Source organism: Proteus appendicitidis (assembly GCF_030271835.1).
GTDB lineage: Bacteria > Pseudomonadota > Gammaproteobacteria > Enterobacterales > Enterobacteriaceae > Proteus > Proteus appendicitidis.
Genome location: NZ_CP127389.1, coordinates 3,339,191 through 3,569,876, shown reverse-complemented (window position 1 = coordinate 3,569,876; position 230,686 = coordinate 3,339,191). Strand labels below are relative to the sequence as shown.

193 protein-coding genes, 4 tRNA genes, 1 pseudogene and 1 riboswitch (2 of these 199 cut by a window edge) are annotated in these 230,686 nt (G+C 38.3%); of the genes and pseudogenes, 120 read left to right on the top strand and 78 right to left on the bottom strand.

All coding sequences use genetic code 11. The features are described from left to right. The 4 genes from caiC to caiT form a co-directional block, all read right to left on the bottom strand. On the bottom strand, positions 1-387 hold the start of the coding sequence (gene caiC, locus QQS39_RS16360) for a crotonobetaine/carnitine-CoA ligase (protein WP_285805906.1). It extends 1,170 nt beyond the left edge of the window; 387 of the gene's 1,557 nt are visible here — the first part of the coding sequence; its start codon is at positions 385-387; its stop codon lies beyond the left edge, outside the window. A 75-nt stretch (positions 388-462) separates the two neighbouring features. Next, positions 463-1,683, bottom strand: a complete 1,221-nt coding sequence (gene caiB / locus QQS39_RS16355) for an L-carnitine CoA-transferase (RefSeq protein WP_023582984.1) — start codon at positions 1,681-1,683, stop codon at positions 463-465. A gap of 69 nt (positions 1,684-1,752) precedes the next feature. After that, positions 1,753-2,895, bottom strand: coding sequence for a crotonobetainyl-CoA dehydrogenase (gene caiA / locus QQS39_RS16350; protein WP_285804952.1), 1,143 nt, complete (start codon positions 2,893-2,895; stop codon positions 1,753-1,755). Positions 2,896-2,936: 41 nt separating this feature from the next. Then, a complete protein-coding gene (gene caiT, locus QQS39_RS16345; RefSeq protein ID WP_285804951.1) occupies positions 2,937-4,451 on the bottom strand; it encodes an L-carnitine/gamma-butyrobetaine antiporter in 1,515 nt (504 codons plus the stop codon). 600 nt (positions 4,452-5,051) lie between these two features. On the opposite strand from caiT, the gene QQS39_RS16340 reads away from it, so the two are divergent. The 5 genes from QQS39_RS16340 (at position 5,052) to QQS39_RS16320 (ending at position 9,821) form a co-directional block, all read left to right on the top strand. After that, positions 5,052-5,825: an electron transfer flavoprotein FixA gene (locus QQS39_RS16340; RefSeq protein ID WP_285804950.1), complete on the top strand. Its 774-nt coding sequence runs from the start codon at positions 5,052-5,054 to the stop codon at positions 5,823-5,825. 11 nt (positions 5,826-5,836) lie between these two features. Then, positions 5,837-6,775 (top strand): FAD-binding protein, encoded by a 939-nt coding sequence (locus QQS39_RS16335; protein WP_285804949.1) that lies wholly within the window; start codon positions 5,837-5,839, stop codon positions 6,773-6,775. A 57-nt stretch (positions 6,776-6,832) separates the two neighbouring features. Beyond that, positions 6,833-8,125: an FAD-dependent oxidoreductase FixC gene (gene fixC, locus QQS39_RS16330; RefSeq protein WP_285804948.1), complete on the top strand. Its 1,293-nt coding sequence runs from the start codon at positions 6,833-6,835 to the stop codon at positions 8,123-8,125. Beyond that, positions 8,122-8,409, top strand: coding sequence for a ferredoxin-like protein FixX (fixX, locus tag QQS39_RS16325; protein WP_023582978.1), 288 nt, complete (start codon positions 8,122-8,124; stop codon positions 8,407-8,409). Before fixC ends, fixX begins: the two co-directional genes overlap by 4 nt. Positions 8,410-8,495: 86 nt before the next feature. Next, positions 8,496-9,821 carry an MFS transporter gene (locus QQS39_RS16320; protein WP_285804947.1) on the top strand — a complete coding sequence of 442 codons (1,326 nt, stop codon included), beginning with the start codon at positions 8,496-8,498 and terminating at the stop codon, positions 9,819-9,821. Positions 9,822-9,863: 42 nt separating this feature from the next. Here QQS39_RS16320 and QQS39_RS16315 read toward each other — a convergent pair whose 3' ends face one another. Together QQS39_RS16315 and QQS39_RS16310 are read right to left on the bottom strand one after the other, a co-directional pair. Next, positions 9,864-10,613 (bottom strand): hypothetical protein, encoded by a 750-nt coding sequence (locus QQS39_RS16315; protein WP_196734876.1) that lies wholly within the window; start codon positions 10,611-10,613, stop codon positions 9,864-9,866. A 3-nt stretch (positions 10,614-10,616) separates the two neighbouring features. Continuing rightward, a complete protein-coding gene (locus tag QQS39_RS16310) occupies positions 10,617-11,771 on the bottom strand; it encodes an AAA family ATPase (protein WP_196734875.1) in 1,155 nt (384 codons plus the stop codon). Positions 11,772-12,259: 488 nt separating this feature from the next. Here QQS39_RS16310 and QQS39_RS16305 point away from each other — a divergent pair, with 488 nt between their 5' ends. From QQS39_RS16305 to QQS39_RS16255, 11 genes are all read left to right on the top strand, one after another. Further along, positions 12,260-13,897: an AMP-binding protein gene (locus tag QQS39_RS16305; protein ID WP_285804946.1), complete on the top strand. Its 1,638-nt coding sequence runs from the start codon at positions 12,260-12,262 to the stop codon at positions 13,895-13,897. Positions 13,898-13,963: 66 nt separating this feature from the next. Further along, positions 13,964-15,199, top strand: a complete 1,236-nt coding sequence (locus QQS39_RS16300) for a CaiB/BaiF CoA transferase family protein (RefSeq protein ID WP_285804945.1) — start codon at positions 13,964-13,966, stop codon at positions 15,197-15,199. A 36-nt stretch (positions 15,200-15,235) separates the two neighbouring features. Further along, positions 15,236-16,063 carry an acyl-CoA dehydratase activase gene (locus tag QQS39_RS16295; protein WP_285804944.1) on the top strand — a complete coding sequence of 276 codons (828 nt, stop codon included), beginning with the start codon at positions 15,236-15,238 and terminating at the stop codon, positions 16,061-16,063. Continuing rightward, the gene (locus QQS39_RS16290) at positions 16,060-17,301 is read left to right on the top strand and encodes a 2-hydroxyacyl-CoA dehydratase subunit D (RefSeq protein WP_069369783.1); all 1,242 of its coding nucleotides are present in this window, start codon (positions 16,060-16,062) and stop codon (positions 17,299-17,301) included. Before QQS39_RS16295 ends, QQS39_RS16290 begins: the two co-directional genes overlap by 4 nt. Next, the gene (locus QQS39_RS16285; RefSeq protein WP_151436160.1) at positions 17,301-18,434 is read left to right on the top strand and encodes a 2-hydroxyacyl-CoA dehydratase subunit D; all 1,134 of its coding nucleotides are present in this window, start codon (positions 17,301-17,303) and stop codon (positions 18,432-18,434) included. Before QQS39_RS16290 ends, QQS39_RS16285 begins: the two co-directional genes overlap by 1 nt. A gap of 80 nt (positions 18,435-18,514) precedes the next feature. Further along, the gene (locus tag QQS39_RS16280) at positions 18,515-19,834 is read left to right on the top strand and encodes a GntP family permease (RefSeq protein ID WP_072069069.1); all 1,320 of its coding nucleotides are present in this window, start codon (positions 18,515-18,517) and stop codon (positions 19,832-19,834) included. Between the two features lie 95 nt (positions 19,835-19,929). Further along, a complete protein-coding gene (locus QQS39_RS16275) occupies positions 19,930-21,069 on the top strand; it encodes an acyl-CoA dehydrogenase family protein (RefSeq protein ID WP_151436159.1) in 1,140 nt (379 codons plus the stop codon). A gap of 53 nt (positions 21,070-21,122) precedes the next feature. Beyond that, entirely contained in the window at positions 21,123-21,899 is a 777-nt protein-coding gene (gene fixA / locus QQS39_RS16270; RefSeq protein WP_285804943.1) for a putative electron transfer flavoprotein FixA, read from the top strand. 11 nt (positions 21,900-21,910) lie between these two features. After that, entirely contained in the window at positions 21,911-22,852 is a 942-nt protein-coding gene (locus QQS39_RS16265; RefSeq protein WP_285804942.1) for an FAD-binding protein, read from the top strand. A 62-nt stretch (positions 22,853-22,914) separates the two neighbouring features. Continuing rightward, entirely contained in the window at positions 22,915-24,201 is a 1,287-nt protein-coding gene (locus QQS39_RS16260; protein WP_285804941.1) for an FAD-dependent oxidoreductase, read from the top strand. Then, positions 24,198-24,482 (top strand): ferredoxin family protein, encoded by a 285-nt coding sequence (locus tag QQS39_RS16255; protein WP_151436155.1) that lies wholly within the window; start codon positions 24,198-24,200, stop codon positions 24,480-24,482. The genes QQS39_RS16260 and QQS39_RS16255 overlap by 4 nt, the downstream gene beginning before the upstream one ends. Positions 24,483-24,625: 143 nt before the next feature. On the opposite strand, the gene QQS39_RS16250 is transcribed toward QQS39_RS16255, so the two are convergent. Both QQS39_RS16250 and QQS39_RS16245 read right to left on the bottom strand, forming a co-directional pair. Beyond that, a complete protein-coding gene (locus QQS39_RS16250) occupies positions 24,626-25,591 on the bottom strand; it encodes a helix-turn-helix domain-containing protein (RefSeq protein WP_151436154.1) in 966 nt (321 codons plus the stop codon). A 642-nt stretch (positions 25,592-26,233) separates the two neighbouring features. Then, entirely contained in the window at positions 26,234-26,962 is a 729-nt protein-coding gene (locus QQS39_RS16245; protein WP_285804940.1) for a metallophosphoesterase, read from the bottom strand. A 96-nt stretch (positions 26,963-27,058) separates the two neighbouring features. Here QQS39_RS16245 and QQS39_RS16240 point away from each other — a divergent pair, with 96 nt between their 5' ends. Together QQS39_RS16240 and QQS39_RS16235 are read left to right on the top strand one after the other, a co-directional pair. Further along, a complete protein-coding gene (locus QQS39_RS16240; protein WP_285804939.1) occupies positions 27,059-28,057 on the top strand; it encodes a type IV toxin-antitoxin system AbiEi family antitoxin in 999 nt (332 codons plus the stop codon). Beyond that, entirely contained in the window at positions 28,020-28,835 is an 816-nt protein-coding gene (locus QQS39_RS16235; protein WP_285804938.1) for a nucleotidyl transferase AbiEii/AbiGii toxin family protein, read from the top strand. Before QQS39_RS16240 ends, QQS39_RS16235 begins: the two co-directional genes overlap by 38 nt. A gap of 64 nt (positions 28,836-28,899) precedes the next feature. Here QQS39_RS16235 and QQS39_RS16230 read toward each other — a convergent pair whose 3' ends face one another. The 7 genes from QQS39_RS16230 to QQS39_RS16200 form a co-directional block, all read right to left on the bottom strand. Continuing rightward, on the bottom strand, positions 28,900-33,834 hold the full coding sequence (locus QQS39_RS16230) for a DNA repair ATPase (RefSeq protein WP_285804937.1): 4,935 nt from the start codon (positions 33,832-33,834) through the stop codon (positions 28,900-28,902). Positions 33,835-33,923: 89 nt separating this feature from the next. Beyond that, a complete protein-coding gene (locus tag QQS39_RS16225) occupies positions 33,924-36,119 on the bottom strand; it encodes a hypothetical protein (RefSeq protein WP_196734866.1) in 2,196 nt (731 codons plus the stop codon). Between the two features lie 84 nt (positions 36,120-36,203). Next, entirely contained in the window at positions 36,204-36,833 is a 630-nt protein-coding gene (locus QQS39_RS16220; RefSeq protein WP_285804936.1) for an OB-fold-containig protein, read from the bottom strand. Positions 36,834-37,136: 303 nt separating this feature from the next. Beyond that, positions 37,137-37,784, bottom strand: a complete 648-nt coding sequence (locus tag QQS39_RS16215) for a CPBP family intramembrane glutamic endopeptidase (RefSeq protein ID WP_285804935.1) — start codon at positions 37,782-37,784, stop codon at positions 37,137-37,139. A gap of 169 nt (positions 37,785-37,953) precedes the next feature. Beyond that, a complete protein-coding gene (locus QQS39_RS16210; protein ID WP_285804934.1) occupies positions 37,954-38,823 on the bottom strand; it encodes a plasmid partitioning protein RepB C-terminal domain-containing protein in 870 nt (289 codons plus the stop codon). A gap of 195 nt (positions 38,824-39,018) precedes the next feature. Beyond that, entirely contained in the window at positions 39,019-39,708 is a 690-nt protein-coding gene (locus tag QQS39_RS16205; RefSeq protein ID WP_285804933.1) for a ParB/RepB/Spo0J family partition protein, read from the bottom strand. Further along, on the bottom strand, positions 39,705-41,237 hold the full coding sequence (locus QQS39_RS16200; protein WP_285804932.1) for a recombinase family protein: 1,533 nt from the start codon (positions 41,235-41,237) through the stop codon (positions 39,705-39,707). Before QQS39_RS16200 ends, QQS39_RS16205 begins: the two co-directional genes overlap by 4 nt. 821 nt (positions 41,238-42,058) lie before the next feature. On the opposite strand from QQS39_RS16200, the gene QQS39_RS16195 reads away from it, so the two are divergent. Beyond that, positions 42,059-43,201 carry a Fic family protein gene (locus QQS39_RS16195; protein WP_285804931.1) on the top strand — a complete coding sequence of 381 codons (1,143 nt, stop codon included), beginning with the start codon at positions 42,059-42,061 and terminating at the stop codon, positions 43,199-43,201. Positions 43,202-43,366: 165 nt separating this feature from the next. On the opposite strand, the gene QQS39_RS16190 is transcribed toward QQS39_RS16195, so the two are convergent. The 4 genes from QQS39_RS16190 to aspA all read right to left on the bottom strand — a co-directional run bounded on the left by QQS39_RS16190 (position 43,367) and on the right by aspA (position 47,403). Then, positions 43,367-43,442, bottom strand: a tRNA-Phe gene (locus QQS39_RS16190). A gap of 296 nt (positions 43,443-43,738) precedes the next feature. Beyond that, entirely contained in the window at positions 43,739-44,311 is a 573-nt protein-coding gene (gene dicD, locus QQS39_RS16185) for a division control transcriptional repressor DicD (RefSeq protein WP_285804930.1), read from the bottom strand. Between the two features lie 183 nt (positions 44,312-44,494). After that, positions 44,495-45,820: an anaerobic C4-dicarboxylate transporter gene (locus QQS39_RS16180; RefSeq protein WP_285804929.1), complete on the bottom strand. Its 1,326-nt coding sequence runs from the start codon at positions 45,818-45,820 to the stop codon at positions 44,495-44,497. Positions 45,821-45,978: 158 nt separating this feature from the next. Then, positions 45,979-47,403: an aspartate ammonia-lyase gene (gene aspA, locus QQS39_RS16175; RefSeq protein WP_109374261.1), complete on the bottom strand. Its 1,425-nt coding sequence runs from the start codon at positions 47,401-47,403 to the stop codon at positions 45,979-45,981. Between the two features lie 374 nt (positions 47,404-47,777). Between aspA and QQS39_RS16170 the strand changes: the two genes are divergently transcribed. The 5 genes from QQS39_RS16170 to QQS39_RS16150 all read left to right on the top strand — a co-directional run bounded on the left by QQS39_RS16170 (position 47,778) and on the right by QQS39_RS16150 (position 53,235). Continuing rightward, positions 47,778-48,284 (top strand): FxsA family protein, encoded by a 507-nt coding sequence (locus QQS39_RS16170; protein ID WP_151436147.1) that lies wholly within the window; start codon positions 47,778-47,780, stop codon positions 48,282-48,284. Between the two features lie 170 nt (positions 48,285-48,454). Next, a complete protein-coding gene (locus QQS39_RS16165) occupies positions 48,455-48,748 on the top strand; it encodes a co-chaperone GroES (protein ID WP_036914050.1) in 294 nt (97 codons plus the stop codon). A 52-nt stretch (positions 48,749-48,800) separates the two neighbouring features. After that, the gene (groL, locus tag QQS39_RS16160; protein ID WP_285804928.1) at positions 48,801-50,447 is read left to right on the top strand and encodes a chaperonin GroEL; all 1,647 of its coding nucleotides are present in this window, start codon (positions 48,801-48,803) and stop codon (positions 50,445-50,447) included. A gap of 487 nt (positions 50,448-50,934) precedes the next feature. Then, positions 50,935-52,566, top strand: a complete 1,632-nt coding sequence (locus tag QQS39_RS16155) for a Na+/H+ antiporter (RefSeq protein WP_285804927.1) — start codon at positions 50,935-50,937, stop codon at positions 52,564-52,566. Between the two features lie 324 nt (positions 52,567-52,890). Further along, positions 52,891-53,235, top strand: coding sequence for a DUF4156 domain-containing protein (locus QQS39_RS16150; RefSeq protein WP_151436142.1), 345 nt, complete (start codon positions 52,891-52,893; stop codon positions 53,233-53,235). A gap of 103 nt (positions 53,236-53,338) precedes the next feature. On the opposite strand, the gene QQS39_RS16145 is transcribed toward QQS39_RS16150, so the two are convergent. Next, positions 53,339-53,977 (bottom strand): NAD(P)H-binding protein, encoded by a 639-nt coding sequence (locus QQS39_RS16145; RefSeq protein WP_285804926.1) that lies wholly within the window; start codon positions 53,975-53,977, stop codon positions 53,339-53,341. A gap of 224 nt (positions 53,978-54,201) precedes the next feature. Continuing rightward, a complete protein-coding gene (gene epmB / locus QQS39_RS16140) occupies positions 54,202-55,230 on the bottom strand; it encodes an EF-P beta-lysylation protein EpmB (RefSeq protein WP_151436140.1) in 1,029 nt (342 codons plus the stop codon). A gap of 44 nt (positions 55,231-55,274) precedes the next feature. Between epmB and efp the strand changes: the two genes are divergently transcribed. The 19 genes from efp (at position 55,275) to QQS39_RS16045 (ending at position 75,283) form a co-directional block, all read left to right on the top strand. Beyond that, positions 55,275-55,841 carry an elongation factor P gene (efp, locus tag QQS39_RS16135; protein WP_088494539.1) on the top strand — a complete coding sequence of 189 codons (567 nt, stop codon included), beginning with the start codon at positions 55,275-55,277 and terminating at the stop codon, positions 55,839-55,841. A 743-nt stretch (positions 55,842-56,584) separates the two neighbouring features. Further along, positions 56,585-57,061 (top strand): RpiB/LacA/LacB family sugar-phosphate isomerase, encoded by a 477-nt coding sequence (locus QQS39_RS16130; protein WP_151436139.1) that lies wholly within the window; start codon positions 56,585-56,587, stop codon positions 57,059-57,061. Positions 57,062-57,330: 269 nt separating this feature from the next. Further along, positions 57,331-57,951 (top strand): 4Fe-4S dicluster domain-containing protein, encoded by a 621-nt coding sequence (locus tag QQS39_RS16125; RefSeq protein WP_151436138.1) that lies wholly within the window; start codon positions 57,331-57,333, stop codon positions 57,949-57,951. A gap of 1 nt (position 57,952) precedes the next feature. Next, positions 57,953-59,968, top strand: a complete 2,016-nt coding sequence (gene hyfB, locus QQS39_RS16120) for a hydrogenase 4 subunit B (protein WP_285804925.1) — start codon at positions 57,953-57,955, stop codon at positions 59,966-59,968. A 12-nt stretch (positions 59,969-59,980) separates the two neighbouring features. Then, positions 59,981-60,931, top strand: coding sequence for a respiratory chain complex I subunit 1 family protein (locus tag QQS39_RS16115; RefSeq protein WP_151436136.1), 951 nt, complete (start codon positions 59,981-59,983; stop codon positions 60,929-60,931). A 6-nt stretch (positions 60,932-60,937) separates the two neighbouring features. Next, positions 60,938-62,389, top strand: a complete 1,452-nt coding sequence (locus tag QQS39_RS16110) for a hydrogenase 4 subunit D (RefSeq protein WP_151436135.1) — start codon at positions 60,938-60,940, stop codon at positions 62,387-62,389. A gap of 12 nt (positions 62,390-62,401) precedes the next feature. After that, complete coding sequence (gene hyfE, locus QQS39_RS16105) at positions 62,402-63,052, top strand: hydrogenase 4 membrane subunit (protein WP_151436134.1); 651 nt, start codon at positions 62,402-62,404, stop codon at positions 63,050-63,052. Positions 63,053-63,056: 4 nt separating this feature from the next. Then, positions 63,057-64,625 (top strand): hydrogenase 4 subunit F, encoded by a 1,569-nt coding sequence (locus QQS39_RS16100; protein ID WP_285804924.1) that lies wholly within the window; start codon positions 63,057-63,059, stop codon positions 64,623-64,625. Position 64,626: 1 nt separating this feature from the next. After that, a complete protein-coding gene (locus tag QQS39_RS16095) occupies positions 64,627-66,360 on the top strand; it encodes a hydrogenase large subunit (protein ID WP_285804923.1) in 1,734 nt (577 codons plus the stop codon). Between the two features lie 11 nt (positions 66,361-66,371). After that, positions 66,372-66,926, top strand: coding sequence for a hydrogenase 4 subunit H (hyfH, locus tag QQS39_RS16090; RefSeq protein ID WP_151436131.1), 555 nt, complete (start codon positions 66,372-66,374; stop codon positions 66,924-66,926). After that, positions 66,923-67,705 carry an NADH-quinone oxidoreductase subunit B family protein gene (locus tag QQS39_RS16085; protein WP_151436130.1) on the top strand — a complete coding sequence of 261 codons (783 nt, stop codon included), beginning with the start codon at positions 66,923-66,925 and terminating at the stop codon, positions 67,703-67,705. The genes hyfH and QQS39_RS16085 overlap by 4 nt, the downstream gene beginning before the upstream one ends. Next, on the top strand, positions 67,698-68,108 hold the full coding sequence (locus QQS39_RS16080) for a formate hydrogenlyase maturation HycH family protein (RefSeq protein WP_151436129.1): 411 nt from the start codon (positions 67,698-67,700) through the stop codon (positions 68,106-68,108). The genes QQS39_RS16085 and QQS39_RS16080 overlap by 8 nt, the downstream gene beginning before the upstream one ends. After that, the gene (hycI, locus tag QQS39_RS16075) at positions 68,105-68,608 is read left to right on the top strand and encodes a hydrogenase maturation peptidase HycI (protein ID WP_151436128.1); all 504 of its coding nucleotides are present in this window, start codon (positions 68,105-68,107) and stop codon (positions 68,606-68,608) included. Before QQS39_RS16080 ends, hycI begins: the two co-directional genes overlap by 4 nt. 431 nt (positions 68,609-69,039) lie before the next feature. Next, entirely contained in the window at positions 69,040-70,029 is a 990-nt protein-coding gene (locus QQS39_RS16070) for a glycosyltransferase (RefSeq protein ID WP_285804922.1), read from the top strand. A 404-nt stretch (positions 70,030-70,433) separates the two neighbouring features. Further along, on the top strand, positions 70,434-72,017 hold the full coding sequence (locus QQS39_RS16065; protein ID WP_285804921.1) for an ABC transporter substrate-binding protein: 1,584 nt from the start codon (positions 70,434-70,436) through the stop codon (positions 72,015-72,017). Continuing rightward, the gene (locus QQS39_RS16060) at positions 72,002-72,985 is read left to right on the top strand and encodes an ABC transporter permease (RefSeq protein ID WP_162558391.1); all 984 of its coding nucleotides are present in this window, start codon (positions 72,002-72,004) and stop codon (positions 72,983-72,985) included. Before QQS39_RS16065 ends, QQS39_RS16060 begins: the two co-directional genes overlap by 16 nt. Beyond that, a complete protein-coding gene (locus tag QQS39_RS16055; protein ID WP_151436123.1) occupies positions 72,982-73,794 on the top strand; it encodes an ABC transporter permease in 813 nt (270 codons plus the stop codon). The genes QQS39_RS16060 and QQS39_RS16055 overlap by 4 nt, the downstream gene beginning before the upstream one ends. Next, on the top strand, positions 73,788-74,585 hold the full coding sequence (locus QQS39_RS16050; RefSeq protein ID WP_285804920.1) for an ATP-binding cassette domain-containing protein: 798 nt from the start codon (positions 73,788-73,790) through the stop codon (positions 74,583-74,585). The genes QQS39_RS16055 and QQS39_RS16050 overlap by 7 nt, the downstream gene beginning before the upstream one ends. A 59-nt stretch (positions 74,586-74,644) precedes the next feature. Further along, positions 74,645-75,283: an ATP-binding cassette domain-containing protein gene (locus QQS39_RS16045; protein ID WP_285804919.1), complete on the top strand. Its 639-nt coding sequence runs from the start codon at positions 74,645-74,647 to the stop codon at positions 75,281-75,283. Positions 75,284-75,357: 74 nt separating this feature from the next. On the opposite strand, the gene QQS39_RS16040 is transcribed toward QQS39_RS16045, so the two are convergent. The 4 genes from QQS39_RS16040 to QQS39_RS16025 all read right to left on the bottom strand — a co-directional run bounded on the left by QQS39_RS16040 (position 75,358) and on the right by QQS39_RS16025 (position 82,461). Beyond that, positions 75,358-78,975, bottom strand: coding sequence for an autotransporter domain-containing protein (locus QQS39_RS16040; RefSeq protein WP_285804918.1), 3,618 nt, complete (start codon positions 78,973-78,975; stop codon positions 75,358-75,360). Between the two features lie 152 nt (positions 78,976-79,127). Continuing rightward, the gene (locus QQS39_RS16035; protein ID WP_151436120.1) at positions 79,128-79,994 is read right to left on the bottom strand and encodes a YjjW family glycine radical enzyme activase; all 867 of its coding nucleotides are present in this window, start codon (positions 79,992-79,994) and stop codon (positions 79,128-79,130) included. Further along, complete coding sequence (locus QQS39_RS16030) at positions 79,966-81,507, bottom strand: YjjI family glycine radical enzyme (protein ID WP_285804917.1); 1,542 nt, start codon at positions 81,505-81,507, stop codon at positions 79,966-79,968. The genes QQS39_RS16035 and QQS39_RS16030 overlap by 29 nt, the downstream gene beginning before the upstream one ends. Before the next feature lie 225 nt (positions 81,508-81,732). Then, positions 81,733-82,461: a YtjB family periplasmic protein gene (locus QQS39_RS16025; RefSeq protein ID WP_285804916.1), complete on the bottom strand. Its 729-nt coding sequence runs from the start codon at positions 82,459-82,461 to the stop codon at positions 81,733-81,735. A gap of 109 nt (positions 82,462-82,570) precedes the next feature. Between QQS39_RS16025 and serB the strand changes: the two genes are divergently transcribed. The 4 genes from serB to QQS39_RS16005 all read left to right on the top strand — a co-directional run bounded on the left by serB (position 82,571) and on the right by QQS39_RS16005 (position 87,757). After that, positions 82,571-83,548 carry a phosphoserine phosphatase gene (gene serB, locus QQS39_RS16020; RefSeq protein ID WP_151436117.1) on the top strand — a complete coding sequence of 326 codons (978 nt, stop codon included), beginning with the start codon at positions 82,571-82,573 and terminating at the stop codon, positions 83,546-83,548. 38 nt (positions 83,549-83,586) lie between these two features. Continuing rightward, a complete protein-coding gene (gene radA, locus QQS39_RS16015) occupies positions 83,587-84,978 on the top strand; it encodes a DNA repair protein RadA (RefSeq protein WP_165122335.1) in 1,392 nt (463 codons plus the stop codon). A gap of 11 nt (positions 84,979-84,989) precedes the next feature. Continuing rightward, entirely contained in the window at positions 84,990-86,234 is a 1,245-nt protein-coding gene (gene nadR, locus QQS39_RS16010) for a multifunctional transcriptional regulator/nicotinamide-nucleotide adenylyltransferase/ribosylnicotinamide kinase NadR (RefSeq protein ID WP_285804915.1), read from the top strand. Positions 86,235-86,617: 383 nt separating this feature from the next. Then, positions 86,618-87,757, top strand: coding sequence for an ElyC/SanA/YdcF family protein (locus QQS39_RS16005; RefSeq protein WP_151436114.1), 1,140 nt, complete (start codon positions 86,618-86,620; stop codon positions 87,755-87,757). Positions 87,758-87,855: 98 nt separating this feature from the next. Here the strand turns inward: QQS39_RS16005 and QQS39_RS16000 are convergent, their stop codons facing one another. Further along, positions 87,856-88,350, bottom strand: coding sequence for a type II toxin-antitoxin system YhaV family toxin (locus tag QQS39_RS16000; protein ID WP_285804914.1), 495 nt, complete (start codon positions 88,348-88,350; stop codon positions 87,856-87,858). Positions 88,351-88,360: 10 nt separating this feature from the next. After that, the gene (locus QQS39_RS15995) at positions 88,361-88,693 is read right to left on the bottom strand and encodes a type II toxin-antitoxin system PrlF family antitoxin (RefSeq protein ID WP_151436112.1); all 333 of its coding nucleotides are present in this window, start codon (positions 88,691-88,693) and stop codon (positions 88,361-88,363) included. Positions 88,694-88,914: 221 nt separating this feature from the next. Between QQS39_RS15995 and QQS39_RS15990 the strand changes: the two genes are divergently transcribed. The 5 genes from QQS39_RS15990 to QQS39_RS15970 all read left to right on the top strand — a co-directional run bounded on the left by QQS39_RS15990 (position 88,915) and on the right by QQS39_RS15970 (position 95,214). Continuing rightward, a complete protein-coding gene (locus QQS39_RS15990; RefSeq protein WP_285804913.1) occupies positions 88,915-90,471 on the top strand; it encodes an alpha/beta hydrolase-fold protein in 1,557 nt (518 codons plus the stop codon). Between the two features lie 230 nt (positions 90,472-90,701). Next, positions 90,702-92,141 (top strand): alkaline phosphatase, encoded by a 1,440-nt coding sequence (gene phoA, locus QQS39_RS15985; protein ID WP_285804912.1) that lies wholly within the window; start codon positions 90,702-90,704, stop codon positions 92,139-92,141. A gap of 420 nt (positions 92,142-92,561) precedes the next feature. Beyond that, the gene (locus tag QQS39_RS15980; protein ID WP_151436110.1) at positions 92,562-94,193 is read left to right on the top strand and encodes a Na/Pi cotransporter family protein; all 1,632 of its coding nucleotides are present in this window, start codon (positions 92,562-92,564) and stop codon (positions 94,191-94,193) included. 2 nt (positions 94,194-94,195) lie between these two features. After that, positions 94,196-94,744 (top strand): GNAT family N-acetyltransferase, encoded by a 549-nt coding sequence (locus tag QQS39_RS15975; protein ID WP_151436109.1) that lies wholly within the window; start codon positions 94,196-94,198, stop codon positions 94,742-94,744. A gap of 206 nt (positions 94,745-94,950) precedes the next feature. Continuing rightward, positions 94,951-95,214 carry a DUF1435 family protein gene (locus QQS39_RS15970; protein WP_151436108.1) on the top strand — a complete coding sequence of 88 codons (264 nt, stop codon included), beginning with the start codon at positions 94,951-94,953 and terminating at the stop codon, positions 95,212-95,214. Positions 95,215-95,279: 65 nt separating this feature from the next. On the opposite strand, the gene QQS39_RS15965 is transcribed toward QQS39_RS15970, so the two are convergent. The 3 genes from QQS39_RS15965 to rsmC all read right to left on the bottom strand — a co-directional run bounded on the left by QQS39_RS15965 (position 95,280) and on the right by rsmC (position 96,660). Further along, positions 95,280-95,366, bottom strand: a tRNA-Leu gene (locus QQS39_RS15965). Positions 95,367-95,402: 36 nt separating this feature from the next. Beyond that, positions 95,403-95,489 (bottom strand) — tRNA-Leu (locus QQS39_RS15960). A gap of 154 nt (positions 95,490-95,643) precedes the next feature. Continuing rightward, positions 95,644-96,660 (bottom strand): 16S rRNA (guanine(1207)-N(2))-methyltransferase RsmC, encoded by a 1,017-nt coding sequence (gene rsmC, locus QQS39_RS15955; protein ID WP_151436107.1) that lies wholly within the window; start codon positions 96,658-96,660, stop codon positions 95,644-95,646. A gap of 129 nt (positions 96,661-96,789) precedes the next feature. Between rsmC and QQS39_RS15950 the strand changes: the two genes are divergently transcribed. The 13 genes from QQS39_RS15950 to deoD all read left to right on the top strand — a co-directional run bounded on the left by QQS39_RS15950 (position 96,790) and on the right by deoD (position 111,270). Then, on the top strand, positions 96,790-97,200 hold the full coding sequence (locus tag QQS39_RS15950) for a DNA polymerase III subunit psi (RefSeq protein ID WP_023582915.1): 411 nt from the start codon (positions 96,790-96,792) through the stop codon (positions 97,198-97,200). Then, positions 97,169-97,615, top strand: coding sequence for a ribosomal protein S18-alanine N-acetyltransferase (rimI, locus tag QQS39_RS15945; RefSeq protein ID WP_151436106.1), 447 nt, complete (start codon positions 97,169-97,171; stop codon positions 97,613-97,615). The genes QQS39_RS15950 and rimI overlap by 32 nt, the downstream gene beginning before the upstream one ends. A 710-nt stretch (positions 97,616-98,325) precedes the next feature. Continuing rightward, positions 98,326-99,168, top strand: a complete 843-nt coding sequence (locus QQS39_RS15940; protein ID WP_151436105.1) for a type IV toxin-antitoxin system AbiEi family antitoxin — start codon at positions 98,326-98,328, stop codon at positions 99,166-99,168. Position 99,169: 1 nt separating this feature from the next. After that, positions 99,170-100,084, top strand: a complete 915-nt coding sequence (locus tag QQS39_RS15935; protein WP_285804911.1) for a nucleotidyl transferase AbiEii/AbiGii toxin family protein — start codon at positions 99,170-99,172, stop codon at positions 100,082-100,084. A gap of 277 nt (positions 100,085-100,361) precedes the next feature. Beyond that, positions 100,362-101,951 (top strand): peptide chain release factor 3, encoded by a 1,590-nt coding sequence (prfC, locus tag QQS39_RS15930; RefSeq protein WP_151436103.1) that lies wholly within the window; start codon positions 100,362-100,364, stop codon positions 101,949-101,951. Between the two features lie 635 nt (positions 101,952-102,586). Next, a complete protein-coding gene (locus QQS39_RS15925) occupies positions 102,587-102,931 on the top strand; it encodes a BON domain-containing protein (RefSeq protein WP_151436102.1) in 345 nt (114 codons plus the stop codon). 128 nt (positions 102,932-103,059) lie between these two features. Next, entirely contained in the window at positions 103,060-104,124 is a 1,065-nt protein-coding gene (locus QQS39_RS15920) for a patatin-like phospholipase family protein (protein ID WP_285804910.1), read from the top strand. Beyond that, positions 104,117-104,899 (top strand): TatD family hydrolase, encoded by a 783-nt coding sequence (locus tag QQS39_RS15915; protein ID WP_151436100.1) that lies wholly within the window; start codon positions 104,117-104,119, stop codon positions 104,897-104,899. The genes QQS39_RS15920 and QQS39_RS15915 overlap by 8 nt, the downstream gene beginning before the upstream one ends. A 288-nt stretch (positions 104,900-105,187) precedes the next feature. Next, positions 105,188-106,489, top strand: a complete 1,302-nt coding sequence (locus QQS39_RS15910; RefSeq protein ID WP_151436099.1) for a NupC/NupG family nucleoside CNT transporter — start codon at positions 105,188-105,190, stop codon at positions 106,487-106,489. A 521-nt stretch (positions 106,490-107,010) separates the two neighbouring features. Further along, a complete protein-coding gene (deoC, locus tag QQS39_RS15905) occupies positions 107,011-107,790 on the top strand; it encodes a deoxyribose-phosphate aldolase (RefSeq protein ID WP_151436098.1) in 780 nt (259 codons plus the stop codon). A gap of 70 nt (positions 107,791-107,860) precedes the next feature. Next, positions 107,861-109,183: a thymidine phosphorylase gene (deoA, locus tag QQS39_RS15900; RefSeq protein ID WP_151436097.1), complete on the top strand. Its 1,323-nt coding sequence runs from the start codon at positions 107,861-107,863 to the stop codon at positions 109,181-109,183. A gap of 66 nt (positions 109,184-109,249) precedes the next feature. Then, complete coding sequence (gene deoB, locus QQS39_RS15895; protein ID WP_151436096.1) at positions 109,250-110,476, top strand: phosphopentomutase; 1,227 nt, start codon at positions 109,250-109,252, stop codon at positions 110,474-110,476. A 77-nt stretch (positions 110,477-110,553) separates the two neighbouring features. Continuing rightward, a complete protein-coding gene (gene deoD, locus QQS39_RS15890) occupies positions 110,554-111,270 on the top strand; it encodes a purine-nucleoside phosphorylase (RefSeq protein ID WP_100158856.1) in 717 nt (238 codons plus the stop codon). 83 nt (positions 111,271-111,353) lie between these two features. Here deoD and QQS39_RS15885 read toward each other — a convergent pair whose 3' ends face one another. Continuing rightward, positions 111,354-111,803 (bottom strand): hypothetical protein, encoded by a 450-nt coding sequence (locus QQS39_RS15885; RefSeq protein WP_151436095.1) that lies wholly within the window; start codon positions 111,801-111,803, stop codon positions 111,354-111,356. Between the two features lie 693 nt (positions 111,804-112,496). On the opposite strand from QQS39_RS15885, the gene QQS39_RS15880 reads away from it, so the two are divergent. Continuing rightward, on the top strand, positions 112,497-114,233 hold the full coding sequence (locus QQS39_RS15880) for a pyridoxal phosphate-dependent decarboxylase family protein (RefSeq protein ID WP_285804909.1): 1,737 nt from the start codon (positions 112,497-112,499) through the stop codon (positions 114,231-114,233). Between the two features lie 96 nt (positions 114,234-114,329). Here the strand turns inward: QQS39_RS15880 and QQS39_RS15875 are convergent, their stop codons facing one another. The 4 genes from QQS39_RS15875 to QQS39_RS15860 form a co-directional block, all read right to left on the bottom strand. Further along, positions 114,330-114,596: a DksA/TraR family C4-type zinc finger protein gene (locus QQS39_RS15875; protein WP_151436093.1), complete on the bottom strand. Its 267-nt coding sequence runs from the start codon at positions 114,594-114,596 to the stop codon at positions 114,330-114,332. Between the two features lie 160 nt (positions 114,597-114,756). Continuing rightward, positions 114,757-115,917, bottom strand: coding sequence for an MFS transporter (locus QQS39_RS15870; protein WP_151436092.1), 1,161 nt, complete (start codon positions 115,915-115,917; stop codon positions 114,757-114,759). A 27-nt stretch (positions 115,918-115,944) separates the two neighbouring features. Next, positions 115,945-117,246, bottom strand: coding sequence for a hypothetical protein (locus QQS39_RS15865; protein WP_285804908.1), 1,302 nt, complete (start codon positions 117,244-117,246; stop codon positions 115,945-115,947). Between the two features lie 39 nt (positions 117,247-117,285). After that, complete coding sequence (locus QQS39_RS15860; protein WP_285804907.1) at positions 117,286-118,473, bottom strand: ROK family transcriptional regulator; 1,188 nt, start codon at positions 118,471-118,473, stop codon at positions 117,286-117,288. A gap of 420 nt (positions 118,474-118,893) precedes the next feature. On the opposite strand from QQS39_RS15860, the gene QQS39_RS15855 reads away from it, so the two are divergent. Beyond that, positions 118,894-120,291 carry a hypothetical protein gene (locus QQS39_RS15855; protein ID WP_151436090.1) on the top strand — a complete coding sequence of 466 codons (1,398 nt, stop codon included), beginning with the start codon at positions 118,894-118,896 and terminating at the stop codon, positions 120,289-120,291. Between the two features lie 111 nt (positions 120,292-120,402). Then, complete coding sequence (locus tag QQS39_RS15850; protein WP_151436089.1) at positions 120,403-120,807, top strand: Rap1a family protein; 405 nt, start codon at positions 120,403-120,405, stop codon at positions 120,805-120,807. 105 nt (positions 120,808-120,912) lie between these two features. Here the strand turns inward: QQS39_RS15850 and pyk are convergent, their stop codons facing one another. Then, complete coding sequence (pyk, locus tag QQS39_RS15845; protein WP_285804906.1) at positions 120,913-122,364, bottom strand: pyruvate kinase; 1,452 nt, start codon at positions 122,362-122,364, stop codon at positions 120,913-120,915. 65 nt (positions 122,365-122,429) lie between these two features. Then, a complete protein-coding gene (locus tag QQS39_RS15840; protein ID WP_151436087.1) occupies positions 122,430-123,767 on the bottom strand; it encodes an MFS transporter in 1,338 nt (445 codons plus the stop codon). Positions 123,768-124,079: 312 nt separating this feature from the next. Here QQS39_RS15840 and QQS39_RS15835 point away from each other — a divergent pair, with 312 nt between their 5' ends. The 10 genes from QQS39_RS15835 (at position 124,080) to QQS39_RS15790 (ending at position 136,527) form a co-directional block, all read left to right on the top strand. Next, positions 124,080-125,369 carry an ABC transporter substrate-binding protein gene (locus QQS39_RS15835; protein ID WP_285804905.1) on the top strand — a complete coding sequence of 430 codons (1,290 nt, stop codon included), beginning with the start codon at positions 124,080-124,082 and terminating at the stop codon, positions 125,367-125,369. Positions 125,370-125,426: 57 nt separating this feature from the next. Continuing rightward, on the top strand, positions 125,427-127,802 hold the full coding sequence (locus QQS39_RS15830; protein WP_285804904.1) for an ATP-binding protein: 2,376 nt from the start codon (positions 125,427-125,429) through the stop codon (positions 127,800-127,802). Next, on the top strand, positions 127,780-129,057 hold the full coding sequence (locus QQS39_RS15825; protein ID WP_151436084.1) for a sigma-54-dependent transcriptional regulator: 1,278 nt from the start codon (positions 127,780-127,782) through the stop codon (positions 129,055-129,057). Before QQS39_RS15830 ends, QQS39_RS15825 begins: the two co-directional genes overlap by 23 nt. A gap of 1,145 nt (positions 129,058-130,202) precedes the next feature. Next, the gene (locus QQS39_RS15820; protein ID WP_036913900.1) at positions 130,203-130,769 is read left to right on the top strand and encodes a fimbrial protein; all 567 of its coding nucleotides are present in this window, start codon (positions 130,203-130,205) and stop codon (positions 130,767-130,769) included. A gap of 97 nt (positions 130,770-130,866) precedes the next feature. Further along, positions 130,867-133,362, top strand: a complete 2,496-nt coding sequence (locus QQS39_RS15815) for a fimbria/pilus outer membrane usher protein (protein WP_285804903.1) — start codon at positions 130,867-130,869, stop codon at positions 133,360-133,362. A 26-nt stretch (positions 133,363-133,388) separates the two neighbouring features. Further along, positions 133,389-134,135, top strand: a complete 747-nt coding sequence (locus QQS39_RS15810) for a fimbrial biogenesis chaperone (RefSeq protein WP_285804902.1) — start codon at positions 133,389-133,391, stop codon at positions 134,133-134,135. Positions 134,136-134,139: 4 nt separating this feature from the next. Further along, a complete protein-coding gene (locus QQS39_RS15805; protein ID WP_151436081.1) occupies positions 134,140-134,625 on the top strand; it encodes a fimbrial protein in 486 nt (161 codons plus the stop codon). A gap of 16 nt (positions 134,626-134,641) precedes the next feature. Continuing rightward, positions 134,642-135,133, top strand: a complete 492-nt coding sequence (locus tag QQS39_RS15800; RefSeq protein WP_285804901.1) for a fimbrial protein — start codon at positions 134,642-134,644, stop codon at positions 135,131-135,133. After that, positions 135,133-135,669, top strand: a complete 537-nt coding sequence (locus QQS39_RS15795) for a fimbrial protein (protein WP_151436079.1) — start codon at positions 135,133-135,135, stop codon at positions 135,667-135,669. The genes QQS39_RS15800 and QQS39_RS15795 overlap by 1 nt, the downstream gene beginning before the upstream one ends. A 6-nt stretch (positions 135,670-135,675) precedes the next feature. Next, on the top strand, positions 135,676-136,527 hold the full coding sequence (locus QQS39_RS15790; protein ID WP_285804900.1) for an MrpH family fimbial adhesin: 852 nt from the start codon (positions 135,676-135,678) through the stop codon (positions 136,525-136,527). A gap of 105 nt (positions 136,528-136,632) precedes the next feature. On the opposite strand, the gene dhaM is transcribed toward QQS39_RS15790, so the two are convergent. The 4 genes from dhaM to QQS39_RS15770 form a co-directional block, all read right to left on the bottom strand. Next, positions 136,633-138,081, bottom strand: a complete 1,449-nt coding sequence (gene dhaM / locus QQS39_RS15785) for a dihydroxyacetone kinase phosphoryl donor subunit DhaM (RefSeq protein WP_285804899.1) — start codon at positions 138,079-138,081, stop codon at positions 136,633-136,635. 41 nt (positions 138,082-138,122) lie between these two features. Continuing rightward, positions 138,123-138,755, bottom strand: coding sequence for a dihydroxyacetone kinase subunit DhaL (gene dhaL / locus QQS39_RS15780; protein ID WP_285804898.1), 633 nt, complete (start codon positions 138,753-138,755; stop codon positions 138,123-138,125). 30 nt (positions 138,756-138,785) lie between these two features. Beyond that, on the bottom strand, positions 138,786-139,850 hold the full coding sequence (dhaK, locus tag QQS39_RS15775) for a dihydroxyacetone kinase subunit DhaK (RefSeq protein WP_285804897.1): 1,065 nt from the start codon (positions 139,848-139,850) through the stop codon (positions 138,786-138,788). A gap of 272 nt (positions 139,851-140,122) precedes the next feature. Then, positions 140,123-140,383 carry an Ogr/Delta-like zinc finger protein gene (locus QQS39_RS15770; RefSeq protein WP_151436074.1) on the bottom strand — a complete coding sequence of 87 codons (261 nt, stop codon included), beginning with the start codon at positions 140,381-140,383 and terminating at the stop codon, positions 140,123-140,125. A gap of 503 nt (positions 140,384-140,886) precedes the next feature. On the opposite strand from QQS39_RS15770, the gene QQS39_RS15765 reads away from it, so the two are divergent. From QQS39_RS15765 to QQS39_RS15735, 7 genes are all read left to right on the top strand, one after another. After that, positions 140,887-141,246 carry a hypothetical protein gene (locus tag QQS39_RS15765; RefSeq protein WP_285804896.1) on the top strand — a complete coding sequence of 120 codons (360 nt, stop codon included), beginning with the start codon at positions 140,887-140,889 and terminating at the stop codon, positions 141,244-141,246. A 434-nt stretch (positions 141,247-141,680) separates the two neighbouring features. Beyond that, on the top strand, positions 141,681-142,616 hold the full coding sequence (locus QQS39_RS15760) for an ABC transporter permease (protein WP_285804895.1): 936 nt from the start codon (positions 141,681-141,683) through the stop codon (positions 142,614-142,616). 5 nt (positions 142,617-142,621) lie between these two features. Further along, a complete protein-coding gene (locus tag QQS39_RS15755; protein ID WP_151436072.1) occupies positions 142,622-143,482 on the top strand; it encodes an ABC transporter permease in 861 nt (286 codons plus the stop codon). Next, the gene (locus QQS39_RS15750; protein ID WP_285804894.1) at positions 143,483-144,277 is read left to right on the top strand and encodes an ABC transporter ATP-binding protein; all 795 of its coding nucleotides are present in this window, start codon (positions 143,483-143,485) and stop codon (positions 144,275-144,277) included. A 1-nt stretch (position 144,278) separates the two neighbouring features. Further along, on the top strand, positions 144,279-145,211 hold the full coding sequence (locus QQS39_RS15745; RefSeq protein ID WP_285804893.1) for an oligopeptide/dipeptide ABC transporter ATP-binding protein: 933 nt from the start codon (positions 144,279-144,281) through the stop codon (positions 145,209-145,211). 28 nt (positions 145,212-145,239) lie between these two features. Further along, on the top strand, positions 145,240-146,862 hold the full coding sequence (locus QQS39_RS15740; RefSeq protein WP_285804892.1) for an ABC transporter substrate-binding protein: 1,623 nt from the start codon (positions 145,240-145,242) through the stop codon (positions 146,860-146,862). A gap of 90 nt (positions 146,863-146,952) precedes the next feature. Beyond that, positions 146,953-147,717 (top strand): class I SAM-dependent methyltransferase, encoded by a 765-nt coding sequence (locus QQS39_RS15735; protein ID WP_285804891.1) that lies wholly within the window; start codon positions 146,953-146,955, stop codon positions 147,715-147,717. A gap of 62 nt (positions 147,718-147,779) precedes the next feature. Here the strand turns inward: QQS39_RS15735 and QQS39_RS15730 are convergent, their stop codons facing one another. Continuing rightward, positions 147,780-148,724 (bottom strand): diacylglycerol kinase catalytic domain-containing protein, encoded by a 945-nt coding sequence (locus QQS39_RS15730; protein WP_285804890.1) that lies wholly within the window; start codon positions 148,722-148,724, stop codon positions 147,780-147,782. Then, complete coding sequence (locus tag QQS39_RS15725) at positions 148,724-149,743, bottom strand: SPFH domain-containing protein (protein WP_151436066.1); 1,020 nt, start codon at positions 149,741-149,743, stop codon at positions 148,724-148,726. The genes QQS39_RS15730 and QQS39_RS15725 overlap by 1 nt, the downstream gene beginning before the upstream one ends. Positions 149,744-149,896: 153 nt before the next feature. On the opposite strand from QQS39_RS15725, the gene QQS39_RS15720 reads away from it, so the two are divergent. After that, the gene (locus QQS39_RS15720; protein WP_151436779.1) at positions 149,897-150,610 is read left to right on the top strand and encodes an NUDIX hydrolase; all 714 of its coding nucleotides are present in this window, start codon (positions 149,897-149,899) and stop codon (positions 150,608-150,610) included. A 30-nt stretch (positions 150,611-150,640) separates the two neighbouring features. Here the strand turns inward: QQS39_RS15720 and aes are convergent, their stop codons facing one another. Further along, positions 150,641-151,609, bottom strand: coding sequence for an acetyl esterase (gene aes, locus QQS39_RS15715; RefSeq protein ID WP_285804889.1), 969 nt, complete (start codon positions 151,607-151,609; stop codon positions 150,641-150,643). Between the two features lie 257 nt (positions 151,610-151,866). Here aes and QQS39_RS15710 point away from each other — a divergent pair, with 257 nt between their 5' ends. Next, positions 151,867-152,283, top strand: coding sequence for a TonB family protein (locus tag QQS39_RS15710; protein ID WP_265576093.1), 417 nt, complete (start codon positions 151,867-151,869; stop codon positions 152,281-152,283). Between the two features lie 67 nt (positions 152,284-152,350). Here the strand turns inward: QQS39_RS15710 and QQS39_RS15705 are convergent, their stop codons facing one another. From QQS39_RS15705 to QQS39_RS15650, 12 genes are all read right to left on the bottom strand, one after another. Further along, a complete protein-coding gene (locus tag QQS39_RS15705; protein WP_285804888.1) occupies positions 152,351-153,850 on the bottom strand; it encodes a helix-hairpin-helix domain-containing protein in 1,500 nt (499 codons plus the stop codon). A gap of 27 nt (positions 153,851-153,877) precedes the next feature. Beyond that, positions 153,878-155,374, bottom strand: coding sequence for a PP2C family serine/threonine-protein phosphatase (locus QQS39_RS15700; protein WP_285804887.1), 1,497 nt, complete (start codon positions 155,372-155,374; stop codon positions 153,878-153,880). Continuing rightward, positions 155,374-156,414 (bottom strand): TerY-C metal binding domain-containing protein, encoded by a 1,041-nt coding sequence (locus tag QQS39_RS15695; protein ID WP_151436061.1) that lies wholly within the window; start codon positions 156,412-156,414, stop codon positions 155,374-155,376. The genes QQS39_RS15700 and QQS39_RS15695 overlap by 1 nt, the downstream gene beginning before the upstream one ends. Positions 156,415-156,519: 105 nt before the next feature. After that, positions 156,520-157,158 (bottom strand): vWA domain-containing protein, encoded by a 639-nt coding sequence (locus tag QQS39_RS15690; protein ID WP_075672662.1) that lies wholly within the window; start codon positions 157,156-157,158, stop codon positions 156,520-156,522. After that, the gene (locus QQS39_RS15685; RefSeq protein WP_285804886.1) at positions 157,158-157,799 is read right to left on the bottom strand and encodes a TerD family protein; all 642 of its coding nucleotides are present in this window, start codon (positions 157,797-157,799) and stop codon (positions 157,158-157,160) included. Before QQS39_RS15685 ends, QQS39_RS15690 begins: the two co-directional genes overlap by 1 nt. Before the next feature lie 17 nt (positions 157,800-157,816). Further along, entirely contained in the window at positions 157,817-158,455 is a 639-nt protein-coding gene (locus QQS39_RS15680) for a vWA domain-containing protein (protein ID WP_285804885.1), read from the bottom strand. A 546-nt stretch (positions 158,456-159,001) separates the two neighbouring features. After that, the gene (locus QQS39_RS15675; RefSeq protein WP_151436058.1) at positions 159,002-159,487 is read right to left on the bottom strand and encodes a tellurium resistance protein TerW; all 486 of its coding nucleotides are present in this window, start codon (positions 159,485-159,487) and stop codon (positions 159,002-159,004) included. 276 nt (positions 159,488-159,763) lie between these two features. Then, the gene (locus tag QQS39_RS15670) at positions 159,764-160,708 is read right to left on the bottom strand and encodes an HpcH/HpaI aldolase/citrate lyase family protein (protein WP_151436057.1); all 945 of its coding nucleotides are present in this window, start codon (positions 160,706-160,708) and stop codon (positions 159,764-159,766) included. Further along, the gene (locus tag QQS39_RS15665) at positions 160,708-161,784 is read right to left on the bottom strand and encodes a cysteine protease StiP family protein (protein ID WP_151436056.1); all 1,077 of its coding nucleotides are present in this window, start codon (positions 161,782-161,784) and stop codon (positions 160,708-160,710) included. The genes QQS39_RS15670 and QQS39_RS15665 overlap by 1 nt, the downstream gene beginning before the upstream one ends. Before the next feature lie 2 nt (positions 161,785-161,786). Beyond that, on the bottom strand, positions 161,787-162,557 hold the full coding sequence (locus QQS39_RS15660; protein WP_285804884.1) for an HAD family hydrolase: 771 nt from the start codon (positions 162,555-162,557) through the stop codon (positions 161,787-161,789). Then, positions 162,550-163,686, bottom strand: coding sequence for a phosphoribosyltransferase domain-containing protein (locus QQS39_RS15655; protein WP_285804883.1), 1,137 nt, complete (start codon positions 163,684-163,686; stop codon positions 162,550-162,552). Before QQS39_RS15655 ends, QQS39_RS15660 begins: the two co-directional genes overlap by 8 nt. Positions 163,687-163,700: 14 nt before the next feature. Continuing rightward, entirely contained in the window at positions 163,701-164,768 is a 1,068-nt protein-coding gene (locus tag QQS39_RS15650) for an ATP-grasp domain-containing protein (RefSeq protein ID WP_285804882.1), read from the bottom strand. Positions 164,769-165,091: 323 nt separating this feature from the next. Here QQS39_RS15650 and QQS39_RS15645 point away from each other — a divergent pair, with 323 nt between their 5' ends. From QQS39_RS15645 to QQS39_RS15620, 6 genes are all read left to right on the top strand, one after another. Then, positions 165,092-165,676: a TerD family protein gene (locus tag QQS39_RS15645; RefSeq protein WP_151436052.1), complete on the top strand. Its 585-nt coding sequence runs from the start codon at positions 165,092-165,094 to the stop codon at positions 165,674-165,676. Then, positions 165,677-166,843, top strand: coding sequence for a TerD family protein (locus QQS39_RS15640; protein WP_285804881.1), 1,167 nt, complete (start codon positions 165,677-165,679; stop codon positions 166,841-166,843). A gap of 25 nt (positions 166,844-166,868) precedes the next feature. Beyond that, positions 166,869-167,324, top strand: a complete 456-nt coding sequence (locus QQS39_RS15635) for a tellurite resistance TerB family protein (RefSeq protein WP_151436050.1) — start codon at positions 166,869-166,871, stop codon at positions 167,322-167,324. A 34-nt stretch (positions 167,325-167,358) separates the two neighbouring features. After that, a complete protein-coding gene (locus QQS39_RS15630; protein WP_151436049.1) occupies positions 167,359-168,399 on the top strand; it encodes a TerC/Alx family metal homeostasis membrane protein in 1,041 nt (346 codons plus the stop codon). Between the two features lie 53 nt (positions 168,400-168,452). Continuing rightward, entirely contained in the window at positions 168,453-169,031 is a 579-nt protein-coding gene (locus tag QQS39_RS15625) for a TerD family protein (protein ID WP_006536043.1), read from the top strand. A gap of 79 nt (positions 169,032-169,110) precedes the next feature. Continuing rightward, positions 169,111-169,686 carry a TerD family protein gene (locus tag QQS39_RS15620; protein WP_151436048.1) on the top strand — a complete coding sequence of 192 codons (576 nt, stop codon included), beginning with the start codon at positions 169,111-169,113 and terminating at the stop codon, positions 169,684-169,686. A 74-nt stretch (positions 169,687-169,760) separates the two neighbouring features. On the opposite strand, the gene QQS39_RS15615 is transcribed toward QQS39_RS15620, so the two are convergent. Next, complete coding sequence (locus tag QQS39_RS15615; protein ID WP_285804880.1) at positions 169,761-170,435, bottom strand: HAD family hydrolase; 675 nt, start codon at positions 170,433-170,435, stop codon at positions 169,761-169,763. Between the two features lie 416 nt (positions 170,436-170,851). Here QQS39_RS15615 and QQS39_RS15610 point away from each other — a divergent pair, with 416 nt between their 5' ends. Beyond that, complete coding sequence (locus tag QQS39_RS15610) at positions 170,852-172,381, top strand: methyl-accepting chemotaxis protein (RefSeq protein WP_285804879.1); 1,530 nt, start codon at positions 170,852-170,854, stop codon at positions 172,379-172,381. A 71-nt stretch (positions 172,382-172,452) separates the two neighbouring features. On the opposite strand, the gene QQS39_RS15605 is transcribed toward QQS39_RS15610, so the two are convergent. The 5 genes from QQS39_RS15605 to QQS39_RS15585 all read right to left on the bottom strand — a co-directional run bounded on the left by QQS39_RS15605 (position 172,453) and on the right by QQS39_RS15585 (position 178,269). Beyond that, a complete protein-coding gene (locus QQS39_RS15605; protein ID WP_285804878.1) occupies positions 172,453-173,616 on the bottom strand; it encodes a fimbrial protein in 1,164 nt (387 codons plus the stop codon). A gap of 3 nt (positions 173,617-173,619) precedes the next feature. Continuing rightward, positions 173,620-176,259, bottom strand: coding sequence for a fimbria/pilus outer membrane usher protein (locus QQS39_RS15600; RefSeq protein ID WP_285804877.1), 2,640 nt, complete (start codon positions 176,257-176,259; stop codon positions 173,620-173,622). Between the two features lie 38 nt (positions 176,260-176,297). After that, positions 176,298-177,017, bottom strand: coding sequence for a fimbrial biogenesis chaperone (locus tag QQS39_RS15595; RefSeq protein ID WP_151436043.1), 720 nt, complete (start codon positions 177,015-177,017; stop codon positions 176,298-176,300). A 65-nt stretch (positions 177,018-177,082) separates the two neighbouring features. Further along, complete coding sequence (locus QQS39_RS15590) at positions 177,083-177,646, bottom strand: fimbrial protein (RefSeq protein WP_151436042.1); 564 nt, start codon at positions 177,644-177,646, stop codon at positions 177,083-177,085. Between the two features lie 323 nt (positions 177,647-177,969). Further along, a complete protein-coding gene (locus tag QQS39_RS15585) occupies positions 177,970-178,269 on the bottom strand; it encodes a helix-turn-helix domain-containing protein (protein ID WP_151436041.1) in 300 nt (99 codons plus the stop codon). Between the two features lie 1,131 nt (positions 178,270-179,400). Here QQS39_RS15585 and QQS39_RS15580 point away from each other — a divergent pair. Together QQS39_RS15580 and QQS39_RS15575 are read left to right on the top strand one after the other, a co-directional pair. Next, positions 179,401-180,927, top strand: a complete 1,527-nt coding sequence (locus QQS39_RS15580; RefSeq protein WP_285804876.1) for a methyl-accepting chemotaxis protein — start codon at positions 179,401-179,403, stop codon at positions 180,925-180,927. Between the two features lie 231 nt (positions 180,928-181,158). Beyond that, on the top strand, positions 181,159-182,052 hold the full coding sequence (locus QQS39_RS15575) for a LysR family transcriptional regulator (RefSeq protein ID WP_265576342.1): 894 nt from the start codon (positions 181,159-181,161) through the stop codon (positions 182,050-182,052). Between the two features lie 62 nt (positions 182,053-182,114). On the opposite strand, the gene QQS39_RS15570 is transcribed toward QQS39_RS15575, so the two are convergent. Beyond that, positions 182,115-184,400: an FdhF/YdeP family oxidoreductase gene (locus QQS39_RS15570; protein WP_196734782.1), complete on the bottom strand. Its 2,286-nt coding sequence runs from the start codon at positions 184,398-184,400 to the stop codon at positions 182,115-182,117. A 671-nt stretch (positions 184,401-185,071) separates the two neighbouring features. On the opposite strand from QQS39_RS15570, the gene QQS39_RS15565 reads away from it, so the two are divergent. The 3 genes from QQS39_RS15565 to QQS39_RS15555 are packed head-to-tail and all read left to right on the top strand — an operon-like array spanning position 185,072 to position 187,588. After that, positions 185,072-186,424, top strand: coding sequence for a cytochrome ubiquinol oxidase subunit I (locus QQS39_RS15565; RefSeq protein WP_285804875.1), 1,353 nt, complete (start codon positions 185,072-185,074; stop codon positions 186,422-186,424). Continuing rightward, positions 186,424-187,431 (top strand): cytochrome d ubiquinol oxidase subunit II, encoded by a 1,008-nt coding sequence (gene cydB / locus QQS39_RS15560; protein ID WP_285804874.1) that lies wholly within the window; start codon positions 186,424-186,426, stop codon positions 187,429-187,431. Before QQS39_RS15565 ends, cydB begins: the two co-directional genes overlap by 1 nt. Continuing rightward, a complete protein-coding gene (locus QQS39_RS15555; protein WP_151436035.1) occupies positions 187,415-187,588 on the top strand; it encodes a DUF2474 domain-containing protein in 174 nt (57 codons plus the stop codon). The genes cydB and QQS39_RS15555 overlap by 17 nt, the downstream gene beginning before the upstream one ends. Before the next feature lie 82 nt (positions 187,589-187,670). Here the strand turns inward: QQS39_RS15555 and QQS39_RS15550 are convergent, their stop codons facing one another. From QQS39_RS15550 to rpsU, 7 genes are all read right to left on the bottom strand, one after another. Next, positions 187,671-188,588: a bestrophin family protein gene (locus tag QQS39_RS15550; protein ID WP_196570769.1), complete on the bottom strand. Its 918-nt coding sequence runs from the start codon at positions 188,586-188,588 to the stop codon at positions 187,671-187,673. Between the two features lie 206 nt (positions 188,589-188,794). After that, on the bottom strand, positions 188,795-189,514 hold the full coding sequence (locus QQS39_RS15545; protein WP_285804873.1) for a scabin-related ADP-ribosyltransferase: 720 nt from the start codon (positions 189,512-189,514) through the stop codon (positions 188,795-188,797). A gap of 85 nt (positions 189,515-189,599) precedes the next feature. Next, the gene (locus QQS39_RS15540) at positions 189,600-189,959 is read right to left on the bottom strand and encodes a hypothetical protein (protein ID WP_151436032.1); all 360 of its coding nucleotides are present in this window, start codon (positions 189,957-189,959) and stop codon (positions 189,600-189,602) included. A gap of 416 nt (positions 189,960-190,375) precedes the next feature. Further along, positions 190,376-190,452, bottom strand: a tRNA-Ile gene (locus tag QQS39_RS15535). A 317-nt stretch (positions 190,453-190,769) separates the two neighbouring features. After that, complete coding sequence (gene rpoD, locus QQS39_RS15530; protein ID WP_196568346.1) at positions 190,770-192,626, bottom strand: RNA polymerase sigma factor RpoD; 1,857 nt, start codon at positions 192,624-192,626, stop codon at positions 190,770-190,772. A gap of 186 nt (positions 192,627-192,812) precedes the next feature. Further along, the gene (dnaG, locus tag QQS39_RS15525) at positions 192,813-194,561 is read right to left on the bottom strand and encodes a DNA primase (protein WP_285805905.1); all 1,749 of its coding nucleotides are present in this window, start codon (positions 194,559-194,561) and stop codon (positions 192,813-192,815) included. A 112-nt stretch (positions 194,562-194,673) separates the two neighbouring features. Beyond that, the gene (rpsU, locus tag QQS39_RS15520) at positions 194,674-194,889 is read right to left on the bottom strand and encodes a 30S ribosomal protein S21 (protein ID WP_001144069.1); all 216 of its coding nucleotides are present in this window, start codon (positions 194,887-194,889) and stop codon (positions 194,674-194,676) included. Positions 194,890-195,231: 342 nt separating this feature from the next. Here rpsU and tsaD point away from each other — a divergent pair, with 342 nt between their 5' ends. Further along, positions 195,232-196,254 (top strand): tRNA (adenosine(37)-N6)-threonylcarbamoyltransferase complex transferase subunit TsaD, encoded by a 1,023-nt coding sequence (tsaD, locus tag QQS39_RS15515; RefSeq protein ID WP_098941951.1) that lies wholly within the window; start codon positions 195,232-195,234, stop codon positions 196,252-196,254. An 80-nt stretch (positions 196,255-196,334) separates the two neighbouring features. Here the strand turns inward: tsaD and plsY are convergent, their stop codons facing one another. After that, complete coding sequence (gene plsY, locus QQS39_RS15510) at positions 196,335-196,991, bottom strand: glycerol-3-phosphate 1-O-acyltransferase PlsY (RefSeq protein WP_285804872.1); 657 nt, start codon at positions 196,989-196,991, stop codon at positions 196,335-196,337. A gap of 104 nt (positions 196,992-197,095) precedes the next feature. Between plsY and folB the strand changes: the two genes are divergently transcribed. Continuing rightward, positions 197,096-197,446, top strand: a complete 351-nt coding sequence (folB, locus tag QQS39_RS15505) for a bifunctional dihydroneopterin aldolase/7,8-dihydroneopterin epimerase (protein ID WP_285804871.1) — start codon at positions 197,096-197,098, stop codon at positions 197,444-197,446. Here folB and QQS39_RS15500 read toward each other — a convergent pair whose 3' ends face one another. Continuing rightward, a complete protein-coding gene (locus QQS39_RS15500; protein ID WP_285804870.1) occupies positions 197,447-198,685 on the bottom strand; it encodes a multifunctional CCA addition/repair protein in 1,239 nt (412 codons plus the stop codon). A gap of 26 nt (positions 198,686-198,711) precedes the next feature. After that, positions 198,712-199,332 (bottom strand): TIGR04211 family SH3 domain-containing protein, encoded by a 621-nt coding sequence (locus QQS39_RS15495; protein ID WP_100158810.1) that lies wholly within the window; start codon positions 199,330-199,332, stop codon positions 198,712-198,714. A 219-nt stretch (positions 199,333-199,551) separates the two neighbouring features. Between QQS39_RS15495 and QQS39_RS15490 the strand changes: the two genes are divergently transcribed. From QQS39_RS15490 to hldE, 3 genes are all read left to right on the top strand, one after another. Then, positions 199,552-200,475, top strand: a complete 924-nt coding sequence (locus tag QQS39_RS15490; protein WP_285804869.1) for a CYTH domain-containing protein — start codon at positions 199,552-199,554, stop codon at positions 200,473-200,475. Positions 200,476-200,501: 26 nt separating this feature from the next. Next, positions 200,502-203,342 (top strand): bifunctional [glutamate--ammonia ligase]-adenylyl-L-tyrosine phosphorylase/[glutamate--ammonia-ligase] adenylyltransferase, encoded by a 2,841-nt coding sequence (glnE, locus tag QQS39_RS15485; RefSeq protein WP_285804868.1) that lies wholly within the window; start codon positions 200,502-200,504, stop codon positions 203,340-203,342. Between the two features lie 95 nt (positions 203,343-203,437). Next, positions 203,438-204,862: a bifunctional D-glycero-beta-D-manno-heptose-7-phosphate kinase/D-glycero-beta-D-manno-heptose 1-phosphate adenylyltransferase HldE gene (hldE, locus tag QQS39_RS15480; protein ID WP_151436028.1), complete on the top strand. Its 1,425-nt coding sequence runs from the start codon at positions 203,438-203,440 to the stop codon at positions 204,860-204,862. Between the two features lie 108 nt (positions 204,863-204,970). Here the strand turns inward: hldE and QQS39_RS15475 are convergent, their stop codons facing one another. Then, a complete protein-coding gene (locus tag QQS39_RS15475) occupies positions 204,971-205,675 on the bottom strand; it encodes a GntR family transcriptional regulator (RefSeq protein ID WP_151436027.1) in 705 nt (234 codons plus the stop codon). A gap of 301 nt (positions 205,676-205,976) precedes the next feature. Here QQS39_RS15475 and QQS39_RS15470 point away from each other — a divergent pair, with 301 nt between their 5' ends. Next, on the top strand, positions 205,977-207,605 hold the full coding sequence (locus QQS39_RS15470) for an alpha-glucoside-specific PTS transporter subunit IIBC (protein WP_285804867.1): 1,629 nt from the start codon (positions 205,977-205,979) through the stop codon (positions 207,603-207,605). Beyond that, positions 207,605-208,927, top strand: a complete 1,323-nt coding sequence (locus QQS39_RS15465) for a 6-phospho-alpha-glucosidase (protein ID WP_151436025.1) — start codon at positions 207,605-207,607, stop codon at positions 208,925-208,927. Before QQS39_RS15470 ends, QQS39_RS15465 begins: the two co-directional genes overlap by 1 nt. Positions 208,928-209,030: 103 nt before the next feature. Here the strand turns inward: QQS39_RS15465 and ubiK are convergent, their stop codons facing one another. Next, positions 209,031-209,342, bottom strand: a complete 312-nt coding sequence (gene ubiK / locus QQS39_RS15460) for a ubiquinone biosynthesis accessory factor UbiK (protein WP_151436024.1) — start codon at positions 209,340-209,342, stop codon at positions 209,031-209,033. Positions 209,343-209,544: 202 nt separating this feature from the next. Continuing rightward, a riboswitch (FMN riboswitch) is annotated at positions 209,545-209,704 on the top strand. A gap of 124 nt (positions 209,705-209,828) precedes the next feature. Between ubiK and ribB the strand changes: the two genes are divergently transcribed. From ribB to QQS39_RS15440, 4 genes are all read left to right on the top strand, one after another. Then, positions 209,829-210,482, top strand: a complete 654-nt coding sequence (ribB, locus tag QQS39_RS15455; protein ID WP_072070063.1) for a 3,4-dihydroxy-2-butanone-4-phosphate synthase — start codon at positions 209,829-209,831, stop codon at positions 210,480-210,482. 178 nt (positions 210,483-210,660) lie between these two features. Next, positions 210,661-211,446: a 4,5-DOPA-extradiol-dioxygenase gene (gene ygiD, locus QQS39_RS15450; protein ID WP_285804866.1), complete on the top strand. Its 786-nt coding sequence runs from the start codon at positions 210,661-210,663 to the stop codon at positions 211,444-211,446. Between the two features lie 344 nt (positions 211,447-211,790). Then, on the top strand, positions 211,791-212,042 hold the full coding sequence (locus QQS39_RS15445) for a type II toxin-antitoxin system CcdA family antitoxin (RefSeq protein ID WP_285804865.1): 252 nt from the start codon (positions 211,791-211,793) through the stop codon (positions 212,040-212,042). Beyond that, on the top strand, positions 212,042-212,362 hold the full coding sequence (locus tag QQS39_RS15440; protein WP_285804864.1) for a CcdB family protein: 321 nt from the start codon (positions 212,042-212,044) through the stop codon (positions 212,360-212,362). Before QQS39_RS15445 ends, QQS39_RS15440 begins: the two co-directional genes overlap by 1 nt. 97 nt (positions 212,363-212,459) lie before the next feature. Here the strand turns inward: QQS39_RS15440 and QQS39_RS15435 are convergent, their stop codons facing one another. From QQS39_RS15435 to tolC, 3 genes are all read right to left on the bottom strand, one after another. After that, the gene (locus QQS39_RS15435) at positions 212,460-213,623 is read right to left on the bottom strand and encodes a glutathionylspermidine synthase family protein (RefSeq protein WP_109373065.1); all 1,164 of its coding nucleotides are present in this window, start codon (positions 213,621-213,623) and stop codon (positions 212,460-212,462) included. Between the two features lie 8 nt (positions 213,624-213,631). Then, positions 213,632-214,360 (bottom strand): DUF1190 family protein, encoded by a 729-nt coding sequence (locus QQS39_RS15430; RefSeq protein WP_072070058.1) that lies wholly within the window; start codon positions 214,358-214,360, stop codon positions 213,632-213,634. A 328-nt stretch (positions 214,361-214,688) separates the two neighbouring features. Continuing rightward, positions 214,689-216,086, bottom strand: coding sequence for an outer membrane channel protein TolC (gene tolC / locus QQS39_RS15425; protein ID WP_196570712.1), 1,398 nt, complete (start codon positions 216,084-216,086; stop codon positions 214,689-214,691). Between the two features lie 213 nt (positions 216,087-216,299). Here tolC and nudF point away from each other — a divergent pair, with 213 nt between their 5' ends. The 10 genes and pseudogenes from nudF to QQS39_RS15375 all read left to right on the top strand — a co-directional run. Next, a complete protein-coding gene (gene nudF, locus QQS39_RS15420) occupies positions 216,300-216,935 on the top strand; it encodes an ADP-ribose diphosphatase (RefSeq protein ID WP_196734764.1) in 636 nt (211 codons plus the stop codon). A gap of 226 nt (positions 216,936-217,161) precedes the next feature. Next, positions 217,162-218,001 (top strand): 3',5'-cyclic-AMP phosphodiesterase, encoded by an 840-nt coding sequence (cpdA, locus tag QQS39_RS15415; protein ID WP_151436776.1) that lies wholly within the window; start codon positions 217,162-217,164, stop codon positions 217,999-218,001. 3 nt (positions 218,002-218,004) lie between these two features. Continuing rightward, positions 218,005-218,580: an esterase YqiA gene (gene yqiA, locus QQS39_RS15410; RefSeq protein ID WP_151436017.1), complete on the top strand. Its 576-nt coding sequence runs from the start codon at positions 218,005-218,007 to the stop codon at positions 218,578-218,580. 124 nt (positions 218,581-218,704) lie between these two features. Next, positions 218,705-220,600 carry a DNA topoisomerase IV subunit B gene (parE, locus tag QQS39_RS15405; protein WP_109373070.1) on the top strand — a complete coding sequence of 632 codons (1,896 nt, stop codon included), beginning with the start codon at positions 218,705-218,707 and terminating at the stop codon, positions 220,598-220,600. Positions 220,601-220,632: 32 nt separating this feature from the next. Then, a pseudogene (gene parC / locus QQS39_RS15400) lies at positions 220,633-222,813 on the top strand (DNA topoisomerase IV subunit A); the annotation flags it as partial. A 51-nt stretch (positions 222,814-222,864) separates the two neighbouring features. Then, positions 222,865-223,590, top strand: coding sequence for a DNA gyrase C-terminal beta-propeller domain-containing protein (locus QQS39_RS18740; RefSeq protein ID WP_432711557.1), 726 nt, complete (start codon positions 222,865-222,867; stop codon positions 223,588-223,590). A gap of 64 nt (positions 223,591-223,654) precedes the next feature. After that, positions 223,655-224,404: a 1-acylglycerol-3-phosphate O-acyltransferase gene (locus QQS39_RS15390; protein WP_151436015.1), complete on the top strand. Its 750-nt coding sequence runs from the start codon at positions 223,655-223,657 to the stop codon at positions 224,402-224,404. 342 nt (positions 224,405-224,746) lie between these two features. After that, positions 224,747-226,168, top strand: a complete 1,422-nt coding sequence (ftsP, locus tag QQS39_RS15385; RefSeq protein WP_151436014.1) for a cell division protein FtsP — start codon at positions 224,747-224,749, stop codon at positions 226,166-226,168. A 452-nt stretch (positions 226,169-226,620) separates the two neighbouring features. After that, entirely contained in the window at positions 226,621-229,851 is a 3,231-nt protein-coding gene (gene pta / locus QQS39_RS15380; RefSeq protein WP_285804863.1) for an autotransporter Pta, read from the top strand. Positions 229,852-229,953: 102 nt separating this feature from the next. Continuing rightward, a protein-coding gene (locus tag QQS39_RS15375) for a hypothetical protein (protein ID WP_285804862.1) crosses the window boundary here: on the top strand, positions 229,954-230,686 show its 5' portion. The gene runs 401 nt beyond the window's last position; 733 of the gene's 1,134 nt are visible here — the first part of the coding sequence; its start codon is at positions 229,954-229,956; the stop codon falls past the right edge of the window.

Below are 230,686 nucleotides of genomic sequence, written 5' to 3'. Positions count from 1 at the left end.
ATCCTGCAACATAGGTTGGTAAATCGGATAGAAATTATCGCGAGTAACGACGTAATGGGCTTGGCAGTGATTGATTATCCATGCGCTTTCTTCGTACATAAAACGCGCATTAATAGGCACCATCACAGCGCCTATTTTTGCCAACCCAAACCAGCAAAAGAAAAATTCAGGGCAGTTATCAAGATGTAAGGCAACATGGTCGCCTTTTTTTATGCCACCAGCATGGAAAAGATTTGCGGTTCTGTTTATCTCTTCATTTAATTCACAGTAGCTAAATTGTCTCATTTGTCCTTGTGCGGATTCAAAAATTAGCGCTGTTTTTGTGCCATAAACCTCTGCCAAATCATCCCACATTTGACGTAAGTTTTGTTTGCCAATCACATCCATTAAACTGTTATCCCATACTTTTGCCGTGAATTCAGACACGATTTTAGAGGCGTGCTATGCCTGAATTTTACGGTGTTACTTTACGATTTTAGCCAGCCCTTTATCGACCAGCCCCCTGATTTGTTCGTCGCTATAACCGATATTTTTCAAGATAGCGTCAGTGTCCATGCCGTGAGATGGCATGCCACGCCAGATTTTTCCCGGATTATTTTTGAATTTCGGCATTACATTTGGCCCTTTACAGGTTTCGCCATTCATGGTTTGCCATTGGGTAATTGATTCGCGTGCGACATATTGTGGATTGTCTTCAAGCTCCGGAATAGTCAGCACTTTGGCACTGGCTATATTGAGTTCTGACAGGCGTTTCAGCACATCAGTGATTGGTTGTTTTGCTAACCATTCATCGAGTTTGTCTTCAAATAATTGACCATGAGGGCAATTAATACGGTGAATAAGTTGAGTGCCTTCTGGCACTTCTGGAGTACCTAAAAGATGCGCAAGACCAATATCTTTGAAGATTTCTTCAATTTGCGTAATGCCGACAACTTCCATCACGATAAAGCCATCTTGGCAACGGTAAAGACCACAGCCTGCGTAATACGGATCTTTCCCTTTGGTCATACGAGGGCAGATTTCGCCACCATTGAAATAATCCATCATGAAGTATTGCCCCATACGCAACATGACTTCATACATCGCAATATCAATACTTTCGCCTTTGCCTGTTTGTTGAACTTTATACAGTGCCGCTAACGCAGAAGTGGTTGCTGTCATTCCTGAGAAGTAATCTGCGGTATAAGGAAACGCCGGCATTGGCTGATCTTTGTCACCGTTTTGGATCAAGTAGCCACTAAAGGCTTGGGCAATCGTGTTATAAGCCGGTAAGTTGGTGTATTGCGGATCGCCATATTGGCCAAAGCCAGATAAATGAGCGATAACCAATTTAGGGTTATGTTCCCATAACACTTCATCGGTAATACCACGACGCGCAAAGGCAGGACCTTTACTGGCTTCAATAAAGATATCGGTGGTTTCCATTAATTTTAGGAATGCATCACGACCTTCATCTTTAAAAATATTGAGTGAAAGAGCATGTAAATTACGACGAGAAAGTTGAGGGTAGTGAGGTTGAACGCGAATGGTGTCAGCCCATGCAACGTTTTCAATCCAAATTACTTCAGCTCCCCATTCTGCGAACATTTGTCCTGCGAATGGCCCTGCAATTTCAATTCCTGAAAACACAACACGAACCCCTGAAAGGGGGCCAAATTGTGGCATTGGTAAATGTTCTGTCATAGCGTCACCTCGTAAGTGGTCTGAGTGAAAACTCTCTCACCTGTAGATGAGAGAGTTATTCGTGATTAATTAGCGATACTGTTTAAGTACTGAACGTCCTAATGTCAGGATCTGCATTTCGTCAGAACCCCCAGATACACGGTCAACACGAAGGTCACGCCAGAAACGAGAAATACGGTGCTCGCCAGCAATACCGACACCACCAAGCACTTGCATTGCACTATCAACCACTTCAAACGCCGCATTTGCACAGAAGTATTTACACATTGCTGCATCACCGGAAGTGATTAAGTTGTTGTCACTCTTCCATGCAGTTTCATATAACATGTTGCGCATTGAATTGAGTTTGATCGCCATATGAGCGAATTTTTCTTGAATTAATTGGAAACGACCAATTGCTTCGCCAAATTGAACACGTTGATTGGCATAACGCGCGGCATCTTCAAAGGCACACATCGCTGTGCCGTAGTTAGTGAGTGCCACTAAGAAACGCTCATGGTCGAACTCTTCTTTAACACGGTTAAAGCCGTTGCCTTCACGACCAAACATGTCTTTTTCTTCAAGCTCTACGTTATCAAACGTGATTTCACAGCAGCTATCCATGCGTAAACCCAGTTTTGCTAACTTGTTGACTTTGATGCCCGGCTTGCTCATATCCACAAACCATTCTGTAAAGACGGGTTTGTCAGGTGATGCTGCATCACGGCTCATCACAACAACATAAGGGGTGTATGCACTACTGGTGATAAAGCATTTGCTACCATTAAGGTAAACTTTGCCATCTTTACGGGTATAAGTCGTTTGTAAGCTACCTACATCGGAACCCGCGCCCGGCTCTGTAATTGCAGAGTTCCACATCTGTTTACCCGTACCGCGGAACGCCATAATTTTATCGATTTGCTCTTGTGTGCCTTCTCGTAATACGGTGTTAAAACCACCCGGTAATTGATAAAGCACGTAAGTTGGCGCACCTAAACGACCTAACTCCATCCAAATAGCGGCAACAGTGACAAAACCTGCATTTAATCCACCGTGCTCTTCAGGGATAAGCAGATTGTCTATTTCCATATCCGCTAAGGCTTTGACAAAACGTTCTGGGTATTTACTTTCGCGATCACACTCGGCGAAATAAGCTTCCCAGTTTTCACTGGCCATTAATTCGCGGACACCGTCAACAAACAGTTCCTGCTCATCATTCAATCTAAAATCCATGTTAATAACCTCTTAATATGTCATTCTTTGCGTATAGCGGATCAGTCTTTCCAATGTACTTTGGCATCTTTAATAAAGGACAAGGTGACCATGATATTGACGAAAAATAGTGGGCATCCTCCAGCGATAATGGCGGTTTGAATCGGTTTTAAACCACCAAGGGCTAATAGAATGATGCCGATAACACCAACCAGCACAGACCAGCCGATGCGTACCAATAAAGGTGGCTCAGAACCTTCTTTCATCGAACGGCAAGTGGACATTGCCAGAGTGTAAGAACAGGCGTTAATTAGGGTGACAGTGGCAATAAAGCAGAGGATAAAGAAGCCCCACATTGTTGCTGTGCTCAACGGTAATGCCGCCCATGTTTCGATGATTGCGCGTGGAACACCGTATTGTTCAATCAGTTGTGGAATGTTGAGAATATTTTGGTCAATCAGTTGTAAGGTGTTACCACCAAGGATTGTCCAAATTAACCAAGTCCCTGCGGTTAAACCGGAAACCATCCCTAAACACAATTCACGAACAGTACGACCTTTAGAAATACGCGCTAAGAAAATACTCATTTGGATAGCGTAGATAACCCACCAAGCCCAATAGAAAACAGTCCAGCCTTGAGGGAATCCGCCTTTACCGATAGGGTCTGTATAGAACAGCATACGAGGCATATACATCATCAATGTACCCACAGAATCGGTGAAATAATTGACGATAAAGCTCGCACCACCGACGATAAATACCCAACCCAACATTAAGAAACTTAGGTAAGTACGAATATCACTGGCGATTTTCACCCCTTTTTGCAGACCGAATGCCACGCAAATTGCGTTTAATATGATCCAGCAAGAGATAATGATGGCGTCTAATTGCAGGGTATGAGGAATACCAAATAAGTATTGAATACATTCAGTGACTAACGGTGTTGCTAACCCGAGACTCGTCCCCATTGCCAGAATTAAAGCAACAAGATAGAAGTTATCAATAATGGTTCCGACGATCCCATTAACGTGTTTTTCACCGATTAATGGGGTTAAGGTGCTACTTGGGCGGATAACTTCCATTTTGCGAACAAAGAAGAAGTAAGCGAAGGCAACAGAAAGGAAACTATAAGTTGCCCAAGGTAAAGGACCCCAGTGGAACAAGCTATAGGCTAAACCAATTTCTTTTGCTTGCGTTGAGTAAGCTTCCATTCCAAAAGGCGGGCTTGAAATGTAGTAGTATATTTCAATCGAACCCCAGAAGAGGACGGCTGCGGATGTACAAGACGCAAACATCATAAAGATCCAGCTTGCGGTACTAAATTCAGGTTTATCTTCCCCTAGGCGTTTATTGGCATAACGACCGAAGACTAACCAAAACCAACCCCCGAACATAATGACCATATACCATTCGAAGGTCCAACCCCAGACATTGGTAACATAGCTGAATACGGCATTAATCACTTCATTTGAAGCGTCAAGATCACGTACCGTTAGCCAGCATAAAATACCAACAATGATTAATGGCGGAAAAAAAACCTTCGGTTCTATTCCTGCCTTTTTATTATCTTTGCTCATAGGTAAATTTTCCAAATATATTTAACGCAGAAGTTTAAGTAGTGTTAATTCCTAATATCTAATAAATCATTTAAGTTTATTTATGAGTATTCCGTCTATTGGCGTTTCATCATAATAGAAAAATAAAGTGATTGGCTAATTCACAAATCAATTAATGATGATGAATAATGAATATTATAAGAAATCCATTCTGTTATTCACTTCACACTATTCTTTTTGTCGATTTTATGTTACGTTTTATAACGTTTTGTTTTCATTGTAACTGATTGATAATTATTGGTATAGCCTTGTATGTAATGGGGTTGTTATATTCCGTCTTTCAATATTGTTGATCTCGGTGGCAATATTGAACGTTAAATACCGTTATATTTATTATATTCAATATTGTTGATCGCTGTAGCAATATTGAAAGTTGTTCACTTCAATTAAAACTAATTTCAATATTGGTGATATGTTTAGCAATATTGAAACCTATCCATTCTTTATTTATCTATGTTCAATATTGGTGACCTAGGTTTAATTTTTTAAACGCTTAATTGTGTTAATTCTATATTACATTGCCAGAGCAAATGACATTATTTATTAATTTCAGGAGATGTAATGAATATTATTACATGTTACAAGAGTGTTCCCGATGAGCAGGATATTACGGTAAATAGCGCAGACGGTTCGCTAGATTTTTCCCGTGCTAACACCAAAATCAGTCAATATGATTTAAATGCGATTGAAGCCGCTAATCAGCTTAAGACTCAAATTGATGGTATTCAAATCACGGCAATGAGTGTCGGCGGTAAAGCATTAACAAATGCGAAAGCGCGTAAAGACGTTCTTTCTCGTGGTGCTGATGAATTAGTGGTTGTGGTTGATGACCAATTTGAAGCCTCTTTACCTTACCAAACAGCGGTTGCACTGGCTGCCGCAGCGACGAAAAAAGGTTATGACTTAATTCTTTGTGGTGACGGCTCTGCGGATCTGAGTTCACAACAAGTGAGTTTGCTGGTGGGTGAAATTTTAAATATTCCAGCAATAAATGGTATTAACAAAATTGTTTCTCTTTCTAATGATTCAATTACCGTTGAGCGTGAATTAGAAAATGAAATTGAAACACTGACGTTGCCTTTACCCGCAGTAATTGCGGTATCTACCGACATTAACATACCTCAAATTCCTTCGATGAAAGCCATTCTTGGCGCTGCCAAGAAACCTGTTCAGCAATGGAGTGTTACCGATCTTGGTTTGGATGCGATTACTGCGCGTTCAGAGCAAAAAGTGGCCGCACCGAAACAAAAAGTTCGTCAACGCATCATTATTGAAGGTGATGGCGATGATCAGATTGCTGAGTTGGCAGAACATTTACGTAAAATTCTTAAGTAATAGGGGGAGTTATGAGCCAGTTTTCAACTGTTTGGGTATTTAGTGATGCACTTTCCCGTTTACCAGAATTAATGGGTGGCGCTTCTTCGTTAGGACAATCTATCAATGTATTTACATTGAATGATGAGCAAAGCGTTGCTGCTTTTAAATTAGGTGCAACAGCCGTTTTCCAATTAGAAGGTAAACCTGACGATCGCATTATTGAAGATTATGCACAAAGCATGGTTGAAACCATCAAACAAAACGGTGATGCAGGTTTAGTGCTACTGCCTAATACACGTCGCGGAAAATTAATCGCAGCACGTTTAGGTCATCGTTTAGAGGCGGTTGTTTCTAATGATGCACAATCTTTAAATGCAGAAGGTGATGCATTAGTAACAAAACACATGGTTTACGGTGGTTTAGCCTTTGGTGATGAAACCCTGAAAACGCCTTATTGTGTTGTAACTGCAAGTGTGGGTGCTTTTGATGTTGCGCCAGAAACTGGCGCTACGGGTAATGCACAAAAAGTCGCATGGATTGCCCCTGCTCAAACCATCGTTCGCAATTCAGTTCAACCACGCGCAATCAATGCTGTTGATTTAGATAAAGCACGCTTTGTTGTCAGCGTAGGTCGTGGTATTGGCAGTAAAGAAAATATCGCTATTGCAGAAGCCTTAGCACAAGCCATTGGTGCTGAAATCGCTTGTTCTCGTCCTGTTGCTGAAAATGAGAAGTGGATGGAACATGAGCGTTATGTCGGAATTTCTAACTTGATGCTGAAACCGGAGCTTTATTTAGCTGCCGGTATTTCAGGACAAATTCAACATATGGTTGGTGCGAATGGCGCGCAAACTATTGTTGCTATCAATAAAGACAAAAATGCGCCTATCTTCCAATTTGCTGACTACGGCATTGTCGGTGATTTAATGAAGATCTTACCTGCATTAACTCGTCAATTATCTAACTGATTTATTTAAGCAGAGAAGGAAACTTCTCTGCTGTTTATCGCAAATTCTGGAGATGTTATGTCCGATTCCGAAGATATTTTCGATGCCATTATTGTTGGCGCAGGATTAGCCGGATCTGTGGCTGCACTTGTTTTGGCAAGAGAAGGCGCACAAGTATTGCTAATAGAAAGAGGTAACTACGCTGGCGGGAAAAATGTAACCGGTGGTCGTATGTATGCACATACCCTTGAGCGCATCATTCCTGAGTTTGCGCAAGAAGCGCCTGTTGAACGCGTGATTACTCATGAAAAATTGTCATTTATGACTGAAACAGGCGCAATGACGATTGATTACCAAAACACGGAAGGGAACACCCCTAAAACAGCCTCTTGGTCTGTATTACGGGGCGAGTTTGACCAATGGCTAATGGAACAAGCCGAAAATGCGGGTGCGCAATGTATCACAGGCATTCGTGTTGATAAGTTAGTTGAGCGTGATGGCAAAATTGTTGGTGTTGAAGCCGATGGTGATGTGTTAGAAGCCAAAGCCGTGATCCTCGCGGATGGTGTGAATTCTATTCTTGCAGAACAGCTAGGAATGACAAAACGTGTTGCGGCCGAAAATGTCGCGGTAGGCGTCAAAGAGATCATCGAACTGCCTGAAAGTGTGATTAAAGATCGCTTCAACCTAAAAGATAACGAAGGTGCGGCTTGGTTATTTGCAGGCTCGCCTACTGATGGACTAATGGGTGGTGGTTTTTTATATACCAATAAAACCACGCTTTCTTTAGGTTTGGTGTGTGGGCTTCACCATATTAAAGATGCCAAAAAATCAGTGCCACAAATGCTGGAAGATTTTAAACAGCATCCTGTTGTTGCGCCACTGATTGAAGGTGGAAAAATGCTGGAATACGGTGCGCACGTTGTTCCTGAAGCTGGGTTAAGAATGCAAAACGAGTTAGTGCGTGATGGTGTATTGATTGCGGGTGATGCAGCAGGGATGTGTATGAACCTTGGCTTTACTATCCGAGGCATGGATTTAGCGATGGCATCAGGCGAAGCGGCGGCAAAAACCGTGCTCTCAGCGATGGAAAAAAACGATTTTAGTAAACAAACACTTAGTGAATATCTCAAACATTTAGAAGATGGTCCATTACGCGATATGAAAGCCTATCAGCGTATGCCTGATTTACTTGATAACCCTCGTATGTTCACCGCTTATCCTGAAATGGTGGTAGGTATTGCTCATGATCTGTTTACTGTCACGGGTGAAGCGCCAGTACCAATGCGTAAAACCCTAATGCATCATACCAAAAAGGTCGGCTGGATGAACTTAATTAAAGATGGGATCAAAGGAGTAAAAGCAATATGAGTTCTCCCGTGAATGTCGATGTCAAATTAGGCATCAATAAATTTAATGTCGATGAGGAAAATCCACATATCGTTGTTAAAGAGCAGCCTGATATGCAGGTATTGGAAACCTTAGTTAAAGCATGTCCAGCCGGTCTTTATAAAAAACAAGAAGATGGCACCATCAGCTTTGATTATGCAGGGTGCTTAGAGTGTGGAACTTGTCGAATCCTTGGTTTAGATAGTGCGCTTGAAAAATGGGAATACCCACGCGGAACGTTTGGCGTGGAATATCGTTACGGATGATGTATCGCTACTTTTCTCCCAGTGCTGCTCCGGCCTGGGAGCTTTTCTTTTTTTGTTTTATTTAGAAAAAATACCAGGACGCAGTCATGCAACCCAGAAACTTTGATGATATTCGTTTTACCTCTGTACATCGTCGAGTGATGTTATGGGGCAGTGGCGGCCCTTTTCTTGATGGCTATGTATTAGTGATTATTGGTGTAGCGTTAGAGCAACTCACACCGTTATTACAGCTTGATACACGATGGATTGGTCTGCTTGGTGCAGCAACATTAGCAGGGCTTTTTATTGGCACATCACTCTTTGGTTATATTTGTGACAAAGTGGGTCGTCGCAAAATGTTCCTTGTGGATATTGTGGCTATTGCCATTATTTCTATCGCGACAATGTTTGTTTCAACCCCAGTAGGTCTGTTGGTGATGCGGTTCCTGATTGGTATTGTGATTGGAGCCGATTATCCTATTGCGACCTCAATGATCACTGAGTTTTCCAATAAAAAACAACGCGCTTTTGCTGTCGGTTTTATTGCTGCTATGTGGTATATCGGGGCGACGTGCGCCAACTTAGTCGGTTATCTTTTATATGATATTGAAGATGGCTGGCGTTGGATGCTAGGCAGCGCCTTTATTCCTTGCGTTATTATTTTAATTGGTCGTTTTGATTTACCCGAATCTCCGCTTTGGTTAATACGCCAAGGGCGTATTAAAGAGTGTAATGAGATGATGATAAAACTCTTTGGCGAACCCGTGGTATTTGAAGCGGAAGATACCAAAACAACGCGTTTTATCGAGTTATTTAATAAACGTCACTTTTCTTTTGTTCTGTTTGTTGCGGTGATTTGGACTTGCCAAGTTATCCCGATGTTTGCCATCTATACCTTTGGACCACAAATTGTTGGTTTATTGGGATGGGATGCAGGAAGAAGTGCCGCATTGGGTAATGTGGTCATCAGCCTGTTCTTTATGTTTGGGTGTATTCCCGCGATGTTTTGGTTAAATCAAACAGGGCGACGCCCATTATTGATTGGTAGCTTTGGTATGATGACATTGGCGTTATTGGTACTAGGCGTCTTTCCTGATCTACCTATCTTATTTGTTATCTTAGCGTTTGCGACTTACGCCTTTTTCTCTGGTGGCCCCGGAATTTTACAATGGCTCTATCCTAACGAATTGTTTCCAACCGATATCCGTGCATCCGCGGTGGGTGTGATTATGTCGATAAGTCGTATTGGTACAGTAATTTCAACCTGTGCGCTCCCTGCATTTATCGCGACGTATGGTATTAATACAACGATGCTGGTGGGTGCCGCGATTTCTTTATTTGGGATGATAGTCTCTGTGTTATTTGCACCAGAAACCAAAGGATTAACGCTTAATCAGACTTCAACTATGCCGATGCGCCGGAGTTCGAAATAAATAGAATAGAGATTGAGGTATTCAATCTCTATTTAAATATCGTTATAAAGGTACTCGAGTTGTGCCACATATTTTAGTTATCGCTTGGTGTAAGTCTGCCTTAAATTTGTTAAAACTCGGCATATCAATTTGCTCAATATTACATTCTCTCGCTAAATCTAATTGAATAGGTGTTGTGCAATCATCAACACCAAGGAGAGAGGCTAAAACTCGCTTAGGTGAATTTTGAGGAGATGCGCTGTCGTTACCTGATAAATCATATTCTAACTGAGCACAATGAGTATAAGGTGATTCTTTTTTAGCACAGATAAACCAAGCTTCTGAAGTGGGTTTTGGGATCATGGCAACTATCGGGGGATAATCTGCTTCATCATCGAAACTATTAGCGCCTAACGTTATAGCGTTAATAAAATGAGAGATGGAGCCTTTATCAGCATCATGAAAGTAAATTCCCAACTGATGGGCATGATTATAAGCATATTCTGCCATTACTGCGGCTCTATGTGCATGCTCAATAAAACCTTTAGCTAATTTTTTACTTGGCTTAAAAATTTGTTTATTTTTAGCGAGTTCTGCTAGCTTATTACCACCAATATAGGTTATCCAACGTTTAGGATCGTCAAAGTTTAAATTATCACTATTCCAATCAGGTAAATAGTGTTGTAAAACTTTGACTGAAATAATGGCCATTGCGCCGATATTAAAATCGTTTCCTGTACAGATATTTTGCTGATTATTAGAAACACCCATATCTGTGGGGCCTTCACCAGTAACTAATAGGTTAGTAAGCATGTATTATTTCCCTAATAAAGAGTCAGCCTCTTTCGCCATATCCGTTAAATAGAGATCTAACATAGCGTCACCTGGTGCGAGAGTGTCTAGTTTTTTATTAGCTGAGGTTAAATCAAAGAATTTGACTGCACCCACTTCACCATTTTTTCTTCTATAAATCAGTACAACGGCTTTTTTTGCGACATCATCTTCTAGGTAATTTAAAACCATTGGGCTGTGTGTTGTGACGATAATTTGTTTAGGTGAGGCGACAAGTGCATCAACAATTTTTTCAGTGATTTCGGGATTAATTCCATTTTCAATTTCGTCAAAAAGTAATGTTTCTAAATCACTAAATTGTTGCGCTAAAATAGCGAGTAACCTTAACATACCATCATTAATATGACGCGCTTCTGTGGTTAAACTAATTTCTTTCCCATCAACAATAAATTTTTCATTAATCTTTAATTGTATCCAGCCAGAGCGTTGTACACTCGTTTTTATCTCAGTAATTTGAGGATAGTATTCTTGCAATTGTTTGATAAGTAATTCTTTTTGATCAGCTTTTAGTTGATGTAAAAATGCAGAAAGTTGTTCTCCTCCCATACCAATATCTTGCCGTTCTGTTTTTCGTACTTTTTGACGCAACGATTGAGGAGATAATAAATCAAGAGAGCGTAAGGCACATAAGCGCTCTTTTATTATTTTTATTTCTTTGCCAAGAATTTCATCTTTTAATTGAGAAAGAATAGAGCCTTCATATTCAAATGATACTGTATCTTGACGGTTATTTACTGAATAACGCCCATCTTTTAAAAGAAATAAAGTTTCTAAATTGCCATTATCCTCTACTTTAAAAAGTTGTTCATTCGTACAACATAACATTTGTCGGTTAAAAGAGGCTTGCCAGCGATAATTTATATGGTTTATAACCAAATCAATATGTATTTGAATATTTTTTCGCGCAACTAAACCTGAATTCAGCTCTTTAGGTGTCCAACGTCGCTCGTCTAGCCACTTTTTTACTTTTCCGAGCATTAAGGCGCTTGAAAAATCCATTGCTTGTAAAACGGTACTTTTACCTGCCCCATTTAAGCCAATCAGACAGGTAAAAGGCGATAAATGAAGTTCAAAATCGAGTAATGATTTGAAGTTATCAATATAAATTCGTGTAATCATTTTTTATCCTTAAGTGTATTTTAATTATTTATATTGAAAGATTAATCATATCTTTTGTCGATGGTCTCTGACTTTTGAATTTGATTTATTTAATAATAATTATTCTAAGAAAGATGATGAAAATTCATTTTTAAAATCAGAACCAGTATACAAATTCTTCACATAAAAGCACAATCATATTACCTGATTACGCCTTTTCTTTTGATAAAGAGTAAGACCCAATATAATAAAAAAATGAAACTTCAATCCTTTTAAAACAAACAATTAACTTACATGCTTATTTCAAATTGACCGCATTTGTATAAATTCATTTCCAATTAACATAAGTCATTAACCCGCCGAATCTAGACGCCAATCACAAATCTCTCTCAGACTATTCAAATGACGAAAAACAGTTCGTTATTTACCAAGAATGAATAATTCCCCCTACCCAGAATAAGGTCATTACAGACGTAAACACCAGCAAAGAAGCGGTTGAGTAGGTATTTATGACCTTATTAGAAACGACAGTTAAAGAATGTCTAAACAATGCAGTGAAGCAATATTCTTCACAAATAGCCCTAATTGAAAACCAAAGTAAAAAAACATTAACTTGGCAACAACTACAACAAGAAGTGGATCAAGTTGCTCGTGGTTTTTTATCTATTGGCTTAAAAAAGGGAGATCGTTTAGGTATTTGGTCTGCTAATAGTGTGGAATGGATAATTTGTTTTCTTGCCGCCGCTCAAATTGGTGTTCCTGTTGTTTGTATTAACTTTCATTTTAAAAAAAGAGAGTTATTAGATTTATGTCGATTAACCGGAATTAAAGCGCTCTGTTTTTCTGATGGTTTTAAAAGTAATCATTTTATTGAGGTGATTAATTGTCTTTCTAAAAAGGCATCAGAAAATAAAGATGTATTACCTCAATTATTTATTAGCATGGGAAATGAACATGCAGAAAAAAGTGTCTCTTTATTTCAATTAAAAGAAAAAGCAATACAGGTATCCGATGCTGTTTATCAGCATGCTGTTGAACACGTTAGCGTAAAAGATTTGCTGACTATTCAAATGACCTCTGGCAGCACAGCAATGCCTAAAGGGGTTATGTTAAGCCAATATAATGTCATTAATAATGCAATGCTGTCAGCACAGCGCTTAGGTGTGACGCATAACGATGTGATTTGTCTTGCGGTTCCTCTGTTCCACTGCTTTGGACTCTCTTCTTGCCTCTTTTTTGCGTTAACAACAGGGTGCCAGCTTGTTCTTCTTGATAACTATTGTGCGGAAGATGTGTTAAAAGCCGTGCAAAATCATCGTTGCACCATTATGCACGGTGTACCGACAATTTTTAGTCGCTTAATGAAGCATGAGCAATTTTCTCACTATGATTTATCCAGCCTTGATAAAGGCATTATTGCAGGAGCCAGCTTCCCTCCAGCCTTAATTGATGACATCGAAAATACCCTTGGTATGAAAGGGATCACCGTCTCTTATGGTCAAACAGAAGCCTCGCCTTGCTGTACTCAAACATTACCTCACGATCCCTTAGCGATAAAACGTAGTTCGATTGGTAAGCCTTTACCTTTTGTTGAAATGAAAATTATCAATCTGAAAACAGGTAAACCTGTGCCAGTCGGCATTTTAGGTGAAATTTGTACGCGTGGTTTTCATGTGATGATGGGCTATGACAATGCACCCGAAAAAACCAAAGAGGTATTAGATGCAGAAGGTTGGTTACACACGGGTGATATAGGTTATGTCGATGAACAAGGCAATTATCACTACGCCCATCGCATAAAAGAGATTGTGGTGCGCGGTGGTGAAAATATCAGCCTGTGTGAAATAGAAGAAGCCATTGCTGAATATGCTGGTGTTGATGCGACAAAAGCATTTGGTATTCCGTCAACGGATTTAGGTGAAGAAGTGATTGCCGCCATTTGTGTGCAAAAAGGGCACAGCATTGGTGAAAGTGAATTACGTGAATTTCTACAAGAGCGACTGGCTCGCTACAAAATCCCCAAAGAACTCCATTTCTTTACAGAATTTCCGCATACCCCTTGCGGAAAAATCGATGTGCAAGCGCTGAAATTGCAACTGGGTTATAGCGTTTCAATCAAGGATGAAAAAAACAAAGTAGCGGGTTAAGTGACAACGGATTTATCCACATTCTGACAACAGCAGTATGAAGTCTAAAAATAATTAGGAGAAGAAATGACAAGTCATAAAGCACTGGAAGGCGTCACCGTAGTTGAGCTGGCGACCTTTATCGCAGTACCGGCAGCGGGCCGTATTTTAGCTGATATGGGAGCGAACGTAATCAAAATCGAATCTCCAAGCGGCGATAACTTACGCTATACCGCACCAACAGAAGGTCGCCCGTTAGATCAACATGAAAACACTAGTTTTGATTTAGAAAACGCCAATAAACGTGGGATTGTGTTAAATACGAAAACAGAAGCAGGGAAAAAAATCCTGTTTGAACTGTTAGAAAAAGCAGACATTTTCTTAACTAACTGGCGTCCGGGTGCGAGAGAACGCGCGGGTTTAGATTATGAAACGTTAAAACAACGCTTTCCGAAACTAGTTTACGCCAGTGTGACGGGTTATGGCGATGAAGGTCCAGATAAAGACTTACCAGGATTTGACTACACTGCCTTCTTTGCCCGTGGCGGTATTTTAGGTTCTCTGTACCAAAAAGGCACAGTGCCAATGAATGTGATCCCCGGTCTTGGCGATCACCAATGTGCATTAGGTTTAGTTTCAGGTGTGTTAGCTGCTTATATCCGCGCTAAAAATATTGGTCAAGGTGAGTATGTTTCAACTAACTTGTTACATACCTCTATTTACACCCAAGCTATCATGATCCAAGCGGCTCAATACCCAGATTATGGTCAAGCTTATCCAATCGATCGCCGTACAACCACCAGCCCTTTTATTCTGGCTTATAAAACGAAAAATGATCGTTTTATTCAAGTCTGCATGCCTGTTTATGACGCTTATTATCCAACCTTTATTTCTTGTATTGGTCGTCCAGATTTAGCTGAAGATGCTCGTTATACACGTCTACAAGAAGTGGCGAAAAATAATCGCTCCCCAGAGTTGTATGACCTGATTTGGCAGCAAGTTGAGCAAAAAACAGCATCTGAGTGGGCAGATATTTTCACCCAAAACGATATTCCATTCAGCATTGCCCAAACGTGGGAAGAAGTGTTGGCAGATAAACAAGCTTGGGCAATCAACACCTTCTACAACATGAAATACAAAAATGGCAGTGAAAAAGCCTTAGTTCGCCCACCCATTGATTTCTTAGAAAGTGGTTTACCTGAATATCGCCGTGGTCCTTTGTTAGGCGAAGACACACCGTCTGTATTAGCGGAATTAGGGTATAGCGCAGAAGAAATCGCCAACCTTGAAGCCAATAAAGACGTGATGACGTGGAAAGAATAATCCACTTACTTTTTTAATTTTCAGGAGAGCAAAGGCATGCAACAAGACATTTTCACAATGGGCGTTGATATCGGATCGTCTGCATCAAAATGCATCATCATGAAAAATGGTGACGCTATTGTCGCGAAGTCGTTGGCATCAGTAGGTGCTGGGACATCTGGACCTGAAAAAGCGATCAATGAAGTGTTGTGCCAATTTGGCGGCGATCTCAGTCAGATCAGCTGGATCTGCGCAACAGGATATGGGCGTAACTCTCTGAAAGAAGCCAACAAAGAAGTGAGTGAACTTAGCTGCCATGCGAAAGGCGCGCACTTTCTTTTTCCGGGCGTGAAAACAGTGATCGATATCGGCGGTCAAGACGTTAAAGCACTTCATATGGATGGTGCCGGCCGTTTATTGAACTTTGTGATGAATGACAAGTGCGCTGCGGGTACAGGGCGCTTTTTAGATGTGATGTCGCGAGTATTAGAAACCAAGATTTCCGATCTCGCTCAAGAGGGCGCTAAGTCCACGAAAAAAGTCACCATTAGCTCTACTTGTACCGTGTTCTCTGAATCGGAAGTTATTTCTCATCTCGCGAATAACGAAACAATACCCGACGTCATTAATGGTATTCACCGCTCTGTGGCTAGCCGTATTGCTGGTCTTGCAAAACGAGTCGGTGTTGAAGCCCCTGTTGTCATGACAGGCGGTGTTGCCAGTAATTTTGAAGTTGTTCGTTATGTTAGCGAAGAGCTGAACGCTCCTATCGCCACCTCACCATTATCACAATACAACGGGGCGATAGGTGCCGCCATTTATGCCTTTGAAGCGTACCGCCATCAACTGGAAGACGATGCGTTAACAATAGGAACATCAAAATGAGCAATGTAGATATGAATGCACCGGATTATATTCCGGCGAAAAAACGACTGCAAAAAATTGCCGCTGATGCTTATCAGCGTGCGTGGGATGCCAAAAATAGCGGTGAAAAAATAGGGTGGTGCGCCTCTAACTTCCCTCAAGAAATCGCTGAAACATTAGGTTTATGTGTGGTTTATCCTGAAAACCAAGCCGCTGCGATTGCCGCAAAAGGGGCAGGTTTAAAAATGTGTGAACATGCAGAAAGCATGGGATATTCCAATGATATCTGTGCTTATGCTCGCATCAGTCTCTCTTACATGGATATTAAACAGTGTGAAGAGATGGATATGCCACAGCCAGACTTCTTGCTGTGCTGTAACAACATCTGTAATTGCATGATCAAATGGTATGAAAATATCGCTTATGAGCTGAATATCCCGATGATCCTTATCGATATTCCTTATAAAAATGACTATGACACCGACGATGTAACGGTGAAATACGTTCAAGCTCAATTTGATGATGCGATTAAACAACTTGAAAAAGTGACTGGCAAAGTCTTTTCCGAAGAGAAATTTAAAGAAGTCTGTGAAATTTCGCAACGTACAGGACGTGCATGGTTAAAGGCAGCAGAATATTGCCAATATGAACCATCACCAATGAACGGTTTTGATCTGTTTAACCACATGGCAGTGGCGGTTTGCGCTCGTGGCAAACTGGAAGCTGCGCTGGCTTTTGAGCAACTGTGTGAAGAGATGGAACAAAATATCAAAGAGAAAAAATCGACTTACCGCGGTGAAGAAAAATACCGTGTTCTCTTTGAAGGTATCGCCTGCTGGCCTTACTTGCGCGCCACATCTACTCCGTTAAAAGAGCAAGGTATCAACGTGACTGCCACTGTTTACGCCACCGCATTTGGTGTGATTTATCAAAACAGTGACGAAATGATGCGTGCTTACTCTTACGTTCCTAACTGTGTCTCTGTTGAGCGTGCTGCTGATATGCGTATTAACGTGAGTCGCCAGAATAAAGTGGATGGAGCGATTATTCACGTTAACCGTAGTTGCAAGCTCTGGAGTGGCATTATGCCCGAAATTGAGCGTCGCATTCGTCATGAACTCAAAATCCCAACAGTCACTTTTGATGGTGACCAAGCTGATCCTCGTGTTTTCTCTGAAGCACAGTATGTCACCCGTGTTGAAGCATTGACCGAAATTATGGCGGCTAATAAAGCTGAAATGAAAAAGGGAGACATCTAATGAAAACATTAGCTGAGTTGTTTGATGAGTTGCAAGCAGTGGTGGATAACCCTGTTGCCCAATTAGAGGGTTTTATTCGTAGTGGTAAAAAGGTGGTTGGCTGTTTTCCTGAATATACCCCAAATGAAATTGTTTATGCAGCGGGTATGGTGCCTTTTGGTATTTGGGGCGCAGAAGGTCGTGAGATCTCAGAAGCGAAGAAATATTTCCCTCCTTTCTATTGTGCATTAGTACTTTCTTCTCTTGAGATGGGATTAGATGGGGCATTAAATAAATTATCTGCTGCCTTAATTCCTTCTCTTTGCGATACCTTAAAATGCTTAGGGCAAAACTGGAAAGCGGGTGTACCACAAGTTCCCTTTATTCAATTGGTACATCCACAGAACCGTAAAACGCCAGCAGGCATTGCATTCTTAACTGAACAATACAAGAAAATTGCACTGCAATTAGGGGAAATTTCAGGTCAAGCGGTGACAGACGAAGCACTGACAAATGCCATCCATCTATTTAATCAGCGTCGTCGCGCATTACGCGAGTTTTCAGATATCGCGGCACTTCATCCAAATTTAGTCACACCACAACGCCGTAATACGGTGATCAAAAGTGGTTATTTTATGGATGTCGTTGAACATACAAAAGCCGTTGAAGCCATTGTTGCACAATGCAAAACCTTGTCTCCAGAACCTTGGAAAGGGCACAAGATTGTTGTAACAGGCATTATTGCGGATAGCCCTTCTATTCTACAAATTTTGGCTGACAACAACATGGCGATTGTGGCAGATGAAGTCGCGCATGAGTCTCGTCAATTTCGCCAAGATATTCCTGAAAACAAAGCACCTTATGAAGCGATGGCTGAGCAAGTCGCCCAGCTTGAAGGGTGTTCACTTTTGTATGATCCAGAGAAAAAACGTGGTCGTTTAATTGCCGATATGGTGAAAAACACAGGCGCTGATGGTGTCGTCTATTTACTGACGAAGTTCTGTGATCCTGAAGAATTTGATGCACCTATTGTGAAGAAATTCCTCGATAGAGAGGGCATTCCTTCCATCATTATCGAAATCGATCAGCAAACCAAAACATATGAACAGGCAAGAACAGCACTGCAAACTTTCGCAGATGTGCTTTCTGCTTAACAACGTTAATTAATAGTCACAAAAGACCTGCGTGATTTACGCAGGTCAATTGAACCCTAACACATATAAGTGGGGCAATCATGGGTATTATTTGTTTAATCATCGGGCTAGCGATATTAATGATCATGTGTATGAAAGGCATACATATTTTCATTTCTGTCTTTACCACCAGCCTGTTTCTTGCTGTGACTGCATGGCTTGTATCACCAGATATGCTTAATCCTGTCGATGCACTATTACAAGTGTATACCGGAGGATTAGGTGGCTATTTTGGAAGCTTCTTCTTCATTTTCGTACTTGGTGCGATTTTTGGCAAATTAACCGCTATCAGTGGCGCTGCTGATAGTGTTGCCTCTTTTATTATTGGCAAATTTGGTGAAAGAGCCGTTATTCCTTCATTAGTTGCGGCTTGTGCCATTTTAGCCTATGGCGGTGTGTCAGTGTTTGTTGCACTGTTTACCGTCTATTCAATGATGGTGAGTTTATTCCGTAAAGCGAATCTTCCTCGCAGACTTATTCCGGCTGTCTATTTTGCAGGTGCGGGTACGTTTGTGATGATCATGCCGGGATCGCCTCAGATCCAAAACCTTATCCCAATGAAATTCTTAGGTACGTCAGCAACAGCCGGTTTAGTACCGGGTATGTTGACTGCATTATTCCAAGTCACCTTAGTGATTATTTATCTCACTTGGTTATTTAAGCGTGTAAAAGCCAAAGGTGAAGGCTGGGTTGAAGACGAAAAAACAGCGAAAGCTGAAGAAGGTAAAAAAGATCGTCAATTACCGAATGTGCTCGTTGCATTACTGCCGATGCTTATCCTGCTTGTCGTGCTAAATATCCTGAAATGGGACCCTGCTATTGCACTGTTCTGCGCCATTATTGCTGCCTTAATTGTGTACTTACGCTATCTCGATTGGAAAAAACTCGTCCCTAATTTAGCCGCAGGGACTATGGAAGGGGTGACCTCCCTATTTAACACGGCGGTTATTGTTGGGTTTGGTGCGTTAGTTATGACGTTACCTGCGTTCAAAGAATCATTTCAAGCGATTGCGCAATCTGGTCTTAATCCACTTGTTGTAACTGCAATTTCAGTGGGTGCCTTAGTGTTTATCAGTGGTTCAGGCTCTGGTGCGTTAAGTATCGCCATGCCAATGATTGCTGCAATGTTCCCTGCAACCGTGGTTGATCAAGGTTCATTACACCGCGTTGCCACAATGGCATCTATGAGTACAACGCCGCCATTTAACGGATTAATTATTACTGTCTTTAGCGTCTGTGGGGTCAGCCATAAAGAGGGCTATGGGCCAGTGGGGACATTAACCCTCGCTATCCCACTGTTAGCCATGATGTTTATGTTGCTGCTGTACACCTTTTTACCTGCATCAATAGCGACGATGTAGAAATAACGTTAACCCATTAAGGCGTGCGATAAGACGACAAACGTGAAATCGCACGCCATAGAGATAACCATCAATATTCTCAGAGGAAGATAAATATGGATTTTCAGCTAACAGAAGAACAAGTTCTGATCCGCGATATGGTCAGAGAGTTCGTTGAAAACGACATTAAACCGATTGCAGGTGCAATTGATAAAGAACATCGCTTTCCAAGTGAGAGTGTTGCACCGATGGCTGAATTAGGGCTTTTTGGTTTCAACATTGATGAAGCTTATGGTGGCACAGAAGCCGATGCTATTAGTTATGTATTAGCCACAGAAGAGATGGCGAAAGTGAGTGCCTCTCACGCCATGATCATGGGATCACAATGCTCTTTGACAGGGCCAATTATTCAAAAATATGCTGATGAAGAGACTAAAGCCCGCATTTTACCGGGAGTGGTTTCTGGCGAAAAATTAGGGTGTTTTTGTTTGTCAGAGCCTAGTGCGGGCTGTGATGCTGCGGCTCAAGAAACAACTGCCGTTCGCCAAGGCGATAACTATGTGATTAATGGCTCTAAATTGTGGATCACGGCGGCTCCTCAAGGTGCTTTCTTTATCGTATTTGCCATGACCGATAAAAGCAAAGGGGTAAAAGGGATCACCGCATTCTTAGTTGAGCGTGATAACCCAGGTATTAGCATTGGTTTACCTGAAGACAAAATGGGCATGAACGGCTCTGAAACTTGCTCTGTGAGTTTCAGTGATTGTGTTGTTTCAGCCAGCGCGATGTTAGGCGAAGAAGGTAAAGGCTTTAATATCGCGATGGAAACCTTAGATGGTGGGCGTTTAAGTTGCTCTGCGCTTGCACTAGGGATCGCACAAAGCGCCCTAGATGCCACGATTGCTTACACCAAAGAACGTATTCAATTTGGTAAACCCATTGCGGCTAATCAAGGTATTCAATGGGTATTAGTGGAAATGGCAACGCGTGTTGATTGCGCACGTATGCTGGTTTATCGCGCTGCCGCCGCCAAAATGGCGGGTCTTCCTTACACGCGTGAATCTGCTCAAGCCAAACTTTATGCAGCAGAAACTGCCACTTATGTGACTCAAAAAGCCGTCCAATTACATGGCGGTATGGGTTACACCAAATCCTATCCTGTTGAACGTTTAATGCGTGAAGCAAAACTCACTGAGATTTTTGAAGGCACAAGTGAAGTGCAACGTATGGTCATTGCTAAGCATATTTTAGCGTAATGAGATTTGAGCTTATTAATTTGTTGCATTGTGCAAAACGGAGAATGTGAATTATGAAACTTATTGCCTGCTGTAAGGTTGTTCATGACGAACAAGACATCACAACACGGCCTGATCGTACACTCGCAACCGATAATGCGGGGTTAAAAATTAGTTTGTATGACTTGAATGCGATTGAAACCGCTGTAGAAATTGCCTCCACCCTTGGTGATAGCACCGTAACTGCATTAAGTGTGGGTACAAGTGCCATGGTTGAAAACGCGAAAATTAAAAAAGATATTTTATCGCGTGGCCCTGATGCATTAACACTGGTTGCTGATGATGCATGTAGCGCGCTTTATTCAACGGATACTGCCAGTATTATTGCGCAAGCAGCAAAAAAAGTGGGTTTTGATTTATTAGTTTTCGGTGAAGGTTCGGGTGATTTATACGCTCAACAAACAGGTTTAGCGGTAGGTGAATATTTAGGTTTACCTTGCGTGAATGCAGTAAACAAAATCACCGTTGAAGGTAACAAAATCATTGTTGAACGTGATCTCGAAAACATCACAGAAGAACTTGAACTGACATTACCTGCCATTGTGTGTGTCACTTCAAGCATTAACACACCAAAACTGCCTTCAATGAAAGCCATTTTAGCGGCAAATAAAAAGCCAGTTGAAAAGCTGGGGTTAGGTGATATTGGTGTTGATATTTCTGCGCTGAGGGTGGTGCAAACACAAGTTTGTGCGCCAGAGCAATCTGATCGCCTTGGTATTATTTTAGAAGGTGATTCAGATGAAAACATTGCCACTTTTGCTGAACATTTACGCCAAGCGGTTAATCAATAAGGAGATTAAAAATGGCTAGTTTACTACCTACTACCTTTGTTTATGCCGAAAAAGCGGATGATTTAGCAAAGCTGATTGCGTTTGCTCGTGGTCTTGGTGAAAAGGTTAATGTGCTGTTTATCGGTGATGATGAAAGCACGCGTGAATGTGTCAAATTAGGCGCTGATTGTGTGTACTGTTTTGCACCTCAAGAGGGCGTGATTGCTGAAGATTATGCAACCTCTTTTGCCGCAATTATTAAAGAAGCGGGTGCGAATGCATTGGTTTTACTTGCTTCATCAAAACGAGCAAAAGCGATTGCGGCTCGCCTTGGTGTGACATTAAACGCTGGTGTTGTCAGTGATGCATTAAGTCTTGCGATTGAAAACAATACAGTGATTGCAACACACCAAGTCTATGGTGGTTTAGCACATGCTAAAGCAGAAATTCGCTCACCTTATGCTATTGCCACTGTGGGCAGTGCATTAGATGTGGAAGTCATTAACGACGCACCCAATGCACAAGTGGTGCAAGGTGCCTTTATCGCCCCTGCACATACATTAAAAGTATTAGCGCGTAAGCCAAAACAAGGCAGTACTGTTGATTTAGGTAAAGCGCATTGTGTTGTGGGTGTCGGACGCGGTTTTGCTAAGGCGGATGATATTGCACTCGCGGCGGCATTAGCGAAAGCCCTTCAAGGCGAAGTGGGTTGTTCACGTCCAATTGCTGAAGGTGAAGGCTGGATGGAACACGACCGCTACATTGGTGTTTCAGGTGTGACCTTAGGTGCGGATGTTTATGTTGCTGTCGGTATTTCAGGGCAAATTCAGCATATGGTGGGTGTGGATAGAGCAAAAATCATTGTTGGTATCAACAAAGATAAAAATGCCCCAATTTTCAATATGGTGGATTACGGTATTGTTGGCGATCTCTATAAAGTGTTACCTGCATTAACCGCGAAGCTTGGCGGCTAATCCCCATCGGTCGCTTAGTGAACGTGTGCTAAGCGACCACACATAATAAAAGGATGGAAAGTATGTCAGACGATATTTTTGACGCCATTATTGTGGGTGGTGGACTTGCTGGTGGTACTGCTGCCTATGTTTTGGCGCAAGCAGGATGTGATGTATTAGTGGTTGAGCGAGGTAATTTCGCTGGCAGTAAAAATATGACGGGAGGGCGTTTATACGCTCATAGTCTTGAAAAAATTATCCCCAATTTTGCTCAAGAAGCGCCAGTTGAACGCCTTGTGACGCGTGAAAAAATTTCCATGCTAACGGAAACCGATGGGGTCACGTTAGATTATCAACATACTCAAAAAGAAGAGGAAGCGGCTCGCTCTTATACTGTATTACGTTCTTCATTTGACCAATGGTTAATGGAAAAAGCAGAAGATGCTGGCGCACAAGTGATCACTGGTGTTCGTGTCGATGAAGTGTTGGTGAAAGAAGGCAAAGTGTGTGGTGTAAAAGCGGGTGATGATGAAATTGAAGCCCATGTAGTTATCCTCGCGGATGGTGTTAACTCGTTATTAGCAAAACAAGTAGGGATGACACAAAAAGTTAACCCTCACACCGTGGCAGTAGGGGTTAAAGAGTTATTGGAATTCACGCCACAACAAATGGAAGACCGATTTGGTTGTACTAATGATGAAGGCTTAGCTTGGCTTTTTGCTGGCGCACCATCAGGTGGATATTTAGGTGGTGGATTCTTATATACCAATAAAAATACCGTTTCTTTAGGGCTTGTTTTAGGGCTACATAATGTTGATAAGTTCGAAAAAACGGTTCCTCAATTATTAGAAGATTTTAAACAACACCCTGTTGTTGCACCGCTTATCAAAGACGGCAAATTATTAGAATATTCAGCGCATATGGTGCCAGAGGGTGGTATGAATATGGTGTCTGAATTAGTGAAAGATGGCGTATTAGTTGCGGGAGATGCTGCGGGATTTTGCTTAAATGTTGGCTATACCGTAAGAGGAATGGATTTAGCCATTGCTTCAGGTGAAGCGGCTGCAAAAGCGGTATTAATGGCGAAAGAGCAAAATAGCTATAGCCAAAAAGAATTAAGTTGCTACCAATCTTTATTAAATGACAGCTTTGTGATGAAAGATATGAAGTTATACAAAGATTTACCTTCTTTCCTCGATAATACAAGATTCTTTACGGATTACCCGCAAATGGCGGCTAACGTGATGCACGATTTATTTGTGATTAATGGCCCAGAAAAACCAGTGCGTAAGAAAATACTGTCTCAAGTTAAGAAAGTGGGTGTGATGAACTTAATTAAAGATGGGTTTAAGGGGGTACGTTCTTTATGAGTCAAGTCAACGTAGATGTTAAATTAGGCGTCAATAAATTTAATGTAGATGAAGAAAATCCACATATTGTCTTAAAGGATGATATTGATCCTGCACAATTTGCAATCTTAATGAAAGCTTGCCCCGCGGGGTTATATAAAAAAGACGAAAAAGGGCAATATCTTTTTGATTATGCAGGATGTTTAGAGTGTGGTACTTGTCGTGTTTTATGTGGCGAGACGATTTTAAAAAAATGGGAGTATCCGTGTGGCACATTAGGCATTGAGTTTCGTTACGGCTGATGTAACAACACCAATCCCCCTTTAGCGTAACCTCCAAAATTTTAACTAGAGGGGGGAATGAGCATTCTGAGTACATATTGATTCATATATGGATCATAATGCTTGAAATGATTTTTATATGCTCCATAACCCTGTTTTAAAACTTATCTCAACGAATGTATTTTTCGATATTCTGAAGGCGTCATAAAAAATTCGGATTTAAATTTTCGACTTAAATTAGAAATATCGCTAAATCCACATTCATACGCTAATTGTGTAATATTTTTTTCTGCCAAAAGAGGATTAACTAACGCTGCTTTATAATTCTCAAGGCGTTTTTGGTAGATCCAACGAAGCACTGAGGTATTTTGTTCTTTAAATAACATCTGTAAATAGCGCACAGAGATCCCACAAGCATTTGCACATTGATTAACACTTAAATCCGGATCGGAAATATGTTGCTCTAAATAGTGCTGAGCAAAATAAAACAGTGTTGATCTTCCTAAGCTTTGAGGTGGAGTTGCAATACTGTATTCACTGAAAGCAGACGTGATTAAATTCAATAAAATATCAGCGAGTTGCTGAGCATGTTGGGCGGGCATAGAATCTAAGAAAGGGATATAACGCATCACAAAGCTATAAACGAGAGAGCCTGTAATACTATTACCTCGTATTGCTCTTGCAGTAAGATTTTGGGTATTACCTAAACGTGATGCCAGTTTCTCTCTTGGGATCAAAATTTTAAACAATGAGTAATCGTTATCAAAAGACCATGATACGGGTCTTGCCATATCAAAAATACAAAAGTCCCCTTGCCGTAGAAATGCAGTTCTTCCATCTTGAGTTAGATGGCTCGTTCCTGAACGCTGTATCTCAATTTGAAAATGCTCTTCTAAGCTAAGTTTATGCGTTAAAGGACGGCTACTCGCCCAGTGACCGTTAGACTCTAGCTGAATAAAGCGAATATTTGTCACCTTCTGCTCGACAATATTGGCATAAAATCGAGAATGAGGAGGCAATTCGACTTCATTGCATTCATAAGACGATAAAAAGCGGTCTTTTATTGTATCCCTGAATACGGAAAACCGATCTACGTCAGGGAGTTCCCGAGTCGTAAACATGCTTTTCATAGTACGCCCACTTTTATTGAAAGTATTTTTGTTGTGTCGCTATCAATCTAGTATAAAAACAACTTAAACTAGATCGAAATAGAATAATATTTTTATAACTTTAATCTTAAAATTAGAATAGTACGTTTAAATACTTGTTAACGGATATATTCATTATCTTTCTTGTTAATAAATTAAAGGCAATATATTTAAAAATTTTTAATTTATTTAAACTAAAGTCATGTAAATTATAGAATTAATTTATAGCATTTTTTATGCTATCATTTCTATACTATTAATCCTAAGTTAATTTCCTATCTTTAGAGAGAGATCTCATAAATAAATTAAGAGTGATTATTATTAATATCTTATTTATTTCATTCTTTTCAGAGTATGAGTTAATATGGATTTTATGTACATAATAGAATTGGTTGTTAAATAAATTTGTTTTTTTATTGTTAATCATTATTTTATAAATTATCTATTAAATAGAATTAAATATTTATATAATTTAAGTGTTAATAATATTGGTATTATGTATGTAACGTTCTTTTTAATATCATGAAATGTTAATTTTAAAAATATTTAACTACAACCTTGTTCACGAGCTTTGTCTGTTCATAGATCTTGAACAGATAAGTATCATGAACATGAAATGGCTTGTTAGTAAGGATTATAAATGGGTTGTAGTACTATTGAATGAGATGCTAAGTCTATCATTCCTAAAGCAGCTCCTTTTCTATAACTTCCAGCACCAAAATCAAGATTAATTGTGTTAGCATTTTTTGACTGAAAGTTGAAACAAGGAGTGTGTCCACAAAGAAGATAATCAATACCCGTTATGAAGGGATAATACTTGGCTCTGGCTCGTCTGCGCCCTTCCAAACACGCTTTTAATGTTAATTTATCTTCTAACAGAACGATATTTTTTAAAAAAACATTAATATCATTTATTTCAGGAAGAATTTCTGCATGTAGGATACAATATAATCTATTGTTATTATTGATAAATATAACCTTTGGAAGAGAATTTAATTTATTATATATCTGTCGTTGTTGTTTTATTGGTAGGGTTAAAAACCAGCTACTACCATTGTGCAATAATTTTCTTTTGTAGGTTTCTTGTGTGACTTGGTCGTGAGATTGATACCAATCGAGTATGGCTTGTTCATGATTACCTAGCACTATATAAAACCAAGGGTTATCTAATAATTTTATACAAGATAAGCTATCTTTTCCTCTATCAATTAAGTCTCCAACAGAAATAACTCTATCTTTAGCACTATCAAAATTTACTCTACTTAGTAAACATTCAAATTCATCATAACAACCATGAATGTCACCTACGACAAAGTCCCTACCAAGTTTGTTGGGTAATAATGATATAACCATCTTTCCCTTTTTTTAATTTTCCTAGTGAGTGTACAATTTTTTTGTTCATGATATTATTTTGTTCATAGATTGTGAACAAGTTAAAGGTGTGAACAAATGTATCCTGATGAACTTTTTATGGAAAACCTTTACAAAAATCTTCCTAATAGAGTCAAAATCTTAGAGGTTGATCCTTGCGTAGATAATCAGTTTTCACATGATGGTGTTATAAAAATGGAATTACCCAATTATAATACTTATCAGTTTAATGCTGAAATAAAATTAAATATAAATAAACAAAGAATAATGTCATATAATGAAAATCTTTTATATAGAGATAAATCTAAGTTTATTTTAATCTCAAATTATTTAACGCCCAAAATTCAAGATTATTGTATTGATAATAATATTAATTTTATTGATTCAGTTGGAAATGTATTTATTAATAAAAAGGATCTTTACCTTTATATTTCCGGAAGGAAAGGCACTCATCTATTAAAAAAAGAAACTCAAATGTCGCTAGGTATAATGAAATTATTATTTATATTACTTTCTGATGAAAGTAATATAAATTTAACCTATCGAGATCTCGCTGATTTATCTGGAATATCTCTAGGTATGGTCAATAAAGGAATGAATTACCTTAAGAAAAATAATTTATACAGAGAGTCAGGAGGTCATCGTCGCTTTATTTTTTCAGATGATATCTGTATGCAATGGATCAATGATTACGGAAGGATTTTACGTCCTAAATTAAAATCAGTTTATCTATCTGGTGATGTAAATTGGTTAGATATCCCACTTTATGATGGTGAATATTGGGGGGGAGAAGTGGCCGCATCTAAGTTGACTAATGGTTATCTTATTCCTGAGAATATTCAATTATTTACACCTATTCCTTTAATGGATAGAAGAAAAGCGCTTAATATGATCCCCGTTCAATTTAGTCATTTTCAGTTGGTTGAAATATTTTGGGGAAAATCATATTGCCTAAATAAAAGAGCTGAGGCTTTATTATCGGTTGCTGAATTGGTTGCAACACAAGATGAACGTAATATTGAAATAGCGAAGATAATAAATGAACAGTATTTACACATTAAGAATACCTTTAGCTGAAGAAACAAATCAAATTTTAATAAAAATTGCTCATATTTGCTCAGTACTTAAACTGCCTTTTTTTATTGCTGGTGCAACATCACGAGAAGTACTTCTCACTCACGTTCATGGGCGAAGAGCGGGAAGACATACAAGAGATATTGATATTGCTATTTTTTTACAGGATTGGGAGCAATTTAATTTATTAAAAGAGGAATTAACTAAACAAGGTGCTTTAGAAGTTCATAACAATATACATCGATTTATCTTTGATGGTATTGAACTAGATATTATCCCATTTGGTGATATTGCATCTGAAAATCAAATAGCTTGGCCACCAGATAGAGAAATTATTATGTCTGTTGATGGGTTTAATGAGGCTTTCCACTATTCAACTATTGTTCAAATATCAGTAGATATAAATATTCGTTTCTGTTCATTACCAGGATTACTGTTACTAAAACTCTTCGCATGGCGAGATAGAGGAAACGCTTCATCAAAAGATGCTATTGATATTTATAAAATTGTTTCAGAGTATCAACATATTGAAGACTCTAGGCTTTATGATAATCCAAGATGGGGAAATGATGTTGATTGGCATACTGAGCGATTAGGTGCTCTTCTTGCTGGGAGTGATACTGCAACAATAGCTTCGCCAGATAGCTTAGAAAAATTATCTCTTTTAGATAAAGAATTGTTTATTGATGCCATTGTTAGACAATTAGATCCTTCTTCTAATCAAACTGATTTAGCCATCCAATTAATTAATGATTTTTGGAATGGGTTACTTGGTTTATAAAACATTGTTTATCCCATATTTAGCCCACTAAAATAAGTGGGCTAAATATAGTTATTTTTTTTCTTTAGCGTAGACCTTGCACACTTTCAACAAGATTGGCTAATTGTGATACTACACGGTCGCCAATATCGGCATTATCACCACCTAATGCTTTATTACGCATAAAATCTTTCTTGATTTGTTCCCAGCGGAGTGTGTCTTTCTCTGTTAATTTTCCACGTAATTCCGCGAGTTTTAGTAAGTTCTCTTCGGCACCCGTTGTGAGTAGTTGTGCTTCACCAAGATAGTGATCGTCTAATAAGCGTTCAATTTCTTCATCATTCATTACCGCAGAAACTTTCTCACTGAGCTTATTCATATTGCGGTAACTGCCTTGTAAGCGAAATGCTGGCTCTACGCGATATTTATCTGATTGTGCAGCACTGGCAATATATTGCTGATTTACTTTTAAAATAACATTGCGTAGCGTAATTAAGTGCTTAAGTACCATTACAATTTCATTAATTTCAGCATCAGAATAAGGGTAACTTAATGTGTTAGTAGAGACAGATTTCCCCATCGCCTTATCCACTAAAATATAAAGATCGTTGAGATCACGTAGTGCCAGTGGCGCTAATACCGCATTCGAGGTTAAGCTATTTTCGATATAGCTCAGTGCAAAAGCGTCATCCATGCCGCCTAATACCTCACCTAAGTTATAAATATCAGCACGGTTAGCCAGCATATCAGGAATACGGAATACTTCGCCTGATTCGGTATAAGGGTTACCCGCCATAACGACACAGAATTTTTTACCACGCATATCATAGGTTTTGGTTTTTCCTTTCCATACCCCTTCAATACGTCTTGTTCCATCACAGAGCGAAATAAATTTTTGTAAGAATTCTGGATGGGTATGCTGAATATCATCCACATACAGCATCACGTTATTTCCCATTTCTAATGCCAAATTGAGTTTTTCAAGCTCTTGTCTTGCTGTTGCATTAGGTGCTTGTTCAGGATCGAGTGATAGCACGTTATGCCCTAACGCAGGACCATTGATCTTCATAAAAATTAGACCTAAACGTGCCGCTGCATATTCCATTAAGGTGGTTTTACCGTAGCCAGGAGGGGAGATCATTAATAATAATCCCATTAAATCAGTGCGTTTTCCTTCTCCTAAAGCACCAATTTGTTTTGCCATATTGTCGCCAATAATGGGTAAATAGACATCATTAATCAGTTTGTTACGGACAAAAGAGCTTAACGGTTTGGCTTTAAATTCATGCAGTTTTAAACGTTCACGTTCATCACTGACTATTTTTTGTCGCAAGCTAAGGTACTGTTGGAATGCAGGAATAAAGTTCTTTCTTTGCCCTCGCATTCGACTGAAATAGTCATCTAAACTGAGTGATAACGCTTGGTTTTCAATAGTAGGGTGAGAGCCTAACAAGCCCGTTACTGTAAAGTACAAATCGGCTTCGCTATAACGTGCTGATGCGACTTTATCTAAAATAATGATAGCGATAGCACCCGGTATATAAGGCGTAAGATCGGCATAATCAGGTAGAGAGCACAGCCCTTGTAGCCAATTTTGGATCAGCGCCCAACGCTGTGCGTATCGTGTACCTAAATTTTGTTGTGAACGATTAAAGTCCATCCACATATGAGCTTCTTCTAATCGACTTTGCAGTGCAATTACTAGCTCTTTAGCGTATTTGCTATAAACCAATTCAATAGGGGTTCTCGCCAACGCAAAGCTTAAATATTCTGAAGCTTGTATCGGAATATAGTGTTCGCACTCAATCGGATTATCATGAAGGAATAGGCGTATATCCGCTTCGATTTCAGCTTGTAGATCGATTAATGCATCATCTGTATGGAATAATTGCTGAATATTAAGCGCTGTTCTTGCTCGTTCTGGCCACAGTGCAGGGTATTGCTCATTTTGTTTCGTTTCCCAAAATAGCGCGGCTATTGCGCGTGCAGTCGGGTTATAGCGAAGAAGGTCGGCACTTTCGCCGATTGGGATCAGTTTTTTTAATATAGCGATCGCATCGTGATCGTGGATACCTTTTTCATAGCCTTCTTTATAACGTGGCGTTGCAAAGTCACGTACGAGTTTTTCAAGTTTTTCTGGAATGGTGAGTGCTTCTTTTAGTGTTTCGTAATCCAGACCATCTTGACGTTTTGCTGCCGCATAAATAATGGAATAAGCAAGGTATTCTGCACGATAAACCGTGTCTGATTCAGACTCAAGCGAGGCATTCCAATAAGGCTGTAATTGAGCAAGCTCTGCATTTTCAATTGGCTCTTGGTAATCTGTTCCTGTCAGGTATAGCCAGAGCTTATCTTCTTTAGGCAAGATAGTGAGATCAAGCTCTTGCGTATTAACACTAAAACGGTGGCGAGGTCCTAATTTAATGACGTTGCCGCCATCTTCAAAAATATCCGTTTTATCTCGCAGAATACGAATAGCCTGATCACGAAAAGATTTTAGGCGTGCATCAATATCATCAGCTTTGACGTTATCATTGATTTCTCTTAGCTTTTCAATGATCTCTCGTGTTTTTAATGATAATGGATCTGATGCAAAAAAGGCATTTAACTCATCTTGTGATTGTAAGCGAGATGTTCGGCGTTGCAGATTTTCCAGTAAGCGATTTGCAGCAGTAAGCAGACTTTGTGATCGACGTTGGCGATCATCAAGCAGTACTTGTTTATGCGACTCAAAGGTTTCAACTAACTCTTCACGTTTAGCAAGAATATCATCAAGAAATTCATCATGATGGCTAAATTGGCTCTCTAGCTCTTCTAATTGAAGCAATAAGCGAGAAAGCTGATCATCACAACGTTCAGGATCGGTTGCCAGAGATAATGCATTGGTGATCCCTTGGCTAAACAAGCGAAATTGAGCGCCAAATTGTGCCACACTTTCGATACTACTTTGTGATTTACGTTTTTGTTGTAGTCGAGCGCGGGATTGGTTTAGTTGAGCGTAGATCTGTGAAATCGCATCAATAATCTGTGTTTGTTGGGTGACGTCTTGGAATGTTAAAGATGCCATTAAGTTAGAAAGCATATCTAAATCAGCAGACATTTTTTCCATGTCATTCATCGGAATATCTAGCTGTGCGCTGTTTTGTGCTTTCTCAATAAGATTTTCAAAGGTAACAAGCTGAGTTTTAAATGGTTGTAACGCTTTATCACTAGCCAGAAAAAGAGCCGTAGCTTGAGAAACGCGTTGCTGAGCCTCTGTAATTTCCGTTTCCATCGCACTAAGCTTGGTTAAATCCATATAACGGAATTCACGCAAGGAAATAAGATGTCCACGATGGGCATTCAGTGAATTTAAGCTATCAACAAATTGTTGTATATCAGTCCAACTATCAGGCAGTGTTAAAGTCAGTAGTGATTTTTGGCGATTAACGGCTTCAAGCATGGATTTAGCAGATTGTTGACGAATACTTTCTACTTTTTCATATTCATCAAGCACTAATTCGCTGGTTTGAGCGATATCTTTAAGTAGCTTTCCAATCCCTAAACAGTGTTCATCGTTAAACCAATAATAGAGATCTAATAAATTTTTAGGTTGTGAACTGAGTTGCTCATAACGAGCAATAGAAATTTGATCACCTTCAATTTCTTTTGCGACATGCAAAATTTCGGAAATGCCTCGAACTAAATCAGCATTACCAATTCTTCCATAGAAACCATTACGAGGAGGTTGTTTATCGGCAAATTCTTCAGAATAGAAAGGCGTTTGCCAAACTTGCATTGGATGAACGCGCGTTGCTTCTTCGCCTTCACCTTCAAACAGTACCATTTTTCCATCTTCTAACATCGCATAGCCGTGACCGACTAAAGGTACAGCAAGTTTGCGCTCAATCATGTTGTAATTGAAAAGCGCAAGGCGACCTTGTGAAGGGGAGTAGAACACATATAACACGTCTTCACCATTAGGCGAACGGCGTAGACGACGGAAATACATCCCTTCCATTGGTTGATCAAAGGTTTTGTATTCACCATTTTGTAGGTAATAACCACCGGGGAAAATAATGCCATGATCTTCAGGTAATTGGACGCAAGCTTGCCCGATTGCATCGATGCGTTGTACGGTTTGCGTCAACATGTTGTAGACCAAATAACGCCAATTCTCTTCTCGATACGGTAAGATTTTTAACAGAATTAAACTGCCAGTTTGAGCATATTCAATTTGGGCATCATCGAGAGATTGGTTTTTGTCTAATACGGCCTCACGATAAATCCCTAAACCATCTTCGGTATTATTTTCACATTTAACTGTTAAATCACCGCCGGTTGTTTCAACAAAAACGGTATCAAGAATATTGATATGGGGAAAACGACCATTGACCGTGTCTTCGCGCTGAGTCTTTGTCCATTCAAAATCATAAGCAGGAGGAAGGGCGATATCGCGTTCGCCACGATTATCAATATATTCAATACGCTGTTTATCACTTGAAATCGCCCAACGAAAAACACGCACATCAGTAATACGCGCGCCAATTTGGAAGCTAGCAAGTAATTTCCCATCACGCTCAACTAACTGTAATAGCTGCGTATTTTTGTAGTAAGTATAAAGCTCTGTAAAATCTTGAATAAAGCGATTGTCGTTTAAAAAAGTATTTTCATAAGGTACAGCTTCAACATCAAACTCACCTTCATTTTCAATTAAACGATAAAGAGAAAAAACATCTTCAAGATGTATTTCACGTTTTAATCCAAGGAAAACGTTATAACCAAACAGTAACCACTCACCGACACGAACAATATCTCTGGCTTGGCAGTTATTTTCAGTACGAATACGAATACGGCCAATAATATCCATTTGGCTTTGACCAAATTCATCTAAGCGATGCTGATTTAGCTCAGTGGCTTTTTGATGAAGTTGTTGACCTTGCTCCGTAAGGCGTTTGCGTAAGATTTCATACGCACCACCTTGTGCAACGGCGCTATCGAGTATTTCCTGTTCGCGATTCGTATCCAGAATTTCAGACATGGTATAACGGATTTCCTTGGCTTAAACGATAAAAACAAAAGAAAGACACAGAGATAAACGCTATGTCTTTCCACCTCCTTTAAATGAAATTATTCTTCTTTAGAGGAGTCTGATTTAGTTGTCACATCTTTAATTAACTGGCTGGCTCCTTTTGTTGCCATAAATCCATTAATTAAATCTTGAACTTCAGGATTTTTTAATAAAGAAGCAACATCGAGTTTTTTATCTTGTTGAGTGCGGTTAATCAGCTTTTCAACGTTCTCTTTGGCAAAACTGCTCTTATCCATAAAACCATCAACGGCTTTACCTAAGCTTAATGCTTTAGAGAAGGTATTAAAGAAGTTGCCATCACCGCCCACAATTTCAATATTGGTTTTGCTAAGAGCAGCAGCCAATACATCAGCTTGTTCGCGTGCAATTTCTTTGTTGGCTTCAATAGATGCCATTGCTTGTTCAAATTGTTTTTCAAGACGCATACGGAACTCTTCGTGCGAGCGTGCCGTATCGCTAAGGTGATCCATCGATTTAAATTTATCAGTTAAACCATCTGCTTCTGCTTTCAAGCGTTGGCGAATAACTTCAGCTTGTGCTGAACCTAATTGACCTTCGCCTCGAGCTTGAGCCGCGAGTTTCTCTTCAAGAATTTTCGCATCAGCTAAACCTAGTTTCTCTTTTGCATTGGCTTGTTGTTCTTCACCACGCGCTTGAGCTGCTAATTTTTCTTCTAAAATTTTTGCTTCTGCAAGACCTTGCTGCTGTTGAGCGAGTGCTTTAGCTTCCATCACTTGTGCTTCAGTTAAGCCTTTCTCTTTCATGCCTCGCGCTTCCGCTAAGAGTTTTTCAGCGGTGACATTCGCCAGCACTAAACCTTCTTTCTCTTCGGCTTCTGCCGTTGCTTGGCGTACCCGAGCCTCGGCAAGACCTAATGCTGCGTGCTCTGCTTCAATACCTTCCGCTAAACGTTTTTTCGCTTCGGCTTGTTTTACAGAGGCTTCTAATTCAGCTTTCGCCATTGTGCTAATTTCTTCGGCTTTATGTTTAGCACTAGATTCATCGGCCTCAGCTTTTTTCACTTGGCGAACTAAAGATTCTTCCGCTTCAGCTTGTGCATTAATCACAGTGACTTGGCGCATACGTTCAGCTTCTGAAACTTCACGTACTTCTTTAATGCGTTCTTCTTCTTGAGCTACCGTTTTTTCTACGGCAACACGTTCACGGATAACGTTTGAGATGTTTTTACGCTCTTCTTCTAACGCTTTTTCTTTCTCAATACGTTGCAACTCAACTTCACGTTCACGGGCAACAATCTCTAATTCTCGAGCGCGATTTACACGCTCTTGCTCAATAGTGACTGCGCGGGTACGATTTTGTTGTGCAACTTCCACTTCGCGCATACGGTTTTCTTCACGAATTTCAATTTCTTGTTGAGTCTGAATACGAGCCTGTTCTGCTTTAAGGCGCTCTTCTTCTTGTACACGTAAGGTTTCTGACGTTTCACGAGCACGAATATTATCGATTTCACGTTTTTGGCGTGCCTCTGCATCGGCTTGTTGACGTTCTAAAGCAAGGCTGGCTTCACGAGTTTCAACATTTTTCTTTTGAATAGCGAGTTCTTGATCGCGCTCTTTTTGGTTAGTTTCAATATTATGAATGGCGGTAATTTCCGTTATTTTACGGATACCTTCAGAGTCAAAAATATTATTAGGATCAAGCGCTGATTTCGGCGTTTGTTCTAAATAGTCGATAGCAACGTCTTCTAACGCATAACCATTAAGATCTTTACCAATAACATCAACGATGCGATCACGGAAATTTTGTCTATCTTCAAAAAGTTTCGATAGCTCAAGCTGTTTACCTACTGTTTTTAATGCTTCTGAGAATTTAGCACTAAATAGGGTACTGACTGCTTGATGATCTGACGCTCTATCAACACCAATGGCTTTTGCAACCTTTAGTACGTCTTCAGTGGTTTCATTCACTCGTAGATAGAAAGCAACCGTGATATCCGCACGTAAGTTATCTTGGCAAATCAGCCCATCTTTACCACGACGGTCTACTTCTAACGTTAAAAGAGAAATACGCATAAACTCTTTTTTGTAGATAACAGGATAAACCAATGCACCCGTAAAATGGACTTTAGGTTGTGAGGTCATGTCATTGACAATTAAGGCAGTACCTTGAGGCACTTTAATATAGAAAGCCTTAAATAATCCAAATAATCCTAAAATAATTAGGATTGCGAAACCAACGACAGTTAAGAAAGGCATAACGAAAGCCAAATCCATACTTTTTTCTCCATAGGTTCAGACGATACCGTCATTTTTTAATATTTTTGTCTGCTAACTAAATTAGATCTCATCGAATAGGTATTAATGATGAAATTCATCTTCCGTTACGACTTGATAACTGTGAGTGAGCGCGTCATAACTAATAATCACGACGCTATCACCTCGTTTAATATTTTCTTGTTCTGGCGCTCTAATTTGTAAAATTAAACCCGCGCCCCCATCTTCTAAAACTGCTTCACCTTTGTTTTCCGTTACATTTGCTGATCGCACTATGGCTAATTTACCTACCAATTGATGTACTGATTTAGGCTTATTACGCGACACCAGTTTTTTACGAACGGGTTTCAAACATACCGCAGTAAGATTAAGAGAAATAAAAGAGATAATGATTAAAGCAACAAAGCCCGCTAAATAATGAATAAAACCGGTTTCAATAGCGCTGATAATCCAATAATTAGTAAAGTAACTGATAAACCAGCCAATCAGGATAAAGATGGTTAAAATAATAGTGACTGGGATGCCAGCTAATCCTAATTTTGTTAACCAACCCGCGAAACCTGTGGCATCAACATCTAATTCACTATCAATATTAAATAAATCAATATCTAATAATCCAAAAGCAGCACAAAGCCAATAAAAAGAGATAATAATAAGTAATCCACTGAAAATAATGCTGGGAAAAGCTAGGCTATTTTGGAAAAACAAATTCATAAAAAGTTCTCTTAATTTAAGAAGATGGTAATATTCTTGTCATATTAATATCTCTTATCATACTTTAATACGCTGAAAAAGCATGTAGTTATAATCACATTCTCTATTTATTTCTATATTTTATCTTTTATGGAATTTAATATAACCTATTGAGATAATTGTAAATAATATTCGGTATTATTGCGTATAGAATCAGATCATTCTCTAAAAAATAATAAAAATATTTTCATCTATTAAATATCATTTCTTATTAATTGAATAAGTGTTTTGTTATAAAAAATAGAAATTTTTTAAATAAAAACGCTATAACATTAAAAAAACGACACTGATTGTGTTGTGTATTCCATGCAGTATTATCGGTGCGATTAATGAGCGAGTGCCTATTCTGACTTGGCAAAGCACAACACCCACAACAAAAATAAGGATAAATGTAGTGATTGACTCATATTGAGTATGCATAGCGGCAAATAGCAGTGAAGAGATCATAATGGCAACCCATTTTCCTATATTGCCATACCACATACCTGCATTGAGTAGAAAACCTCTAAAAATGATTTCTTCAGTAATTGGCGCAATAAACATAACAGAAAGGGCAAATAAGAAGAAAGCAAAGCCTGTAATAGATTCAATTTCTGTAACCCAAGAATCATCTTCAGAGCCTAAAAATAAGCTTATAAAATATAATCCCAGTAAGGCTAAAAAAGGGGCCTTTAGCGTATTCCATTGAAGGTGACCTAACGGCATTAATTTAATATTTTTTTGATAGGCAAACCAAATAATGAGGCAGTAGGGGAGATAAATAAAAAAACTGATTAATGAGATGATATAAGAAGATTGAAACAATGCAGCAGGTGAAGGCGTTAGCAATAGACTAAAAGAGGAAAAAAAGTAGCCTATAAAGGCAAGGACGCAGATAACTGAATGATAAATTCGATCTTTGGGAAATTCCATTTATGTTTGTCCTTGGGGTACATAGAATTTTATATTGCTAGAATAGCAAAATAAAAAAATTAAATCATTATATGATAAATAAGTATATTAATTTCATAGAGTTAAAAGTAAGTTAAAAAATGACTAATAAAAGTGTCAATATATCGTAAGGGTAGGTGTATTTATTCTTTCAAATATTTTTAATGTTAGAGATAAGTTTTAATTCTGATAAAAAATCAGATTTATTATCGATAAGCCAATGTAGAACTTTAGGATTATCTAATAATTTTTTAATATTAGATTTTATAATGACAAGTCTAATTGAATTAACAGCATAAATTTCTTTTATTTTTTCATTTTCAATATGTACTTGAGCTAACTCTTTTTCGAGTCGGTCAATAACCTTTCTATGACCTTCTTTTTGTTGAGCTTTTTCTTTTCTTCCTAAAACTAATAATGCAGATTCTGTTTTATGTAACAGTGAAGAAGCAAGTTTAACTGAAAAATTTTCTAACGATAGCATTAAATGGGCACATTCAATTTGACGGATTTCTTTCATTTTTTTTAAAATGTAAAATGTAGTTTTAGGTATATTTTGATTTGATAATAACGAAATTACTTTAGGTGAAATATTATCTAATATAGTTATTTTATTTTTAAGTGATTCCATTGATATATTCAATGCTTCAGATAAAGTTTCTGCTGAAACTCCTTTCTTTATTGCTTTTTCTATCATTTTTTGCTCCTCAATAATTGTTATCCTATTGACTTTATTATTTGGTGTATAAGTATCATAGATTGTTGAAATTAAACACCTAACTTTTTTCTCACCTAAATCTTTTAGTGCTTCAATTCTTAAATGACCATCAATAATCATTATTTTATTAGCTATTGTATCCATGTATACAATTATAGGTTCAATTAATCCTATGCAAACTAAGGTTTTTTTAATTTGTAAAAATTTTTTACTTTGCTTTATATTTGTGGGAAGTGATTTAGATGGATTAAGTAAATTAATATTTAAATTTATAGCATTATTTTTAAAAAGATAATTAATCATTATTTTTTCCTTACTGTGGATTTTGAATGATATTTATATTTTCAATTAAACTCTCCTCTCTGATTATTTCTGAGAAAAATTCATTATCTAAAAGTTCTATTATAATTTGCTGTGCTAATAGTACATTTTCTTCAATTATTCTTGCTTTATTTTTTAATTTTTTATGTTCATCTATATTGTTTTGAAATAGTTTTGTTAAATCATTCGTTGAGAGTTTTTTTTGTGAAAATTTCTATTATATGAGTTAGTAATAGCGCCTTTTAATCCCACATCTCTGTCATCAAGGATCTTTCTTATTTTAACAATATCTTTATGTTTTATTTTTCCTTGTTCAAAAGCTTCAATAAATAATTCTTGTGCTCCACTCTGATCTGTTTTAGCTATTTCTACAGCAAGGGATATAGGGATTTTTCCAGATTCAACAGCGGCTAGTAATTTATTTTCACCTTTCTTTAATAGTAATAAAATACTATTAATCCATTTTATGGAAAGCCCCGTAAACTTAGATATATCTTTATTAGACATTCCATTATTCATCATCTCTTTTATTCTATGAAATTGTTCTCCAGCTCTAGGGTTAACTCTAGCCATATTCTCAACTAAACTCATAATATATGCTGTATCTTCATCAACGTCGATAATAAATGCAGGTATTAAATTTTCTTTAAGATTCCTGAAGGACTCTATGCGACCTTGACCACAAATTAAAGCATATTCATAATTTTTATCCTTTATTTTTCTAACTGTAATTGGTTTCCTTAAACCTTGTTGATTAATACTGTCTGTTATCTCATTATGCTTATATTTATTTCTAGAACGAGGATTAATAATTTTTATTAACGAAATATCTATCATAGTGACACAGAGCATACTTTCTTTCTTCATGTGATTCTCCGATTATCTTGTGATAACATAGATAAAAATAAATTAAGATTATCAAAACGATATAGATCAATTAATTGTGAATTCTTTTCTTTTATATGTAATTTTTTCTCTATTATTTCGAAAGAAGGTAATATAAAATAATCTACAGAATTTTTATTTTTTGAATCCATTCTTACGATAATACTAATATCAGCTAAGAGACCACGGTCAAATCTAACAATCCATCTTAAATTTCCTGCCGGAGTCTTTTTACATTTAGATATAATTAATGATACTTTTAGGTTTTTATTAATAAGAATAGTTTCATCTTTTAGTATGATTTTATCTGAGATATTTATTTTTTTATAAATTTCAGATATTATTGTTTGGTGTTTTTTTCTAAGTTCTTTATTTATCTCTATAAAACTATAATTTCTTTCAGGTATATATCCTATCAGCTTATAAGCATTTATTAATCCACCAAACCTATTAGAGATTATACTTGATGAGGGACCAGTATCATCTTCATCTATTATAAATCCAGATAATTTTCCTTGTTCTTTTAGTTTTTTCTTAAGATAATTTATGATATCAATATCAGATAAATGGATACTTCTATTTTTGATAATCTCTTGTGCTAGTCTATATTTTTCAGGAGAGACAATAGGTGGAAAGTAGTTGCTATATCGTATCCAATCCTCTTTAGGATTTTTTATTTTTTTACTTTTTAGTTTTTTTGATGTTTTATTATATACATAGTTACCAATATATCGCTCATTTATTAAAATATTATGAACTTTACTTCTAGTCCATTGAGTATCATTGCTATGTTTAATATTTTCTTCATTTAATTTTTCAGATATTAAGTACTCACTATAATTTTTAAAAATGAACATGTTGAATATTCTATTTATAATTAATAATTCATCATCAGGACCTGGAACTAAAATAGTACGATCTGTTTGTAAACATTTCCTTTCTCCAGATTGAAGTATAAATTTATCATTATGGGTTGAATCAATAAGTTTACGTCTTAATCCGTAGCCAGCTATACCACCTTGGAAATAACCTCTGTTAACTAAATTTACATGACCTGCAAATACTTTAATTGATAAATTTCGACTATATGCTCCTGCAGCATATCGTAGTGCAGGTAGCGTTAGCATTTCTATTTCTGGAGAACTATCTGGAATATTTTCAGCGCAATATATGATTCTTACTCCATGTGATTTCAACAAATAACTATAATACCCTGCTTCATCATTATCTTGAAAACGGCCAAACCTACTAACATCATAAACAAGAAGAGCTTCAATATTTATTTTTTGAGTGACCACATCTTGAATTAATCTATTGAAATTATTTCGCCCTGATACAGAAATACCACTTTTCCCTTCATCATCATATATGTAGAGGATCTCCATGTTATGAATTAAAGCATATTGCTGAATATATTTCTTTTGATTGTCAATAGAGTATTTTTGATGTTCAGTGGACATTCTAAGATATATAGCAACCAGAATTTTTTTCTTTAATAAATTAGAATTCATTGTTATACACCTTGTATTTTACTCGGTAGAATAATTAATGTAAAAAATAATCTAAAATTTATAAAATGTAAATTATTATTTAAATTTAAAAATTTAATTTTTTATTTAAATTTATTTTTTCTTTTATTATTTTTATAAAAAGTATTATTGTTTCAATAGTAATCTATAAATGTTTTAACTGTATAAAGGCATGTCATTTTGAGAGGTTATAATATAAATTATCCAATTTAATTAAACTATATATGATGGTTTTATGGATGTAAATAATTACTATAAATATCTTAAGGTTATATGATTTTAAATTATTAAATAAATAAAAATAACAACTTAAAAATAATAAAATGATTATCAATAAATTATAATATACTCCATGTATTTATCTATTTTTTAATAATATAAGAGATAATTCTTATTTTTTATTGAATTATAACGTCATTAGCTAAATCATTTGCAGTATTTCTGAAAGTTACGTGTTATTACTTGGTTAATTATTGACGATATTGAGTGTTTTAGCGACGATACTCACTAAAGTAAAAATACAACCATGTTGTTAGGAAAATTTTGATTCTTATAAAGAGGTCTAGAACATCATTTATATAATGTTGAGTGAGCCTTTTGTTCAACGACTTCGTTAAGTAATGTAAAATTGATAGATTGTAATTATTGGAATGTTTATCACTCTGTTGAGTGCAAACTTGATATAATTATTTGGCAGTTTAGAGATAATTTTTTCTTTTGATGATTTTAACTTTTTGATTTTATTATTTATTTTCATTCGTTTTTGAGATGATTTTTTAGCGTAGTTGAGGTAATTAAACATAATGCCCCAATTTAATCACTTTGCACTTGGACTCTTAAATCCAAGTTTTGACTCTCCTTTAGTTGATGCTTTAACTGAGTTAGAGTTACTCCGACATTTACGATTAGAAACAGATGTCCATCCACTTCTATTTGCTCAATTGAAAGATATTTTCCATATGCTGGAGAGCTTAGGTTCTGCAAGAATAGAGGGGAACCATACTACACTTGCTGATTATGTTGAAAGTAAAGTAGAAGGAATGCAAAATTCTACAGATCAGCTTAAAGAAATTAATAATATTGAAACAGCAATGGAATTTATCGATGAATACTTAAAAAACGGTGATGATATAACCGAGTATTTTATTCGAGAGTTACATAGCTTAGCTGTGATTGGATTACAACGAGAAGGCGATAAAACGCCAGGTGTTTATCGCCAGCATAATGTGAGTATTGCTTTATCTGAACATTTACCACCAGATTATATTCATGTTTCCGATTACATGAAAGAACTGACTACATTTATAAATAAGGTAGATAAACCTAAATATGATTTGATGAAAATTGCATTAGTGCATCATCGATTTGGTTGGATTCATCCTTTTGGGAATGGTAATGGGCGTACAGTACGACTGTTAACATACGCATTATTAATTAAATATGGATTTAATGTACAAGCAGGAGGGCGAGTTCTTAATCCGACGGCAGTCTTTTGTAATGATAGAGAGCGTTATTATGTGATGCTTTCTAAAGCTGATAGAGGAACAGAACAAGCATTAGAAGAGTGGTGTTTATATGTTCTTTCTGGGATCTCAGTAGAACTTAAAAAATTGGATCAATTAACTAACCATACTTTTTTAAGTAAAAAAATATTATACCCAGCGCTTGATTTCTTACTAGAAAGAAAACTTATAAATGCTTTCGAATCTAAGGTGCTAAAGCAAACAGTAGAATTAGGAACAATAAAATCTGGAGATTTTCGTAAAATTTTACCTAACTTAAAGTCATCCCAAATAACGTATCAGCTTGGTAAATTAGTTCAGAGAGGATTGTTGCAACCTATAAAAGAAGGTTCTCGAATTTATATTGCAAACTTTTCAAATTCTTATTTGATTCGGGGCGTTATTAAAGTTTTAACAGCAGAAGGGTTTACTCCTAATTTATAACAAATAAGCGTGGGCTTTTTGACCCTATCTTTTGAGCTACTTTCTAATAGATAAAAATAAGGTAGGTAGAAAGAGAAACAGTGATGAAGTGCATCTTGTTAATAACAACAACTAGCTTAGTCTATAAAAGCAAAAAACCAGCCCTAAGGCTGGTTTCTTTAAAGATGGTGCCCGAACTCGGAATCGAACCAAGGACACGGGGATTTTCAATCCCCTGCTCTACCGACTGAGCTATTCGGGCTAACGAGGCGCATTAAACCGTATTCAGCGTGATGCGTCAACGTCTTTTTAATAAAAAATGCAAAAATAAGTTCGTTTGCTTTCTTTTTACTCTATTCGAGTTTAAATTTTCATCATAAGCGATTTTTTAGTAAAAAATGCTTAAATAACAATCAGTAAAGATATTCGCTTTTTTGCATATCAAAGAGAAAACCTTCTCTTTTTTTGATGATTAAATTTGTTTTTTGCTATTCTGTAGATAGAAATTGAGTACAAACAAAAAAACAGATCATTTTTCTCGTTTTCCAATGCTTACAACTAACTTAATGCGCCATTTTTTCGACATTGAGCAATCTTAAGAATATCCTCTGCCAATAATTTTGCTGTAACAATATCATCAGCATGATGATTCACCATTAAACGACTTAGACAGCCCTCTAAGATGAGTTCCATTTGTTTAGCGACTAATTCACTGTCTTCAATATCAAGCTCGCGTAGTAGCGTTCTAGAGTAATCAAAAGAGCTTTGTTTTTGGCGTTGGCTTAATTGGTGAATTTGAGAGTGTTCATCAGGATATGCGCTACAAGCTGCTACAAATAAACAACCGGGGAATCGGTTTTTTTCTAAGCGCATAGCGAGTTGATCGTAACGCACCAGTAATTTTTGTTCGATAGTGAGTTCTTCATCTAACATCACTTGGCGTTGCCAAATATCAATTTGCTGTCCGTGGTGGCGAAGACAATCAAAAATCAATGCGTCTCTATCAGGCCAAAAAGGGTGAAGATCAGATTCGTTGATACCTGAATCTTGAAGAAGCTCAGGTAAGGTTGCAGCTAAGCCGTATTGTTCTAACTGGATAAGTACGTGGTCTAATAACGCTTCACGTTGCACGGAAATCTCCTTAAATCACGTTGTCGCGAGAACATCATAATTAGCAGACTTTAGCTAAAAATGAAAGCGAGGAGCGATAGGCTAAAATGAAAATACCCCATCTTGCGACAGGGTATTTTCTTATTTTTTATTTCTTTTAAGCGCTAAGCACTTTTTTGCAATGTTTTAATTTTTTACTTCAAACTACAAAATCATACTGCCGAAGAGGAAACCAAATGCGACAGCTAATACCACACCAATAGTACCTGGGATAAAGAATGGGTGGTTGAAGACTAATTTACCGATACGAGTTGTACCTGTGTCATCCATTTGAACTGCTGCAACCAGTGTTGGGTAAGTTGGCAGAATAAATAGACCAGAAACCGCAGAGAAAGAAGCAATGGCAGTTAATGGAGTTACACCTAATGCTAAAGCCATTGGCATTAACGCTTTCGCTGTTGCTGCTTGAGAATATAACAGAGCAGAACAGAAGAAGAAGATAACCGCTAATAACCAAGGATGGCCAGTGATTAAGTCACCCGCAGTCAGTTTGATCCAATCGATGTTGCTTGAAACGAAAGTATCACCTAACCATGCAACACCCAGAATACAAATACATGCACTCATACCTGCTTTAAAGGTACTTGAGTTTAAGATGTTGTCAGTTTTAACTTTACAGAAAACAGTGATTAAGGTTGCAACACTCAGCATGATGATAAGAATAGCGTTAGTCGTATTCATCAGTGGAGTTTTGACAAGACCTAAGCTTGGGCTGTTGACAATTGCATAAGTTACAACACACAGAACACCCAGTAGGAACAGCATTACAGATGATTTAGCACCTGGTAATGTTTCTCTACGTGCTTGGCTACCACGTAATTCAACCAGACCTTGTTCTAAACGCTCACGGTAGACAGCATCATCAGACAGTTTTGAGTTAAATACCCAAGACACGATGAATGACATCAGAATGATAGCAAGGAAAGTCGCTGGTAATAAGATAGACAGCAGAGTGATATAACTTACAGTATGACCTTCACCCACCATTGCTGGGTTTTCCATGACAGAAGCCATGTAAACAACAGCAGCAGAGATAGGAGATGCAGTAATACCGATTTGAGCAGCAACAACACCTGTTGATAAAGGACGGCAAGGTTTGATGCCTTGTTCTTTTGCAACTTCAGCGATAACTGGCAGTGTTGCTAAAGAGATGTTCCCTGTACCTGCAAATAGAGTTAAGAAATAAGTCACAATAGGCGCAAGAATTGTGATGTATTTTGGATTACGTCTTAACAGTTTTTCAGTTTGGCCAACAAGGTAATCCAAACCACCAGCAACCTGCATTGCAGAGATTGCGGCAATAACAGCCATAATGATGGAGATAACATCAAAAGGGATTGAACCAGGTTTAACACCGATAGCAGCTAAAACTAAAACCCCTAAACCACCGGCAAACCCGATACCAATTCCCCCAAGTCTCGCACCGAGGAAAATGGCCAGCAGAACGATAATCAATTCTACGGCTAACATAGCGTTTACTCCTTGAGATAATTAAAAAAATGAGAAAGATAAGTTAAATTTTTGTTTTTACAATCAAGTAAAAAGGCACGTCTCTTAAAGAGTCCGTGCCTTACATTTTTAAGAGCTCATTCTTATGTTTAACATGATTATGTTATGAAACATAATTATTAATCATCGAAGCGTTTTGCTTTGTAAGCCGGGTTTTTTAAGTTCTCAACAGAGAAGATATCATCCAGTTGTTCTTCGGTTAGTAAACCGCGTTCTAGAACAACTTCACGTACACTCTTACCTGTTTCAGCACAAATCTTACCAACGATATCACCGTTATGGTGACCGATGAATGGGTTCAGATAAGTAACGATACCGATTGAGTTGAATACGAAGTGTTCACAGATTTCTTTATTCGCAGTGATACCATCAACACATTTTTCTACTAAGTTACGGCAAGCGTTGCTTAACAGAGAGATTGATTCGAACATTGCTTGGCCGATTGCTGGTTCCATTACGTTTAATTGTAATTGACCAGCTTCAGCAGCCATAGTCACACAAGTGTCATTACCGATAACTTTAAAGCAAGCTTGGTTAACAACTTCTGGAATAACTGGGTTTACTTTAGCTGGCATGATTGAAGAACCTGCTTGTAGTTCTGGAAGATTGATTTCTTTCAGACCTGCACGAGGACCAGAGGACAGTAAACGTAAGTCATTACAGATTTTAGACATTTTCACAGCTAAGCGTTTTAATGCACCGTGAACCATGACATAAGCACCACAGTCAGAAGTTGCTTCAATTAAGTCTTCTGCTGGAACACAAGCTAAACCAGTTACTTCTGCTAATTTTTTAACAGACAGTTCTTGGTAACCAGGCGCTGTATTCAGACCAGTACCGATAGCTGTTGCACCTAAGTTCATTTCTAACAGTAACTCAGCAGTGCGTTTCAGGTTTTTGATTTCTTCTTTCATCAGTACAGAGAAAGCGTGGAATTCTTGACCTAAAGTCATTGGTACAGCATCTTGTAATTGAGTACGACCCATTTTCAGGATGTCTTTGAACTCAACTGCTTTTCTATCAAAACCTGCTTTCAGCAGTTCGATAGATTCTGTTAATTTGATAATAGAGTTATAAACCGCTACACGGAAACCACAAGGATAAGCGTCGTTTGTTGATTGGCTCTTATTGACGTGGTCATTTGGGTTCAGGTATTGGTATTCACCTTTTTGGTGGCCCATTAATTCCAGACCGATGTTTGCGATAACTTCATTGGTATTCATATTTAATGAAGTACCTGCACCGCCTTGGAATACATCAACTGGGAATTGATCCATGTGTTTACCTGTTTCTAATACTACGTCACAGGCTTTGATAATCGTATCAGCGATTTCACGAGGAATAGTGTGAAGCTCTTTGTTTGCTAATGCAGCAGCTTTTTTCACCATTACCATACCGCGGATGAATTCTGGAACATCATTGATGGTACGATCACTGATGTAGAAGTTTTCAATTGCACGTAAAGTGTGGACGCCGTAGTAAGCATCAGCAGGAACTTCTCTTTTACCTAACAGGTCTTCTTCGATACGAGTTTTATTTGACATGAGAACCTTCTTATTAAAATTTTAACTGTCTAGTTATGCGCTTGTTAATAAAATATATCGTTAACGGTTAATAATGTAATATAACTTACCGTTTTGCTTAGTACTGACACGATCATATTCGGGTTGTAAACAAATACCTTTAAGCTGGATCACTTTATAAGTAAATAACCTCTAAATATTTTCTTTTTGTGATCTATCTCATGGATTTTACAGTTCTACTTCTCTTTTCAACGCCCCTTGAAAAGGAGTGTTAGGCTCCCCATTATTATGTAGATAAACTAAGAAAAAGCGAGTTCGTAAACCATCACCTTAGATGTAGTTCACACTCCTTTCTATTAATAATATGAATCTTTTTTTATAAAAAGGAGAACCAAGTGCGTTGGCTCCCATTAATTGTTATCTGTCTTCTTATCTATATAGAAGCTGTTATTTTCGTCAATGTGGCATCTTCTATTGGCGTTCTTACAACACTATTCCTTGTGGTGCTGACTTCTTGTGTTGGTGTCTCACTGGTAAAAAATCAGGGCGTAAAAAATATTGCTTCAATGCAACAAAAACTGGCAGTGGGTGAAGTGCCAGCCGCCGAAATGGTGAAAAGTGTTTCGTTAATTCTGGCAGGTATTTTACTGTTGATACCGGGCTTTTTTACAGATTTCTTGGGCTTGCTGTTGTTGTTACCGCCATTGCAAGCGCTATTAGTGACAAAACTGATCTCTCGAATTCAAGTTTATTCGGCAGGTCATGGTCAAAGTGGATTTTCTTCTAATCAGAGTGGAACAACCTTTGAAGGTGAGTTTCAACGCAAAGAGGATTCACCGAGTAACCAACTGAATAATAAGACGGAAGATCAGGATAACGACCATTTTTCTGACAAAAAATAATTAGCCCAAAGCATAATCAACTGAAATGGGGAAAATTTGAAAAAAAAATCATACTTCTCCCCTTGAAGTTTTACTGGATGCCCCCACTTGTATCGTCATGGTACTGGTTCATCTTGGGCACTGGTATCAACCTTAATCCTGATATGGACTTTTTTATAGGAGCACTATTAATGAAGATTCGTCCATTACATGACCGTGTTATTGTTAAACGTAAAGAAGTCGAAGCTAAATCAGCAGGCGGTATCGTACTGACTGGCACTGCGGCGGGCAAATCAACTCGTGGCGAAATTTTAGCCGTAGGTCAAGGCCGTATTATGGAAAACGGCGACGTTAAACCGCTGGATGTTAAAGTTGGCGATATCGTAATTTTTAACGACGGTTATGGCGTTAAAACAGAAAAAATTGATAACGAAGACGTGCTTATCATGTCTGAAAGCGACATTTTAGCAATTGTAGAAGAATAATTTTTCTCTTTTAAGATCTTCTTAAACTGAACGAATTCAAAGGAAATATACGATGGCAGCTAAAGACGTCAAATTCGGTGTAGATGCTCGTAATAAAATGTTACGTGGTGTTAATGTTCTTGCAGATGCAGTTAAAGTAACTTTAGGCCCTAAAGGTCGTAACGTTGTTTTAGATAAATCTTTCGGCGCACCTGTTATTACTAAAGATGGTGTATCTGTTGCTCGCGAAATTGAACTCGAAGATAAATTCGAGAACATGGGCGCACAGATGGTGAAAGAAGTTGCTTCTAAAGCCAATGATGCGGCAGGTGATGGTACTACAACTGCAACAGTATTAGCACAATCAATCATTGCCGAAGGCTTAAAAGCAGTTGCCGCTGGCATGAACCCTATGGATCTGAAACGCGGTATCGACAAAGCTGTTGTTGCAGCTGTCGAAGAACTGAAAAAACTGTCTGTTCCATGTTCAGATACTAAGGCGATTGCTCAAGTTGGTACAATTTCTGCTAACTCTGATGAAACCGTTGGTACTCTGATCGCGCAAGCGATGGATAAAGTAGGTAAAGAAGGTGTTATCACCGTTGAAGAAGGTACTGGCTTAGAAGATGAGCTAGATGTTGTTGAAGGTATGCAGTTTGACCGTGGTTATCTGTCTCCTTACTTCATCAACAAACCTGAAACGGGCACAGCAGAATTAGAAAACCCATTCATTCTGTTAGTTGATAAAAAAGTTTCTAACATCCGTGAATTACTGCCTGTCTTAGAAGGCGTTGCTAAAGCTAACAAACCTCTGCTTATCATTGCAGAAGATGTTGAAGGTGAAGCACTGGCAACATTAGTTGTGAACAACATGCGTGGTATCGTTAAAGTTGCTGCTGTTAAAGCTCCTGGCTTTGGTGATCGTCGTAAAGCAATGTTGCAAGATATCGCAACATTAACTAACGGCGCTGTGATTTCTGAAGAAATCGGCATGGAGTTAGAAAAAGCAACATTAGAAGACTTAGGTCAAGCAAAACGTGTTGTTATCAACAAAGACACAACCACTATTATTGATGGTTTAGGTGATCAAGACGCTATCAGCGGTCGTGTATCTCAAATCCGTCAACAAATCGAAGATGCAACTTCAGATTATGACCGTGAAAAATTACAAGAACGCGTTGCTAAATTAGCTGGCGGTGTTGCAGTAATTAAAGTTGGTGCAGCAACTGAAGTTGAAATGAAAGAAAAACGCGCTCGTGTTGATGATGCTCTGCATGCAACTCGTGCAGCAGTTGAAGAAGGCGTTGTTGCGGGTGGTGGTACTGCGCTGGTTCGTGTTGCTAACGCTCTGCGTGAGATGGTTGGTGATAACGAAGAACAAACAGTGGGTATCCGTGTTGCATTACGTGCAATGGAATCTCCAATGCGTCAAATCGTTGCTAACGCAGGTGAAGAACCTTCAGTTGTTGTAAACAATGTGAAAGCAGGTGAAGATAACTATGGTTATAACGCTGCAACTGATGTTTACGGCGATATGATTGATATGGGTATCTTAGATCCAACTAAAGTTACTCGTTCAGCACTGCAATTTGCGGCATCTATCGCAGGTCTGATGATCACAACAGAAGCGATGATCACAGATTCACCTAAAGACGATAAAATGGATTTAGGTGGCGCTGGTGGTATGGGCGGCATGGGTGGAATGGGCGGCATGATGTAATTCATCAGCTTACTGTTTTACAAAGAAAACCCGAGTTTAGGCTCGGGTTTTTTTATGTCTAATTATAATTGAGATTTGAAAATCACTATTGTAAATCAATACTTAGTGGGCAAAGCATTTCGAAAACTTTCAAAAAAATATTTGATATCTTCTCGTCAAATCCGATATTGGGCGCGAATTGTCGCTTCTGGAGTTTGGATCAGATCCTGTATATCTTATTATTGGTATACATAATATCCCCTTTTTTGGGGGGAATTTGTCAACATAAATCCCATATTATGCCTTTAATGCACAATATCATCTCTTGTATAGAGTTCCCCTCCAATAATTGGATTGCCAATTATGGTCTTTTTATACCGTTTTATTTCAGAATTATCAGATAATTCATTTTTTATATAATTAGAAACAACTTATTTCTTTACAATTAGGCAACAGATCGTTTTTACTGCACCGCTTAAAAAATATTAAATAATTGGGGGTGCTCACCATGTCTGTCGTTGCCATTGTGCTTATTTTTCTTTTTGCCGTGATTGTGAGTGTATTTATCTCACGATTGCTGTCAGAAAAAATTCCTCTGCCGTTGATCCAAATAGCTGTGGGGGCTTGTTTGTCGATTTTTGGTTTTGAGGTGGCTTTTGATCCTCATCTTTTCTTGTTTCTCTTTATTCCACCGCTTCTATTTTTGGATGGTTGGCGTATTCCTAAAGAGGCGTTATTTCAAGAGATTAAACCGATTATGTCATTGGCGATCGGTTTAGTTGTTGTCACCGTAATTGGGATGGGCTTTTTTATTCATTGGCTTATTCCTTCTATTTCGCTTGCGATTGCTTTTGCCTTAGCGGCGATTTTGTCACCGACCGATCCTGTTTCAGTCTCCGCAATGACTGTAAATTCACCACTTCCTTCACGTATGACACATATTTTAGAAGGCGAGTCGTTGCTTAATGACGCTACAGGCTTAGTCTGTTTTAGCTTTGCGGTCGCAGCAGCATTAACAGGTTCTTTTTCTATTACTTCAGCAACGGGGCAATTTTTATTAGTTGCTTTAGGTGGTGCTGCGATTGGTTTGATTGTGGCAGGCGTGATTGGGCGATTAAATCAGTTTTTGGTTAAACGTACTGGTGAAGATCCGGCTATCCAAATCTTGATCAGCTTGTTGATGCCGTTTATTGCGTATTTATTGGCAGAGCATTTCCATGTATCGGGGATCCTCGCAGCAGTTGTTGCTGGTATTGCAATGCACTACGAAAAAATTGTCGGTCGTATGCAAGCTGCTACTCGTATGCAAAGTAAAGCAGTTTGGGATACCGTTCAAGTTGCGCTTAATGGGATGATTTTTATTCTATTAGGTGAACAACTTCCTGCAATGTGGAAGATTTTACCTGAAGTGACGCAATCAGCGGGTGCAACTAATCCTTGGGCTGTTTTAGGTTATATCATCGTTATTACAATAGGGCTTGCTGTACTACGTTTTACATGGGTGTGGATCTCTATGTCACTGACAGTATTCCGCTCTCCTGATAAACGTTTATCTCGCCATGATCTGCGCTTAATGGCGATTATGGCAACGGCTGGTGTCAGAGGGGCGATTACGCTAGCGGGTATCTTAACCTTGCCTTTATTAATGACAGACGGCTCACCTTTCCCAACACGAGATCTCGCTATCTTTATTGCGATGGGCGTTATTCTCTGTTCATTATTGATAGCCACAATTGCATTGCCGATTTTAACTAAAGGGCTATCAGAAGATTTACCTTATGAAAATGATGAAATTCGTACGCGTTTAGCGTTAAACGAAGCGGCGATTGCGCATATTAATGAGTTAATGAACCAGCCTTGTGAAGATCTTGATGAGATGTCACTACGCAATGAAGCCGGTTCGCATTTATTAGAAATTTATAGTCGTCGCCTTGATAGTGAAGACAGTGTGCAAGAAGGAGCGCTTGATCTGAAACGCTTGTTTAGCATGGAGCGTCAGTTGTCGCGCAGTGCGTTAAAAATAGAGCGTGAAACATTACAGCAGTTACGTAAATCACGTCATATTAGCGAGCATATTTTTCATCGTTTGCGCCATGAATTAGATTTAAAAGAAGAAGCGTTGAATCATCATTTGAGTTAATTTAGGTCGATATTATCTTCAGATAGCGATTTGCTGTCTGAAGATGTTAAAAAATGAACAAATTATGTGTTCGTTCTCGCACTGTGTAGGTTGAAAATCAGTCTGATCATTTTAAAAGCATAAAAGCGGTGTAGAATAGAGGTATTATTGCTTTGTCTATCTCAAAGCCGAATTTGTACGTTAAAATAAGTTTAAAGCGAAAATAATATCTTAAGGCTATTGGCTAATGTGAGATAGTGATGATGATTTATTTTTGCGCATAAGAGAGATGACAAGGTATATTGTTGTCATTACTAAACGGACACTCAAATAAATGAGGGGATCATGCGAATTAAATTGTTATTGGGAGCTGCAGCCGCGTTGTTACTAGCAGGCTGTTCTGCAACAAACACATTAAGCTCTGCTGGCTCACAGGTACAAATCACTGATACGCAACCAGGCAGTGAATGCCAATTACTAGGAACAGTGACTGGTGTTCAAAATAACTGGTTATCAGGTTCCCGTACTGAAAGCCAATCACTGCGAGGCGCTGCTAACGATCTACGTAATAAAGCAGCTGCAATGGGTGGTAACGTTATTTTTAACGTTGGTACTGGCGCAAGTAGCTTTGTTGATAGCTTTGCACCATTAGATAGCAAAATGAGTGGACAAGTTTATAAGTGTCAGTAATTGAATACGTGGTTACTTTTTAGGTACCAAGACCTGACCTCAATATTTCTTTTCTTTGGGGTCAGGTTTGTTTTTTATTATTAAAGGCAACTCTATTGAGTATTTAGATCTGCTTAATAGCCTCTTTTATCTCGATGTCACCATCTAATATAGGAATACATTTTTTAAAGGTATTCTTCTTGTCTAAAATTTCAGCAAGCGTTAAGGCTACATTATCAATAGATATTTCGCCATCAGCGGGTATTTCTTCTTTTTTTGTGCAGATCTTATGTGTTCCTGAGTGTTCAGTTAAATAACCAGCTTGAATTATTGTGTAATCGAGGTTGGTCTGGTTGATCAGATAAAGATCTGCAAAATATTTAGCAGTAAAATAATCAACTAATGTGGTCCATTTATCAGGTAATAAAGAATTTACTGCACTAAGCATGATATATCTTTTTATACCTTTCTCCATGGCAATTTGCATGGTTTTTACGGCACCATGTAAATCAACCTGTAATAGATCTTCCCCTCTAGAGCCTGTTGTAAAATAGATGGCATCTAAATGTTCAGGGAATTTATGAGAAATGGAAGACAAAGGTTTTGTGATATCGAGTTCAATTTCACGATAATGTGAATCTTTGATTTTAGATAAGTGTGAGATTTTTCTGGTAGTTCCGATGACATGGTGTCCATTAGCTAATAATGTTCCAACTAATTTATGCCCAACTCGACCTTTAGCACCGATTACCATTATGTTCATATTGTCTCCTCAATACTATTTAAGTGTTCACTGATTTAAAAGACAAAAAAGCACCAAAGAAGGTGCTTTTTCATAATAAAAGAAAGTGAACATAACTTAATTAGATAAATGATTTTTTATGAAAATTATCACCAAACCTATCTTTATAGTGTAGTCACTTTTGTGTAATTATGTTGGGTTAATTATATTGTCTAAACGTAAATAGTGTCAGTTAGCATCAGGGATCATTCTTGACGTAGCCCAAGATCTAACAACGTCTTACTTGGTTCACCACCAATTTCACGCGTGAGTTTAGGCACCATATAACCTGAAACTAAACTCATTAGTGCTTTCATGATTTCTCTTGCTTCACTGTCTGGCACCATAAAGTGAGCAGCACCTTGCACTTTATCGAGAACATGTAAGTAATACGGCATAACGCCAGCATCAAATAGTGCGCGACTTAAATCCGCAAGGACTTCAGCACTGTCATTAACACCACGTAATAACACACCTTGATTCAATAAAGTGACATTGGCATTTTTTAGCTTTGAGCAGGCTTCTCTCAATGCATCATCAATTTCATTAGCGTGATTGGTGTGCAATACCATAATATTTTGCAAACGTGATTGTTGCAGGCGTTTGCATAGCGTGTCAGTAATACGTGCAGGAATAACTACCGGCAAGCGAGAGTGGATACGCAAGCGTTTAAGATGAGGAATAGCCTCTAATTGTGTAATTAACCAATCAAGCTCCTCATCTTTTGCCATAAGGGGATCTCCCCCTGAGAAGATGATTTCATCGAGTTTTGAGTTATTTTTGATATACTCAATTGCTTTTTGCCAATTCGCTTTGTTTCCTTTGTTATCTTCGTAAGGAAAATGACGACGAAAACAGTAGCGGCAATTGACCGCGCAACCACCTTTGACCAGAAGCAATGCACGATTCTGATATTTATGTAATAAACCTGGCACCGCATTTTGTTGCTCATCTAACGGGTCCGTAGAAAATCCCGGTGTTATGGTAAATTCAGCATTTGCAGTTAATACTTGTAAAAGCAATGGATCGTTAGGATCGCCTTTTTTCATGCGTGCAACGAATTCACGGGGAACCCGTAGCGGAAAAAGCCGTCGCGCTTTAGCCCCTTGTTGGAGATCAGCGTGATGTTCCAACGCTAAAAGTTGGAGTAATTCAACAGGATCACTGATTGCCTGCGCGAGTTGTGTTAACCAGACTTCTCTGGTGGGGTGATTATGAGTTACAATGTGTGCCATTTTTTGGCTATGCCATTTTAAATTAAAAAAGTTAGAGGATATTCATGGCTTCTTATAATACCAACGATTTTCGTTCAGGTCTTAAAATCATGTTAGATGGCGAGCCAGCCGTCATTACTGAATGTGAATTTGTTAAACCAGGTAAAGGTCAGGCATTTGCTCGTGTGCGTCTGCGTAAACTGATTTCTAACAAATTACTGGAAAAAACATTTAAATCTACTGATTCAGCAGATGGTGCTGATGTCATGGATATCAACTTAACTTACCTGTACAACGACGGTGAGTTCTGGCATTTCATGAACAACGAAACTTTCGAACAATTAGCAGCAGATGAGAAAGCCGTTGGCGAAAATGCTAAATGGCTGATCGACCAAGCTGAGTGTATCGTAACACTGTGGGATGGTCGTCCTATTGCTGTTGTTCCACCAAACTTTGTTGAATTAGAAATCGTTGATACAGATCCAGGCCTGAAAGGTGACACCGCAGGTACAGGTGGTAAACCAGCAACATTAAGCACTGGTGCTGTTGTTAAAGTTCCACTGTTTGTACAAATCGGTGAAGTTATCAAAGTTGATACTCGCTCAGGTGAATACGTATCGCGTGTAAAATAATCGCATAGATTATTTTACTGAGTGAAACGCTAAGCACAATAAATAATTACCGCAGATAATGTTAAATATCTGCGGTATTTTTTTATTTTAATTTATTAATATTGATTAATAGAAGGTGTTTTCTTTCTAAAAAATTGAGCGATTTGTATTACTGCATTATTTAATTTTATGTGTTATTATTTTGTTTCTAATTTATTTACCTCTTTATTATTCTTGATGCCAAAACAGAATGTGATATTCAATATTGGAATTGGTAAAAAATAACCATTTTCTTAGAATAAGCAGGTAGGTTGTTTTGGTAAAGATAATCCACAGCAATATTTATTTAAGTTATTTTGACTTTCCTTTAAGAGATATTGAAGAGTATAGATAAAAACATTAATCCTGTAATATTATTGATCTTTATTTTATATTTTAGTTGTACTAGGGAAACCCTTTCAATATAGACATTTACTTTGATATATCTCTTTTATTTTTTTATCAATTCAATTTAATTCAATTCAATTTATGACATAATAAAATTAGCTTGTTTTATAGGTTAATTACCTTATTTATGGAATTAATTTTCATTTCTTTATTTCTTTTTTTTTGTAAATTCCCCACGCTTAAGCACAAATAATAGAGTTTTAATCTATAATTAATTTAGGTTAAATATAAATAATAGCCTTTAGATTTACTTTAAATCTAAATATCATCAATAGTTTATGTTTACCAGTGGTTCTTGAATTAATTTAGGAGGCTATATGGAAAATAAAACGATTATTATGGGGGCTGATCCTTCAGGATTTGAGCTTAAAAATACGATTAAATCTTATTTATCAGAAAAAAATTACACAATAAAAGATCTCACAGAATCAGGTCCTATTGGCTATTGTGATGTGGGTGATAAAGTTGGCTCAATTATTTCTGAACATCCTGAATATATTGGCTTTGTTTTCTGTGGTACAGGAATGGGCGTGAGTATTAGTGCGAATAAACATAAAAATGTTTATTGTGGCGTGTGTGAAAGTATCACGACTGCCCGTTTTTGTAAGGTAATTAATAACTGTAATATGCTGGCAATGGGGGGCTTATTAATAACACCGTTTAAAGCTAAAATGATGGTTGATGCTTATTTATCAGCAACCTTTACAGAAGGTTTTTCTGAAGCAACACCAGAAGATTTAAAATGTGGCTTAAATTCAATGAAAGATGTTGAAAAGAAAATTTACCACAACTAAGTCTCACCTCATTTATTGAAAACTTCTTATTATTTGCTGGCAAACACAGTATGTTTGTCAGCAGCCTAAAGCCTTCTCTCCGAGTTTTATCCCTCTTTGAGTGTCAACGTCATTATTGTCGATACGTCATTCTCATCCTCTTTCCTTGTTTCTATCTCAATGATTTTTATCACAAATAAATTAAATCCTCTCTTGGCATGAAATATGCTTTATCTAAAGAAAAATTGACGACAGTAATGCTGTTAAACGTTTTTCGGAGGATGTGGCGAATGAATCGCTTTGTAATTGCAGAGCCACAACGATGCATAGGGTGTAATACCTGTATGGCAGCTTGTTCAGAAGTTCACCAAGCTGTGGGTCTACAGGCGCATCCGCGTCTTACAGTGGTAAAAGTGGAGGATCAGACAGCACCGATGCTTTGTCGGCACTGTGAGGATGCTCCTTGTGCTCGCGTGTGCCCAGTCAATGCCATCACTCATGAAGATAATATGATCTTTCTTAATGAGAGCCTGTGTATTGGCTGTAAGTTGTGTGGTCTGGTTTGTCCTTTTGGTGCAATTACACCATCAGGCAGTAAACCCGTTAACTTACCGGCTGTTTTTGAACATTTTGTGCCTGAAGAAATGTTGGCAGATGTGCCAGCAAGCCTTCCAACAACCAATCCATTCCTTGCATGGAATGTGGGTGTCCGCGCAATCGCAGTGAAATGTGATTTATGTGCTTTCTCTGATGAAGGTCCTGCTTGTGTCAACGTATGTCCAACCGATGCATTGCATTTAGTTGAAGAAGACAAACTTGAAGAGCAAATGAAAACGCGACGCTTAGACTCAGTGATGGAACCCATTACGAGCCTTGACGATTTATCTACTTTGACACAGGAGCGGAAGTAATATGGAACCTCTTCAGTTACTGCTGTGGTCAGTCATCCTGTATGTTGTTGGTGGCGTTATTGCACTGTTTTTAAAAAAACAGGAAGGGTTGGCAATCCTTATTTCAGGGATCAGCGCAATCATTGGTGGTGTCTTAGGTATTTTAAGTGCATTACCGGTTATTTTTGGTGGCGAAATCGCTACTTTTACCGCCGCAGGGCCTTTCGAGTTTGCCGCCTTTGTGGTGCGCATGGATATGTTAGGCGCCTTTATGGTGTTCGTTATTTCATTACTGGTCAGCGTGTGTGCGCTTTATTCTCTTGCTTATGTGCAAGAATATAAAGGTCGTGGCGCTTGGAGCATGGGATTCTTTATGAATCTGTTTATTGCTTCTATGGTTGGCTTAGTAGTGATGGATAATGCGTTCTACTTTATTATCCTATTCGAAATGATGTCACTGGCTTCTTGGTTCTTAGTGATTGCTGACCAAGATGACGAATCTATTCACGCAGGCTTACTTTACTTCTTTATTGCTCACGCAGGCTCCGTGTTAATCATGATTGCCTTCTTCTTGATGTGGCGTGAAAGTGGTAGCCTTGATTTTGATTCATTCCGTCAACTCTCTCTTTCTCCTGCAATGGCTTCTGTGGTGTTTTTACTGGGCTTTTTTGGTTTTGGTGCCAAAGCCGGTATGTTGCCATTACACAGTTGGTTACCCAAAGCTCACCCCGCAGCACCTTCACATGCATCGGCATTAATGTCAGGTGTGATGGTCAAAATTGGTATTTTCGGGATAATTAAAGTCGGTATCGATTTATTGGGTGCAACTGAAATGTGGTGGGGAATTGTTGTCCTCGCATTCGGTGCAGTGTCTTCTGTATTGGGTGTTATGTACGCATTAGCAGAGCATGATTTAAAACGTTTGCTTGCATGGCATACCGTTGAAAATATCGGCATCATTTTAATGGGTGTGGGTGTTGGTATGGTCGGCATGGCAACAGACCATCCGGTTATTGCTGCACTTGGCCTGTTAGGGGCTTTATATCACTTATTAAACCATGCGGTGTTCAAAGGGTTATTATTCCTCGGCGCTGGCGCGATTATTAATCAAATTCACACGCGTGATATGGATAAGATGGGTGGGCTAGCCAAACTGATGCCTTACACTGCAACGGCATTCTTAATTGGTTGTATGGCGATTTCAGCATTACCGCCACTAAACGGTTTTGTTAGTGAATGGTATACCTATCAATCTTTATTTACGATGAGTTACGAAGGTAACTTTGTGATGCGCTTAAGTGGTCCTATTGCCATTATTATGCTGGCAATTACAGGGGCATTAGCGGCAATGTGTTTCGTTAAAGTCTATGGTGTTAGCTTCTGTGGCGGTCCTCGTAGTGAGCAAGCAACAAAAGCAAAAGAAGTACCACTACCAATGACGATTGCGATGGGTTTATTAGCGCTTTTCTGTGTTGTGTTAGGTGTGGGGGCAGCTTTCGTTGCACCAATCATTGCCAATATTGCAATGTCGCTTAGCGAAACCAGCGCATTAACGGTAGCTCAAGGCTCCATGCTTGTTCCTGATACTGCATCACAAGCCATGTTCTCTCCAGCATTAACATTTGTTTTATTAATTGCTCTACCGCTTATCCCATTCCTGATTTACCTCGGCCTAAAAGGCAATCAACCTGCGTTTCGTCGTAAAGGTGATCCTTGGGCGTGTGGTTATGTGTGGGAAAAGGATATGGCAGTGTCAGCAGGTGGTTTTACTCAAGCATTACGTAGCATGTTTGCACCACTTTATCGTATGCGTAAACAACTTGATCCATCTCCATTGCTGTCTCGTGGTTTTAATAAAACACAGCTCGGTGCTGAAAAGATCGAACCATTCTGGGATGAACGCATTATTTATCCTCTGGTTCGTGGTATCCAACGTTTTGCAAAACGTATCCAATGCCTACAAGGCGGGGATTTCAGACTCTATTGTCTATACGTTGTCGCAGCGCTGGTCATCTTGCTTTTAGTCATCGCAGCGTAAGGAGAGGGACTTATGACTTTCCAAGAAGCACCTACGTTAATGATGGGCATATTCGCACTAATACAAGCACTCTTTTTGTTAGCGATAACCCCATTATGTACAGGTATTTCGCGCACAATTCGCGCCAAGATGCATTCGCGTCAAGGCCCCGGGATTTTGCAAGATTATCGAGATATCTTTAAGTTATTTAAACGTCAATCTGTGGCACCTGAGCAATCTGGCGTGATCTTCCAAGTAATGCCTTATGTGTTACTGGGAAGTATGCTGGTGGTTGCGATGGCGTTGCCTGTCTTTACCGCAACGTCACTGTTTGCGGGTGCAGCCGACCTTATCGCACTGATTTATCTGTTTGCACTTTATCGTTTCTTCTTCTCTTTATCTGGTCTGGATTCAGGAAGCACGTTTGCAGGTATTGGTGCTAGCCGTGAATTAACGCTGGGTGTGTTAGTAGAGCCTATTTTAGTGTTATCACTGATTGTGGTGGCGTTAATTGTGGGTTCAACCAACGTCGGCACCATCAGTGCAACACTTGCTCAAGGTTGGGTATCACCAACTGCCACACTGTTAGCCTTATTAGCTTGTGCTTTTGCCGCATTTATCGAAATGGGCAAAATGCCATTCGACGTTGCGGAAGCTGAGCAAGAGTTACAAGAAGGTCCATTAACTGAGTATTCAGGCTCTGGTTTTGCCATGGTGAAACTGGGTCTTGGTTTAAAACAAGTGGTAGTGGCTGAACTGTTTTTAGCCATATTTATTCCTTTCGGTAAAGCAACAGAATTCACCTTTATTGCACTGATCATTGCGCTAGTTTTAATGGCAGTGAAGTTGTTAGTGGTGTTTGTATTAGCGTCATTGGTTGAAAACAGTTTAGCGCGTGGTCGCTTCTTACTGACTCACCATGTGACATGGTTAGGATTCGGTGTTGCGGCACTGGCTCTTGTTTTCTATTTAACCGGTCTATAAGGAGCGATGATTACAATGGAAAATATAGCTCTTGCGACCTTACTCATCCCATTTGCGGGGGCGTTGATTACGTCCTTAATGCCAAATCGGATGGCGAAGTGGTTATGTACACTGTTCGCTTTATTAGCCACATTAGGAACGGTTGTTTTAGGTTGGCAGTTCCTCGCTGAAGGTAAAGTCGATACCACAATTACGCTAGTACAATATGGTGATGTTGCGCTCTTTGGTTTTACCATTGATCGTGTCAGTACATTGATTGCTTTCGCGGTTGTGTTCTTAGGATTGTTGGTGAGTTTTTACTCTACTGGCTATCTGACCAATGGCAATCGCGAGCATCCACATGATGGTACTCGTCGCTATTATGCCTTCTTGCTGATTTTTATTGGTGCAATGGCGGGGTTAGTCCTTTCATCGACTATTTTAGGTCAACTCCTGTTTTTTGAAATCACCGGGGGATGTTCTTGGGGATTAATCGGCTACTACCAATCTGACAAATCGCTCCGTTCAGCAATGAAAGCGTTGTTGATCACTCACGTTGCTTCAATCGGTCTTTATCTCGCAGCGGCAACCTTGTTTGTGAGTACGGGGACATTTGAATTAACCGCAATCGCAACGTTAGATGAGCCAACCAAACTGATTGTGTTTGGTGGAATTCTCTTTGCGGCTTGGGGTAAATCAGCTCAATTACCACTGCAAGCTTGGCTACCTGATGCGATGGAAGCTCCAACACCTGTGAGTGCTTACTTACACGCCGCATCAATGGTAAAAGTCGGTGTTTATATCTTTGCTCGTGCGATTATGTCAGCAGATGGTGATGTTCCTCACCTTATTGGTTGGGTGGGTATTACCATGGCGGTTATCACGTTGATTTATGGCTTTATGATGTATTTGCCACAAAAAGATATGAAACGCCTATTAGCATGGTCAACCATCACTCAGCTCTCTTATATCTTCCTTGCATTATCTATTTCTATCTTTGGGCCGCGCGAAGCGTTTGAAGGCGGTATTGCTTATATCTTTAACCATGCCTTCGCGAAAAGCTTGTTCTTCTTAGTTGCCGGTGCATTGAGTTATAGCTGTGGTACTCGTATGTTGCCGCGCTTAAAAGGGTTAATTAATAAATATCCATTATTGGGTGTGGGTTTCTGTGTTGCCGCGCTGGCAATTGCTGGGGTTCCTCCAATGAATGGCTTCTTTAGTAAATTCCCAATTTTTGCCGCAGGTTTTGAACTGTCGAGTGTTTTCTGGGTGATGACACCAATTATGGTGCTAGTACTGATTGAGTCTGTTGCTAGCTTCACTTGGTTTATCTACTGGTTTGGTCGTGTTGTTCCTGGCAAACCAAGTACAGAAGTTGCACAAGGGCAACCTGTTCCTATGGCAATGCAAATTGTGATTGGAATACTGATTGTGATGTCTTTTGCATCCAGTGTTATCGCAGTCACTTGGCTAGGATAAGGGAGATAAATCATGACTGGAGCACTTATCGTAAACAATTTGGCGGGGTTAATGATGATCACCTCGCTGCTGGTAATTGGCGCTAAAAAGCCGATTGCATCCTGTTGGTTCTATGCATTGCAATCTTTCGTTTTAGTGATGATTTTCGTCACTTTAGCCAATACATTAGATGCACACCAACTTACACTTTGGGCGATCACCGCCTTCTTTACTAAAGTTCTGCTTGTGCCACTTATTTTAGGATTTGCATTCCGTAAGTTATCCGATCCTAGTGCGAATATCAGTGTTATTAGCCCGGCATTTTTAATGTTGTTGGCTGCTGTTATCGTCATTTTAAGTTGGTTTGTGGTAGAGCCAATTCAAATCCCAATGGTTGTTGATTTGAAACCTGCACTCGCAGTTTCTCTGGGGCACTTTATGTTGGGTCTACTTTGCATCGTGACTCAGCGAAATATCCTAAAACAAGCTTTTGGTTACTGTTTAATGGAAAACGGCTCTCACTTAACACTGGCATTATTAGCGTGGAGAGCGCCAGAACTGGTCGAAATTGGTATCGCCACAGACGCCATCTTTGCTGTGATCGTTATGGCAGTGTTGGCTCGTAAGATTTACCGCACGCTCAACACACTGAACGTGGATCAACTGACCGCGCTGAAGGGGTGAGGAGATGAACCAAACAACCATGTTAACAATTTTAATGTTTGCACCGTTGGTATTTTCAATACTGGCGTTTCTAAGCCCGTTATTAAAAGCGGGTGCGCGTCCTGTTGTAACAGGGCTTCATGCTATTGGTATCACCGTATTGTTAATCGCTGCATTAGGGGCTGTGGCAGATGTCATGTCTCATGGCGAAATATTGGCTGCTGCTAATTGGGTTCATGTGGATAGCCTTGGCGCATTATTCCTCGCCATCTTAGGTATTATCGGCTTTTTAACAGGACTTTATTCTATTGGCTATATGAATCACGAAGTGGATGAGGGCGAAATTTCAGTACGCACTTTGTGTAATTATTATGGTTTCTTCCACCTGTTTTTATTCACCATGTTATTAGCAATTACGAGTAATAACTTGATCTTAATGTGGGCAGCCATTGAAGCAACAACCCTAAGTTCTGCATTCTTAGTTGGAATTTATGGTCAACGTTCTTCTTTGGAAGCTGCGTGGAAGTACATCATTATTTGTAGTGTGGGTGTGGCATTTGGTCTTTTCGGAACTATTTTGGTTTATGCCAATGCCGCAAGCTTTATGCCTGATCCAGATCAGGCTATCTTCTGGACTGAAGTGTTGAAATATACAGACCAGTTAGACCCAACACTGATGCATTTAGCTTTTGTCTTTATTTTAATCGGTTTCGGTACCAAAACGGGGTTATTCCCAATGCACGCATGGTTACCAGACGCACACAGTGAAGCACCAAGCCCTGTCAGTGCGCTGTTATCAGCAGTTTTACTGAATTGTGCGCTGTTAATTATCATTCGTTACTACATCATTATTGATGCGGCAATTGGTACTGAATTTACACGTAACTTACTGTTAATCTTTGGCTTCCTCTCTGTTGCTATCGCGGCGTTCTTTATTCTTATTCAGCGCGATATGAAACGTCTTTTAGCGTATTCCAGTGTGGAAAACATGGGATTAATTGCCGTCGCATTAGGGATTGGCGGACCAATTGGTATTTTGGCCGCTTTATTCCACACCTTAAACCACAGTTTAGCGAAAGCACTGTTGTTCTGTGGCTCCGGTAACGTGTTATTGAAATACGGTACTCGTGATTTAAATGTTGTGAAAGGCATGTTTAAAGTGATGCCATTAAGTGCCGCTCTTTTTGCTGGTGGCGCTTTAGCGTTAGGCGGTATGCCTCCTTTCAACGTCTTTATTAGTGAATTTATGATTGTTGTGGCAGGTTTAGCTTCTCAGCACATTGGGCTAACTATCCTATTATTATTGTTATTGACCGTAGTGTTAGGTGGTTTAGTTCGTATGGTGGCTAAAACTGTCTTTGGTCCAAAACCTGATGTTGTTGCTAAAGGTGAACTGGGAATTTTAACCACATTACCAATGGTCATTCTGATTGCACTTATGCTGTTAATGGGAACTCACATTCCTAAACCTGTCAGCGAGCTGTTAGAAAATGCCGCTAATATCGTGATGAATATTGATAAAAGTGAGTCACCTACTTATGCATGGCCAGCGGCTTTAATCAACAATCCATCCACATCGGTTCAGGAGATGTAACGTGAGCTACCAAAATTATGTCAGTAGAAAAGAGGGAAAAGAACTAGGCGGAGATTACGTTGCCAAGGTTCGTGAAAAATTCCCATCAGCAGTTCTTGATGAAGAGCGACAAACCGCTGATCAATTGACGATAACAGTAAAAACGGAATCACTCCCTGAAGTGGTGGAATACCTGTATTACGGCTTAGGCGGTTGGTTACCTGTTTTATTCGGTAACGACGAACGTAGTTTAAACGGGGACTATGCTGTTTATTACGCATTATCAATGGAAGAGGGTGAAAAATGCTGGGTTGTTGTAAAAGCGCATGTTAGCCCAATTACTTTAGAGTTCCCGTCAGTGACTCCGCGTGTCCCAGCAGCCGTGTGGGGTGAGCGTGAAATTCGTGATATGTATGGTCTTATCCCGGTTGGTTTACCTGATGAACGTCGTTTAGTGCTTCCCGATGACTGGCCTGAAGAGATGTATCCACTGCGTAAAGATGCGATGGATTATCGCCAACGTCCAGCACCAGCAACTGAAGTCGAAACTTATCCTTTCGTGAACGAAGGTAAGCAAGATGCGCGTGTTGTGCCAATTGGCCCTATGCACATTACCTCTGATGAACCGGGACACTTTCGCTTATTCGTAGACGGTGAAAACATTGTCGATGCCGATTACCGCATGTTCTATGTTCACCGTGGTATGGAAAAACTGGCTGAAACCCGTATGGGTTATAACGAAGTGACCTTCTTATCAGACCGCGTGTGTGGTATCTGTGGTTTTACTCACAGCGTGGCGTATGTCACTTCTGTTGAAAATGCGTTAGGCATTGAAGTGCCACGTCGTGCGCATACTATTCGTTCTATCCTATTAGAAGTTGAACGTCTTCATAGCCATTTATTAAACATTGGTTTAGCCAGTCACTTTACAGGCTTTGATACTGGCTTTATGCAATTTTTCCGTATTCGTGAAAAATCAATGCAAATTGCAGAAATGCTCACTGGTGCGCGTAAAACGTATGGCTTGAACTTAATTGGGGGTATTCGCCGCGATATTTTAAAAGATCAGCGTCTGAAGACTATCCAACTTGTTAGAGAAATGCGTAAAGAAGTCACTGAATTAGTGGATATATTGCTATCAACGCCGAATATGGAACAACGTACTGTCGGTGTTGGTATCTTAGATAAGAAAGTGGCTCGTGATTTTAGCCCGGTAGGTCCAATGATAAGAGCGAGTGGCTTTAAGCGTGATGTGCGTTTTGACCACCCGTTTGCAGATTATGGCAATCTTCCACTGACGCTTTTTAGTTATGAAGGTGGCGACGTATTCTCCCGTGTGATGGTACGTATTAAAGAAGTCTTGGATTCAATGGCAATGATTGAATATGCCTTAGATAACTTGCCAGAAGGTCCATTATTAACCGAAGGCTTTACTTATCAGCCATATAAATTTGCGCTGGGCTTTACTGAAGCACCACGCGGTGAAGATGTTCACTGGAGTATGTTGGGTGATAACCAAAAATTATTCCGCTGGCGTTGCCGTGCTGCAACTTATGCTAACTGGCCAGTATTACGTTATATGTTGCAAGGAAATACCGTCTCTGATGCGCCGTTAATTATCGGTAGTCTTGACCCTTGTTATTCCTGTACTGACAGGGTAACGCTCGTCGATGTGAAAAAACGTAAATCTAAAACAGTTTCTTACAAAGAAATTGAACGTTACAGCATCGAACGTAAAAATTCGCCGCTCAAGTGAGGGAATGAACGATGTTAAAATTGTTTAAAACCATAATCAAAACAGGCGAAGCAACGACCAAATATCCGTTTAAACCTCTGGATTTACCTGATGGTTTCAGAGGAAAGCCTGAATATGATGCACAGCAATGCATTGTCTGTGGTGCTTGCACCTCAGCATGTCCTGCTAATGCGTTAACGATGGAAACGAATTTGGAAACAGGCGAGCGTCATTGGCAATTATTCATTGGTCGCTGTATTTATTGTGGTCGTTGTGAAGAAGTTTGCCCAACAAGAGCGATTGTTTTATCCGATATGTTTGAAACGGCAGTAACTAAAAAGTCAGATCTTTATATCAAAGGAACTTTTAAGTTATTGAATTGCCGTGAATGCCATCAACCCTTTACGCCTAGAAAATCAGTTGAATATGCGATGGAACTATTAGTGCAATCAGGCTGGGATGAGCAAACCGTAGAAGCGATGCGCCCACAATTTGAAACTTGCCCTGAATGTAAGCGTAAACATAACTTGTTATCTGATGGTCGTGAAAATATTAGTGTGGGCGAAATTGGGAGTACAATAAAATGAGTTTTCCAGAAATTCCCATTAATCATCATGTTAGCCAACCTATCACCCTTGATGAACAGGCTAAAAAGCTAAAACAGACATTGTTGAAAGATATTCAGCGTTCAGCTTATGTTTATCGTGTTGACTGTGGTGGTTGTAATGGTTGTGAGATTGAAATTTTCTCCGCAATTACACCGGTTTTTGATGCTGAACGTTTTGGTATCAAAGTGGTGGCTTCGCCTCGTCACGCTGATATTTTATTATTCACTGGCGCAGTAACGCGCCAGATGCGTGTTCCTGCATTGCGTGCTTATGAATCAGCGCCAGATCCAAAAATCTGTATCTCTTATGGTGCTTGTGGCTGTGGTGGCGGTATTTTCCACGATCTCTATTGTGTATGGGGTGGCAGTGAATCTATCGTTCCTATTGATGTGTGGATCCCAGGTTGTCCTCCAACACCAGCAGCGACGATTTATGGATTTGCTGTTGCGCTGGGCTTGTTAGACCAGAAATTAAAAGGCGAATCGCACATTGAAGTAGAGAATGAAAAAGCCTCTCTAATTCTGCCTTCTATTCCTTTAGATGCTCGAGTGATGATTGAGCGTGAAGCTCGTCGTCTTGCTGGCTATTATCAGGGAAGACAAATCAGCGATCATTTCCTCACCTTATTAGAGGGCGCTACTATTCAGGAAGTTAGTGGACGTGTAGATGAATGGCTACGACAAGCGAATGATCCTCGTTTATCTGAGATTGTAAAACGCCTTGTTTATTCATTAAGCCAAGGGGGCATTTATGCCTGATGATGCTAACGTTTACTTTTGGTCATTGAGACAAAAGTTTGTTGATAGCGATGATGATATTCCTGAGCAAGCGCAACAGGTGATGTACTATTCGCTCGCGATTGGTCACCACGTCGGTATGATTGATTGTCTAAAAACAGAGCTAGTTTGTCCTTTAGAAAAATATAAAGCATGGATTGATTTATTGCCTGAAGGGGAAGCCAAACGCAAAATGCAAGGGTTGCTGACGTTCGGTGAAATTAATATTAACTCTGAGCATACTCACTTATTAGCGTTAGCATTTGATCCTATTATTAAAAGTGACGATCCTATTTTTAGTGAGTGGAGTCAAACGCTGATTAAATTACTGGGTGAGATCCACGCAGAACCGGCTATTTATTTGATTGTGAAGAGAAAACCATGAGTAAAGCAATGACAGCACCTAAAGTGGTATTAACGGTCGGCAACAGCATGATGGGTGACGATGGTGCAGGTCCTCTGCTTGCTGAGTTAATGGAAGCAAATCCCATTGATGGATGGATTGTTATCAACGGGGGAAGCGCGCCTGAAAATGTCTCTTATCAAGTAAGAGAGTTACAACCTCAATGTGTTGTTATTGTTGATGCTGCAGATATTGGTTTAAACCCTGGTGAAATTAGGGTGATAGATCCTGACTACATAGCGGAAATGTTTATTATGAGCACTCATAATATGCCGCTGAATTTTCTTATCGATCAATTAAAAGATGATATTCCAGATATTACTTTCTTAGGGATACAACCCGATCTCGTCGGTTTTTATTATCCAATGACCGAAGCGGTAAAAAATGCCGTTGATGAAGTGTATCAAGGGATCAAGTCTTGGCGAGTTGATTACTTTCCAGCACTTGAAGTCTGCGATGAAGAAGATGATATTGAAGAATAAAAGTACAACAAGTATCCACTGATTATTAATTTAAATAAAAACTAAAACATCCGCTTTGCGGATGTTTTTCGTTTAATGAGTGATATAAGTGTCATTAATGATAAAAAAAGTGTTTTTTGTAACTTATATTACGCATTGATAAGTTGAGCGCCTGCTAATAACATTTATTCTTCATGTTAACCTTAATTTTCCCTTTAGTTATTTCTTTTAAAAAACAAACCACCTTAACCCTTTCTTCATAAGAGATAAAAAGAAGTTAATTATACTTATCTTCATTAAATATCATTTTCACCTTTAGTTAGTTAAAAATTAAGTTTTCATTAAGAATGAATTAAGAGTAATTAACTCTGTGAGTGACTACGTTGCTTGTTTTTAATACTAACTATTTAGGGGGAAATTCTTTTCTTAGCTAAGAATATAAAAGGTGGGTTATGTCTTCTTCTATACCTCAACTGAGTATCGTCGTCGCCATTTATAATGGTGAGAAATTTTTATCTCAATTTTTCAATGGATTACAATCTATCAAATTAAAGAATTGGGAACTTATTTTAGTTAATGATGGCTCTAGAGATAATTCACTTAAAATATTACAAGAATGGGCAGAAAGATTTCCTCAAGTCACTATTATTGATCAGGAAAACCAAGGTGTATCTGTTGCTCGTAATATAGGATTTAATATTTCAAAAGGTCAATATATTGTTTTTCCTGATATTGATGATGTAATTCATCCTAATATGTATGACAGAATGCTTAATGTGGCTAAAGATGATAATTTGGATATTTTAACCTGTAATGGTAATTATGTTTATACAGATGGACGCCCTTCACGACCTATATTTCCATCTAACCGCTTGCAAACAACGGGAATTTTAACGGGGCCACAATGGTTAGAAACGGCATTAAACTCTAAAAAATTCTTACATGTGACTTGGTTAAATATTTATCGTCGTGAATTTTTACTTGCTCATGGTTATTATTTTGAGCCGGGTTTACACCATCAAGATATTCCGTGGACAACTGAAGTGTTATTAACAGCGCAGCGGGTTAAATATATCGATGAACGCTATTACGATTACTTAATTCATTCTGCATCGGTTTCTCATGCCACACCTAATGACAGTATTCATGTTAGAACAATTCATAATTACATGAAAATATTAGAAATGCTTGATGCTATTAATCAAAAACATAAGAAAGTGGCTCAAAATATTAATGCGTGTTATTGGCAAATCGCAAAAGAAGGTTTAGGAATTATTCACTCAATTGTTGCTATTCAATCTATTGAAATTAAAAAACAAATCATTAAAGAATTTTTTGATAGAGGGATATGGGCGCTGATCTGGAAAAATGCGAAAGATCTAAGATTGCGTTGGCGTTTAGGACGACGCTATTTTAAATTAAAAAGAATATTAAATTCATGATCACAAAAGGGCGCAATAATGTGCCTTTTTTATTTTCAGTGTATATTAAATAAAATGAAATAAACTAATTGCGTTAAAAATTCATTTTATTTCGTTTTGCGCTCACTAATAAATTTAATGATAAATATATAACTTATTTATTAGAAAAATACTGTGTACTGACTAGAAGTTTGCCATAATGAGTATTGCTCCTTAATAAAAGTTTATGTGAAATCAATAAACTGACGAATATTATTCGAGTATTTGAATAAAAAAACTTATTATGATGCCACTGGTTTAGCCTTTATCTGCATTAAGTTGCAGAGCATCACAATTACTATTGTTATTTATCTTGTTTCAGCCTCTTCATCTTATTTAGATAGAGACTGATGATAAGTCGTATCTAAAAAATCGGAGAATGTTTTATGTCTATTCGGTTTGGTTGGCGTCAATCATTAGTAACGTTAACTTGCTTAGCCGCGTTAAGCGTCCCTTTTGCAACATCTGCTCAAACGCTGAAATTAGCTATTGGTGAAGAGCCAACAGAAGGTTTTGACCCAATGCTGGGTTGGAGTCATGGCAGTTATTTGCTTCTTCATAGCCCATTGTTAAAGCAAAATGCCGATCTCTCTTGGTATAGCAATATGTTAAGTGACTATCAGCCAAGTGAAGATGGTAAAACATGGAAATTAACGTTAAAGCCAAATTTAAAATTCTCTGATGGCTTACCGCTTACAGCAAAAGATATCGTATTTACTTATAACAATGCGGCTGCCAGTGGCGGTAAAGTTGATATGGGTAACTTCCTCTCTGCAAAAGCAGATGATGATTTGCATGTCACCATCACGCTAAAAGCACCACAAAGTACTTTCGTAAACGTGCTCGGCTCTTTAGGTATTGTTTCTGCCGATAAGTATGATGAAAAAACCTATGCACAAAAGCCAATTGGTGCAGGTCCTTATCGCATGGTCAGTTTCCAACCGGGTCAGCAATTAATCGTTGAAGCAAACCCTTACTATGCGGGACAGAAAAACGATTTTGAAAAATTGATTTTCGTTTTCCTTGACGAAGATGCGGCTTTTGCTGCTGCGCAAAGTGGACAATTAGGTATTGTGCGTATTCCACCTGCAACGGCTGCAATTGCTAAGAATTTACCAAATACTAAATTGTGGGAAAGACCGAGTGTTGAAAATCGCGGTATTGTTTTCCCAATGGTAAAATCAGGTGAGAAAAACGCCCAAGGCTATGATATTGGTAATGATATCACCGCTGATATCGCTATTCGTAAAGCCATTAACTACGCGCTAGATCGTAAGTTGCTTTCAGAGCAAGTGCTTGATGGTTATGCCGTTCCTGCATATACCGGCGTAAAAGGTTTACCTTGGGATCAAACTGATGCTGCTTTCAAAGATGGTGATGTTGTAAAAGCAAAACAAATTCTTGAAGATGCAGGCTGGAAGCTGAATAAAAACGGTATTCGTGAAAAAGACGGTTTAGAAGCAAAACTCACTTTATGGTATACCAGTGGTGATGCAACACGTCGTGATTTAGCTGAGTCAATTCGTGCGTTAGTGCAACCTCTTGGCATTCAAATGGATCTTAAATCAGGAAGTTGGGATACTGTAGAGCGCTATATGCACTCAAATCCAACTTTATTTGGTTGGGGTAGCCTTGATCCGATGGAGTTATATCATCACTACAGCGCTAATGCTGCGGGTGTTGGTTATTATAATCCAGGCTATTACAAAAATCCTGAAGTCGAAAAACATCTACAAGCCGCACTTGATGCACATACATGGCAAGAAGCTGTTCCTCATTGGAAAGCGGTAGAGTGGGATGGTAAAAACGGTGCTGGTGTAAAAGGTGATGCTGCTTGGGCTTGGCTGATGAATGTGCAACACACTTACCTAACTAATCCTTGTGTTGATCTGGGTACAGGAACTCCTGAAATCCATGGTTCATGGTCATTATTAAATAGCGTAGATACTTGGAAGTGGACTTGTCAGTAATACGTCAAAGTGCAGGTTTTTTCCTGCGATTACTCTGCCTGCTGTTGGTGACAACAGCAGGTGTTTTTATTTTATTAAGTTTTTCGCCAATCGATCCCATTAAGGCTTATATCGGTAGTGATTTACTGAATGTTCCTCCTGAACAATATCCTTTAATTGCAGCGCGTTGGGGAATTGACCAACCTTTATGGATGCGATTTTGGCTTTGGTTTAGCCAAATCATTCAAGGGGATTTTGGCTATTCTATGTTGTATAACATGCCTGTTATTGATGTTATTCGTGAACGTGCAGGGCCTTCGTTTATTTTGCTTTTTTCAGCGTGGGTATTTTCCGGTGTTATTGGTGTTGTGATGGGATTAGTCGCGGGTCGATACCTTAATCGCTGGCCAGATAGAATTATCTCTACTTTATCTTATTTATTAGCCGCGTTACCGACGTTCTGGGTAGGGTTACTGCTGTTATCTCTATTTTCTGTCACCTTACATTGGGCGCCAATTTGTTGTGCGTGGCCAATGGGAAGTAGTGCTGAAACAGCAACGTTAAGTCAGCGTTTTTCACATCTTATTTTACCTATGATTGCGCTTGGTTTATTAGGAACAGGGAATATCGCACTGCATACTCGCGCGAAAGTTGCTGAGGTGATGGGCAGTGAATTTATCCATTTTGCTAAAGCTCAAGGTGATAAAGGCTGGGCTATGATGCTATTTCATGTTCTACGTCATGCCATTACACCTGCACTTTGCTTACAGTTTGCATCCATTGGTGAACTGCTCGGTGGCTCTCTCTTAGCAGAGAAAGTATTTGCTTATCCTGGATTAGGGCAGGCAACCGTTGATGCGGGGTTACGAGGTGATATTCCTCTATTAATGGGCATTGTGGTTTTCAGCACTATTTTGATTTTCTTCGGTAATAGCATTTCTAACAGCCTATTACGACGTATTAATAAAGGAATTTTGCGAGACTCATGATTTACGATCCGAACAAGCCATTGTTGCGACTTTTGTTAGTCACCTTCGCGTTAATTGGGTTAGTTGCGTATGGCTTTTCTGTTTCTCATACTGATATCGCAATGGATTTTCTGGCTAGGAATCAAGCACCATCAGGTCAATATTGGTTTGGGACGGATAACTTAGGTCGTTCATTATGGCTACGTTGCTTTCAAGGCATGTTAAGTAGCTTAAATATTGGTGTAACAAGTGCGGTTGTGAGTGGCACGATTGCGTTGATTTTTGCAGGAATTTCTTCCATTAATCGCTATTGCGATTTTTTTGTAAGAGGTGTTGTTGATGCGCTTTTGGCATTACCTCACTTATTACTGCTTATTCTTATTTGTTTTACCTTAGGTGGTGGGCAACAAGGGGTGATTTGGGCGGTGGCATTAACTCACTGGCCTAAGCTTGCGTTAATTTTACGAGGTGAAATTCAGCGTATCCGTGAAGCGGATTATGTGATGTTATCGCGTCGTATTGGCAATTCACCTTTTGAGTGCGTAAAAAAACACTATATTCCAATGCTATTACCTCAGTGGATCGTGGGAACCTTGTTAATGTTCCCTCATGCAGTATTGCATAGCGCAGCGTTAAGTTTCCTCGGTTTTGGTCAGGCTGCGCATGAACCTTCACTCGGTTTATTACTGGCAGATGCACTACGCTATTTAAGTACTGGCTCTTGGTGGATGGTGGTGTTTCCGGGGTTAATTTTGATGTGCTTAGTATTGATTTTCGATCAATTTGCTAAAGCGATGCAACAATTATGGCTAAGAGGGGCAGGATGTTAAGTTTTGAACAGCTTTCCATTGATATCGCACAGTTTCGTTGGTTAGGAAAACGAAATTGGCAGCCATTGCTAAAATCAATCTCATTGGATATTAAACCCGGAAAGATGCTGGCATTAGTGGGCGGCAGTGGTGAAGGTAAAAGTCTGTTATTACAAAGTGCGCTAGGGCTTTTGCCTGCCAATATGCGAGTTCGTGGCGCGATTAAACTGAATGGGCATACATTAAGTGAACGAGAGCTTATTGCTTATCGTGGGAATACTTTTTGTTATATTCCTCAAGGTGTCAGCGCGCTCAATCCGTTGATCTGTATCGGTGATCAATTAAGTCGCTCTGCTCGTTTAAGCGGTGCGGATGTTACGTCTGATGATATCGTGCAACAACTCGGTCTTTATCATCTTTCAGGCTCCTTGGTAAAAACATATCCAGCAAAACTGTCTGGTGGAATGGCGAAACGCGTATTAGCCTGTAATGCAACGCTTTCTAATGCACAATATATTCTGGCTGATGAAATCACCTCGTGGCTTGATGATGAACATGCGTGTTTGTTATTAGGGCATTTAAAAGCGTTATGCAATCAAGGTAAATCAGTGCTTTGGGTTACACATGATTTAGCTTTAGCGGCACGATTTGCGGATACAATAGCGGTACTTAATCAAGGTGAGGTTAACGAAATTATTCCTGCTAATGTGCTAAATCGCCATGAAGGTAGTGAGAGGTTAAAAACACTCTGGAGTGCATTACCTGAACAACAATTTATAAATACAAAAGAAACATCACTTAATCCATTATAATATTGTGTCCTTAAGTCTTATTTTTATACATTTCATCTGTTATTTCTGGAGTTATCTTTATGCCACTTTTAGAGTTAAAACAATTATCTGTGGAGCAAGCAGGTAAGGTGTTATGGCAAGATCTCTCCTTTTCGTTAAATGCGGGAGAGCGACTCGGTATTTCAGCGCCAAGTGGCACAGGAAAAACAACCTTAGGTCGCGTTTTAGCACAGTGGCAAGCACCCACTCACGGTTCAATTCTTGTTAATGGCAACCCATTGCCTAAAAAGGGTTATTGTCCCATTCAATTAGTTCCTCAACATCCTGATAAGTGTTTTAACCCTTTTCGAACAACAGGCGAAAGTGTGCGTGATGCTTGGTCGCCAGATAAACATTGGCTGGAAAAATTACGAATAAAGCCAGAGTGGTTAACGCGTAGACCTAATGAATTATCAGGAGGAGAGCTAGCGCGTATTGCCCTATTAAGGGCGCTTGATCCTCGCACTCAAATATTGATCGCAGATGAGGTAACGGCACAATTGGATGCTCAAATTCAAGCTGAAATTTGGAAAGTGTTAATTGATGAAAGCCAAAAACGCCCCTTAAGCTTGATTATTTTTAGCCACAATAAAGCGCTTCTTGAGAAGGTTTCGACGAAGGTGTGGTGGGTTGATACGGGAAAAAGTATTTCTACTATTAAAAATAACGGGCTATCTTAATCCGTTAGTAAAAAAATGGCTTCCTATATTTTTATAGGAAGCCGAATATTACTGCTAAACGTAACAATATGGAATTAGAAACGATAGGCGTAGTTAATACCAAATTGCATATCGTGATTGCGATAGGTGGTCATTTCCCAATTTGCTTTAGTACCAATAGATGAGTGTTTATCCACTTGATACGTTAATCCAATATGCGCAAATGGACGTTGTGTTAACTGCTTTTTATTTTCTGTGTAATCAATTTTTTGCTGACCTAAATAGTCAATATGGCTACCAAAATCACCTTGATGATGTGATAAATCCCATAAGAAGCCCGCTTTAGTATTCAATATAAAAGATGAACCCAATAAATGATCCATGCCTAATCCCATTTTGGCTAACAAGGAGTGTGCGTTAAGCGCATCATAGTGTACGGCAAATTGCGCATTTTGAGTTTCACTATAAGCTGAACGTGAGATTTGATTAAAAGTAAGCCCAGCAAAGGGTGTCAGTAATAACTCATCGTTTATTGAATAAGGGAAGTAACCTTGTAACTCAATGTGATAACCAGAAATTTTAGCATTACCTTTACCCGCTTCAGTATCTTCTAATATTTGTCTTTCGATAGAAACTTTTCGATTTAAATAAGCCCCTTTTAATGACAGATGTAATGCATCGCTATTTAATTCTGCATTGAGTGATGGCATTAAATCTAGGCTAAAACCAATTAAAGGTAATGCATAACCTTGATATTGATACCCTTTTGGCAATGAGGAATAGACATCAGTATCAATGGCAAGCCCGACAACGAATGGAATTGCGTTGATATCAAAACGATAAGCGCCACTTAATCCCGTTTGTGTTGCATTGGCTTTATTTACGTTTTGGTAGTGTGCAAAGCCACTAATACAGGCTTTTTCAGTACCCACAGAACAAGTTGCTGAAGCTAAATGGCGCAGTTGTCCTTGTTGCATATCCATAAATTTATAGTCGTTTTCAGCCATTAATAACATTGATTTATAAGTGTTTTCAATATCGATAGGTTTGCTGGCAATAATTGATGGCTCAATTTTTTCTTGCTCTTTGGCTAGGTGATCTTGTTCAGCTTTAGCTTTATCGGCTTGCTCTTTGGCTAGGCTATCTTGTTCAGCTTTAGCTTTATCGGCTTGCTCTTTGGCTAGGCGGTCTTGTTCAGCTTTAGCTTTATCGGCTTGCTCTTTGGCTAAGCGCTCTTGTTCAGCTTTAGCTTTATCGGCTTGCTCTTTGGCTAAACGGTCTTGTTCAGCTCTGGCTTTATCGACTTGCTCTTTGGCTAAACGGTCTTGTTCAGCTTTAGCTTTATCGGCTTGCTCTTTGGCTAGGCTATCTTGTTCCGCTTTGGCTTTATCGGCTTGCTCTTTGGCTAGACGGTCTTGCTCAGCTTTAGCTTTATCGGCTTGCTCTTTGGCTAGGCGATCTTGTTCGGCTCTGGCTTTATCGGCTTGCTCTTTGGCTAAACGGTCTTGTTCAGCTTTAGCTTTATCGGCTTGCTCTTTGGCTAGGCGATCTTGTTCAGCTTTAGCTTTATCGGCTTGCTCTTTGGCTAGGCGATCTTGTTCAGCTTTAGCTTTATCGGCTTGCTCTTTGGCTAGGCTATCTTGTTCCGCTTTGGCTTTATCGGCTTGCTCTTTGGCTAAGCGGTCTTGTTCGGCTTTAGCTTTATCGGCTTGCTCTTTGGCTAAGCGGTCTTGTTCAGCTTTAGCTTTATCGGTTTGCTCTTTGGCTAAGCGGTCTTGTTCGGCTTTAGCTTTATCGGCTTGCTCTTTGGCTAAACGGTCTTGTTCAGCTTTATCGGCTTGCTCTTTGGCTAGGCGCTCTTGTTCGGCTTTGGCTTTATCGGCTTGTTCTTTGGCTAAACGGTCTTGTTCTGTTTCTTTTTTGGGTATTGTTTGCAATTCAGCTAATGCAGTTTTAGCTTGATTATATTGAGACTCAATAAATTTTACATTTTGACCTTCTTGAGAATTATCTAAAGAATTGAGTTGTTGTTCTATTCTATTAATTTCATTTTTATGATTCTCTATAACATCACTATACTCTTCATAGAACTGAATATTTTTTGAGAAATAATCATTTTCATTTTTATCTAAGAGAGGAGTCATCGCCTCTCTTTTTTGTATTGCTTCGTTTTGTTGACTTTTAAGTTCAGCTTGTTTTTTTTCTAGATTTTCTTTTAAAGAAAATAATGAATTTCTTTCTTTTTCAAGATCTAGTTTTAATTTTTCAGATAATTTTTTTGTTAAATTGATATCCTTCTTAGCAAGGGTTTTCATATTCTCTATATTTGTTTTTTCATTATTTTTATTTTGCTCTGAATGATTTTTATTTTTCTTTGAATTATTTGAATTTTGTAATTTCCATGTCACTAATTTCCAATTATTTTGTCCGTCATTTGCTACACCAAACACAACATTTCCATCGCCTGAAATTGAATGTGCTTCTGATTCATTTCCCATATTTATATTTTTTAATGCAACAATTTCATTTTTATCTTTTTTATAAACAAATGCATTTCTTAAATAATGAGAATTTGAAAGCTCGCTTTCTCCATTTCTTTTTTCGTTATATTCAGACCAACCTACAATAGTATTTCCATCGTCAGAAATATCTGTGGCTTCTGAATTTGCCTTAAAGTTGAATTTACTATCCGTATCATATAGTGGATTGATCTTAGTGAAGTTTCTATCTGAAGGTGCATAGAAAAAAGATTGGCGAAAAAGTATTTTTTTATTATCATCCCATGATTCATACCAGCCTATAAAAATATTGTTTTTAGAGACTGCATTGATTTTTGATGATCCAAAATTTGAACTGGTTAGTGTCATTAATTTATCGTTAGCAGTGTGATAAACAAAAGCAATATTTGTATTGGATTCATTTTTGCTATCTCTTAATAATGAACCATAAAGATAATTACCATCAAGTGTGCTGGTTTCAATCTGAGGTTTTCTATCAATAAATTTTTCAATAAAATTTAAGTTATTAAATACATTAAACCTTGCTTGTTCTGGATGATTTTTTAGGTCTGTTTTATCTAAAAGTTTAAGCGGAAAGACTCCGTTTTTTTTATTATCATAGATGGTGTAAACCATTTTATTATAAGGAAGATAACCATCATGTGTTTCCATTAATGGAATGTAGCTCTCATCATGATCAGCATAAAGGCTAAATCGACCATCTTCTGTTGTTAAAAAATGATCATCAGTATAATAATTATTATCTTTATTACTTAAAAATTTAACCTCTTTTGTCACCGTGTTATAAATAAAAAGTTGTGATAATGCTTTATTTTTATCGCGACCATTCCCTATTACATAAAGACCGTCTTGAGATAAAGATATAATTTTTATTTTATCAATATTTTCTATCTCTAAAGGTTCAAAATGAGCGCCATAATCAAAACTAATGGTATTTTTATTATCAATTGAGTTAATAATTACAGTTGAATATTTTGATGTATAAATATTATTTTTTTCTCGATAGCCAAGAACACCATGATGATGTTGACTGTGTTTATAGTCCTTTACATTTTGAATAGGATATTGATCAAAGAAAAAATAAATAGGATCTGTTGCACTGAGTTCATTAGGTATATTTGCATGACTAAACGAAGAGAGAATAATTATTGAAGTAATTATTGATAACTTAAATATCTTTTTTCTTATAAGCATAAATTATTTTTCCATTTATATTGGCAGGATTTTTTTGAAGACTAGTTTGATCTTCTTTTTCTGTCAATATAAATGGATTTTATTTTAAAATGCATTGCTAATTATATTTATTATAATTTTAAATCATTATTTTTGATTTTAATTGATTTTTATTATGAATATATTTCTGGGGTTTTAATATTGAATATATGTCTTTTATTTAGTTCTTTACTCAATAAATCAATATGTTGTTTTTGTGCTGATATCCATTTACTTGCTTCGCCATATACACCATGCTGATGAAAAGCATTAATTCTGACTAATACTGATTCACCAAGAGAATTAATAAACTGGGAAAGTAATTCAATATTTTCTAAATAGTCTGTCTTTTCTGGAATATATAAAAGGCGTAATTCTGTAAGTAAATTATTATTAGCTAACCATTTGATTGATTCTTTAATACGCTGATTTCCTCGTCCCGTTAAATCAATATGTATCTTTTCATTCCAGCTTTTTAAATCGATCATTGCGCCCTCCATATAAGGGGCTATTTTTTGCCAACCATTAATAGAAAGTGTGCCATTACTGTCGATTAAACAGGTGAGATGTTTAAGATCGGGTGCTTCTTTGACTGCTTTAAAATAATTAATTAAAAAAGGAAGTTGTAATGTCGATTCACCGCCACTGACAGTAATGCCATTAATAAAAGCGGCATATTTACGTGTGATCGCTATTAATTCATCGACTGTATAAGTTAATGTCATCGGGCTTGATTGACGGGGACATTGCTGAATACAGGTGTCGCATTGTTCACAACTGGCACTGTTCCAACTTATAACACCATTTTGTAATGAAAGGGCTTGTTGAGGGCAAGTGGGAATACAGTCACCACAATTGTCACAGATCCCCATGGTGTAGGGATTGTGACAATTTTTGCAACGCAGATTGCATCCTTGTAGGAAGATGGCCAGGCGATTACCTGGACCATCAACACAAGAGAAGGGCAGTATTTTATTTATCGAAACGCATCTGCTGTTCATGACTAATCACTCGAGGCTTACGTTCAGCAATATGGCAATTTGCAGTGGCTTCATCACCTAACCAAGTGGTATTAAGGCGAGAGCCTTCTTCTTTGTATTTTTTCAAATCAGATAAACGCACCATATAACCTGTAACACGGACTAAATCATTTCCCCCCACATTGGCGGTAAATTCTCTTAATCCAGAAGCAAATGCTCCTAAACAGAGTTGCATTAACGCATCAGGATTTTGTTTGATGGTTTCATCAACCGTTAAGATATCGCTGATCCCTGACGTATAAAACTGATGATGAGGCGCAATAGTCATTAAATGCGTGACCGGATCAGGCTCTGTGCCATAAGGAATACGTGTTGCGGGTGTAGTACCAATATCTGAGCTAATACCCGATTGAGCGTGTAACATGGCACGCTGTTTCCAGCCATATTTTACAGGGGTATCCGCGACAAATTGCGCGAGTTTTTCACTGATAATATAGCTAAGTTTATTGGCTGACTCATTCTCACCATAGGCGACTTGTTTGCCTTCTTTTTCAAGTAATAGCGCAACGGCTTCTGCCATACCGTAAATACCAAACATTGGCGCAAAACGATCAGGCGAGATCAAACCTTCTTCTACTAAGAAGCTCTGTTCAAAGAAATTGGATTTTTCATAGAGAAATTCGCAACGGGCATCAATGATCTCGATTTGTTTTTGCATATAAAACGGTAAAACATGCGTCAGAAAATCTTGGCTATCTTGGCTACGTTTAGCGACTTCTTTAAGGTTAATTCGTACTAAAGTGCTGCCACCACCACTTTGTGGCAGTGAGTTATAACAACTGACAATGCCATATTCATCTTTTCCAAATACCGCATCTTGCAAAGTCCCATTAGCGATATGAGGCTTACTGCTGTGACAAATATTGGTGATCGCCTGATGCAATAAATCAGACGGTGTCGCATTCGCATCATAAATAAAGGTAAGGTTAGGCGCGACTTGTTGAAGTTCTACATCTACTTTGAGGATCAAGCGCGTGATGATGGAGTCTTCAGGGCCAATATTCGCATGCATAAACGCATCGGGTAATGTTCTATCAAGATAGCGCCAGAAACGTTTTAATTTAGGGTAAAGTTGCGCTTCGGTCAGTTCGCCTACATAAGGTAATAAAATTTTATCGATACGACCTAAATATACAGGCATAGAGGTAACTGAAGGCACATGATGATAAAGAATAGTGAGCATATTCAGTGCATCATCAAAATCTTGTGCAGGTTCTAGCTCTAAATAGCGAGAGCCATGTGCTAAGAATTTCGCATAATCGGGTAAAACATAACGTGGTTTATAAGGGGCGTGACCTTCATACATATCACAGATAACCCGTTCATTAAGCGCTTTAGCGGCATCCTCAGGAAGCGATGGATAAGGCAACATGTTTTCTGCTTCTAATGCGAGAAAATGACGTTTTTGTTCAGGGGAAAGGGTTGGATTTTCTACGATTTGTTGACAACGTTGGATAACAGATTGTTCAGTCATAACCACCTCAGCGCTCAAAGAGCCAGAAAAAGATTTAAAACTTATCTTTTTAGGTTAATGACTTGATTAAAATTTACCGTGACTTTAAACAAAACCCCTTTAAAGATTAAGGTAATAGCACAAAAATACGCATAAATTAGATATATCTAAATAATAGTAGTGAAAAAGTGAGTTTAGCTAATGAGTGACTAAACTCACTGAATGATAAACTAAAAGAATAAGACGTTATGTTTTACTTGTTTCATTTTCTGTGTCGCTATTTTTCTCTTTAACACTCTCTTTTGATCCCTCTTCTTTATTATTTTCGTTTTCTTCCATTTCCTCTTTTTCAGTACGAGGCGGTAAATTGGCGGTTAATAAATAAGGAGACTGTTGCCAATGAACGGGCGTTAGTTGAAGAAGGTTATGAGAAAGCAAAAAGCCAATCGCCAGTGCAACTAATAACATCACTCGCAATAAATTAGTGGTGTTATCGACCTGACTTGATTCAGTGACCAGTTGATGAGTATCCAGTGTGAGCCTTAAAAAGCCTTTGGGTTTATCTTTGCCCGGCACAGGCACAACAAGTTGGTGATTAAAAGAACCGCCACTTTTTTGCCCTTCTAAAGCTAATCGCTCTTTAACAGTGACATTTTCACCACTATGCGCTATTTGTGTACCATCTTCTAGATAAAGACTGGCATCAAGCACCCGACTATCATGGGTCAGATGATTTAAATTAGCCATAATGAGGGGATTTACGTTATCTTTGCTACTGCCATCTATATAAGTGGATAAAGAGAACGCAACTTGTTCTGCCAGCGTTTTCGCAAGCTCTTCAAACTGAGTAATACGGGCGTGCTGATTGGCACGGCTAAAATAAGACGCGCCTTGCATAAGAAATGCCAATAGCGCGATACAAATCAGTATAATCGCCGTTTTTTGTAGTTTGAATTTTAGTTTGTCTTTAAGCATGTTCATCCTTTTGCGTAAGCAAGTATGTGCATGTTGCCAGATGAGCCAGAGATAGAATAGGCTGAATAACGATTATTTTGTTCAGACAGGGGAAAACAGGAGAATAAGTATGTCAAATAGTCTGACCTATTGCTATTTACCGGATGAAATCCGCAAATGGCCAGGTCTGCCGTTATCACTCAGTGGTGAAGAGGTAATGCCACTGGATTATCGTGCTGGTGATAGCGGATGGTTACTGTATGGACGAGAACTCGATAAAAAAAGAATTAGTGAGTTCCAACATAAATTAGGCGTGGCAATCGTAGTGGTTTCTTCATGGCGTATTGATGATTATCAAGTGGTGCGTATTGCCGGTAGTTTAACCCGTCGAATTCGCCGTTTATCTGATGAATGTGGCTTAGATGTCGTTCCTCTAGGTGAAATTCCTCGTTTGCGTTCTCCTGGGCTTCTAGTGATGGATATGGACTCTACAGCTATTCAAATTGAGTGCATTGATGAAATTGCAAAACTGGCAGGTGTAGGAGATAAAGTTGCAGCAATAACAGAACGCGCGATGCAAGGCGAAATGGATTTTAGTGAAAGCTTAAAACTCCGCGTTGCTGAACTTAAAGGTGCGGATGCATCTATTTTGCAAAAAGTAATGGATGATTTACCACTAATGCCAGGATTAACGAGCCTAGTGCGTAAACTTCAAGCAATGGACTGGCATATAGCGATTGCTTCTGGTGGCTTTACGTACTTTGCCGATAATTTAAAACAAAAATTACGCTTAGTAGCTGCTGTTGCTAACCATCTTGAAATTAAAGATGGCAAACTAACGGGTAAAGTTAAAGGCACAATTGTCGATGCGAAGTACAAAGCGCAAGTGTTAGCGCGTTTAGCGAAAGATTTAGAGATCCCAATGGAGCAAACAATTGCCATTGGTGATGGTGCAAACGATCTTAAAATGTTGAGAAAAGCAGGGCTTGGTATTGCTTATCATGCAAAGCCTAAAGTGTATGCTCAGGCGAAAGTCGCTATACGCCATGCGGATCTAATGGGCGTATTGTGCATTTTAAGTGGTGGTTTAAAACACGAAGAGCGCTAAGCGCGTTTTTCTAAAATCGTTATTGTTGGGAGAGAAGTGTGGCAAAAGCAGCAAAAAGAGCCTTTGTATGTAATGAATGTGGTGCAGATTATCCTCGTTGGCAAGGACAATGTTCGGCCTGTCATGCGTGGAATACAATTACAGAAGTGCGTCTTGCTGCCGCCCCTTCTTCCCGTAATGATCGCTTTAGTGGATTTGCGGGTGATGCAAAAGGTGTCAGCCGAGTTCAAAAGCTCTCTGAAATTAGCCTTGAAGCCTTACCGCGTTTCTCAACGGGCTTTAAAGAGTTTGACCGTGTATTAGGTGGTGGTGTAGTACCCGGAAGTGCCATTTTAATCGGGGGAAGCCCCGGCGCAGGTAAAAGTACCTTATTGCTGCAAACCATGTGCCGTTTAGCCACAGAAATGAAAACGCTATATGTTACGGGTGAAGAGTCACTCCAACAGGTTGCTATGCGTGCGCATCGATTAGGTTTACCGACCGCAGAACTGAATATGTTGTCAGAAACCAGTATTGAGCAAATTTGTTTAATTGCCTCACAAGAACAGCCTAAATTAATGGTGATTGACTCTATTCAAGTGATGCATATGGCAGATATTCAATCTTCACCGGGTAGTGTTGCTCAAGTGCGAGAAACCGCGGCTTATTTAACGCGTTTTGCTAAAACCAATGATGTTGCCATTATTATGGTCGGTCATGTGACAAAAGATGGCACATTGGCAGGGCCGAAAGTATTGGAACACTGCATTGACTGTTCTGTTATGTTGGATGGTGAAACGGACTCTCGTTTTCGTACTTTACGCAGCCACAAAAACCGCTTTGGCGCTGTTAATGAGCTAGGTGTGTTTGCGATGACAGAGCAGGGATTACGAGAAGTGAGCAATCCCTCCGCTATCTTTTTAAGCCGAGGCGATGAAATTACATCAGGCAGCTCTGTTATGGTTGTGTGGGAAGGTACAAGACCTTTGCTGGTGGAGATACAAGCGTTAGTTGACCACTCGATGTTGTCCAATCCTCGCCGTGTCGCCGTGGGATTAGAGCAAAATCGCCTTGCTATTCTACTTGCTGTTTTACATCGGCATGGTGGATTACAAATGTCTGATCAAGACGTTTTTGTTAATGTGGTTGGCGGGGTAAAAGTTACGGAAACCAGCGCAGACTTAGCCTTGTTATTATCATTAGTATCGAGTTTTCGTAATCGTCCTTTACCGCGTGATTTAGTGATATTTGGTGAAGTAGGGCTTGCTGGAGAAATTCGACCTGTACCTAGTGGGCAAGAGCGTATTGCAGAAGCAGCAAAACATGGATTTAAACGAGCAATTGTACCTAGCGCAAATATGCCGAAAAAAAATCCCCCTGATATGAAAGTGTATGGTGTGAAAAAGCTGTCAGATGCGTTATCTGTTCTTGATGATTTGGAAGACTTCTAAAGGAGAAAAGTATGGGCTCTTTTGATTATATCAAACAGGCTATCAGAAAAAATGGATATACTTTACAACAAGTTGCTGATGAAAGTGATATGACGAAAGGCTATCTTAGCCAATTGATTAATAATAAAATCAAGAGTCCCAGCGCCCAAAAGATGTCGGCATTACACCAATTTTTAGGGCTAGAATACCCAGTAAAAAAGAAAACCATCGGTGTTATTTTTGGTAAATTTTATCCGCTTCATACAGGGCATATTTATTTAATTCAACGCGCTTGTAGTCAAGTAGATGAATTACATGTGATCCTCTGTCATGACGATCCTCGTGATAAAAATCTATTTATTAACAGTGCAATGTCACAACAACCGACGGTCAGTGACAGATTGCGTTGGTTATTACAAACCTTTAAATATCAAAAAAATATTCGTATTCATGAGTTTGATGAACACGGTATAGAGCCACAACCCCACGGTTGGGAAATGTGGAGTGAAGGGATCAACATGTTTTTGCGAGAAAAGCAGATAACCCCTGATTTTATCTATACCAGCGAACGAGAAGATGCGGATCAATATAATGCTTTCTTAGGGATTGAAACGGTATTGGTTGATCCAGAACGTTCATTTATGAATATCAGTGGCAGTCAAATTCGCCAAGCCCCTTTTAAATATTGGGAATATATCCCCACAGAAGTTAAACCTTTCTTTGTGCGTACCGTAGCTATTTTAGGTGGCGAATCCAGCGGTAAATCCACGTTGGTTAATAAGCTTGCCAATATTTTCAATACCACAAGTGCATGGGAATATGGTCGTGACTATGTTTTCTCTCATTTAGGTGGAGATGAAATGGCACTGCAATATTCCGACTACGATAAAATTGCACTAGGACATGCTCAATATATTGATTTTGCTGTTAAATATGCCAATAAAGTGGCTTTTGTTGATACGGATTTTGTCACAACGCAGGCATTTTGTTTACGTTATGAAGGTAAAGAGCATCCCTTTGTTCAAGCGCTAATTGATGAATACCGTTTCGATTTAGTTATCTTGCTAGAAAACAATACGCCGTGGGTAGCCGATGGCTTGCGCAGTTTAGGCAGTGATAAAGAGAGACGTCGTTTTCAAACCTTACTGATGGAAATGCTTGATAAAAATAACATTGAATATATTAAAATTAATTCCCCAGATTATGACGAACGTTTCTTAAGTTGCGTTGAATTAGTCAGAGAATTATTGATGATGCAATCAAAGCATATTGAGTAAAAACATAATGTAAAAAAACGCCATTAGTGGCGTTTTTTACATGGAAGGATCAAAATAATCACTTAGTTTCAAACTTTTCTCTTTCTTCTCAAGAATAAATCGTCTGTATTCTTTATTACGGATGACTTATCAGAACAAAATCACTTACCAAAAGATAAAAATACATAAAAAAATCTGTCAAATAAGCTATCTACATAATAATGCTATTTTTTTCAATAAGGTGAAAAAGATTACTGAAAATTAATGCGGGGATCTTTATTATAGGTGTTAGGTATAGATTTATCGGTGTGTATTTCTTTTGCCATTAGGTGTGGGGAGTCACACTCTCTATCTTCATTCGCTCAGATGAAGAAGCAGACTATTTTTCGTAAAAGGACAAGATAATGGCGCAACCTTCCCGTGTTTCACTTCATATCAAGAAAACAGTCATTTCGTTAGCGATTGCTGCTTTAGGTTTTACCGTCTCATCAAATGCATTGGCTTACCAAAAAGTTCATCAGCCAGATAATAGTTATCAGCAATATGTTTCTCAGCGTCAAACGGTTGATAGTTTGATCCAAGATGCATTAGATGCCTTTAAGTCACCTGCGCGTGTCTCTGATGCTGGCTTTACGGGAAAACTGCCATCAAATATGGAAATAGTGGCGCAAAAACTGCAACAAGCTTATAAGTTAGAGCCTTATCGCCTCGATTTATTATTTAGTACCGCTAGCGCTTATATCTATAACAATGATGTTTCTCGCGCAATTACGATTTATAAACAGATTTTAGAAGCGGCACCAGATGATATTGATGCGCTAATTTACGTCACTTCATGGACTCGTTTTGAAGGTAAAGACAAAGAGAGCGAAGCCTATTTCAATAAATTGAAATCATTAAATCCAGCAAAAGCAGAAGAAATTAGCCGCTTCTTTGCACAAATTGATCGCGTTAGCAAAATGCCGTTAAGCGATAAATTAACCCCTGCGGATTTAGCGAAACTGAAGAAAACCAAAGATAATAACGCGATTGTGACATTGGGTTATGCATTAAATCCTGATGGCACCATGAATAAGATTTTGATAGATCGCTTAAATAAGACCTTAGAAGTGGCTAAACAATTGCCTGAAGCAATGATTGTCGTCACAGGTGGTGTGCCTAAAGCGCATCAAACGGAAGGTAAGTTAATGGCAGATTGGTTGGTGAAAAACGGTATTGCGCCAGAACGTATTTTCCAAGAGAACTATGCGCGTACAACAGTCGAAAATGCGTTATTTAGCCGTTACGCTTTAACCAAACATCATATTAAAACAGCCGTGATTATTAGCTCTGGTAGCCATGTTCGTCGTGCCGACGCAATTTTTACTCTAGCAAGTTGGCAAAGTGGTCCAAGTGATATCACTTACTTAACGGTTGTTGCACCTGATAAGCCATTAGCGGAATTACAAAAAGCCAGTAAATCAGATATACAAGGTATTTATCGTGATGGTTTAAAAGCGCTAGGATTATGGAGTTTCCGCAGTTATCCACTAGAAGAGCGTTGATTTAGATAAATATTGAATAGTGAAAGAGCTCAAATATGAAGTGATTTTATAACGTTGAGCTCTTTTTTAGATAATAAAAGTAACTTTGATAACGCTCGCTAGTGATTGAAAAAATCTTGAATTGAGAGCGTTTCTGCTCCTGCTGTGGCAGAAGCTTCTTTTAGCAATGTTTGCCAATCATTTGGTGGCTTTCCTGCTTTTAGTTTTGATGAAAATACTTTATATGCATCACTTTTAGAGTCGTAAGCACGCAGTGTATTAAAATCATTAACCAAACCAATAACGATGATCTTATGTTCTTCACTGCATCGAAAAAATAAACGAAACTGTTGTAAAAACTTCGCTCTAAACCAATGTTTATTATTAGATCCTAATGTGTTTCCTAGATGAAATATAGGATCGAGCGGATTTCTAGCTATACGTTCTTCTATTACTTTTTTGATTGCTGTAAGTAATTTAGTGGCGCTTTTTTTCTTATACCCACTTGGATCTGATGCTTTCAATTTTTTGACGTTTTCGATCAATTCAATAATCTGATCCAAAAAGCATTGGTGAAAAAAGATTTTCCAGCCGTTAATTTCTAAAGTATCCATTCCACCTCTGCTAGTCAGTAAGTGGTGCGTCTAAGTCAATTTCAACGCCATCAGTAAGCTCTTTCACCTCAGCCCATAATGTTGTAGGTACTGATTTGATATGCTGTGGGTTTTTCTTCATATCTTTTTCAAGGAAAGAGAGAAATTCAGATATAACGGGATCATCTTGTTCCTTTTCTTGTCGAGATATAATGACTCTACCCCCAGGTAATAGAGAATATTCAATTAATTCTCCAGGCTTTAGCTGTAAAGCATCCCGAATGGCTGCAGGAATTGTTGTTTGACTACGCTCAGTGAGTCGAGATTCAGCGCGTAGAGACACATCCTCAATATTTAGGATCATATTGTTTCTCCTTAACTTTATCCCATGATCAGATAAGTTGTTCAAACGATCGGGAATTTGCAAGTCAGAGTATTGTAATGCAAATGCATTGTGTAATGCAAATGCATTGTGCGTATCGTTTAATAAAACGATTTTTTATGGGTAAATTAGTATATTTATTGAATTGATAACAATTATCATTACTATTGTTTCTTACAATAGTTTATAACGAGAATAATAAAGTGAGAATTCCTCTGATGATATGTGCATTAATGGCTTCTTTCCCTAGTTTTGCTAATTGTTTATCTGTAACAGAAGGTAAAGAAATAATTGGTCAGTTTGATAACAACAACACGTTGTGTTTTACCTCACATTTAGAGAGTGAACGTTATGCGGAACTGAATGTGAAAGGGATACAAAATCTACGTTTAGAAACCCCAAATGGCACACATATTCGTAGCTTATTAAAAGATGTTCCTGCTGATGGGCAACAAAAAGTACGCTTTTTATTGCCTAAAACTGCGAGTTATCAATTGATTGCACAAGGTGAGGAGGGAACACCATGGCAACTCACATTGACAACACAGCCTTATCAGCCATTAGATAAAGATGCCGGTATTGCACCTGTCAGTCCTCGTTTACAAATACTTGCTCATCAATTGAATCAACAAAATATTCAGGCATTTTGGCAACAAGTACGCCATGAAGGTACACCCCTTATTGAGCCTTATGATAATGATAAAAAGTTAGTGACTTTCTTATGGCAAGGTGCAAAAAAGAATGTCTATTTATTAGGATCACCCGATGGTAATCATGACCCGTTAACCCATTTAGCCAATAGTGATATTTGGTACCGCAGTTATATCGTACCTAACGATACATTAATGCAATATAAATTAGCGCCTGATGTGCCTATCATCGAAAATGCAGAGCCATTCGAACAGCGTCGCGCTATTTTAACTACAGCACAATCTGATCCGTTTAATTCCCAAAATTCTCCAAGTCAATCTGAGGATGTCTATAATCACTTTTCTTTATTGTCATTAGACAGTAACCGTGAATGCCAATTACCCGATATTCTAGATAGAACAATGAAAGGCAAGACAGACATTGTGCGTTTTCACAGCCAGATTTTAAATAATGATCGGGAGATCGCACTTTATCAACCAGCAAGAAAAATGACTGTACCTCGAATTTTAGTGTTATTCGATGGACAAACTTATCGTCGCCAATATGGTATTGATCGGTTTTTTGATAAACAGATCGAAGAAGGGAAATTGGCACCGATGATGATCTTATTTGTTGATAGTATTGATAGTGATCGTCGTAGTGTTGAGTTACCGCCAAATCCTGATTTTTACCGTTTCTTGGCCGATGAACTCTTTGTTTGGTTAGAAAAAGAGAAAGGTATTCACGTATCAGGAGAAGAAACGATTGTATCAGGCTCTAGTTATGGCGGGTTAGCATCTTCATGGGTTGCATTTAATCGTCCTGAGCGCTTTGGTAAAGTACTGAGTATGTCTGGCTCTTATTGGTGGGCGCCTGAAAATGAAGAGCCAGAATGGCTTATTCGACAATTTGAGCAAGCAGATAAAAAGCCATTACAGTTTTTCTTAGAAGCGGGGTTATTTGAAAGTCGTGGTGATAAAAGGGGGATTTTAAATAATAATCGTCATCTTAAACAGGTTTTAGAGCAAAAAGACTATCCTGTTAAATCACTCGAAATGGCCAGTGGGCATGATTATATTTCTTGGTGTGAAACCCTGTATTTAGGGGCTAAAGCATTAACTCAAGATTAAGATCACGCCTTAATGCCATGTTTTAGTACCATGCCTTAGTACCATGCTTTAATACAACGAAAGCTTATACACATATTTGCGGTATAAGCTTTTTGTTTGTCATAAGCTTGTCATAAAGTTGTCATCAAAATCACTTTTACTTTTCATTTCTCTGTCATTTAACTGCCGTAAGCTTTTTCTGACTTAAAACATTAACCCTGTTTTTTACTTTAGAGTGCAAGGAAAAAGCTATGTCTCATCGTTACCAACGTTCTATCTTATCCGTTATTGTAACAACGCTATTGGCTGGCGCGAGTTTCTCTTCTTTTGCTGCTCCCGTTGCTGCTGATGCCATTTTAGCTCAAGATCGTGCGGCAAAAGGTAATATCACGGAATTTGGCGGCGCTCGCCGTATGACTCAGGATCAAACTGAGGCATTAAAAGCAGCTTTAAATAACAACCAAGCAAAAAATGTGATCCTCTTTATTGGTGATGGGATGGGGGATTCTGAAATCACCGTTGCGCGTAACTACGCTGAAGGTGCGGGTGGTTTCTTTAAAGGTATCGATGCCTTACCAATGACGGGTCAATACACACACTATTCTTTAGACAGAAAAACCCAAAAGCCTAATTATGTGACAGATTCTGCTGCATCCGCGACAGCATGGGCTTCTGGTGTGAAAACCTATAATGGTGCATTAGGGATTGATGTGTTTGGTAAGGATCATCAAACTATTTTGGAATTAGCGAAAGCCAATGGAAAGGCGACAGGGAACGTGACAACTTCTGAAATTCAAGATGCGACACCTGCAGCGCTGTTCTCGCATGTAACAGGACGCAAATGCTATGGCCCTGTTGAAACGTTAGAAAAATGCTCAACCAATGCCTTAGAAAATGGTGGTAGAGGTTCTATCTCTGAGCAACTTTTAGTCACTCGTGCAGATGTAACATTAGGGGGCGGTGCAAAAAGCTTTGCTCAAACTGCAGCAGCAGGTGAATACAAAGGTAAAACATTAGAGCAACAAGCAATTGAGCGTGGTTATCAAATCGTGAAAGATGCAAAATCATTAGATGCGATTTCGCTTGCGAACCAAGATAAACCCGTACTAGGTTTGTTCCATGAAGGCAATATGGATGTAGCATGGGAAGGTCCTAAAGCCACGTATCATGGTAATTTGAATAATCCACCTTTAGAGTGCAAACCTAATGCCAAGCTCGATCCAAATGCGCCAACACTGGCACAAATGACTAAAAAAGCGATCGACTTACTGAAAACCAATGAAAATGGCTTCTTCTTACAAGTTGAAAGTGCCTCTATCGATAAGCAAGATCATAATGCTAACCCTTGTGGTCAAATTGGTGAAACTGTTGCACTAGATGAAGCCGTACAAATCGGCTTAGATTTTGCAAAACAAAACGGTGATACGCTGATTATCGTGACTGCTGATCATGCTCATTCAAGCCAAATTATTGAAGCTGACGTGAAATCCAGTGGGTTAACACAAGCACTTATCACCAAAGATGGTGCAGTTATGGTGGTGAATTACGGTAACTCAGAAGAAGAGTCACAAGAGCATACTGGGGCGCAATTGCGGGTTGCCGCTTATGGTCCACATGCTGCGAATGTGGTTGGATTAACTGACCAAACAGACTTGTTTTTCACCATGCGTGATGCAATGGGTCTGAAGTAAGTTCAAGTTGAATTTATAGTCTGTCTGAACTTGTAGTCGAATTGCCTTACTAAATTGTTATATTTTCGCGCGACTTAGAGAGATACCCTCTGGTCGCGTTTTTTTATTAAGAATGGAGCCTGTCTAAAATAAAATGATAATAAATCAATAGGTTATTTACAGGCTGATTTTGAAAGTTACACATTCTCTGCTATAATTAACAGAATTTACAAATTAATCTATGTAATATTCTCACTTCTCCATTGATTATTGTACTTAAGTTGCAATATCTTTTTGTCTAATAACACTTTACGTTATTAAGGCATTACCCGTAAAAAATCTTTTCTCAGATAGATTATCTGCTCGTGGTCTTTCTCTTTTTTATGAGATTGAAGGAGAACAGAGTCAAACAAACAACGATAAGAATAAGGTTATTTTTTTATGCTGACACTGCTTCATTTACTCTCATCTGTCGCGCTTCTTGTCTGGGGAACTCATATTGTTCGTACTGGCATTATGCGTGTCTTCGGCTCTGATTTGCGCCGAATTTTAGGTAAAAGTATTAATAAAAAATCCAATGCTTTTCTTGCGGGTGTTGGTGTCACCGCATTAGTCCAAAGTAGTAATGCGACGGCGCTTTTAGTGATCTCTTTTGTGACACAAGGGTTGATTTCGATTACACCGGCACTTGTTATTATGCTAGGGGCAGATGTGGGTACTGCACTGATGGCGCGTGTGCTGACGTTTGATCTTTCTTGGTTATCGCCACTGCTTATCCTTATTGGTGTTATTACTTTTTTAAGCCGTAAAAAAGAGCGAGTAGGGCAACTAGGACGTGTAGGTATTGGTCTTGGTTTGATTTTGTTGGCTTTACAACTCATTGTGACATCGGCAGAACCCATTATGCACGCAAGTGCAGTCCAAGCTATTTTTACTTCTCTTAGTGGCGATACTATTTTAGCGCTATTGGTGGGTGCGCTCTTTGCAATGGTGAGTTACTCAAGCCTTGCGGCTGTGTTGTTAACAGCGACATTAAGTGCAACAGGATTAATGCCATTGTATATCAGCCTCTCTATTGTAATTGGCTCTAATATTGGTAGTGGTTTGCTGGCATTAATCAGTAGTCGAGGACAAAGTGTTGCCTCTCGACAAGTTGTGTTGGGGAGTTTGTTTTTTAAACTGATTGGTGCATTGATTGTTTTACCATGGATAACCTATCTTGCTTCTGAAATACAAAAATATGGATTTTCACCGGCTGAAATCGTTATCTATTTTCATGTTATTTATAATCTTGCTCGCTGTATTTTGATGATCCCTTTTGTCGGCATAATGGCGAAATTATGTCAGCGACTCATTCCTGAATTACCGACTACGGGATCTGAAATGGCACCGCGTTATTTAGATCAATCTGCTATTGATACGCCTTCATTGGCAATTGCTAATGCGGTTAGAGAATCGCTACGATTAGGTGATGTGATAGAACAAATGCTGCAACGTTTTACTGCCTTAATGGAAGGCGATCGTCTGCAAAAAAGGGAAATTAGCCAGTTAGAAGAAGAGGTAGAATTACTCCACAGCAGCATTAAATTGTATATGGCACAAATTCAACAGCATGATCTGGGAACTGAAGATTCCCGGCGTTGGGCTGAAATTATTGATACCGCGATGAATTTACAACAATCTTCCGCTATCATTGCGCGTATGTCGGCTGAAGTGGTGAGTAAAGGTTTAAATCACCACTTATTTTTATCGGAGGAAGGGCGTCGTGAGTTACAGACACTCCTTGAGCGTCTGCAAAGTAATCTGAATCTGGCGATGTCGGTATTTGTTTCCGGCAACATGGAACATGCTCGTAAATTGCGTCGAGCAAAACATCGTTTCCGTTTACTCAACCAGCGTTACTCGTTTGCACATGTAGAACGTCTTCATTTGCATAATATGCAAAGCATTGAAACCAGTTCACTGCATACTAGTTTGCTTGGTGATATGAAACGGTTGAATTCCTTGTTCTGTGCTGTGGCTTATCACGCACTAGAACGAAGTGAATCATCATCAGAACAGGTTAATCTTTAATAATGAAATACACTATTCGTCAATTAACACGAAATGAAATCCCACAAGTATGGGCAATTGATAGAACCGAGCTTATTGAAAAGCTATATGTCTTAAAAGAAGGAACGTTGCGTTTATCAGAGCAACGCTTTGATATGAAAGGTTGGCCAGAAGGTGAAGCAGAGCATTACACACCTGTTTTACTTGAAAGTTTTGATCGAGGTGCCGCTTTCTGGGGTGTTTTTAAACAAGATCAGTTGGTCGCAGCAGCAAGTGTTGATCCACAAAAACGAGGTCAAAATAACGCTTTACTTCAACTCTCTTTTTTACATGTTAGCCACCAGCAACGTGGGCAAGGTTTAGCGCGAATATTATTTGATTATTGTGTGGAATATGCGAAGAAAAAAGGGGCTGGTGGGTTATATATCTCATCAACACCTTCTGAAAATAGCGTGAATTTTTATCAGCATTTAGGGTGTCGTTTAATTGATATTCCTGATCCTGAACTTTATGAAAGAGAGCCTGAAGATATTCATTTAGTCTTTCATTTTATCGAGACAAATAACACTTAATTTCGTTTATTGACTACGATAACAACATAATAAAATGCAATGCCTTATCGTGAAAATGATAAGGCATTTTTTATGTACCATACTAAAAAATAGACATAACCATTTAAAAAATAAGGATATAAGGTAAGTTTTTTTTCTTTATATAAGTTGATTTAGCATGGTGGTTATATAATAATGAAAATCATTATCATTAATGGTGGGTTATTATGGCTAAACCAACGCGCTTATCTCCAGTTACGTCTTGGACATCTCGTATTAGTTTATGGGAAATGTTGGCTATTTCTTCCTTACTAACGGTGATTATGCATTCTATTGCAGGAACGGCTGCATTTACGCTGGTTTTAGTCGTTTCAATGCTGTTATCAACATTTATGTTATTCCACAAAAAATTACAAATGTGGGTAATGATCCCCGCTGGCGTTGTATTAACCTATAGCTTGATGACACTTTTAGTCGCGTATTACGGATAGAGAAAAGAATATTCAGCGTGTAATCGAATGGGTGTTATTACAGAAAAAAAAGAAGGGTTATTGAGTGGTGCGAAGAGGGGGACTTGAACCCCCACGTCCGTAAGAACACTAACACCTGAAGCTAGCGCGTCTACCAATTCCGCCATCCTCGCAGTCTTACTCAATTAATTTTACATACATTGTCTGTTTGGTGCGAAAGGGGGGACTTGAACCCCCACGTCCGTAAGGACACTAACACCTGAAGCTAGCGCGTCTACCAATTCCGCCACTCTCGCATTCAGACAGGAAGCGAATTCTATGCCTTTTATTTTTGGCGTCAATTATTTTTTATCAATAAATTATCTTGGAGATGAAAAATAAAACGCCTTGGAGCATTACTTAAAATCAGTCCAAAAATAAAGCCCTGTTATAAAATAACAGGGCTTGTGATTACTCTTTTTTAGTTGCTTGGTAAACTTTGAATTTACTTGTAGATGCAAGCACTTCATGAGAGCCGAATACCTGATCCAGTATATCTGGATAAGGGATAAATGCATTCGCTACAATGCGTAATTTACCGCCTCTTTTTAGATAATTTGGTGCAAGGCGAATAATATCTTCAGCCGCTTCATAGCTTGTACCTAAACCATCATGGAAAGGTGGGTTTGAGATTATCCAATCATAAGTTTCTTCAACCGCTGAATAGACATTACTCGCAATCACTCGCCCTTCTAATTCATTTACGTTTAAGGTGGCGATACTCGAAGAAATTGCCGCAGCATTCACATCACACAGTGTCAGTTTCAACATTGGGTTTTTCTTACCAAGTACAGTGGCAATAACACCACAACCACATGCCATATCCAGTAAATCCCCTACCATTGCATCATCAAAAGTAGAGAGTAATAAACGGCTACCTTCATCTAATGCATTTTGGCTAAAGACACCCGGTAATGCCATTACAGTAAGATCGTCATGGCGATAAGTTTGCCACCAGTTATTACGGTCAAACAGTGTTTGATATGTTTGAGTACCAAAAAATAAGCTACAACGGCGTGCTGAATCTATTTTTTTAAGTTTAGCGATGCCGTTCATTAATTCTGTGGCACTTTTAACACCGCTACGGTTTTCACCGACGATAAAGATTTCAGTACCCACTTGTAAGTTAGAGCAAAGGCTACGCAGTTGGAAAGTGGCTTCGTTTTTATTTTTAGGCCAAAAATAGATCAAGGTATTGCAATATTTAACAAAGGATTGATCAGCAACTAAACCAAAGAGTGCGTTATCACCCATTGATTTTAGTAATGGTAGCCACTGGTGATATTGGTTGGTATATGCACGGACACTCTTCGCCTGAATTTGTGCCGCAAAAGTATCTTGAAGATCACCTGCAATAAGTACATGCCTGTCTGCGAAATGATCTAGGTGACGAAGAATAACTTCGCTAGCAGGGGACAGTGAGGACATTATGATTATTACTCCTTAAAAAACATGAGACGCATGATATCAGATATAAAGAAACCGACGCTATTTATTGGCGTAGTTTATGCCCTCTGATACTATGTACCGTTGTTCTACACTTGATAGGTAAGCATAATGAGCCGTAAAGACAGAATGTTATCCCAACTTGGAATTCGTCAGTGGGTACTTCGTAAGCCTGCTGTGTTAAAAGGCGAGCATTCTGTTCAATTTCCGGATACAACACGTTTACTTATCATTACTGATGATACCGTTGATCTAAATAACGGGCTTTTCTCTGATATTTTTAGCGCCATGGGGATAGATAAAGACGAAATCTATTGTATTACAACAGATGATGTGAGCATGCTCACAGAATCATTTGATCTTCCCTGCTGGTTATTAGGCACTGATCTCATACTTCCCTCTGAATATACTTCTCTGAGAAGCCCTTCATTACATCAGTTATATTTTGATGCTGATGCAAAACGCGATCTTTGGAAACAAATCTATCAATATGAAGACCATTTCACCCTTAAACCCTGCTGATTTACCTTTAGCATGGCAAATTGAAAAATTAAGTCATTCATTTCCTTGGAGTGAAGAAACATTTTATAGTAACCAAGGAAGTCATTATTTTAATCTGAAAATTTGCATTGATAATATTATTGTAGGTTTTGCAATTACGCAATTAATATTAGATGAGGCAACCCTTTTTAATATTGCGATTCACCCTGATTATCAGGGGAAAGGTTATGGTAAAGCGTTGTTACTGGAACTAATTGAAACCCTTGAGAAAAAAAATATCACGACTCTGTGGTTAGAGGTGCGAGAGTCTAATGAAAAAGCGTTCAATCTCTATGAATCTATAGGATTTAATTTCGTTTCGAAGCGCAAAAACTATTACCCAACAAAGACGGGAAATGAAGATGCGATTATCATGGCTTATCCTATTTCTTTCTAATTAAATCTTTATTTAAGTTAAATTTAAGACGCCTTCTATTAGGCGTTTTTTTTATTTTATTTTAAGTCTTAGAATTTTATTTTTTATTAATTGTATTTAAAATTTATCTTTGTTTTTACTTAATGTAAATTTATCAAGTTAATTTCACTTTTGTCATTGTTTAATTTTAAAACGTTAGGTGATTATAACTATGTTGAAAAGGTGAATAGTATTTAAAATAAGTAAATTGAATATTTATTTTTGTTTTAAATAAAGTGATTAATCTCTAAATATAGACAAAATTAAATCCAAATAAAGGAGGATTTATTTTGATCCTTATATTCAATCCCGATTTTAACCTAAAATAAATAGGCTAATTCTTTGCTTTATTCGTTGCTCAGAAAGGTAGCTTGTAAAATTTTTAGTCAACATAGGTACGTTAAGCGTTTCAATGAAAACAAGGTTGCTTTATAAGGCGATAGCTAGATTGGTTCTTATAAAGCAAACAAACCAAAGTATTGCAGATGTTACTCATAGACTAAACTAAGTAAGCCTTCTAGGTTTTAGTCGTGTGGGTTTAAAAATTGGCTATTATGCGGCGATTTTCGCCGTGAATGGAAAGAATGGTAAACCACTTCTTATTATGATAGTTTACTAAATTTAGGTTTTACGGCGAATTGCGCCGCGAAATGATAAAAAGATAAACTAGAGAAAGGATTTGGTGTTTAGAAATGATTAGTCATTCCCAGCGAGAAACGGCGAAAGAGTCTTATAAACAGTCTCTTAAAACTCTTTTACCTTATGGCATGTTAGCTACAAAGAAATGGCTTGCAGAGCAGGGCTTGAGTGCTCATTCATTAGATAACGCTGTCAAAACCGATACGTTATTGCTACTAGCTACAGGTGTTTACAGCCAGTATTCCCGATCTGTCACTTGGGAAGGCGTAGTAGCTTCTATGCAGCGTATGATGGATAAAAATGTAGATGAACAACTTCCGCCTGTTGTGGTCGGTGGATTGTCAGCGCTTTCCATATCTGGTTTGTCACAATATTTGTCATTAGGGAGTACACCTCATATTCATTTATATGCAGCGAGAAAGCTTCCCTCCTGGCTTGCGAGACTGTCATTACCAATTAAGTTCGAGGGGCATAGTACAAGTAAACTTTGGCCTGATAGCTTATTAAAAGATAGAGCATTCGTTAAAGAGTATAAATGGGAAGAGCAATTGCCACCTGTGTATTTTTCATGTCCGGAAAAAGCCATATTAGAGGTGTTGGTAGATTTGCCTGAAAGTGTGTCATTTGAACATGCCGATGAGTTAATGCAGGGGTTGGTAAACTTATCTCCAAGAAAGCTTGATACGCTTTTAAAAGCGTGTAAAAGCGTAAAGGTCAAACGCTTGTTCTTTTGGCTTGCAAAACGCCAAGCTTATTCTTGGTTTGATAAATTAAATGTAGAAAATTACGATTTAGGCTCAGGTAAACGTGTTGTTGCTAAAGGTGGAAAGTTAGATACAGAGTATCTAATAACAGTACCTCAGCATATGGCATTGGCAAGTAAAGGATCAGTTTAGTATGGATAGAAATAGTATTTATTACAAACAAGTACAGCTTTTGATACAAGTATTGCCTTTCGTTGCCAAACAGAAATGTTTTGCGCTCAAAGGTGGTACAGCAATCAATTTATTTGTCAGAGACTTTCCTCGTTTATCGGTCGATATTGATTTGGTGTATCTGCCAATGAAAAGCCGTGATGATGCTTTACAGGAAATCTGTGATGCTCTTGATGCTATTAGCGCGGATTTAAAAATAGCGTTTAAAGACGTCGAGCTAACAGAAGCCTATCGGTCAAAACGCGATGCCCTGAGGTTGATCGTTGCTCGCAATAGTGTGCAGATCAAAGTCGAGCTATCACCAGTATTGCGCGGTACTGTTTATGAACCAAAGTTGATGGAAGTTTGCACAGCCGTAGAAGACGAATTTGGTTATGTTGAAATGCCTGTTGTTGATCTAGCTGATCTTTATGCAGGAAAGATATGTGCAGCATTGGATAGACAGCATCCAAGAGACTTATTTGATGTTAAGTGGCTTTTGGAGAATGAAGGGCTAACGGATGAAATTCGTAAAGCATTACTCGTCTATTTATCAAGTCATAATCGGCCAATGGCTGAATTGCTCAGTCCGCAATTTAAGGATATTACTGCCACCTATGAAGGTGAATTTACCAATATGGCCGAGACGGATGTTCCGTTGGCGGAACTAGAAGCCGTAAGGGTGCGCCTAGTAGACCTTATTCACCAAGGAATGACCAATATTGAAAAGGATTTTTTGCTATCCTTTAAAAATCGAAAGCCCAATTGGTCTTTACTCGGCTTGGATGGAGCCAGTGAGCTTCCTGCCATCAAATGGAAACAAATCAATTTGGCAAGAATGCCGAATGATAAACATGCACAAGCCCTAGAAAAGCTGAAAGATGTTCTCGGTATATGATTTCTAAAAAATAGACATTTATGTCGTGTTGAACACTTCCATGCTGTTCTCTTGTTACAATATTAACTGTTACAAGAGTGAGTATTGCAGTTTAAATTGTAGAAATGGTAACCAATTACGCAACCATTGATTGTGTATACAGGCAAGATAGGCGAAAATAAGCGCCAATTAAGATTAACTTACGGGTTGAATGTCTTTATAGTCACTTTAATTATTACTTATAGAAATATATCAGTGCCTTACATTCTCTCGTCTATCAACTAGAAGATCACCATTGATGTCTAATCCTATTTTTCAGCAAGAAGTTGCTCGTCGTAGAACTTTTGCCATTATTTCCCACCCCGATGCGGGTAAAACAACCATCACTGAAAAAGTGTTGTTATTCGGACAAGCAATTCAACGTGCAGGAACCGTAAAAGGTCGTGGTTCAAATCAGCATGCAAAGTCTGACTGGATGGAAATGGAAAAACAACGTGGTATTTCTATTACAACCTCAGTCATGCAGTTCCCTTATGCAGATTGCTTAGTTAACTTATTAGATACCCCAGGGCACGAAGACTTCTCAGAAGATACTTATCGTACTTTAACCGCAGTTGACTGCTGTTTAATGGTAATTGACTCTTCTAAAGGGGTCGAAGATCGTACTCGTAAGTTAATGGAAGTAACACGTTTACGTGATACCCCAATTCTGACTTTTATGAATAAACTCGACCGTGATATTCGTGATCCAATGGAAGTCATGGACGAAGTTGAAACAGAATTAAAAATTGCGTGTAGCCCTGTGACTTGGCCTATTGGTTGCGGAAAACTCTTCAAAGGGGTTTATCACATTCTGAAAGATGAAACCTATCTTTATCAAACAGGACAAGGACATACCATTCAGGATTCTCGCGTCATCAAAGGGTTAGATAACCCAGAGCTTGATGAAGCTATTGGTGATGATTTAGCAAGTCAATTACGTGATGAATTAGAGTTAGTATTAGGTGCTTCTCATGAATTTGATCATGAGGCATTTTTAGCTGGCGAATTAACCCCAGTGTTCTTTGGTACTGCATTAGGTAACTTTGGTGTTAACCATATGCTTGATGGCCTCGTAAAATGGGCGCCAGCACCAATGCCTCGCCAAACAGATATGCGTGAAGTTACCGCTTCGGAAGAAACATTCACAGGTTTCGTCTTTAAGATCCAAGCCAATATGGACCCTAAACACCGTGACCGTGTTGCATTCCTACGCGTTGTATCTGGTATGTATGATAAAGGAATGAAATTACACCAAGTTCGAATTAAAAAGGATGTAGTGATTTCCGATGCATTAACCTTTATGGCAGGCGATCGTTCTCACGTTGAACATGCATATCCAGGGGATATTATCGGTCTTCATAACCACGGTACAATTCAAATTGGTGATACCTTTACCCAAGGCGAGATCCTGAAGTTTACAGGTATTCCAAACTTTGCCCCAGAATTGTTCCGCCGTATTCGTTTACGTGATCCGTTAAAACAGAAGCAGTTACTTAAAGGGTTGGTACAGCTATCAGAAGAGGGTGCTGTACAGGTCTTTAGACCACTGGCGAACAACGATTTAATCGTAGGTGCTGTCGGTGTGCTTCAGTTTGATGTGGTTGTTGCAAGATTGAAGAGTGAATATAACGTTGAAGCGATTTATGAATCCGTTAACGTTTCAACAGCACGCTGGGTCGAGTGTAATAACGAGAAAAAACTCGAAGAGTTTAAACGTAAAAACGAACAAAACTTGGCACTTGATGGTGGCGATAATTTAACTTATATCGCACCAACGATGGTTAACTTGAATTTAACGCGTGAGCGTTATCCTGAGGTTGAATTCCATCAGACCCGTGAACACTAAATACTCGTTCTTACTCGTCATACTTCAAGCTGTAACGTTGTTGGCTACGTTCATTCGCACTAGTCACATACTTATGTATGCTCCTAGCGACTCATTCACTTGTCGCCTAGTTACAGCTCGAATTATTTAGAGTAAGAGTGTTGTTATGTTTCAAGTTGCAGCGTTGTTGACTACGTTTATTCGCACTAGTCACATACTTATTCTGAGTGTTTAACTTAATGAAAAGGCTATATTTTTAATATAGCCTTTTTTGTTTCTTCGCTTTGTTGAGTATTTACTCTTAATAAACCTCAGTGAAAGAGCCGATTTTCTTTGTTAAATGTGCTTTGCATACCCCTAATATCCTACCGAAAAACCCTTCTTCATTTGGAATTACTCCTTTTTTTTTCTGCTAACATGATGCCCGTTTTTATACTTATTTATAAATATATGTAATTTTTTTTATAGTTTTATTAGTTATTATTAGAATAAAATAATTAGGATTAGTCTTTATTTGTTATTTTTTGCTTTATTTAACTCTAATAGCTTATTAGTGTAATAGCTTGGATTGTTAAAATTTTGTAGTACTTCATAAAAATACAGATATTAAAACACACATATTTCCTATCGCCGTTATTGTGATTAGGGGGAGAGCAATGAAACAATATAAAACGCTAAAATTAGCGCTAGTAATGTCAATGAGTTTAGCTTTTGTCAGTATGGGCGCATCAGCCGAAACATCGTGGTATAACGAAATTAATAATAATGGGAATAATACAGGTCACTATTTAAGTGATACTTCTATTTCTAATAAAATTAAAGAGACGCTATTGCCAATGCAAGACATCGATAGTGACAATATTTCTATTCGTACTGAATTTGGACATGTCTTTCTTTCAGGTTTTGTTGATAGTAAAGCGCAAGAAGAAAAAATATTACAAGTTATTGAAAAACTTGAAGGTGTTAAAAGCGTAGACTCAGATGTAAATATCAAATCATAATATGATTTTCTTTTATGCTAGTCATACGCTAAGAAGATAGTGTCTAATTTATTTGTCTGAATACGTAAAATTAATGACGTCAAAAAAATGTGAGGGTATCCTTTGTTAAGTTGTATAAAGGAGACATTATGGGGAAGTATATACCTGTCACATTAAATAATATTACAGCACTCGAATTTCAATCATCATTACCACAAGGTAAAGTTGCTTTAGTTTGTGAAGGCGGGGGGCAACGTGGGATCTTTACTGCGGGTGTCCTTGATGAATTTATGCGATCACAATTTGATCCCTTTGATATTTTACTCGGGGTATCTGCAGGGGCGCAAAATTTATCTGCTTTTGCCTGTGGTCAGCGTGGGTATGCACGTAAAATTATTAATCGCTATACAACCAATAACCAATTCTTCAATCCCATTCGCTTTGTCCGTGGCGGCAATTTACTCGATCTTGATTGGTATATAGAAACGACAGCCAAAGAGATGCCTCTTGATATACCAACAGCATTACGCCGTTTTGATGCAGGCCGCGAATTTTATATGGTGGCAAGTCGTTCTGATAATTTTCAGGCAAATTACTTTCAGCCCGATGAACCGACTTGGCTTGATATAATCAAAGCATCCAGCGCTATTCCTGCTTTTTATCGTAATGGTGTCTTATTTCATGATGTTGTTTATCATGATGGGGGTATTAGTGATGCTATTCCTGTGAGAGAAGCTTATCGACGTGGCTGTCGTACCATTGTCGTTGTTCGTACCGTTCCTTCTGAATATCAATACACAACAGAATGGGTTGATCGTATGGGGAGATGGTTTGAAAATAGCCGTTTGCAGCGCTTTATGGAGATGGCACAAGTACATATCGAAACTTATACCGACACCATTAAATTTATCCAATCTCCCCCAGAAGATGTTGTAGTTATTGAAATATATCCACCAACGACATTGCAATCTAGTGCATTAGGAAGCCGTTTAAATGCATTAAATCATGATTATCATGTGGGTAGACGTTGTGGGCGCTATTTTCTGGCGACAATTGGTCAACATTTCGCTAAGAAAAAATTCAAACAGTATGATAAAAAAGTCTTTAGCTTGTTTGAAGAAGAAGCGAAGGCTGATAAAGCGGAGAATGCTTCTATTATTCAGCAGGGAACGCGAAGCGTACATCCTGACGTGAGGAAAATTCAGAATGAATAAATTTATTGATACTCACTGCCATTTTGATTTTCCTGTTTTTTATGATGATCTTGCCAACAGCTTGTCACTAGCGCATCAAGCTCATGTTGAAAAAATAATTATTCCCGCTGTTGCACGTTGGAATTTTGATGTTGTTGCAGAGTTAGCTAATAATCATCATCAATTATATTGTGCATTGGGGTTACACCCTTTATATATTGAAGAGCACACTGAACAGCATCTCTTGGAATTAAAACAGAAATTAAAAACAACTTCTCGTTGTGTTGCCATCGGAGAGATAGGGCTTGATGATTATATGGATAATCCTCAGCCTGAAAAGCAAGAGGCGTTTTTAATTGCACAGCTTAAACTCGCAATTGAATTTGATTTGCCGGTGATCCTGCATTCACGTAAAACCCACGATAAGTTAAGTGCGCTTTTACGCCGTTATGATGTGCCTCGCAAAGGGGTTATTCATGGTTTTGCAGGAAGTTTGCAACAGGCAGAAAAGTTTATTCAGCAAGGCTATTTTATTGGCGTTGGTGGAACGATTACTTATGAGCGAGCGCAGAAAACTCGCCGTGCAATTGCGTCGTTACCACTAGAATTTCTGTTATTAGAAACAGATGCTCCTGATATGCCTGTGAGTGGTTTTCAAGGTGAGCCTAATCGCCCTGAACGTATTCAGAACGTTTTTTCCCAACTCTGTGAGTTGCGGCAAGGATCACCAGAGGTGATCGCAGAGCAACTCTACCTCAATAGCCTACAATTATTTGGGCTTAACAATATTACCTAGTTCTCGAATTGCATTTAACTTTGCTGGTTAAAGCGGAATACATAGTTTGTTAATCGAATGATGTTTTCTCTCTATTTAGCCTATTCAATAAATGCGTTTTCTCCTCTTTTTGTGTGATGCACCTCTCATTTATGACTTTTGTGTTACTTTTTTCAGACTCTATTTGTGGTGGATATCGAGGGTTCTTTTCTTAGACTGGGTATAATTATCTGGCAAAAAGAGTCAATAATCTCTGGCAAGGGCATTATTGATAATCCATTAAATTTTTATGTGAACAGGGACCCTTCAATGCAACTCATTATGAGCTTGGTCGGAATGGCAACATTAATCTTGATAGCCATTCTGTTTTCCAGCAATCGACGTGCAATTAGACTACGTACAGTTGGTGGCGCATTCCTTATTCAGATTGGCTTAGGTGCATTTGTTCTTTATTCCGACGGTGGTCGCGAGGTGCTTCTTGCGGTTTCTGATGGCGTTAAGAATGTTATTGATTACGGCAATAATGGGATGAGCTTCCTATTTGCAGGGCTAGTATCAGATAAAATGTTCGAGTTGTTTGGTGGTGGCGGCTTCGTATTCGCCCTGCGCGTACTGCCTGTTATCGTGTTCTTCTCTTCACTAATTGCAGTGCTGTATTACCTTGGCATTATGCAAGTAGTCATTAAAATTCTCGGTGGTGGCTTACAAAAAGTACTGGGTACATCACGAACAGAATCGATGTCTGCAACTGCAAATATTTTTGTTGGACAAACAGAAGCACCGCTTGTTGTTCGCCCTTATATTGCAAGAATGACAACTTCAGAACTCTTTGCTGTTATGTGTGGTGGTCTAGCCTCTGTTGCGGGTTCAGTCCTTGCTGGATACGCTAGTATGGGCGTGCCATTAGAGTATCTGATTACAGCATCATTTATGGCGGCTCCAGGTGGTTTACTCTTTGCTAAATTATTGATCCCTGAAACCGAAACGCCAGACGATCAAAAAGATGCGCTGGATAAAATGACCGATGAAGAAAAACCAGCAAATATTATTGATGCTGCAGCGGCGGGCGCCTCTTCAGGTTTACAGCTTGCACTTAACGTCGGTGCTATGTTACTTGCTTTCGTTGCGTTAATTGCATTAGTTAATGGTATCCTCGGTGGTATTGGTGGCTGGTTTGGTTATGAGAATTTCTCATTAGAATTAGTCTTAGGTTGGGTTTTTGCACCTATTGCTTTCTTAATCGGTGTGCCTTGGAGTGAAGCGACCGTTGCTGGCTCCTTTATTGGTCAAAAACTGGTTATTAATGAATTCTATGCTTACTCTGAATTTAGCAAATATCTACAGGATGAGGCTCAAGTTGCTGCATCAGGCTTAATCATCTTGTCAGAGCAGACAAAGATAATTATCTCCTTTGCGCTGTGCGGTTTTGCTAACCTTTCTTCCGTTGCTGTACTGCTAGGTGGTTTAGGTGGAATGGCACCAAACCGTCGTAAAGACGTGGCGCGTTTAGGTATGAAAGCTGTGCTGGCTGGTACACTTTCTAACTTAATGAGTGCAACGATTGCAGGGTTCTTCTTTGCATTAACTGCAATGGCTGTTGTTGCTGCTTAATTGATTTGTGTATTGTGAAGAGCAGATAGGTTTTGCCTGTCTGCTCTTTTATGTTTGTTTTCTGCTGTAATATTAACTACTTTTATTGTGTGAGATATTTCGCAATTTGTATTGAATAGGGTCAATAGCGGTACCATTTCATATTGAACACGCTTTTTTTGCGTTATAAAGACGACTTAGAGGCGCTATTCGAGTAACATTACACCAGAAAATAACCTTATTGTGATTTTTGTCACACTTTTATGTCATCATTTGCAAGTTGCATTTGATTAGTGTGACGTAAAGCACATCTAATTGTTCCTTAGCGTGTTCAAATAAGATGTGCTGAAACTTCATGGAATGGCGAAGGCTCAATGACGGGTCGCCGAAGTGAGCATAGCGCGGTGAGAGGGAGCTCAGCTGTCGTTGTAGCGTAAGTTACAACAACATCTTCAAGGAACCAAGTCCGCTCGCCAACAAATTTAATCGCTAACCTTAAGCGTACGCCCAAAAGGGCTTGAGAAACATCGTTGGAGAGTTTTATGACAGATTTAACCGCTGCAGCGCGCCTTGCGCTGTCTTTGATGGATTTAACTACATTAAATGATGACGACACTGATGCGAAAGTGACTGCATTATGTCATCAGGCTAAAAGCCCAGAAGGTAATACAGCCGCTATTTGTATTTACCCACGTTTTATTCCGTTAGCACGTAAAGTGTTACGCGAACAGGGTACTCCAGACGTCCGTATCGCAACCGTAACTAACTTCCCTCATGGTAATGATGATTTAGATATCGCATTAGCAGAAACCAACGCGGCATTAGCTTATGGCGCAGATGAGGTTGACGTAGTTTTCCCTTACCGCGCATTAATGGCAGGTAACGAGCAAATCGGTTTTGATATCGTTAAAGCATGTAAAGAAGCGTGTGCAGAAGCAGGTTCTTTACTGAAAGTCATTATTGAAACGGGTGAGTTGAAAGATCCTGCGCTTATCCGTAAAGCATCTGAAATTTCAATCAAAGCAGGTGCTGACTTTATTAAAACTTCCACAGGTAAAGTGCCTGTAAATGCAACACTGGAAAGTGCTGAGTTAATGATCCAAGTGATCCACGATATGGGTGTTGGCAAAGAAGTTGGTTTCAAACCAGCGGGTGGTGTACGTACCGCTGAAGAAGCTGCTCAATACCTTGCATTAGCTAACCGCATTATGGGTGACAACTGGGTTGATGCCCGTCACTTCCGCTTTGGTGCGTCAAGCCTGTTAGGTAATTTATTAGCCACTTTAGGTCATGGCGAACAAAAATCGTCTAGTGGTTACTAATCCATTCGTGAAATACGCCCATTTTTCATTATTGTGGGCGTTACCAATGCTATAAAACCAGGAGGTTGCAGTGTTTCTTGCCCAAGAAATTATTCGTAAAAAGCGTGATGGTCATCCTTTAACTGAGGAAGAAATTCGTTTTTTCATTAATGGCGTCAGAGATAATACTGTTTCTGAAGGTCAAATTGCTGCATTAGCAATGACTATTTATTTCCACGACATGACAATGCCAGAGCGTGTTGCTTTGACATTAGCTATGCGTGATTCCGGTACAGTACTGAACTGGAAAAGCCTCAATTTAAATGGCCCCATTGTTGATAAACACTCAACCGGTGGTGTGGGTGATGTAACGTCACTGATGTTAGGGCCAATGGTTGCTGCTTGTGGTGGTTATGTTCCTATGATTTCTGGTCGTGGATTAGGCCACACAGGTGGAACATTAGATAAGCTTGAAGCAATTCCGGGCTTTGATATTTTCCCTGATGATGAGAAATTCCGCGATATTATTCGCAATGTCGGTGTTGCTATTATCGGACAGACTAATTCATTAGCACCTGCTGACAAACGCTTTTATGCTACCCGTGATATTACTGCTACAGTTGATTCAATCCCGCTTATCACTGCTTCTATTTTAGGTAAAAAACTAGCTGAAGGCTTAGATGCATTAGTGATGGATGTTAAAGTTGGCTCAGGTGCCTTTATGCCGACTTATCAAAAATCTGAAGAGTTGGCGGAGTCAATTGTCCAAGTAGCAAATGGTGCTGGCTGTCAAACCACTGCACTGTTAACTGATATGAATGAAGTGCTAGCTTCTAGCGCAGGTAATGCGGTTGAAGTTCGTGAAGCGGTTCAATTCTTAACAGGCGAATATCGTAATCCACGTCTATTTGAAGTCACTATGGCGCTGTGTGTTGAAATGTTAGTATCAGGCCGTTTAGCGGATGATCGTCAACAAGCTCGTCAAAAACTACAAGATGTGTTGGATAACGGTAAAGCAGCAGAAGTCTTTGGTCGTATGGTTGCAGCACAGAAAGGTCCAACTGATTTTGTTGAAAACTACAATAAATACCTGCCAACTGCGGTATTAAGTAAACCTGTATTCGCTGAGAAAGCAGGATTCATCACAGAAATGGATACGCGTGCATTAGGTATGTCTGTTGTGACATTAGGTGGCGGTCGTCGTAAAGCGACTGATGCTATTGATTATAGTGTTGGTTTAAGCGACATCGCGGCACTTGGTGCTAAGATCAATACAGATACACCTTTAGCGATGATCCATGCTAACAGTGAAAAATCATGGCAAGAAGCTGCGGCTGAAGTCCGTAAAGCGATGGTAATTGGTGACAGCAAACGCGAAGCTTCACCAATGGTGTACCGCCAAATCAGCGAATAAGAACTCAATTACGATTTATAAGTGACATACCCGTAGTCTGCGGAGAATGACACAGGAGAGAGAATTATGAAACGTGTACATATCATGGTGTTAGATTCCTTCGGTATCGGTGCTGCCGGTGATGCGGAGAAATTCGGTGACCAAGGTTCAGACACTTTAGGGCATATCGCACAAGCGTTTGCTGACGGTAAAGCAGATAAAGACGGTCGTAAAGGTCCTCTTCATTTACCTAATCTATGCCGTTTAGGTTTAGGTAAAGCTGCGGAAGAATCAACAGGCAAATTCCCTATCGGTTTGGACAAAAACGCAGAAATTATCGGTGCTTATGGCTACGCGAGTGAAATCTCTTCTGGTAAAGATACTCCGTCAGGCCACTGGGAAATCGCAGGTGTTCCTGTTCTATTTGATTGGGGATACTTTAAAGAACTGAAAAATTCATTCCCACAAGAGCTGTTAGAAAACATCGTTAAACGTGCAAAATTACCAGGATACTTAGGTAACTGCCATGCATCTGGTACTGTGATTTTGGATGAACTGGGTGAAGAGCATATGAAAACCGGCAAGCCGATTTTCTATACCTCTGCTGACTCTGTATTCCAAATTGCATGTCATGAAGAAACTTACGGTTTAGATGAATTATATGAGCTGTGTGAAATTGCTCGTGATGAACTAAACAAAGGCGATTACAACATTGGTCGTGTTATTGCGCGTCCATTTATCGGTGACAAACCGGGTAACTTCGCTCGTACAGGTAACCGTCATGATTTAGCGGTAGAGCCACCAGCACCAACTATGTTGAAAAAACTGGTTGATGAAAAACAAGGCCACGTTGTTTCTATCGGTAAAATTGCTGACATCTACGCAAACGTAGGTATCACTAAGAAAGTGAAAGCAACGGGTATTAATGCTCTGTTTGATGCGACACTTGAAGAAATGAAACTTGCGGGTGATAACACCATCGTCTTTACCAACTTTGTTGATTTTGACTCCTCTTACGGTCACCGTCGTGATGTTGTAGGTTATGGTGAAGCACTTGAGTTATTCGATCGTCGCTTACCAGAACTGATGGAACTGGTAAAAGAAGATGACATTCTTATTTTAACAGCAGACCACGGTTGCGACCCAACTTGGCCAGGTTCTGATCATACTCGTGAGCACATTCCTGTTCTGGTTTATGGTCCTAAAGTTAAACCAGGTTCATTAGGTCATCGTGAAACCTTCGCGGATATCGGTCAAACTGTCGTGAAATACTTCGGTTTATCACCAGTCGATTACGGTAAAGCGATGTTCTAATTTTATTTCGGTAGGTATAGCAATATATCTACCGAATAATATTTAAATAGTAAAAAGATTAATTAAAAGGAAGAGTTATGGCTACCCCTCATATTAACGCAGAAATGGGCGATTTTGCTGATGTCGTTTTAATGCCGGGCGATCCGCTTCGTGCTAAATACATCGCTGAAACTTTTTTACAAGATGTCCGTCAAGTAAATAACGTTCGTGGTATGTTAGGTTTTACAGGTACGTATAAAGGCCGTAAGATTTCTGTTATGGGTCACGGCATGGGTATTCCTTCTTGCTCAATTTACGCAAAAGAATTAATTACTGATTTCGGCGTAAAAGTGATCATCCGTGTTGGCTCATGTGGTGCAGTATTACCAGACGTTGAATTACGTGATGTTGTTATCGGTATGGGTGCATGTACAGACTCTAAAGTTAACCGTCTGCGTTTCAAAGACCAAGACTTCGCTGCTATTGCAGATTTTGAATTAGTTCAAAATGCAGTATCTGCTGCTAAAGCAAAAGATATTAAAGTTCGTGTTGGTAATATCTTCTCTGCTGATCTGTTCTACTCACCAGATCCAGAAATGTTTGATGTTATGGAAAAATACGGCATCCTTGGTGTTGAAATGGAAGCTGCTGGTATCTATGGTGTTGCTGCTGAATATGGTGCAAGAGCACTGACTATTTGTACTGTCTCTGATCACATCAAAAAAGGGACACAAACTACAGCAGAAGAGCGTCAAACGACTTTTAACGAAATGATTGAAATTGCATTAGAATCTGTTCTGTTATTAGAAGACTAATCAATACATCTCGTTGCTTAATAATAGTAAAAACCCAATTCTTTGAATTGGGTTTTTTTATGTCTAATCAATAAGGTGACAAATTAAGGCGCATAAATATAGGTTTCTAAATAAGGGTCCATTTTAACGGCATAATTTTTTAAATTATCCAAGCTAGGCGTTAACGGCTCCTTGCATTCTTTTTTGCTAATAATATCATTGCCTTTGTAAACAATAACGCCGTTAAACTGCCATCCTCTCCCTTCTCCGTCGTAAACAACGTAGCTATAGTTTCCATTCTTAAAACGAACATAGGTCGATGCCCCTGCAACAAACAGCTGATGCCCATAAAAGACATTATTATTGGGTTGTTGAGGCACTGGTAGTGTTATCTCTGTTTTGGCAAGTGTGCCATAGCGATAAACAGGGGGCTTTCCATGTTCAACGAACACGCTGACATACTTACCATTCTCAAGTTGGCAGGTAAATTCTTCAGCATGGACACTTGCGGATAATAATACGAATACAGCAGCAACAGCGATATGTGCTTTCATATTGTGTTCTCCGTTAATTACCTACTCTATTACTTTAAGTATCGGCACAGAACACAAAATATGTAGAGTAAATATTCTGATTATTTAGTAGAGTTACTAGTTTTCATTTTAACTGATATTTTAATCATTTCTAGTGTTATTCACTGTGACAATTTCATATCTTATATTTTCATTAATGGCTCTCTTTTTAACTGACCTTAACCGATATTTTATACCTGATAATGGTTAAAATTAGAACTTATTAGCTGATTATGAAAAATATACTAGTGTTTTAGTCTTATTTTATCGAGTTTGATTAAATTAAATGTAATTTAGTGAGTGCTAATTGCGGAAACAACAGATTAATTCAATTAATTAAATGAAGAGTTCAATAATATCAGTTGTTTAGAGGGTGAGTACTATGTTTTGATTATATTTCAAATAGTTAATAGTATTTGTAGTGATTGTTTCTGTTTATAGCCCTATTTTTACTGTGATGTCAGTCACATAAGTGGATATGTGAAAAAATAGTTACTGTAAATTTAACTTTCCGAAGATTTCTATTGTATTGATATTAAATAAAATATTTTGTTTTATGTGGTTGCCAGTAGAACCTGTGCGATCGCATGAGGCACTAACTAATTTAATTAGAAAATGTATAGTATTGCTATACACTTTATTTACGTTATCGTCGGTTTCTATTTGGAGAATATAGTGAAAAATCAAGATTTATTAGGTTTATCTTCTGCTCACATTCTGAATGCGGAATTTGAGAAGAAATACCACGACGTTATTGCTCACTTTTTCAGCCGAGATCCGAAGTATTGGCCGATATTTCAGGATAAAACCATCCAATCGATTACACAGTTTAGAAAAACAACGACTAATGATAATGACCAATTACAGCGTTATCCTAATGGGCAACAGCTATTCGATCGTTTAATGGCTGATACACAAATTCAGCAAAATATTAATTACCCTGAAAACGATCCTAATGAATTACTGATGTTAGTTTCGACACTGTGTAAAAACTGGGAAAACCCACTAGCGGTTGAAAATGTTATTGCAATGCCGAGTGATCCGGGTGTTTATGGTTCAATGTTAGGGCTAATGGGCAACCCTAATATGGTGTATTGTGAATATTCTGGTGTCGCTGATGCGTTAGAAAAAGTGACGATTAAAAAAGTCGCAAAATTAGTGGGATACGATCCTGAAGTTGCCTCTGGTGTATTCACCCAAGGTGGTACCATGTGTAACTTATATGGTTATCTCTTTGGCTTACGTAAATCTATGCCAAATTCGAAACATTTAGGTATGGCAGCAGATCAAGACTATCGCATCATTAATTCTCAAGGGGGTCACTATTCAAACATGACCAACCTTGCACTATTAGGTGTTGATGTCGATAACAAAACTATCCGCATTAAAGTATCTGAAGATAATACGATTAACCTAGAACACTTAGAGCGTGAATTAAGAGCCTGCTTTACGGTTAAGTGTAAAGTGCCAACGATCATGTTAACCACAGGCACAACAGACACCTTTGGTGTCGATGATGTGAAAGGGGTTTGTGAATTACGTGACCGCTTATGTGAAGAATTTGAGATCCCGGTTAAGCCACATGTCCACGTTGATGCTGCAGTTGGTTGGCCGATTATTTTCTTCTTAGAATATGATTTTAGCGGTAACCCTCTAGCGATCAACGATGTCACTTTAGAAGGCTTACGCCAGAACGTTGAGAAATTCAAACATCTGAAATATGCCGATTCTATCACTATCGACTTCCATAAATGGGGCTATGTACCTTACACCTCAAGCTTAGTACTAGTGAAGAATGGTAATGATTTCGTCGCACTGGAAAACGATCCTGAAAACTTCACCTATTTTGAGCACGAATTAGAAGGTCAAACTCACTTACAATCAACAATTGAATGTACACGTAGTGGTGTGGGTATTTTTGGTGCTTATTCTGCAATGCATTATATGGGTATTGAAGGTTACCAAACTATTATTGCTCACTGTTTGCAAAACGCGAACTATATGCGCCATCAGTTATTAGAGATGGGCAATGCAAAAGTGATCGTGCCACAAAACCAAGGGCCAAGTGTTGGCTTTAAGTTGTATGATCCAAACTTAGTGAGAGATCCTAATGTTGCTTTTGATTTAGAGTTAACCTGCTCTACAGACAAAGAAGCGTATGACTTTATGGTTCACAATACTCAGTGGCATAGAAAACTTTTCTTACAGCGTGGTAGAGAAGGCTTATTTACTAACTGGGTTGATTCTATTGCTTGTTCTAAATATGCAAAAAATAACCGTTACATTTATCTTCCTGGTGAAAAAGCCGTATTTATGAACCCTAATACTGAACGCGCACATATTGATAATTTCATGAAGATTTTAACTGAAATGAGTCAAAATATGAGTTCTAAAAAAGCTGCAAAAATATAATTAAATCGCTATCTGATTAAATAAAACAAACTGTACTTTAATAGAGAAAACTCATATTAAGGTACAGTTTTTGTTTTAGGTGATAATAGTTGCAGATTATCTGAGTTGGCTATCTTTACTACCACGGCGATTATACCCACTAAAGGTATTCCTCTTTTTATCAATTGCCTCTTGGCAATTTAAACAATAGCGTACGCCAGGAACCGCCTTTTGCCGAGCCAGAGAGATTGGTTCACCACATTCATCACAAAACTCTGCACTTTCACCTTGTGCCATTTGATTGCGAGCTTTTGCAATTGCATCATCAATGGTGGCATCGATTTGCTCTTGAACAGCATTATCATTAGCCCATCCACTTGCCATTATATTCTCCTACTTTAACAGTGAATATAAACAGTATTATTGGGGCATTGGTGAAAAAATCAACAGAATAAAAGAGAAAATATATTGTGAAGATATCGCGATAGAAATAAAAACCCCCTTATAAAAAGGGGGAAAATTTCAGAGGCATAAAACGTCGTTGTTATTGTTTTTGTTCTCTAATAAACAGAGAAATGATAAAGAAGAGGGCGACGAATACGATAATGAGGTTAAAGCCAACAGAAACATTATAGCTTTCTGAAACCTGACCGATTAATGAACCCGCTAAGGCACCGCCCAATCCTGAAGCGACATAAATCAATCCCATCACAGAGCCACTTTTGCTGGTTAATTTTGTAGCAACCGCTGCGGCTGTTGGAAATAAAACAGATAATGCAAAACCAAACACCATAAACAGATAAACCACGTCTTGCACAAAAATACGGCTCACAATAATGGCTATCAGAGAAAACAGTGAGAACAGAATAAGCGTTTTACGATCACCCAATGCAAGGTTAATAAAGCCACCAATAAAACGACCGATGGTAAATAAGAAAGCAAAACTAGAAATAACATAAGCCGCTGTTTCTGCTTTTTGCGCATTACTCATACTTCCAATATCCATCGAGGTATAGAAAATAGGGAAGAAATTTAAAAATGCGGCTTCGGCTGCAACATATAAAGTGATAAATAGAATAACCAGTAACAGTGATTTTTGTGTCAGTAACTCTAAAAAGTCACTGAATTTCATATCGACTTGTGCGCTACTTTCTATTTTTAAGGTACTTAATACTAAAATAATCACCGCAACAATAACGGCAACACCCACATAAAAAGTACGCCATGAAATAGAGTGTGAAAATAGATATTGTAAAATAAGTGGGGTAACAATCATCCCTACACCAAACATGGCGTTAGAGACGTTAAACATCATCCCTGCTTTCTCTTTATAGAACGTCGGAATAACTGTCACGATAGAGACAAGCATCGAGCCAATCCCTAAACCAATCACCAGATAAAAGCCAAAAAATAGCATCACATTGAAAGCAAGGCTGGTTCCTGTTAAACCGACCGCCATCATTAAGGAGCCAATAAACATCATGACTTTTAACCCTTTCTTATCGGTAAAATAGCCCGTTAATAAACTGGCGACTAAAAAGCCGATTTGGAAAAAGGTAATTAAGGAGCCAACTTGGCTCATATTTAATGAAATATCATGTTGAACTTGTTCGAGAATAAGCCCTTTTGTATTTTGAATGCCACCGAGTAAAAACATCGTGACAAACAGAAGGAAAAAAACTTTCCATTTTTGTTGTTTAGCCATAATTTTATCCTGATTTTCCGCGGTGTATTATTCTTTAACTGTATTGTTGTTATAAGAGCTATTATTCGGTGTATTGTGTTTACCAATTGCATCAAATAATTCTTGAGTCGCCCATCCATAGCAATAATAAAGCAGCGAATCACATGCACTTTCTTCTGCAGCAATAACCGCTTCAATTAATTGAGAGGCGGGTAAATTCCACATTTGAATACCGCTATAAATAAAGGTATTTGGCTGTGAAAGCTGGCGAACTTTATTATTTTGTTCTGCAACAAAATGAATCGGGAAGCCTTGCTGTTTAAAGGTTTCATATGAAATATCATAAGGTAGGTCAAATAAACGTTTAAACGCAGTAAATGCACGCTCTTGGCTTTCGCTATCATGAGCAAAATGATTAATTAACCCTTGAACATCTGCGCCACCCCCTAATTTATGATAAGGGAAATGTTTGAGTGTTGAAGAATAACGCGTTAATTCATGATAGTTCTGACCTAAGATCCAACTGTAAGCGGGTGGCCACAAATCAAGCCATAACGTAATTCCCCCCGCGGTCTGTTTTGCATCAGACAGTAATTTCTCCACTAATTGAGTCACACTTTGTTGGCGAAATCGTTGCCATGCTTTTAACAGAGGCTCTTCTTTTAATGCGGTAACAGGCGTTTCAAAATCCCCTTGTTTTAATGCATCAGCTAAAGCGGCGAGGCGATGTTTGATTTCATTAACAGCTAAGCCTTGTTGCACCATTTTCTTTTCACAGTGAGGACAAAAACAGGTAAATAATCCCGCAGGATTGACTTCTTTACCTGCCCAATCAGGAAAACGAATTCGGTCAATTAAAAAGGTGTCATAACCATAGTTTTGTTTTAATGCTGTGAAAGTCTTTTGCCATAATTGAGCAACATCAGGGGCATTTGGGCAAAGCCAATGTGCTTGTGGGCGACCTTTAAAATCGACAACCTGATTATTTTCTACATCACCGACAAAATCGCCATTAAGTATATTTGCCCATGGAATGACTTTATATTTTCCACCGTCAGTGGCTTTTTTTATCGTCATTAGCGGATCTGCACCCGCTAAAATGGTGGGATCAACACGTTGGCTCAGATGAGGAAAATCAGTATGAGTATTGATATGTAGTGTACCTGTTCCCATAACCACATTATGAATAGGGTTATGAGGCAGATCGCCAACAGGGTAAGGGTTACGTTCAAAAATAGTATTAATTTCGACAAATAAATGCTCAACATGCTTCATACCATCAAGGCGTTGAAGAATAGCGGGCATGCCTTCGTCTAAAATATCATGTGGGTGAAGATGTATTCCTGCCATGAGTCGCTCCCATCTCGTTTAAAGATTTTTTTATTAGGGTTATCTCAATTGGATCTCGGGCATAAATTGAATTGATGGATAAACCGTGGCTAAGGCAAGAATAGCAATGCCATAAAGCGGGCCTTTTTCCCATAATTCAGAAAGCTCGATATTCACTTTGGTGTTAGCAAATAAATGTCTATCTAGATTTGCCTGAACACGCGGTAAAAAGATGTCAGCAGAACGGGTGATCCCGCCTGTTAATACCACTTTTTCCAGATTTGCAATGGCGACTAAATTCATAATGCCGATAGCAAGATAATCTGCCATTTCCTCAACTAAGGATTGAGCAAGCGGATCACCTTGTTGTGAGGCTTGAATAATCTCAATCGCACTCAAGTTTTCCCCTTTCAAGCTCGCCATTCGCTCACTTAAACCTGAACCGGAGCAGAAACTCTCAAAGCATCCTTTATTGCGCCAATTACGAAAAAGATGCTCACGGGCAAACATCATATAGCCGATTTCACCCGCAGCATTGTTTGCGCCACGGATAACTTTTCCATCTATTAGCAAGGCGGAGCCTAATCCAGTGCCGATACCAATCAACGCACAACTGTGCGTATGACGGCAGCGGCCTTTCCACATTTCACCCACAAGTGCGGCACGAATATCATTTTCGAGTACAACGGGTACATTGAGTTTTTCTGTAAGCTGTTGTGCTAAAGGTAAGTTATCCCATTGAGGTAAGTTAGGGGAGCCTTCTAGCACAACACCATTTTTGATATCGATGATCCCTGGTGTGGCGACACCGATAACATTGATCTTTTGACGGTCTACGCCGCTTTTTTCGATCACATTTTCAATACTTTGTGCAAATTGCGTAATAAAGTACTCACGATCGTCAGTATCAAAGGTAGGCTCTTGATATTCATACAACAATTCAGCATCTAAGTTAAAAACCGCATAAGCTATCTTGGTTCCACCTAAATCAATGCTGACGCCTAAACTGTGTTGAGGATCGAAGTTAACTAAAATACCTTTTCTGCCTTGTCCTGCTGGCGAACTGACTCCGCTTTCATAAACGATTTTTTCTTCAAGGAGATCGTTAATAATTTCAGACACCGTCGCTTTTGTAATCCCGCTAACTTTGGCTATCTGAGCCCGTGACAAAGGACCTTGATGACGAATGACATTTAATACAAGCGAGGCATTCATTTGCCGTAATGTATTGGGTACGTTCGGTGTCACGTTACTACTCCATTTGTTTAGAAACAAAACTAAAAGATGTTTTTTTTATATAAAATCGTCTGTGTTTGATAGTTATGCACCGTTTTATTTACTTTGTAAAGTATAAAACAACTAATTAGTTTAGAAACCATCCTAAATGAGTTTGTGATCACAATTTAATGTGTGGTTTGTTACGTTTTATAAACTGTCTGATGAGAGTAATCTGCATTGAGGTAAAGTGATGAAGCTTGAAAACAAGAAGGCTAATTATCTTATGAATAATTTAATAAAATAGCTTATTTCTTCGTATTTCATCATTAACTAAAAGTTAGTTAATACTAATTTATATTCACTAATAATTAATCTTCTCTCTGATAAATCTGTAAAGTACAATAGTAAAATATAAATTTCACATTACATTTTTAATGAAAAAGGCAAGGTATGTTTAAAAAATTATTTTACTTAACTGCTATTTTAATACTATCGGGTTGTGATGGTGGAAATATTGATACCGTTAAAAAACAAAAACTTATAGACTCTATTGATTACACGGTAGGTGATATTCTTGATAATCGAGGAGTATGTAGCAACGTAGAGTGGACAGAGAATAAAGAAAAGAAAATAGTTGAATACAACTGTACTTTAAATAAAGGAAAGATATTTTTTTCATTTGATGAAGCTTACGCTAAAAACTTAAGAGAAAAAAATCTAGAAGTTGGTCTTAATAATGCACAAGTAAAAACACAAAATGTTATCGAAAATGAAAAAAATAATATTGAACGTTTAGAAAATGAAATTGCTAACTTGAATAAGTTAAAATCATCAAATGAGAAAATCTTCACGTTAGAAAATAATGATGATTTTAACCTTTACACTTATTATGCATTTAGAAATTGGAACGACTCTAATGAATCACTTGGAATAAAAAAAACGATTGAAGGTGAATTTTATTCGTTCAATATGAATCGTAGTGCATCTGAGTATACTGAAATTTATGATTATCTAACTGATAATTATAATAAAGAAGATGAGCGATACAATAAATATAAATCAGTAGTTGACGGTGATGAGTATAACAATAAAGGTTATTTTCAATCATGTGTTAATAAAGAATACTATGATGCTTTAGAAACAGAGGTAAATAATCTCTTAAATAGTCAATCATGGCTTGATGGTATTAATAATAAGCATTATTCAGAGATAAGAAAAATATGTGAAAATCATCTCGAAGGCATTGTTAATAATAGTGAGAAAGAAAAAAAAGCATGGATAGAACAGTGTATTGATAATGCATATAAACCTGAATATAAAAATTTAGCTAAAGAGGAAGCTATATCAAAATATAAAAATATTAATTTTGATGAAAAATGTACGCTAGAAAAAGAAAATAAAATTAAATCAATTTTAGAAACACTTGAATTGTATAATAATCAAGTTAAAGCTGAGTTAACTAAAATCGTTGAGCAAAATTTAGTGGAAAAAAATAGTGAACTAACTAAATCGAAAGAAAATATTGCTCATTACACTTCGAGTAAACGATTAGATGAAGAAAAAGAAGAAGCAAAAACGTTTGCTGAATATACTGTTAGACAATATGCATTAACGCATATTCCTAGAGGGGTTGAGCAAATCATATGGGAATATAATTCAGTTACAAAAAAATTTATTATCAAATCTCAACATTTAATTCAATATGATTATGATGGAAAAGTAATGACTGGTAACCTATATCTTGATGTTGCAGTATATGCGGCACTAAATAATATCAATGATATTGATAACTATATGAAAATTAGACAAGAAAAAGCACTGAATAAATTAATGAATTATCTTAGATAAATAAAACTACATTATTACATCTTAGTATTAATCTATGTGGAGAGCTGAAAATCTCTCCTTTTTAATTCTTTATAATATGAAAATGTAATTTACAAAGGTGAATTGAGGACAATGAAAAAGAAAATAATATTAAAAAGCGTATTAGGAATATTGTTACTATTCCCACTGTATTCGCAAGCGATAACGCTAAGTAATTATCTTCAGGTTAAACAATTACTTACCCAAGATAACCCTGCTAATAAACAATTAGAGTCCGTGACACAAGCTTATCTTAATGGTATTGCCAATGGATTTAACTTTTACGCTGTTGCTATAAAAATTGAGAATCAAGATAACGATGATTTTCGTCCTCTTTATTGTCCACCGCCTAAAATAGAACAAAATGGAGATTTTATGGTTAAGCATATTGATGCTTATTTAGATAACAATCCCATTGTTAAACAGAAACAAAAAGATACGCCCATAGAATTGGTTTATATTCTTGCATTAAAAGATGCTTATCCTTGCGATAAATAGAAAGAAAAATAGCCACAGTCCTTGTGGCTAAAATGATTTGGTGTGCTCTTTTTCTTGTTATTTACTTCAGGTTGCCTCTCTCATAAGCTCCTTGATGGAAGACACTCAAGCAGTCGCCGCTTCAACTTGTTTTACAGGAACAAGATGACAACAATCGCTTTCACCGGTTTTTTCAAAAGTTGATAAACGGGTGATCAAGAGTGAATTCATGTCTGTTAATAATCCCTCTGCTTGTAGTTTTTGCATGATGCTTTCATCGCAGTCATTATTATTTTGACGTTGATAAGCCACAGGCGTTACACCACGTAATACAGTCAATTGACCAGCAAGTGCGGGATTATCTGTTAATGCGTAGACGTTGTTATTTGGCATAAAGCGTGACAATAGCGTCACTGATTTACCATTTTCTGTTAATGCAGCAACACTTAAATGCTTGTCGTCATGGAAAGCTGTTGTCGCAGCAGCTAACGCAATCCAACGACCCGTTTGTGAATAGTAAGACGGTGATTGCCATGGGTTTTCCGCGTTTGCTGCAAAAGAGCGCTCAGCACCTTCAGCTACGCGAGCCATTGCACTAACGGCTTCCACAGGGTATTTTCCTGCTGCTGTTTCCGCTGAAAGCATCACGGCATCTGTTCCATCACCGACGGCATTCGCAATATCCATCACTTCAGCACGCGTTGGCATTGGGCTTTCAATCATCGATTCCATCATTTGCGTTGCAGTAATAACCGGGCAACCTAATGCGCGACAACGTGCAATCAGTTGCTTTTGTGCGCCCGGTAAGCTGGCATCCCCGATTTCAACCGCTAAATCACCGCGAGCCACCATAATGACATCTGACGCTTTAATAATGTCATCCATATTGGCTTCACAAGAAACGACTTCTGCGCGTTCTACTTTAGCAACGATTTTGGCGTGACTTCCTGCGGCAATTACTAAGCCTCGTGCATATTCAATATCTGCACCATTGCGTGGGAATGAAACGGCAATATAATCAGCCTGAATAGCGGCTGCTGTGTGTATGTCTTGTTTGTCTTTGTCTGTTAATGCAGGCGCAGATAAACCACCACCGAGTAAGTTAATACCTTTACGGTTAGAGAGTTTTCCACCTACAGTGACAATGGTTTCTATTTTATTATTATTTACGGCACTGACTTGTAATTGGATATTACCGTCGTCCAGTAACAGAATATTCCCTGGTGTGACTTCTTGAACAAGCTGTGGGTAGTCCAAACCAACTTGTTGTTCGTCGCCTAATGTGCTGTCTAAATCTGCATTTAGAATAAAGCTATCGCCTTGTTTTAATTGAACTGAATCATTTTTAAAGTTAGCGATACGAATTTTAGGGCCTTGCAGGTCTGCTAAGATCCCGATAAATACACGATGTTTTTCTGCGACCTGACGGATAGTTGCGGCTGTGGCCTGATGCTGTTCGCGAGTGCCGTGTGAAAAGTTTAAACGAAATACGTTAGCACCCGCCATAATCAGCTTTTCAATCATCTGTTCTGAACAGCTAGCCGGGCCAAGAGTCGCAACAATTTTTGTCTTACGCATAATGACATTCTCTTTTTAAAGAGGGATACCCAAAGGTATCCCTTGATGACAACTTAATTAATTCATTAATCCATGGTAACTTTTTTCGCATTCCAGACTAGCGTCGCTAAAATCATGGAAACGATGGCAGAACCTATCCAGAAATACTGTACTGTGGTGAAGTCGTAGTGAGTGATATCACCAACTTGAGTCACTTTAATCAGTGATGCTGAAATCAGTTCTTGCGCTGATGCTGCAATGTAAGCGAACAGTCCAATAAAGCCTTTTACTGCACCTACTGCGTTTTTCGGCATCAGGTCACAAGCCGTTAAACCGGCTAAGAACACAACCAGACCACCCATTGCAAAACCAACCATACTTAATGCAATAGCATCCATAACACGGCTTTGTGGACCCCAGAACATCAGTGCAAAACCAGCGATGTTGGCGATACCATAAATGAGTGTTGGAATATGACGGTTAGCGTTAAACAGTTTGTCTGAAGCCATACCCGCTAAGATTGCACCGAAGAAACCAGCGATTGGGTAAGTAGACATTGCGAAACCAGCATCAATCAGTGAGTAACCTTTTGAACCTTGTAGGTAAAGAACGGCCCATGAACTGATTGCATAGCGAGAGATATACATAGCCGCACATGCTGCTGCGATGATCCACACTGTTGGTTGTTTTAATACGAATAACTGAGCGCGACGTGTTTCTTTAGGATCACTTGATTTAACAGCTTCTGACTCTTCGCCATATGCGGTTGCTGGATCAGGTAAGCCATAAGTACGAGGACGGTCTTTTAAAATCATCAGTAAGATGATACCCGCAGCAATACCTGCGATACCGGCACCGATAAAACCTGCACGCCAGCCGAAGAAGCTCACTATGGTTGCCGTTAAGATCCACGTAATTGCTTCACCGATGTTACGCGAGCCACCCCAGATGGAATAAACTGTACCGCGCTGTTTTGGTGAGAACCATTGGAAGATAGAGACACAAGAAGGTGCTGAACCCACAGATTGGAACCAACCGTTAATACCCCATAATAGGATAAAGAACAGGCTCGCCGTTGACATTCCCATGAAGATACAAACAAAGGAAGAGGCAATTAACGAGATGGACATAAAGCGTCCAATATTGGCATAATCTGACAAGAAGCCGTTAGAGAACTTACCAAATGCGTAGGTAAAGAAGAACGCAGAACCCATTAAACCGAGTTCAGCGGTGGTTACGATACCTGCATCCAGCATAGGTTTTTTCACCACACCGAGTGCCATACGAACCACATAGAACATGGCATAACCAAGAACAAGACCAAAGAAGACCTGCCATTGGTGCTTTTTATATATTGCGCGGATCTTTTCACTTGACGCTTCTATTAGCGGCAGATCCTTTCTGGTTTTAAAGAAACTTAGCATAGAGATGACTCCGAATATTATTCATGTCTGAAGCTGATTTTGGTTTTCAGAGCTGATGCTATTCATTTAGGTCATCTTGGTGCAAAAGAGGGAATTTGAGTCATCGATGACACATTCTGCTGAATCGGTGAGTCAAATTTGTAACATCGCTATTAGGCGTTGGTTTAAAAATGAGTGAAGATATCGTCGTATCATTGTTGTAAATGGGTCATTAAGGACTCATTAGCCAAAAATAATAAATATTGCTAAATATCAGAAGTTTGAAGTTCGACACATTTTTATGTTTATTCAAAACAAAACCAGGGGTATGTCATGAAAATAAAAATAACGCTTAGCCTCGTCTGTTTACTGTTTAGTTGGCTGTTTATCACACCTGTACGTAGTGATGAGCAGCCACTTGTTATACTGACGACTCTTTCAGATACACCAATGCGACCACTTACAGAGGCTTTTAGCGCTCGTTATCCAGATACTAAGGTGCAAGTGGTTTATCGTCGCGTCGCGATTGCGACCCGGATGATGAAACAATATCCCACACAGCCAGTTGATATTGTGATGTCGTCATCGGCTAATTTTTTCCATCATCTAGATAGAGAAGGGCTACTGGCACGATTACCCGTCAATTACGAAACGCCAAAATGGTTAACGCGCCATAGTGATATCTTAAACGACAAGATAACCACGGTTGGCTATTCCGGTATTGGTATTATGAGCAATACGCAATACCTACAAAAACTGGGTATTCCAGCACCTAAAAGCTGGGTTGATTTAAGTGATCCGATTTACCAAGGGCACTTAACTATGACCACTCCAGCGAACTCTGGCACGATGCAATTGATGGTGGAAAATGTGCTACAAGAGTACGGCTGGGAGCGTGGATGGCAGATCCTACTCGAAACCAGTGGTAATCTTTCCTCTATTTCGGCACGGAGTTCTCGTGTCAGTGATGCTATCGCCAGAGGCATTGTAGGGGCTGGTCCAATTATCGATAACTACGCTTTTAATCATCAGAAACGCTTTGATTTTGTCGAATTTAGCTATTTTGATAAGTCGATTATTTTACCGGCTTATGTTGCTATTGTTGCCGAAAGCAGTAAAAGAGACACAGCAGCCAAATTTATTGCCTTTCTTTTATCGGATGAAGGACAAGAGATCATCTATAAAAGTGATATGGCAAAGATCCCATTAAGCAAAGAGATTTTACGTAATAACGATGAACTTGCTAATAACACCGAATTTATTTTAAACAGTAATGAGGCTTATCGTCGTAGTGAAGTCGTTAATGCGTTATTTGATCAAATGATCACCCATAATTTTCCGTTAATGCGCCAAGTTTGGAATGATATCCACGAAGCAGAAAGACAGGAAAATAAAACGCCAGAACGTATTTCTGCCATTAATAAAGCGCGAAAAATAGCAAGTTCAGTGCTTATTAGTGAAAAAGAGGCTAATTCTCCTACATTACAAGCGTTATTTATGAAAGAAGCTGATCAGCGAGAATACTCTGATCAAGCATTAGCTGTGTTGTATCAATGGCGTACATTAGAAGCTGAAAGGCTTGAACAAGCACTGGTTTTATTGAAAGAGACAAAATCACCCTAACCGCCTTGTGGTTCAAATATACAGCAGGAAGCGCTGTTTTTATGAAAGGTATTACGGATGAAATTATTAGTGCCTAAACAATTTGGCAAACTAGGTAGACGCCTGTATATGGCGTTTATCTTTAGTTCTTTACTCACCTTATTGATTGGTGTGGTTATCTTTTTTATGTGGGGAAAACTGGCGACACAAATTAATGCGTCAGTGGGAGAGTCTCTGCCGATGTTAACCACCAGCTATACCATGGAACGTTATAGCACCAATTTACAAATGCTATTAAAAGAGCGAGAGCAAACACAGAGAAAATCGATTTCAGAGCAACAACAGCAGGAAATTCATCAGTTATTAGATAATTTGCGTGAGTTTCCTATTGAGCAAAAGCCACAGCGTGATTTTTATACTCAACTTGTTGATGAGCTATCGGCGCTTATTAATCAACAAGATGTGTTATTGGATAAACGACGTGAATTAGAAAACCGCCTTGCCCAATTATTAGGGCAATTGGCGTGGATGCATGACGCTGTTGGTGAAGACATTAAACCGCTACTGAATGAAATTGAGTGGCATGTCAGCCAAATGCTCAATGAAAAAAATGTGCAGGAAAACAGCCTACAACTCCTATTGGAATCAACGCTGTTACAAGAGTTGTTTACGACCGAAAATGAATTAATCAGCTTAGTTGAAGAGATTGCTCACCAACGTTATAGCCGTGATATTGATGTCGCTTTCCATTATATCAGCGTCAAAATTGATGAAATAATTGCTTTAAATCAGAAACTAAAAAGCTATCCATCGACAATTGCTCATCGCCAAGTATTACAAGAGATTATTGCGATCACCCGTTATGACGGTGATATTTATCAAACACTGATTGATGATGTAGATAACGAGAAAAAGCTCAAAGCATTAACCCCTGAACTCAATGAAAAATTATCACAATTTGATAATGCTGTAAGAGGCAATGTTTTTGCTACCAGTGAAGCGCTAAATAAGCTTAATGATAATACCCGTAAGCTAATGGCAACGGGGAAAATTGTTATTGTTGTCATTATTATTGCATCACTATTGCTGAGTATTATTGTGATGAAAATCTTGATTGATAGAAGACTTATTGCAAGATTGAATAAACTTAGTGATGACTTAGCGCATGTTGCCAAAGGTCATTTAACCGAGCCTGTACTGATTGAAGGGCAAGATGAGATTGGTCTGTTAAGTCGGCGACTTCGCCGATTTTGGCGTCAAATGAAAGAAGTTGAAACCAGCAATGCGTTAAATCTTATTAATAATACCGATGCAAGCTTAATTACCTGTCACCACGATGGCAGAATGGAAACCGTTAATCCAAGTGCGGCAATGTTATTAGGAACAGGAAAAGAGCAAAGTAATAAGCCACTTTGGTTACTGTTTAGTGGTGAAGCGAGCACCATGCTGAAAGCGCAATTTAGCTCAACCAGTCAGCTTTATCGCTTCGGGCAAAGTGAATGTACCATTCGAATGGTAAAAGAAGGCGAGCCGCATTTTTTACAATTTAATATTCGAGAATATCCGCATAAAGACGAACACAAATATATTGTGACTATCACGGATATTACGCGCCAAGAGCTAAGCCGATTAGAGCTTCAACGGCTGGTGACATTAAAAACACAAGATTTACAGGATAAAAACCAGCAATTAAATGAAGAGATATTGCGCCGCGAACAGGCACAGAAACATTTAATTCAGACACAAGAAGAGTTAGTACAAGCTGCTAAAATGGCCGTTGTAGGGCAGGCGATGACAAGCCTTGCACATGAGCTTAATCAGCCACTCTCTGCAATCAACACCTATCTATACAGTGCAAAACTGACTATGCAGATGGGCAAATATGATCAATTACCTGATTCTATCGAACGTATTGAAAAGCTGTGCGCGCGAATGAATCGAATAATCACTGCATTACGTAATTTCTCACGTAAATCTTCGTCTGAAATTAGCTTTGTTTCAGCGCCGTTAAAGGAGCTAGTAGATAGCGCGATGGTGCTGGTGGAGTCCCGCTCTAAACGAGAGCAGTGCATTATTACCAATAATATTCCTGATGAATTAACCATTTGTGCAGACCCGACACAAATTGAACAAGTCTTGGTTAACTTGTTTGTTAATGCAATGGATGCCATTGCGGGTGTTGGTGAAAGCCAAATTACAATTGATCTTTTATCTGTTGATCCTAAACGAAAATTAGTGGCGATTGCCGACAGTGGAAAAGGATTCAATTCAGACGTTTTACCAAAACTATTTACCCCATTTACAACCACAAAAGATGTGGGGCTTGGGTTAGGGTTATCCATTTGCCGTTCAATTATGCAACGGTTTGGTTATGAAATTTACTTGGCCTCTACATTAAACGGTGGCGCCATGGTTGTTTTGGAGTTTACAGATGACACAATCACACATGCCTGATATCGATGTTTTATTAATTGATGACGATGAAGATATTCTTGAATCTTATCGTCATTTACTCAATCTTGCGGGAATGGTTGCTAGAGTAACCGACTCACCAGAAAAAGCACTAAGCCTGTTAACACCAGAATGGCAGGGGGCTGTTGTACTTGATATTTATATGCCAGCAATGAATGGCATGGAAGTATTAGAGCGGATTAAACACATTGACTCTCGTATTCCGGTTATCATGATCACAGGGCATGGCGATATACCGTTAGCCGTAGAAGCGGTAAAAAAAGGGGCTTATGATTTTATTGAAAAACCGATTAATCCACCTGTTTTCTTAGAGTTAGTGGCAAAGGCACACAAAGAGCGTCAATCTATTCTTTCTCTTAGAAATGCGGTAATAAGTACCACACAAGAGCGATTAGTGGGAGACAGTGCGCAAATCACTGCAATTAGAGAACAAGTACAACAAATCGCAGATATAGATAAAGATTTAATGATAGAAGGTGAGATGGGAACAGGGCGACATCTTCTTGCGCAACTATTGCATGAATTAAGCCCGCATAGTGATAAAGCTATTCAAACCGTCGATTGCCAAAATTTAGCGGATATAAAACAAGTTATTGCCCAAATTGAAGCAGATGAAGTCGGAACACTGATTTTACGTTCCCCTTATGATTTGTCATCAGAAGCACAACGCTGGTTAAGTTCTTATCTGTTAGATATGGAGCGTCAAGGAAAGCGCCATTTTAGAACAATTGCGATTTTAGAAAATAATACTCAGCAACTGGTAACAGAAGGGCGATTGATCCCTGAATTCTATTACTATTTTTCACAAATCACTTTTTCACTGCCTCCGTTAAGTGCTAGACGCCCAGATATTATTCCGTTATTTAGAGCTTTCTTACGACAAAGCGCACAGCGACTCGGTATTGCAGTACCCAAGATTGATCGTAATTATCTCGATATTTTAAAACGTTACGATTGGCCGGGTAATATTCGTGAGTTACGAAATGTTGCTGAATTATATGCGGTAGGCATTGTGAAAATGGTTGATAGTGAACAACATCGAGCCATTATTCCACCTGAAGGTCCTTTGGATAATCTTGTGGATGAGTATGAACGTCGATTAATTGAAGATGCGTTATATTTATTTGCGGGACGTGTGAGTGATGTGGCGGATTATTTGGGTATTCCACGTAAAAAGCTGTATTTACGAATGAAAAAACATGATCTTGATAAAGATAGCTATAAACCAAAAGTGTGATTTATCCGCTATTTAATAACAAAGAAGCGCCATACAGGCGCTCTTTCAGCGTTTTCTTTTGTTGCTATTATTCTTAAAATTATATTAAGAGTTAAATATAAAAAATAAAGTGTCTTTATTTGACTGTCATAATGGTATTTTTGATATAGCGGTTGATTTTTTATTTTTTATAAAATAGATAAAATAACAAAGTAAAAAAATAGTTACTAAATATTATTATCTCTCTTATTGTGAATATTATTTTTTATTTATGTTAAAAGGGATTTTATTCTATAATTGACTATATTAAAAAGAGTGCTCATTAAAAGAGTCTCATATTTATTTTGTCTCTATAATTTATTTTTTATTCATTATTAATAATTAATTAATGATATTGAAATATATCGTCATAATTAGATTGTCTAATTTTTAATTAAATAAGAGAATATAATTTAATTCCTCAATTAAGATGAATCCTAAGTGTTATTGTATATATATTGGGTTTATCGTTTCAGCAAAAATCAATACACTAAATAACTATCACTTTACGTTATAAAAATCCAATATAATCCGTTTATTTGGTTTTTTTATTTAATTTACTTAATATAAGTGTTAATGATGGTGTCTTTCTTCTTTACTAAGTAATAATATCTAGTTCATGTGTCATTTTAGTTTAAAATACTTTAAGTGCTCATTTAAAGAATTGTTTCAATTGATAACTATCCTTCAGTTTTACTAATAATATCCTTTTCTGACTTTTGACTTAATTTACACCTTTTGCGAGTATTTCATTGCAAAATAAGTAAAGAAACATAATTTAAATCTGTTTTTTTGCTTTAAATTTTGACTCTTACTTTCTGATCAAAGTTTATTACTTATTTATATGTCTAATTAAGATGTTTTTATTAATTAAGGAACTTAATTTCTAAAATATTTAAAAGTGACGTTTAAAAAAGTTAATGCGATTAATTTATTTCATAAATTAATTTTAATATGAATGCACAAAGGACGCATTCGTAGGATATCCCCTATCTTGGTTTTATAAATCAATATCAATGGATCTGTGAATTTTAAATTGTAGAAAGGCGGTGAGGTTTTATTACCTATCGCTTATTTAGTCAGAAACCAAGAAATATCAATATCTTTATGTGTATAAAGGAAATGTTATGAAATTTACTAAATTAGCTTTAGGTGTTGCGTTATCTTTAGTTGTTGCTGCTCCAAGCTTTGCTGCAGATCCAGCGGAAAGCCGTGAAGGTAAAGTACGTTTTACGGGCTTTATCAATGATGTTCCATGTTCAATCGATGATAAAAGCTTAGATCAAACTGTTAAGTTTGGTGAAATTGCATTGCATGAACTGACCAGCAATAAATTCCGTTCAGATAGCGAAAACTTCGATATTATCCTGAAAAACTGCTCAACTGAAACTTACAAAACTGCAAAAGTATCATTCACTGGTGCAACGGTAAGTGGTTTTGACGGTTATACCGGCGAATTACTGGGCTTAGGTGGCAAAGTACAAAACGCAGGTATCGTTATCACTGACCGTGGTAATAATCCAATTACTTTTGGCCAAGGCTTCCCAGTAGCAGGTCACGCTTTAAATAATGGCGATGGCTCTGTCACTACTCTGCAATTCTCAGCTTATGTGAAAGGTAATGAAGCAGATGATAAGAAAGCAACAACAGGTTCTTTCGACACAGTAGCTAACTTCAAAGTTATTTACGAATAATTGTTGTTTTTTTATTTAATAAGATGTGTGGCGTCTAGACGCCATGCATCTCATTAAGATTATCTTCTGTTAATAATGCTGAGGATGGCATAGCAAAATGAAAAGCATGAAAATAAATACGATCACAAAAGTAATGCTTTTATTCTTTGTTCCTTTTTCGTTGCCTGTTTTTGCAGAAGAAGCCGTCGATTTTAATACCGATTTCTTAACAGATAAGGGTATTGAAAATACCGATTTTACTAAATTCTCTTACGCAAACTATATTCAGCCGGGCACTCATTTACTGGCGACCGACGTTAATAAACAAAGAGTAAGAAATGAAGAACCTACTTTATTTTTTGCCCCAGATTACAACGCAGAATTATCTATTCCTTGTATCACCCCAGAGGTTTATCCCCTTTTAGGCTTAAAATCTGAATGGGAAAAAAAAGTCACCTGGCTAACAACAAATAATACCCAGTGCCTTGATTTTCGTTCAGTACCAAATATGAATGCTGTGGGTGATCTCTACACCGGTATTTTAAATGTTAGTATTCCTCAGGCCTTTATGGAATATCAAGATCCTAGTTGGGACCCCCCGTCACGTTGGGATGATGGTATTGCAGGGTTCTTTCTTGATTACAATATGAGTAATCGCCTTATTCGATATGAAAACAACGGCAAAGGAACCGAAACGGGAACCAATATTAATGGTGTAATGGGCATTAATATGGGAGCTTGGCGTTTTCGTTCAGATTGGCAAGCCTCAGGCGGTAATTTAAATAGCAGCGATAAATCATGGCGTTGGAACCAGCTTTATCTTTTTCGTGCCATTCGCTCTTTAGGTGCAAAATTAACGTTAGGTGAACAATATCTCTCATCAGAGCTTTTTGATAGCTTCCGTTATCTTGGTGCTTCATTAGAGAGTGATAACGCAATGATCCCACCGCGTTTACAGGGCTATGCGCCTGAAATTGCAGGGGTTGCAAGAACTAATGCCACGGTTATTGTGCGTCAAGATGGCCGTATTGTTTATCAAAATGAAGTCAGCCCTGGACCATTTCGAATTCAAGACGTCAATACATTTGGGGGCGGTACTTTAGATGTTGCTATTGAAGAGCAAGATGGTTCTGTTCAAACATTTAAAGTAGAAACGTCACGTTTAGGAACACTAACAAGACCGGGGCAGTTTTTATATAAGTTGGTCATGGGTAAGCCAACTAAAAATGAACATGACACTGAAGGCCCTGCATTTTCATTAGGCTCTTTCTCATGGGGGGCTGCGAATAACACCACAGTTTATGGCGGGTTATTAGCCTCAACAGAATATCAAAATATTGCGTTAGGTTTAGGGCAAGACTTAGCTCCATTTGGGGTGCTTTCCTTTAATATTTCAGCTTCACGCGCTGAGATAGGCAGTAACTTTGATGATAAAACGCTATCAGGAACGTCTTATAACGTTACTTATTCAAAGCAATTCGATGAAATAAATAGTCAGATTACCTTTGCGGGCTATCGCTTCTCTCAACGTGACTATTTAAGTATGACTCAGTTTTTAGATGGTCGTTATCGTGGGCTTCATATCGACAGTGGTAAAGAGCTTTATACAGCCATCTTTGGTACGGCTTTTCCTGATTACAATATCAATACGTATTTAAACTATTCTCGCCAAACCTATTGGAATCGACCTTCAACTGATAACTACAGTTTTACGGTTTCCAGCTATTTTGATTGGGCTAGTTTTAAAAATCTATCTATTAACTTATCTGCTTATAAAGTGGAATCAAGCCATAACAATGACGAAGGTGTTTATGTGTCATTGGGTGTACCGCTAGAGCGTAATGACGCCAATATTAGTTATTCGGGATCGTTTAATCGTCATAATACTAGCAATACCGTTAACTATTATGAGCGGCTGAATGAAAGAAGTACCTATAACTTATCTGCGGGTACTTGGGATAGCGATAAAGTTAATCTTTCAGGTTTCTATAATTATGACGGTAATTTAACAAAACTGACGACAAGTGGAACTTATACCCAAAATAACCAAAGTGCATTATCGATGCAATTAATGGGGGGAATAACACTTACTCCAGAAGGTGGTGCATTCCACCGAGTCACTTCAATGGGAAATTCACGCATATTGGTTGATACCAATAATGTTCAAGACATTCCGATTAAAACAGGTTTAACGCCAATTGAAACCAACCGACATGGCAAAGCAGTTTTAATGGGGGTGCAAAACTACTCTCGTAGCAATATCACCATCGATATTAATAATCTTCCGGAAAAAGCGGATGCCGTTCAATCGTCACAATATGCCACCTTAACCGAAGGGGCGATTGGTTATCGTAAATTCCATGTGATTGAAGGTGAGAAAGTGTTAGCGGTGATCACGATGGCTGATAAGAAACATCCTCCTTTTGGTGCCAGTGTTTATAACAAAGATAAATTAGAAGTTGGCATTATTTCAGATGACGGTTTTGTTTATTTATCCGGTGTAAAAGCGGGTGAAACTTTAGATCTTGTTTGGAATGGTGAAACTTGCCAATTCCAATTACCTCAGGTGCTAGAAAATAATTTAAGCAACATGTTGTTGCTTCCTTGTAAGTAATTAAATTTAAGTCAACGGTGAATGAAATGAAATATATCAACATAAAAACATTAAGCGCTATCGTTACACTTTGCCTTTTTTCTCAATCCGCTTATTCCGCTATCGCCTTAGATAGAACGCGTGTTTTATATAATGAAGGTGAGCGCTCAGTCAGTATGGTTTTAGAAAATGAAAATGAATCTAAACCTTATTTAGCACAATCTTGGCTTGAGAATAGCAAAGATGAAAAAATTAATTCTCCTTTTGTGGTAACACCGCCAGTTCAACGTATAGAAGCGGGTAACAAAAGCCAAATTAAAATTCAGGCATTACCAGCAACCAATATGTTGCCTACAGACAGAGAAAGTATTTATTACCTTAATGTTCGTGAAATTCCACCTCGTAGTGATTCTCCCAATGTGTTGCAAATTGCATTGCAGACAAAAATTAAAGTGTTTTATCGACCAAAAAGCATTGTTGCACCTAGCCGTTTAGAGGCTAATCCAATGGAAAAAGACATTGTGATTGAAAAACAGGGGAGTCATTACAATGTAAAAAACCCTTCACCTTATTATCTGACTATCACCAAAGTGAGAAAAAATAATACGGAGGTTAATGGTTTTGAAGCCGTGATGATTGAGCCGTTTGGTCAACGTCCATTAGGGGCAAAAGTGGGTGATTTAGGTGCGGCACCCTCCATTGAATACCTCAATGATTTCGGTGGATTAGTTGAATTAACATTCCAGTGTCGCGGAGATATTTGTTCAGCAAATATCAAAGATAAGAAGGCGTAATATTATGCTTATATTCCGAGGTGTAATACTTTTTCTTTGTATGAGTTTTCTCGCTCCTTCTGTATGGGCTGTTTCTGGTTTTTTAAGATTGACAGTGAGCGGGAGTGTGGAGTCACGTCCTTGTAAGGTTAACGATGGTAAACCTATCGAAGTGAATTTTAATGATGTGATGACCACAAGAATAGAAAACGAAAATTATAAACAAAAAATGGATTACACCTTGGATTGTAAAACAACGGGTGATCCAAGTATGTCATTGAAATTTACGGGCGACGGTGCTGGATTTGATACGCGTTATTTAAAAACAAGCGTGACAGATTTAGGCGTGTTATTTAAAACCGCTGATACCAATGTTTATATGACAGAACCGTTTAAGTTTAACTATCAAACTCGACCAGAGCTTTATGCGGTACTGGTGAAAAAAAGTGGCGCCACACTACCAACCGGCTCCTTTACTGCAACTGCAACTATGCAGGTTTATTACAACTAACAGAGGAATAAACAACATGCGTTATTATCCATTCCTCATTATGTTATTTTTATTTTCTGTATTTTCTTCACCCAGTTTGGCAAAAGATAATGAAACACAAGTACTGATTAAAGGTAATTTATTAACGCCACCTCCTTGCAAAGTAAATGACGGCAATATGATTGAGGTGAACTTTGGTCCTGTGGCGATAAAAACGATCAAAGGCTATGACCAAAAAAGAGAAATTAATTACCAAATTACTTGTGAAGAAAATTTAAATAACTGGAATATGTATTTATCGATTGATGGTAATAAAAGTAGCTTCGATCCTAATGGGCTGAGAACCAATATTAATGAATTAACCGTAAAATTTATGATGGGTGATTCCATTATTGATTTAAATAAAAAATATTCGGTTAATTTGAATAACCCTGAAAAAATTTGGGCCGTATTGGTGAAAAAAGAAAATAGTGAACTGGCACCGGGTAATTTTACCGCGGGTGGCACCTTGTTTGTGGAGTACCAATAATGAATAAATCAATGTTATCTAGTTGTATTATTGGTAGTTGTTTATTATTTTCATCTTCTGTCTTTGCGGCTGAAAACCTTAATATTTTTGGTTCATTAATTATTGCACCTTGCAAAGTTTTACCTGAGCACTCTCAGGTTGATGTGGTATTTGATGAAATTCGCTTGGATGATATTTATAAAAGTTATTTTGAATTCGAGAAAAAGGATTTCAAAATTATTTTATCAGAGTGCGATATTTCTATTGCCAAGCAAGTGAAAATAAAATTTGAAGGGGCAACGCATAATGAACTTGCCGGATTATTAGCATTAGACGATAGCGCTAATAATCCTGATTTAGGAATAAAAATTACGACTAAAGAGGGTATCCCTATTAAATTAGGGGATTACACGGGTTTATATAATATTCCTAATAATGGCATTTTTGAGCTTAATTTTATTGCTTATTTGCAAGCGACAGCAAAAGCGATCGCAGACAAGTCAATTAAACCGGGGCATTTTTCTGCTACTGCCGTGTTTTCTTTGAAATATGAGTAAAAGATAATGAAAAAAATACAGCAAATTTTAAAGTTATTAATTGTACTATGCAGTTTTTCACTATTTAGCGTACAAGCGGGTTATTTTACTTATATTACTAAATCCGGTCCCTCTCCAGAAATTAAAGGGAATATTCGTTACGACTATGTATTGGAATATTGGACAGAAATAGGATTTACGCCAAACCCTTGTAAAAGTTTAGGTTTGAGTGGTCGGTGTTATATTCAATTAAATCACTTCCACTCAAAACCTAATAAGGGAGGAACGGGTACTGAGCATCGGGCAAGATGGCGGTGCGATGTCGATTTACAGCATTTAAGCTCTATGGCTGAAATACGCGATGTGGCTGTTAACCAATGCGGGCTGACTTTCCCTTATGTGAATTATAGTACCCATGCTGGATCTGTTACTGTTGATGAATGTATTGCTTTTTTTATGACGAGTAGCCCAACGGGGGGAAGCGGAAGAATGGTACCGGGTGGTGTATGTGGTATTGCTCCACCGCCTGAAGGTAAATGTGCATTTATTTCTAATAATCTTACTATTTCACATGGTGTACTTGATGTGACACAAGTTAATGGTAATGAGGTGGAAGAACAATTTGCGCTCACTTGTAATGAAACTATGCCAGTAAAAATTACCAGTTCGATGGAAGAACATTATTTAAACTTAAAACCAGATGGCAGCATCCGTTCTTTTTTAACGTTAAATGGTTCACCTGCATCAATTGGTACACAAGTTAACGCAATCAAGAATGAATACACCTATGTGAGAGTATTATCAAAACTTCAAGCTAATGGCACTCCGTCATTAGGTAACTTTAGTGGTACTACGACATTGGTATTATCAATACCTTAATAAAATTAGAAGAGTCAATAATGACCTAGATTGATAGCGTTTTTCGTTGACTTACCCGCACATTATTGTGCGGGTTTTTTTTATGCGGTTAATTTGAAAAGAGGTTTATAGCATTACCGGTTCAATAACTAATTCGCCCTTATTCGTATCTAATTTTAACTTTTGGGAGTCAGTGACTTTTAATAGCGTAGATCCTAAATTGACTAACATAGGTAAGCGCATTTCAGCCGCGATAATGGCGCTGTGAGAGCGACTATCACCGTTTGCTAAAGCAATACCGACCAATTGACTATCAACTAATTGAATTAATGTGGAAGGGAAAAGCTCTTTTGCGACCAAAATAGCGGGTTGTGAAGGGGTAAAGCTTGGACGAGTTTTATCTTGTAAATGATAAAGTACTTGATTACGTAGATCACGAAGATCAAGTTCACGCGCGCGTAAATAAGGATCGGTGAGTGCGCAATACACCTGCGCTCTTTCCTGCATTTCATCCGACCAACTTTGCTGGGCGCTGATCTTCTCTGCTCTGATGCGATCAATCACGCTTATTATTAACTCATCATCATCTAACATCATGATATGACCGTTAAAAATAGCACCAATATGCTCACCTAATTTTTGGCTAGCTTTATTGGCACTTTGTTTTAGTGCTTTTAGCGTACTCTTTATGGCAAAATTAAATTTGCCAATTTGAACATCAATATCAATCGGCTCTGATAAATTTTCAGCGGGTGATAGCTCTATTTCATGCCAAACAAAAGCGGGTGCTTTAATTTGAGATACAGGGGCCAAAAGACCTTTTAATGTTATGGTATTAGGATCAGAAGATAGCTCCTCACCAAAGCCATTTTGGGCAAGTTTAAGAAAAGCCGCAATCGCTTCATCTTCTTGTTCACCAGAGGCAATTAGCGTTATTTCATCGCCTTGACGAATTTGTATTAATGAAAGCTGATTTAAACTGAGAGGATTAATACGTCTATCCCCTTTAACTAATTGATAATCAGCCTGAAAAGAAGAAAGCACCTCAACTAACGTTGCCGCGGGTCTTACGTGTAAACCATGAGGATTACGAACTACCCAACTCGCCTCTTTACCGTGAATTTTGACAGGGGCATTAATATCACTTTTAGGTTGAACGAAATTTTCACCAAGTTGGATTTTCTTTGGATATAAAGAATTTGAAGCTTCTTCAATCACTTTTTCTAGTGATGCCCCAGAAGAAGCCGCTACAACTGCTGCAAGAGTGCCTTCAACTAAGGGCGCTGAGCAAAGAGTGACTTTCTCAGCTAGTTCTGGATCAAGTAACTCAATTGCCGTTTCTGCACTTAAGATAGCACTGCCTAAATCCATCATCACAACAATGGACTGTGCTTGTGAAAGCGATTCTATCGCCGTCATAATTTTAACGGCATCAGTACCAATCGCATATTCTTCATCGTTGATACCTGCGGCAACCGCAAGTTGGCAATGAGCCGGATTAAGCATCTGACTGGCAAGTTCTGCCACACCATCAGCGAGATGTTTACTATGAGAAACAATAACAATATTTATCATGGTAGACCTTTATTGGTTGCTTATATTGGTTGCTTGGTCAGTTATGCATTAATGCTATTTGCAAGGGCTTGTATCATCAGTACCACCGAAGCACTGCCAGGATCTTTATGCCCGATACTGCGCTCACCTAAGTAGCTTGCTCGTCCTTTTCGTGCTTGCATCGCAATGGTATTTTCAGCTGCTTTTTCAGCGACAACTTGTGCTTGAGCGATAGCTTCTTTGATAGAAAGGTTTTGTTCATTCGCGTGTTTTAATGACTCAACCACTGGCCACCAAACATCACACATGGTTTTGTCATTTGGCTCTGCTTTTCCTCGGCTTACAATGCCTTCTACACCTTCTGTTACCATTTCAACAAGTTGATTAAGTTCTAGGCTTTGCAATGAAGCAGTAGGTTTAGCTGCACGAATAAAGAAGGTGCCAAATAGGGGACCACTTGCTCCGCCAATATTTGAGAGCAATGTCATGCCCGTAGTTTTGAGGATAGTGCCGATATCTTGCCCTTCAAATTCAGGGAGTTTTTCCTGCACTTTTCTAAAGCCACGGTTCATATTTAAACCGTGGTCAGCATCACCAATTTCACGATCTAAATCCGTTAAATAATCACTATTTTGTTCAAACAGTAGCGCACATTGTTGTAACCAAAGAATAATTTGAGCACGAGTTAAAGCCATTTTTTTGTTCCTTTTCTTGTTATTAAAGACTTATTTCACCATTGCTGGCGTATTTACAGGGGCATCCCACAAGGTAAGTAATTCGTTATCAACTTTTAATAACGTTATTGAGATCCCTGTCATATCGAGCGAAGTGCAATAAGAACCAATTAAAGAACGTTCGATGGTTAAGCCAAATTTTTCACAGCATTGAGTTAAACGGTTATAAACACCATAAAGTTCAGATTGTGGTGTGGCACCAAGGTTATTAACTAAAACAATGACGCGATCGCCAGATTTTAACGGCTGTTTTTCCTGAGCCTCATCAATCCAACTGCCGTTTTCACGATCCCAATTGCGGATCACTCGTTGATAGTGACCATTCTCAATTAAGGTATTAAACATGGCATCAACAGTATCGTTGAGGGACGTAAATTTACGACGGTCAATACCTGGTTCACCGTGAATACCGACACCAAACTCCATTTCATTTTCAGGTAAAGTAAAAGAAGGTTTTCCTGCGGCTGGAACGGTACAGGCTTCCAAGGCAATACCAATAGAAAAACCATTGTTATTAATGTGATGACCTAATTTAACCAGTTCATCAAGAGAGTCACCCCTTTCAGCCGCCGCACCCAGCAGTTTTTCGATTAAAACGGTATTGGCAACACCACGGCGTCCTGCGGTATATAAGCTATCTTTTACCGCCACATCATCATCAACTAATACCGTTGCGATTTTTACACCATCGTCATGAAGCAGTTCTGTCGCTGTTTCAAAGTTAAGCACATCACCGGTGTAGTTTTTCACGATCATTAAAACGCCTTCACCGCTATCAATCTCTTTGGCGCAGTCATACATTTTATCAGGTGTTGGTGACGTAAATATTTCACCGGGGCATGCACCATCAAGCATTCCTTTACCAACAAAACCTGCATGCATGGGTTCATGCCCGCTACCACCGCCAGATAACAGAGCCACTTTACCTTTTACTGGAGCATCTTTGCGTGTGACATAAAAAGAGGAGGGATGAAATTTGATTTCAGGATGGGCTTTTGCAAAGCCTTGTAGTTGTTCAGATAACACATCATCAACTCGATTAATCAGCTTTTTCATCTTAAATGGTCCATTTGAAATTTGTGTTTAGTCTTCAAACCATAAATTAGGTTTCTGGTTTGGGGGGCTGACAAATTATTTATTAAAGGATTGGCAAACACGGCATCAATAGAGGTGTTTGTTTTATTTAAAACATAAGAATTATTTTTATTTAGCTTAAAAATGAATCTACATCATTTATCTTTCTATAAGAATAGGTTAGTCAAATAACCTGCCAGAATGAGAGCAAGATCATAAAAATAAATGAAAAAAAGAGTATCTGTTCGAGATGGCTACATGCTTTGTAAAAGAGTAAGTGCTTTCTCTCGTTGTTCTGGAGAAAGATTTTTGATCACATCTAATAACAACGTATCTTTGTTTTTTGCACTTGGCATAAGGGTGTGACTAAACGTGAGGTTTAAAACAAAGGTATGCCCGCATTCAGGATCACGACAAGCACAATAGAGATCCGATAACTCTTTGTGTTTACGATTACTTTTTTTTATAAGCGCTTTTTCGCCACATTCAGGACAATAAATAGTAAGGACACGCATGTTATGTTTCTCTTTATTATCAGTTCTATTATGTCTTCTATATTAGCTTAAATTTGTATTATAACCAGTATTATTATTGTTTTTTTATGTAAATAATTGTTTTAACGTGATTAAAAGACAATAAAACAAGTTAAATTGTTTTAAATGGGCGAGTTAATTCGGTTATTGTCGGATAAGCACGCATAACCGAGGTTAACCGAACAAACTTACTAGCCTGAAATACAAACTTTGTAGATAATGGCTCCACGTTAAATCATACGGAGATAAACAACATATTGAATTTATTGTTTATTGTTTGTGTTGGTTTTCAGTGTAAGTAGAAAAGAATAGACAAGGATGTCTATTACAAGTTAACAAGGAAGTGCGTAAAAATACTTTTCAATAGTTGAGGGGGCGTGTGAAAGGATTTCGCATCGCGCTTAAGCGAAAAGTGTTAAAAGCTGATTTTTATAATAAAAAGTCGATGAAATAAATTTTGTCTCGAATGACTAGGGAGTTAGGTCATGTTCAACACACAAGCGTTATATGCATGGATTGCACTACTGGCGTTTAGTTTGGGTTGGATTGCTCAAGGATGGCATCGAGACAATATAGCGTTGGAACAGCGGATGTTAATAACGGCAATCGAAGATCAAGCAAACATGGATGCTTGTCTTGATCTTCAACTTTTTTCTTCAGATATTTGTATGAGGAATGTGTCAGAAATAAAATCAATTTTTTCTTTATTGCACCATCAATATAATCAAGAAATAGCAAAGGCAGATTTTGAAAATCATTGTATTAATACAGATTTTATTACGGTATTTAATAATACGCGATGTGAAGTGGGAGGTTTTTATTTAGGAAGTATTTCTGTTTATTAATAAGTCTTGGTAATGTGTTTCATTTTTTACTTCTGCTTTTTATTCATTTGTGTCTTTTCCTCGGGTTTGTTCTATTTTTTGAAAGATTATTCTGATGCTAAATAAAGTAAATATTTATTTTATTTTTATTAAACGCGTTGCATTTCTTATTTTATCTTCTTTTATCTTATTAACCTATTGATTTTAAAGTGTATAAATAAAATCTAAATAAAGTGTTATTATTTCTAAAATTCCAAATATAATTTTGTTTATAACTATTTAAAAAATATAAATGGTTATCTTTAGAATATATACAAAATAAAAAAGTTATTTTTTATTTAGCTAAATAAATTGAATAAATAACGTGTTATATCAATAGTTCATTAAAGATTAATCTCTATAATTTGGCTTTAAGTGACTAGACGCTAAATTTATCATTATAATAAATCATCAAAATGAACTTTAAACGCTTTATTTTTAAACGACTTATCCAAGTTGTTCCTATGCTTATTATTGTCAGTATATTGGCATTTATATTAAGCCATATTTCAGCAGGTGATATTGCTGAAATTACCTTACGTAGCAAGGGAATTATTCCAACACCGGACAGTATTGCCGCGGTGCGAACAGAGCTTGGATTAGATAGACCTCTGTATATTCAGTACTTAAGTTGGTTGGCACACACCTTACAAGGTGATTTTGGCACATCGATTCAATCCGGTTTACCTGTCAGCCAAGAAATTATGGATAGATTTCCAGCAACGTTAAAATTAGCGTTGGTTTCCACATTATTTGCCATCATTTTATGTGTCCCTATCGCGTTAGTTTCTGTGCGTTTTAAAGATACACCGATTGATCATGGTATTCGGTTCTTAACCACAGTTGCAGCAACCTTACCTGACTTTTGTCTCGGATTATTACTACTGTATATCTTTGCAATCCAATTACACCTTGCGCCAGTGATTGCTGGCGACAGTATGCAAAATATTCTCTTACCTGCTTTAACACTGAGTGCCGGTTATGCCGCTATGTATACCCGTATTTTACGTAATAATTTAATCGAAGTGAGTTATACCGATTATATTCGAGCGGCTAGAGCAAGAGGTTTAGGTAAAACAGCGGCACTTTTTCGCCATGGTTTAAAAAATGCAGTCTTACCTTGTATAACTTTAATTGGCGTGAATTTTGGTAAGTTGTTAGGTGGGCAATTCGCTTGTGAAACTATTTTTTCATGGAATGGTATTGGTAAATTTGCCGTAGACAGTATTCGTCTTAAAGATTTACCTGTTATTCAAGGATATATCGTTGTTGTAGCGGTGACCTACATTGTTATTAATCTCTTGATAGACATGTTGTATGTGTTTATCGATCCAAAAATAATGATGGAGTGATAACGATGCAACTGAATTTTTTTCAGCGATTTTTACAACAACGTTTAGCGATGACTGGCGTTTTGATCATTCTTTTTTTAGTTATTTTGGGTATTTTTGCGCCTTATTTAGCACCTCATGATCCTTATTTGACTAACGTTAAATTAAAACTGATGAGTGCTAGCTTTGATTATCCATTAGGAACCGATCAGTTGGGGCGTTGTGTCTTTTCTCGCTTAATTTATGGTATTCGAACTAGCCTTTCGACGGCAGTACTTGCCACCGCATTAATGCTTAGTATTGGTATTCCATTGGGAATTTTAGCGGGATATGTCGGTGGAAAAACCGATAACGTGATTATGCGTCTTGTTGATATTGCATCAACATTTCCATCCAGTTTATTGGCATTGGCTGCGATAGGGATCACTGGTCCCAGTTTAATGACTATTTTATTGGTATTTATTACGCTTTGGTGGGCGCCTTTTGCTCGTATTATTCGTGGCTCTGTCATCGCTTTAAAAGAGAAAGATTTTATTCAAGCAGCGATATCTGTTGGTTCGCCTCATCGTCGTATCATATTTCATCACATTATTCCTAATGCCATGTCATCCATTATTGTTCTCGCCACATTGCGTATTGCAGCGGTGATCACACACGTTGCAGCATTCTCATTTATCGGTTTGGGATCACAACCACCGATTGCAGATTGGGGAGTGATGTTAAGTGATAGCCGGCAATATATGACGCAATATCCGATGATGATTATCTATCCTGCTCTCGCCATTATGTTGTCCGTTTGGGCGTTAAATATGATTGGTGAAGGGTTAAATGATGTCTTACAAAATAATGCGAAAGCCTTAGATTTGAAAAAACAGGAGGAAATTTAGATGCGCTCTAAACCTGTTTTATCCGTTAAAGGATTGACGACTGTTTTTCAACAACAAAAGAGTGAATTTGTCGCGGTCAATAATATCAACCTTGAACTTTATGCTGGAAAAATAACCGCATTAATCGGTGGCTCAGGAAGTGGTAAATCAGCAACGGCACTCTCTTTAATGAATTTAATTGATAAACCTGGAAAGGTTATTTCGGGTGAAATAACGTTATCAGGTGAAGTGATTTCAAATAAAAGCGAAAGACAGTGGCGAAATATTCGTGGGCAGAAGATTGCCATGATTTTCCAAGAGCCAAGAAGTGCCTTAAATCCTACGATTAAAATAGAAAAGCATTTTGCTGAATCGCTACCTCCTTTATGGCGTAAGAAATCAAAAACAGAAAAGCGACAGCGATATAAAGATATTTTATCTCGCCTTGGGTTAAGCCATGCAGATGAGTTGCTAAATAAATATCCATTTGAGTTAAGTGGCGGTATGTGTCAGCGCATTATGGTGGGAATGGGATTGTTATCTGAAGCCCCAGTTGTCATTGCCGATGAGCCAACGGCTTCTTTAGATCTCACTACGCAAGCCGCTATTTTATATGAAATTGATCGCTTGAAATCATTAGGGATCGCTATTTTGCTGATCACTCATGATCTGGGTATTGTGGCGCAAATGGCGGATAACGTTTATGTGATGTATCAAGGTGATATTGTGAGTTCAGGAAGTGCGACTCTACTTTTTGATAAGCCTCAGCATGAATATACCCAGCGCTTATTTTCAACAATAAAGCAGGGGGAATAAGATGCCATTAGTCGAAGTAAAAAACCTTTCCAAATATTATAAAAAAAATGGTGTCGTAACCTGTGCTGTTGCCAATGCCTCATTTTGTATTTATCGAGGAGAAACACTCGGTGTTGTGGGGGAATCTGGATGTGGAAAAACCACACTTGGCAAATTATTACTAAAATTAGAACAAAGTGATGACGGTGTTATTACCTTTTCAAAGCAAGAGATCACGCATTTTAGTTTTAAACAGATGCGCCAAGTCCGCCAAAATATGCAGATGATCTTTCAAGCCAGTGCCGATTCGTTTAATCCTTATTTTACCGTAGAACAAATTATTGCTGAGCCACTTATTAATTATAAAAATATGACTCGCCAAGCGCGGCAGCAACGTATCGGTAAAATATTAGAATTAGTCGGCTTAGATAGCACTTTTTTATCAAGACATTCTGATGCGCTTTCAGGTGGGCAAAAACAACGTATTGGTATTGCAAGAGCGTTAGTGCTGGAACCTGAATTTGTGGTGTGTGATGAAATTGTATCGAGTATTGATTTTGCGTTAAAACAGCAAATTCTCACGTTAATAAATACCCTTAAAAAGACATTACAACTGACCTATCTGTTTATTTCTCATGATATTTCTGCGGTGAACTTTGTGAGTGACCGTATTATTGTGATGTATCTTGGTCATATTGTTGAAGTTATTCCTAAAATGGATAACCGTGTTCAGCATCCATATAGTCAGGCTTTATTATCTGCCGTATTGCCAACGCATCCCACACAACGCACGCCTTTTAAACAACAGATCTACACCGATGCACCTAAAGTACTCACGGGATGCCCTTATTACCACCGTTGTTTAAATCGACAAGATATCTGTAAGCAACAAAACCCGCCTTTGATAGAAATTGCATCTGACCACTGGGTTGCATGCCATAAAATAATGCATTAATAACAATAAGATGGAAAGAGAAAAGAATATGTTTAAACAATTAATACATCGAACTTTATTGGTTGGTTTTCTTTCAATAACCGTATTAACGGGCTGTAATGATGAGAAACCAACAGAAAACACCACTCAAGTTGAACAGAAAAAAGAAGTTGTCGTTGCAATTTATCGCGATGGTGCGATGAATATGCTTGATGCTGCCAGTTATAACGGTCCACATTTTGTCTTTAAGATGATTTATGACGGTTTAACAGAAGATGGCGGTGAAGGTAAGATTATTCCAACATTAGCAACCAGTTGGGATATTTCAAAAGACGGTAAAACCTATACTTTTAAACTGCGCGAAAATGTGAAGTTTTCAGATGGTACTCCGTTTGATGCAGATGCGGTTATTTTTAATTTAAAACGTTGGGTGAATAATCCTCGTTATAGTCAAATTACCGCTACCTTAGTGGATTCAATGGAAGCCATTGATAAACATACGGTGCGTATTACTTACAAAAATCCTTCTTATCCTATTTTAATGGAAATGACCTATCCTCGACCTGTGCGCTTTTTAAGCCCCGCTTCGTTAGGTGAAGACGGTAAAACCTTTACTAAGCCGGTTGGAACAGGACCTTGGATGTTAGAAAGCTATGAAAAAGATAAAAGCTTTACGCTAGTACCAAATCCTTACTATTGGGGTGAAAAACCAAAGTTAGATCGTATTATCTTTAAAGTTGTTCCAGACGGTCAGGCGCGTATTTTTGCCTTACAAAGTGGTGAGGTAGATATTATTGGCGGTGATCTGATTGGTAAAATTCCAATGGGAAATATTCAGGAATTAGAACAAGATAAGCAGTTTGAAACATTTACTGCTGATACCTTAAGTTCTCACTTTATTGCTTTTAACCAACGTACACCCGAGCTACAAGACAAGCGTATTCGCCAAGCGATTAATTACGCCATTGATAAAAAAAGTATTGCGGAAGATCTCTTTAATCATATTGGTAAAGAAGCGACCGGAATGTATCAGTCCGGTGTGCCTTATGCTAATGCAAAAAATAACTACACCTTAGCGGGTGATAAAGATAAAGCGCAGGCATTATTAATTGAAGCTGGATATAGCAAAAATGCTCAAGGTATTTTTGAAAAAGAGGGTAAGCCTTTAGCTTTTTCTTTCTTGTTAACAACAGATGAGTTCCCTGAATGGAAAACCCTTGCTGAATTTATTCAAGCAGAATTAGCGCAAACGGGTATACAAGTTAATTTAAAAATACTCGATCGTAATGGTTATACCCAATCCACTTTAGAATCAAAAGATTTTGATATGGCTTTAATGCGCACGGCATCAGATTCATGGATGCCCCATAGCTCTATGCTAGAGATCTACGATATCCAAGCCAATAATCAGCAAGCTAAAGCATGGTATGACGAAAATCTCTCTGCGATGATTTATAAAACCTTAGCAACATTAAACGAAGAAGATCGCCAAAAAGGTTATGACGGCATTATGACCTTTATTAGTGAAGAGGCGATCACCGCACCGGTTTATCATCTTGTCACCAACTTTGCTATTAATCCTAAGAAGGTGGCTAATTTTGAAGTTGGTGTAAATAACTACGCACCTGTTGCATGGGAAAAGCTCACTGTACCTCATGCATCTGAAAAATAGTCTCTACGGCGCTCTTGGTTATCTTTAGAAGATCTTGCAGCGCCATGATTTTGTTTATTTATTTTAGTTTACATACTGATAGGTTTTGTTATGCAGGACTCAAAAGATAAATTATTAAAAAATTGGACTGAAGGTGCTGAAAATTACAGTAATTTGATCCAACTCGAGTTAAACGGTTTTCAGCGAGAAGCGTGGTTGAATATTATTCATGAATATTGTGGTCAGCAAGGCAAATTAAAGGTACTGGATGTGGGAACTGGCCCCGGCTTTTTCTCTATCATTATGGCGAAAGCAGGGCATAAAGTGACAGCAATAGATTGCACTGAAGCAATGGTTGATGTTGCGAAGAAAAACTTTGAAGCCTACCAAGTTGATGTGGAAGTCATGCAAGGTGATAGCCATTGTTTGCCTTTTCCTGATGATCACTTTGATTTGGTGATTAGCCGTAATGTGGCATGGACGTTATTAGATGCAAAACAAGGTTATAAAGAGTGGTTACGTGTTTTAAAACCGGGAGCAAGAACGCTGATTTTTGATGCTAACTGGAATCGTTATTTATTTGATGACGCTTTAAACCAGAAAAATAGTGAAGATATTGCAGCATATACGGAACTGTTTAATGAAAAGCCAGCAGGTTATAGCGATGCAATGCTCGATTACCGCAAAAGCATGCCAATGTGTCAAAAAATTAGGCCACAATGGGATCTTGATACGCTAGTTACTCTCGGTTATTCAGCATTGACTTGTTTAACCAATATTAATGAGCAAGTGTATGATGAAAAACGTAAAGTACTTTATCGCTCGACGCCAATGTTTATGATTGCTGCCGCTAAACTGCAAATAAATATATTATAGTGTATTCAGCTAGTTAATTGATTGAACTAAAATTAAGCCTGATAAAGTTATCTATCAGGCTATTAAATACGCTGACGTCCTTTTTGGCTAATTAATTGCCCTTGTATGTCAGCGATACCAATATGAGCAATGCAACCTGCATTAAATTGTAAATAGTCATCTTCGATGCCATCAGAGAAAATCACGCCATTTTCAGGCATCAAAGATCCTAATTGTAACGGTGAATCAGGCTCTATTGTCCCAAAGGTCATAGCTACACCGGTTGTTCGACTTGGAAACGGTTCTCTCACACTAAATTGCAGCTTTTTGTCACCCCAGCTAAATCCTTGTAACAGGGGATGTGACGCTTCCCCTGTAATTGCCATCGCTCCCGCGAGAATAGATTGAAACCACCCTGTTGAGCCAAGCCCCGTAGACACAATAATCCCTGATGAGGATTGTACTTCTTCAGCACCGTTCCATTGTAAAATATAGCGTGCAGACGTGTGGCTTTTGGGGCCAATAAATAAATCATTAACGGCTAACAGTGATTGACCATCATTGGTTGTCGCTTGCGCAAAGGTCACAGATTTAAACGGCATTTTTTGATTAATGGTATTAATTACCGTCTCTTTTAATTGTCCAATTTCGAACGGTAATAATTTACCATCCCATCGTGATGGGTCGGGATTGATGGCAATAATAGGCTGCCCATTAAGGTATTTCAGCGTATTGGCGACCAGCCCATCTTGACCGATTACGACCACAATATCGTGGGATGAGAATTGATAACTAGGTAGTAAACCTCTTTCTAAAAGTTGAAAACGTCCTAATGATTTTAAAATCAGTTCAGCTTCTGTTAGTTGCTTTTGATATAAATTGTGTTCGTTGAGGTAATCCGTTACCTCAACATTGTTGTGTTCTAAATAGAATTTGGCTTGTGACCAAGTATTAAAGCGTTCAATTAATTCCTGTAAACGGCTTTTTCTCATCACCAGCACAAAACGAAAATCTTCGTTACGTTGCATTATTTACTCCCTTTTTTCATAAATTGGCTAAATAAATCAGGGGTGATATTCAATTCGCCGATTTTTCCTGAATTCAGCGCTAAGGTTTCAAATGCCATTGCCATTAATTGTTGTGAGTCCATTTTCGCGAGTGCCATGGCTTTTAGGTTTTCAACTGGCAATTCACGATAAGCACGCATAGTCGCTTCAATAGCATAAGCATCGGCTTCTGATTGTGTTCGCTGATTTTCAGCACTTAACGCCACCAGTTCTTTGCGTTTCGCTTCTGCATTAACCTTCGCTTCAAGGCGCTCTTTTTCAATCTCTGCTTGTTCACGCAATAATGTACGTTCGTTTTCTAAACGTGCTTCTTCGATTTCTTGACGTTTACGTTGAACAGATAAATCGGTTTCTAATTCAGCCTCTTTAATGGTGCGCTCTTGTTCTACTGAGAATTTACGACGTGCATAAATGGCATCATCAGCTTCTTTCAGTAAGGATTCTCTCGCTTCGGCTTCGAGTGCTTTTAAGGTTTCTGGTGATGGCGTGATTGCCGCAATAGAGACATCTAAAATTGCAATACCTAATGCTTCTAATGATGGGTGTTCAATTAATTGTTCCATCACCAAAGTGACTAATGATTGGCTAAGTAATAACGCTTCTCTAAGAGGTGTACTTTGGATCTTTGCTTGAATTAAAGTTTGTGCAATACGCACAACACGATCACTGAGTTTTAGTGGATCTTCAGAGGCATAAGATTTGCCGTTTTTGCTCAAGTTAAAGTTGAGTACTTCTGCGGCTTTTTCAGGCATTTTGACCTGAAATGAAATTTGCCCTTGGATGCGTAAACCCTGAAAGTCCGAGGTTTGGAAGTTGAAAATAAACGGCGCTTCTTGGGCGTTTAAAGGTAGTGCCGCAATAGAGGTTGTGGCGGAGTTATACCAAAAACTCAAGCCTTTACCTTGCTGGCGAATTTTGCCATTTACCGATTTAATAATGAATGTTGATGAGTCTGCTTTAAAGTAATTTAAGTTAAACATAGTCTTTCTCCAGTTAGTGTCTTTATGACAACAACTGAATTGTGTCTTATCGACACTATTCTTGTCAACCGATTTAGTGTCTTTATGACAAAATTTGATTTTTTGCTGTTTAGGCTTAAAATAGTTTTATCGTTTTCTAATCAAACTTACGCCATGAATGAACAAGATTTTTTAGCCAGCTATAACCGCCGTGATTTCCTATCTCCATTGATTACGGTTGATGCGGTACTGTTTACTTATCATGAAGAGCAGTTAAAAGTATTGTTAGTGAAAAGAGCGGAGCATCCTGAAAAAGGGAAATGGGGTTTACCCGGTGGATTTGTCGATGAAGTGCAGGACAACTGCCTTGAAGATACTGTGCTAAGAAAATTAAAAGAGAAAACAGGTGTGATCCCCCCTTATATTGAGCAACTCTGTTCAGTGGGAAATAACCAGCGTGACGCAAGAGGTTGGTCGGTGACGGTTTGTTATACCGCGTTGATTGCGCATCAAGTGTGTGAAGCACATATTGATAGCGTGGATTCGGTAATATGGTGTCCTATCAATGAGATTGCACAACAAAGCTTAGCGTTTGATCACCATGAATTAATTACACAAGCGAGAGAGCGATTAAAGCAAAAATCACTTTATTCGATTGTTCCCGGATTTGCATTGCCAGAAGTCTTTACCTTGCCAGAGTTGCAACATGTTCATGAAATTTTGATTGGTAAAGAAATCCAGAAAAAATCCTTTAGACGACGCATCGAACAAGCAGATTTATTGATTGATACTGGAGAAAAACGGGCAGAGAGAGGACGCCCAGCGAGTCTGTATCGACTTAAAAAGGCGTCTGCGGATTATCGTTTTATTCGAAATCTTGAGTTTTAAAGCGATGGCTGTTCTATAAAGCCAGTTGTTTTACAAAGCTAGCTGTTTTACAAAGTAATGAGCGCCATCTCGAATGGCGTCATCAGCCACTTTCATCATACGTGAGTAGTGTAAAAAAGCATGTAATGTGCCGGGATACATTTTATATTCACAAGCTAATTGATGGGCTTCTAAGGTTTTAAATAGTGTCACGCTGTCATCAATAAGTGGATCGTATTGCGCACTGGCGATAAAGCAAGGGGGAATATCTTGCGTTAAGTCGTTATTAAATAAGCAATAATAAGGCGCATTACGATTTCCTAATGCGGTTAAATAGGCATTATCATATTCTTCGAGATCTTGCTGGCGCAACCCATCCCATTCACCACCATAAAGTCGGCGGCTGGTGGAATCACGTAAACCGTATAATCCATACCATAATAAAGCTGCACTTACCTTGCCACAGTGGATTTGTTTGTCGCGTAACCACAGCACAGTAGCAAGCGATAACATGGCACCCGCAGAATCGCCCGCAAAACCAATGTATTGAGTGTTAATGCCGTAATGGTCAGCATGTTGATAATAAAATTGGCAGACTTGCGCTGATTCATCAATCGCTTGTGGATAATGTGCTTCAGGTGAGAGTGAGTAATCAATACCAATCACCGTACAACCTGTATAAGACGCGAGTAATCGCATAATACGATCGTGGGTATCTAAATTCCCTAAAATAAAGCCCCCGCCATGAAGATAATAGAGTGTTGCGGGGGGTTTTTCTGTAGGTTGATAAAGGCGTGTGAGTACATCGCCATAAGAGGTACTAACGGAAATATCTTGAATGCTAAACATTTCGGGTGCATCTGCATTCCAATAACGTCGGTCTTGATTATAAGCAAGGCGCATAGAAGGGTAGTCATTACTTTCCGGTGCAGGTTGCGGATTATCTGCATAAAATTGCATAACTTGCTGCATTTCTGGCGAAATAAGTTTTAGTACATTGATTTTATTTTTAGTTTTCATTAGCCCCTCCAATTATCACTGTGCGGTATTGTAAATATCGGGGCGTAATAAACTGGGATCTTGATATCCAATATTGAACGTTAGCGTTAAATAGTGAGGGTGTGACGTGAATATGTGATTTAACTTTGATTTAAATAGAACGGCTGAAATATGATTAATTGCACAGTTTTTCTTAACTAAATATTTCATTGAGAATAGAAATGATAATGAGATATGTTATTGTATCTTTATATTTAATCTTATTTCAGAAAAGAAAAATGAAAATAAAATTAGCTATTTTAAGTTTACTTTGCAGCACCATTTTATTAAATGGATGTGCTATTCAATCAACACAGTCGGATGTGCAATTATTGAAAGCAAAATTAGCTGATGAACCAGAGAAAATAACTCAGAGTGAAATAAATGAGTCAAATCTTACGGTTAAAAATCGCCCTAAGAATTTATTACGAGTATTTCCTGATTATCCTGCAAAAGCGTATTCTCAAGGCATTGAGGGAACGTTAAATATTAAATTTGATATTGATGAAAATGGATATGTGCAAAATATTAGGATGTTAGATTCCCCTTTAGTGGAGGTTTTTGGTTTATCGACTATTCGAGCTATGGAAAAATGGCGTTATGAGTCAGGAAAACCGACAAAAGATTTAAATTTAACCATGGAATTTAAACGTTGATTTAAAAATAGCTTATAGCAAAGAGAATAACCCACGATAAACTAAACGGATTATTCTCTCGTTATTATTAATTTGAGACTAATTGCACCACAACCAGTCGTCCGCCTTCTTCTGTTGATAACACAAATTGTAATCCATCAGTTAGGGCAATTTTATCGCCAATGGCTATCTGTTTTTTTTCTGGCAATACCATCAATCCCTCAATACGCTCATTAACCAGCCACCATGTTGAGTTGTGATAAACAAAATAACCGACACGTTTTTTTTGTTCATCAGTGGTACGTTCATTGGGCGCAATAAGGCGATTAACATGCCAAGGAAAGAGTGATTGATTACTCCAAACCATTAAGCGGTGATCGTCAGGTCTAAAGCTACCTGCCTTGCGCGAAGAGTAGAGATTTAAAATCGGCAATTGACCTTTATAAGGCGTGTGACAATAGGGGCAAACAGGCTGTGTTTTGCCTGAAAAAACATACCATTGCTGTTCACAATCTTTATTTTGGCAAGGCTGAACTAAATCTACCGTTTTGACTAAAGCCGTTTCCCATTCATCTGCGGTTGGGCGTTGTGAAGGATCGTGTAATCCTGTCATAAAGGCTCTTTCAAAAAGAGGCGTTAAGTACGGCCCCATAATCGTGTATGGGATTTTTTCAGGATCAGCCCAAGGTAGTGATGACGATTTTACCTGATTAAGTTTTACGGCATTGCTACGATCAGTTGGGTGCTCAATAAACAACGCTTTTTCGCCCATAGAGAGTGTTTCATCGCGCATTTCATCGTCAAGATCGTGAATTTTACCGCCCCGTAATGGGTGTCGATAAAACAGATACATATAGATTAATACCGCAAGTGCGTGTCTATCTGTTGTGATGCTTGGCAAGATACGGTTAGGATCTTCTTTCGGTAAATGGCCGGTTTTTACCACTTCAGGTGCAATAAAATCAGGTGTTCCCACTACATCTGGGGGGTATTTCCCTGGAACCACTAAACCGTCAATATCAATAACACAGGCATGACCTTGCTCAGGATCGATAAGGACGTTTTTATAGCTTAAATCACTGTGACATAAGCCTGCTGCATGCATTCGACGTACAGCACGAGAAAGCAATAAACAGACTTTCAGATAATTTAATAGATTGCCTCTTTCACGAGGATCGAGAAATTTATTTTGGTTATTGGCACTTGCAAACCATTTACCTTCTTTTTCTCGACCTTTTATCGCAAGAAAGTCATTGTTTTTAGAGCCATATTTAAAGAAAAAGTGGGATTGATAAGTTGGAACAACAATACCAATTTTGCCTTGATGTTCGACAACATCTGTTGGCCAGCAAAAGAGGTTTTTCCAATATTCTCCACCACTTTGTTCAAAGATATTATGTCGATAAGAGCCTGTTATCATATCGATTCTATCTTTGGCTTGTGCATTCTGTTTTGTTTTATAGAAGGCGACAACGTAGGTTCGGTCTGGGGAAAAATAGACATCTTTCATAGAGCCAGAGCCAATGATCTCATTGACGTACTGAACTGTTTTTCCACTTTGCGTTGTACAGGTAATGATCTCTGCCATGAAATTCACCCATTCTCTCTTTTATGATTACCAAGCCACAACCAGAGTGCGGTCATCGTGATTGCCTGCTGAAAAGAAATTCAGCCATTCAGCCAATGCGTTATTTGCATTTTCAGGAGAGGCTAAACAAGGCGATATTTCATCAATGAGTGCAGCCCATTTATTGGGATCTTGTAAGCCATTATCGGTTTCAAATACCGGATCGGACACCCCATCTGTCATTAAAATAAGATGTGAAATTTCTTTCCATTTACCAATAATAATGCGTCGATTAAATTCCGCATCGTTGAGCGCACTATCATCAAGAAAACGGGTTTGTCCTGCATATTCACCACTATCAGGAATACCTAAAATGCGCACTTTTCCGGCAGGACCATAAGCGGCAATCGCACCATCTCCCATCCAAAAGGAGGCGGCAAATAACTCATCATTGATACGTAAAGAAACCGTAGCTAATAACGTAGTAGAAAAAGATTTTACAGGCTCATTAATATGTATAGCTTCGTTTTTGAGGTTATTAACCGCTAATTGTGCCGCATTACGAAAGAGTTGAGCAAAGAAGCTACCCACTTGATTAATGGCGTTGGCGTCATTCCATTGATGAATGGCTTCAAGATGGGGTTTAAATGCATCATTTTTCACGCTTAATTGTGATTTTAAATAATGGCTTACAGTATTGATAGCAATGCGAGAGCCTTCGCGAGAATAGCGAGCGCTGCCTGCACCATCAGCAACAATTAAAATATTCCATTGGCTGTGATTATCGTGGTGAATATAAAAATCATCATCACGGAATGTGCCGGCATGTTCATGAGAACGCCCACGACGGCTTGCTGCCGCAATTCGAATATCTTCTTCAAGAATAAGTTTGCTATCTATATGGGCTTTGGGATAAGGGCTATCCGCGGGAGGTTCATTGATTTGCCATAAGCTACGCGGATCAGGATTGATGATTAATAAGACTTCATCGTGATAGCAAACGGCATTAACAGACCAATGGACAATCAATGTGAAATTGCCACTGTTTGTTGGCATACCCACTAAGCAGCGATTTTCATGATCAAAGGTTATTCCAAGCCCTTCAGGAATATCAACCGCATCAATTTCGGCAATTTCGAGGGTATTTAGCTCGATACTGAGCGTAGAATTGAACGCTGTACCTACTTTGGCATTAGAAAGGGTAATTTTTGCCGTAGGGCGATGAATAATCGGTTTTTCTGTTGGCATTGGCGACGAGTGCGTTGGAATTTGACCAGGCTTTAATGAGCTATCTTCTGTTAATGATGTTTCTTCACCGGCTAAATTACGAGCGGGTGGTAATAACAGAAGAATAGGTTGTGTCTTGTCTTGTGGTGTGATTTTTTCTGCCGTTTTAGCGTTAATTTTATCGATAATAAAATCAATGTGTTGAGCGATTTCCATATCTTCATACAGCGCAATAACAAGCTCCTCATGTACAGGAATGCGATGTTGTGTCAGCGTGTCATCAATAATCAGTTTTCTGAGTAGGGCTTTTTTATCCATTAGCCTTTACCTCGTGTGACATCAAAGTCAGATTGGTTGCTGTTATCTCCAAAGGTGATGTTGTTATCACACCAAGGACAAATAACGGTTTCAGGGCCATTTACACAGAGTAATTTACCACATTGGCAAACGGCAAAAGCAGTCGCATTGCCGCAATAAGGGCAACCGGGTGTACCATGAAGTTCGCTGGTGTTAACTTGATATGCCGTGGCGCTGAGATCACTCCATGCAAAGTAATCTTCATTTAAGGTGTAGCAACCTGTTAAATTAAAGCCATTAAGATTGAGGTTAAAATCAAGCCCTGAAGCTTTCATTGGTGGACGTTCATATTTCATTAAATAAGGTGAACGAGTGTGGCTACAACGCCCGACGAAAGTGACACAAGATTCATCATAGGCACGAGCAACATCATCTTTTGCAAGACGAACAATATGCTCTGTTTGACTTAAAAGTGGTGGTGCCTCTTCGCCAACACTTCGGCTATGAGAAACCACTGACATCGTTATCCATTTAATGAAACGAGTAAAATCACCTTCTTGTGCTTCGGTAAATAACAGCACATTTTCAGTTAATTGCGACAGTACATGTAAGTCTGCGCTTAAGCCTAATCCAATCGCAATTAAGTTAACTTTGTTGGCGTAGTGAGCTTTCCAGCGTTTGATCTCTTGCGCGCAATCATCAGTCGGTCTGCCGTCAGTTAAAAGGTAAACGACAGGTTTCCAATCGCCTTTTTGCTCAAGTGTGGTTTTTCTTACTTGAGTGTCGATTTGGTGAGAAAGTTCTCGTAATGCGCTGCCTAATGAAGTGCCTCCTCCTAAAGGAAGTTGAGGAGGATAAAAAGAGACGACTTCAGTGAGTGGAACAATCGTTTTTGCAACGCCAGCAAAAGCGATAACAGAGATACAAGCAGTTTCAAGAGCGTGCGGATCTCGCCTTAGGTCGCTAATAATCGTCGTTAGACCGTCATTCATCTTTTTTAGGTTTTCACCGATCATGGATTCTGAACAATCTAAAACAAAGAAAATGGGTAGCCTTCTCATTGTTATACCTTATTACTTTATCGTGGCTGTTATGTATTGTGATGGGTAAATCAAAGCCTGAATAAAATAAAAGCAAAGCCTTTTGAAGCGCTTTGCTTTTGTGGATCACAATACCAGTTGGATTTCAGGAGGCGGCGGCGGTAGGGTGTCTTTATCCGTATTCACTCCTGCACTTGAACTGCCAGATGCGACACTGGCAGAAACCCATTTAAAAAAGCCAGAGAAGGCATTAGAGTCTAGCGTTTCTAAAGCAACCACTTGAGAGGTAAGCTCTTTAAGGTGATCGTGTTTGGCTTTAGGACCAACAGCGCAAGCGATGATCGAACCAAATGAGCGCTTTTTCACTTCTTTAATCGCTTCACCGTAGGCATAAGCATCAGAAGGTGTGCCATCCGTCATTAAAAAGACGAGAGGGCGCCAATCACCTTTTTGGTCACCATCGGAACGTTTAATATCACGATCGACACACTTGATTAAACACTCCAGCGCAGCACCCGTGAAAGTGCCGCCAGAGCTAGGCACTGTGATATCGGAGAATTGGAAATCTTCTAATGCAGTTAATGGGATAAATTCACGAGCCTCGTTATCATAGGTAATGATAGAGATATGCACGCTTTCTAATGCGTAAGGATCTTGTCTCAATGCATTAAGCATGGTTTGTATCCCCACGTTAACTGCATGAATAGATTCACCTCTCATTGATCCTGAAGTATCAATCAGCAAGTAAACAGGAAGTCTTCTCATTAGGCGAAATCCTTTAAGTAAGAAATAAAGCTATCTGAACTTGAAGGCTCTCCAATGGCGTTAAGTTTCCAGCCATTCTCTTCTCTGACTAATTCAGCAAACAGCATGGAACGTTGGTTGTTGAAGGCTTCGCCTCCCGATAAATCAAAACGAGCCATTTCGACATTTTTTGCATCAACAGCACGGATAAAGGCGTTTTGTACTTTACCAAAGTGTTGTTGTCGTTCTCGACCATTGTAAATCTGAACAATAAAGACGATTTTGGTAAATTTAGGATCTAGTGTGTTTAATTTCACGATGATCTGCTCATCATCGCCATCACCTGCGCCAGTTCGGTTATCACCCGTTAACCAAATCTGTCCTGATTTGTGTTGTAGGCTATTAAAGAAAATAATATCACCATTGACGAGAGAGGGTTGTCCACCTTCAATGGCACCTAAATCGTTTACTTTGCCGTTTTCGCCACATAAGAAAGCAATAACATCTAAATCGTATTCTTCGCTTTTTTTACCAAAAAGCCCACCAAGGAATCCGCGTTTTTCTTCGTTGATATCCCAACCTAAACCAATAGTGACAGAGGAAAGGTCATATTCATTTTTCTTTAAACTAACACCTTGTCCTTTTTTTAAACTAACAGACATATTCATTCCTTTTTTATTTAAAGTACAACGTTAACCTCAGGAGGTGGCGGTGGTAAGTCATCAAGATCACTAATATCTTTCTTAGTTAAATCGACTTTTTGACTACCGACAGAAATACTGGCTGAAACCCACTTAAAGAATGACTTAATGGTATTGGCATCCGCAGTATCTAGCTGTAATACAATTTCAGTGATGTTTTTTAGGACATCAGTTTGTGCTGATCGTCCTGCTGCACACGCAATAACAACGCCAGTGCGTGCCGCTTTAAATTTCTCAACGCCTTTTTTCCAATCGTCTGTGGGAGCGCCATCTGTCATCACAAAAACTAACGGGCGCCAATCGCCTTTTGTTTCAGCCGTCGTTTTTTGTACTTCTTTTTCAATACGACTAGAAACTAAAGTGAGCGCAGAACCTAATGCTGTTGTTCCACTTGCGACTAAATCAGGTACTTTAAAATTGATTAAATCAGTGAGTGGCACAACTTGTTGTGCGGTTGAGTCAAAGGTGATGATAGAAATATAAGCTGTTTCTAATGCGTAAGGATCTTGGCGTAGTGTTGATAAGAGCATTTCAACGCCATTTTTTACTGCTGCAATAGGTTCTCCATACATGGAAGTCGATGTATCAAGTAAAAGGTAAACTGGCAATCTTCTCATGCATTAATCCTGTGAGTGAGATAGAGATAAGCGATTAATATACTAACCGACTCGTGAAGGTGTTCAATTGAGATTATGCTTAGTTTAATTAAATTAGAGGAAAAACGCAGTGATGATTGTCCAATATTATTAATCCGAATGAAGATAGTATGAAAAGTAAAATAAAAGAAGAATTAACCTATTTACCCCCTTTGAATTGAGTAATGGAGCGATTTTATTTTATTTTCTTTAAAGGAAATATATCTTATTGGATCATCTTAATAAGAGTAATATCAAATGAATAGCTAATAATGATTAAGTATAAACACGATTTTAACTAAAAATAGTAATAATTATAAAAACCAATAAATTCAAAGCATTAATGTATTATTATTTTTTTATTTTTGGAAGTAATTTAAAATAAAATAAGTGAGTGGATAAATATATAAATCAACTTTATAAAATAAGTTTTTATATATTTTTTATTTTGTTTCTATTTTTCTATTTTTCTATTTTATATAAAGTAACTTGATACTGAGATATTAAGTTACTTTATATTATTTACTTTTAATTCTTTTTTTCTTTTTCTGCTATTTCAGCAAGTGTTGATTGAATTAAATTTTCAATATAGTGATCAACTAATAATTCAACAGCTTCACTACGTGTGGAATTATTTAAATAAGATAATCTATCAATCTTGCGTAATGCCGACATTTTTAATGAAAGTGAAACAGATTTCTTTTTATCTTTATCGAGATAAACTCGGCTTGTCATTCCATTGTGGCGTAGATCTTCATTGGCGGATAATGCCTCACGCATACGGCGTAACGCTTTACTATCGAGTTGGCCTCGTTCAGTCATTTGATATGCGCGAGAGGCTTTGCTGTATTTTATTTCAGCACCATAAGAATCTCTTATCTCTTTTAATACGCGAGTTAACGTAGGCTCTGAGCATTCAAGAGCAGAAATAATCTTAATGGTTGGAACCTTTTTTCCTGAGCTTAAAAGGGTTGCCAGTGTAAAGACTCTGACCTGACGAGTGCTTAATTGCATGCTTAGTTACCACTTGTTTTGTTATTCGTGTGTTAAAATATTCAGCAATAATTTCTATTATTCTTGTTCTCTGTTGACAAGGATAAATAAAATAAGCTTCCTATTAAATGTAGTATAAATTGATAATTGAAATAAAAAATTTATTTTTTCAAATAAAAAAGTAAGTCTTGTTTTTATAAGTTCTAGTTAAAGATAACATGTTTTAACTAGAAACTTATAAATCAAGATAAGATAATTATTTTATCTTATCAAATTCATCACTAGTTATAGCGTATTTTATGTTGCATTAAAACGTTGGGCATTATTTTGTTGGTTAGGAATAATGCCATAAATTTTAGCTCTGGTTAAAATACTCAATGCCCAGCGACGATGTGTTGCGGGTTCACACATTGCACCTTGTGATTTAAAAACGGCTTGTGTCGAATTTAAAATACGTAATGCATCTGAATGATCAGATTGAGACACCATAAGAGCTTGTTCAATTTTATGAATTTGCTTTGGGTGGATCGCTGTTTTACCTACAAGACCATTCGCAATATCAAGCGCCAGCTCTTTATCCATAATATGGTGATCATCAATATGCTCACAAACAGGTGCTGTGAGGGCAAATTGGCGAGCGCCAAAGACAGCAACTAACATTTTTATCACGTAACCCATTGGGCCATCATAAAGTGTTAATTGGCGATTACGTCTAAGCGAAATGACATTCATTAAATCATTGCCACCAATACGTAATGCAATAATTCTTTTATGGCAAGGGTGAGTCAGTAAGTGGTTTGCAAGTGCTGTCATTTGAATAACATCAAACACTTCTTCTGTTTCAAGTGTTGGCATCATACATAAATGCGTGTTTTCAATAATACTCCACCAAATTGGCAGAGAAACTTGTGTAAACTTAGGCAAAACAAGACCATCGATGGCACTGATATCCAGGTTTTCAGTGATCCATTGACCCATTTCAGTGTGGCGAGGGCGAATAAACAGCAGTGGCCAATGGCTACAATCGCTGTTTTTTTTGTGCTCTGCTAAGGTATTTAATAAGGTTGCCAAGTTTTCTAATGCAACAGGAATATCGGCATCACTCACGGCATCTTCTAAACAGATAATTAAAGAGCGTAACCCTTCAACTTTCTGGTCGATAATTGTCGTCGCGATATCTGTTCGTGTTGCGGGCATATAAAGCGTTGCCCCTAAATTCCATGGGGATAATCGTTCAATCATTATTTCACCTTTTTAATGATAGTCACTGCACGATACTGACCAAGCGCTTGCCCTGCTTCAATAACAGCAATATTTTTTTCCTGTGCAAGATAAACGAGTAACGCCACATCAGGATCGGTTATTTCCCTGACCAGAATATGGTCAGGTACACGGCGCAAAACAGCGCGTGTGGCTTCAGCAATACCGGGTTTTATACGATTGATATTTGAAATATCATATTTGTTTGCAAGTGAACTAACGACGTTTTCGCTCAGCTTTTTTAAGTCTGATTGTTGTGCTTTAAATGTGGCTAGTGGAATATCATTATCGATTAATGTATCAACGACTTTTCCGACAGTATCAACAAGGTAACGACTGCATTCATACTGTTTTAAATGCTGGCAATCTACAAAACCGTGAAAGCCTTTTTCAGTCCAAATTGAACGTGAAATTAATCCTGAAACAGGCGCTCCCATGATCCCAAATGGAATAAGCCAATCTTCATCGCTGGCACTTAACCATGCACAGCCACAAGGATCGGCGAGGACGACAAGACGAGGCTGGGCTGGATAGCCTTTTCGTCCTGATAACGAACGAATAAGTTCACCTGTAATAGCGCCTTTTCCTGTCCATCCATCAACAAATACAATACCTTCTGTGCCGTGGCGTTGTTCTATCCATGAAAGCGCTGCGCTATCAATGCCTCTATCTCGAATAATACTAATGCCGTAGTGGTAAGAGGTTCTGCCCATTTTGCGCAATGTTTGTTGCAACATGACGCCTAAAGGAACACCAGCACGAACAAGGCTGGTTAAGATAATTGGGGTATCACCAAAGCGTTCAATCAGTGATTTAGCCAACATTATGACTTCAGTTGCTAAGCGTGTAGCACCTGTTTCTAGCGCTTTTTCAAAGAGATCTAAATGCCATGTTGTTGGCTCTGGCTCTTGACTTAGCATGTCAGAATAGTGGCGTTTACCCGATTGTATCAGCTCTTCTTTTAACTCAACGGGCGTCATTTCGATATTAACCGGTTGAAGTAGGAAATCGACATCCCCTGATACATAAGAGCCTGAAAAAGGCTTATGATCCATCATGTTTATTCTCCAAAAATTTTTGTGTTGATCGCATCCGCAAATTGGCTTTGACGAGGAAGCCCATACCAACTGCATAATTTCATAAAGCGATGATCACTTAGGCTATCACCTAGCCCAATCACAGGAAAAACACCTCGCTCAGCTTTTAATTTATTGAGCAAATAGGTGACCGCTTTGCCTTTTTCGATAGGCTCCGGTAACCAAGCAATATTGTTGCTGTTGCGATGAATATAAAAACCTTCGGTTGAGAATATTTTTTCTATCTCATCACCTATGGCGTATAGCTCGCTTAATCGGGTGCTATCGTTATGCTTCATGACTAAATAAATAGGCAAATCACCGTATTCATAGTTAATTCGCGCCCAACCATCAATGTTTCGTTCTGCCATTAATTGCGTAATTGATTGTTGTAGCGTCAACAAACGCTGTGTATAGGGCGCTAAGCTTTGAGTGATGTGGTGTTGCCATTGGGCATCAGCGTTGCCTTCAGGCGTCAATATCACCGCACCATGTGTGGTAATCGCCCAAGAATGAAAAGGAATAGTGACTCGGCTAATCTCTTCTGTTCCACGAGCGGTAACAGGAATTAAATCTGCATGCTCTAACATCCAATCTACAAGTAGGGTTTGCTCTTGAGTCATAAAGCTACGGGGTTCTAAGCTTCTATCTAGCGCGCCAGTCTTATAGGGTTCTAGTGCTAATTCATCCACCATCTTACGACGTGTTTGAAATAGAGTGTCATCGAGATCAGTTAAAATAACAGGCTTAGTCATAACTAATTACCTCAACAATAGGTGCAACTTTATTGAGGGCTTCAATCAGTTGGCTATCAATACTTTCGGCGGGTGTTTCACAACAAAGCAAAATGCGATCAAATTGTTGATGTGCCACGTTATAGACGAAATTAGGAATACCTAAACCATAATTATCAGTAAATGTGATTGCTGATTGAATGGCAAAATTAGTTGAAATCGGTGAACGCGTTGTTGAGCTATATTTTACGATAGCACCTTGTTTTTCAAGCCGTTCAGCTAATAAGAACGGCTCCCAAACAAATTCTCCTGATCCTAAAACAAGGATTTTTTCACCTAAAGATGCATTGATGGATAAACCCAGATCGTTTGCGGGCGTTGTCATTCCTAATCGACCCCAACCCTGTTTACCCGTGATAGCAACTTCCCCTGATGCAGTGATATTAACATTAGGCATAACAGGTAAAGGCGCATTTGGATCGGCATCCCATTGCCACTTCCCTTGAACTAGAGAAAGGGTTTTAATCGGTAATGGGGAGCGCTCAGCGATAGAATCACCACTCCAATCGGTTAAGGTTACCGCTATAACCTGCTCAATATGGGTTAATCCACCTTCTTCACGCAGCGCTGAAAGCAGGTTAATAAAGGTGTTACCCGTAGTCGCTTCATCATCAATCAATACAACGGTTTTTGCTTGTTGTACCCATTGGCGTTGCTCTGCTGTTGTAGGCAAATAGAGTAAGTGATCAGTCGCGTGGCTGTGATTTTCTTTAAATTCACACAGCAGCTCACCTTTATCAATAGGGTGGCGTGTTGATGTTAAATAAATGGTTTGTTGATAGCGATTTCTCACTTCATCAAAAATGCCAGCACCTAAACCCACCGCAGTTTCTGCCATGCCAATAAACAGAACAGGGCCGTCAAGTGAGTCAGGAAATTGACGGGCAAGTTTTTGGTAGGTTTCACGCATTTTTTTCGGTGAAACTGGAATATGACGACCTAATACTTTACTGACAAATAAAAATGCACGCTTAGGATTGCGTCTTTCTGCGATATCAAATAATTCATCAAGTAACTCAATAGAGCAATTTGGCGTCACACTTAATGTGCCACAAGAAAGAAGGCGACGATAAACGGATGAGTCACTCATACTATTTTTCATTATTAATTATTATCCGTACTGATTAAGTTTGTTAGCGTTGAATTGAAAACAATAGAATCGGTGATTGAGCGTATTTTTGTTGGTGTAAAATGGTTGGTTTGAGCTGTCGCCTCTTCAATACTCATTAATCCTAATTGGCGTAAAGCAAAAATACCTGCAAGATTAATTCCACAATGTTGGGTATAACCAATACCACCAGAAGGGCGCATATTAATTTCAAGTAAGAGTGGGCGACCTTGATGATTATTGCGAGTTTGCACATTCACAATCCCATCGGCTTTCATCGCTGTTGCGCACGCTTTACCTAATTCATAAGCCTCGCCTGAGATTTCTAGATGTTGTATTGCACCCTCTTTGCGTCGAGCTACAGCCGCAATAACATCACCTTGCTCTACCACCATATCAACAGAGTATTCAGGGCCGGGTAAATAAGGCATTAAGACTAAAGGTTCAAAACGTTCAACCGCCTTTAATGCATCAAGATATTGTTGCGGATTGACTTGGCGATTTTCTGGGTGATTAAACAGTGCCATTGGTGAAACTTGATTATCAAAGCGCCAAAAACCCATGCCGTAAATCCCTTTTACAGGTTTAATACATAAAGGTATTTCGCCAAAAGGAGGCTCTTTTATATGTGTTTCTAATTCATCGATAGATTCAATGTAAATAGACGGTACTGCAGGAAGCCCACATTGTTCCATCGCTTGTGCAAATGCAACTTTATTATCAGCTAATTGAAGCTGTTCAAGTTGTGTGGCCCCAGTTGTTAATTTTACCCCAAATGACTCAATTTCTTGGCGGTGTCGTTCAAACCATGCGCTATTACGACCAGTGTGAATGGCACTGACTTGATGCTGTTTTACAACATCATTGATAAATTGTAAGCGTAATGTCTCTTCAAGAGGTTCATAAAAAGCCCCATCAGCAAGCGATAAAATCTCATTTCGAGTATGACGATGAGATGCGAGCACAACGATCTCTTGGTGCTGCTGTTTTGCAAAGTCTTTAACACTTTGAATTATATCGCGTTGTGATGATAAACCTTCCATAAACCAAATTGTGTTATTCATTACTCTGTATACCGTGAAATAAAAGTGTAGGGTTCAATGCCTATAATCATGAAGATTTCGCAGAACTGTGTCAATCATAATATGATTTATTTGAGTTAATTTTTAAATCGTGTAATTACGTAAGTTATTATTGTGATTTTTTTGTGTTTTTAACATTTTATTGTAATTTAATATCATTAATATCAATAGGTTGACAAAACTTTAAGTTTGAGTGAGAAAAATAGTCTTGCTCATGTACTTCATCATGATATGATGATTTTCATGATATGGAATTAATCACAAATGGCGTTATTGTTTCACTCTACCTCTGAAGGAATTTAATTATGGTTTCATTAAGCAAGAATCAAACAGTTTCTCTCAGTAAACAAGCACCTGCACTGAGCCATTTAATGTTTGGTTTAGGCTGGGATCCGATTAAGAAAAAAGGATTATTAGGCAGTCTTTTTGGTGGCGGTGGTTCTATTGATTTAGATGCAAGTTGCGTATTGCTTGACGCAAGTGGTAATCAAATCGATACCATTTGGTTTAGAAAATTAAAATCAAGCTGTCAGTCAGTTATTCACTCTGGTGATAACTTAACAGGTGACGGCGATGGTGATGATGAAACAATTTTCGTTGATTTAGCCCGTTTATCGGCAAATGTTGAATATTTGGTATTCACAGTAAACAGTTTCCGTGGACAAACATTTAATGAAGTTGAAAACGCATTCTGTCGAGTTGTTGATAAAGCAACGAATAAAGAGCTGGTGCGTTATACCTTAACAGAGCAAGGCTCTCATACAGGTATCGTGATTGCTTCTTTACAACGTAATCATGGTCAATGGGATTTCACTGCGTTTGGTGCGCCTTGTAAAGGCCGTGTTATTAACGACATGATGCCTGATATTGTGGCTACGGTGGTGCGATAAATGAATATGACTCCAGGTGGGAACGTACCTGTTCCGAATCAAACATTAATCATTAGAATTCAATCAGGTGCGCCTGTTGATGTGTCTGCTTTTAGACTTTATGCATCAGGTAAAGTGAATGGCGACACCGATATGGTGTTTTATGGACAGACCGCTAATGATGATCGCACCATTATTTATGCAACAGCAGGAAACAGCACATCTTTCACGGTGGATCTAACGCGTTTACGCCCAGATGTTGAAAAAATTGCGTTTACAGCGACTTGTGAAGGTCAACAAACTATCGCAAATTTACAACGATTATCAATTCAAGTTGATGCTAATAACGAAGTTGTAGCGAACGGTAATGTTGATATTAACGGTCGTCCTGAAGCGGCATTAATTTTAGGTGAATTGTATCGTCGTAATGGGAGTTGGAAGTTCCGTTTTATCGCTCAAGGGTTTAACGGTGGTTTAAAGCCATTAGCTGAACATTTTGGTGTTGATATTGCAGACTCAGCACCAGCACCAGCACCAGCACCAGCACCGAAACCAGTGCCAGCGCCAAGTTCGGTGAACTTAAGTAAGGTTTCTTTAACTAAAGAGAAACCGGCAATCAGCCTAACGAAGAAAGACGACTTCGGTAAAATTCGGATCAACCTTGATTGGCATCGTGAAAGCAAAAGTGGAGGCTCTGGGCTATTAGGTGGATTGTTCGGTGGCAATAAAGGTATCGATTTAGATATCGGTGCTTTTGTTGAACTTCAGCAAGGACATAAGTCCGTTATTCAAGCATTAGGAAACGGATTTGGTGATTTTAATCGTATTCCTTATGTTGAATTACAAGGTGATGATCGTACTGGAGACGTTGCTGGTGGTGAATGGATCTTTGTAAATGGACGTGAATGGAAAAATATTAAGCAAGTGCTGATTTTCGCGTTTATTTATGAAGGCGTACCAAATTGGAGCAAGACTGATGGTGTGGTTACCATTCATGTGCCGGATCAACCGCCTATCGAAACTCGCTTAACTGATGGTAATAATGGTCGCAATATGTGTGCGATTGCCCGACTCGTTAATGAGAACGGATCAATAAAAGTTGAACGTCTCAATGAATTTTTTAAAGGCCACCGCGATATGGATAATGCCTATGGGTGGGGATTTCGCTGGACAGCGGGTTCTAAGTGATCAAGTTGATATAAGGAAAAATAGCATGAGTTTTTTTAACAAATTAAAAGAAGGTTTTAATACAGGACGTTCTGAGTTAACCAAGCAAGTTGCTCGCTTTAAAAACAAAAAATTTATGCAAGGCACTGTTGCGGTTTGCGCGCAAATCGCCATTGCTAGTGACGGTGTGAGTTCTGAAGAAAAACAGAAGATGCTTGGTTTTTTAAAAGCATCAGATGAACTTAAAGTTTTTGATACTTCTGAAGTTATCGAATTCTTTAATAAGCTAATCCTGAGTTTCGAATTCGATACCGAAGTCGGTAAAGGTGAAACCATGAAGTATATTCTGGCAATGAAAGATCAGCCAGAAGCTGCGCAATTAGCTATTCGTGTCGGTATTGCTGTTGCGAAAAGTGATGGTGATTTTGACAATGATGAAAAAGAAGCGGTGCGCGCTATTGCCATTGCATTAGGCTTTCAGCCCGCAGAATTTGGTTTGTAATTAATTTAAGATAGGGAACCGTTCAGGAATTATTATGGTATCCACACATATTGGTTTTCCGACAGAAACTGTCATTGTCTTTGTTGTACTTGCGATTGGCGCTATTTTTATCGACTTATTTATGCATCGTGCAGATAAGCCGATAACGTTAAAGAATGCCATATTCTGGTCTATATTCTGGGTTGCCGTTGCAATGGCATTCGCAGGATTCCTTTATGTTCACCATGGTGCAGAAGTTGCGAGCTTATTCGTAACAGGTTATGCATTAGAGAAAGTGCTCTCCGTTGATAACTTGTTTGTCATGATGGCGATTTTCTCTTGGTTTGCCGTACCTGATCGCTTCCGTCACCGCGTTCTTTATTGGGGGATCATCGGTGCTATCGTTTTCCGTGGGATCTTTGTTGCCATCGGTACAGGGCTGTTAAGTTTAGGACCATATGTTGAGATAGTATTTGCCTTAATCGTTGCTTGGACGGCAGTTATGATGCTGAAAAGCGGTGATGATAGTGAAGAGATTGAAGACTATTCACAACATCTTGCTTATCGCTTAGTAAAACGATTTTTCCCTATATGGCCAAAAATTACTGGGCATGCATTCTTACTAACACAAAAAGAAGTTGATGCTGAATTAGCAAAACCAGAGAACAAAGAAATTACTATCGGTCGTGGTACAAAAGCCGCGTTATATGCAACACCACTTATGCTGTGTGTGGCTGTGGTAGAGCTTTCCGATGTGATGTTTGCTTTCGACTCGGTTCCCGCTATTATCGCAGTAAGCCGTGAACCCCTCATTGTTTATAGTGCAATGATGTTTGCAATCTTAGGCTTACGTACGCTCTACTTCGTGTTAGAAGCGTTGAAACAGTATCTGGTTTACCTTGAAAAAGCGGTTATTGTGTTGTTGTTCTTTATTGCTGCAAAACTAGGTTTAAATGCAACAGATCATATCTGGCAACATGGATACAGCATCTCCGCGACAACTAGCTTATTTGTTGTGCTAGGTGTTCTTGCTCTGGGTATTATTGCAAGCTTTGTATTCCCAGAGAAAAAAGATGATAAAGGTAAGACAAATTAACAAATATTCTTGAAAAATCAGAATATTAAAAACAAAACTAAAGAGGTTATAAAATGAGCGTTTCTCTTTCTAAAGGTGGTAATGTCTCTCTGAGCAAAGCAGCCCCAACGATGAAAAACGTCCTTGTCGGACTTGGTTGGGATGCCCGTTCTACAGATGGTCAAGATTTTGACTTAGATGCATCTGTATTTCTGTTAGCTGCAAATGGAAAAGTGCGTAGCGATGCCGATTTCATTTTTTATAACAATTTAAGATCTGCTGATGGCTCTGTCGTTCATACCGGTGATAACCGCACAGGTGAAGGCGATGGTGATGATGAAGCGCTGAAAATCAAATTAGACATGATCCCAAATGATGTCGATAAGGTGATCTTTGTTGTCACAATCCATGATGCGCAAGCACGCCGCCAAAGCTTTGGCCAAGTATCGGGTGCATTTATTCGTTTAGTTAATGATGACAACCAAATTGAAGTTGCTCGTTATGACTTAACGGAAGATGCATCAACAGAAACTGCAATGTTATTTGGTGAGTTATATCGCCACGGTACAGAGTGGAAATTCCGTGCAGTAGGCCAAGGTTACGCGGGTGGTTTAGGTTCAGTTTGTGCTCAATACGGTATTAATGCCTCTTGATAGCTGATTGGTAAAATACTACCCACTGGCAGTCATAAGATGTGATTGCCAGTTTATTCAATAAAGTAGGAGCTTTGATATGGCAGTTTCCCTTGTTAAAGGTGGTAATGTTTCTCTGACTAAAGAAGCACCAACAATGTCGGTTGCTATGGTTGGTCTAGGATGGGATGCCCGCGTGACTGATGGCGCAGAGTTCGATTTAGATGCGTCAGTATTCATGGTAGGTGAAGATGGAAAAGTACTTTCAGATGCAAGTTTTATCTTCTTTAATAACAAAGTGAGTCAATGTGGAAGCGTTGAACACCAAGGAGATAACCGTACTGGGGAAGGCGATGGTGATGATGAACAAGTAAAAATCACCCTATCAAAAGTCCCTGCTGAAGTGAAAAAACTGGTATTCGCAGTCACTATTTATGAAGCGGAAAGCCGTAAACAAAACTTCGGTATGGTCAGCAACAGTTTTATGCGCGTTTATAACAACGACAATAATACTGAAATTGCACGCTTTGATCTTTCTGAAGATGCATCAACAGAAACTGCAATGATCTTTGGTGAGTTATATCGCCATGGTACAGAGTGGAAATTTAAAGCGGTAGGTCAAGGTTTTGCGGGTGGTTTAGGTGCGTTAGCATCACAACACGGCGTGAATATCTAATATCTATATCATTAGTACATCGTAAAAACCCTCGTTAATCGAGGGTTTTTTTGCGCTCTATTTTGCGAGGGAAATTATTTTTTTATTTCTATCTTGATGGGTGAATTTTTAGATTTACGACGACCCGTATGAAAGTGGCGCCAATGAGGATCTTGCGCAGCAAAAAGCAGTTCATGATCGCCACGAGAATCTCCCCACGCTCTTAAATGGTATTGTGTTAAGTCACCGTATACCGCTTCTAATCGTTTTATTTTTTCACCACAACGGCAGTTATTACCAATAATTTTGCCTGTCAGCTTTCCATCAACCACTTCGAGTGTTGTACCAATTAATTTAATCCCTAAGCGATCAGCAAATGGTTGTAATACCATTGCTGGTGATGCAGAGCAAATTGTCACTTCAGCATTGTTATTTACTTCTTCTGCAACGGCTAACAAGCCAGTAGGGCGCATTAATTTAGCCCAGTAAAGCTGACAAAATGCTTCGGCTTTTTCTTTTAACCATTGCTCTTCTATATCGGTTAGGAAGGTTTTTATCAGCACTTCTTTTAGCTCATCACGCGTGAGCTTGCGTCTAAAGCAACGTAATGTCGGTAATACCATTTTAATTAAACGGCGTGAGAATTTACGTTTACCAAAGGCAAATTTTAGAAAAGGAATAAAACTGTCGTGATAGGTTAGCGTGCCATCAAAATCAAACACTGATAACGTTTTTACGGTGTTTTTCGCGTTTTCAAATTGGGGTTGCATAAAAAGTTAAGCTCCGTAAATCATCAGAGTTTTTAAGGTCATTGCGCATATTATATCATTGTTCTCAAAATGAGATAGTATGGTTGTTACTTATTGAAAATAAAGATATTTATTATTTTTTGAATAATGGAGTGTATGAATAATCTATGAAAACATCAGCAGATATTGGCTACTCAATAAAGTAATGTGTGATTGATAAAAAATAGCTTATTTATTATTAACACTATCGGTTGCATTATTTTATAAAATAAGAATAAAACGTAAATTATTTAAAATATGATTAGTGATTATTTATAGAATAAAAATTTTCAAATAAAAATTATTAACTTATATGTATCAACAATAATTAAATAAAAAAATTAACTTGGTCGATAAGAAATAAAGTTTATCGATATTTACATATAGGCTTTTTAATTATGAGTATTAAACGAAGTGCTAAAATAGGCTCCTCTGCACTGTTATTAATTTTTATTTTATCTTCTGTATTATCTACATTTTTCATCTACAAAATGAAAAATAATTTCACCCAAGTGGAAACATTGTTAACACGTTACACCGATGTATTGATGGCACGTTATCAATTAGCAACGATGCGTTCTAATGTGAACTTTTTGATGCGAGATACAGCAGAGACAAATACTAAAGGTGCTGAAATTATTGAGAAAAATAAAAAGATTGCGGTAAGTGCTAAACGTGCAATGGATATATGGGTAAAAGAAAAAAAAGTCACAGTAGAAGCACAAAAAAGTGCGGATGAAATAGCAAAGTTATTTTATAGTTTAATTGATAGACTTTTGATTGCGTCAAATGGCTTAGAAGCAATACATATAAAAGATACAGAATTTGCCAATGACTTTGATAGATTAGATCATCTATTTGATAACTATGTTTCTATTAAAGCTAAAAACAGTGCTGGACTCAGAAATAGACAAGATACTATGGTTCAGCTTTCTATTTACTCCACGCTCATCTCATTATTAATTCTATTTATTATTTTATATTTTGTTATTCGTTGGATAAACAAAACCTTTATTTATAACCTTAATGCATTGTCTAATATGTTAAATAAAGTTGGTAAAGGGGAATTAGTTTTCGCTTTACCTAAAATAAAAAAAGATGAATTTGGTGAGTTATTTTTACATGTTAGTGATATGCAAAAAGCGTTAACCTCTACCATTCTTACTGTAAAAAGAGAAACATTAGAGATAAAACGGGGAGCTTCTGAAATTTCATCAGGTAATCAGGAACTCTCTGCCCGTACTGAAGAGCAAGCTAGCGCATTGCAACAAACCGCAGCCAGTATGGAAGAGATTAGAACCGCTGTAGCCAATAACACCGAAAATACCCAAGAAGCCAATGAGATTATTAATCAATCTAATGACATTGTTATAGATGGTGCAAGTGTAATGAAAGAAGCTATCTCATCGATGAAAAAAATAGAGCAAGGTGCGTTAAAAGTGGGTGAGATTAACGAAGTGATTAATAATCTTGCGAGCCAAACGAATATTTTAGCGCTAAATGCTGCGGTAGAAGCTGCAAGAGCTGGGGAACAAGGGCGAGGTTTTACCGTTGTTGCGGTGGAAGTACGAAATTTAGCGGCTAAAAGTGCAGATGCCGCAAAAGAGATCAGTCAGATATTAAAAGCATCTATAAAAGATGTCGCTGAAGGAACCGCTCTCGTGAATAAAACGGGAAAACATATGCAAGAGATCGTTTCTTCAATTGCAAAAGTAAACAATATTATGCAAGGGATAAGTCTTGCTTCAGAAGAGCAACGGGTTGGCATTGAACAAATTGCGGTAGCGATTAATCAGATGGATACGGTTGTGCAACAAAATGCCTCTTTAGTGGATAATGGCGCATCTTCAATGATGATGTTAGACGAGAAAGCGCAGGTATTGATGGATAATGTGGCCGTTTTTCAAATAGAAGAACAAGCATTATAACGATAAAAAACTCACTCTGAATTAACGTATCAGAGTGAGTTTTATTCTATTCTGGCAAACAGAGCAAGGGATTAATAATATTCAATCATAAAGGTTGCAGCACCATTGGCGATACCTGCGGATATTCTGTCATCGACACGAAGATACCGCGCACGCAATGGAATGCTTACAGTGCCTGCTTTTTCTGTAACTGGCTGTGCAAAGGCGGTTGGTGTATTAAATTTAACAAAATCTTCGCCGACATCACCAAATGCAAGTTGGATACCGACACCTTTAGCCGCTCCGGGTACATCATTAATTTTAAAAGTACCAGGATATTCAGGAATAGCTGGATTTACAGGCTTGATGGTCACTCTAATCTCATTAGGATCACGATCAGGGAATGTTTGTCCTCTCTCTGTGGTTAATACATCTCCTTTGCCACCAGAATAGTAACCTCGAAACGCAGGACAATTGTATAAATTAATATCAGAATTTATCCATTTGGTTGAACTACCTTTTGCAGGTAAGGTAGATATTTCATGTTTGCCTAATTCCACGGTGTAGTCTTGTGTTTTACAACTTGAAGCGGTAACACTAACCGAACCTGTAATATTCATATATGCGGCTATAAAAGGGAATCCTTCTGCTAGAACCTTATCTTTTTCGGGATAGTTCACATCAAGTTGCATTCTTGCAATATTGCTTAAATCAAATATACCTGGCTGAATAGGACCTAATTTAATTAAAGAATAATTTAATATTGGGTGCGCCCAATATTCCATACTTTCTCTATTTTTTTCAATAAGTTCACGATTTCCTTCCCAAGAGAGTTTAGCAATATTAGGTGTTAGTGAATTATTTCTATTTCTATTTGTATAAAATACAATACCAAGACCTGGGTTATTGGTTTTATAGACATTAGGAGGAATACCTGCGCCAACAGCAGGTGTTCCTCTCATACTTAATAATTTTACCTCTTGCCTTTCTAAAAAGTAATATTTTCCTAATCCTGTTGAAGGCACATTAAATGCACAGGTATAGTTGTATGTATAACTAGCAATATCGATTTTACCTTGGTAAACAACAGAGCCTACTGGCATATCAGCACCAACATGAATTGCGCCACCAATGGACATAGTCTGATTATCTGGAGGACCACTAACATAACATTTGACTGTTTGTTGTGCCATGACCTCCGCAACAGGAAAAAGTAGAAGCATTAAGGCTAATGAGTTTTTAATAATCGGCTTCATACTTTATTCTCCACAGACACTAGTCAATTGAACAAAACTACTTTGATTATCTTTATCTTGTGCTGGTGCACTATAGTTAATGGTACATTGCTGGATTTCACCCGGTCCCCACTTAATGGTTAAACGACCTGATGGATTTTTAACGCGGGCGTAGAGAAGCCCTCCCTGACCAATGCTACCCACTTCACTGTTCTGTTCATCGTAAGCGACACTACCAAATGGAATTGGTCCATTATTTCTTTGAATAGTAATCAACAATGGCATACCTTTGTCAGTTTCAAAGGCAACTTTAGTAATTGCTCCTTCGAATGGTGCAATACGCACTTGTGTATTTTGTAGCTCGATATTATTTGACATTCCTTTCGGGTTAATCGTGATGTCATTCATTTGATATGGGGTTAAATAAGGTACAGCAGCATGGCCAAAGCCATCGATTTCAATGCCCGGATAGCCACTGACTTTAGCACCTTTAGCACCATCGGCTTCAACTACAGCAAAAGTATTACCTTGATAAGGAGTTGCAACTACACCACCAGACCAGCCAATTAATGAACCGCTAGCACCAATCGAACCATTTTGATAATGCTCACCTAAGCCATAGTTTGCTGTTAAGTTGGTATAGTTAGTTTTTGCACTACCGTTTAAGGTCATACTAGAGCCAATTCCATGGTTAGTATTCATTGCAGTTATGCCATAGTTATAACGGTTATTTTCACCCGCAGATCCTGAGATCCCGATACGCTCACCTACGTCACCTCGGCCATTACGAGTTAGAGCTGCGGTTAAGGTTGGCATATGATCAACACTTAAATCGTAGAGTGGTAAAATAAAGTTCAATTCAAAAGATGTCTCTTTTTTACCATCCGAATTACGTGCTTGACCGACGTTTAAGCCATAGGAGAGGCGCTTCCAGCGATTGTTATAACCCATTTGATATTGCAAGTCAGTGGTATCGTTATTCCAGTAGTTTTGTGTAAATCCACTAACATAGAATGTTCCCCAACCTTCAGGTAAACCTTGATCAATCGTGACGTTAAAGCGACTTTTAGGACGCCAAATATTGTTGATACTTCGACCGTGTCGTTCTTCATTTATTGCTTGAACGGCAGAGCTATAGTCATAGAATTTTTCGGTATTAAATTTATAAGCGGCAATTGTCAGGTTACTATTAGTATCTTGAATGAATTTACTGTAACTGATTTGATAACTTTGCCCGTTATTCACTTTTGATGATGTTGTATTTAAGTGTAAGCGTGCTTGGGTGATGTCAGCAGAAAATGCCCCTAATGGCGTACTTAATGCTAAACCCGCTTGAAGTGCATAATAATCTGCACCAGTACTCTGTATACCAGCGTAACCCGTTATCAAGTTAGTTAATCCACGACGATAGGTAGCTTGATATAAGGTTGGATCATAATCCACTGCTGATGAATTTAAATGACCGGCTGCCACGGTATAGTTATGTTGCCCAGGGCGCAGTAACTGTACAACAGAAGCATAATAGACTCTAAAATTCTGCTGTGAACCGTCAGACTCTTGGATGGTGACATCCAAGTTACCACCATATCCTGATGGGTAAAGGTCATCAATTTCAAATGGGCCTGGTGGAACGGCAATCTCATGGATCACTTGCCCATCTTGGCGAATAATAACTCGCGCATTGGATTTTGCGACCCCACGGATCGTTGGCGCAAAGCCACGTTGAGAGTCAGGTAACATTTTCTCATCACTAAAGAGCTGGATCCCTCTTAATGGTTGAGAATCAAAAAGTTGCCCTGTCGTAAGGACATCACCAACTTGAACCACACCTTTTATTGTCGTGATAATGCGTTGTAGATAATTATAAGTTGATGTGTAGTCATGGCCGTTCTGTTCATTCCATGAATAGTTGCCAGTATGATGGAAACTCCATGTACCTAAATTAAGATTGCCATTAACACCAACGAAAGCAGATTTGTAATTCGTTCCATTGCTACGAGACATAAAATAGTTTGCGTTATAGCTCACTAATAATGCATTTATGCCTCGATCCCAGAGTGAAGGATTTACATAACCACGAGGTTTATAACCAACAAGAGCCTGTGGTGTATTAATCGTTAAACGTTGAACTGAATGGTCATAGTTTACTTCCGTCGAGGGGACAAAATCGGTTAGTGCAATACACTCATGTAATTCTAGTGCGCTTTTTAATAAGGGGGGGATTTTGTCACTTTTAAAGCCAATTAAGTCGATAATATCTTTAGTTAAACAAGGTGATACTTGACCATTTTTCATATCTTTAAAAGTGACTGGCGTTCTTGCCATAAATTGGCTATTGACATAGATCTCAACATTCCATGTACCAGGCAAGAAGGTATTTTCTTTATCAAAGCGACTGATATCAATATCACCTTGAGAAGTATTCATAAAAATAGGGTTAAATGAGAGTGAGCTATTTGTATGAGAAGAGCTATTATTCTCTGTTGATGAGTCAGTACTATTTTGTAATAAAGGCGACGTATTGGGTGATAATGAAGGAGTACCATTAGGTAGCCATTTATTATTTTCGATCCCTGTTATATTTTCTGCATAAGTATAAGGTGTTACTAAAAATAAAGTAGCACTAGCAGATATTATAATAGTTTTTAAAATATAACTGCTCATTTGAATATTCCCATATATTTTATGAAGTATTGAGAGTGCTAGAGTTTCGTTTCAACTATTTTCATTGCACCCCAGTCATTCACATAACGATAAACAACCTTGCTTCCTAAATTTGCCAATACACCATTGGGGAGCGTAAATTCGTGTTGGCCTAATGGTGGAACAACTTCACCATCAATTGGATTTTTCTCATTATTTGCAATCGTGATAGAAACAAGTGAAACAAAATAAGGTGAATTATTAATTGCTTTTAATTTGTTACCAGCAATTGAAAATTGAAGACCTTCAGCTGCATTTATTGCACCTATTTTATCTTTTAGTACGTCTGGACGATAAAATAGTTTTATTCTAGAGCGATAAGCAATTTGTAATTTATTATCTATTTCTGTATTTGTATTTGGTGGTATTTCTAATACATTTAACCAATAAATAGATTCTTTATCTTTAGGTAATGTTGCTGCACCAGTAAAACTAATTCTTAATGATTGCGATTTTTCTGGCTCAATACGGAATACCGGTGGTGTTAATACAAAGGGAACCTGAATATTTTCTGGTTTTGCATCAACATTACCTGTGTCAATCCAGTTTTGAATTAATACAGGCACTTTCCCTTCATTACTAATTTTTACTGTGACTTCTTTTTCATTTTCATTATAAATAACACGAGTACCACTAATAATAACGCCAGCGTTTATCCCTGTCGGAATAATTAATAATAAACTCAAGAAAAAGCTTTTAATTAATCTAGGGGTTTTCATATTTATCTTTATTCCATTAATAAAAAGCAAACAGGAAGGAGGAGTCCCCTCCCTGTTTATTTCGATTATTTATACTGCAGAGTATAAACAACGCTACTTGTTACTTTACCCGCTTCAGTTTTACCGATAGCGTAGTATTCAACAGCGTATGGCAGAGTGGCTTTATCATTAGTAATTGTATAATAAGTAGTATCATTTACTTGAGATGTGTTACCTACTTTAATTGCGTTGAAGTTAGCTCCATCTAACAGTTGTAATTGAACCTCTTTTGCTCCCGTTGCAGCAACATCCATATTTTTCAGACGACCACTCGCTTGGTCTACTGTTGCACCTGTTTCAAAGAATGCAGAAACAGTGCTATGACCTGCTGTGCCAACTTTACAATCAGACAGATTCATATTGAACGAAGTACGTCCAGTTACTTCACCTGCATTTTGTAAAACATTAGTACTTACTGTTGGCAGAGTAATAGTTGCATCTGGGCCTTGACCTTCGATATCAACTTTACAAGTTGTATCTGTTAATTCACCATTAAAAGTAATTGTACCCGTATTATCAGCAGCGATTGCATTACCAGCCATCAGACCAAATGCCATTGCTAATGATGCACCAATGATAGATTTTTTCATTCTAAGTTCCTTCGTTTTATATTAGATAACTACGTTTTAATAAATCGATAAATATTAAAATTAATATTTATAAATTTATTTATTGACTCTCTATTAGTGTAAAAATAAATAAAGCAATCCCTGGCAAATAAAAATGCTTAATAAGTATTTTTTATTTTCCTAATAATTATTATTTATTAATGCAGAATAATAGTTTGTCTGTTGTTAACACTCCCGGTTTCATAAAGCTAATAGCTCATGAAAATAAAACATAATTAAATATTTTATTTTCATGGTTAATTCTTTATACTGATATTTACATAATCGTGTTAAATGTTTGTTTTTTAATTTAGCTGACTAATAACATTAGCACTCAATTCATAATCCTTTTTTTTAGGTTGTGAGATTGGTCCTTTTTCGTTGTAGGTGCTTATTACTTCACGATTCAAATCATCCCATGATTTATCAAAAATAATAAGTAACTTATTTATTAAGCTAAGTGACATACTATTTTTACCGTTTTCATAACGTGATATTTGTTGCTGGCTGACAGAGATTATTTTTGCCAGTTCACGACCTGATAATTTCTTCTCTTTTCTAGCCTTCTTAAAAAAAAGGCCTACTTTAGTGTCTAGATCGTTCATAAATTAATTCCAATAACATGAGGTCTAATATATAGAAGTTATCACATATTAAAATTAGTCATTTAAGTTTGAATAACTATATTACACATAAATTATTGCGTAAAAATGGTTTACTCTATGCGATTACTATTTGTAATAGGCTTAGCCTATCAAGGGAGTAATTATTGTAAGGTTATACTTAAGTTTTTGTAAGTGATAAGCATATCAATACGTTAAGTAATTTAATGAAACTACAGACTAATTATGATACTCATTATATGAGTTTTATTTGGGTGAAAAATGTTGTTTGGTAAGTTATATGTTATTTTATATTTCATTTTTAATCTTTATAAGATGAATTGTATGAAAGGGTTAGTTATTGTAAGTAAAAGTATTTTACGCGTATTATGGGTATTTATGAAAAGTGTAGAATGTAAGAATTCTCTGAATAAAATTAAAATTTAGGTTATATGATGAAAATCGGTTATGTGTTTTTCTAAATAATATGTTTAACCTATTTTTATTAGAATAAATGAAATGTAAAAAATTGATCTAACGCAATAATTATTGAAGGGGATATTAAAAAGAAAGTAATTTGATTGTTCTATACAAAGAAAAGGAGCTTATTTTTAAGTATTAGTTGCAATAATGATTGGTTTATTTTCTAAAATGACTTATTTCTTTTACGATCAGAAAGTAGATGTATAAATTGAGTACTAACTTCTCTCTTCTATTCTTTTTAAGATGATAATTTTTTGTTAATAATATCCTAAGTGTATATACTGCATTTGTGCCTTTTTCTGAAGCTATTTATACCAAATTTACGCACTGGATCGTAAAAATACTTAAGAAGTATTAATTGCTAAACAATGTTTATTGTTTTGTTAGGAACTTAAATTTTTTACTGATTTTGGGTTTTAATCAAAATCAAGCCCCAGTTGCCAACCAATTAATAACACTGAAATACTATTTCATTATGGTATATGATCTGCATTACTGGTTTGAAAACAGAATAAAAAACTGATTGGCATCATTGATTGAGATCTGTAATAAGTGTTTGTATCGATAATTCTGATTAATGTGTAAATAAAATCTATCCACTGCCGATATATCAGTACCTTTGTGTCATTTTATATTGTGAGGTGGATAATCATGAGTATTGAAAAATCAGCCAAAGTTGGCTCGATATTGCTTTTATTTATATTTTTACTGTCATCAGTACTATCATCGTTCTTTATTTATAGAATGCAAAATAACTATGCATCACTTGATTCGTTAACCAATAGATTAAGTCGCGTACAGGAATCAAGATATGAGTTAGCAACAATACGCTCACACGTTAATTTCTTGATGAATCTGGGGACAATGACAGCGGAGAAAGAAAAAACTAAAGCATCATTAGTGGCAGAAGCCAAAGCGTTAGGGGAAAAATCAAAATTAACGATAATCAATTGGGCTGAAGAGAAAAAAATAAGCCCTGAAGCCGATAAAAATGCACAAGCGTTATCTGCACTGTTTTTACAGCTTCTTGATCAAATCATTGCGCCAATGGACACCTTAGAATATGAGGATGTGGATTTATCAAAAGATTTCACCCGCTTATCTAAACTCTTTGATGAGTATTTAATTATTACTCAGAAAGTTAATGATGATATTAATGCTGAACAACAGTGGATGGTAACACTTTCTATTTATGCAACGTTTATTGCTTTGATCTCCATTTTAGTGATCCTTTATGTTGTCATCCGTTGGGTAAATAAAACGTTTATCTTTAATTTGAATACACTGTCGGCTATTTTGCAGAAAGTAGGAAAGGGCGATTTAAGTTTCACTCTACCTAAGAAACGTAATGATGAGTTTGGAACCTTATTCTCTAATGTTGGGGATATGCAGACTGCGCTTACATCGACGATTCAACTTGTTAAAGACGAAGCGCTAGAGATCAAAAAAGGTTCAGCAGAAATTGCTTCTGGCAACCAAGATCTCTCTTCTCGTACTGAGGAGCAAGCAAGCGCTCTGCAACAAACAGCAGCAAGTATGGAAGAGATAAAAATCGCTGTAGTGAATAATACTGATAATGCGATTTTAGCAAACTCTATTACCGCAGAAACCCGCGATTTAGCAATTGATGGCTCTAACATTATGAGTGATGCCATTGACTCGATGAAGAAAATCGAGGTAGGAACATTAAAAGTTGCTGAAATCAATGATGTGGTTAACAACATAGCAAGCCAAACTAATATTCTGGCATTAAACGCAGCTGTTGAAGCGGCGCGTGCAGGTGAGCAAGGTCGTGGATTTACTGTTGTTGCAACAGAAGTGAGAAATTTAGCGGCAAGAAGTGCGGATGCTGCACGCGAAATTAACCAAATTATCAGAGAATCTGTTGCGGATGTCGCTCATGGTAGAGAATTGGTAAATAAAACGGGCGAGCATATGCAGGATATCGTTTCTTCTATTACGAAAGTGAGCGATATCATGCAGGGCATTAGTATTGCATCAGAAGAGCAAAAAGTAGGTATTGAACAGATAGCAGTAGCCATTAACCAAATGGATTCTGTTGTTCAGCAAAATGCGGCTTTAGTTGAACAAGGTGCAACTTCAACAATGATTTTAGATGAGAAAGCACAAAACTTAACAGACAAAGTTTCAGTCTTTCAAATCAAAGAACAGTATTAATCCGTTAAGTTAGTCAGTTAATATTGTATTTAAAACAAGCTCACTTTCATCGAAATATGAGGGTGAGCTTTATTTTTGAAACATTATTTAATCCTCTCTTTTATTTCCTTTCTATTATGACTTTATTGAGAAAATGGTTGGTAGATAAGCAAATTTTTGCGTATTGTTGACGACATAATATGAAAAGTTGCATTTTCTCCAATTCACCTGCTTATTACGAGGTTATCGCATATCGACATCAAACAATTATTTTATCTAATCGCTTTAGATAAAACGCAACATTTTGGTCAAGCTGCTGAGATGTGCCATGTGACTCAGCCGACTTTATCAATGCGATTACGTAATTTAGAAAAAGAGCTTGATGTAGTACTTATCAAGCGAAGTTCTCGCTTTGAAGGATTTACGCAAGAAGGCGAAAAAATCTTGAAATGGGCGAAAACCATGGAGTCTGCTTATGATGGGTTACAAGCAGAAGCAGCAAATTTTCGACAACAACTGTTAGGTCAATTACGTATCGGTATTGTGCCTTTGACCAATTTAAATCCGATGCAAATGTTGCAGAAAATCTCATCGACATTTCCTGAAATTCGCTTTCAAGTCTCTTCGACAAATAGCGAGGAGATAATCGACAGTCTTAATAGTAATCGGCTTGATATTGGTATCTGTTATTTAGAAAAAGCGAATGCCCAGCAACATGAAATTTATGCTTTAAAGCAAACGAAATTAGGGCTTTTATTCCATCGTAATTATTTTATGCCATCGGCAAAAACGATTTCATGGGAGGAAGCAGTCAAACTGCCTTTAGCATTGCTTAATAAATCAAATCATTTTAGGCAATCTGTTGATTTGGCATTTCAGCGTTATAATCTACATCCCAAAGTGTTAGTTGAAAGCAGTTCGACACTTCATCTTATGCAATCTGTCGATACAGGATTTTGCGCATCCATAGTGCCTATTTCAAAAGGAATGGAAAAACTCAGCCCAAATTTGGATGTAGTGCCTATTGCTGACGCAACAATAAATTCTCCTCTTGGTATTATTATTCGGCGAGAAGAGCCTCGATCGATACTGATTGAAAAATGCTTTACTGAAATGCGTGCTTATTTAGTTGATATGAGCTTGTAGATAATAAAGAGAAGCTGAGTCTAAATAGACTCAGCTTTTTATTTTTTAGTTAAATGAAAATATTAGGCAACTTGTGCTTTTTGGGCATAAATTCTAACGGGTGTCGCTTTATATGAAGGTGTTCCACTTTCTTTATCAATATAATCCAGCGGAATAAGAACATTAGCTTCAGGGTAATAAGCTGCAACAGTACCCGGTGCAATACTAAATGAAACAACAGTAATATCATTAAGCTGTAGCTTTCTATTTTGACTTACGGTTTCAATAGTCACTTTATCGCCTTCTTTTAAGCCTCTTGCGATTAAATCAACCTCGCTCATAAAGAGCACATCACGTCTACCGAAAATACCGCGATAGCGGTCATCTAATGCATAAATTGTTGTATTATATTGGTCATGACTACGTATAGTGACTAGGCGTAATATATCTTCTCCAGCGACAGGTTCATTCTCGTTAACTCCGTCAAAAACAGAAAACATCGCTTTGCCTGTTGGCGTATCCCATACTCTATCCACCGCAGGAAGTGGCATACGAAATCCACCAGGTACTCGAATGCGTTGATTATAGTTATCAAAACCTGGGATCGTTTTTTCAATCATGTCACGAATAAGATCATAACTTTCAGTAAATCTCATCCAAGGCGTTTTGCTATTAGATAACGTAGTGGCAGCCATTTCAGCAACAATAGCCGGCTCCGATTTTAGCAAAGGAGATGCGGGTGTTAATTTACCTGAAGACGCATGTACCATCGACATAGAATCTTCAACGGTGATTGATTGGCGTCCTAATGCTTGTATATCGGATTCAGTACGACCTAAACAAGGTAAAATAAAGGTATTTTTAGCGGTTAATAAATGAGAGCGATTTAGTTTTGTTCCAATATGAACACTGAGATCCAGTTTTCGCATTGCTGAAAAGGAAAGCTCTGGATCAGGCAATGCCACAGCAAAATTACCGCCTAAGCAAATTAATGCTTTTGCTTTACCTTCAACCATTGCTTGCATGGCATTAACAGCATCATGACCATGTTTATAAGGTGGTTTGAAACCGAAGGTTTGTTCTATTTTTTGCAGAAATTCTGTAGAGGGTTTTTCAGTGATCCCTACAGTTCGATTACCTTGAACATTAGAGTGTCCGCGTAGTGGGCATATTCCTGCTCCTTTTTTACCGATATTGCCTTTCATTAATAATAAATCGGCAATTAAGCGAACATTTGCGGTTCCTTTATTATGTTGGGTAATACCCATACCATAAGTAATAATGGTGGCTGGGGAATTTGCATAAAGTAGTGCAACACTTTCAAGTTCGGCTTGTGATAGCCCACTTTCACTTTCAATATCTTGCCAAGTGGTATGGTTAAGATCGTCAATAACGGCTTCAAATCCTTGAGTATGTTCTGCGATAAAGTCATGATCAAGAATATCGCCACGCTCATTATCCCATGTTAATAAGGTTTTCATAATGCCTTTTAACGCGGCTGCATCACCTCCTGCTTTAACCTGATAATAAGATGATGCAATATTGGTTGAGCTATAGGTTGCCATTTCAATTACGCTTTGAGGATCTGTAAATCGCTCTAATGCTCGTTCTTTTAATGGATTAAAAACAACAATTGGTACACCTCGACGAGCAACTTCATGTAATGTTCCCATCATTCTAGGGTGATTGGTGCCGGGATTATGACCAATGGCAATAATTAATTGTGTGTTGTCGAAGTCATCTAAAGAAACAGTCCCTTTACCAATACCAATTGATTGTGGTAACCCTACGCTGGTGGGTTCATGGCACATATTTGAACAATCTGGAAAATTGTTGGTGCCATATTCTCTAGCAAAAAGCTGGAATAAATAAGCGGCTTCATTTGAAGCTCTACCTGATGTATAAAATTCCACACTATCTGGTGAAGGGATGTCTCTTAATAGCTCGCCAATACGACTAAATGCGTGATCCCAAGAGACAGGAATAAGTGTATCAGTAATAGGATCGTAAGAAAGTGGGTGAGTTAAACGACCATAACCTTCAAGTTCAAAATCTGATTTTTTTAGTAATTCAGTAACTGTGTTTTGTGCTAAAAATTCTGGTGTGACTCTTTTTTTTGTCGCTTCCCAAGTAACGGCTTTAGCGCCATTCTCGCAAAATTGAAAAGTAGAGTGATGCTCTTTATCTGGCCATGCACAACCTGGACAATCAAAGCCATCAGGTTGATTGGTATTAAGCAATGTTTTAGGTGCAATAAGCGCATCCATTTGAGTGCGTACCGCGATTGCTGTTGCTTTTAATGCTCCCCATCCTCCAGCGGGTCCGTTATACGGTTTCACTCCAGGAATAGGCAATTTATTTTTACTCATATATACATTCCTAAAACGTAAATAATAATATTTATTTATGAAAATATTGGCAGGTGAATATGAAAATCAATATGGTTATATAATTAAATATATATTGGTGTCTAAATTAAATAATATATTTAAACTTATTAACATTAATAGTTAATAAGTAAGTAAGCCTGAGGTTATATAAACATACGAATTTTCTGTTGTTTAAAAAGTTAAATCAATGTGTCTTAGTTGTCAACGAAAGTAACATTCTAAATAGTGCTTTATCGCTATATTTCAAGGCACGATAGAGCATATCTATCGTCTAATAAAATCAATTTATTTGACTAACTGTTATAGGCTGGTTAAAAATATTAACACGTTAGTGAATATACACTCTTCAACTCTGCATTTTTTGAAATATACTTGTTAATCAATGAGGTGTAGTTTTATTATCGATGTATATTTAAATATGCAGCGTCTATTGTTGTTTCTGTTTTTTATTAGAAAATAGAAAGGCGATTATATGAATAATATATGTAAATATAAATTAAATACTTTTATCTTTAATTTTTCAGCGATGGAATAAAGGTAGTTGGTATTAATAATAAAACGTTAATAATAATTTTATTTGAGAAAAACACAAATAGGAAAATAGAAATGAATAAATTTATGACAAATAGATTTATACTAGGTGGGGCATTATGTTTGGATTAGATGCATTTCACTTAGCAAGAATACAATTTGCTTTCACGGTCTCTTTTCATATTATTTTCCCTGCCATTACAATAGGCTTGGCAAGCTTTTTAGCTTTATTAGAAGGTTTGTGGCTAAAAACAAAAGAGTCGAGTTATCTCACTTTATATCAATTTTGGGTGAAAATTTTTGCCGTCAATTTTGGTATGGGCGTGGTATCGGGGCTAGTCATGGCGTACCAATTTGGGACAAACTGGAGTGGTTTTTCTCAATTTGCAGGCAGTATTACAGGGCCATTGTTGACCTATGAAGTCCTTACCGCTTTTTTCTTAGAGGCGGGATTCCTTGGTATTATGTTATTTGGTTGGAATAAAGTAGGGCGTAAGCTCCATTTTTTTGCAACTTGCATGGTGGCATTAGGCACTATTATTTCAACATTTTGGATTTTGTCATCAAATAGCTGGATGCAAACACCACAAGGCTATGAAATTGAAAATGGTGTCGTCGTTCCTGTTGATTGGTTACAGATTATTTTTAATCCCTCATTTCCTTATCGCCTATTACATATGTCAATTGGGGCATTTTTAGCTAGCGCTTTATTTATTGCCGCGTGTGCGGCATGGCTTTTATTAAAAGGGAAAGATACAGCAGCAGTACGTAAAATGTTATCAATGGCGTTATGGTTAGTGCTGATTATTGCACCAATACAAGCCTTTGTTGGTGATGCGCATGGATTAAATACACTTGAACATCAGCCAGCGAAAATAGCTGCAATTGAAGGGCATTGGGATAATACATCGAAAGAAGCAACCCCTCTTATTTTGTTTGGTATTCCTGATATGGAAGAAGAAAAAACAAAATATGCGATTGAAATTCCGTATTTAGGTAGCCTTATTCTTACTCATAGTCTTGAAAAGCAAATACCTGCGTTAAATACCTTTGCTCCTGAAGATAGACCAAATTCCACCATTGTATTTTGGTCATTTAGGATCATGGCAGGGCTTGGTATGTTGATGATTTGCCTTGGTCTATTAAGTGTTATTTTACGCAAGAAAAAGAAGCTCTATAACTCCCCACTTTTTTTACGATTTACATTATTGATGGGACCTACGGGATTGATTGCTATCCTTGCGGGTTGGTTTACGACAGAAATTGGCCGTCAACCATGGGTTGTGTATGGGTTGCAACGAACTAAAGATGCCGTCTCTGCTCATGGTGATTTACAAATGAGTTTGAGTTTATTGGCTTTTATTTTGGTGTATTTCTCAGTATTTGGTATCGGCTATTTTTATATGATGCACTTAATGAAAAAAGGTCCTGCTGAAACTTATCCGACTTCCTTAAATCAAGGTGAAAAATAATGAATATTGATTTTCCGATTATTTGGTTTGCCATCATTATTTTTGCCACGCTGATGTATATTATCGCCGATGGATTTGATCTGGGTATTGGCATTATTTTGCCGTTTACGAAAGATAAAATACAACGAGATATTATGGTCAATAGTGTTGCCCCAGTGTGGGATGGTAATGAAACATGGCTGGTTTTAGGTGGTGCTGCGTTATATGGTGCATTTCCTCTGGCTTATGCTGTGATTATTGATGCGTTGACTATTCCATTAACGTTAATGTTAATCGGTCTTATATTTCGTGGTGTGGCCTTTGAGTTTCGTGTTAATGCATTACCTAAACATCGTCAGTTTTGGGATTTGGCTTTTATTGGCGGCTCTTTTCTCGCGACGTTTTGTCAGGGTGTTACAGTAGGGGCAGTAATTAACGGTTTTGAAGTAACAGGGCGTAGTTTTAGTGGCTCTGCACTAGATTGGTTAGCGCCATTCCCTCTTTTTTGTGGTTTTGCTTTATTAATTACTTATGCGCTTTTAGGCAGTTCATGGCTAATAATGAAAACGGAACATCAACTGCACCGTAAAATGTGTTCAATCACCGTTTATTTAGCGATTGCATTACTTGTTGCGATTGCGATAGTCAGTTTATGGACACCATTAACACATGAAGATATTGCACAGCGCTGGTTTAGTTTACCGAATTTGTTCTTTTTATTACCTGTGCCTTTATGCGTATTAGCTTGTACTTGGGGAATTGTGCGTAGTGCTTATAATTATGGTCATTATTTGCCATTTTTATTATCACTTTTATTAGTGTTTATTGGCTTTTCTGGGTTGGGAGTAAGTATTTTCCCTCATATTATTCCACCAACAATTTCCATTTGGGATGCGGCTTCACCAGTTTTAAGTCAGAAATTTATGTTAGTTGGTGCCGTTATCATTATTCCAGTGATCCTAGCGTATACCAGTTGGAGTTATTATGTATTTCGCGGAAAGGTGGAACCCAATGAAAACTATCATTAGTCATTTTTTAACAATAAAACCAGCGCAAAAGAAAGCACATTGGTATCAACAAATTGGGTGGATGATCATTATTTGGTCTTTAAGTGTATTAAGCCTTGCGATTATCGCCTCTTTATTTAAATTATTAATGTACAGTGCGGGAATGAGAACACATTAATAACTTGAGGCATTAATAAATAAAAAGACAGTGTTATTAATTGACACTGTCTTTTTTATGCTTTCTATTTTAAATTTATCAATCACAATAAATTATAATGTTTATCTGGTCTTACTGTTATTGGTAATGGCGTAATATCTTGCATCTCTAATAAGTTTCTTTCAATCGTATTACAAATAGCATTTAAGGGTAAGTCATTTGCAGATATACCAAAAGGATCTTCTAATTCTTCAGCTAATGAATCCCAAGATAAAAAAGTATAAGAGATAAACACTGATACAAATGGCGTCATATAATGGAGATCTGCTACCAACGCAAAAGGCAGTAATGCACAAAATAAATAAACAGTGCGTTGCAATATCAAAGTGTAAGCAAATGGAACTGGGGTATTTGAGATCCGTTCGCAACCTCCGAGTACATCAGATAAATTATTAATATCTTTATTAATTGATTGAAAGATAACGTCACTTATCATTTTGTTATCTCTCAGTTCGCCTATTTTTAAACCGATATGTAATAAAATACGATTTGTGGGATAAGGGCTATTCATTATTTCATTGAATAAAGTTCGAGGTAATAGGCGATAAAGATCAACCATTGGATCTGTTTTTCTTAACTCGTGTTTTAAGCTCCAACTAAACGCAATGAGTAGATTAGAAAAGTCTCGATTAAATTGTTTATCTTCAGGTAATAATGCTTTTATATTTCTTAATATATTACGATGGGTAATTAACATATTACCCCATAGAGTTCTAGCTTCCACAAGTCGGCTATAGCTTGCATTATTTCTGAAACCAAGAAATATCGCGATAGCAATACCTAATAAACTAAAAGGAGCAACTGTTAAGTGTATGCCTAATTGTTCATACCATTGATAAATCAAAATGGCGATAATTGACATGATAACATTAAGACATAAACGAAAGATTATTTTTGAAAGCACAGAACCATGCCAATCAAATAACCGAAAAAACCAGTGTTGATTAGGACGTATGACCATAATAGTAATTATATAAGACAAGATTTGAATTGTGCGAATATTATCTCAATAAAATAAGTAATAAGCCAATTAATTCTATTAAAAAATTAATAAGTATGAAAATTCTGATTCATATATACCTATATGAACCAGAAAGATAAATTTATATTCTTAAACATGAGTATCGTTAATGTAATAATACAGGCATAGTTGATTTGATTTATTAATCATAATGCTTCAGCCACCTCCATAACTGTACTTAGTACAGAACCCCAAGTGAATGAAGATGAAGGTAGCACCGCGGATGCTTCTGCTAACTCATTGTTTATATTAGTCAGGGATAATCCCATCACTAGATGAGGTAAATTATCTATCTTTAGTGGGTTATAACCTTTATAGGGTTCATCAGAGGAATGTGTTTCTTCTGGTGAATAATGAGGATTTACCATTGTTTCTTCAAGGATCTCACTACCTTCTTTAGTGTAAATAGTGACAAGTTCTATTAATTGATTTGGAATATTTATATATGCAGAATATTCTTGCTCTTCAGTTAATACTGCTCTTAGCATATCACTCACACGTTCTTTAATTTTATCATGATAATAATAAACAGTATCAAGTGCAGAATAAAAATTATTTGTTGCTCTTATTTTATAAATATAAGATTTATTATCGTTTGAGACATTAAGCAAATCTTTTGCGAATTTTTCACTTGATTTAAAACTTGATGTTGTCGGAATAAATGCAGAGTCTTTACTTCCTCTTCGCCCTGAAATACCGTTTACATGGGAATGAAAATTGATATTATTTCCCCAAGCGACAAATCCTTTTTTAAATACCTCCTCGGGTGGCCTTGAATCTGCTCGGTACACTTTACTGACAGGTCTTGCATATGATAGTTGTATATTAAATAAAATAAATAATATAATTAAAATTATTTTTTTCATTATTACCCCTTATTCTTTTATAAAGCTTTAGAGTGTCATGTTATTTCTCTTTTTTATTTAGTCATAATTTTTTATTTTGGGATAATTAATGTTTTGATAATCCAATCATATATAAGGCATCTTTACCAGGGAAAGTCTTTTCCTCCCCAACACATACGGCTATATCTGTCTGTGTCAGAAATGAAACCTTAGCGATATCGTAAAGTGTTGTTGCATTGTACATAATGCCATAATGATATGAGCCACCAGTTTCAGGGGTAAATTTTATATTGGCTGCTAACACTGGCTTTTTTCCATTATTATAACTATTAGTCACAACGGAGAAGCTGGAAATTTTGCCATTTTTTACGCTTCCATTTAATTCTTTGCAGTAACCTTCAAAATCAGTACCGGCATGAGAAAATGCTGAAAAGGAAAGAAGACTAATAATTAGTAATTTTTTCATTTATAACCTCGATATTTATTTGCAGTATTTGTATGTAATTGCAGTGCATTCCATTAGATCAATAATTGATGTTCAATGTGGATCAAATATGTACATCAAAGTAATGGAAGCAATTTAAATATACCGAGTTGGTGCGTTTATAAAATATGTTTTTTTAACATGTTGTAATGGAAAAATAATATTTACAGAATGAAAGTGTTTTGGGGATTTTATCTAACGTAAATAAATAGAAATAGAATATATTATGTTTTTCTGGGAACTATTTTTTGTGATTTAATGAGTTTTAATATAGCGATTCTATAAATATTAACGTAGTTAAAAATATTTGATGGGGCAAAAATGGGACAATGGCTTGTAGAAACAAAAAAGCCACTTGCTAAGAAGTGGCTTGATGTGCTGATTTAACAGCTAAAATTTGGTGGCCCCTACTGGACTTGAACCAGTGACCAAGCGATTATGAGTCGCCTGCTCTAACCAACTGAGCTAAGGGGCCTTAATGGAGTGTGATTATACGTGCCATTTGGCACGAGGTCTAGCCTTTGAATGACTGTATGCGCAAATTCTGTTCAATCTAAACAATAAAAAAATAAAACAGAGAATGATTGTGATATCAATAACATAGCGTAACGATTTATAGGTAAGCTTACGCACAGGTGCAATAATATAAATAATAAGGCTATTTTTTATAAATATGTGTAGGTGAAATCTATCCTAGATTAGATAGATTGTTGATACCGTATCGAAATCCCATAAAAAAACGCCTGTGATATCACAGGCGTTTATTATAACTTTTATTGAAAAGTAAGTTGATTACTCATCAAGGAAGCTACGTAACACTTCAGAACGGCTTGGGTGGCGTAATTTACGCAGAGCCTTCGCTTCAATCTGACGAATACGTTCACGGGTAACATCAAACTGTTTACCCACTTCTTCCAAGGTATGGTCGGTATTCATATCGATACCAAAACGCATACGCAGGACTTTCGCTTCACGTAATGTTAAACCTGCTAACACTTCGTGAGTTGCTGAACGTAAGCTTTCTGATGTTGCAGAATCCAGTGGTAATTCGAGAGTAGTATCCTCGATAAAATCACCTAAATGTGAATCTTCATCGTCACCGATTGGCGTTTCCATGGAGATTGGTTCTTTAGCGATTTTCAGTACCTTACGGATTTTATCTTCAGGCATCAGCATGCGTTCTGCAAGCTCTTCTGGTGAAGGCTCTCGTCCCATCTCTTGCAACATTTGACGCGAGATACGGTTCAGTTTATTAATCGTTTCGATCATGTGAACAGGGATACGAATTGTACGCGCCTGATCCGCGATTGAACGAGTAATTGCCTGACGGATCCACCATGTTGCATAAGTTGAGAATTTATAACCACGACGGTATTCAAATTTATCAACCGCTTTCATCAGACCGATATTCCCTTCCTGAATGAGGTCAAGGAACTGTAAACCACGGTTGGTATATTTTTTCGCTATAGAGATAACGAGACGTAAGTTCGCTTCGACCATCTCTTTTTTCGCACGACGTGCTTTTGCTTCACCGATAGACATACGACGGTTAATATCTTTAACCTGTTCGATTGTCAGTCCAGTTTCAACTTCAATTTGTTGCAGTTTTTGTAGACTGCGTTGTACTTCTTCTTCAATACCTGCCAGCTTTTCAGACCAAGGCTTATTCATTGCACGAGCAGCAGTGAACCATGTGTCATTGGTTTCGTTACCTGTAAACAGCGTAATGAAGTTTTTCTTTGGCATCTTAACTTGATCAACACAAAGACGCATGATGTGACGCTCTTGAGCACGAACTCTGTCCATCATGTCACGCATATTGTTAACCAAATAATCAAACTGTTTCGGTACTAAACGGAACTGTTTGAAAATTTCAGATAACAATAAGATTTCAAGCTCTGTATCTTTGTGGTTACGACCTTTCGCCTTGATAGTTTGGCGAGTTTTTTCGTATTGCTCACGAAGCTCAGTAAACTTCTGGCGCGCTAATTCAGGATCGATGCTGTTATCGTCATCGCTATCGCTGTCATTGTCGCCATCTTCGTCTTCATCTTCATCTTCGTCTTCAGCGTCATCGGCAACTTCATCATCTTCTTTGCCTAAATTGACATCTTCACTTTCTGCCATTTCTTCGGCATTAGGGTCAATAAACGCAGTAATTAAGTCTGAAAGACGTGCTTCGCCAGCTTCAACACGATCATACTGTTCAAGAAGATATGTAATTGCTTCAGGATATTCTGCAACAGAACATTGAACTTGGTTAATACCATCTTCAATGCGTTTTGCGATATCAATTTCACCTTCCCGGGTGAGCAGTTCAACGGTACCCATTTCGCGCATATACATACGCACAGGGTCGGTTGTACGGCCAATCTCAGATTCTACACTAGAAAGCACCTGAGCTGCGGCTTCTGCAGCATCATCATCAGTATCATTTGAATTTTCTGCCAGCATCAGATCATCGGCATCAGGTGCTTCTTCCATAACCTGAATGCCCATGTCGTTAATCATCTGGATGATGTCTTCGATTTGATCTGAATCGACGATATCTTCCGGCAGATGGTCATTGACCTCAGCATAGGTCAGGTAGCCTTGCTCCTTACCTTTAGTAACAAGTAGCTTCAGCTGTGACTGCGGGTTTTGCTCCATAAGACGGTATCCACACTTCAAAGTAATTTGGGTTGGTGTCGGTCGGCGATAACTGTTCAGCCAACAATAACTACGGAGGGGCATTTTCATTGTCGATTGCTACGGTCCCCTCAGCGTAGCAAATGTAGGTTTTTAGTACCTACCGATAGCGGCAATTAAGCCGTGTTTTTAATCTTAATTCTGTGTTTACTTTTTAACGCGTGCCTGTATTATCAATTGGACTTCTTCGCGTTCATCTTGCGTTAGGCCTTCTGTTCTCTCTTTCGCAATAAGCGCGTTTAAACGTTCATCCATTGCGGTTAAAAAAAGATGATCTAACGTGTCTGTAAAGGTTTTCTCTGCAATCTCATCTATATCTATATCGTTCCACATTGCCAATTTTTCAAGCTGTTTACCGAATTTATTCTCTCTATAGAGTTCGATAATCTGTCCTGTATTCAGGCCAGGTTGTGCTTGGCAAACAGAAACTAATTCAATAAAAAGTGATAGACCTGCAATTTTTTCTGTACTTAATCCCTCGAGAGGGGGCACTAATTTAGAGAACTCTGGGTTTTGTATCAATAGGGCAATCAATATACGCATCGGCGTTGTGCGTAATTTTGTCGGTTGATACGATAACTCGTGATTAACCGGCGTTCTACCAAATAAACGATCCATTTGCTCAATATCGGGATTTCCCGTTAAGCTTCCAAGCTCTCTTAATAAATATAGACGCAAAGTTTCACTTGGGATCTTATCTATTAATGGTCGGGCTAAACTATATAGCTTACCATTGCCTTCTTGAGTACTTAGATCCACTTGAGGAACGAGTGAATCAAATAAAAATTCTGATAATGAATGTGCTTGTTCCATACGCTTTTCAAAAGCTTCTTTACCTTCACGACGAACCAATGAATCAGGATCATCACTTTCGGGTAAAAACATAAAACGTAAAGAGCGACCATCATTTAAAAAAGGAAGGGCGGTTTCTAATGCTCGCCATGCGGCATCACGTCCAGCTCTGTCTCCATCATAGCAGCAAATAATGTTATCCGTTGTCCGAAAGAGCAACTGGATATGTTCTGCTGTGGTGGAAGTTCCTAATGAGGCAACGGCATAATCAATACCAAACTGCGCTAATGCCACAACATCCATATAACCTTCAACAACTAATAGCTTTGTGACGTTATTATTAGATTGTTGTGCTTCATAAAGCCCGTAAAGTTGACGTCCTTTATGGAATATCTCTGTTTCTGGTGAGTTTAAGTATTTAGGTAAATCATCACCTAAAACACGTCCACCAAAGGCAATAACACGACCACGTCTATCTCGGATAGGAAACATGACTCGTTGGCGAAAACGATCATAAGTACGACCATTATCGTTAGTTATTACCATACCCGCTTCAAGAAGTAAGGCTTTATTATCGGCACTTTGACCAAAACGTTTTAGGGCGTTATCCCAACCTGCTGGTACAAACCCAATAGAAAAACGGGTAATAATATCTTCACTAAGCCCACGATGCGCAAGGTAGTTTCTTGCTTCCTGTGCATCAGGTTTATTGAGAGCGCTACTATAATACTGATTCAATTTCTCCATCACTTGATAGAGATTTTGTCTTATATGTCGTTCAATAAGGCTACTGCTTGTTCCTGATTCATAAGGAACTTCTAACCCATGCATTGCTGCTAACTCTTCAATGGTTTCGACAAAATCGAGCCTGTCGTAATTCATCAAAAAATCAATAGCATTGCCATGCGCGCCGCAACCAAAACAGTGGTAAAACTGTTTGTCGCTATTTACTGTGAAAGAGGGCGTTTTTTCATTATGAAACGGACAACACGCTGAATGATTTTTGCCTTGTTTTTTTAACGGCACGCGAGCGTCGATAAGATCGATGATATCGGTTCGAGCTAGCAAATCATTGATAAATGAACGTGGAATTCGTCCAGCCATAAGCCCTTTTACGCCTGTTGTTGAACGAGAATAAGCCGCGCTCTCAGAAGAAAGCACGGCCTTTAACTGCGACTACAGTGTCTGCATACGTTGCGGTGCAAGCCGCAAAATATTAGTACAGACGAGTACGACGTGCGTTTTCGCGAGCTAATTTTTTAGCGTGACGTTTTACTGCTGATGCTTTAGCGCGTTTACGTTCAGTCGTTGGTTTTTCATAAAACTCACGACGACGAACTTCTGCTAATACGCCTGCTTTTTCACAAGAGCGTTTGAAACGACGAAGAGCAACGTCAAATGGCTCGTTTTCACGTACTTTGATTACCGGCATGTGCCTCTCACCTCAATAGAAATCGGTTTGCGCTGGCATTATTTAAGCCAGCCGACATTTAAAATGGTGCGGAATTTTACTTCAAAGCAGGGCACTTTGTAAAGAGATGCACAAAATTGAAACGCAAACTCTCACTTTTGTGTCTTTTTTGGGAGTACACAAAAAGCGAAAGTCGCTAACCACACATTTAAATCACTTAAAATAGGTGAATAATTATAGACCAGAAAAAGGAATTTGTCACATGCTGGTATGTAAAAGATGTTGCGAAGGCGTATAAAATCACCGAAATAATGATACAATCGATTCATTACGCGAGTTAGCGAAGAAGAATTTGGAAGCGTCATGCGAGTTTTAGGTATTGAAACATCTTGCGATGAAACCGGTATCGCAATTTACGATGATAAAGCCGGTCTATTAGCGAATCAACTTTATAGTCAGATTAAACTGCACGCCGATTATGGTGGGGTAGTTCCTGAACTTGCTTCACGGGATCATATCCGTAAAACAGTACCGCTTATTCAAGCGGCACTGAAAGAAGCAAATCTTACAGCACAAGATATTGATGCGGTTGCTTATACTGCTGGCCCCGGTCTTGTTGGTGCGCTACTTGTAGGCGCAACCATTGGACGCTCATTGGCTTTTGCGTGGGATGTTCCCGCTATTCCTGTTCATCATATGGAAGGTCATTTATTGGCACCAATGCTTGAAGAGAAAACACCTGAGTTCCCATTTGTGGCACTTTTGGTTTCTGGTGGGCATACACAGTTAATTAGCGTAACAGGAATTGGCGAATACACCTTATTAGGTGAATCTATTGATGATGCTGCTGGTGAAGCTTTTGATAAAACAGCAAAACTGTTGGGATTAGATTACCCTGGCGGCCCCGTTTTATCGAAAATGGCGCAACAAGGCACAGAAGGTCGCTTTGTCTTTCCTCGCCCAATGACAGATAGACCAGGACTTGATTTTAGTTTCTCGGGGTTAAAAACCTTTGCGGCTAATACTATTCGTCAAAATGATGATTCAGACCAAACTCGCGCTGATATTGCTCGGGCATTTGAAGATGCGGTTGTTGATACGCTTGCGATAAAATGTCGTAGAGCTTTAGAACAAACAGGCTTTAAACGTTTAGTGATGGCAGGTGGTGTAAGTGCTAATCGTACATTACGTGCAAAAATGGAAACCGTAATGAAGCAATTAGGTGGCGAAGTTTTTTATGCGCGCCCAGAATTGTGTACTGATAATGGCGCAATGATTGCACTAGCGGGAATGATCCGCTTTAAAGGCGGTACAGAAGGTCCATTAAGCGTAACAGTAAGACCACGTTGGCCTTTAGCTGAGTTGCCAGCACTTGAAAATAAGTAGCGCGCCAGTACGTCAGTAGTAAAAGAAAAGCCACTGAAAAGTGGCTTTTTTATCCATTCTATCTTTACGATTTGGTGAGATTAATCTTCTTTTTCTTGCTCTTTAGCTTCTTGAATGATTTCTTTTTCTGTTTTTTCAGTCTTTTTCTTTAATTTATGCCAGACTCGGCTCTCTTGACCACGCCATAAACGTTGAATATTGTCGTGATGACGGTAAAGTACCAGACATGATAATAAAGCAACGGGATAAGTGAATTCTGGTTTAAACCACCAAACATAAAAAGGGGCAAGCAGTGCGCTGATAATCGCACCAAGCGATGAATAGCCACTTAGTAAGACGGTGAGTAACCATGTTCCTGCGATAAGCCCACTTAAATCCCAACCAATGGCAGCGATAGCACCAAATGCAGTGGCTACGCCTTTTCCGCCTTTAAAGTGGAAAAAAACAGGATAAATATGACCTAGACAAGCCGCTATTGCGACAATGCCGAGGTAAAAAGGAGGCACATTTAAGTAATAGGCGAGCCAAACAGGGATCATCCCTTTGAGGACGTCACAAATAAGAACGGCTGCAGCGGCTGCCTTTCCTCCAATACGTAGGACGTTAGTTGCTCCGGGATTGCCAGAGCCAAATTTTCTTGGATCAGGGAGTCTTGCCAGTCGGCAAATCAATATCGCGCTGGAGATTGAGCCGCACAAGTAGGCGAAGATGATCATTCCAAGTGCGTTAGCACTCATTTGTATTCTCCAATGTTTATGTAAGTTCGTTAGGCATGTATGGATAATACGCATATTTCATCGGAAGTGGTATCCGATGAGCAGAAAAAATAAGAGATGACGTGATGGATATCGTATTTATTGAGCAATTATCAGTAATAACCACAATCGGTGTTTATGATTGGGAAAAAACCATAAAACAAAAATTAGTGTTCGATATCGAAATGGAATGGGATAACAAACGCGCATCCCAAACTGATGATGTGGTTCATTGTTTAGATTATGCCAGTGTGAGCAATGCAATTATCGACTATGTTGAGACTCGACGTTTTGAATTAGTTGAACGAGTTGCTGAAGAAGTGGCACAGCTATTGATAACGCAATTTGCTGTACCAAGAGTAAAAATTAAATTAGCGAAACCCAGAGCGGTTGCACAAGCTACAAACGTAGGTGTGATTATTGAGCGTAAAGCTTAATTAGTGCTGATCCTGATTAAGTCGCGATTTCCATTTTATAATCGCGACTTCTCGTTGCTTGGTTAGTGCATCTCGTATTGCACTTCCTTTTAATCCACTTTCAATGATGGGTTTGATATCCACATTATTTGCAATAGCGAAAGCTTGGCAAAGAAACGCGCGTTGTGGGTAAACAAGATTTTCTAATCCTTTGCGTCCTCTTGCATCTGCCTCACTCACCATAGCTAATTGCTCAACGCGTTCAGGTTTTCGCCATGCATCAATAGCATCAAATAAGCGTATTATTTTAGAAGGTCGCATTCTATCAATACGATGGATATGATCATGAAATCTTGCCGTTAAGCGTGCCAGATCACGGATATGATTAGGAATGCGATAACGTTGGCACAAGGCTTCAACTAAAGGAACACCAGCTGGACCGTGTCCATGGTGATGAGGCCAATTTTCAGGAGGTGTTAATCCTTTTCCCAGATCATGACATAAGGCACTAAAGCGCACCGCAATATCGTCTGTTAATTGGCTGGCGATATTAAGTACCATCATGGCATGAATGCCAGTGTCGATTTCTGGGTGCCATTTTTCAGGTGCAGGCACACCAAATAACGCATCAATTTCAGGAAAAAGAACGTTTAAAGCACCACATTGACGTAAAACTTCAAAATAGACTTGAGGCGCGTGGCTCTCAAGGGCTTTTTCAGTCTCTTTCCAAACACGTTCTGCAGTCAATGCATTTAATTCACCACTTTGTGCCATTGTCTTCATTAATTGCAGTGTTTCAGGTGCAACATTAAATCCTAAAGGCGCAAACCGTGCCGCAAAACGTGCAACTCGCAAAACTCTTAACGGATCTTCTGAAAATGCCTCAGAAACATGGCGCAGTTGTCTCGCATTGATATCATCTATACCGTGGTAAGGATCGACATATTTACCATCAGCAGAATAAGCAATGGCATTAATGGTGAGATCACGACGCGCAAGATCGTCTTCTAGCGTGACATCCGGTGCTGCATAACAAGTGAATCCCGTGTAACCTGAGCCTGATTTTCGTTCAGTACGCGCAAGGGCATATTCTTCATGAGTATCTGGATGAAGAAAAACAGGAAAATCTTTGCCTACTTGTTGATAGCCTTGTTGTAACAGCATTTCAGGTGTTGCACCAACAACAACCCAATCTCTGTCTTTTACTGGTATCTGTAACAGTTGGTCGCGCACAGCGCCACCAACAAGGTATATATTCACGGGATCACTGTTCCTTTGACTGGATATTAGTTCATCCAACGATCATTACGTTTACGACGACGCGGAATAATATGTGGAAGGATCAGACCAAAGACAAGACCCGCGCCAGCAACACCACCGCCATACATAAACCACTGTAAGATGATATCGCGTTGTCTATCATCTAATTGTTGATTAGCAAAATCGAGTTTTTTCTCTGCGACAGCGAGCTTTGTTCTCATTTGTTCATTTTCTTTTTTCAAGCCATTGATAATGTCATCGCTGTTTGAAACTTTATTTTGCATATCAGTGGTACGTTGGTTCCAGCTTTGGTCGATATTCGCCAGTTTATCGCGTAGTGTTTGGATCTCTTTTTCCATAGCAGGAATGCGAGTACGCATGCTTGGTTGGGCGCTGAGTTGGCTTTCAGGTAACCAAACGGTACGATCTTTATCGTCTTTAATCTGTACATAACCCGTTGCTGCGTTACGAGAAAGTACAGTAACGGTTGAACCAGAATTTAAAGAGCCAACAATTCGATACTGATTTCCTGGTCCACTGTGTACATAAGTGGATAGTTCATCGGAAACATAACGAGTTTCTGCGTGTGAGCTTAGAGAAACGCCTAAGCCAAGTAAGGAAAGAAAAAGTAAGGGTAATTTTCGCATTATGTTTTCAACTTTTTTATCTATACAAGAGAATATTTTTACTGATACTAAAGAGTAAAGTTTGCGTAAGCAAATAGTAAACCAGAATGAGAACACTCTTAACTGGTAGAATATAGGGATAATCTGCCTTTTATTCATTATTGTTATTAGGCTATCACTTGCAAAATGAAAATGCGTCAAATATTTTACTAATCAATTGATTTACTTAAGGGAAATAGAATGAGCCAATTAGAAACTGAACTCAAAATGAGTGCCATACCTGCCGCTATTCCTCACATTATTCAGCGCATTCTGACTCTACCTCATCAGCACACTGCCCCTAAAAAGCTGACTAATCTTTACTTTGAAACCGCAGATAATCAAATTCGCCGTTGGGATATGGGGCTGCGTATTCGTGGTGTTGATGATAGTTATGAAATGACAATTAAAACAGCTGGTAAAGTCGTTGCCGGTTTGCATCAACGTCCAGAATATAACGTGGAATTAGCTCAACCTAAATTAGATTTAACCCGTTTCCCCGCAGAGATCTGGCCTGAAAATACCGATCTTACTCTATTAGAAACGCAACTTGATGTGCTGTTTAATACTGATTTTTATCGCGAAATCTGGCTGGTGGATTTTCAAGATAGCCAAATTGAAGTGGTGTTAGATAAAGGCGCTATTCGCACTCATCAATATGAGTTACCAATTGAAGAGTTCGAGTTAGAACTCAAAAAAGGTCATGTATCAGATGTTATCGCATTAGCGACTTATTTAGGTGAAAAGGGCGGATTACGTCTTGCTTCTCGCAGTAAAGCGGCTCGAGGCTATTATTTGGCGAAAGATAAACCTGCATTATCGTTGAGTGTGGTTAATCTTTCTCCTAGTGATACAACGGCTCAACAATTAACTAAATGGTTAAGTGCGATACAGGCATTGGAAGAAGCGATTTTTGCCAATCCGACACCACCGACAATTACCATGCCTGCCATGTTGGCGTTATTTTCAGATTGGTGCAAAAAACAAGCTGATTTACCTGGTTCTATGGAACAATCACTCAATGCGATTTCGCCGTTAACATTTACAACAGCAACCGACTATTATCATGTTTTATGGTTGAATTTTAAGTTATCTTCTATGGCGTGGTTACTGTCTATTGCTTAATTTCCTGACAACTTGAGAGTCTATTTATGTCTGTTATCGGTGTATTTCAACAATTGTGGGATAAAGCGCAGTGTGGGTTCTCTTCTCAATTGAATGCGTTAGCGCCTTTTTGTGAACAAGAACAACAGTTTTTGGCTTTTAGCCCCTTTGCAACAGAGCATTTTCGCGTTAATCCTCAATGGTTGACTGATATCAGGCAAAATCCACCAACGAGTGTGGAATGGCAGACTTATGAGCCTCAATTGACAGCAAAATTAGCCAATATTGATAATGAAGATGACGTTATGCGAGTTTTACGCCAATTTCGTCATCAACAATTGGTGCGCATTGCATGGCTACAATTTTTTCAATTAGGCGATATTCCTAGTGTGCTAAAGCATTTGAGTGTTTTAGCCGAAACATTAATTTGTGTCGCGAGAGATACGCTTTATCAGCAATGTTGCCAACAATGGGGAACGCCTTGTGATCATGAAGGAAAACCTCAGCCATTACTGATTTTAGGAATGGGAAAACTAGGTGGATTTGAACTTAATTTTTCTTCTGATATCGATTTAATTTTTGCCTATCCTGAAAATGGATTTACGCAAGGTGGACGTCGAGAACTAGATAATGCACAGTTTTTTACTCGCTTAGGTCAAAAGCTGATTAAGGCACTGGATCAACATACCATTGATGGGTTTGTCTATCGTGTTGATATGCGATTACGTCCTTTTGGAGAAAGTGGACCTTTGGTAATGAGCTTTGCAGCACTGGAAGATTATTATCAAGAGCAAGGGCGTGATTGGGAACGCTATGCGATGATCAAAGCGCGTGTTTTAGGTGCAGAAAAGAAAGAGTATTGCCAAGTTTTACGGCAAATGTTGCGTCCTTTTGTGTATCGTCGTTATATTGATTTTAGTGTTATTCAATCACTTAGAAATATGAAATCCATGATAAGTCGCGAAGTTCGTCGTCGTGGCATGATTGATAATATAAAATTAGGCTCTGGTGGTATTCGTGAAATTGAATTTATTACGCAAGTTTTCCAGCTAATTCGCGGTGGTAGAGAGCCTGAACTTCAAAGTAATTCATTATTAACGGTGCTTAACGTTATTGCGAAACTTGAATTACTCACCGCAGAAGAAACGGCACAATTAGCTGAAAGCTATCTTTTTCTGCGCCAATTAGAAAATCTTTTGCAGTCTATTGGTGATCAGCAAACCCAAACGTTGCCAGACACATTAGAAGATAAAGCCAGATTGACTTTGGCAATGGGATTTGATGATTGGGAAACGCTTTATCAAGAAATTAACCACAAGATGCAGGCTGTTTCCGTTATTTTCACGCAATTAATTGGTGAAGAAGATGAAAACGACGATGAAGATGATATCTCTGAATTTAAGCGTCTTTGGTTACTTGGTCGCCTGCCGGAAACGTCGTCATTATTTCATGAAACATTAACCAGTGAAGCGCTTGAAGCAATAAATCAGACGTTGCAGAATTTTCGCCAAGATATTGGCAAGCGAACAATAGGGCCAAGAGGGCGTGATGTTCTTGATGCCTTAATGCCAAAACTATTGGCAAAAATTTGCCAGCAACCTCAAACGTTAGTGACGCTACAACGCGTGACGCCTTTGCTATTAAGCATTGTGAGTCGCACAACGTATTTAGAGTTAATGCAAGAATCGGATGAAGTTTTAACGCATGTGATACGACTCTGTGCGGCATCTCCGATGATCGCTGAACAATTAGCGCTTCACCCTTTATTATTAGATGAATTACTTGATCCCAATTCTCTCTATCAACCACTGCCTTTAGATGCCTATCGTGATGAACTACGCCAATATTTATTACGAGTGCCAGAAGAAGATGAAGAGCAGCGACTAGAAGCTTTACGCCAATTTAAACAAGCTCAATTATTGCGTATTGCCGCTGAAGATATTACAGGTGTATTGCCTGTAATGAAGGTTAGCGACCACTTAACCTATTTAGCTGAAGCTATTATTCATGCGGTTGTTCATCAAGCTTGGTCATATATGGTGAAACGTTATGGCGAACCTGAACATTTAGCTCATCGTGATGGGCTGGGTTTTGCGGTGATTGGATACGGCAAATTGGGGGGATGGGAGTTAGGATATAGCTCTGATTTGGACTTAGTCTTTTTATTAGATTGTCCAATAAATACTGTGACAACAGGGGCAAAACAGATTGATGCTCGCCAGTTTTATCTGCGTTTGGCACAGCGTATTATCCATTTGTTTAGTACCAGAACATCTTCTGGTGTGTTATATGAAGTTGATGCGCGTTTACGCCCTTCGGGGGAATCCGGTATGTTGGTTAGTACTATTCAAGCTTTTGATGAATATCAGAAAAATGAAGCTTGGACTTGGGAACATCAAGCTTTAATTCGCGCTAGAATGATTTATGGCGATGATAAATTACAACAGATGTTTTCACGTATTCGCCATGAAACGTTATGTCTTTCTCGTGATGCTGATGTGTTACAAAATGAAGTACGCGATATGCGTAAAAAAATGGTGCAACATCTTGCACCAACCCAAGCTGATAAGTTTGATTTAAAAACCTCATCTGGCGGTATTACTGATATTGAATTTATCGCGCAATATTTAGTCTTGCGTTTTTCTCACCAATATCCGGCTTTAACGCGTTGGTCTGACAATGTGCGTATTTTTGAACTCATGGCAAAACATCAAGTGATGGATGAGGATGAAGCTCTCGCTTTAACACATGCTTATGTCACATTGCGTAATGAATTGCATCATCTGGCTCTACAAGCATTGCCTGCCATTGTGGATAATCATTGTTTTATCGCAGAGCGAGAGTGTGTATTAAAAAGCAAATTGAAGTGGCTTGGTGAACAAGAGTAATGGTTTGTTGGCATGAAGTCTTATGTGTATCTCTTTTTGCCTAACAAGTTATGGTATTATTTCGGCTTATTTTGAAAATAAATGTGGAGTATGGGATGAAAGTAACGCTGCCGGATTTTAATAAGGCCAATGTGTTGGTTGTCGGTGACGTCATGTTAGACCGCTATTGGTATGGCCCAACAAGTCGAATTTCACCAGAAGCCCCAGTGCCAGTGGTTAAAGTGGATACCACAGAAGAGCGACCAGGCGGTGCCGCAAACGTTGCGATGAATATTGCGTCTCTTGGTGCTAATTCGCGTTTAGTGGGTTTAACAGGTATTGATGAAGCGGCAAAAGCATTGAGCAATACATTAAATCAGGTCAATGTGCGTTGTGATTTTGTCTCTGTTGCGACACACCCAACGATCACTAAATTACGTGTTCTTTCTCGTAATCAGCAATTAATCCGTCTTGATTTTGAAGAAGGGTTTAGCAATGTTGATCCTCAACCTATTTATGAGCGTATTCAGCAAGCATTACCTTCTATTGGCGCGTTGATTTTATCCGATTATGCCAAAGGGGCGCTTTCTCATGTTCAAGAGATGATCCAACTGGCGAAAAAAGCCGGTGTGCCTGTATTAATCGATCCTAAGGGATCAGATTTTGAGCGCTATCGTGGAGCGACGCTATTAACGCCAAATATGTCTGAATTTGAACAAGTGGTTGGTGTTTGTAAAACCGATGATGAGCTGGTGGAAAAAGGGACTCAATTAGTTCGAGATTTAGATCTTGAAGCGTTGCTGATCACTCGATCAGAGCGTGGAATGAGCTTACTTCGTGCTAATGAAGCGCCATTGCATTTACCGACTCAAGCACAAGAAGTTTATGATGTAACAGGCGCTGGTGATACGGTCATTGGCGTATTAGCAACCTCTTTAGCTGCTGGTAAACCTTTAGCTGAAGCCTGTTTCCTTGCTAACGCCGCAGCAGGTGTTGTTGTGGGTAAATTAGGGACATCAACGGTATCTCCTATAGAGCTTGAAAATGCTATTCGTGGTCGTTCTGACAACGGGTTTGGCATGATGGAAGAAGAACAATTAAAACAAGCTGTCGAATTGGCGCGTCAGCGCGGTGAGCGTATTGTGATGACAAATGGCTGTTTTGATATTCTTCATGCAGGGCACGTTAGCTATTTAGCGAATGCACGCAAATTAGGTGATCGCCTTATTGTTGCGGTAAATAGTGATGCGTCTACTAAGCGCTTAAAAGGTGAAAGTCGCCCTGTTAACCCATTAGAACAGCGTATGACTGTGTTAGGCGCATTAGGTGCCGTCGATTGGGTTGTTGCGTTTGAAGAAGATACTCCACAGCGCTTAATTGCCTCTGTATTACCGGATATCTTAGTTAAAGGTGGCGACTATAAGCCAGAAGACATTGCAGGTAGCAAAGAAGTTTGGGCTGCAGGTGGTGAAGTAAAAGTGCTGAATTTTGAAGACGGCATTTCTACAACAAATATTATTAATGCGATTAAAAAGAAATAATGGCATTTATAAAAATGAAAGGCACTCTTCGGAGTGCTTTTTTTTTGCTGTCATCACAACAAATCTAATTATTAATAATGAAGCTTTAATCTTATTTGATATTAATGATTATTGTTCTCGTTTTAAATGATACTCAACAATATAATCTTGGGTATTTCTATACATTATTGAGTAATTAATATAATCACCATGAATACTGTATGATAATGTGCTGAGCCTTAATATGGGAATGTTATTCTCTATTTTTAATAATTGACAAATATTGTTATCTGGCATAATTGGGTGAAAAGTTTCGTAACTTCCCGCTATTTTTATTTGGCAAATATTTTCAATAAAATCAAATTTAGAACCTTCTAAATGAGTTAAGGTTAAATTACTAAAATATTTTACAGGCATATAACTGTCTTCAACAATAAGCGGTTTATTGTCAACATAACGTATTCTTCTTGAATAAAAGATACGTTCATTTGATTTTATGCGCAATTTACTGGAAATAGACAAAGGACAGGGAATAACACTAAACTCTATCACTTCGCTTCTTACGTTGTGAGCCGTATTAGCCATTAATTCGACAAAGCCTTTTAGGCTAGCATTTTCATGATGAACATCTTTTTCTTTAATATAAGTCCCTGAGCCATGTTTTCGTTCTAATAATCCTGCAATAACTAATAAATCTACCGCTTTACGTATTGTCATTCTTGATGCGTTGTATTGTTGCGCTAATGTTTTTTCTGCGGGTAGTGGGTCGCCAATTTGATATCCGGCAGAATTTATTTGAACTCTTAGGCTTTTTGCAATGTCTTTATAGATCATTTTTATACCTCTTTTTATTCTAAAAACTGGCTTAGTCTATTTAATTTATATGAATCTAATATTTTGATATATAGCACAATCATTTATACCTTTAAAATGTGAACGTTATCAAAAAATAAAAACTGATCTACCTTTTAACTAAAAAGTAGATCACTTAGCGTGAAAGATTAGTATGAATTAGATCACGAATAGTTCATTTTGGATGAGGGAATAAAGAGAAAAGAACCTAATCTAATTTCACAGAAGAAATATAAATTAAAGAGCATGTCATTTCAGTAGCAGTAAATAAGAGGATATTTTTATGCTCAGTCAAATACAAAGATTTGGTGGAGCCATGTTTACCCCTGTCCTGCTATTTCCTTTCGCAGGTATTGTTGTAGGCATTGCAATTCTATTACAGAATCCATTATTTATTAGTGAAGATTTATTAAGACCCGATAGTTTATTCGCTCAAATTGTTCATATTATTGAAGAGGGAGGATGGACGGTTTTTCGTAATATGCCTCTTATTTTTGCAATTGGTTTGCCAATAGGTTTAGCTAAAACTGCACAAGCAAGAGCTTGCCTTGCCGTTATGGTGAGTTTTCTCACTTGGAATTATTTTATTAATGCAATGGGAATTGTTTGGGGCAGTTATTTTGGCATAGACTTTACAAATGAAGTCGGTGGAAATAGTGGTCTTACAATGATTGCTGGTATTAAAACATTAGATACCAGTATTATTGGCGCAATTATTATCGCTGGCATTGTAACTGGGATACATAATCGTTATTTCGATAAACAACTTCCTGTATTTCTAGGTATATTTCAGGGAACATCTTATGTTGTATTAATTAGTTTTTTTATGATGTTACCGTTAGCGTGGATAACGTTATTTTTCTGGCCTAAAGTGCAAATTGGTATTCAATCTTTGCAAGTATTTATGGTTGAATCAGGCTCTTTGGGAGTTTGGATATATACCTTTCTTGAGCGTATTTTAATTCCTACTGGTTTACATCACTTTATTTACGGACCTTTTATTTTTGGCCCCGCAGTCACTGAACATGGTATTCAGGTTGATTGGGCTAGAAATATGCAATATTTCAGTCAAAGTACCCAATCTTTAAAAGAGTTATTTCCTGAAGGTGGTTTTGCGCTACATGGTAATAGCAAAGTCTTTGGTTCTATTGGTATAGCGCTTGCTCTTTATTTTACTGCGGCACCTAAAAACAGAGCTAAGATTGCTGGCTTACTTATACCTTCTGCATTGACCGCTGTATTTGTGGGAATAACAGAACCCTTAGAATTCACATTCTTATTTATCTCACCATTATTATTTGCGATCCATGCCGTACTTGCAGCTACCTTAGCGACGACACTTTATCACTTTGGGGTTGTGGGCAATATGGGCGGAGGGATCATCGATAATTTCCTCCCTATGAATTGGATCCCCATGTTTCATAACCATTACGGAATGATTATTACGCAAATAGTTATAGGTCTTATTTTTACAGTAATTTGGTTTGTGGTGTTTAGAACATTAATTATCAAACTTAATTTAAAAACACCGGGTCGTGAAGAAGACGACGAAGAGATCAAACTATATAGCAAAGAAGATTATAAAAATAAGAAATCACAGTCTTTAGATAACTCAAAAATAGCAAAAGAAGACCGCAAACTTGCACTGCCTAAAGGCATTCTTGAAGGCTTGGGAGGAAGTGTAAATATCAAATCTTTAAATAACTGTGCAACCCGTTTACGTATTGAAGTTATCGATAGCGAATTAGTTGAAACAGATGCCTATTTTAAACGGCTCGGTGTACATGGTGTAGTGCGTAAAGGTCATGCATTACAAATCATTATCGGGCTACACGTTTCTCAAGTGAGAGACAAGATTGAACAATTGATGAAAGAAGATACACAAAAAATCACCTTGTCGGAGGCTATATAATGAAGAAGTTCTCAGTCGTAATTGCAGGTGGCGGAAGTACATTTACACCCGGTATTATTTTGATGCTACTGGAAAATTTAAAACGTTTTCCATTAAGAGCCATCAAATTTTATGACAATGATGCCGAGCGGCAAGAAACTATTGCTAAAGCTTGTGAAATAATTCTTACTGAAAAAGCACCTGAAATTGAGTTTTGTTATACCACTGATCCTAAAACAGCTTTTACTGATGTTGATTTTGTGATGGCGCATATCCGTGTCGGTAAATACCCTATGCGTGAAAAAGATGAAAAAATTCCTTTACGTCATGGTGTGTTAGGGCAAGAAACCTGTGGACCTGGTGGTATTGCTTATGGCATGCGTTCTATTGGTGGCGTGTTAGAATTGGTTGAGTATATGGAAAAATATTCACCAAATGCATGGATGTTAAATTATTCTAATCCAGCAGCTATTGTCGCTGAAGCTACCCGTCGTTTAAAACCCAATGCCAAAATCTTAAATATCTGCGATATGCCAATTGGTATTGAATCACGCATGGCACAAATTGCAGGATTAAAATCACGTAAAGAGATGCGTGTCCGTTATTATGGCTTAAATCATTTTGGCTGGTGGACGCAAGTTGAAGATTTACAAGGTAATGATCTATTACCGATTATCAGAAAGCATGTTGCAGAATATGGATATATTCCAAAAGTGGCGGGAGAGCCTGTTGAAGCAAGCTGGAATGATACCTTTGGTAAAGCAAAAGATGTATGGGCATTAGATCCAGATACGATGCCAAATACTTACTTGAAGTATTATCTATTCCCTGATTATGTTGTTGAGCATTCTGATCCTAACCATACGCGAGCGAATGAAGTGATGGAGCACAGAGAAAAGAATGTTTTTAGCGCATGTCGTGCAATTACAGCTGCGGGTAAATCATCTGCTGGTCATCTTGAGATAGATGAACATGCTTCTTATATTGTCGATCTCGCAACGGCTATTGCGTTTAATACGCAAGAAAGAATGTTACTGATCGTTCCTAATAATGGATCAATTATTAATTTTGATCCTGAGGCAATGGTTGAGATCCCTTGTATTGTCGGAAGTCATGGGCCAGAGCCTTTAGTTATGGGTAAAATTCCATTATTCCAAAAAGGGATGATGGGCCAGCAAGTTGCAGTTGAAAAATTAGTGGTAGAAGCGTGGATTGAAAAGTCATATTTGAAACTTTGGCAGGCTATTACAATGTCTAAAACGGTGCCAAGCGCGACTGTCGCAAAAGCAATTCTAGATGATTTAATTGAAGTTAATAAAGACTATTGGCCAGAGTTAAAATAGTGATTAATTAACTTTTTATATCTAAAAAATAACCCTGTGTCTTTGTTAGATACAGGGTTTTTTGCTTTATGACTAAACTGAAATCAGCAATAAATTGAATAGATTAAGCTTTATTGTCAGGTTGAGTTTCTACCACAATTTCAACTTCTTCAACTTCAGTTTGAGGTTTTTCCAGTAGACCTGCTTCTAACTCATTTAAACGTTGCTCTAAACGGGTCAGTTTTTCACGAGTACGTAATAAGACTTGTGTTTGTACATCAAACTCTTCGCGATTGACTAAATCCAATTTGTTTAATTGAGATTGCAGAACAGTGCGGATTTTTTTATCAATATCATCACCAAAATCTTTAATACCCTGAGGCAGAACGTTTTGGATTTGGCGCGCGACTTGTTCAAGTTTTTTCGGGTCCAACATGGGAAGTCCTCACAAATAAAATAGAAAGCTGAGGCTAAGTGTAATATGAGGACAGAGGGAATTAAACCAGATATCAATATTATTGTTACTTTTTTATTATAAATCGTTAAATAACCGTATGTCATAAAACGATTATGTGATGAAACAGAGATTGTCGCCGATTGATGATTGCCTCTTATAATTTTAAAGCGTATAGTTTCACCGTTAATCTCAGGGCGGGGTGAAAGTCCCCACCGGCGGTAAATACCTAAATACTTGGGTAAAGCCCGCGAGCGCTTTGTGTTGCCATTGTAATGCAAAGGTCAGCAGATCCAGTGTGATTCTGGAGCCGACAGTTAAAGTCTGGATGGGAGAGAATAAAATAGCATCAGTAGGATCATTGTATCCATTCCTGTTGTTTCTGCTTGTGTGTTTATTAAGCAGAGATCCACTCCTAAGACTGCCCTGATTCTGGTAACTTTCATTAATTATTGAGGTTTTTTTACCATGAATCAGACGCTACTTTCCGAATTCGGTAATCCATTTGAGCGTGTTGAACTTGCTCTAGAAGCCCTTCGTGCTGGTAAAGGCGTGATGGTGCTCGACGACGAGAACCGTGAAAATGAAGGCGATATGGTTTTCGCAGCAGAAACAATGACCACAGAACAAATGGCGATGTCTATTCGTCATGGCAGTGGCATTGTTTGTTTATGCATTACAGAAGAACGCCGTCAACAACTTGATTTGCCTATGATGGTGGAAAATAACACCAGTCATTTCCATACTGCGTTTACGGTAACAATTGAAGCGGCACAAGGTGTTACAACAGGTGTTTCAGCATCAGATCGTTTAACCACAGTACGTGCAGCGGCGGCTGACAATGCAAAACCAAGTGATTTAAATCGTCCAGGTCACGTATTCCCATTACGAGGTCAACCTGGTGGTGTGTTAACGCGTGGCGGACATACTGAAGCGTCGATTGATTTAGCAACGTTAGCCGGTTTTAAACCCGTTGCAGTGTTATGCGAATTAACAAATGACGATGGCACAATGGCAAGAGCGCCAGAAGTGATCACTTTTGCTAAAAAGCACAATATGCCAGTGTTAACAATTGAAGATTTAGTGGCTTATCGTCTTCGTGAGGAGAAAAAAGCTGGCTGAAATTAACATGTTATAAACGACACTGAAAACACACACACACTTATATCAAGCCACTTAAGGAGACTTAGGTGGCTTTTTTCATATTTTTTGAATAACTATTTCATACTTCTTTGACTATATTTCAAGTAAGAAGGCAGTATGCTTATGTGATAAGAACACTCGCCATAAGAGGTGGTTTATGGAAACAAAAATGATGCCAGCGCTGTTTATTGGGCATGGTAGTCCAATGAATGTATTAGAAGATAATACATATACTCGCCTCTGGTCAAAATTAGGGGAAAACCTTCCTCAACCTAAAGCAATTTTAGTGATTTCTGCCCATTGGTATACTGATGGAACTTATGTGACGGCAATGTCGCAACCAAAGACAATTCATGATTTTTATGGATTTCCACCAGAATTGTATGCAATAGAATACCCAGCGCGAGGCTCGATAGGTTTAGCCGCACTGATTGAAGATCTTATTGATCCGATTAAATTAAAACTCGATATGGATCAATGGGGATTAGATCATGGAAGTTGGGGGATACTTGAAAAAATGTATCCCAAGGCAAATATTCCTGTTGTTCAATTAAGCATTGATGCGCGTCAATCAGCACAATGGCACTACCAATTAGGTCAAAAATTAGTTGAGTTGCGTAAAGAAGGCGTCTTAATTATTGGTAGCGGTAATATTGTTCATAACTTAAGAATGATGGATTGGCAAAACAGTGATGCAACGCCTTATCCTTGGGCGCTTTCGTTTAGTGAAGCAATAGAAAATAGTTTGCAAAGTGACAAAGAGCCAACTGACCTCTTTACGATTTTATCAACGGAAGAAGGGCGATTGTCTCATCCAACAGCAGAGCATTTTTTACCTGCGTTATACCTATTAGGTTTAAAACAAGAAGGTGAAAAAGTAACATTACTGAATAATGATATTGTTAATAAATCGCTCAGTATGATGACATTTCAAATTGGATAAGATTGTTCAATAAACCCAATTTATAAAATCTAAAGGTCAAATTCATTTTTATAGAATTTGACCTTTTTTATATTAAATATAATGTATCGACTCATTATATTTCCCTTATTGTTGATCTTTCCAATTTTCTATATAGATATAATAAATACTTTTAACCTTTTGTTTATATTCATTTTATTTTTATTTGAATAAATCTCTGATAAGCTTCATTACTATTCAATGAATACTTTTTATATTTCATTAAATAAATCGATTATGTTTTTTTGAATATCTTCTAGTTTGATGTTGATAATCATCTGCTCTACACTTATGCACATAAATGATGCGCATAAATGGAGCTTATAATGAAAACATTAGCAATGAGTAAAAAAGATAAACGAGGAGTTAATGTGTATCTAACTGCAAAATTGGTGGATGAAGCGCGAGCGCTTGGAATTAATTTATCAGCAACACTCGATCAAATGTTATTTGATACAATTCGTGAAAAAAAGCGAGAACAGTGGAAAGCAGAAAACAAAAATGGCATCCAAGCTCTTAATGAATTTGAACAAGAAATGGGGTTGTTTACTGATGACGATGAATATGGGGTTATTTAATGTCTCAATATACGGTATATCGTAACAAATCCCTTAAATCGAAAGAACAATACCCTTATTTTATTGATATTCAAAATGAGCTACTAAGTGATCTTGATTCTCGGGTTATTATACCGATTACTCAGTTATCAGATAAGAATTCTCAAGTAGAAATATTGACACCCGTTATTGAAATAGATAATCAGAAATATGTTGTTATGACGAAATCTATAACCGTTGTAGCAAAGAATAAGCTAAGAACAGTTGATATCGTGTGTGTTAAACCTGAGATCCATACCGCGATTGTATCTGCTATGGATATGATTATTTCTGGAATATAACCATATATTGAAATTATAAAATGAGAAGGTTTTTGCAATAAAAAACACCTTACTGCTTATAAACAATAAGGTGCTCAATATAATTTTAAGATTTCTATTAATCTAAAATAATATGTGGATAGAAGCGTGAGAGATCTTGAGTAATAAGCTCTCTATCTTCTCTAATACAAATACCCGCGGATTGATCGTTAACCAACCAGCTACCAATTAATGTATAGCTATCACCGAATTTTGGTAGGGGATGGAAATCTTGAACAATAAAACCTTCTTCACCGTAAGGACCATCTGCAACAGCAATATCTTTGCCATTTTCAACAATACGAATATTTGCACCTTCGCGTGAAAACAGTGGCTTGATAACATAACGTGATAATGAATCAGGCGCTTTGCCATCATAAAAATAGGCTGGTAGCAGATTTGGATGATTAGGGAACATCTCCCAAAGCATTGGCAGTAATGCTTTATTCGAGATAATACTCTTCCAAGATGGCTCCAACCAACGAATGCCTGCATCAGCTAACTTAGTTGAGAAGTCTTCGCGGAACATAAATTCCCAAGGGTAAAGCTTAAACATATTGCTGATTATCTGATCTTGCAGATCAGTTAACTCACCACGTTCACCTAAACCCAGATCTTCAATAAAGACAAAGTCAGTTGTTACTTCTGCTTCTTCAGCACAATCTTGTAAATATTGAACCGTACCACGATCTTCTTCCGTGTCTTGGCAACAAGACATATGCAGATAACGCATGCCGTATTGATCACGCAGCTCTGCGAATCGATCAATTAACTTCTCTTGAATACTATTAAATTGATCAGCATTTTGCGGTAAACGACCTGCATTGACTTGATCTTCAAGCCAGATCCATTGGAAAAAAGCAGATTCATACAATGAAGTGGGGGTATCTGCATTATTTTCTAACAATTTTGCTGGGCTTTTGCCGTCATAGGCTAAATCAAGACGTGAATAGAGAGAAGGTTGAGACGATTTCCATGAATCACGGACAAAATCCCAGCAGTGACGTGGGATTTGAAAGCGAGTCAGTAACTCTTCACTATTAGCCACTTTATCAGCGACTTGCAAGCACATCTGATGTAACTCTTCCGTCGTTTCTTCTAACGTTTCAACCTCTTCCATTGAGAATTGATAATAAGCATCTTCAGACCAATAAGGCTCGCCATACATTGTATGAAAGTTAAAGCCGAATTCGGTTGCTTTTTCACGCCAATCCGGGCGTTCAATGATATTTTCACGTTTCATGGTTTTAATTAACCACCTGAACGATAAGAAGATGAACCGGTAGAGCTACGGTTATTATTTGTTGCACTGGTACGTTGAGCCGCAGCTTGTCTTGAAACCGTATTACCAAAGCCGCCACGAGTTACTGTCGAGGTTGTTGATGGTTTTGGTGTCATAGCTGTTTTGGGTACGTTCATTTGACGACCACCCACTGCAGGACCATAGTTACGGCCTGTTGCGTCCACAAATTTACCATTTGCAGGGCTTGTTGGATTACGTGAACTAAACAGAGGTTGTGCTGGCGCACCGCCACCCATTAAGCGACCCATCATATAACCCGCCATTAATGGCATAAAGAAGCTACCGCCAGAGTTAGCTTGGGCCATTTGTGAGCTGTCTGGGCTTAAATTATTGGCATTTTCAGTACTAACAGGCTGTCCATCAATAGATGCTGTTTGTGTACATTGTGCATCACCGAATTCAGCAACGCAGTCTTCTAACGTTGCATATTTTGGTGCTGTACGCTGTGCTTCTTGCAATGCTGTGCGATAAGAGTCCTCACACTGCGCAGCTTGTGAAGGATTTGCTTGAGCACATTCTTGTGCATTCATATACAGTGAAACTGTTTCATCGCTCTCTTCACATCCTGAAAGCGCGAATACAGCAGTGATGGCGATTGCAACAGGCGCCAGGCGATAAGGACGAAATGCTTTACGGAAAGCATCACGATTAATCGATTTGGTACGTTTCATTGGCATATTGTAAGATCCATAAAAGGTAAAACGTTCAAAATAAAAGCTAGGATAGGTTAAATAATCTAGAAAATAAATAAGAAACGCCTAATCATCAGGGATAACCAGAAATTTGTGATCTTTATAAGGTTAAGGGTAATGAAATTAGGTAAATCCTCTCTTTTTAGCCCAATTGTAATTAAGGTCTTTGTTAATACAAGAAGATAGATATTGCTGAGATCTTAATTTAAGCCATAACACAATATCTTATGTGGAGAGGAAGCATAAAAAAAACCGCTTATCAGTTTATCGCTGAAAGCGGTTTTGTGTAAGTAACTAAATTCTTAATTCACGATCAAGGTGCAACGTTAAGTGCAGGGCTTGTTAATGGACGAATAATGTTATCTGGTGAAGTCGAAACTTCTGCACCCAGTGCATTATTTAACTGAATTAAGTCATTTTCATTTAATGTGCCACGGGCATATTCAATATTTAATTGGTTAATTAAATAGTCATAACGCGCGTTGGATAATTTCTGTTTTGCATCATAAAGCGTTGTTGTGGCATTTAACACATCAACAATAGTACGAGTTCCCACTTGATAACCCGCTTCAGTTGCATCTAATGAACTTTGCGCAGAAACAACAACTTGTTGATACGCTTTAATGCTACTGATTGATGCAGAAATATTGTTATAAGAAGAACGTGCGATTTGGACAATAGAACGATAAACCGATTCTAATTGTTCGCTAGCACTTGTAAAACCATATTGTGCTTGTTCAACTTGTGAGCTTGTTTTGCCGCCAGTATACAGAGGGATACTAACAGATAGACCAATACTATTTTGACCACTGTAACTATTGCGACTATTACCCGCTGTTGCTGGTGGTAATGCGCTACCGTGACTATGGCTATTGGATACACCGGTTGATGCATTTAAATCTACGGTTGGTAAGTGACCTGATTGTGCTAAACGAATATTTTCGCGCGCTAAATCTTGACCTAAACGTGCGCTTAATAAACTTAAGTTACGCTCTTCAGCATCTTTTAGCAGTTTCTCAATAGAGTCTGGTGAGGTTGTTGAAAAACGGCTGATGTTTAGTGATGCCAGATTAATGTAATAGATACCACTTACTTGGCGTAGTTTTTCTAATGCATTATCTAATTGATTTCGGCCAGCTACTTCTTGTGCTAATACGCTATCGTAATTTGCACGGGCATTTTGTACGTCAGTAATAGCCACTAAACCAACGTTAAAACGTTGAGTTGTTTGATCTAACTGACGGTAAACTTGTTCTTTTTGCGCTTCAATAAATGATAATGAATCGATAGCACGCAAAACATCAAAGTAAGCAGTCGCGGTGTCTAAAATTAGCTTTTGCTGACTTGTTTGATAAGTCACATCGCTCATGCCTGCTGTTTTTTCTTGAATGTTTAATTGACGCCATAACGCCATATTAAACACACTTTGAGTTAGCGTTAAACTTGCGCCAATAGAATTGGATTCGGTGTTGTTATTATCGCGGTAGCCGCTTTTATAATCTGCGGATGCGCCTAATCCTAATTGTGGTAATAACGAGCCACGAGCTTCATTAATTTTTTCAAAAGCTTGATTTCGTTCAGCTAATGACTTGCGTAACTCAGGGTTACTGTCCTTTGCTTTTTGATAAACTTGAAGCAGATCCTCAGCCTGACTTGCAGTGCTGAATCCTGCCAAACTCATCGTGACCAAAAGAGAGAGCAGTTTTTTCATTTTAATTCCTTGTTGCAACAGTTTCGCTGAGTTGCCTCTGTTAATCTTGATTGGGGATAATTCTAGCAGATTGTTTCCCTAAGTAGGGGTAGCCATTTGTGCCATATCCTTTTATTTTAGATTAACTTTACATGAATTGTTGGCAAATTTCTTTAAATCTGTATTAAACGTAAGCAATAAAAAGACTCTTAAATGTAACTTAAGGAACATTGTATGAAGAAAAGGGAAAATACACCATTTTTATATGGTCGTGAAGATGTGAAATTGCTCAATCAAAGAGATTTATACAAAGGCTTTTTTCGCATGACTGAATATCGCTTTAAACATCGCCTTTTTGAAGGTGGATGGAGTGAAGAGGTTAAACGTGAGGTTTTTGAACGAGGTAATGCAGGTGTTTTGCTTGCTTACGATCCCAAACGTGATGAAGTGGTATTAATTGAGCAAATTCGTATTCCTGCGTATGAAACTAGCGAGACACCTTGGCTACTTGAAGTGATTGCAGGCATGGTCGAACAAGGAGAAAGCCCAGAAGATGTTGTTAGACGTGAAGCGCAAGAAGAAGCGGGGGTTATTGTTGGTCGATGTGAACCTATTGTGAGTTATCTTTCAAGCCCGGGCGGTACGAGCGAAAGAATGCATGTTTACGTCGGTGAAGTTGATGCAACAACCGCAAAAGGTATTCATGGATTAGCGTGTGAGAATGAAGATATTCGTGTTCATGTTGTCAGCAGAGAACAAGCTTATCTTTGGGTTGAAGAAGGAGTTATTGACAATGCAGCATCTGTTATTGCGCTTCAATGGTTACAACTTCATCATATTGCATTAAGAAAACGTTGGTCGATAATTTAATACATAAATCAATCTTTAAAGGGTGTTTTTAGTAATATTATCAAGTAGAGTAACTATCTCTAAGTATACGATATCAAATGAAATAAATTGTAAAATGAAGTGAAAAAAACGTGATTGAAAGCGAGAATATTTCTCACTAATCTTTTGAAATGTGTATTGGTTGGCAGATCTTTACTACGAAAATACGTTAACATAACGGCTAATGAGAGTGAAACAAGGAAACCTTTTGGAAAGCCAGCTTGAATTATCGGTGAAACACAAAAACACCGTAAGAATATTACAAATCACAGACACCCACCTCTTTGCTAATGTGGAAGACACTCTGCTGGGTATCAATACCTATCGTAGCTACCATGCGGTATTAAATGCGATTAGAGAGCAGGGTCTTGATGTTGACTTGATTGTTGCGACAGGTGATTTAGTTCAAGATCAAACCTTTAAAGCTTATCAGCATTTTGCTGATGGCATTGCGACGCTAACACCGCCTTGTGTTTGGTTGCCGGGTAATCATGACTATCAACCTGCAATGATTGATGCTTTAAATCAGGCAGGAATTTTGTCAGCTAAACAAGTGTTGATTGGTGATAATTGGCAAATGTTGTTATTAGATAGCCAAATTCAAGGTGTTCCTCATGGTGAGTTATCAGATTGCCAGTTAGATTGGCTAACACGCTGTCTCGAAAGCCAAAAGCACAGAGATACAATTATCTTGTTGCATCATCATCCTATGCCTTCAGGGTGTACATGGTTAGATCAACACAGTTTAAGAAATTCTCAAGAATTGGCAGAACGTTTAAGAGATCACCCTCAAGTAAAAATGATGCTTTGTGGTCATATTCATCAAGAAATGGATGAAATGTGGAATGGTATTCGTTTGTTGGCGACGCCTTCTACGTGCATTCAGTTTCGCCCTCATTGTACGAATTTTACATTAGATACGGTTTCTCCGGGCTGGCGTTATTTGGAAATGTCACTTTCATCTGATGATAAGGGCAAAATTGAAACACAAGTTTACCGTTTAGCGGGGACTGAATTTTGTCCTGACCTTGATGCGGATGGCTATTAAGTTATGCCTCGTATTCTTTACTTGCATGGCTTTAATAGCTCACCTAAATCAGCAAAGGCACAGGCTTTTCGCCAATGGCTTGAAGCAACACATCCTGAAATTGAATTGTTAGTACCTCAATTGCCACCTTATCCTCAAGAAGCTGCTCAGCTAATTGAAGCTTTAGTTAAAGAGAGTGCCGATGACAAGCTTGGATTAATTGGCTCATCATTAGGTGGCTATTTATCTATTTGGCTATCTCAACGTTTTAATTTACCCGCTGTTGTTGTTAATCCTGCGATACGTCCTTTCGATCTTTTGCAAGATTTCTTGGGTGAGAATGAGAATCCTTATACACATCAAAAATATCAGCTAGAACCTCATCATATGGATGAGTTACTTGCTTTACGCATTCCCACAATCACCTCACCAGAACTTATTTGGTTGCTTCAACAAACTGGAGATGAAATACTTGATTATCGTCAAGCTGTCTCATATCTTGGCGCGTGTAGGCAAACCATAGAATCGGATGGAAACCATGCTTTTGTGGGTTTTGAACGTTTTTTTCCGAAAATTATTCAATTTTTAAAGATAATTTAGCCTTTCGGTCAATTAACCTGTAAAACGTAGGTTGATGTATCTAGCCGAAAATTAATATCATATTGCCGCCAACACCTGTTATTATAAACAGTATTTTTCTAACAGCGAACCGCAGATTAAAACAATGACTCAATCAAGTTATAACGCAAAGGATATTGAGGTTCTTAATGGTCTAGAGCCTGTACGTCGTCGTCCGGGGATGTATACAGATACAACAAGACCGAACCATTTGGCACAGGAAGTGATAGATAATAGCGTGGACGAGGCGCTTGCGGGACACGCATCAAAGGTCGATGTCATTTTATATGCAGACCAATCTATCGAAGTTATCGATAATGGGCGAGGAATGCCTGTCGATATTCACCCTGAACTTAACGTTTCTGCTATCGAGTTAATCCTTGCTCATCTCCATGCCGGAGGAAAATTCTCTAATAAAAACTATCAATTTTCTGGCGGGTTGCATGGTGTGGGGATCTCGGTTGTTAACGCCCTCTCAAAGCGTATTGAAGTAACTGTTCGTCGTGATGGTAAAATTTACCAAATTGCCTTTGAAAATGGCGATAAAGTTGAAGAGTTACATGAGATTGGCACCTGTGCAAAACGAGACACAGGTACGAGTGTGCATTTTTGGCCCGATGGCTCTTATTTTGATGTTCCTCGTTTTTCGTCTAAAAGCTTATCTCACGTATTAAAAGCCAAAGCAGTGCTGTGTCCGGGCGTGAATGTTTCTTTTGTAGATAAAGTAAACAACACCCAAGAAAATTGGTGCTACGCTGATGGTTTAACCGATTATTTAAGTGAAGCCGTTGCTGAATTTGTTCGCCTTCCTGAAGAGCCTTTTACAGGCAAATTTGAAGGTGATAATGAAGCCGTTGAATGGTCTATGTTATGGCTACCTGAAGGTGGCGATCTACTCACTGAAAGCTATGTTAACTTAATTCCGACGGTTCAAGGTGGTACACACGTAAATGGTTTACGCCAAGGTGTGTTAGATGCAATGCGTGAATTTTGTGAATTCCGTAACTTACTACCAAGAGGTCTTAAATTAACTGCTGATGATACATGGGAGCGTTGTGCCTATGTATTATCAGTAAAAATGCAAGATCCTCAATTCGCAGGGCAAACCAAAGAGCGACTCTCCTCAAGACAAACCAGTGCGTTTGTGGCAAATGCGGTAAAAAATGCATTTAGCTTATGGCTAAATCAGAATGTTCAAGTTGGTGAATTACTGGCTGAAATGGCGATTAGCAGCGCTCAGCGTCGTATGCGCGCAGCTAAAAAAGTGGTGAGAAAAAAACTTACTTCAGGGCCAGCATTGCCGGGTAAATTAGCTGATTGTACTTCTCAAGATTTACGTTACACCGAACTGTTTTTGGTTGAAGGGGACTCTGCAGGAGGCTCTGCTAAACAAGCTCGAGATCGTGAATATCAAGCGATTATGCCTCTGCGCGGTAAGATCTTAAATACATGGGAAGTCTCTTCAGATGAGGTACTTGCATCACAAGAGGTTCATGATATTTCGGTAGCCATTGGTATGGATCCTGATAGTGATGATTTAAGCCAACTGCGTTACGGTAAAGTGTGTATTCTTGCGGATGCGGACTCGGATGGTTTACATATCGCAACCTTATTGTGTGCTTTATTTGTGCGCCATTTTCCTGCTCTTGTCAAGGAAGGGCACGTTTATATGGCAATGCCACCACTTTACCGTATCGACTTAGGTAAAGAAGTTCATTATGCCCTTGATGAATCAGAAAAAAATGCCATTTTGCAACGTTTAAGCCGTAAAAAAGGAAAGCCTAACGTACAGCGCTTTAAAGGCTTGGGTGAAATGAACCCACTTCAACTGCGTGAAACCACGCTTGATCCGAATACGCGTCGTTTAGTGCAATTGGTGATTGATGATGAAAATTATCAAGAAACCCTAGGCATGATGGATATGTTGTTAGCGAAGAAACGCTCTGAAGATCGCCGAAATTGGTTACAAGAGAAAGGCGATGAAGTTGACATCGAAGTGTAATGGATACCACAAGAGTCTGAGGAAAAAATTGAATGAGTGAATTGACTCATGATGGTGTAGAGCGCCAACCGCTCCACTTATTTACAGAAAATGCCTATCTCAACTACTCCATGTACGTCATTATGGATCGTGCATTACCCTTTATTGGAGATGGGCTAAAACCCGTGCAACGTCGCATTGTTTATGCGATGTCAGAGCTTGGTTTAAGTAATAGCGCTAAATTTAAAAAATCAGCCCGTACTGTTGGTGACGTGCTAGGTAAATATCATCCACATGGTGATAGTGCATGTTATGAAGCAATGGTACTGATGGCTCAGCCGTTCTCTTACCGTTATCCGTTAATTGATGGACAAGGTAACTGGGGGGCGCCGGATGATCCAAAATCTTTCGCCGCGATGCGTTATACCGAATCACGCCTTTCTAAATATTCCCAAACATTATTGAGTGAATTAGGACATGGTACGGTAGATTGGATCCCTAACTTTGACGGCACGATGCAAGAGCCGAAAATGTTGCCTGCACGCTTACCTAATATCGTGCTTAATGGCACAACCGGTATTGCGGTTGGAATGGCAACAGATATTCCACCACACAATGCGCGTGAAATAGGACAAGCTTTAGTGATGCTTTTAGATAATCCTGATGCAGGATTATCTGACGTGATGCAATATGTTCAAGGCCCTGATTATCCGACTGAAGCTGAAATTATTACCGCGCAAGACGATATCAAAAAGATTTATAAAACAGGACGTGGCTCTGTCAGAATGAGGGCAGTGTGGCAGAAAGAAGAAGGATGTGCGGTGATCACTGCATTGCCTCATCAAGTTTCTGGCGCCAAAGTACTTGAGCAAATTGCAGCATTGATGCGAGCCAAAAAACTGCCTTTAGTTGAAGATTTACGTGATGAATCTGATCATGAAAATCCTACTAGACTTGTTATTGTTCCTCGTAGTAATCGCGTCGATTTAGAACAAGTAATGTACTACTTGTTTGTGAATACTGATTTGGAGAAAAGTTATCGCGTTAACCTAAATATGATTGGGTTAGATAATCGTCCAGCAGTAAAAGGATTACTGACTATTTTAAACGAATGGTTAGTTTATCGTCGCCAAACAGTGACCAACCGCTTAAATCATCGTTTAGAGAAAGTTTTACGTCGCTTAGAAATCCTCAAAGGTTTATTAATTGCTTATCTCAATATTGATGAAGTGATTGAAATTATTCGTCATGAAGATGAGCCAAAAGCAGAATTAATGCGTCGCTTTGAGTTATCCGATATTCAAGCTGAAGCTATTTTAGAGTTACGTTTACGTCATTTAGCCAAACTTGAAGAGATGAAACTAAAAGGCGAAAGTGAAGAGCTTGAAAAAGAACGCGATAGCATTGAGAAATTGTTAAGTTCACCACGTCGTTTAAATACTTTACTGAAAAAAGAGATTGAAGCTGACGCGAAAGAATTTGGTGATGATCGACGCTCGCCGATTCGTCCTCAAGAAGAGGCGAAAGTGGTGAATGAGCAAGATATGTTGCCATCAGAGCCTGTCACCATTGTGCTGTCTGAAATGGGCTGGGTACGTAATGCAAAAGGGCATGATATTGATCCTAGTGGCATGAGTTATCGCGCAGGAGATAGCTATCACAGTGCAGTAAGAGGCATGAGTAATCAGCCTGTTCTGTTCCTTGATTCCACAGGTCGAAGCTATACCTTAAGCCCCAATGATATGCCTTCAGGACGTAGCCAAGGCGAACCATTAACCGGTAAGTTAACTTTCCCACCTGAAGCCAGCGTAAAATACATGTTAGCGGGAAGTGCTGGACAAGAATATTTACTGGCAACAAAAGAAGGTTATGGCTCGGTTCTCTCTTATGATGAGATGGAAACGAAGAATAAGACAGGTAAAGGGCTACTTACTGTTTCTGAAGAGACTGAATTATTAGCACCGTTCTTAGTTGATCCTCAAAAGAAAAATGAGCAACACTGGTTTATTATCATCACTGACAAAACACGTATTTTAGCCATTTCAGCAGAACAACTGAATGAAATGAATAAAAAAGGGCGTGGTACACGTCTTGTTGCTTTAGGAAAAGAGCAAGGTGATGTGATTGAACAAATGCTGTTTGCACCTAAAGATGAAGCATTAATCTTTACTGTTGATGGTCAGCAAGAAGTGCTTAAAGCTGAAGAGATCAACTATTTTAGCGGTAATGCCGGTGATGAACCTATTCCATTAAAACATCTACATCCTGAAGCGGTTACGGTTATTATGTCTGAAAAAGGGCTTATTCGTTGCCAAAAAGGACATAATATTGATGCTAAAACGGTGGGCTTTAAATCTGGTGATGATTATTTTGATGCCGTTGAAGGTATGAGTAATCAACCGGTACACTTAATTGATACCACAGGACAAAGTTATACCGTTGATGTTGATGCCTTACCTTCTGGTCGTAGCAAAGGCGATGCGCTAACTGAACGATTAAAAGTCCAGAAAGGTGCGCAATTACGTCATGTTGTTATGGGCGAAAACACCGATAAGATCTTAATGGCGTCTGATGCCGGTTATGGTTTTATCTGTCAGGTTGATGATTTAACTTCTAAAAATAAAGCAGGAAAATCACTACTGACTTTACCTGAAAATGCATTACCATTACCGCCACAACGCTTGAATAATGAACTAACTGATCTCATTATGATCATTACTAAAGGCGGTAGAATGCTGATTTTTGAAGCAACAGAACTACCAACTATGGTAAAAGGAAAGGGAAATCAGATGGTTTCTATTCCTGCTTCACAAGCAGCAAGTGGTGAAGATAACGTCGCTTGGTTACGAGTATTACCTGAAAATGCCTCTGTTACTCTGCATTTTGGTAAACGTAAAATGACAATGTCGATGAATGAGTTAGTTAGCTTTAAAGCAAAACGTGGACGTCGAGGAACTTCTTTACCTCGCGGCGCTCAAGTTATCGATCATATTGATATTGAAACAAATTAAATCTAATACTTAATTTATATTGAGTGGGTCTTTTGACCCACTTCTATTTAGGACGCTAAAACTTATGTTAGCCATTATTCGAGGCATTATTGTCATTCTTTACACCATTATTGTGGTGACGTTTGGAATGATTTATTGCATGTTTTCACCAAGAAATCCTAAACATGTAATGACTTACGGACGAGCATTTGGCAAGTTATCTACTGTTTTTGGCATTAAGCTTGTTGAACGTTTTCCAAAAGATGCAAAAAACTATGGCCCCAGTATTTATATTGGAAACCATCAAAACAATTTTGATATGGTGACGATGTCCAATGCGGTACAACCTAATACCGTAACAGTGGGTAAAAAAAGCTTAATTTTTATTCCTTTCTTTGGTCAATTGTATTGGATCACGGGTAATATTTTAATTGATAGAGCAAATCGCTCTAAAGCGCATGGCACTATTTCACAAGTAGCCGATCAAATTAAATCGAAGAAGATTTCTGTTTGGATGTTCCCAGAAGGAACTCGTAGTCGTGGTCGTGGCCTTTTACCGTTTAAAACGGGTGCATTCCATGCGGCTATTCAAGCAGGGGTGCCTATTATTCCTGTTTGTGTTTCTACGACACAGGGTAAAATTAAGCTAAATCGTTGGAATAATGGCTACGTTATTGTTGAAATGTTGCCTCCAATTGATGTTTCAAAATATGGCAAAGATCAAGTTCGAGAATTAGCAGAAGATTGTCGTCAAATTATGAAAGCGAAAATCGAAGAGCTAGATAAAGAAGTTGAAGAAATGAATAAGCGTGATTTTCCCGGTAAATTAAATTAATACTTATTTAGTTTCTTTGTTTGTATGAATATAAGCCTGATCTTCAGGCTTATATTGTTATACTCGTCATACTTCAAGGTGCAAGGTTATTGACTACGCTCATTCGCACTAGTTACATACTTATACATATTCCTAGCGACTCATTCACTTGTCGCCTAATTGCACTTTGAATTATTTAGAGTGCTGGTTATCAACTATTTTTAGGATTTATGTCATATCCGCGCTATTATGCTCCCGTAATTTCATTTAAGTCCTTTTGTCTTTAAATCACAGCAGCTTTTTTCCTGTCACAGTATTTTTGATTATGCGATAGGAATATTTGTATTTTGTTGCGGAGAAAGTATGTCATTTAGTCGTCGCCAGTTTATTCAGGCTTCAGGCTTAGCGGTATGTCTGGGCTCTATATCTTCTTCTGTTCGTGCTGAATCAGTTAATGATAAACAATTACCTATACCGCCATTGTTGGAATCTCGTCGTGGTCAGCCGTTGTTTTTGACATTGCAAAATGTGCATTGGGCATTTAATGGTACGCAAAAAGCGGAAGTTTGGGGGATCAATGGCTCCACTCCGGGACCGACAATCAAAGTCAAAAGTGGCGATGATATAAAACTTATTTATAGTAACCGCCTTAATGAAGCGGTATCAATGACAGTAAGCGGCTTATTAGTTCCGGGGACCCAAGTCGGCGGTGCGGCAAGATTAATGTCACCCGGTGCTTATTGGTCGCCAGTATTGCCTATTCGTCAGAAAGCAGCAACATGTTGGTATCACGCCAATACGCCCTTTAAAATGGCACCTCATGTTTATAATGGATTGGTGGGAATGTGGATTGTGGAAGATGAAGAGAGCAAATCCCTACCTTTACCAAAACATTATGGAGTGAATGACTTTCCGATCATTATTCAAGATAAGCGGATTGATAATTTTGGTACGCCACAATACGACAAAGAAGCCGCTAGTGATGGTTTCTATGGCGATACATTGCTAGTCAATGGACGTGAAGATCCTTATATCGAAGTCTCTAGAGGTTGGATACGTTTACGTTTAGTCAATGCATCTAATGCTCGTCGTTATGAACTAACTGCAAATGATGGTCGTTCTCTTTACCTTATCGCTTCTGATCAGGGTTTATTAACGTCTCCCGTAGAGCTGAAATCAATTCCAATGGCTCCGGGTGAGCGACGTGAAATATTGGTTGATATGTCTGAAGGTGGTGAAGTCACCATTACCGCAGGGCAAAGTGCCGGCTTTATGGATAGGCTTCGAGGTATTTTTGAACCGTCTGATTTATTACGTAATGCCAATATACTAACCATTAAACCAACCGGATTAATGTCATTAGTGACAGACAAAGCACCCGCACAATTAGCGGTAGATGACACACAAATCACGACTTCTATTCAGCCTAGAACTATTCAACTGCATAACAGCCCTCCGGGAATAAATAATGCACGTTGGGAGCTTTCAAGAATTGATTTAGTGGGTAAGCAAAATGGGTGGGAGCGTTGGCTTGTAACAGTGCCGACACCACAAGCATTTCATATTGAAGGCGCCCGTTTTAAAGTGATTAACCATAATGGTCAGAAACCAGCTCCAGCTGATTTTGGTTGGAAAGATACCGTTTGGATTGAGACTCAAAGTGAATTGCTGGTGGAATTAAAACAGCCTTCTTATTCGCATTTCCCTTTCTTATATTACAGTCAGTTATTAGAAAATGCAGATAAAGGTATGGTAGGGCAAATGGAAATCACACCTTCAGAATAAAACTAAGTAGTAACACCAAATTAAAAGGAAAACAGTATTTTTAAAATAAAGATACTGTTTTTTTTATATTAAAAATAATGTGGATTATATTTTTTTAGGCTAAAGTTAAATAGAGAAAAATATTCTCAAAAAAATTGTTAATTAATTTGATATTTTTGTTTATTTATTTAAGTTCTCTTTATTAAGTTGATTTAAATATTGTTATCAATGAGGTTAATATTGAAATGGGTTAATTTTGCTTGTTTGTAATATAACAATAAGTGATCTAATCTTGTTTAATCTATCTATTAATTTGTGATTGTGTAGTCAATCTATCTATTTTTGTGGCATGAAATCATATTTTTGAGATGCCCTTCAAGTAATTATTTCTCTAGAAACTAGAGAATCTTCGCGTCTTTTATTTTTGATCCTTAATTAATGTTATTAAATTTTAATATAACTGAAGGTACAGAATGAACAAAGAAATAGCTTTAAGTCATCATCACAAAATGAATAAAAAAAATAAAATAAATAATAATATATTTCAACTTTCCATTGTTGCATCAGCACTTCTTTTTTCTGGATATTCCGTAGCATATTCAGAAGCTGGGCAATTAGGAGATACAAAAAGTTGGGAAAGCCAAGAATATCAAAAAGACTGGGGGCTTGCTGCGATGAATGCCTCTAGTGCTTATGCACTTGGTTTTCATGGGCAAGGTGCCAAAATCGGTGTAATGGACTCTGGTGCATTATTGTCACATCCAGAATTAAATGATGCGCGCTTCCATGCGGTAAAAGCCAAAGGTCAATATGGTTCAACAGGCATGCGTTACCCTCAAGAAATGGGGGGACATTATGAGAAAGGCCAAGCCTTTGATGTTGACGGTGGCTGGATCAAAGGTGTGAATGATACACATGGTACACACGTTACAGGAACCGTAGGTGCAAGTCGTGACGGTAATGGTATGCATGGGGTTGCATGGGGTGCAGATGTTTATTTAGGAAATACTGGCGCAACAGATAGCAATAACTATGGTCCTTATCAAGATTACACTTATTTCTATACTGGCTGGAAAGCGATGGTGGATGCTGGCGCTCAAGTGATTAATAACAGTTGGGGAACAAACCCTCGTATTATTAACACAGTTCCAACTACAGGGCCTGATGGCGGTAATACAACTGTACATATGCCTGTAGATACTACGGCACAAACCGAATACGAATATTTCTATTTTAAAAAAGTCTATGGTGATAAACCTTCCTTTGTTGATGCCGCTTATGACGCTGTAAAAGGCACTAATGTTGTTCAAGTCTTTACAACAGGTAATCGTGACTTTGCTCAACCTTATTATCGTCCTCTTTATCCTTATTTTAATCCTGAAGCTGAACAACATTGGATTGCTGTTGCGGGTCTTAAACAGAATGCGGATAAGTCGGGTTATGAATTAGAAAAAATCTTTAATGAAGCAGGAAATGCGAAATGGTGGACGGTTGTTGCACCGGGTCGTTACATTTATTCGTCAGTTGTTGATGAAGAGGGAAATGCAGGTTGGGATACCTTTAGCGGGACATCAATGGCTGCACCTCATGTTACTGGTGCGATGGGCGTATTGATGTCACGTTACGGATCTATGAATGCTATCCAAGTCCGTGATGTGATGTTCACAACGGCTAATCACCGTAATCCAGATGGCTCTTTATATGATAGCTGGACTGCGGCTGAAGGTACGCCAGATGTCCGTTATGGTTGGGGTACTCCTGATTTAGATAAAGGGATGTATGGTCCTGGTCAATTCTTAGGGAAGTTTGAATATAATCTAAGCATGACACCTCTTGATGTTTGGACAAACGATATTTCACAAACCGCGCTAGATTTACGTAAACAAGAAGATCTCGCATGGTTGCAGGAATATACAGATAAAGGCATTGCTGCTGGTGGTGATTATGTTTTAGGAACTGATTTTGTTATCAACGATGGTAACCCAGATCCAACCTCACACATTGTCAGCAAAGAAGACGCTGAAAAATGGCGTAAAGAGTATTACCAAAAACGGGCTGATGCTATTCAAGCGAAAATTAACGCTGGGTTATATGATGGTGCTTTAGTTAAGAAAGGCGAAGGTACATTAGTGATGACTGGCGATAATACTTATCGTGGCGGTACAACAGTCGAACAAGGTACGTTATATGGCTTTACAGAATCGTTTGGCACAGAAGCGGTCAATGTGAATGGCGGTAAATTAAGTGTTATCGATCGTTATAACGACACTTTCACACAACAAGGTCAACTAGCATCAAATGAGAGTCATAAAGCCAATATTAATATCAACGATAAAGGGGCTTATTTAGTCACTGTAGGGCATGATGTTAATGTTGGTGATATGACCTTAAATAAAGGCGCAAGTTTAGATATTGGTGCTGATAGTGAAGGTCAATTAAAAGATATCTACCTTAATAACACGGTCGCAACAGGTACAGTTAATGCAGACAATTTAGTTGATAATCGTGTTAAAACTAAAATGTTAGCGAATAACGATATTGCTTCAAATAATGATTATGCATTATTTGATAAAAATGTCTCTGTAAAAGACAATACCATTACAGGTACATTAAGTAAGAAAGAAAATACCTCACTGGCAACTTTTGCAAATAATGAAAATGGTCGATCTATTGCTAATGCGTTAGACAATACAGGCAGTGGTGATTTATTTAATGCAGTACTTCCTATGAATGAAAGAGATCTGAATAAGACCTACGGATCATTAGGCAGTGATATGTATTTAAATGCCAACAGTGCGAGTGTCGTCAATGTGTTAGGGTTAACGCGTACAGTGAAAGATCAAGCTATGGGTATTGGTCAAGGTCGCTATGCTAACTTGGATAACAGTAACGCACGTATTTGGATGACAGGCATTGGTCAATGGGGCAATGCTGATTATGGTCACAGCAATATGGATGTTGATTTCTATGTTGGTTTATTAGGCGCAGAAATTGATGTGACCGAAAATACCAAAGCCGGTCTCTTCTTTGGTGCAGGTTCAACCAAATATAAAGGTAATGAACACGGTAAAATAGACAGCAACGATATTCATATTGGTGCTTACGGTGTGTCTAATCTGTATGACGTGGCTTCGTTAAACTATGGTTTCACACATACTAACCAAGATAGAGATGCTAAAAGAACACTTTGGGTAGGACAAAATGCAGGTTATAACTCTACAAGTTATGATGCAAAAATTACTCAAATTTTCTTAGAAGGTGCTTATACTCAATTTAATACTAATCAGTACGCTATTGAGCCATATGCAGGATTTAGCTGGTTGCGTGTATCAACTGACGATATTAATGAAAATGTCGGTAATATGAAATTTACCACTAAGACAGACTCACAAGATATTCAAGTGGGTACTATCGGTTTACGTGGAGGTTATCCATTTATGGCAGGCAATATAAATATGGCATTAAGAGGCGATATTTCTGCAAGCCATCTGTTTGGTGATAATCGTCCTGAATCACGTCTCTTCTTATCAAATTCCGGTGATGCAACATTACGCGGTGGTAAGCTGGATAATTTATTTGGTGTTGGCTTAGGTATTGATGCGCAATTAAGTAAATCAACCACGTTCGGGCTGTCTTACCAAGGTCAATATAATAGTGATGTAAGCTCCAGTGGTATCAATGCAACACTAAAAATTAATTTCTAAATTTATTTTTTAATATTTAAAGCCCTTAGTCATAAGGGCTTTTTTTTTGTATAAAGGTGTAGATAAATAAAGGATTATTTTACTATAAGATAAGGAGTTGTTATGAAGATAAATAATATTTCTCAACAAGTTAGTTCAATAGAAAAATGTGATGTAAATATAAAAGAAAAATATAAAATAAAAAACAGCATTAAAAATATATTAAATACATTTTCTAGTTTTTATGTTGAAAGAAAAAATAATACTTTTTTATCTAAATTATCTTTTTTTATAAAAGAATTATTTAATTTAAAGGTTTGTGTGACTTTTCTATTGGATAAAAGTCAAAATGCTAAATTGAATAATTTATCCACTCTTTTGTCAGAAAGAGAGAGAATAAAATTTAATAATTGTAAGTTAATAAATTCTAACTTTGTTAGTTTTAAGTGTGAGCAATTAGATTCGTTTTTTTTAAGTTTAAATGTTGCAATAAAAAATGGTTGTCATGATAATGCTAAAATTTTAATAAGAAATTATCTTTATGAAAAATCACAAACAAAAGGAGACTTTATTACTATAATGAGTATCTCTCTCGATGTGATTAATAATTATCAAAAAGAAGAATTGAGTAGACATAATTCAGAATGCACTAGTATACTAGATTATATTAATTTTAACTATAAACAACATATTGATATGGCATTAAATTATGCTTGTGAAGAGATTGATGGAAAAGGAACTAATAAATTAGGTAATTCAATAAGACATTTAGTTAATACAATGCATGATATTTACTCTATGGAAATGGAGAAGAGATTTATTATAAATATAGCTAAATGTTTTATGAGTAAAATAG

Excerpts from the sequence above, each read along its gene's own strand:
- caiB (WP_023582984.1), bottom strand. The coding sequence starts at position 1,683 with ATGACAGAACATTTACCAATGCCACAATTTGGCCCCCTTTCAGGGGTT.
- caiA (WP_285804952.1), bottom strand. The coding sequence starts at position 2,895 with ATGGATTTTAGATTGAATGATGAGCAGGAACTGTTTGTTGACGGTGTC.
- caiT (WP_285804951.1), bottom strand. The coding sequence starts at position 4,451 with ATGAGCAAAGATAATAAAAAGGCAGGAATAGAACCGAAGGTTTTTTTT.
- QQS39_RS16340 (WP_285804950.1), top strand. The coding sequence starts at position 5,052 with ATGAATATTATTACATGTTACAAGAGTGTTCCCGATGAGCAGGATATT.
- QQS39_RS16335 (WP_285804949.1), top strand. The coding sequence starts at position 5,837 with ATGAGCCAGTTTTCAACTGTTTGGGTATTTAGTGATGCACTTTCCCGT.
- fixC (WP_285804948.1), top strand. The coding sequence starts at position 6,833 with ATGTCCGATTCCGAAGATATTTTCGATGCCATTATTGTTGGCGCAGGA.
- fixX (WP_023582978.1), top strand. The coding sequence starts at position 8,122 with ATGAGTTCTCCCGTGAATGTCGATGTCAAATTAGGCATCAATAAATTT.
- QQS39_RS16320 (WP_285804947.1), top strand. The coding sequence starts at position 8,496 with ATGCAACCCAGAAACTTTGATGATATTCGTTTTACCTCTGTACATCGT.
- QQS39_RS16315 (WP_196734876.1), bottom strand. The coding sequence starts at position 10,613 with ATGCTTACTAACCTATTAGTTACTGGTGAAGGCCCCACAGATATGGGT.
- QQS39_RS16310 (WP_196734875.1), bottom strand. The coding sequence starts at position 11,771 with ATGATTACACGAATTTATATTGATAACTTCAAATCATTACTCGATTTT.
- QQS39_RS16305 (WP_285804946.1), top strand. The coding sequence starts at position 12,260 with ATGACCTTATTAGAAACGACAGTTAAAGAATGTCTAAACAATGCAGTG.
- QQS39_RS16300 (WP_285804945.1), top strand. The coding sequence starts at position 13,964 with ATGACAAGTCATAAAGCACTGGAAGGCGTCACCGTAGTTGAGCTGGCG.
- QQS39_RS16295 (WP_285804944.1), top strand. The coding sequence starts at position 15,236 with ATGCAACAAGACATTTTCACAATGGGCGTTGATATCGGATCGTCTGCA.
- QQS39_RS16290 (WP_069369783.1), top strand. The coding sequence starts at position 16,060 with ATGAGCAATGTAGATATGAATGCACCGGATTATATTCCGGCGAAAAAA.
- QQS39_RS16285 (WP_151436160.1), top strand. The coding sequence starts at position 17,301 with ATGAAAACATTAGCTGAGTTGTTTGATGAGTTGCAAGCAGTGGTGGAT.
- QQS39_RS16280 (WP_072069069.1), top strand. The coding sequence starts at position 18,515 with ATGGGTATTATTTGTTTAATCATCGGGCTAGCGATATTAATGATCATG.
- QQS39_RS16275 (WP_151436159.1), top strand. The coding sequence starts at position 19,930 with ATGGATTTTCAGCTAACAGAAGAACAAGTTCTGATCCGCGATATGGTC.
- fixA (WP_285804943.1), top strand. The coding sequence starts at position 21,123 with ATGAAACTTATTGCCTGCTGTAAGGTTGTTCATGACGAACAAGACATC.
- QQS39_RS16265 (WP_285804942.1), top strand. The coding sequence starts at position 21,911 with ATGGCTAGTTTACTACCTACTACCTTTGTTTATGCCGAAAAAGCGGAT.
- QQS39_RS16260 (WP_285804941.1), top strand. The coding sequence starts at position 22,915 with ATGTCAGACGATATTTTTGACGCCATTATTGTGGGTGGTGGACTTGCT.
- QQS39_RS16255 (WP_151436155.1), top strand. The coding sequence starts at position 24,198 with ATGAGTCAAGTCAACGTAGATGTTAAATTAGGCGTCAATAAATTTAAT.
- QQS39_RS16250 (WP_151436154.1), bottom strand. The coding sequence starts at position 25,591 with ATGAAAAGCATGTTTACGACTCGGGAACTCCCTGACGTAGATCGGTTT.
- QQS39_RS16245 (WP_285804940.1), bottom strand. The coding sequence starts at position 26,962 with ATGGTTATATCATTATTACCCAACAAACTTGGTAGGGACTTTGTCGTA.
- QQS39_RS16240 (WP_285804939.1), top strand. The coding sequence starts at position 27,059 with ATGTATCCTGATGAACTTTTTATGGAAAACCTTTACAAAAATCTTCCT.
- QQS39_RS16235 (WP_285804938.1), top strand. The coding sequence starts at position 28,020 with ATGAACAGTATTTACACATTAAGAATACCTTTAGCTGAAGAAACAAAT.
- QQS39_RS16230 (WP_285804937.1), bottom strand. The coding sequence starts at position 33,834 with ATGTCTGAAATTCTGGATACGAATCGCGAACAGGAAATACTCGATAGC.
- QQS39_RS16225 (WP_196734866.1), bottom strand. The coding sequence starts at position 36,119 with ATGGATTTGGCTTTCGTTATGCCTTTCTTAACTGTCGTTGGTTTCGCA.
- QQS39_RS16220 (WP_285804936.1), bottom strand. The coding sequence starts at position 36,833 with ATGAATTTGTTTTTCCAAAATAGCCTAGCTTTTCCCAGCATTATTTTC.
- QQS39_RS16215 (WP_285804935.1), bottom strand. The coding sequence starts at position 37,784 with ATGGAATTTCCCAAAGATCGAATTTATCATTCAGTTATCTGCGTCCTT.
- QQS39_RS16210 (WP_285804934.1), bottom strand. The coding sequence starts at position 38,823 with ATGATTAATTATCTTTTTAAAAATAATGCTATAAATTTAAATATTAAT.
- QQS39_RS16205 (WP_285804933.1), bottom strand. The coding sequence starts at position 39,708 with ATGAAGAAAGAAAGTATGCTCTGTGTCACTATGATAGATATTTCGTTA.
- QQS39_RS16200 (WP_285804932.1), bottom strand. The coding sequence starts at position 41,237 with ATGAATTCTAATTTATTAAAGAAAAAAATTCTGGTTGCTATATATCTT.
- QQS39_RS16195 (WP_285804931.1), top strand. The coding sequence starts at position 42,059 with ATGCCCCAATTTAATCACTTTGCACTTGGACTCTTAAATCCAAGTTTT.
- QQS39_RS16180 (WP_285804929.1), bottom strand. The coding sequence starts at position 45,820 with ATGTTAGCCGTAGAATTGATTATCGTTCTGCTGGCCATTTTCCTCGGT.
- aspA (WP_109374261.1), bottom strand. The coding sequence starts at position 47,403 with ATGTCAAATAAAACTCGTATCGAAGAAGACCTGTTAGGTAAAAGAGAA.
- QQS39_RS16165 (WP_036914050.1), top strand. The coding sequence starts at position 48,455 with ATGAAGATTCGTCCATTACATGACCGTGTTATTGTTAAACGTAAAGAA.
- groL (WP_285804928.1), top strand. The coding sequence starts at position 48,801 with ATGGCAGCTAAAGACGTCAAATTCGGTGTAGATGCTCGTAATAAAATG.
- QQS39_RS16155 (WP_285804927.1), top strand. The coding sequence starts at position 50,935 with ATGTCTGTCGTTGCCATTGTGCTTATTTTTCTTTTTGCCGTGATTGTG.
- QQS39_RS16150 (WP_151436142.1), top strand. The coding sequence starts at position 52,891 with ATGCGAATTAAATTGTTATTGGGAGCTGCAGCCGCGTTGTTACTAGCA.
- QQS39_RS16145 (WP_285804926.1), bottom strand. The coding sequence starts at position 53,977 with ATGAACATAATGGTAATCGGTGCTAAAGGTCGAGTTGGGCATAAATTA.
- epmB (WP_151436140.1), bottom strand. The coding sequence starts at position 55,230 with ATGGCACACATTGTAACTCATAATCACCCCACCAGAGAAGTCTGGTTA.
- efp (WP_088494539.1), top strand. The coding sequence starts at position 55,275 with ATGGCTTCTTATAATACCAACGATTTTCGTTCAGGTCTTAAAATCATG.
- QQS39_RS16130 (WP_151436139.1), top strand. The coding sequence starts at position 56,585 with ATGGAAAATAAAACGATTATTATGGGGGCTGATCCTTCAGGATTTGAG.
- QQS39_RS16125 (WP_151436138.1), top strand. The coding sequence starts at position 57,331 with ATGAATCGCTTTGTAATTGCAGAGCCACAACGATGCATAGGGTGTAAT.
- hyfB (WP_285804925.1), top strand. The coding sequence starts at position 57,953 with ATGGAACCTCTTCAGTTACTGCTGTGGTCAGTCATCCTGTATGTTGTT.
- QQS39_RS16115 (WP_151436136.1), top strand. The coding sequence starts at position 59,981 with ATGACTTTCCAAGAAGCACCTACGTTAATGATGGGCATATTCGCACTA.
- QQS39_RS16110 (WP_151436135.1), top strand. The coding sequence starts at position 60,938 with ATGATTACAATGGAAAATATAGCTCTTGCGACCTTACTCATCCCATTT.
- hyfE (WP_151436134.1), top strand. The coding sequence starts at position 62,402 with ATGACTGGAGCACTTATCGTAAACAATTTGGCGGGGTTAATGATGATC.
- QQS39_RS16100 (WP_285804924.1), top strand. The coding sequence starts at position 63,057 with ATGAACCAAACAACCATGTTAACAATTTTAATGTTTGCACCGTTGGTA.
- hyfH (WP_151436131.1), top strand. The coding sequence starts at position 66,372 with ATGTTAAAATTGTTTAAAACCATAATCAAAACAGGCGAAGCAACGACC.
- QQS39_RS16085 (WP_151436130.1), top strand. The coding sequence starts at position 66,923 with ATGAGTTTTCCAGAAATTCCCATTAATCATCATGTTAGCCAACCTATC.
- QQS39_RS16080 (WP_151436129.1), top strand. The coding sequence starts at position 67,698 with ATGCCTGATGATGCTAACGTTTACTTTTGGTCATTGAGACAAAAGTTT.
- hycI (WP_151436128.1), top strand. The coding sequence starts at position 68,105 with ATGAGTAAAGCAATGACAGCACCTAAAGTGGTATTAACGGTCGGCAAC.
- QQS39_RS16070 (WP_285804922.1), top strand. The coding sequence starts at position 69,040 with ATGTCTTCTTCTATACCTCAACTGAGTATCGTCGTCGCCATTTATAAT.
- QQS39_RS16065 (WP_285804921.1), top strand. The coding sequence starts at position 70,434 with ATGTCTATTCGGTTTGGTTGGCGTCAATCATTAGTAACGTTAACTTGC.
- QQS39_RS16055 (WP_151436123.1), top strand. The coding sequence starts at position 72,982 with ATGATTTACGATCCGAACAAGCCATTGTTGCGACTTTTGTTAGTCACC.
- QQS39_RS16050 (WP_285804920.1), top strand. The coding sequence starts at position 73,788 with ATGTTAAGTTTTGAACAGCTTTCCATTGATATCGCACAGTTTCGTTGG.
- QQS39_RS16045 (WP_285804919.1), top strand. The coding sequence starts at position 74,645 with ATGCCACTTTTAGAGTTAAAACAATTATCTGTGGAGCAAGCAGGTAAG.
- QQS39_RS16040 (WP_285804918.1), bottom strand. The coding sequence starts at position 78,975 with ATGCTTATAAGAAAAAAGATATTTAAGTTATCAATAATTACTTCAATA.
- QQS39_RS16035 (WP_151436120.1), bottom strand. The coding sequence starts at position 79,994 with ATGAACAGCAGATGCGTTTCGATAAATAAAATACTGCCCTTCTCTTGT.
- QQS39_RS16030 (WP_285804917.1), bottom strand. The coding sequence starts at position 81,507 with ATGACTGAACAATCTGTTATCCAACGTTGTCAACAAATCGTAGAAAAT.
- QQS39_RS16025 (WP_285804916.1), bottom strand. The coding sequence starts at position 82,461 with ATGCTTAAAGACAAACTAAAATTCAAACTACAAAAAACGGCGATTATA.
- serB (WP_151436117.1), top strand. The coding sequence starts at position 82,571 with ATGTCAAATAGTCTGACCTATTGCTATTTACCGGATGAAATCCGCAAA.
- nadR (WP_285804915.1), top strand. The coding sequence starts at position 84,990 with ATGGGCTCTTTTGATTATATCAAACAGGCTATCAGAAAAAATGGATAT.
- QQS39_RS16005 (WP_151436114.1), top strand. The coding sequence starts at position 86,618 with ATGGCGCAACCTTCCCGTGTTTCACTTCATATCAAGAAAACAGTCATT.
- QQS39_RS16000 (WP_285804914.1), bottom strand. The coding sequence starts at position 88,350 with ATGGATACTTTAGAAATTAACGGCTGGAAAATCTTTTTTCACCAATGC.
- QQS39_RS15995 (WP_151436112.1), bottom strand. The coding sequence starts at position 88,693 with ATGATCCTAAATATTGAGGATGTGTCTCTACGCGCTGAATCTCGACTC.
- phoA (WP_285804912.1), top strand. The coding sequence starts at position 90,702 with ATGTCTCATCGTTACCAACGTTCTATCTTATCCGTTATTGTAACAACG.
- QQS39_RS15980 (WP_151436110.1), top strand. The coding sequence starts at position 92,562 with ATGCTGACACTGCTTCATTTACTCTCATCTGTCGCGCTTCTTGTCTGG.
- QQS39_RS15975 (WP_151436109.1), top strand. The coding sequence starts at position 94,196 with ATGAAATACACTATTCGTCAATTAACACGAAATGAAATCCCACAAGTA.
- QQS39_RS15970 (WP_151436108.1), top strand. The coding sequence starts at position 94,951 with ATGGCTAAACCAACGCGCTTATCTCCAGTTACGTCTTGGACATCTCGT.
- rsmC (WP_151436107.1), bottom strand. The coding sequence starts at position 96,660 with ATGTCCTCACTGTCCCCTGCTAGCGAAGTTATTCTTCGTCACCTAGAT.
- QQS39_RS15950 (WP_023582915.1), top strand. The coding sequence starts at position 96,790 with ATGAGCCGTAAAGACAGAATGTTATCCCAACTTGGAATTCGTCAGTGG.
- rimI (WP_151436106.1), top strand. The coding sequence starts at position 97,169 with ATGAAGACCATTTCACCCTTAAACCCTGCTGATTTACCTTTAGCATGG.
- QQS39_RS15940 (WP_151436105.1), top strand. The coding sequence starts at position 98,326 with ATGATTAGTCATTCCCAGCGAGAAACGGCGAAAGAGTCTTATAAACAG.
- QQS39_RS15935 (WP_285804911.1), top strand. The coding sequence starts at position 99,170 with ATGGATAGAAATAGTATTTATTACAAACAAGTACAGCTTTTGATACAA.
- prfC (WP_151436103.1), top strand. The coding sequence starts at position 100,362 with ATGTCTAATCCTATTTTTCAGCAAGAAGTTGCTCGTCGTAGAACTTTT.
- QQS39_RS15925 (WP_151436102.1), top strand. The coding sequence starts at position 102,587 with ATGAAACAATATAAAACGCTAAAATTAGCGCTAGTAATGTCAATGAGT.
- QQS39_RS15920 (WP_285804910.1), top strand. The coding sequence starts at position 103,060 with ATGGGGAAGTATATACCTGTCACATTAAATAATATTACAGCACTCGAA.
- QQS39_RS15915 (WP_151436100.1), top strand. The coding sequence starts at position 104,117 with ATGAATAAATTTATTGATACTCACTGCCATTTTGATTTTCCTGTTTTT.
- QQS39_RS15910 (WP_151436099.1), top strand. The coding sequence starts at position 105,188 with ATGCAACTCATTATGAGCTTGGTCGGAATGGCAACATTAATCTTGATA.
- deoC (WP_151436098.1), top strand. The coding sequence starts at position 107,011 with ATGACAGATTTAACCGCTGCAGCGCGCCTTGCGCTGTCTTTGATGGAT.
- deoB (WP_151436096.1), top strand. The coding sequence starts at position 109,250 with ATGAAACGTGTACATATCATGGTGTTAGATTCCTTCGGTATCGGTGCT.
- deoD (WP_100158856.1), top strand. The coding sequence starts at position 110,554 with ATGGCTACCCCTCATATTAACGCAGAAATGGGCGATTTTGCTGATGTC.
- QQS39_RS15885 (WP_151436095.1), bottom strand. The coding sequence starts at position 111,803 with ATGAAAGCACATATCGCTGTTGCTGCTGTATTCGTATTATTATCCGCA.
- QQS39_RS15875 (WP_151436093.1), bottom strand. The coding sequence starts at position 114,596 with ATGGCAAGTGGATGGGCTAATGATAATGCTGTTCAAGAGCAAATCGAT.
- QQS39_RS15870 (WP_151436092.1), bottom strand. The coding sequence starts at position 115,917 with ATGGCTAAACAACAAAAATGGAAAGTTTTTTTCCTTCTGTTTGTCACG.
- QQS39_RS15865 (WP_285804908.1), bottom strand. The coding sequence starts at position 117,246 with ATGGCAGGAATACATCTTCACCCACATGATATTTTAGACGAAGGCATG.
- QQS39_RS15855 (WP_151436090.1), top strand. The coding sequence starts at position 118,894 with ATGTTTAAAAAATTATTTTACTTAACTGCTATTTTAATACTATCGGGT.
- QQS39_RS15850 (WP_151436089.1), top strand. The coding sequence starts at position 120,403 with ATGAAAAAGAAAATAATATTAAAAAGCGTATTAGGAATATTGTTACTA.
- pyk (WP_285804906.1), bottom strand. The coding sequence starts at position 122,364 with ATGCGTAAGACAAAAATTGTTGCGACTCTTGGCCCGGCTAGCTGTTCA.
- QQS39_RS15840 (WP_151436087.1), bottom strand. The coding sequence starts at position 123,767 with ATGCTAAGTTTCTTTAAAACCAGAAAGGATCTGCCGCTAATAGAAGCG.
- QQS39_RS15835 (WP_285804905.1), top strand. The coding sequence starts at position 124,080 with ATGAAAATAAAAATAACGCTTAGCCTCGTCTGTTTACTGTTTAGTTGG.
- QQS39_RS15830 (WP_285804904.1), top strand. The coding sequence starts at position 125,427 with ATGAAATTATTAGTGCCTAAACAATTTGGCAAACTAGGTAGACGCCTG.
- QQS39_RS15825 (WP_151436084.1), top strand. The coding sequence starts at position 127,780 with ATGACACAATCACACATGCCTGATATCGATGTTTTATTAATTGATGAC.
- QQS39_RS15820 (WP_036913900.1), top strand. The coding sequence starts at position 130,203 with ATGAAATTTACTAAATTAGCTTTAGGTGTTGCGTTATCTTTAGTTGTT.
- QQS39_RS15815 (WP_285804903.1), top strand. The coding sequence starts at position 130,867 with ATGAAAAGCATGAAAATAAATACGATCACAAAAGTAATGCTTTTATTC.
- QQS39_RS15810 (WP_285804902.1), top strand. The coding sequence starts at position 133,389 with ATGAAATATATCAACATAAAAACATTAAGCGCTATCGTTACACTTTGC.
- QQS39_RS15805 (WP_151436081.1), top strand. The coding sequence starts at position 134,140 with ATGCTTATATTCCGAGGTGTAATACTTTTTCTTTGTATGAGTTTTCTC.
- QQS39_RS15800 (WP_285804901.1), top strand. The coding sequence starts at position 134,642 with ATGCGTTATTATCCATTCCTCATTATGTTATTTTTATTTTCTGTATTT.
- QQS39_RS15795 (WP_151436079.1), top strand. The coding sequence starts at position 135,133 with ATGAATAAATCAATGTTATCTAGTTGTATTATTGGTAGTTGTTTATTA.
- QQS39_RS15790 (WP_285804900.1), top strand. The coding sequence starts at position 135,676 with ATGAAAAAAATACAGCAAATTTTAAAGTTATTAATTGTACTATGCAGT.
- dhaM (WP_285804899.1), bottom strand. The coding sequence starts at position 138,081 with ATGATAAATATTGTTATTGTTTCTCATAGTAAACATCTCGCTGATGGT.
- dhaL (WP_285804898.1), bottom strand. The coding sequence starts at position 138,755 with ATGGCTTTAACTCGTGCTCAAATTATTCTTTGGTTACAACAATGTGCG.
- dhaK (WP_285804897.1), bottom strand. The coding sequence starts at position 139,850 with ATGAAAAAGCTGATTAATCGAGTTGATGATGTGTTATCTGAACAACTA.
- QQS39_RS15770 (WP_151436074.1), bottom strand. The coding sequence starts at position 140,383 with ATGCGTGTCCTTACTATTTATTGTCCTGAATGTGGCGAAAAAGCGCTT.
- QQS39_RS15765 (WP_285804896.1), top strand. The coding sequence starts at position 140,887 with ATGTTCAACACACAAGCGTTATATGCATGGATTGCACTACTGGCGTTT.
- QQS39_RS15760 (WP_285804895.1), top strand. The coding sequence starts at position 141,681 with ATGAACTTTAAACGCTTTATTTTTAAACGACTTATCCAAGTTGTTCCT.
- QQS39_RS15755 (WP_151436072.1), top strand. The coding sequence starts at position 142,622 with ATGCAACTGAATTTTTTTCAGCGATTTTTACAACAACGTTTAGCGATG.
- QQS39_RS15750 (WP_285804894.1), top strand. The coding sequence starts at position 143,483 with ATGCGCTCTAAACCTGTTTTATCCGTTAAAGGATTGACGACTGTTTTT.
- QQS39_RS15745 (WP_285804893.1), top strand. The coding sequence starts at position 144,279 with ATGCCATTAGTCGAAGTAAAAAACCTTTCCAAATATTATAAAAAAAAT.
- QQS39_RS15740 (WP_285804892.1), top strand. The coding sequence starts at position 145,240 with ATGTTTAAACAATTAATACATCGAACTTTATTGGTTGGTTTTCTTTCA.
- QQS39_RS15735 (WP_285804891.1), top strand. The coding sequence starts at position 146,953 with ATGCAGGACTCAAAAGATAAATTATTAAAAAATTGGACTGAAGGTGCT.
- QQS39_RS15730 (WP_285804890.1), bottom strand. The coding sequence starts at position 148,724 with ATGCAACGTAACGAAGATTTTCGTTTTGTGCTGGTGATGAGAAAAAGC.
- QQS39_RS15725 (WP_151436066.1), bottom strand. The coding sequence starts at position 149,743 with ATGTTTAACTTAAATTACTTTAAAGCAGACTCATCAACATTCATTATT.
- QQS39_RS15720 (WP_151436779.1), top strand. The coding sequence starts at position 149,897 with ATGAATGAACAAGATTTTTTAGCCAGCTATAACCGCCGTGATTTCCTA.
- aes (WP_285804889.1), bottom strand. The coding sequence starts at position 151,609 with ATGAAAACTAAAAATAAAATCAATGTACTAAAACTTATTTCGCCAGAA.
- QQS39_RS15710 (WP_265576093.1), top strand. The coding sequence starts at position 151,867 with ATGAAAATAAAATTAGCTATTTTAAGTTTACTTTGCAGCACCATTTTA.
- QQS39_RS15705 (WP_285804888.1), bottom strand. The coding sequence starts at position 153,850 with ATGGCAGAGATCATTACCTGTACAACGCAAAGTGGAAAAACAGTTCAG.
- QQS39_RS15700 (WP_285804887.1), bottom strand. The coding sequence starts at position 155,374 with ATGGATAAAAAAGCCCTACTCAGAAAACTGATTATTGATGACACGCTG.
- QQS39_RS15695 (WP_151436061.1), bottom strand. The coding sequence starts at position 156,414 with ATGAGAAGGCTACCCATTTTCTTTGTTTTAGATTGTTCAGAATCCATG.
- QQS39_RS15690 (WP_075672662.1), bottom strand. The coding sequence starts at position 157,158 with ATGAGAAGACTTCCTGTTTACTTGCTGATTGATACTTCAGGATCAATG.
- QQS39_RS15685 (WP_285804886.1), bottom strand. The coding sequence starts at position 157,799 with ATGTCTGTTAGTTTAAAAAAAGGACAAGGTGTTAGTTTAAAGAAAAAT.
- QQS39_RS15680 (WP_285804885.1), bottom strand. The coding sequence starts at position 158,455 with ATGAGAAGATTGCCAGTTTACCTTTTACTTGATACATCGACTTCCATG.
- QQS39_RS15675 (WP_151436058.1), bottom strand. The coding sequence starts at position 159,487 with ATGCAATTAAGCACTCGTCAGGTCAGAGTCTTTACACTGGCAACCCTT.
- QQS39_RS15670 (WP_151436057.1), bottom strand. The coding sequence starts at position 160,708 with ATGATTGAACGATTATCCCCATGGAATTTAGGGGCAACGCTTTATATG.
- QQS39_RS15665 (WP_151436056.1), bottom strand. The coding sequence starts at position 161,784 with ATGATGGATCATAAGCCTTTTTCAGGCTCTTATGTATCAGGGGATGTC.
- QQS39_RS15660 (WP_285804884.1), bottom strand. The coding sequence starts at position 162,557 with ATGACTAAGCCTGTTATTTTAACTGATCTCGATGACACTCTATTTCAA.
- QQS39_RS15655 (WP_285804883.1), bottom strand. The coding sequence starts at position 163,686 with ATGAGTGACTCATCCGTTTATCGTCGCCTTCTTTCTTGTGGCACATTA.
- QQS39_RS15650 (WP_285804882.1), bottom strand. The coding sequence starts at position 164,768 with ATGAATAACACAATTTGGTTTATGGAAGGTTTATCATCACAACGCGAT.
- QQS39_RS15645 (WP_151436052.1), top strand. The coding sequence starts at position 165,092 with ATGGTTTCATTAAGCAAGAATCAAACAGTTTCTCTCAGTAAACAAGCA.
- QQS39_RS15640 (WP_285804881.1), top strand. The coding sequence starts at position 165,677 with ATGAATATGACTCCAGGTGGGAACGTACCTGTTCCGAATCAAACATTA.
- QQS39_RS15635 (WP_151436050.1), top strand. The coding sequence starts at position 166,869 with ATGAGTTTTTTTAACAAATTAAAAGAAGGTTTTAATACAGGACGTTCT.
- QQS39_RS15630 (WP_151436049.1), top strand. The coding sequence starts at position 167,359 with ATGGTATCCACACATATTGGTTTTCCGACAGAAACTGTCATTGTCTTT.
- QQS39_RS15625 (WP_006536043.1), top strand. The coding sequence starts at position 168,453 with ATGAGCGTTTCTCTTTCTAAAGGTGGTAATGTCTCTCTGAGCAAAGCA.
- QQS39_RS15620 (WP_151436048.1), top strand. The coding sequence starts at position 169,111 with ATGGCAGTTTCCCTTGTTAAAGGTGGTAATGTTTCTCTGACTAAAGAA.
- QQS39_RS15615 (WP_285804880.1), bottom strand. The coding sequence starts at position 170,435 with ATGCAACCCCAATTTGAAAACGCGAAAAACACCGTAAAAACGTTATCA.
- QQS39_RS15610 (WP_285804879.1), top strand. The coding sequence starts at position 170,852 with ATGAGTATTAAACGAAGTGCTAAAATAGGCTCCTCTGCACTGTTATTA.
- QQS39_RS15605 (WP_285804878.1), bottom strand. The coding sequence starts at position 173,616 with ATGAAGCCGATTATTAAAAACTCATTAGCCTTAATGCTTCTACTTTTT.
- QQS39_RS15600 (WP_285804877.1), bottom strand. The coding sequence starts at position 176,259 with ATGAGCAGTTATATTTTAAAAACTATTATAATATCTGCTAGTGCTACT.
- QQS39_RS15595 (WP_151436043.1), bottom strand. The coding sequence starts at position 177,017 with ATGAAAACCCCTAGATTAATTAAAAGCTTTTTCTTGAGTTTATTATTA.
- QQS39_RS15590 (WP_151436042.1), bottom strand. The coding sequence starts at position 177,646 with ATGAAAAAATCTATCATTGGTGCATCATTAGCAATGGCATTTGGTCTG.
- QQS39_RS15585 (WP_151436041.1), bottom strand. The coding sequence starts at position 178,269 with ATGAACGATCTAGACACTAAAGTAGGCCTTTTTTTTAAGAAGGCTAGA.
- QQS39_RS15580 (WP_285804876.1), top strand. The coding sequence starts at position 179,401 with ATGAGTATTGAAAAATCAGCCAAAGTTGGCTCGATATTGCTTTTATTT.
- QQS39_RS15570 (WP_196734782.1), bottom strand. The coding sequence starts at position 184,400 with ATGAGTAAAAATAAATTGCCTATTCCTGGAGTGAAACCGTATAACGGA.
- QQS39_RS15565 (WP_285804875.1), top strand. The coding sequence starts at position 185,072 with ATGTTTGGATTAGATGCATTTCACTTAGCAAGAATACAATTTGCTTTC.
- cydB (WP_285804874.1), top strand. The coding sequence starts at position 186,424 with ATGAATATTGATTTTCCGATTATTTGGTTTGCCATCATTATTTTTGCC.
- QQS39_RS15555 (WP_151436035.1), top strand. The coding sequence starts at position 187,415 with ATGAAAACTATCATTAGTCATTTTTTAACAATAAAACCAGCGCAAAAG.
- QQS39_RS15550 (WP_196570769.1), bottom strand. The coding sequence starts at position 188,588 with ATGGTCATACGTCCTAATCAACACTGGTTTTTTCGGTTATTTGATTGG.
- QQS39_RS15545 (WP_285804873.1), bottom strand. The coding sequence starts at position 189,514 with ATGAAAAAAATAATTTTAATTATATTATTTATTTTATTTAATATACAA.
- QQS39_RS15540 (WP_151436032.1), bottom strand. The coding sequence starts at position 189,959 with ATGAAAAAATTACTAATTATTAGTCTTCTTTCCTTTTCAGCATTTTCT.
- rpoD (WP_196568346.1), bottom strand. The coding sequence starts at position 192,626 with ATGGAGCAAAACCCGCAGTCACAGCTGAAGCTACTTGTTACTAAAGGT.
- dnaG (WP_285805905.1), bottom strand. The coding sequence starts at position 194,561 with ATGGCTGGACGAATTCCACGTTCATTTATCAATGATTTGCTAGCTCGA.
- rpsU (WP_001144069.1), bottom strand. The coding sequence starts at position 194,889 with ATGCCGGTAATCAAAGTACGTGAAAACGAGCCATTTGACGTTGCTCTT.
- tsaD (WP_098941951.1), top strand. The coding sequence starts at position 195,232 with ATGCGAGTTTTAGGTATTGAAACATCTTGCGATGAAACCGGTATCGCA.
- plsY (WP_285804872.1), bottom strand. The coding sequence starts at position 196,991 with ATGAGTGCTAACGCACTTGGAATGATCATCTTCGCCTACTTGTGCGGC.
- folB (WP_285804871.1), top strand. The coding sequence starts at position 197,096 with ATGGATATCGTATTTATTGAGCAATTATCAGTAATAACCACAATCGGT.
- QQS39_RS15495 (WP_100158810.1), bottom strand. The coding sequence starts at position 199,332 with ATGCGAAAATTACCCTTACTTTTTCTTTCCTTACTTGGCTTAGGCGTT.
- QQS39_RS15490 (WP_285804869.1), top strand. The coding sequence starts at position 199,552 with ATGAGCCAATTAGAAACTGAACTCAAAATGAGTGCCATACCTGCCGCT.
- glnE (WP_285804868.1), top strand. The coding sequence starts at position 200,502 with ATGTCTGTTATCGGTGTATTTCAACAATTGTGGGATAAAGCGCAGTGT.
- hldE (WP_151436028.1), top strand. The coding sequence starts at position 203,438 with ATGAAAGTAACGCTGCCGGATTTTAATAAGGCCAATGTGTTGGTTGTC.
- QQS39_RS15475 (WP_151436027.1), bottom strand. The coding sequence starts at position 205,675 with ATGATCTATAAAGACATTGCAAAAAGCCTAAGAGTTCAAATAAATTCT.
- QQS39_RS15470 (WP_285804867.1), top strand. The coding sequence starts at position 205,977 with ATGCTCAGTCAAATACAAAGATTTGGTGGAGCCATGTTTACCCCTGTC.
- QQS39_RS15465 (WP_151436025.1), top strand. The coding sequence starts at position 207,605 with ATGAAGAAGTTCTCAGTCGTAATTGCAGGTGGCGGAAGTACATTTACA.
- ubiK (WP_151436024.1), bottom strand. The coding sequence starts at position 209,342 with ATGTTGGACCCGAAAAAACTTGAACAAGTCGCGCGCCAAATCCAAAAC.
- ribB (WP_072070063.1), top strand. The coding sequence starts at position 209,829 with ATGAATCAGACGCTACTTTCCGAATTCGGTAATCCATTTGAGCGTGTT.
- ygiD (WP_285804866.1), top strand. The coding sequence starts at position 210,661 with ATGGAAACAAAAATGATGCCAGCGCTGTTTATTGGGCATGGTAGTCCA.
- QQS39_RS15445 (WP_285804865.1), top strand. The coding sequence starts at position 211,791 with ATGAAAACATTAGCAATGAGTAAAAAAGATAAACGAGGAGTTAATGTG.
- QQS39_RS15440 (WP_285804864.1), top strand. The coding sequence starts at position 212,042 with ATGTCTCAATATACGGTATATCGTAACAAATCCCTTAAATCGAAAGAA.
- QQS39_RS15435 (WP_109373065.1), bottom strand. The coding sequence starts at position 213,623 with ATGAAACGTGAAAATATCATTGAACGCCCGGATTGGCGTGAAAAAGCA.
- QQS39_RS15430 (WP_072070058.1), bottom strand. The coding sequence starts at position 214,360 with ATGCCAATGAAACGTACCAAATCGATTAATCGTGATGCTTTCCGTAAA.
- tolC (WP_196570712.1), bottom strand. The coding sequence starts at position 216,086 with ATGAAAAAACTGCTCTCTCTTTTGGTCACGATGAGTTTGGCAGGATTC.
- nudF (WP_196734764.1), top strand. The coding sequence starts at position 216,300 with ATGAAGAAAAGGGAAAATACACCATTTTTATATGGTCGTGAAGATGTG.
- yqiA (WP_151436017.1), top strand. The coding sequence starts at position 218,005 with ATGCCTCGTATTCTTTACTTGCATGGCTTTAATAGCTCACCTAAATCA.
- parE (WP_109373070.1), top strand. The coding sequence starts at position 218,705 with ATGACTCAATCAAGTTATAACGCAAAGGATATTGAGGTTCTTAATGGT.
- QQS39_RS18740 (WP_432711557.1), top strand. The coding sequence starts at position 222,865 with ATGTCTGAAAAAGGGCTTATTCGTTGCCAAAAAGGACATAATATTGAT.
- QQS39_RS15390 (WP_151436015.1), top strand. The coding sequence starts at position 223,655 with ATGTTAGCCATTATTCGAGGCATTATTGTCATTCTTTACACCATTATT.
- ftsP (WP_151436014.1), top strand. The coding sequence starts at position 224,747 with ATGTCATTTAGTCGTCGCCAGTTTATTCAGGCTTCAGGCTTAGCGGTA.
- pta (WP_285804863.1), top strand. The coding sequence starts at position 226,621 with ATGAACAAAGAAATAGCTTTAAGTCATCATCACAAAATGAATAAAAAA.